At 31.9% G+C, this 230,686-nt stretch carries 227 protein-coding genes, 1 other RNA gene and 1 riboswitch (1 of these 229 cut by a window edge); of the genes, 106 read left to right on the top strand and 122 right to left on the bottom strand.

Annotation, left to right across the window (positions count from 1 at the left end):
- Nucleotides 1–2,300, top strand: the 3' portion of a protein-coding gene (locus Q0873_RS01140) for a putative LPS assembly protein LptD (RefSeq protein ID WP_299103895.1). 400 nt of this gene lie to the left of the window's left edge; only the last 2,300 of its 2,700 coding nucleotides appear in the window; its start codon lies beyond the left edge, outside the window; it ends in the stop codon at nucleotides 2,298–2,300.
- A 66-nt stretch (nucleotides 2,301–2,366) separates the two neighbouring features.
- Entirely contained in the window at nucleotides 2,367–2,747 is a 381-nt protein-coding gene (locus Q0873_RS01135) for a RidA family protein (protein WP_299103894.1), read from the top strand.
- Nucleotides 2,748–2,804: 57 nt separating this feature from the next.
- On the opposite strand, the gene Q0873_RS01130 is transcribed toward Q0873_RS01135, so the two are convergent.
- The 4 genes from Q0873_RS01130 to pfkA all read right to left on the bottom strand — a co-directional run bounded on the left by Q0873_RS01130 (nucleotide 2,805) and on the right by pfkA (nucleotide 6,376).
- A complete protein-coding gene (locus Q0873_RS01130; protein WP_299103893.1) occupies nucleotides 2,805–3,167 on the bottom strand; it encodes a methylglyoxal synthase in 363 nt (120 codons plus the stop codon).
- Nucleotides 3,168–3,236: 69 nt separating this feature from the next.
- The gene (gene gap / locus Q0873_RS01125) at nucleotides 3,237–4,229 is read right to left on the bottom strand and encodes a type I glyceraldehyde-3-phosphate dehydrogenase (protein ID WP_299103892.1); all 993 of its coding nucleotides are present in this window, start codon (nucleotides 4,227–4,229) and stop codon (nucleotides 3,237–3,239) included.
- Nucleotides 4,230–4,380: 151 nt separating this feature from the next.
- Nucleotides 4,381–5,373, bottom strand: coding sequence for a type I glyceraldehyde-3-phosphate dehydrogenase (gap, locus tag Q0873_RS01120; RefSeq protein WP_299103891.1), 993 nt, complete (start codon nucleotides 5,371–5,373; stop codon nucleotides 4,381–4,383).
- Between the two features lie 19 nt (nucleotides 5,374–5,392).
- The gene (gene pfkA, locus Q0873_RS01115; protein ID WP_299103890.1) at nucleotides 5,393–6,376 is read right to left on the bottom strand and encodes a 6-phosphofructokinase; all 984 of its coding nucleotides are present in this window, start codon (nucleotides 6,374–6,376) and stop codon (nucleotides 5,393–5,395) included.
- 189 nt (nucleotides 6,377–6,565) lie between these two features.
- On the opposite strand from pfkA, the gene Q0873_RS01110 reads away from it, so the two are divergent.
- Nucleotides 6,566–7,264, top strand: a complete 699-nt coding sequence (locus Q0873_RS01110) for a leucine-rich repeat domain-containing protein (protein ID WP_299103889.1) — start codon at nucleotides 6,566–6,568, stop codon at nucleotides 7,262–7,264.
- On the opposite strand, the gene Q0873_RS01105 is transcribed toward Q0873_RS01110, so the two are convergent.
- Entirely contained in the window at nucleotides 7,261–8,610 is a 1,350-nt protein-coding gene (locus tag Q0873_RS01105; RefSeq protein ID WP_299103887.1) for a tetratricopeptide repeat protein, read from the bottom strand. The genes Q0873_RS01110 and Q0873_RS01105 overlap by 4 nt on opposite strands.
- Nucleotides 8,611–8,836: 226 nt before the next feature.
- On the opposite strand from Q0873_RS01105, the gene Q0873_RS01100 reads away from it, so the two are divergent.
- Together Q0873_RS01100 and Q0873_RS01095 are read left to right on the top strand one after the other, a co-directional pair.
- Complete coding sequence (locus Q0873_RS01100; protein WP_299103886.1) at nucleotides 8,837–9,178, top strand: DUF2853 family protein; 342 nt, start codon at nucleotides 8,837–8,839, stop codon at nucleotides 9,176–9,178.
- 85 nt (nucleotides 9,179–9,263) lie between these two features.
- Nucleotides 9,264–10,691, top strand: coding sequence for an L-serine ammonia-lyase (locus tag Q0873_RS01095; RefSeq protein WP_299103885.1), 1,428 nt, complete (start codon nucleotides 9,264–9,266; stop codon nucleotides 10,689–10,691).
- A 96-nt stretch (nucleotides 10,692–10,787) separates the two neighbouring features.
- Here Q0873_RS01095 and yaaA read toward each other — a convergent pair whose 3' ends face one another.
- From yaaA to gyrA, 3 genes are all read right to left on the bottom strand, one after another.
- Complete coding sequence (yaaA, locus tag Q0873_RS01090) at nucleotides 10,788–11,546, bottom strand: peroxide stress protein YaaA (protein ID WP_299103884.1); 759 nt, start codon at nucleotides 11,544–11,546, stop codon at nucleotides 10,788–10,790.
- 155 nt (nucleotides 11,547–11,701) lie between these two features.
- A complete protein-coding gene (locus Q0873_RS01085) occupies nucleotides 11,702–12,934 on the bottom strand; it encodes a tetratricopeptide repeat protein (RefSeq protein ID WP_299103883.1) in 1,233 nt (410 codons plus the stop codon).
- Nucleotides 12,935–12,960: 26 nt separating this feature from the next.
- Nucleotides 12,961–15,456, bottom strand: coding sequence for a DNA gyrase subunit A (gyrA, locus tag Q0873_RS01080; RefSeq protein ID WP_299103882.1), 2,496 nt, complete (start codon nucleotides 15,454–15,456; stop codon nucleotides 12,961–12,963).
- 296 nt (nucleotides 15,457–15,752) lie between these two features.
- On the opposite strand from gyrA, the gene Q0873_RS01075 reads away from it, so the two are divergent.
- The gene (locus Q0873_RS01075; protein WP_299103881.1) at nucleotides 15,753–18,311 is read left to right on the top strand and encodes an ATP-dependent Clp protease ATP-binding subunit; all 2,559 of its coding nucleotides are present in this window, start codon (nucleotides 15,753–15,755) and stop codon (nucleotides 18,309–18,311) included.
- Between the two features lie 91 nt (nucleotides 18,312–18,402).
- Nucleotides 18,403–20,400, top strand: coding sequence for an LTA synthase family protein (locus Q0873_RS01070; RefSeq protein ID WP_299103880.1), 1,998 nt, complete (start codon nucleotides 18,403–18,405; stop codon nucleotides 20,398–20,400).
- On the opposite strand, the gene Q0873_RS01065 is transcribed toward Q0873_RS01070, so the two are convergent.
- The 5 genes from Q0873_RS01065 to Q0873_RS01045 all read right to left on the bottom strand — a co-directional run bounded on the left by Q0873_RS01065 (nucleotide 20,397) and on the right by Q0873_RS01045 (nucleotide 24,405).
- The gene (locus Q0873_RS01065) at nucleotides 20,397–20,963 is read right to left on the bottom strand and encodes a phosphatase PAP2 family protein (RefSeq protein ID WP_299103879.1); all 567 of its coding nucleotides are present in this window, start codon (nucleotides 20,961–20,963) and stop codon (nucleotides 20,397–20,399) included. The genes Q0873_RS01070 and Q0873_RS01065 overlap by 4 nt on opposite strands.
- A 2-nt stretch (nucleotides 20,964–20,965) precedes the next feature.
- Nucleotides 20,966–22,012: a peptidylprolyl isomerase gene (locus Q0873_RS01060; protein ID WP_299103878.1), complete on the bottom strand. Its 1,047-nt coding sequence runs from the start codon at nucleotides 22,010–22,012 to the stop codon at nucleotides 20,966–20,968.
- A gap of 62 nt (nucleotides 22,013–22,074) precedes the next feature.
- Nucleotides 22,075–22,854 carry an FKBP-type peptidyl-prolyl cis-trans isomerase gene (locus Q0873_RS01055; RefSeq protein WP_299103876.1) on the bottom strand — a complete coding sequence of 260 codons (780 nt, stop codon included), beginning with the start codon at nucleotides 22,852–22,854 and terminating at the stop codon, nucleotides 22,075–22,077.
- Between the two features lie 2 nt (nucleotides 22,855–22,856).
- Nucleotides 22,857–23,387: a gliding motility-associated peptidyl-prolyl isomerase GldI gene (gldI, locus tag Q0873_RS01050; RefSeq protein WP_299103875.1), complete on the bottom strand. Its 531-nt coding sequence runs from the start codon at nucleotides 23,385–23,387 to the stop codon at nucleotides 22,857–22,859.
- Nucleotides 23,377–24,405, bottom strand: coding sequence for a bifunctional oligoribonuclease/PAP phosphatase NrnA (locus tag Q0873_RS01045; protein WP_299103874.1), 1,029 nt, complete (start codon nucleotides 24,403–24,405; stop codon nucleotides 23,377–23,379). Before Q0873_RS01045 ends, gldI begins: the two co-directional genes overlap by 11 nt.
- Before the next feature lie 98 nt (nucleotides 24,406–24,503).
- Here Q0873_RS01045 and Q0873_RS01040 point away from each other — a divergent pair, with 98 nt between their 5' ends.
- Both Q0873_RS01040 and Q0873_RS01035 read left to right on the top strand, forming a co-directional pair.
- Nucleotides 24,504–24,923, top strand: coding sequence for a nucleoside-diphosphate kinase (locus tag Q0873_RS01040; protein ID WP_028892988.1), 420 nt, complete (start codon nucleotides 24,504–24,506; stop codon nucleotides 24,921–24,923).
- 175 nt (nucleotides 24,924–25,098) lie between these two features.
- Nucleotides 25,099–25,521 carry a hypothetical protein gene (locus tag Q0873_RS01035; protein ID WP_299103872.1) on the top strand — a complete coding sequence of 141 codons (423 nt, stop codon included), beginning with the start codon at nucleotides 25,099–25,101 and terminating at the stop codon, nucleotides 25,519–25,521.
- 47 nt (nucleotides 25,522–25,568) lie between these two features.
- Here Q0873_RS01035 and Q0873_RS01030 read toward each other — a convergent pair whose 3' ends face one another.
- Together Q0873_RS01030 and Q0873_RS01025 are read right to left on the bottom strand one after the other, a co-directional pair.
- Complete coding sequence (locus Q0873_RS01030) at nucleotides 25,569–25,865, bottom strand: DUF721 domain-containing protein (RefSeq protein WP_299103871.1); 297 nt, start codon at nucleotides 25,863–25,865, stop codon at nucleotides 25,569–25,571.
- Entirely contained in the window at nucleotides 25,866–26,948 is a 1,083-nt protein-coding gene (locus tag Q0873_RS01025; RefSeq protein WP_299103870.1) for a DNA replication/repair protein RecF, read from the bottom strand.
- A 113-nt stretch (nucleotides 26,949–27,061) separates the two neighbouring features.
- On the opposite strand from Q0873_RS01025, the gene Q0873_RS01020 reads away from it, so the two are divergent.
- From Q0873_RS01020 to Q0873_RS00940, 17 genes are all read left to right on the top strand, one after another.
- The gene (locus Q0873_RS01020; protein ID WP_299103868.1) at nucleotides 27,062–27,847 is read left to right on the top strand and encodes a tetratricopeptide repeat protein; all 786 of its coding nucleotides are present in this window, start codon (nucleotides 27,062–27,064) and stop codon (nucleotides 27,845–27,847) included.
- Nucleotides 27,848–27,852: 5 nt separating this feature from the next.
- Nucleotides 27,853–28,374, top strand: coding sequence for a 6,7-dimethyl-8-ribityllumazine synthase (gene ribH / locus Q0873_RS01015; RefSeq protein WP_299103867.1), 522 nt, complete (start codon nucleotides 27,853–27,855; stop codon nucleotides 28,372–28,374).
- Between the two features lie 194 nt (nucleotides 28,375–28,568).
- Nucleotides 28,569–28,847, top strand: coding sequence for a riboflavin synthase subunit beta (locus Q0873_RS01010; RefSeq protein WP_299103866.1), 279 nt, complete (start codon nucleotides 28,569–28,571; stop codon nucleotides 28,845–28,847).
- A 3-nt stretch (nucleotides 28,848–28,850) separates the two neighbouring features.
- Nucleotides 28,851–30,740 carry a DNA mismatch repair endonuclease MutL gene (mutL, locus tag Q0873_RS01005; protein WP_299103865.1) on the top strand — a complete coding sequence of 630 codons (1,890 nt, stop codon included), beginning with the start codon at nucleotides 28,851–28,853 and terminating at the stop codon, nucleotides 30,738–30,740.
- Nucleotides 30,741–30,826: 86 nt separating this feature from the next.
- Entirely contained in the window at nucleotides 30,827–31,552 is a 726-nt protein-coding gene (locus Q0873_RS01000) for a rhomboid family intramembrane serine protease (protein ID WP_299103864.1), read from the top strand.
- A gap of 3 nt (nucleotides 31,553–31,555) precedes the next feature.
- Nucleotides 31,556–32,416, top strand: a complete 861-nt coding sequence (locus Q0873_RS00995) for a rhomboid family intramembrane serine protease (protein WP_299103863.1) — start codon at nucleotides 31,556–31,558, stop codon at nucleotides 32,414–32,416.
- A gap of 16 nt (nucleotides 32,417–32,432) precedes the next feature.
- Nucleotides 32,433–33,428 (top strand): endonuclease/exonuclease/phosphatase family protein, encoded by a 996-nt coding sequence (locus Q0873_RS00990; protein WP_299103862.1) that lies wholly within the window; start codon nucleotides 32,433–32,435, stop codon nucleotides 33,426–33,428.
- 39 nt (nucleotides 33,429–33,467) lie between these two features.
- Nucleotides 33,468–34,607 carry a geranylgeranyl reductase family protein gene (locus Q0873_RS00985; protein WP_299103861.1) on the top strand — a complete coding sequence of 380 codons (1,140 nt, stop codon included), beginning with the start codon at nucleotides 33,468–33,470 and terminating at the stop codon, nucleotides 34,605–34,607.
- A 26-nt stretch (nucleotides 34,608–34,633) separates the two neighbouring features.
- The gene (locus Q0873_RS00980; protein WP_299103860.1) at nucleotides 34,634–35,026 is read left to right on the top strand and encodes a hypothetical protein; all 393 of its coding nucleotides are present in this window, start codon (nucleotides 34,634–34,636) and stop codon (nucleotides 35,024–35,026) included.
- A gap of 1 nt (nucleotide 35,027) precedes the next feature.
- A complete protein-coding gene (locus Q0873_RS00975; RefSeq protein ID WP_299104324.1) occupies nucleotides 35,028–35,558 on the top strand; it encodes an N-acetyltransferase in 531 nt (176 codons plus the stop codon).
- Between the two features lie 12 nt (nucleotides 35,559–35,570).
- Complete coding sequence (locus tag Q0873_RS00970; RefSeq protein ID WP_299103859.1) at nucleotides 35,571–35,738, top strand: hypothetical protein; 168 nt, start codon at nucleotides 35,571–35,573, stop codon at nucleotides 35,736–35,738.
- Nucleotides 35,739–35,858: 120 nt separating this feature from the next.
- Complete coding sequence (locus Q0873_RS00965) at nucleotides 35,859–37,700, top strand: PLP-dependent transferase (protein WP_299103858.1); 1,842 nt, start codon at nucleotides 35,859–35,861, stop codon at nucleotides 37,698–37,700.
- Between the two features lie 223 nt (nucleotides 37,701–37,923).
- Complete coding sequence (locus Q0873_RS00960) at nucleotides 37,924–38,157, top strand: thioredoxin family protein (protein WP_299103857.1); 234 nt, start codon at nucleotides 37,924–37,926, stop codon at nucleotides 38,155–38,157.
- A gap of 70 nt (nucleotides 38,158–38,227) precedes the next feature.
- A complete protein-coding gene (locus tag Q0873_RS00955; protein WP_299103856.1) occupies nucleotides 38,228–38,491 on the top strand; it encodes a DUF2024 family protein in 264 nt (87 codons plus the stop codon).
- Nucleotides 38,491–39,093 carry a MarR family winged helix-turn-helix transcriptional regulator gene (locus tag Q0873_RS00950; protein ID WP_299103855.1) on the top strand — a complete coding sequence of 201 codons (603 nt, stop codon included), beginning with the start codon at nucleotides 38,491–38,493 and terminating at the stop codon, nucleotides 39,091–39,093. Before Q0873_RS00955 ends, Q0873_RS00950 begins: the two co-directional genes overlap by 1 nt.
- 77 nt (nucleotides 39,094–39,170) lie before the next feature.
- Entirely contained in the window at nucleotides 39,171–39,890 is a 720-nt protein-coding gene (locus Q0873_RS00945; RefSeq protein WP_299103854.1) for an ATP-binding protein, read from the top strand.
- Nucleotides 39,883–40,611, top strand: coding sequence for a YggS family pyridoxal phosphate-dependent enzyme (locus Q0873_RS00940; protein ID WP_299103853.1), 729 nt, complete (start codon nucleotides 39,883–39,885; stop codon nucleotides 40,609–40,611). The genes Q0873_RS00945 and Q0873_RS00940 overlap by 8 nt, the downstream gene beginning before the upstream one ends.
- On the opposite strand, the gene Q0873_RS00935 is transcribed toward Q0873_RS00940, so the two are convergent.
- From Q0873_RS00935 to Q0873_RS00920, 4 genes are read right to left on the bottom strand one after another with little or no spacing between them, the layout of a single operon-like run.
- A complete protein-coding gene (locus Q0873_RS00935) occupies nucleotides 40,608–42,236 on the bottom strand; it encodes an ABC transporter substrate-binding protein (protein WP_299103852.1) in 1,629 nt (542 codons plus the stop codon). The genes Q0873_RS00940 and Q0873_RS00935 overlap by 4 nt on opposite strands.
- Nucleotides 42,193–42,705 (bottom strand): DUF4442 domain-containing protein, encoded by a 513-nt coding sequence (locus tag Q0873_RS00930; RefSeq protein ID WP_299103851.1) that lies wholly within the window; start codon nucleotides 42,703–42,705, stop codon nucleotides 42,193–42,195. The genes Q0873_RS00935 and Q0873_RS00930 overlap by 44 nt, the downstream gene beginning before the upstream one ends.
- Before the next feature lie 5 nt (nucleotides 42,706–42,710).
- Complete coding sequence (locus tag Q0873_RS00925) at nucleotides 42,711–43,028, bottom strand: antibiotic biosynthesis monooxygenase (protein WP_299103850.1); 318 nt, start codon at nucleotides 43,026–43,028, stop codon at nucleotides 42,711–42,713.
- Nucleotides 43,025–43,525, bottom strand: coding sequence for a GNAT family N-acetyltransferase (locus Q0873_RS00920; RefSeq protein ID WP_299103849.1), 501 nt, complete (start codon nucleotides 43,523–43,525; stop codon nucleotides 43,025–43,027). Before Q0873_RS00920 ends, Q0873_RS00925 begins: the two co-directional genes overlap by 4 nt.
- Before the next feature lie 129 nt (nucleotides 43,526–43,654).
- On the opposite strand from Q0873_RS00920, the gene mtaB reads away from it, so the two are divergent.
- From mtaB to Q0873_RS00900, 4 genes are all read left to right on the top strand, one after another.
- Nucleotides 43,655–44,989 carry a tRNA (N(6)-L-threonylcarbamoyladenosine(37)-C(2))-methylthiotransferase MtaB gene (gene mtaB, locus Q0873_RS00915; RefSeq protein WP_299103847.1) on the top strand — a complete coding sequence of 445 codons (1,335 nt, stop codon included), beginning with the start codon at nucleotides 43,655–43,657 and terminating at the stop codon, nucleotides 44,987–44,989.
- 129 nt (nucleotides 44,990–45,118) lie between these two features.
- Nucleotides 45,119–45,874 (top strand): DUF6438 domain-containing protein, encoded by a 756-nt coding sequence (locus Q0873_RS00910; protein WP_299103846.1) that lies wholly within the window; start codon nucleotides 45,119–45,121, stop codon nucleotides 45,872–45,874.
- Nucleotides 45,874–46,551, top strand: a complete 678-nt coding sequence (locus tag Q0873_RS00905; protein WP_299103845.1) for an alpha/beta hydrolase — start codon at nucleotides 45,874–45,876, stop codon at nucleotides 46,549–46,551. Before Q0873_RS00910 ends, Q0873_RS00905 begins: the two co-directional genes overlap by 1 nt.
- Before the next feature lie 31 nt (nucleotides 46,552–46,582).
- Nucleotides 46,583–47,485, top strand: coding sequence for a lytic transglycosylase domain-containing protein (locus tag Q0873_RS00900; protein ID WP_299103844.1), 903 nt, complete (start codon nucleotides 46,583–46,585; stop codon nucleotides 47,483–47,485).
- 208 nt (nucleotides 47,486–47,693) lie between these two features.
- On the opposite strand, the gene Q0873_RS00895 is transcribed toward Q0873_RS00900, so the two are convergent.
- The 9 genes from Q0873_RS00895 to nadC all read right to left on the bottom strand — a co-directional run bounded on the left by Q0873_RS00895 (nucleotide 47,694) and on the right by nadC (nucleotide 55,666).
- Entirely contained in the window at nucleotides 47,694–47,894 is a 201-nt protein-coding gene (locus Q0873_RS00895; RefSeq protein WP_299103843.1) for a YwbE family protein, read from the bottom strand.
- 87 nt (nucleotides 47,895–47,981) lie between these two features.
- Nucleotides 47,982–48,173, bottom strand: a complete 192-nt coding sequence (locus Q0873_RS00890) for a cold shock domain-containing protein (protein WP_299103842.1) — start codon at nucleotides 48,171–48,173, stop codon at nucleotides 47,982–47,984.
- A 78-nt stretch (nucleotides 48,174–48,251) separates the two neighbouring features.
- A complete protein-coding gene (gene folE, locus Q0873_RS00885; RefSeq protein ID WP_086030677.1) occupies nucleotides 48,252–48,944 on the bottom strand; it encodes a GTP cyclohydrolase I FolE in 693 nt (230 codons plus the stop codon).
- Nucleotides 48,945–48,990: 46 nt separating this feature from the next.
- Nucleotides 48,991–50,355, bottom strand: coding sequence for a histidine--tRNA ligase (gene hisS / locus Q0873_RS00880; protein WP_299103840.1), 1,365 nt, complete (start codon nucleotides 50,353–50,355; stop codon nucleotides 48,991–48,993).
- Between the two features lie 186 nt (nucleotides 50,356–50,541).
- Nucleotides 50,542–51,468: a YihY/virulence factor BrkB family protein gene (locus tag Q0873_RS00875; protein WP_299103839.1), complete on the bottom strand. Its 927-nt coding sequence runs from the start codon at nucleotides 51,466–51,468 to the stop codon at nucleotides 50,542–50,544.
- Nucleotides 51,469–51,502: 34 nt separating this feature from the next.
- Entirely contained in the window at nucleotides 51,503–52,039 is a 537-nt protein-coding gene (locus Q0873_RS00870) for a hypothetical protein (RefSeq protein ID WP_299103838.1), read from the bottom strand.
- Between the two features lie 15 nt (nucleotides 52,040–52,054).
- Nucleotides 52,055–52,627 carry a pentapeptide repeat-containing protein gene (locus tag Q0873_RS00865; protein ID WP_299103837.1) on the bottom strand — a complete coding sequence of 191 codons (573 nt, stop codon included), beginning with the start codon at nucleotides 52,625–52,627 and terminating at the stop codon, nucleotides 52,055–52,057.
- Nucleotides 52,628–54,730 carry a M3 family metallopeptidase gene (locus Q0873_RS00860; RefSeq protein WP_299103836.1) on the bottom strand — a complete coding sequence of 701 codons (2,103 nt, stop codon included), beginning with the start codon at nucleotides 54,728–54,730 and terminating at the stop codon, nucleotides 52,628–52,630. It abuts the gene before it with no gap.
- A gap of 75 nt (nucleotides 54,731–54,805) precedes the next feature.
- Nucleotides 54,806–55,666: a carboxylating nicotinate-nucleotide diphosphorylase gene (gene nadC / locus Q0873_RS00855; protein WP_299103835.1), complete on the bottom strand. Its 861-nt coding sequence runs from the start codon at nucleotides 55,664–55,666 to the stop codon at nucleotides 54,806–54,808.
- 285 nt (nucleotides 55,667–55,951) lie between these two features.
- On the opposite strand from nadC, the gene Q0873_RS00850 reads away from it, so the two are divergent.
- The 4 genes from Q0873_RS00850 to rlmH all read left to right on the top strand — a co-directional run bounded on the left by Q0873_RS00850 (nucleotide 55,952) and on the right by rlmH (nucleotide 58,833).
- A complete protein-coding gene (locus Q0873_RS00850; RefSeq protein ID WP_299103834.1) occupies nucleotides 55,952–56,080 on the top strand; it encodes a hypothetical protein in 129 nt (42 codons plus the stop codon).
- A gap of 312 nt (nucleotides 56,081–56,392) precedes the next feature.
- A complete protein-coding gene (locus Q0873_RS00845) occupies nucleotides 56,393–57,400 on the top strand; it encodes a serine hydrolase (protein ID WP_299103833.1) in 1,008 nt (335 codons plus the stop codon).
- A gap of 85 nt (nucleotides 57,401–57,485) precedes the next feature.
- A complete protein-coding gene (locus tag Q0873_RS00840) occupies nucleotides 57,486–58,301 on the top strand; it encodes a cation transporter (protein WP_299103831.1) in 816 nt (271 codons plus the stop codon).
- A 58-nt stretch (nucleotides 58,302–58,359) separates the two neighbouring features.
- Nucleotides 58,360–58,833 carry a 23S rRNA (pseudouridine(1915)-N(3))-methyltransferase RlmH gene (gene rlmH, locus Q0873_RS00835; RefSeq protein WP_299103830.1) on the top strand — a complete coding sequence of 158 codons (474 nt, stop codon included), beginning with the start codon at nucleotides 58,360–58,362 and terminating at the stop codon, nucleotides 58,831–58,833.
- Here rlmH and Q0873_RS00830 read toward each other — a convergent pair.
- Both Q0873_RS00830 and Q0873_RS00825 read right to left on the bottom strand, forming a co-directional pair.
- Complete coding sequence (locus Q0873_RS00830; RefSeq protein ID WP_299103829.1) at nucleotides 58,796–60,001, bottom strand: serine hydrolase domain-containing protein; 1,206 nt, start codon at nucleotides 59,999–60,001, stop codon at nucleotides 58,796–58,798. The genes rlmH and Q0873_RS00830 overlap by 38 nt on opposite strands.
- 22 nt (nucleotides 60,002–60,023) lie before the next feature.
- Entirely contained in the window at nucleotides 60,024–60,803 is a 780-nt protein-coding gene (locus Q0873_RS00825; protein ID WP_299103828.1) for a helix-turn-helix transcriptional regulator, read from the bottom strand.
- 179 nt (nucleotides 60,804–60,982) lie between these two features.
- On the opposite strand from Q0873_RS00825, the gene Q0873_RS00820 reads away from it, so the two are divergent.
- The 6 genes from Q0873_RS00820 to Q0873_RS00795 all read left to right on the top strand — a co-directional run bounded on the left by Q0873_RS00820 (nucleotide 60,983) and on the right by Q0873_RS00795 (nucleotide 66,631).
- On the top strand, nucleotides 60,983–61,570 hold the full coding sequence (locus Q0873_RS00820; RefSeq protein ID WP_299103827.1) for a non-canonical purine NTP diphosphatase: 588 nt from the start codon (nucleotides 60,983–60,985) through the stop codon (nucleotides 61,568–61,570).
- Nucleotides 61,560–62,717 (top strand): carboxypeptidase-like regulatory domain-containing protein, encoded by a 1,158-nt coding sequence (locus tag Q0873_RS00815; protein WP_299103826.1) that lies wholly within the window; start codon nucleotides 61,560–61,562, stop codon nucleotides 62,715–62,717. Before Q0873_RS00820 ends, Q0873_RS00815 begins: the two co-directional genes overlap by 11 nt.
- Before the next feature lie 4 nt (nucleotides 62,718–62,721).
- Nucleotides 62,722–63,753, top strand: coding sequence for an iron ABC transporter permease (locus Q0873_RS00810; RefSeq protein ID WP_299103825.1), 1,032 nt, complete (start codon nucleotides 62,722–62,724; stop codon nucleotides 63,751–63,753).
- A gap of 131 nt (nucleotides 63,754–63,884) precedes the next feature.
- The gene (locus tag Q0873_RS00805; protein WP_363322514.1) at nucleotides 63,885–64,583 is read left to right on the top strand and encodes an ABC transporter ATP-binding protein; all 699 of its coding nucleotides are present in this window, start codon (nucleotides 63,885–63,887) and stop codon (nucleotides 64,581–64,583) included.
- A 67-nt stretch (nucleotides 64,584–64,650) separates the two neighbouring features.
- Nucleotides 64,651–65,679 carry a M28 family metallopeptidase gene (locus Q0873_RS00800; RefSeq protein ID WP_299103824.1) on the top strand — a complete coding sequence of 343 codons (1,029 nt, stop codon included), beginning with the start codon at nucleotides 64,651–64,653 and terminating at the stop codon, nucleotides 65,677–65,679.
- A 70-nt stretch (nucleotides 65,680–65,749) separates the two neighbouring features.
- On the top strand, nucleotides 65,750–66,631 hold the full coding sequence (locus tag Q0873_RS00795) for a zinc-dependent peptidase (protein WP_299103823.1): 882 nt from the start codon (nucleotides 65,750–65,752) through the stop codon (nucleotides 66,629–66,631).
- On the opposite strand, the gene Q0873_RS00790 is transcribed toward Q0873_RS00795, so the two are convergent.
- From Q0873_RS00790 to holA, 3 genes are all read right to left on the bottom strand, one after another.
- Nucleotides 66,628–67,308: a hypothetical protein gene (locus tag Q0873_RS00790; RefSeq protein WP_299103822.1), complete on the bottom strand. Its 681-nt coding sequence runs from the start codon at nucleotides 67,306–67,308 to the stop codon at nucleotides 66,628–66,630. The two genes, Q0873_RS00795 and Q0873_RS00790, sit on opposite strands and share 4 nt — an antisense overlap.
- 65 nt (nucleotides 67,309–67,373) lie before the next feature.
- Nucleotides 67,374–67,952 carry a Crp/Fnr family transcriptional regulator gene (locus Q0873_RS00785; RefSeq protein ID WP_299103820.1) on the bottom strand — a complete coding sequence of 193 codons (579 nt, stop codon included), beginning with the start codon at nucleotides 67,950–67,952 and terminating at the stop codon, nucleotides 67,374–67,376.
- Nucleotides 67,952–68,953, bottom strand: a complete 1,002-nt coding sequence (gene holA, locus Q0873_RS00780; protein ID WP_299103819.1) for a DNA polymerase III subunit delta — start codon at nucleotides 68,951–68,953, stop codon at nucleotides 67,952–67,954. The genes Q0873_RS00785 and holA overlap by 1 nt, the downstream gene beginning before the upstream one ends.
- 17 nt (nucleotides 68,954–68,970) lie before the next feature.
- Between holA and Q0873_RS00775 the strand changes: the two genes are divergently transcribed.
- The 3 genes from Q0873_RS00775 to Q0873_RS00765 all read left to right on the top strand — a co-directional run bounded on the left by Q0873_RS00775 (nucleotide 68,971) and on the right by Q0873_RS00765 (nucleotide 71,044).
- Entirely contained in the window at nucleotides 68,971–69,414 is a 444-nt protein-coding gene (locus Q0873_RS00775) for a type I restriction enzyme HsdR N-terminal domain-containing protein (RefSeq protein WP_299103818.1), read from the top strand.
- A 3-nt stretch (nucleotides 69,415–69,417) separates the two neighbouring features.
- The gene (locus Q0873_RS00770; protein ID WP_299103817.1) at nucleotides 69,418–69,975 is read left to right on the top strand and encodes a nucleotidyltransferase family protein; all 558 of its coding nucleotides are present in this window, start codon (nucleotides 69,418–69,420) and stop codon (nucleotides 69,973–69,975) included.
- Nucleotides 69,976–70,045: 70 nt separating this feature from the next.
- A complete protein-coding gene (locus tag Q0873_RS00765; protein WP_299103816.1) occupies nucleotides 70,046–71,044 on the top strand; it encodes a glycosyltransferase family 2 protein in 999 nt (332 codons plus the stop codon).
- Here the strand turns inward: Q0873_RS00765 and Q0873_RS00760 are convergent, their stop codons facing one another.
- Nucleotides 71,045–72,289 carry a hypothetical protein gene (locus Q0873_RS00760; protein WP_299103815.1) on the bottom strand — a complete coding sequence of 415 codons (1,245 nt, stop codon included), beginning with the start codon at nucleotides 72,287–72,289 and terminating at the stop codon, nucleotides 71,045–71,047.
- 116 nt (nucleotides 72,290–72,405) lie between these two features.
- On the opposite strand from Q0873_RS00760, the gene Q0873_RS00755 reads away from it, so the two are divergent.
- Together Q0873_RS00755 and Q0873_RS00750 are read left to right on the top strand one after the other, a co-directional pair.
- On the top strand, nucleotides 72,406–73,506 hold the full coding sequence (locus Q0873_RS00755; RefSeq protein ID WP_299103814.1) for a hypothetical protein: 1,101 nt from the start codon (nucleotides 72,406–72,408) through the stop codon (nucleotides 73,504–73,506).
- A gap of 20 nt (nucleotides 73,507–73,526) precedes the next feature.
- Nucleotides 73,527–74,060 (top strand): DUF2911 domain-containing protein, encoded by a 534-nt coding sequence (locus tag Q0873_RS00750; protein WP_299103813.1) that lies wholly within the window; start codon nucleotides 73,527–73,529, stop codon nucleotides 74,058–74,060.
- An 81-nt stretch (nucleotides 74,061–74,141) separates the two neighbouring features.
- Here Q0873_RS00750 and Q0873_RS00745 read toward each other — a convergent pair whose 3' ends face one another.
- Genes Q0873_RS00745 through Q0873_RS00735 form a run of 3 tightly spaced genes read right to left on the bottom strand, consistent with a single transcriptional unit; the run spans nucleotide 74,142 to nucleotide 75,935 of the window.
- Nucleotides 74,142–74,816, bottom strand: coding sequence for a ceramidase domain-containing protein (locus Q0873_RS00745; protein WP_299103812.1), 675 nt, complete (start codon nucleotides 74,814–74,816; stop codon nucleotides 74,142–74,144).
- A complete protein-coding gene (locus Q0873_RS00740; RefSeq protein ID WP_299103810.1) occupies nucleotides 74,806–75,426 on the bottom strand; it encodes an L-threonylcarbamoyladenylate synthase in 621 nt (206 codons plus the stop codon). The genes Q0873_RS00745 and Q0873_RS00740 overlap by 11 nt, the downstream gene beginning before the upstream one ends.
- Before the next feature lie 8 nt (nucleotides 75,427–75,434).
- Nucleotides 75,435–75,935, bottom strand: coding sequence for a hypothetical protein (locus Q0873_RS00735; protein ID WP_299103809.1), 501 nt, complete (start codon nucleotides 75,933–75,935; stop codon nucleotides 75,435–75,437).
- A gap of 58 nt (nucleotides 75,936–75,993) precedes the next feature.
- Between Q0873_RS00735 and Q0873_RS00730 the strand changes: the two genes are divergently transcribed.
- The 4 genes from Q0873_RS00730 to Q0873_RS00715 all read left to right on the top strand — a co-directional run bounded on the left by Q0873_RS00730 (nucleotide 75,994) and on the right by Q0873_RS00715 (nucleotide 78,513).
- Nucleotides 75,994–76,410, top strand: a complete 417-nt coding sequence (locus tag Q0873_RS00730) for a PaaI family thioesterase (RefSeq protein ID WP_299103808.1) — start codon at nucleotides 75,994–75,996, stop codon at nucleotides 76,408–76,410.
- Nucleotides 76,411–76,520: 110 nt separating this feature from the next.
- Nucleotides 76,521–77,258, top strand: a complete 738-nt coding sequence (locus Q0873_RS00725) for an alpha/beta hydrolase (RefSeq protein ID WP_299103807.1) — start codon at nucleotides 76,521–76,523, stop codon at nucleotides 77,256–77,258.
- Nucleotides 77,255–78,289, top strand: coding sequence for a chorismate-binding protein (locus tag Q0873_RS00720; RefSeq protein ID WP_299103806.1), 1,035 nt, complete (start codon nucleotides 77,255–77,257; stop codon nucleotides 78,287–78,289). The genes Q0873_RS00725 and Q0873_RS00720 overlap by 4 nt, the downstream gene beginning before the upstream one ends.
- A 92-nt stretch (nucleotides 78,290–78,381) precedes the next feature.
- Entirely contained in the window at nucleotides 78,382–78,513 is a 132-nt protein-coding gene (locus tag Q0873_RS00715; protein WP_299103805.1) for a hypothetical protein, read from the top strand.
- A gap of 120 nt (nucleotides 78,514–78,633) precedes the next feature.
- On the opposite strand, the gene Q0873_RS00710 is transcribed toward Q0873_RS00715, so the two are convergent.
- Complete coding sequence (locus Q0873_RS00710; protein ID WP_299103804.1) at nucleotides 78,634–78,990, bottom strand: PUR family DNA/RNA-binding protein; 357 nt, start codon at nucleotides 78,988–78,990, stop codon at nucleotides 78,634–78,636.
- 81 nt (nucleotides 78,991–79,071) lie between these two features.
- A complete protein-coding gene (locus Q0873_RS00705; RefSeq protein ID WP_299103802.1) occupies nucleotides 79,072–80,826 on the bottom strand; it encodes an ABC transporter ATP-binding protein in 1,755 nt (584 codons plus the stop codon).
- A gap of 164 nt (nucleotides 80,827–80,990) precedes the next feature.
- Between Q0873_RS00705 and Q0873_RS00700 the strand changes: the two genes are divergently transcribed.
- The 13 genes from Q0873_RS00700 (at nucleotide 80,991) to uvrB (ending at nucleotide 99,363) form a co-directional block, all read left to right on the top strand.
- Nucleotides 80,991–82,091: a Glu/Leu/Phe/Val dehydrogenase gene (locus tag Q0873_RS00700; RefSeq protein WP_299103801.1), complete on the top strand. Its 1,101-nt coding sequence runs from the start codon at nucleotides 80,991–80,993 to the stop codon at nucleotides 82,089–82,091.
- A 78-nt stretch (nucleotides 82,092–82,169) separates the two neighbouring features.
- The gene (gene nusB, locus Q0873_RS00695; RefSeq protein WP_299103799.1) at nucleotides 82,170–83,108 is read left to right on the top strand and encodes a transcription antitermination factor NusB; all 939 of its coding nucleotides are present in this window, start codon (nucleotides 82,170–82,172) and stop codon (nucleotides 83,106–83,108) included.
- Nucleotides 83,109–83,147: 39 nt separating this feature from the next.
- Nucleotides 83,148–83,618, top strand: coding sequence for a DUF1573 domain-containing protein (locus Q0873_RS00690; protein ID WP_299103798.1), 471 nt, complete (start codon nucleotides 83,148–83,150; stop codon nucleotides 83,616–83,618).
- On the top strand, nucleotides 83,618–83,935 hold the full coding sequence (yajC, locus tag Q0873_RS00685; protein ID WP_299103797.1) for a preprotein translocase subunit YajC: 318 nt from the start codon (nucleotides 83,618–83,620) through the stop codon (nucleotides 83,933–83,935). Before Q0873_RS00690 ends, yajC begins: the two co-directional genes overlap by 1 nt.
- 73 nt (nucleotides 83,936–84,008) lie before the next feature.
- Nucleotides 84,009–84,944, top strand: coding sequence for a YbbR-like domain-containing protein (locus Q0873_RS00680; RefSeq protein ID WP_299103796.1), 936 nt, complete (start codon nucleotides 84,009–84,011; stop codon nucleotides 84,942–84,944).
- Between the two features lie 2 nt (nucleotides 84,945–84,946).
- Nucleotides 84,947–85,558, top strand: coding sequence for a dephospho-CoA kinase (gene coaE, locus Q0873_RS00675; RefSeq protein WP_363322513.1), 612 nt, complete (start codon nucleotides 84,947–84,949; stop codon nucleotides 85,556–85,558).
- Nucleotides 85,559–85,645: 87 nt separating this feature from the next.
- Nucleotides 85,646–87,223: a HAMP domain-containing sensor histidine kinase gene (locus tag Q0873_RS00670; RefSeq protein ID WP_299103795.1), complete on the top strand. Its 1,578-nt coding sequence runs from the start codon at nucleotides 85,646–85,648 to the stop codon at nucleotides 87,221–87,223.
- 11 nt (nucleotides 87,224–87,234) lie between these two features.
- Nucleotides 87,235–87,933, top strand: a complete 699-nt coding sequence (locus Q0873_RS00665) for a response regulator transcription factor (RefSeq protein WP_299103794.1) — start codon at nucleotides 87,235–87,237, stop codon at nucleotides 87,931–87,933.
- 124 nt (nucleotides 87,934–88,057) lie between these two features.
- Nucleotides 88,058–88,957, top strand: coding sequence for an ATP-binding cassette domain-containing protein (locus tag Q0873_RS00660; protein ID WP_299103793.1), 900 nt, complete (start codon nucleotides 88,058–88,060; stop codon nucleotides 88,955–88,957).
- 9 nt (nucleotides 88,958–88,966) lie between these two features.
- Nucleotides 88,967–89,803 carry an ABC transporter permease gene (locus Q0873_RS00655; RefSeq protein ID WP_299103792.1) on the top strand — a complete coding sequence of 279 codons (837 nt, stop codon included), beginning with the start codon at nucleotides 88,967–88,969 and terminating at the stop codon, nucleotides 89,801–89,803.
- A 49-nt stretch (nucleotides 89,804–89,852) separates the two neighbouring features.
- Complete coding sequence (locus tag Q0873_RS00650) at nucleotides 89,853–94,391, top strand: T9SS type B sorting domain-containing protein (protein WP_299103790.1); 4,539 nt, start codon at nucleotides 89,853–89,855, stop codon at nucleotides 94,389–94,391.
- Between the two features lie 164 nt (nucleotides 94,392–94,555).
- On the top strand, nucleotides 94,556–97,351 hold the full coding sequence (locus Q0873_RS00645) for a T9SS type B sorting domain-containing protein (RefSeq protein WP_299103788.1): 2,796 nt from the start codon (nucleotides 94,556–94,558) through the stop codon (nucleotides 97,349–97,351).
- A gap of 23 nt (nucleotides 97,352–97,374) precedes the next feature.
- Entirely contained in the window at nucleotides 97,375–99,363 is a 1,989-nt protein-coding gene (gene uvrB, locus Q0873_RS00640) for an excinuclease ABC subunit UvrB (RefSeq protein WP_299103786.1), read from the top strand.
- 74 nt (nucleotides 99,364–99,437) lie between these two features.
- On the opposite strand, the gene Q0873_RS00635 is transcribed toward uvrB, so the two are convergent.
- Both Q0873_RS00635 and Q0873_RS00630 read right to left on the bottom strand, forming a co-directional pair.
- The gene (locus tag Q0873_RS00635; protein ID WP_299103784.1) at nucleotides 99,438–99,998 is read right to left on the bottom strand and encodes a YceI family protein; all 561 of its coding nucleotides are present in this window, start codon (nucleotides 99,996–99,998) and stop codon (nucleotides 99,438–99,440) included.
- A 38-nt stretch (nucleotides 99,999–100,036) separates the two neighbouring features.
- Nucleotides 100,037–102,409 carry a TonB-dependent receptor gene (locus tag Q0873_RS00630; RefSeq protein ID WP_299103782.1) on the bottom strand — a complete coding sequence of 791 codons (2,373 nt, stop codon included), beginning with the start codon at nucleotides 102,407–102,409 and terminating at the stop codon, nucleotides 100,037–100,039.
- A 199-nt stretch (nucleotides 102,410–102,608) separates the two neighbouring features.
- On the opposite strand from Q0873_RS00630, the gene Q0873_RS00625 reads away from it, so the two are divergent.
- Both Q0873_RS00625 and Q0873_RS00620 read left to right on the top strand, forming a co-directional pair.
- Nucleotides 102,609–103,613 carry a histidine kinase gene (locus Q0873_RS00625; RefSeq protein ID WP_299103781.1) on the top strand — a complete coding sequence of 335 codons (1,005 nt, stop codon included), beginning with the start codon at nucleotides 102,609–102,611 and terminating at the stop codon, nucleotides 103,611–103,613.
- Entirely contained in the window at nucleotides 103,610–104,308 is a 699-nt protein-coding gene (locus Q0873_RS00620) for a LytTR family DNA-binding domain-containing protein (RefSeq protein ID WP_299103780.1), read from the top strand. Before Q0873_RS00625 ends, Q0873_RS00620 begins: the two co-directional genes overlap by 4 nt.
- A gap of 10 nt (nucleotides 104,309–104,318) precedes the next feature.
- Here Q0873_RS00620 and Q0873_RS00615 read toward each other — a convergent pair whose 3' ends face one another.
- Complete coding sequence (locus Q0873_RS00615; RefSeq protein WP_299103779.1) at nucleotides 104,319–104,882, bottom strand: hypothetical protein; 564 nt, start codon at nucleotides 104,880–104,882, stop codon at nucleotides 104,319–104,321.
- Between the two features lie 101 nt (nucleotides 104,883–104,983).
- Entirely contained in the window at nucleotides 104,984–106,180 is a 1,197-nt protein-coding gene (gene sucC / locus Q0873_RS00610) for an ADP-forming succinate--CoA ligase subunit beta (RefSeq protein WP_299103778.1), read from the bottom strand.
- A 249-nt stretch (nucleotides 106,181–106,429) separates the two neighbouring features.
- Here sucC and Q0873_RS00605 point away from each other — a divergent pair, with 249 nt between their 5' ends.
- The 9 genes from Q0873_RS00605 (at nucleotide 106,430) to Q0873_RS00565 (ending at nucleotide 115,885) form a co-directional block, all read left to right on the top strand.
- Nucleotides 106,430–108,868 (top strand): DUF5916 domain-containing protein, encoded by a 2,439-nt coding sequence (locus tag Q0873_RS00605; RefSeq protein WP_299103777.1) that lies wholly within the window; start codon nucleotides 106,430–106,432, stop codon nucleotides 108,866–108,868.
- An 84-nt stretch (nucleotides 108,869–108,952) separates the two neighbouring features.
- Entirely contained in the window at nucleotides 108,953–109,615 is a 663-nt protein-coding gene (locus tag Q0873_RS00600) for an ABC transporter ATP-binding protein (RefSeq protein ID WP_299103776.1), read from the top strand.
- Between the two features lie 51 nt (nucleotides 109,616–109,666).
- Nucleotides 109,667–110,218, top strand: coding sequence for a CPBP family intramembrane glutamic endopeptidase (locus Q0873_RS00595; RefSeq protein ID WP_299103775.1), 552 nt, complete (start codon nucleotides 109,667–109,669; stop codon nucleotides 110,216–110,218).
- A 1-nt stretch (nucleotide 110,219) separates the two neighbouring features.
- Nucleotides 110,220–110,981: a TIGR02757 family protein gene (locus Q0873_RS00590; protein WP_299103774.1), complete on the top strand. Its 762-nt coding sequence runs from the start codon at nucleotides 110,220–110,222 to the stop codon at nucleotides 110,979–110,981.
- Nucleotides 110,982–111,011: 30 nt separating this feature from the next.
- The gene (locus Q0873_RS00585; protein WP_299103773.1) at nucleotides 111,012–112,496 is read left to right on the top strand and encodes a carboxypeptidase; all 1,485 of its coding nucleotides are present in this window, start codon (nucleotides 111,012–111,014) and stop codon (nucleotides 112,494–112,496) included.
- A 12-nt stretch (nucleotides 112,497–112,508) separates the two neighbouring features.
- A complete protein-coding gene (locus Q0873_RS00580; protein WP_299103771.1) occupies nucleotides 112,509–113,063 on the top strand; it encodes a PAS domain-containing protein in 555 nt (184 codons plus the stop codon).
- A 114-nt stretch (nucleotides 113,064–113,177) separates the two neighbouring features.
- Complete coding sequence (locus Q0873_RS00575) at nucleotides 113,178–113,492, top strand: DUF6122 family protein (RefSeq protein ID WP_299103770.1); 315 nt, start codon at nucleotides 113,178–113,180, stop codon at nucleotides 113,490–113,492.
- A gap of 137 nt (nucleotides 113,493–113,629) precedes the next feature.
- On the top strand, nucleotides 113,630–114,730 hold the full coding sequence (locus Q0873_RS00570) for an FIST C-terminal domain-containing protein (protein WP_299103769.1): 1,101 nt from the start codon (nucleotides 113,630–113,632) through the stop codon (nucleotides 114,728–114,730).
- The gene (locus tag Q0873_RS00565) at nucleotides 114,731–115,885 is read left to right on the top strand and encodes an ATP-binding protein (RefSeq protein ID WP_299103768.1); all 1,155 of its coding nucleotides are present in this window, start codon (nucleotides 114,731–114,733) and stop codon (nucleotides 115,883–115,885) included.
- A gap of 3 nt (nucleotides 115,886–115,888) precedes the next feature.
- Here Q0873_RS00565 and Q0873_RS00560 read toward each other — a convergent pair whose 3' ends face one another.
- On the bottom strand, nucleotides 115,889–116,623 hold the full coding sequence (locus Q0873_RS00560; protein ID WP_299103767.1) for a diphthine--ammonia ligase: 735 nt from the start codon (nucleotides 116,621–116,623) through the stop codon (nucleotides 115,889–115,891).
- 96 nt (nucleotides 116,624–116,719) lie between these two features.
- Between Q0873_RS00560 and Q0873_RS00555 the strand changes: the two genes are divergently transcribed.
- Nucleotides 116,720–119,203 (top strand): M14 family metallopeptidase, encoded by a 2,484-nt coding sequence (locus tag Q0873_RS00555; RefSeq protein WP_299103766.1) that lies wholly within the window; start codon nucleotides 116,720–116,722, stop codon nucleotides 119,201–119,203.
- Between the two features lie 59 nt (nucleotides 119,204–119,262).
- Here Q0873_RS00555 and rimO read toward each other — a convergent pair whose 3' ends face one another.
- On the bottom strand, nucleotides 119,263–120,615 hold the full coding sequence (gene rimO / locus Q0873_RS00550) for a 30S ribosomal protein S12 methylthiotransferase RimO (RefSeq protein WP_299103765.1): 1,353 nt from the start codon (nucleotides 120,613–120,615) through the stop codon (nucleotides 119,263–119,265).
- Between the two features lie 79 nt (nucleotides 120,616–120,694).
- On the opposite strand from rimO, the gene Q0873_RS00545 reads away from it, so the two are divergent.
- A complete protein-coding gene (locus Q0873_RS00545) occupies nucleotides 120,695–122,017 on the top strand; it encodes a M48 family metallopeptidase (protein ID WP_299103764.1) in 1,323 nt (440 codons plus the stop codon).
- A 33-nt stretch (nucleotides 122,018–122,050) separates the two neighbouring features.
- Here Q0873_RS00545 and Q0873_RS00540 read toward each other — a convergent pair whose 3' ends face one another.
- Nucleotides 122,051–123,562: a DUF6770 family protein gene (locus Q0873_RS00540; protein ID WP_299103763.1), complete on the bottom strand. Its 1,512-nt coding sequence runs from the start codon at nucleotides 123,560–123,562 to the stop codon at nucleotides 122,051–122,053.
- 196 nt (nucleotides 123,563–123,758) lie between these two features.
- The gene (locus Q0873_RS00535) at nucleotides 123,759–125,393 is read right to left on the bottom strand and encodes an amidase family protein (RefSeq protein ID WP_299103762.1); all 1,635 of its coding nucleotides are present in this window, start codon (nucleotides 125,391–125,393) and stop codon (nucleotides 123,759–123,761) included.
- A gap of 192 nt (nucleotides 125,394–125,585) precedes the next feature.
- On the opposite strand from Q0873_RS00535, the gene Q0873_RS00530 reads away from it, so the two are divergent.
- From Q0873_RS00530 to Q0873_RS00520, 3 genes are all read left to right on the top strand, one after another.
- The gene (locus Q0873_RS00530) at nucleotides 125,586–126,968 is read left to right on the top strand and encodes a PQQ-binding-like beta-propeller repeat protein (RefSeq protein WP_299103760.1); all 1,383 of its coding nucleotides are present in this window, start codon (nucleotides 125,586–125,588) and stop codon (nucleotides 126,966–126,968) included.
- Nucleotides 126,969–126,988: 20 nt separating this feature from the next.
- Nucleotides 126,989–128,206 (top strand): DUF5018 domain-containing protein, encoded by a 1,218-nt coding sequence (locus Q0873_RS00525; RefSeq protein ID WP_299103759.1) that lies wholly within the window; start codon nucleotides 126,989–126,991, stop codon nucleotides 128,204–128,206.
- A gap of 253 nt (nucleotides 128,207–128,459) precedes the next feature.
- Nucleotides 128,460–129,848: a serine hydrolase domain-containing protein gene (locus Q0873_RS00520; protein WP_299103758.1), complete on the top strand. Its 1,389-nt coding sequence runs from the start codon at nucleotides 128,460–128,462 to the stop codon at nucleotides 129,846–129,848.
- A gap of 64 nt (nucleotides 129,849–129,912) precedes the next feature.
- Here the strand turns inward: Q0873_RS00520 and ftsY are convergent, their stop codons facing one another.
- The 7 genes from ftsY to Q0873_RS00485 form a co-directional block, all read right to left on the bottom strand.
- Nucleotides 129,913–130,866 (bottom strand): signal recognition particle-docking protein FtsY, encoded by a 954-nt coding sequence (ftsY, locus tag Q0873_RS00515; RefSeq protein WP_299103757.1) that lies wholly within the window; start codon nucleotides 130,864–130,866, stop codon nucleotides 129,913–129,915.
- 223 nt (nucleotides 130,867–131,089) lie between these two features.
- The gene (locus Q0873_RS00510; RefSeq protein ID WP_086030136.1) at nucleotides 131,090–131,242 is read right to left on the bottom strand and encodes a DUF4295 domain-containing protein; all 153 of its coding nucleotides are present in this window, start codon (nucleotides 131,240–131,242) and stop codon (nucleotides 131,090–131,092) included.
- A gap of 27 nt (nucleotides 131,243–131,269) precedes the next feature.
- Nucleotides 131,270–131,452, bottom strand: coding sequence for a 50S ribosomal protein L33 (gene rpmG / locus Q0873_RS00505; protein ID WP_013070733.1), 183 nt, complete (start codon nucleotides 131,450–131,452; stop codon nucleotides 131,270–131,272).
- A 27-nt stretch (nucleotides 131,453–131,479) separates the two neighbouring features.
- Nucleotides 131,480–131,719 (bottom strand): 50S ribosomal protein L28, encoded by a 240-nt coding sequence (rpmB, locus tag Q0873_RS00500; RefSeq protein WP_105004371.1) that lies wholly within the window; start codon nucleotides 131,717–131,719, stop codon nucleotides 131,480–131,482.
- A 164-nt stretch (nucleotides 131,720–131,883) separates the two neighbouring features.
- Nucleotides 131,884–133,128, bottom strand: a complete 1,245-nt coding sequence (locus tag Q0873_RS00495; protein ID WP_299103755.1) for a competence/damage-inducible protein A — start codon at nucleotides 133,126–133,128, stop codon at nucleotides 131,884–131,886.
- Nucleotides 133,129–133,171: 43 nt separating this feature from the next.
- Nucleotides 133,172–133,780 carry a fumarylacetoacetate hydrolase family protein gene (locus tag Q0873_RS00490; protein ID WP_299103754.1) on the bottom strand — a complete coding sequence of 203 codons (609 nt, stop codon included), beginning with the start codon at nucleotides 133,778–133,780 and terminating at the stop codon, nucleotides 133,172–133,174.
- A 95-nt stretch (nucleotides 133,781–133,875) separates the two neighbouring features.
- Nucleotides 133,876–134,715: a 1,4-dihydroxy-2-naphthoyl-CoA synthase gene (locus tag Q0873_RS00485; protein ID WP_299103753.1), complete on the bottom strand. Its 840-nt coding sequence runs from the start codon at nucleotides 134,713–134,715 to the stop codon at nucleotides 133,876–133,878.
- A gap of 92 nt (nucleotides 134,716–134,807) precedes the next feature.
- Between Q0873_RS00485 and Q0873_RS00480 the strand changes: the two genes are divergently transcribed.
- Nucleotides 134,808–136,061, top strand: coding sequence for a hypothetical protein (locus Q0873_RS00480; protein ID WP_299103752.1), 1,254 nt, complete (start codon nucleotides 134,808–134,810; stop codon nucleotides 136,059–136,061).
- A 56-nt stretch (nucleotides 136,062–136,117) separates the two neighbouring features.
- Here Q0873_RS00480 and Q0873_RS00475 read toward each other — a convergent pair whose 3' ends face one another.
- From Q0873_RS00475 to Q0873_RS00450, 6 genes are all read right to left on the bottom strand, one after another.
- On the bottom strand, nucleotides 136,118–136,855 hold the full coding sequence (locus Q0873_RS00475) for a transporter (protein ID WP_299103751.1): 738 nt from the start codon (nucleotides 136,853–136,855) through the stop codon (nucleotides 136,118–136,120).
- Between the two features lie 17 nt (nucleotides 136,856–136,872).
- The gene (locus Q0873_RS00470) at nucleotides 136,873–137,283 is read right to left on the bottom strand and encodes a DNA-binding protein (protein WP_299103750.1); all 411 of its coding nucleotides are present in this window, start codon (nucleotides 137,281–137,283) and stop codon (nucleotides 136,873–136,875) included.
- A gap of 1 nt (nucleotide 137,284) precedes the next feature.
- Complete coding sequence (gene menD / locus Q0873_RS00465; RefSeq protein WP_299103749.1) at nucleotides 137,285–138,931, bottom strand: 2-succinyl-5-enolpyruvyl-6-hydroxy-3-cyclohexene-1-carboxylic-acid synthase; 1,647 nt, start codon at nucleotides 138,929–138,931, stop codon at nucleotides 137,285–137,287.
- 69 nt (nucleotides 138,932–139,000) lie between these two features.
- On the bottom strand, nucleotides 139,001–139,654 hold the full coding sequence (gene fsa, locus Q0873_RS00460; RefSeq protein WP_299103748.1) for a fructose-6-phosphate aldolase: 654 nt from the start codon (nucleotides 139,652–139,654) through the stop codon (nucleotides 139,001–139,003).
- Between the two features lie 91 nt (nucleotides 139,655–139,745).
- The gene (locus Q0873_RS00455; protein WP_299103746.1) at nucleotides 139,746–140,414 is read right to left on the bottom strand and encodes a hypothetical protein; all 669 of its coding nucleotides are present in this window, start codon (nucleotides 140,412–140,414) and stop codon (nucleotides 139,746–139,748) included.
- A complete protein-coding gene (locus tag Q0873_RS00450) occupies nucleotides 140,411–141,211 on the bottom strand; it encodes an SDR family oxidoreductase (RefSeq protein WP_299103745.1) in 801 nt (266 codons plus the stop codon). Before Q0873_RS00450 ends, Q0873_RS00455 begins: the two co-directional genes overlap by 4 nt.
- A 79-nt stretch (nucleotides 141,212–141,290) precedes the next feature.
- On the opposite strand from Q0873_RS00450, the gene Q0873_RS00445 reads away from it, so the two are divergent.
- The gene (locus tag Q0873_RS00445) at nucleotides 141,291–142,949 is read left to right on the top strand and encodes a M1 family metallopeptidase (RefSeq protein ID WP_299103743.1); all 1,659 of its coding nucleotides are present in this window, start codon (nucleotides 141,291–141,293) and stop codon (nucleotides 142,947–142,949) included.
- 5 nt (nucleotides 142,950–142,954) lie between these two features.
- Here Q0873_RS00445 and moeB read toward each other — a convergent pair whose 3' ends face one another.
- The 44 genes from moeB to rpsL all read right to left on the bottom strand — a co-directional run bounded on the left by moeB (nucleotide 142,955) and on the right by rpsL (nucleotide 173,288).
- Complete coding sequence (gene moeB / locus Q0873_RS00440; protein ID WP_299103742.1) at nucleotides 142,955–144,013, bottom strand: molybdopterin-synthase adenylyltransferase MoeB; 1,059 nt, start codon at nucleotides 144,011–144,013, stop codon at nucleotides 142,955–142,957.
- Nucleotides 144,014–144,048: 35 nt separating this feature from the next.
- Entirely contained in the window at nucleotides 144,049–145,182 is a 1,134-nt protein-coding gene (gene thiH, locus Q0873_RS00435; RefSeq protein WP_299103740.1) for a 2-iminoacetate synthase ThiH, read from the bottom strand.
- A 30-nt stretch (nucleotides 145,183–145,212) separates the two neighbouring features.
- Nucleotides 145,213–145,980, bottom strand: a complete 768-nt coding sequence (locus Q0873_RS00430; protein WP_299103739.1) for a thiazole synthase — start codon at nucleotides 145,978–145,980, stop codon at nucleotides 145,213–145,215.
- A 24-nt stretch (nucleotides 145,981–146,004) separates the two neighbouring features.
- The gene (thiE, locus tag Q0873_RS00425; protein ID WP_299103737.1) at nucleotides 146,005–146,646 is read right to left on the bottom strand and encodes a thiamine phosphate synthase; all 642 of its coding nucleotides are present in this window, start codon (nucleotides 146,644–146,646) and stop codon (nucleotides 146,005–146,007) included.
- Complete coding sequence (locus Q0873_RS00420) at nucleotides 146,643–147,392, bottom strand: hydroxymethylpyrimidine/phosphomethylpyrimidine kinase (RefSeq protein WP_299103736.1); 750 nt, start codon at nucleotides 147,390–147,392, stop codon at nucleotides 146,643–146,645. The genes thiE and Q0873_RS00420 overlap by 4 nt, the downstream gene beginning before the upstream one ends.
- Nucleotides 147,393–147,411: 19 nt before the next feature.
- Nucleotides 147,412–148,008, bottom strand: a complete 597-nt coding sequence (locus Q0873_RS00415) for a thiamine phosphate synthase (RefSeq protein ID WP_299103735.1) — start codon at nucleotides 148,006–148,008, stop codon at nucleotides 147,412–147,414.
- 74 nt (nucleotides 148,009–148,082) lie between these two features.
- Nucleotides 148,083–149,942 (bottom strand): phosphomethylpyrimidine synthase ThiC, encoded by a 1,860-nt coding sequence (gene thiC / locus Q0873_RS00410; protein WP_299103734.1) that lies wholly within the window; start codon nucleotides 149,940–149,942, stop codon nucleotides 148,083–148,085.
- Nucleotides 149,943–149,986: 44 nt separating this feature from the next.
- On the bottom strand, nucleotides 149,987–150,187 hold the full coding sequence (gene thiS, locus Q0873_RS00405) for a sulfur carrier protein ThiS (RefSeq protein WP_299103732.1): 201 nt from the start codon (nucleotides 150,185–150,187) through the stop codon (nucleotides 149,987–149,989).
- Between the two features lie 71 nt (nucleotides 150,188–150,258).
- Nucleotides 150,259–150,353: riboswitch (TPP riboswitch) on the bottom strand.
- A gap of 94 nt (nucleotides 150,354–150,447) precedes the next feature.
- A complete protein-coding gene (gene rocF, locus Q0873_RS00400) occupies nucleotides 150,448–151,401 on the bottom strand; it encodes an arginase (RefSeq protein WP_299103731.1) in 954 nt (317 codons plus the stop codon).
- Between the two features lie 59 nt (nucleotides 151,402–151,460).
- Complete coding sequence (locus Q0873_RS00395; protein WP_299103729.1) at nucleotides 151,461–152,747, bottom strand: citrate synthase; 1,287 nt, start codon at nucleotides 152,745–152,747, stop codon at nucleotides 151,461–151,463.
- 187 nt (nucleotides 152,748–152,934) lie between these two features.
- Nucleotides 152,935–154,224 (bottom strand): phosphopyruvate hydratase, encoded by a 1,290-nt coding sequence (eno, locus tag Q0873_RS00390; protein ID WP_299103727.1) that lies wholly within the window; start codon nucleotides 154,222–154,224, stop codon nucleotides 152,935–152,937.
- Between the two features lie 124 nt (nucleotides 154,225–154,348).
- Complete coding sequence (carA, locus tag Q0873_RS00385; RefSeq protein ID WP_299103726.1) at nucleotides 154,349–155,464, bottom strand: glutamine-hydrolyzing carbamoyl-phosphate synthase small subunit; 1,116 nt, start codon at nucleotides 155,462–155,464, stop codon at nucleotides 154,349–154,351.
- A gap of 97 nt (nucleotides 155,465–155,561) precedes the next feature.
- Complete coding sequence (rplQ, locus tag Q0873_RS00380; RefSeq protein ID WP_299103725.1) at nucleotides 155,562–156,035, bottom strand: 50S ribosomal protein L17; 474 nt, start codon at nucleotides 156,033–156,035, stop codon at nucleotides 155,562–155,564.
- A 76-nt stretch (nucleotides 156,036–156,111) separates the two neighbouring features.
- Nucleotides 156,112–157,104, bottom strand: coding sequence for a DNA-directed RNA polymerase subunit alpha (locus tag Q0873_RS00375; RefSeq protein ID WP_299103723.1), 993 nt, complete (start codon nucleotides 157,102–157,104; stop codon nucleotides 156,112–156,114).
- A 100-nt stretch (nucleotides 157,105–157,204) separates the two neighbouring features.
- Nucleotides 157,205–157,810, bottom strand: coding sequence for a 30S ribosomal protein S4 (gene rpsD, locus Q0873_RS00370; protein WP_299103722.1), 606 nt, complete (start codon nucleotides 157,808–157,810; stop codon nucleotides 157,205–157,207).
- A 147-nt stretch (nucleotides 157,811–157,957) separates the two neighbouring features.
- Nucleotides 157,958–158,344 (bottom strand): 30S ribosomal protein S11, encoded by a 387-nt coding sequence (gene rpsK, locus Q0873_RS00365; protein ID WP_299103721.1) that lies wholly within the window; start codon nucleotides 158,342–158,344, stop codon nucleotides 157,958–157,960.
- A 35-nt stretch (nucleotides 158,345–158,379) separates the two neighbouring features.
- Nucleotides 158,380–158,745 (bottom strand): 30S ribosomal protein S13, encoded by a 366-nt coding sequence (rpsM, locus tag Q0873_RS00360; protein ID WP_299103720.1) that lies wholly within the window; start codon nucleotides 158,743–158,745, stop codon nucleotides 158,380–158,382.
- Between the two features lie 108 nt (nucleotides 158,746–158,853).
- Nucleotides 158,854–158,970: a type B 50S ribosomal protein L36 gene (gene ykgO / locus Q0873_RS00355; protein ID WP_010181906.1), complete on the bottom strand. Its 117-nt coding sequence runs from the start codon at nucleotides 158,968–158,970 to the stop codon at nucleotides 158,854–158,856.
- 12 nt (nucleotides 158,971–158,982) lie between these two features.
- The gene (infA, locus tag Q0873_RS00350; RefSeq protein ID WP_068206835.1) at nucleotides 158,983–159,198 is read right to left on the bottom strand and encodes a translation initiation factor IF-1; all 216 of its coding nucleotides are present in this window, start codon (nucleotides 159,196–159,198) and stop codon (nucleotides 158,983–158,985) included.
- 1 nt (nucleotide 159,199) lies between these two features.
- Nucleotides 159,200–160,519 (bottom strand): preprotein translocase subunit SecY, encoded by a 1,320-nt coding sequence (secY, locus tag Q0873_RS00345; protein WP_299103718.1) that lies wholly within the window; start codon nucleotides 160,517–160,519, stop codon nucleotides 159,200–159,202.
- Nucleotides 160,520–160,531: 12 nt separating this feature from the next.
- Nucleotides 160,532–160,987: a 50S ribosomal protein L15 gene (gene rplO / locus Q0873_RS00340; RefSeq protein ID WP_299103717.1), complete on the bottom strand. Its 456-nt coding sequence runs from the start codon at nucleotides 160,985–160,987 to the stop codon at nucleotides 160,532–160,534.
- 11 nt (nucleotides 160,988–160,998) lie between these two features.
- Complete coding sequence (rpmD, locus tag Q0873_RS00335; protein WP_299103716.1) at nucleotides 160,999–161,181, bottom strand: 50S ribosomal protein L30; 183 nt, start codon at nucleotides 161,179–161,181, stop codon at nucleotides 160,999–161,001.
- Nucleotides 161,182–161,192: 11 nt separating this feature from the next.
- Complete coding sequence (gene rpsE / locus Q0873_RS00330) at nucleotides 161,193–161,717, bottom strand: 30S ribosomal protein S5 (RefSeq protein ID WP_299104321.1); 525 nt, start codon at nucleotides 161,715–161,717, stop codon at nucleotides 161,193–161,195.
- An 8-nt stretch (nucleotides 161,718–161,725) separates the two neighbouring features.
- A complete protein-coding gene (gene rplR, locus Q0873_RS00325; protein ID WP_299103715.1) occupies nucleotides 161,726–162,076 on the bottom strand; it encodes a 50S ribosomal protein L18 in 351 nt (116 codons plus the stop codon).
- Between the two features lie 11 nt (nucleotides 162,077–162,087).
- Entirely contained in the window at nucleotides 162,088–162,633 is a 546-nt protein-coding gene (rplF, locus tag Q0873_RS00320; RefSeq protein ID WP_299103714.1) for a 50S ribosomal protein L6, read from the bottom strand.
- 15 nt (nucleotides 162,634–162,648) lie between these two features.
- Entirely contained in the window at nucleotides 162,649–163,047 is a 399-nt protein-coding gene (gene rpsH / locus Q0873_RS00315; protein WP_299103713.1) for a 30S ribosomal protein S8, read from the bottom strand.
- Between the two features lie 369 nt (nucleotides 163,048–163,416).
- The gene (gene rpsN, locus Q0873_RS00310) at nucleotides 163,417–163,686 is read right to left on the bottom strand and encodes a 30S ribosomal protein S14 (RefSeq protein WP_299103712.1); all 270 of its coding nucleotides are present in this window, start codon (nucleotides 163,684–163,686) and stop codon (nucleotides 163,417–163,419) included.
- A gap of 4 nt (nucleotides 163,687–163,690) precedes the next feature.
- Nucleotides 163,691–164,242, bottom strand: coding sequence for a 50S ribosomal protein L5 (gene rplE / locus Q0873_RS00305; RefSeq protein WP_299103711.1), 552 nt, complete (start codon nucleotides 164,240–164,242; stop codon nucleotides 163,691–163,693).
- A gap of 2 nt (nucleotides 164,243–164,244) precedes the next feature.
- Complete coding sequence (gene rplX / locus Q0873_RS00300) at nucleotides 164,245–164,553, bottom strand: 50S ribosomal protein L24 (protein ID WP_299103709.1); 309 nt, start codon at nucleotides 164,551–164,553, stop codon at nucleotides 164,245–164,247.
- A 14-nt stretch (nucleotides 164,554–164,567) separates the two neighbouring features.
- Nucleotides 164,568–164,936 (bottom strand): 50S ribosomal protein L14, encoded by a 369-nt coding sequence (rplN, locus tag Q0873_RS00295; RefSeq protein ID WP_299103708.1) that lies wholly within the window; start codon nucleotides 164,934–164,936, stop codon nucleotides 164,568–164,570.
- Nucleotide 164,937: 1 nt separating this feature from the next.
- Nucleotides 164,938–165,195 carry a 30S ribosomal protein S17 gene (rpsQ, locus tag Q0873_RS00290; RefSeq protein ID WP_099215304.1) on the bottom strand — a complete coding sequence of 86 codons (258 nt, stop codon included), beginning with the start codon at nucleotides 165,193–165,195 and terminating at the stop codon, nucleotides 164,938–164,940.
- 18 nt (nucleotides 165,196–165,213) lie between these two features.
- Nucleotides 165,214–165,405 carry a 50S ribosomal protein L29 gene (gene rpmC / locus Q0873_RS00285; RefSeq protein WP_299103706.1) on the bottom strand — a complete coding sequence of 64 codons (192 nt, stop codon included), beginning with the start codon at nucleotides 165,403–165,405 and terminating at the stop codon, nucleotides 165,214–165,216.
- An 11-nt stretch (nucleotides 165,406–165,416) separates the two neighbouring features.
- Nucleotides 165,417–165,848, bottom strand: a complete 432-nt coding sequence (gene rplP, locus Q0873_RS00280) for a 50S ribosomal protein L16 (RefSeq protein WP_075342607.1) — start codon at nucleotides 165,846–165,848, stop codon at nucleotides 165,417–165,419.
- A 19-nt stretch (nucleotides 165,849–165,867) separates the two neighbouring features.
- Nucleotides 165,868–166,581: a 30S ribosomal protein S3 gene (gene rpsC / locus Q0873_RS00275; RefSeq protein ID WP_299103703.1), complete on the bottom strand. Its 714-nt coding sequence runs from the start codon at nucleotides 166,579–166,581 to the stop codon at nucleotides 165,868–165,870.
- An 11-nt stretch (nucleotides 166,582–166,592) separates the two neighbouring features.
- On the bottom strand, nucleotides 166,593–166,997 hold the full coding sequence (gene rplV / locus Q0873_RS00270) for a 50S ribosomal protein L22 (protein WP_299103701.1): 405 nt from the start codon (nucleotides 166,995–166,997) through the stop codon (nucleotides 166,593–166,595).
- Nucleotides 166,998–167,006: 9 nt separating this feature from the next.
- The gene (gene rpsS / locus Q0873_RS00265; protein ID WP_086030200.1) at nucleotides 167,007–167,285 is read right to left on the bottom strand and encodes a 30S ribosomal protein S19; all 279 of its coding nucleotides are present in this window, start codon (nucleotides 167,283–167,285) and stop codon (nucleotides 167,007–167,009) included.
- Nucleotides 167,286–167,291: 6 nt separating this feature from the next.
- Nucleotides 167,292–168,116: a 50S ribosomal protein L2 gene (rplB, locus tag Q0873_RS00260; RefSeq protein WP_299103696.1), complete on the bottom strand. Its 825-nt coding sequence runs from the start codon at nucleotides 168,114–168,116 to the stop codon at nucleotides 167,292–167,294.
- An 11-nt stretch (nucleotides 168,117–168,127) separates the two neighbouring features.
- Nucleotides 168,128–168,418: a 50S ribosomal protein L23 gene (rplW, locus tag Q0873_RS00255; RefSeq protein WP_299103694.1), complete on the bottom strand. Its 291-nt coding sequence runs from the start codon at nucleotides 168,416–168,418 to the stop codon at nucleotides 168,128–168,130.
- Nucleotides 168,419–168,426: 8 nt separating this feature from the next.
- On the bottom strand, nucleotides 168,427–169,056 hold the full coding sequence (gene rplD, locus Q0873_RS00250; RefSeq protein WP_299103692.1) for a 50S ribosomal protein L4: 630 nt from the start codon (nucleotides 169,054–169,056) through the stop codon (nucleotides 168,427–168,429).
- Nucleotides 169,056–169,673 carry a 50S ribosomal protein L3 gene (gene rplC / locus Q0873_RS00245; RefSeq protein ID WP_299103690.1) on the bottom strand — a complete coding sequence of 206 codons (618 nt, stop codon included), beginning with the start codon at nucleotides 169,671–169,673 and terminating at the stop codon, nucleotides 169,056–169,058. The genes rplD and rplC overlap by 1 nt, the downstream gene beginning before the upstream one ends.
- A 292-nt stretch (nucleotides 169,674–169,965) precedes the next feature.
- Nucleotides 169,966–170,271: a 30S ribosomal protein S10 gene (rpsJ, locus tag Q0873_RS00240; protein ID WP_075342599.1), complete on the bottom strand. Its 306-nt coding sequence runs from the start codon at nucleotides 170,269–170,271 to the stop codon at nucleotides 169,966–169,968.
- A gap of 5 nt (nucleotides 170,272–170,276) precedes the next feature.
- Nucleotides 170,277–172,394 (bottom strand): elongation factor G, encoded by a 2,118-nt coding sequence (gene fusA / locus Q0873_RS00235; RefSeq protein WP_299103688.1) that lies wholly within the window; start codon nucleotides 172,392–172,394, stop codon nucleotides 170,277–170,279.
- Nucleotides 172,395–172,399: 5 nt separating this feature from the next.
- Nucleotides 172,400–172,876 (bottom strand): 30S ribosomal protein S7, encoded by a 477-nt coding sequence (gene rpsG / locus Q0873_RS00230; protein WP_299103687.1) that lies wholly within the window; start codon nucleotides 172,874–172,876, stop codon nucleotides 172,400–172,402.
- A 31-nt stretch (nucleotides 172,877–172,907) separates the two neighbouring features.
- Nucleotides 172,908–173,288, bottom strand: a complete 381-nt coding sequence (gene rpsL, locus Q0873_RS00225) for a 30S ribosomal protein S12 (RefSeq protein WP_299103686.1) — start codon at nucleotides 173,286–173,288, stop codon at nucleotides 172,908–172,910.
- A 309-nt stretch (nucleotides 173,289–173,597) separates the two neighbouring features.
- On the opposite strand from rpsL, the gene Q0873_RS00220 reads away from it, so the two are divergent.
- From Q0873_RS00220 to rlmB, 5 genes are all read left to right on the top strand, one after another.
- A complete protein-coding gene (locus Q0873_RS00220; RefSeq protein WP_299103685.1) occupies nucleotides 173,598–176,402 on the top strand; it encodes a TonB-dependent receptor in 2,805 nt (934 codons plus the stop codon).
- 12 nt (nucleotides 176,403–176,414) lie between these two features.
- Nucleotides 176,415–177,839, top strand: coding sequence for a hypothetical protein (locus tag Q0873_RS00215; protein WP_299103684.1), 1,425 nt, complete (start codon nucleotides 176,415–176,417; stop codon nucleotides 177,837–177,839).
- Nucleotides 177,840–177,978: 139 nt separating this feature from the next.
- The gene (locus tag Q0873_RS00210; RefSeq protein WP_299103683.1) at nucleotides 177,979–181,179 is read left to right on the top strand and encodes a SusC/RagA family TonB-linked outer membrane protein; all 3,201 of its coding nucleotides are present in this window, start codon (nucleotides 177,979–177,981) and stop codon (nucleotides 181,177–181,179) included.
- A gap of 13 nt (nucleotides 181,180–181,192) precedes the next feature.
- Nucleotides 181,193–182,674 (top strand): RagB/SusD family nutrient uptake outer membrane protein, encoded by a 1,482-nt coding sequence (locus tag Q0873_RS00205; protein WP_299103682.1) that lies wholly within the window; start codon nucleotides 181,193–181,195, stop codon nucleotides 182,672–182,674.
- 130 nt (nucleotides 182,675–182,804) lie between these two features.
- Complete coding sequence (rlmB, locus tag Q0873_RS00200; RefSeq protein ID WP_299103681.1) at nucleotides 182,805–183,548, top strand: 23S rRNA (guanosine(2251)-2'-O)-methyltransferase RlmB; 744 nt, start codon at nucleotides 182,805–182,807, stop codon at nucleotides 183,546–183,548.
- Here rlmB and Q0873_RS00195 read toward each other — a convergent pair.
- Complete coding sequence (locus Q0873_RS00195) at nucleotides 183,545–184,324, bottom strand: rhomboid family intramembrane serine protease (protein WP_363322509.1); 780 nt, start codon at nucleotides 184,322–184,324, stop codon at nucleotides 183,545–183,547. The genes rlmB and Q0873_RS00195 overlap by 4 nt on opposite strands.
- Before the next feature lie 22 nt (nucleotides 184,325–184,346).
- Here Q0873_RS00195 and Q0873_RS00190 point away from each other — a divergent pair, with 22 nt between their 5' ends.
- Both Q0873_RS00190 and Q0873_RS00185 read left to right on the top strand, forming a co-directional pair.
- On the top strand, nucleotides 184,347–185,618 hold the full coding sequence (locus Q0873_RS00190) for a replication-associated recombination protein A (RefSeq protein WP_299103680.1): 1,272 nt from the start codon (nucleotides 184,347–184,349) through the stop codon (nucleotides 185,616–185,618).
- Between the two features lie 13 nt (nucleotides 185,619–185,631).
- A complete protein-coding gene (locus Q0873_RS00185) occupies nucleotides 185,632–186,156 on the top strand; it encodes a hypothetical protein (protein WP_299103679.1) in 525 nt (174 codons plus the stop codon).
- Here Q0873_RS00185 and Q0873_RS00180 read toward each other — a convergent pair.
- From Q0873_RS00180 to radC, 6 genes are read right to left on the bottom strand one after another with little or no spacing between them, the layout of a single operon-like run.
- Nucleotides 186,153–186,893, bottom strand: a complete 741-nt coding sequence (locus Q0873_RS00180; protein WP_299103678.1) for a hypothetical protein — start codon at nucleotides 186,891–186,893, stop codon at nucleotides 186,153–186,155. The genes Q0873_RS00185 and Q0873_RS00180 overlap by 4 nt on opposite strands.
- A 3-nt stretch (nucleotides 186,894–186,896) precedes the next feature.
- Nucleotides 186,897–188,267 (bottom strand): DUF5723 family protein, encoded by a 1,371-nt coding sequence (locus Q0873_RS00175; RefSeq protein ID WP_299103677.1) that lies wholly within the window; start codon nucleotides 188,265–188,267, stop codon nucleotides 186,897–186,899.
- Nucleotides 188,268–188,272: 5 nt separating this feature from the next.
- The gene (locus Q0873_RS00170; RefSeq protein ID WP_299103675.1) at nucleotides 188,273–188,821 is read right to left on the bottom strand and encodes a hypothetical protein; all 549 of its coding nucleotides are present in this window, start codon (nucleotides 188,819–188,821) and stop codon (nucleotides 188,273–188,275) included.
- Between the two features lie 20 nt (nucleotides 188,822–188,841).
- On the bottom strand, nucleotides 188,842–189,522 hold the full coding sequence (locus Q0873_RS00165) for a YjjG family noncanonical pyrimidine nucleotidase (RefSeq protein WP_299103674.1): 681 nt from the start codon (nucleotides 189,520–189,522) through the stop codon (nucleotides 188,842–188,844).
- A 13-nt stretch (nucleotides 189,523–189,535) separates the two neighbouring features.
- Nucleotides 189,536–190,837, bottom strand: coding sequence for a hypothetical protein (locus tag Q0873_RS00160; protein ID WP_299103673.1), 1,302 nt, complete (start codon nucleotides 190,835–190,837; stop codon nucleotides 189,536–189,538).
- 17 nt (nucleotides 190,838–190,854) lie between these two features.
- Entirely contained in the window at nucleotides 190,855–191,544 is a 690-nt protein-coding gene (gene radC, locus Q0873_RS00155) for a DNA repair protein RadC (protein ID WP_299103671.1), read from the bottom strand.
- A gap of 94 nt (nucleotides 191,545–191,638) precedes the next feature.
- Here radC and trkA point away from each other — a divergent pair, with 94 nt between their 5' ends.
- From trkA to Q0873_RS00110, 9 genes are all read left to right on the top strand, one after another.
- Nucleotides 191,639–192,997: a Trk system potassium transporter TrkA gene (trkA, locus tag Q0873_RS00150; protein ID WP_299103670.1), complete on the top strand. Its 1,359-nt coding sequence runs from the start codon at nucleotides 191,639–191,641 to the stop codon at nucleotides 192,995–192,997.
- Nucleotides 192,984–194,483, top strand: a complete 1,500-nt coding sequence (locus Q0873_RS00145; protein WP_299103669.1) for a potassium transporter TrkG — start codon at nucleotides 192,984–192,986, stop codon at nucleotides 194,481–194,483. The genes trkA and Q0873_RS00145 overlap by 14 nt, the downstream gene beginning before the upstream one ends.
- Nucleotides 194,484–194,610: 127 nt before the next feature.
- Nucleotides 194,611–195,270, top strand: a complete 660-nt coding sequence (locus tag Q0873_RS00140; RefSeq protein WP_299103668.1) for a tail fiber protein — start codon at nucleotides 194,611–194,613, stop codon at nucleotides 195,268–195,270.
- A gap of 84 nt (nucleotides 195,271–195,354) precedes the next feature.
- The gene (locus tag Q0873_RS00135; protein WP_299103667.1) at nucleotides 195,355–197,814 is read left to right on the top strand and encodes a T9SS type A sorting domain-containing protein; all 2,460 of its coding nucleotides are present in this window, start codon (nucleotides 195,355–195,357) and stop codon (nucleotides 197,812–197,814) included.
- A gap of 13 nt (nucleotides 197,815–197,827) precedes the next feature.
- Nucleotides 197,828–197,995 carry a hypothetical protein gene (locus tag Q0873_RS00130; protein ID WP_299103666.1) on the top strand — a complete coding sequence of 56 codons (168 nt, stop codon included), beginning with the start codon at nucleotides 197,828–197,830 and terminating at the stop codon, nucleotides 197,993–197,995.
- A gap of 161 nt (nucleotides 197,996–198,156) precedes the next feature.
- Entirely contained in the window at nucleotides 198,157–201,027 is a 2,871-nt protein-coding gene (locus Q0873_RS00125; RefSeq protein WP_299103665.1) for a lamin tail domain-containing protein, read from the top strand.
- Nucleotides 201,028–201,041: 14 nt separating this feature from the next.
- The gene (locus Q0873_RS00120; RefSeq protein WP_299103664.1) at nucleotides 201,042–201,209 is read left to right on the top strand and encodes a hypothetical protein; all 168 of its coding nucleotides are present in this window, start codon (nucleotides 201,042–201,044) and stop codon (nucleotides 201,207–201,209) included.
- Between the two features lie 65 nt (nucleotides 201,210–201,274).
- The gene (locus tag Q0873_RS00115; protein WP_299103663.1) at nucleotides 201,275–202,384 is read left to right on the top strand and encodes a hypothetical protein; all 1,110 of its coding nucleotides are present in this window, start codon (nucleotides 201,275–201,277) and stop codon (nucleotides 202,382–202,384) included.
- A complete protein-coding gene (locus Q0873_RS00110) occupies nucleotides 202,374–203,438 on the top strand; it encodes a nucleotidyltransferase family protein (RefSeq protein ID WP_299103662.1) in 1,065 nt (354 codons plus the stop codon). Before Q0873_RS00115 ends, Q0873_RS00110 begins: the two co-directional genes overlap by 11 nt.
- On the opposite strand, the gene Q0873_RS00105 is transcribed toward Q0873_RS00110, so the two are convergent.
- On the bottom strand, nucleotides 203,422–204,774 hold the full coding sequence (locus Q0873_RS00105; RefSeq protein ID WP_299103661.1) for a Mur ligase family protein: 1,353 nt from the start codon (nucleotides 204,772–204,774) through the stop codon (nucleotides 203,422–203,424). The two genes, Q0873_RS00110 and Q0873_RS00105, sit on opposite strands and share 17 nt — an antisense overlap.
- A gap of 175 nt (nucleotides 204,775–204,949) precedes the next feature.
- On the opposite strand from Q0873_RS00105, the gene Q0873_RS00100 reads away from it, so the two are divergent.
- Nucleotides 204,950–211,324, top strand: coding sequence for an MG2 domain-containing protein (locus tag Q0873_RS00100; protein ID WP_299103660.1), 6,375 nt, complete (start codon nucleotides 204,950–204,952; stop codon nucleotides 211,322–211,324).
- Between the two features lie 6 nt (nucleotides 211,325–211,330).
- Here the strand turns inward: Q0873_RS00100 and Q0873_RS00095 are convergent, their stop codons facing one another.
- The 3 genes from Q0873_RS00095 to Q0873_RS00085 are packed head-to-tail and all read right to left on the bottom strand — an operon-like array spanning nucleotide 211,331 to nucleotide 214,464.
- Nucleotides 211,331–212,062 (bottom strand): LytTR family DNA-binding domain-containing protein, encoded by a 732-nt coding sequence (locus tag Q0873_RS00095; protein WP_299103659.1) that lies wholly within the window; start codon nucleotides 212,060–212,062, stop codon nucleotides 211,331–211,333.
- Nucleotides 212,059–213,096 (bottom strand): histidine kinase, encoded by a 1,038-nt coding sequence (locus Q0873_RS00090; RefSeq protein ID WP_299103658.1) that lies wholly within the window; start codon nucleotides 213,094–213,096, stop codon nucleotides 212,059–212,061. Before Q0873_RS00090 ends, Q0873_RS00095 begins: the two co-directional genes overlap by 4 nt.
- Before the next feature lie 57 nt (nucleotides 213,097–213,153).
- Nucleotides 213,154–214,464, bottom strand: a complete 1,311-nt coding sequence (locus Q0873_RS00085; protein WP_299103657.1) for a hypothetical protein — start codon at nucleotides 214,462–214,464, stop codon at nucleotides 213,154–213,156.
- A gap of 184 nt (nucleotides 214,465–214,648) precedes the next feature.
- Between Q0873_RS00085 and Q0873_RS00080 the strand changes: the two genes are divergently transcribed.
- The gene (locus Q0873_RS00080) at nucleotides 214,649–215,092 is read left to right on the top strand and encodes a hypothetical protein (protein WP_299103656.1); all 444 of its coding nucleotides are present in this window, start codon (nucleotides 214,649–214,651) and stop codon (nucleotides 215,090–215,092) included.
- Between the two features lie 30 nt (nucleotides 215,093–215,122).
- Here Q0873_RS00080 and Q0873_RS00075 read toward each other — a convergent pair whose 3' ends face one another.
- On the bottom strand, nucleotides 215,123–215,476 hold the full coding sequence (locus Q0873_RS00075; protein ID WP_299103655.1) for a TfoX/Sxy family protein: 354 nt from the start codon (nucleotides 215,474–215,476) through the stop codon (nucleotides 215,123–215,125).
- A gap of 193 nt (nucleotides 215,477–215,669) precedes the next feature.
- Here Q0873_RS00075 and Q0873_RS00070 point away from each other — a divergent pair, with 193 nt between their 5' ends.
- The gene (locus tag Q0873_RS00070; protein WP_299103654.1) at nucleotides 215,670–218,405 is read left to right on the top strand and encodes a TonB-dependent receptor; all 2,736 of its coding nucleotides are present in this window, start codon (nucleotides 215,670–215,672) and stop codon (nucleotides 218,403–218,405) included.
- Nucleotides 218,405–219,472 (top strand): phytase, encoded by a 1,068-nt coding sequence (locus Q0873_RS00065; protein WP_299103653.1) that lies wholly within the window; start codon nucleotides 218,405–218,407, stop codon nucleotides 219,470–219,472. The genes Q0873_RS00070 and Q0873_RS00065 overlap by 1 nt, the downstream gene beginning before the upstream one ends.
- A gap of 36 nt (nucleotides 219,473–219,508) precedes the next feature.
- On the opposite strand, the gene Q0873_RS00060 is transcribed toward Q0873_RS00065, so the two are convergent.
- The 3 genes from Q0873_RS00060 to Q0873_RS00050 all read right to left on the bottom strand — a co-directional run bounded on the left by Q0873_RS00060 (nucleotide 219,509) and on the right by Q0873_RS00050 (nucleotide 222,761).
- A complete protein-coding gene (locus Q0873_RS00060; RefSeq protein ID WP_299103652.1) occupies nucleotides 219,509–220,033 on the bottom strand; it encodes a DUF4136 domain-containing protein in 525 nt (174 codons plus the stop codon).
- A gap of 98 nt (nucleotides 220,034–220,131) precedes the next feature.
- Nucleotides 220,132–221,622: a S8 family serine peptidase gene (locus Q0873_RS00055; RefSeq protein WP_299103651.1), complete on the bottom strand. Its 1,491-nt coding sequence runs from the start codon at nucleotides 221,620–221,622 to the stop codon at nucleotides 220,132–220,134.
- A 149-nt stretch (nucleotides 221,623–221,771) separates the two neighbouring features.
- A complete protein-coding gene (locus Q0873_RS00050; protein WP_299103650.1) occupies nucleotides 221,772–222,761 on the bottom strand; it encodes a M28 family peptidase in 990 nt (329 codons plus the stop codon).
- A gap of 70 nt (nucleotides 222,762–222,831) precedes the next feature.
- Between Q0873_RS00050 and kdsA the strand changes: the two genes are divergently transcribed.
- Genes kdsA through Q0873_RS00035 form a run of 3 tightly spaced genes read left to right on the top strand, consistent with a single transcriptional unit; the run spans nucleotide 222,832 to nucleotide 225,657 of the window.
- Nucleotides 222,832–223,650: a 3-deoxy-8-phosphooctulonate synthase gene (gene kdsA, locus Q0873_RS00045; protein WP_299103649.1), complete on the top strand. Its 819-nt coding sequence runs from the start codon at nucleotides 222,832–222,834 to the stop codon at nucleotides 223,648–223,650.
- A gap of 48 nt (nucleotides 223,651–223,698) precedes the next feature.
- Nucleotides 223,699–224,649: a transglutaminase domain-containing protein gene (locus Q0873_RS00040; RefSeq protein ID WP_299103648.1), complete on the top strand. Its 951-nt coding sequence runs from the start codon at nucleotides 223,699–223,701 to the stop codon at nucleotides 224,647–224,649.
- Nucleotides 224,650–224,682: 33 nt separating this feature from the next.
- Nucleotides 224,683–225,657, top strand: coding sequence for a transglutaminase domain-containing protein (locus tag Q0873_RS00035; protein WP_299103647.1), 975 nt, complete (start codon nucleotides 224,683–224,685; stop codon nucleotides 225,655–225,657).
- Here Q0873_RS00035 and Q0873_RS00030 read toward each other — a convergent pair.
- Nucleotides 225,644–225,985 carry a DUF1801 domain-containing protein gene (locus Q0873_RS00030; protein ID WP_299103646.1) on the bottom strand — a complete coding sequence of 114 codons (342 nt, stop codon included), beginning with the start codon at nucleotides 225,983–225,985 and terminating at the stop codon, nucleotides 225,644–225,646. The genes Q0873_RS00035 and Q0873_RS00030 overlap by 14 nt on opposite strands.
- A gap of 120 nt (nucleotides 225,986–226,105) precedes the next feature.
- Here Q0873_RS00030 and Q0873_RS00025 point away from each other — a divergent pair, with 120 nt between their 5' ends.
- Complete coding sequence (locus Q0873_RS00025) at nucleotides 226,106–227,017, top strand: transporter (RefSeq protein WP_299103645.1); 912 nt, start codon at nucleotides 226,106–226,108, stop codon at nucleotides 227,015–227,017.
- A 37-nt stretch (nucleotides 227,018–227,054) separates the two neighbouring features.
- Here Q0873_RS00025 and Q0873_RS00020 read toward each other — a convergent pair whose 3' ends face one another.
- Nucleotides 227,055–227,270 carry a DUF3820 family protein gene (locus Q0873_RS00020; protein ID WP_299103644.1) on the bottom strand — a complete coding sequence of 72 codons (216 nt, stop codon included), beginning with the start codon at nucleotides 227,268–227,270 and terminating at the stop codon, nucleotides 227,055–227,057.
- A gap of 39 nt (nucleotides 227,271–227,309) precedes the next feature.
- Complete coding sequence (locus tag Q0873_RS00015; RefSeq protein ID WP_299103643.1) at nucleotides 227,310–228,518, bottom strand: NAD(P)-dependent oxidoreductase; 1,209 nt, start codon at nucleotides 228,516–228,518, stop codon at nucleotides 227,310–227,312.
- A 252-nt stretch (nucleotides 228,519–228,770) separates the two neighbouring features.
- Between Q0873_RS00015 and ssrA the strand changes: the two genes are divergently transcribed.
- Together ssrA and Q0873_RS00005 are read left to right on the top strand one after the other, a co-directional pair.
- Nucleotides 228,771–229,165, top strand: a transfer-messenger RNA (tmRNA) gene (gene ssrA, locus Q0873_RS00010).
- A gap of 364 nt (nucleotides 229,166–229,529) precedes the next feature.
- Nucleotides 229,530–230,686, top strand: a 1,157-nt coding sequence (locus Q0873_RS00005) for a tetratricopeptide repeat protein (RefSeq protein ID WP_299103642.1), incomplete at its 3' end; no start/stop codon positions are given.

The following is a 230,686-nucleotide window of genomic DNA, read 5'->3' as shown; positions in this document are numbered from 1 at the left end:
ACCAACAGCGTCCAGTTTTTATTCAAGGAGGACAAAAATCTGAGCAAGATTCTATCATATTCAACTTTAAAACTAAAAAAGCTTTAGTTTATGGAGTTAAAACAGAACAGGGAGGAATTATCACCTATGGAGAAAAGACCAAAAGGGTTAATGACTCTACTATTTATATGCGTAGATTAAAATTTACGACCTCGCAGAAGAAAATACCTGATTATTATATTGCAACTAACAAAGCCAAATTAGTTCCTGGAAAGAAGATTATTGTAGGAGGTAGCAACTTGGTTTTGGCAGATGTACCAACTCCTGTATATTTACCTTTTGCATATTTTCCTTTAACAGATAAAAGAACTTCAGGTTTTATCATTCCTTCTTGGGGTGAAAGTAACAATCAAGGGTTCTTCTTACAAAATGGAGGATATTACTTTGCTCTTAGTGACTATTTTGACTTAACCGTTTTAGGTGATTTATACACCAATGGAAGTTGGGGATTACGTGGAGATTCAAATTATTATGTGCGCTATAAATTTAGCGGTACCTTTAGTATTCGTTTTGAAAACCTCTTACAAAGTATACAAGGGTTAAGTGATTTTAGTAAATCTACCAACTTTAATATTCGTTGGAGTCATAGCCAGGATAGTAAATCTAGCCCACATTCAAGATTTTCTGCTTCTGTTAATTTAGGTAGTAGTCGTTATTATCGTCAATCTTTAAATGAATTTAATAGTTCTCAGTTCTTAAACAATACGTTAAGTTCATCTATATCATATTATAAAAAATTCGTTGGTACTCCGTTTAATATGAATGTTACTGCAACGCATTCTCAAAACACGAACACCCAACAAATTACCATGACTTTACCTTCTTTACAATTGAATATGGATAGAATTTATCCATTTGCTGGAAAAGGAGGAGTTAAGAAAACTCCAATACAAAAGATTGGTCTTAATTATAGTATGCAAGGTGAGTTTAGAATCAACACTACTGATGATGATTTTTTTACCAGTAAAATGTTCGAAGAGGCTAAATCTGGAATTAAACACAATGTAAGTGCAAATACGAATATCAAAGCTTTTAAATACTTTACGCTTTCTCCAAATGCAACCTTTAATGAAACATGGGGATTTAAGAAGTTAAATAAGCGATTTGACCCTACCGCGACCAATAGTCAAGGAAATTTAGGAGCAGTAGTTAATGATACTATTAGTGGATTTAACCGTTTTCATGAATATAGTTTTGGACTTTCATTATCTACACAGGTTTATGGAAATTTCACATTTAAAAAAGGACGTTTAAAAGCTATTAGACACACCATTAGACCATCTATTTCTTATGGTTATAGGCCTAATTTTGCCGAAAATTATAATTTACAAGTTCAGCAAAGTATAGACCCAACAGATTTACTTACCTATTCACCTTTTGGAGAAGGAATTGGAGCTTTTAGCGGACCAAGTAGCGGTATTTCTAATTCTATTGGAATTTCTGTAAACAATGTTTTAGAAGCCAAAGTAGCACCAAAAGATCCAGATAGTGATGAAGAAGATAAAAAGATTACCATTTTAAACAATTTAAATTTTAGCACCAGTTATAACATTGCGGCAGATAGTTTACGTTGGAGTCCTATAAGTGCCAATGCCGGAACTCGATTATTTAAGGATAAACTTGCCTTAAACATGAATGCCACTTTTGACCCATACCAATTAAATGATGAAGGACAACGTATTAATAAATTTAATTCTGGGCTTCTAAGAATGACGAATTTTGGGTTGACTGCTAACTATTCTTTATCTAGTAAAGATTTCGAAAAGCAAAATGAAGGAGACAGCGCGAATAACGGAAATGGTGCCCAAGATACTCCAGATGTTTTTGGTGAAAATTTACCTACTACGAATGAATTTGGTTCAAACGTAAGAGATAGACAAAATAATCAACCTAAGACAAAAGAAGCTGAACTATATAGAGCGAAAATTCCTTGGACACTTAATTTAGCTTATGCAATGAGCTACACGAACAACAGTTTAGACGGAGGAAGAATAGGAAACAACTCTTTAATGTTTAGTGGAGATGTTGAACTTTCTCCTAAATGGAAAGTAGGTTTTGCTTCAGGATACGACATTAAACAAAACTCATTTACCTATACACGTCTATCTTTTTCAAGAGATCTTGATAGTTGGAGATTTAACTTTAACTGGACTCCTTTTGGAACTAACTCTTCTTACTATTTCTTTATTGGAGTTAAATCGGGAGTGTTAAGCGACTTAAAATGGGATAAAAACAAACCACCAGACAGGGTTTTATTCTAGACATTGATTCTTGAAAAGATACAATTCATCAATTCTAAAACTTAACTCAAAACTTGATAAAAAAGAATGAAAAAAATAATAACAACAACTAAAGCTCCTGCTCCAATTGGACCATACAACCAAGCTGTTTTAAGTGGAAATACTTTGTATACTTCAGGACAAATAGCTCTTAATCCAGAAACTGGAGAATTAGTTCAAGATTCTATAGAAACTGAAACTAAACAAGTAATGGAGAATATGAAAGAAGTATTAGCTGCAGCAGAAATGACATTTGAACACGTAGTAAAAACGTCTATTTTTATTTCTGACATGCATAACTTCTCTAAAATTAATAGTGTTTATGCTCAATATTTTAATGAAGACACTGCTCCTGCAAGAGAAACTGTAGAAGTAGCGAACTTACCTAAGTTTGTAAATGTTGAAATTAGTATGATCGCTATCAAATAACGAATACGACATCAAGCATACATAACTAAAAAATCCACTTAAAAAAAGTGGATTTTTTTATATTCCTTTAATTAATAATTCTGCCGTTGAAGGATTTGTAGCCAATGGAATGTCATGCACATCACATAAACGCATTAACATAGAAATATCTGGTTCATGTGGATGTTTTTCATGTGGATCTCTAAAAAAGAACACCATATGACATTTTCCTTCTGCAACTCTACTGGCTATTTGTGCATCACCTCCATAGGGCCCCGACAGATATTTTGTTACTTTAAACCCAGCTTTCTCTGCTTTGGTTCCTGTAGTACCAGTAGATATCAACTCTATTCCTTTTTGCTTTAATATTTCTTTATGTTCATTTAAAAACTGAACCATGTCAGCTTTCTTCCCATCATGTGCTATTATTGCTATTTCCATATGCTATAAAAGTAAATAAAAAATTCCCGTTACAAAACGGGAATTCATTTTATTAGTTCGTAATTTATATTATAACGATGCAGAATATTCTAATAAATCAACAATCTTTGTTGCATATCCATATTCATTATCATACCAAGAAATTACTTTAAAAAAGTTTTCATTTAATTCTAAACTTGCTTTGGCATCTACCACAGAAGTTCTCGTTTCTGAAACAAAATCTTGAGACACTACTTCATCTTCTGTATACCCTAAAATTCCTTTTAGCTCTCCTTTTGAAGCTTCTTCTAAAGTTGCTAAAATTTCTTTTAATGAAGTTGCTTTTTCAGTTCTAAATGTTAAGTCTACTAAAGAAACATCTGGTACAGGTACACGTACCGCCATTCCTGTAAGTTTTCCTTCTAACTCTGGAATTACTTTGGTAACTGCTTTTGCAGCCCCGGTTGTAGTTGGTATTATATTATTTAAAACTGTACGACCTCTTCTCCATTTTTTGTTAGGTCCATCTACCGTATTTTGAGTTGATGTTGCAGAATGCACTGTAGTCATTAATCCTTCTTTTAACCCAAAACTATCATTAATAACTTTAGTTAAAGGAGCTAAACAGTTCGTAGTACATGAAGCGTTTGATATGATGGTTTCCTCTGCTGTCATTTCTGAATGATTCACCCCCATAACATACATTTTAGCATCTTTAGAAGGTGCAGAAATGATTACTTTCTTTGCGCCTCCTTTAATATGCAACGCTGCCTTTTCTTTTGCAGTAAAAAAGCCTGTAGATTCAATTATATATTCTGCTTCAACCTCATTCCACTTCAAATTCTCTGGATTTCTATCAGCAGTTACTCTAATTACTTGTCCATTTACTACTAAATTTCCTTCTTTTACTTCAACATCTCCGTCGAAACGTCCGTGAACAGAATCATATTTTAATAAATAGGCCAAATAATCTACGTCTAACAAATCGTTAATTCCAACTACTTGTACGTTGTCTCTTTTCATGGCAGAACGGAATGCTAATCTCCCTATTCTACCGAATCCGTTGATTCCTATTTTTATCATTTTGTTTTATATTTTATGTAAGTCTTTAGCTTACAATTCTTACCCAAATTGTCCTTTTTTAAAAAAGGACTACAAATATAAAACTTATTCATACAAAAAAACCTGATAGTTTCTAAAAACTATCAGGTTTTAACTATTCTTTATAAGTAAATTATAAACTTGCAGAATATTCTAACAAATCTAAAATTTTTGTTGAATATCCAAACTCATTGTCATACCAAGATACAATCTTAAAGAAATTGCTATTCAATTCTAAGGATGCATCTGCATCAATAATCGAAGTTCTTGCATCTGAAACAAAATCTTGAGAAACTACTTTATCTTCTGTGTATCCTAAAATTCCTTTTAGTTCTCCTTTTGAAGCTTCTTCTAAGGTTGCTAAAATTTCTTTTAATGAAGTTGCTTTTTCAGTTTTAAAAGTTAAATCAACTAAAGATACATCTGCTACAGGAACTCTAACAGCCATTCCTGTTAACTTTCCTTCTAATTCTGGAATTACTTTTGTTACTGCTTTTGCTGCTCCTGTTGATGCTGGAATTAAATTATTTAAAGCAGATCTTCCTCTTCTTCTATCCTTATTAGGACTATCTACAACTCCTTGACCAGAAGTAGCTGCATGAATTGTAGTCATTAATCCTTCTTGAATTCCGAAGTTTTCATGAATTACTTTCGACAAAGGTGCTAAACAGTTTGTAGTACAAGACGCGTTAGAAACTACTGTTTCATCTTTTGTCATACTAGCATGATTAACTCCCATTACATACATATTAGCATCTTTAGAAGGTGCAGAAATAAACACTTTCTTTGCTCCTCCTTTTAAATGTAAACCTGCCGCTTCTTTTGTTAAGAAAAACCCAGTAGATTCTATAATATATTCTGCTCCTACTTCATTCCACTTTAAATTTTCCGGATTTCTTTCTGCAGTTACTCTTATCGTTCTTCCGTTTACAACTAATTGTCCATCTTTAACTTCTACTTCTCCGTCAAAACGTCCGTGAACTGAATCGTACTTTAGTAAATAGGCTAAATAATCTACATCTAACAAATCGTTTATCGCAACAACTTGCATATTGTCTCTTAACATTGCTTGTCTAAAGGCAATTCTTCCTATTCTTCCAAATCCGTTAATTCCTACTTTTATCATACTCTATTCTAATTTATATCTAGGTGGTCATAATATCAGATACTCTTAATAAATCCATATCTATGGTATGACCTCCTTTAATTGCTTTTTCTAACTCGGTAGTAGTTACTTTATTATCTTTTAACCCTACCATTAAATTTGTTTTGCCATCTATTAATAATTCAACAGCCTTAACTCCTAATCTACTTGCTAAAACTCTATCAAAACACGAAGGCGAACCTCCTCTTTGCATATGCCCTAGAACAGATACTCTTACTTCATATTCTGGCATATTCTCTTCTACATATTCTGCTAATTGGTACACATTTCGTCCAGATTTATCTCCTTCAGCTACCACTACAATACTTGAAGATTTTCCTGTTCTTCTACTTTTCTTTAACGACTCAAGCATTCTTTCTAATCCTAAATCTTCTTCAGGAATTAAAATTTCCTCAGCTCCAGCTCCTACCCCAGCATTAAGTGCTATAAATCCTGCATCGCGTCCCATTACCTCAACAAAAAATAGTCGATTATGAGAAGAGGCAGTATCTCTAATTTTATCAATAGCTTCTACTGCTGTATTTAAGGCAGTGTCATATCCTAATGTATGAGAAGTTCCGAAAATATCATTGTCAATCGTTCCTGGAATTCCAATTATTGGAAAATTATATTCTTTATTAAACACAACACCTCCAGTAAAAGATCCATCACCTCCAATAACCACTAGCGCATCAACTTTATGTTCTAATAAGTTTTCGTATGCTTTTTTACGACCTTCTTTTGTTCTAAAATCTTTTGAACGTGCCGATTTTAAAATCGTTCCTCCTTTATGTACAATATTATTTACACTACGTGCTGTCATTGGTACCAAATCACCTTCAATCAATCCTTGATATCCTCTGTAAATCCCAACACATTCTGTTCTATAATATGCACATGCCCTAACCACTGAACGTATGGCTGCATTCATTCCTGGTGAATCTCCACCAGACGTCATTACTGCTATTTTTTTAACTTTTTTCATAAAAATCGAATTTCAAAATTAGGGAAATATACTGCTTGTTTTACAAAAAAATGCGAAATCGTTTTCGAGTTCCACCTGTTATTTCCCTTTCGTTTATATATTAAAAATACTTCTTAATTCTATTTATTCCAGGAGCTTTCACTTTAAATTCATTAATTTTATCGATGTAAAATTTCCCTTATTAAACCTATGCTTAAAAAAATAATTCTCCTTGTATCGTTGCTTTCTAATTTCTTACTTTATTGTCAAGAGAATCGAATTTTCACTTCTATAACTGAAGCTTTGAAAGCTCCCACCGCTGTATATCATTTAAATCTTTCAAATAAAAACCTACAGAGTTTTCCTGAAAATATTATTGCTTTTAATAATTTAAAAACACTCAATTTATCAAACAATAAAATACAACAAATCGATAGTACTATTTTAGCCTTGAAAAATTTGGAAGCCTTAAATGTAGCTAATAATAATTTAACCTCCTTACCTAACGACATTCAAAATCTAACTAATCTAAAATCTCTAAATCTAAACGATAATGTGTTTGACACTTTTCCAGAAAACATTGTAAGATTAGAACATTTAGAAACGCTTTATTTTGAACGCAATAAATTAGAAGAACTTCCTGAACAAGTAAATCTTTTAAAATCCTTGAAGTATTTATACTTAAAAAACAACTCTATTTGGTTGTTCCCTGATTCATTTAGTGGAATGAAAAAATTGAGAATAATTGACGTTTCAAACAACCAACTCTCTCAAATATCAAATGGATTAAATGCTAGAAGCTTAAGATACCTTAAAAAATTATTATTAGCCAACAATCCTTTTTCTAGTTATGAAAAAGGAAAAATTAAATTTGGCGTACCCAAAACATGCAAAATTATTTGGAATTAAGTGTTTTGTTCAAGATTATAAGTGTCTATAATTAATTTCACTTTTTCTTTATCAAATACAGAAGGGAACAACGGCGCAATTACCTTATAATATTCATAATCTATTGCCAATGCATTTTTTAAGTGTGTTAAACTGTATTCTTCTTTTTGAAGAATCATAAATAACCCACACAATCTATATTCTATTTCTGCAAATTCTCTATAAATTTTCTTTGCCTTGATCATTGTTCTCAAAGCATCATTAAACTCTCCTAAAAACAATTGTAAATCAGCCAAAGTAACAAATACTTCAATATCATTATCTCCTAACTGAATACAATTCTCAAAAGCTTTTCCAGCTTCTTCATAGAAGTTCATCTTCAAATTAATATCGGCATATCTCCTCCAGTACAACGGATTATCATCACTAATTTGCAACGCTTTGTTTATGTAATACAAAGCTTTTTGATAATTCTTTTCTTTAAAATGAACATTGGTCAATAAAATCCATCCTTTATCTAACAAAGGATCTTCATGAACTCCTTTTTTATAATAATTTATAGCATTATTTAAATCCTGTAACTTTTCGAAACATTCACCAATTCTTATGTAAGCAAATGCGGTTGGGTCGTCCAATTCAAGTGTTATTAAATAATTTTCTATAGCCTCTTCATATCGATGCAACTCTTCTAAGGTTTTCGCTTTTTCTAAATACCCTCCGATAAAACTCTCATCAATTAAAACAGCATAATCAAATGCTCTTAAAGCCTCTTCATAGTTACTTAATACATAGTGCTGTCTTCCCAACTGATGCCAAGCTATTTCGCAATACGGATTTTTATCAATATACGCTGTTAGATATCGAATAGCGTCTTCATGGCTATCCTCCATATCAAAACAATAAATAATATTATATAAAGAAGAATAATCTTCAAAGTCTACTTCAATACATTTTGCAAAATTCAATCGAGCATTTTCAAAGTCATCTAGATACAGGTATTCCATACCAATCATTGACCAGATATCAGATGGGTCTTCTACATAGTTTAAAGACTCTTTTAAGATTAGTATAGCCTTGGAATGCTTTTTCTTTTTAGACATAATCATTGCCTTTTGAATAAACACTTCATCATTATGAGGTTCTACTGCTTCAATATCTTTTAGCAACGTTATAGCTTCTTTTAACTTGTCTTCAAAAATTAATAATTCAAGAGACATTAACTTAAGCTGAATTGATGTAGGATGCTGCTCTAAACCAAGCTGAACGGCTTTTTTAGCCAATGAATGCTTACCTACATCTAAGTAATGCTGTATTATATCTTCGAACTCTGTGGCATCGAAAAAATATACATCGTTGGTTTTCAACATTGATTCAAATTTTGATAGTGACATAGGCTTCAGATTTGAATTCATATAAATTTACTACAAGAATAGTGCCTATTTACTACAAGTGCTAATTGTTTTCAACAAATTAATTAACAATTTCACATTTTGACTTTGCCCTAAAAAGAGATTTGATTAGCTAATTTATTTTTCTATATTTGAAAGGATGAAAAGTCACAAAATTTAAATTAAACTTTTTAAACAAAAAATCATGAGTAAATTTGACGAAAAAGTAGCGCTTTACAAAAAATTCATGGATGATAGAGACATCCGTTCAAATACTGATTTATTAACAGCTGTAACTAAAGGTTTAGGTCCTTCTATTTATAAGAAAGATGCTGAAACTGTTTCTGGTACAGATCCTAAAGAATTAGAAACTGTTAAGAAAAACTTCTTAATGAAAAAATTAGGTTTGGCTGATAGTGCTGAATTAGATAAAGCGATTGATGATGTTATGGAAAGAATCGGAAGATCTGAAAGAAACAAATATCGTGCAGTAGTATATTATATGCTTGTTAAGAAATTTGACAAGGAGTCTGTATACGGAATGTAATACTATTGTATTAAAAAATATGAATCCTGTATTGATTTTCAATACAGGATTTTTTTATTTTAGCCATCTACAAACAACGTTATATATGTCTCAATTTATTAGTGTTTTTGATATGCTAAAAATTGGTGTAGGACCTTCTAGTTCACACACCTTAGGCCCTTGGAGAGCTGCTCAACAATGGATACATAAATTAAAAGATTCTAGTCTTTTTAATGAGGTATCTGCTGTAAAAGTTGATTTATATGGTTCTTTGTCCTTAACAGGAAAGGGACATGCTACTGATTTGGCTGTATTATTAGGCCTTAGCGGAACTGATCCTGAATATATTCCTATTGAAGATATTGAAAATATCATTGAACTTATTAAATCTACTGATAAACTTCAGTTTAACAATGAAAAAGAGTTAGAATTTTCATTTGACAATGTTGTTTTTAATCGTGATTTTTTAGACTTTCATTCGAATGGATTAACCTTTAGAGCTTTTAACTCTAATCATAAAGAAATCTCTACTGAAACGTATTATTCCATCGGAGGAGGCTTTGTTATTCAAGAAAACGTTGAAGCCACTGAAAGCGAAGAAATAAACAAACAAAACTTTCCTTTTCCAATAAACAGAGCTACTGAGCTTGAGGCTTATTGTGAAGAGCTAAACAAAGCTATTTCTGATATTGTTTTTGAAAACGAGCTAGTTCTTAGAGATAAAGACACTATTAACTCAGAGTTAGATAGAATTTGGAACACCATGTTAGAATGTATGTATATTGGATGTCATACAGAAGGAATCTTACCAGGTGGTCTTAACGTAAAGCGTAGAGCTTTCGAAACTCACAAAAAACTCATTAAAGGAGCTTCTTATACTTCAAAGGAAGAATGGATTGGCTCCATCAGAAAAACTGAAGTTAAGTTTCGTGAAATCTTAAAATGGGTTAGTTGTTTGGCCTTATCAGTAAATGAAGTAAACGCATCTTTAGGGCGTGTTGTAACAGCTCCAACGAATGGAAGCGCTGGGGTAATTCCAGCAGTTCTTATGTATTATATGGTCATTGAAAATCACGAAGCCAATACAGAGCATATTCGTAAATTTTTACTTACCGCAGGTGAAATAGGAAGTATTTTTAAGAAAAACGCAACTATTTCTGCTGCTATGGGAGGATGTCAGGCTGAAATTGGAGTTTCTTCAGCAATGGCCGCTGCTGCTTTAACTGAATTATTAGGAGGAACACCTGCACAATGTTTGGTTGCTGCTGAAATTGCCATGGAACATCATTTAGGATTGACATGTGATCCTATTGGAGGACTTGTTCAGGTGCCTTGTATTGAACGTAATGCTATGGGAGCTATAAAAGCTATTAATGCAGCTGAATTAGCTCTAGAAACGAATCCTAAAGAGTCTAAAGTACCTTTAGATAAGGTTATTGACACTATGTGGGAAACCGCTAAAGATATGAACCGAAACTATAAAGAGACCTCTGAAGGAGGTTTAGCTATTACCGTTGGTTTAGCCGATTGTTAGAAAACGACATATTTTATCTATAAATAACACATAGAAAATGGTCCATCTATTCAATAGATGGACCATTTTTAGTTTAAACCCTATTATTTAAAAGACTTATCTCGTAAATACTAATTCGGTTTCAGTAGACATTTCTTCTGAAAACCCATAACCATCAGTATCAAACCCTTTTAAACCTTCTAAGGTTGTAATATCATTGTCTACAATATAACGAACCATTAAACCTCTTGCCTTCTTCGCGAAAGTCATTATGGTTTTATATTGTCCATTTTTAAAATCCTTAAAAACCGGAGTTATCATAGGTACTTTAAGTACTTTTTTTGGAATTACCTTAAAATATTCTGCACTAGCTAGGTTCACAAACAACTCATTACCCTCCATTTCTTCATTTAATGCTTCCGCTACTGAATCTCCCCAGAACTTATACAAATTCTCTTTTCTACCAACTTTAAGTTTTGTTCCCATTTCTAAACGATATGGCTGCATTAAATCTAACGGTTTCAACAATCCATATAAGCCAGATAATATTCTTAACTTCTCTTGAAGTACCGGTAACTTATCTTCTTCTAAACTATTAACATCTAAACCTCTATATACCTCTCCTGTAAAAGCAAAAACCGCTTGCTTTGCGTTATCTGGAGTGAAATCAGGGTTCCACACTTGATTTCTCTCATAATTCAAAGCTGCTAAATCAGGAGAAATCTTCATTAATTCTGATAACTTCTTTCTAGACAGTGTTTTTAACTTTTTATTCAACTTACTAGATTCCTCTAAAAATTGAGGCTGCGTATACAATTCTGTTGAAACTTTACTTTCAAAATCAAGTGATTTTGCTGGAGATATTATAATTTTCATTTGAAATTCTTTATTAAGCGTATGTAAAAATACAACACTCAACAAGAAACATCAAATGAAATGATTAAGTAAAAACAATAGTCTTATTAATAAATTTTATACAAAAAAAACCGAAACTAATGTTTCGGCTTTTTGATATTGGAATTCAATAAATTTTACTTCATTGATTTGTAGATATCTCTATACTCTTTAGCTTTCGCTTCCATTTCTAAAACTTCATATAAATTCATTAAAGTTTTTACAGTATCAATCGTTCTTTTTAATGAATCTGCTTTTTCTAAGAATGGTAAAGCTTCTTTATAAACTTCTTTTTGCTTTAATGCTAACTCATCATACTTCTTGAAGTTAGATAAGTTTTTGTTCATCTCTTCAACAATAGCTTTGTCCTTATCTAAAACAACTACTGCTAAGTTCATATAAGCATCTCCATAGTTAGGCTTTAATTCAATAGCTTTTTCGTAGTATTTTTTAGCCTCATCCATTCTTGCTTGATTATAATTTACTACTCCTAAATTATAATATAATGTTGGGTTTTCTGGATCTAAAGAAACTGCTTCTTCCATTAAATCTCCAAACTTATCCATTTTACCCATCTCAACATATAACTGAGCCTCGTTTAAAATTAAGTTTAAATCTTTTGGAGAAGATGCTCTAGCGTCTTTAAATGCAGCAATAGCCTCATCAACTTTCCCTTGCTCCTTTAAAATTAACGCTACATTCTTAACAATACTAGCAGCCTTTGATTTTGAAACCTCAGTTGTTGGATTTGAATATTCTCCTGACTTCACCATTAAATCTCTCTGTTGCTTTGATCCTAAATTCTCTACCTTTCCAGTAGCTTTGTTAGTAGCAACATATTTAGTTTCAATACCAGTATATCCAATTTTTCTTAACTCACCATAAAATTCTAACGCCTTGTCATATTCCTTTGCTTGCGTTGCAGATACTGCAGCATTGTATGCAAATGAAGTATCTCTTGGGCTTAACACATACGTTAAATAAAACTTATCTGCTGCTTTAGAATAATTCTTCTTGTTGTTGTATAAATCAACTGCCTCATTAGATACCTCCTGTATCATATTGTTCATGATTGGCGTTGCTTGAGATGCATATTTTTTATCTCCAATTGCTTGTAATTTCTTAAAAGCCTCTCCCGCTGTTTTATAATCTTTTTTAGCCGCGTATGCACGTCCTTTTAGATAGTAAAACTTTGGTTTATATTTATCATCTCCCATCTCTACAGCACCTTCCACTCCATCTAAAGTTGCAATTGCTGTATTAAAATCTTGTTTTTTTATAGCTTTCTCTGCTGCCTTTAACTCAGATTTTTGAGCTGATGCCGCTAAAGACATAATTCCTAAAGAAAGTGCTAAAACTTGTTTTTTCATCTTAAATAAATATGATTTGTTATTTGTTATTCTTGGTTCTCGTTATCTTCATTTTCAATTTCCGTGCCATTTTCACTTTCTTCTTTTTCATGCAATACTTTTGCTACTGCTGCGATACTATCACTATTCTTAATATTTATCAAACGTACACCTTGTGTCGCACGCCCCATAACTCTTAAGTCTTCAACAGCCATTCTTATAGTTAATCCTGATTTGTTGATGATCATTAAATCATTCGAATCATCTACATTTTTAATGGCAACTAGCTCACCTGTTTTATCAGAGATATTTAAAGTTTTCACTCCTTTACCACCTCTATTTGTAATTCGGTAATCCTCTAGTTTAGATCGTTTTCCATAACCTTTCTCTGAAACTACTAAAATGTTACTTTCCATATCATTTACAGAAACCATTCCTATAACTTCATCGTTGTCATTTCCTAAAGTAATTCCCCTAACTCCAGAAGCCGTACGTCCCATTGGGCGTGTTTTAGATTCTTCAAATCTAATAGCTTTTCCTGACTTTAAAGCTAACATTACTTGGCTATCTCCTGTAGTTAATTTTGCTTCTAATAATTCATCTCCTTCTTTAATAGTAATTGCATTAATACCATTAGCTCTAGGACGAGAATATTGCTCTAAAGGAGTTTTCTTTACTTGACCTTTCTTAGTAGCCATGATTACAAAATGAGAATTGATATAATCTTCATCTTTCAAGTCTCCGGTAACTAAGAATGCTTTTACTTTATCGTCTTGCTCAATATTAATAAGGTTCTGAATTGCTCTACCTTTGGTATTCTTACCTCCTTCTGGTATCTCATAAACACGCATCCAGAATACCTTACCTTTTTGAGTAAAGAACAACATATACTGATGATTCGTTCCAACAAATAAATGCTCTAGGAAATCTTCATTTCTTGTTGTTGCTCCTTTTTGTCCTCTTCCTCCTCTATTTTGAACTTTATATTCATCTAAGTTGGTACGCTTTACATAACCTGCGTGAGATATTGTTACCACTACTTTAGAGTTAGGTATCATATCTTCAATACGCATATCACCTCCTGCATATTCTATCGTAGACCTACGCTCATCACCATACTTTTCTTTGATATAAAGTAATTCGTCTTTAATAATATTATAACGGCGCTCTTCATTAGATAAAATATCTTTTAAATCAGCAATCGTCTTAATAATCTCATCGTACTCTGCTCTTAACTTATCTTGCTCTAGTCCAGTTAACTGACGTAAACGCATTTCTACGATCGCTCTCGCTTGAATTTCTGTCAATTCAAAACGTTCCATTAACTTTTCTCTAGCTTCATCAGCATTTCCAGACCCTCTAACAATTGCAATTACTTCATCTATATTATCTGATGCAATAATTAATCCTTCAAGAATATGAGCTCTAGCTTCAGCTTTTGCTAATTCAAATTTTGTACGACGAACAACAACTTCATGTCTATGCTCTACAAAGTGATGAATTAACTGCTTTAAGTTTAACTGTTCTGGACGACCATTTACTAAAGCAATATTATTTACACTAAATGATGTTTGTAACTGCGTGTATTTAAATAATTTATTCAATACAATGTTTGGTATTGCATCACGCTTTAACACATAAACAATACGCATTCCCTTACGGTCAGATTCATCACGAATACTAGAAATTCCATCTAACTTTTTCTCATTAACCAAGTCCGCAGTCTTTTTAATCATATCTGCTTTATTTACCTGGTAAGGAATTTCATTTACAATGATACACTCACGTCCTTTTACCTCTTCTATAGTAGCTTTAGCACGCATTACAATACGTCCACGCCCTGTATGAAAAGCATCACGTACACCATCATACCCATAGATAATTCCTCCTGTAGGAAAGTCTGGTGCTTTTACATGTTGCATTAACTCATCTATCTCTATATCTCTATTGTCAATATATGCAACTGTACCATTAATAACCTCAGTTAAATTATGAGGCGCCATATTCGTAGCCATCCCTACTGCAATACCCGAAGCTCCATTTACTAATAAATTAGGTATTCTTGTTGGTAATACTGTAGGTTCTTTTAATGTATCATCAAAATTTAGCTTATGGTCTACCGTATCTTTTTCTATATCAGATAACATTTCTTCTGATATCTTTTGCATACGCACCTCTGTATAACGCATTGCTGCTGGGCTATCTCCATCAACCGATCCAAAGTTTCCTTGACCGTCAACCATCATATAACGTACGCTCCAATCTTGCGCCATACGTACCATAGAATCATATACCGATGTATCACCATGTGGGTGATACTTACCTAATACTTCCCCAACTACTCTTGCTGATTTCTTATATGCTCCAGTAGATTTGATACCTAATTCATGCATTCCGAATAAAACCCTTCTGTGTACTGGTTTTAAACCATCTCTCACATCTGGTAATGCTCTCGAAACAATAACCGACATCGAGTAATCGATGTAAGCCGACTTCATTTGCTCTTCAATGTTGATAGGTATCAACTTTTCGCCATCTGCCATATATTTCTTTTTAAAATATTAGTATTTATTTTCATAAAAAAGTGAATTTTACCTCTGTATAAAACTCACTTATAAACAACACAAAAAAAGTGTTATTTTTTAAAACATGGCAAGATACAATTTCCTTAACGTATTCACAAAGTTTACCTCGTTGTTTTAGTCCTTTTTATTAACAATTTTATAAAGATTTCTTTTCATTTTTAGACAGACAAATTGACACAAATCAGAATTGGCATTTTTTTTGTAATTTTTAATAAAAAAACTCACTAACTTTACACAACACAGAAATAAATTTTATGGACGATAATTTTTCACCACAAGTTAGAGATGTAATTACATTCAGTAAAGAAGAAGCCTTACGTTTAGGTCACGACTTTATTGGAACAGAACATCTTTTATTAGGTTTAATAAGAAAAGGAGATGGAAAAGCTATTGAAATCTTAACTACTTTTGATGTAGATTTAGATTTGGTACGCCATAAACTGGAAAAATTAAATCCTTCATCCCCTTCTTTACACTCAAACGAAAAGAAGAGCTTACATTTAACAAGACAAGCTGAAAAGGCTATTAAAACAACCTTTTTAGAAGCTAAGTTATATCAAAGTTCAGCTATAGACACGGCTCATTTATTATTATGTATACTAAGAAATGAAAATGATCCAACTACAAAACTTTTACAAAAGTATGATGTAGACTACGATCAAGCAAAAGCTGTTTACAAAGAACTTCATGTAGAAGATTATAACTTAAACATAGATCCTATTGCAGAAACTCCTTCTGAAGGAGAGTTTTCTGATGAAAAATCTAACCCATACGGACAACAACCTCCTAAAGGGAAGCAGACAAAGAAGTCTAAAACTCCTGTTTTAGATAATTTTGGACGTGATTTAACGGCTTTAGCCGAAGAAAACAGACTTGACCCTGTCGTAGGAAGAAAAGAGGAAATAGAACGTGTTTCTCAAATTTTAAGTAGACGTAAGAAAAACAACCCAATGTTAATTGGTGAACCAGGAGTTGGTAAGTCTGCTATTGCAGAAGGATTAGCTTTAAGAATTGTTAACAGGAAAGTCTCTAGAATTCTTTTTGACAAACGTATTGTTTCTTTAGATTTAGCAAGTTTAGTTGCAGGCACAAAATACAGAGGTCAATTTGAAGAGCGAATGAAAGCTCTAATGAATGAATTAGAAAAAAATGAAGATATCATTTTATTCATTGATGAAATTCACACCATAGTTGGAGCTGGAGGAGCAACCGGTTCTTTAGACGCTTCAAACATGTTAAAACCTGCATTAGCAAGAGGTGAAATTCAATGTATTGGAGCTACAACTTTAGATGAATACAGAACTAATATTGAAAAAGACGGTGCTTTAGAACGTCGTTTCCAAAAGGTAATTGTAGATCCTACTACCGTAGAAGAAACTGTTCAGATTTTACATAACATCAAAGGGAAATATGAAGCACACCATCATGTAGAATTTACCGATGAAGCTATCGAAGCGTGTGTTAAATTAACCAATCGTTATATGACCGATAGATTCCTACCAGATAAGGCCATTGATGCCCTTGACGAAGCAGGATCAAGAATTCATATTACAAATATTGTTGTGCCGCAACAAATTTTAGAACTTGAGGCAAAACTAGAAGAGATTCGAGAGCGTAAAAGCAAAGCGGTTAGCGGTCAAAAATATGAAGAAGCAGCGAAGTTACGTGATGACGAGAAAAATATTGAAACTGCTTTAGAATCGGCACAGAACCAATGGGAAGAAGACTCTAAATTACATAGAGAAACAGTAACAGAAGACAATGTTGCAGAAGTAGTTTCTATGATGACTGGAATTCCGGTAAACAGAGTTGCCGAAGCAGAAAGTAATCGTTTAGCTGAATTACCAAATCTTATTAAAGGTAAAGTGATTGGCCAAGATGACGCTGTAGCAAAGGTTGTAAAAGCGATTCAACGTAACAGAGTTGGATTAAAAGACCCTAATAAACCTATTGGATCTTTTATTTTCTTAGGATCTACAGGTGTAGGTAAAACTCAATTAGCAAAAGTATTGGCTAAAGAGTTATTTGACTCTGACGATTCTTTAATCAGAATTGACATGAGTGAATACATGGAAAAATTTGCGATTTCTAGATTAATTGGAGCGCCTCCTGGATATGTAGGATATGAAGAAGGTGGACAGTTAACTGAAAAAGTTCGTCGTAAACCATATTCTGTCGTTCTTTTAGATGAGATTGAAAAAGCACATCCTGATGTATTCAATACTCTTTTACAAGTATTAGATGACGGACATATTACTGACAGTTTAGGAAGAAAAATTGATTTTAGAAACACCATTATTATTATGACTTCTAATATTGGAGTACGTAAATTAAAAGATTTTGGTGGTGGAGTTGGTTTTGGTACTTCTTCGAAAAAAGAACAAGAAGACGCGCATGCAAAAAGTATTATTGAAGGTGCGTTAAAGAAAACTTTTGCTCCTGAATTCTTGAATAGAGTTGACGATGTTATTATCTTCAATTCATTAGAGCGAGAAGATATTCACAAAATCATTGATATTGAGCTACAGAAATTACTTGCTCGAATTGCTGATTTAGGTTACAACTTAACACTAAGTGAAAACGCAAAAGATTATATTGCAGACAAAGGTTTTGACAAGCAATATGGTGCTAGACCGTTAAAAAGAGCTATTCAAAAATACATTGAAGATGCTTTAGCTGAAGAAATTGTAAACTCTAAACTAGATGAAGGAGATTCAATTTTTATGGATTTAGATGAAAAAACTAAGCTACTAAACATAAAAATTGAAAAAGGAGAAAAACCTCAGGAAACAAGAACTGAGTTTGACGAATAAGAAATTTTATTTTTTTGATATAAAAAAACACTTGGCATACCAAGTGTTTTTTTTTTATAAATATCTTTGCCATCATTTAAAGAACACCATAATGTTAAAAAACATACCTAACTACGTTAAATATACCTTTATCAACACTGTTGTTATTTTTGTATTCCTTTTTGTTTTAAGATACATCTTCTATACATACAGCATTGATTTATCTGACGCCACAAGTAATGATATTAAAAAAGCATATTTCTTAGGTATACGATTTGACATTAAGCTAGCGGTTATATCAATAATCCCAATAGCTATTTTTATATACTCCGTACCTAATAGTTTTTTCAGGAGACGTATAGCAGAAAAAATAAGTGTTCTTTATTTTTCATTGGTTCATTTTATTCTTTTAAGCTTCTATTTGTTTGATTTCGGTCATTTTAGCTACTTAAACTTACGCCTAAATGCTTCTGCATTACGTTTTTTCGAAAACTTAAAAATTTCATCACAAGTATTTTTTGAAAGCTACCCTGTATTCAAGGGACTTATTGGTATTATTCTTTTTATTTATCTATCAATAAAATTCAATAAGTGGCTTTTCAACAAATTCAAAAACAAAACTGAAACAACTAGTAAAAAGAAAAAAGCCGTTTTGTTTATTACAACCCTTCTATTACTAGCTTTCGGAATATATAATAGTTTTACGCACTACCCACTTAGATGGAGTCAGGCATTCTTTTCTAAGAATAAAAATATCAATCAATTTAGCTTAAATCCAGTTTTATACTTTTTTGACAGCTTTAAATTTAGATCAGAAGGGTTTGACATAGATGAAACAAAAAAGTACTACCCAGTTATGAGTAAGTACTTAGGAATACAAAGTGACAGTTTAAACTTTAAAAGGACTGCCGTTTTTAATGATTCTATAAAAACCACACCTAACGTTGTCTTTGTAATGTTAGAATCAACTGGAAATGGAGCTTTAAGTTACTATGGCAACCCAATTAAAAGCACTCCGGTAATGGATAGTTTGATGCAGAAAAGCATAAACTTTACCAATCATTACGTACACAAATCGACAACTGCCGGTAGTGTATTCGCAAGTGTAACAGGACTCCCTGACGTAGACAACGTAAGATCTGCCTCTCGAAATCCTAATGTAATCAATCAGCGAATCTTATTAGATCAATTTGACAATTATGAAAAGTTGTACTTTTTAGGAGGAAGTGCTAACTGGGCTAACATTAGAGCTGTCTTCCAATCAAATATTAACGGGTTAAAAGTGTTTGAAGAAGGAAGTTACGAGGAAGAAAACAGAGCTGACGTATGGGGTATAGACGACTATGATCTTTTCAAAGAAGCCGATAAGGAACTAAAGAAATTGTACAATCAAAAAACACCATTTGTTGCCTACATTCAAACCGCTACGAACCATATGCCTTTTACCGTTCCTGATGTAAAAGAAACCTATACTCCTTTAAAACCAGAAGATGTAAACCCAGAAACCTTAAAAAAATCTGCCTATAGATCTTTAGAACAATTAAATGCTTTACGTTATTTAGATTTTAACATTGGGAAATTCATAGAAAGAACTAAAGAATCAGGGTATTTTGACAATACGATATTTGTTTTCTTTGGAGATCACCAAGGAGGCATGAAGAAAATAACACACTTTAAAGAAAATGAAGATAAATTAGGGATCTTAAGACACAATGTTCCTTTTTTCATTTATTCTCCAAAGTATGCTAAACCACAAACTATAAACAAAAACATCAACTTAATTGACATCGTTCCTACTACCATGGAACTAGCCAAAATTGATTATACAAATTACACATTAGGAAACAACGCCCTTGATTCAACCTTAACCAAACCTGCTTCTTTTATTTATAAAAATATAGAAGGAGAACCTTCAGCTGGGTTAATTATTGATTCAATGTATTATTATAAAACTACGACTTCAAAAAAACAAGGTCTGTACAACTTAAAAAGTACAAACCTTGAAAATATATATAAGAAGAATCCGGACATCACAAAAAGCATGGATAGTTTATTAAACGGATTCTATCACAGTACGAAGTACCTATACTACAATAACAAAAAGAATTAATTAAAAATTCTTTTTGTTATTAATTGGTGTAATTTAAAAAACACAAAACCTATAATGGTTCCATTTATAGCTCCAACAGTAATATCTGTTGGGTAATGTACCCCTAGGTAAATTCTACTATAAGCAAAGACTAAAGGAAATAAAAATATTAACTTTATATACTTTGGATATATCTTTCTAAACAGCAAAAACACGAAAACAGAAATAGTCATCGATGAAGTTGCATGCCCAGAAGTAAAACTAAAACTTTTAGGATGAATTAACTTATCTCTTAATAAATGACTAATACTTGAATCATTTATTGGACGAAGTCTTTCAAAAACACCTCTTAAAAAATTGGTAAACTGATCAGAAAAAGTAATCATTAGTGCTATAAAAAGCATTAAAAACAATCCCTTTTTAAGTCCAAAGTTTTTAAAAACCAAATACAAGATAAAAGCAAATAAAGGAATCCAATTAAACTGATTTGTTATAAACAACCAGAATCCGTCCCACTGCTCACTTCCTAAATTATTTAGAAAAATAAGTAACTCTCTATCTTTTTGTAAAATATAATCTAACAAAACTACTTTCCTACTTTTAATACTTCTAATTCAAATACTAAATCTGCCTTTGCCGGAATTGGTCCATACCCTGATTCACCGTACCCTAAATAATACGGAATAAAGAAACGTGCCTTCTCCCCTTCTTCCATTGTCTTAACACCTTCTTTCCATCCTGCTATCAAAGGCATATTGGCATCATCAATAGTGAATGTAAATGGCTTATTACTATCTACAGATGAATCTATTTTTGTTCCATCATCTAAAAACAATGTATAATGAACTGTTGTTGGAAGAGCTGGATTCACTTTTTTACCATTTCCTTTCTGAAGCTTTAAAATTTTTAATCCAGAGTCTGTTGGAATTGCTTTATGAATTTCTTTCCCTTCTTGAAACTTCATTTTTTTGTTTCTTATAGCTTGCTCCATTGCCGCTTTACGCTCCTCTACTCTACCTACTTCTTCCTCAAAAACAAGAGATGCATCAAATTTCTTTGCCTCTTTACCAACTCTTATAATATCTATTTTATTTATATAATCATCGTGTTCTACAGCATTTACCACATCTTGACCAATGCTAACTTTACCAAAAACAGAATGTTTTCCATTTAACCATGGTGTTGCTTTATGCGTGATAAAAAACTGACTTGAATTTGTACTAGGTCCAGAATTCGCCATTGACAACACTCCTGGTCCATCATGAGGGTATATTAACTTAGCCTCTTCATCCATAGGAAACTCATCATCAAATCTGTATCCAGCATTTCCTCCTCCAGTTCCTGTTGGGTCACCTCCTTGAACCATAAAATCTTTAATAACTCTGTGGAATTTAGTCCCATCATAAAAAGGTTTCCCTTTTAAAGAATCATTAACTTTTGGATGATTCCCTTCTGCCAAAGCAACGAAGTTAGCCACTGTCATTGGCACCTCCTTTTCATGTAACTTCACCAAAATATCTCCCTTGTTTGTTTGAATATCTGCATACAAACCATTCTCTAAATCTGGATATTTTACCGACTTACAAGAAGCCGCTACTACTAATAGCGCTAATAAATATTTTACAATTTTCATGTTTAAAGGGTTTATTTAAAGTAAAAACACCAGTTTAAAACTGGTGTTTTTTATTTCATTTATTAATGTCCGTGTCCGTCTCCTTTCGAATGACCTGCACCTAAATTTTCATCTTTAACTACCTCTATTAACTCTACATTAAATACTAAAGTTGAAAAAGGTTTAATATGTTGTCCTCTTTGCTGAAACCCATATGCTAATTCTTGAGGGATAAAGAACTTGTATTTAGCACCTGGCTTCATCAACTGTAATCCTTCAGTCCAACCTTTAATTACTTGTGTAATACCAAACTCTGAAGGGCTATTTCTATTTTCATTTGAATCAAAAACAGTTCCATCTGTTAACATTCCTTTGTACAACACCTTTACTCTTTGGTTTCCTGTAGGACCTTCTCCTGCTCCTTCCTTTTCAACAATGTACTGTAATCCACTAGCAGTAGTTTGCACACCTGATTTAGTTTTATTGTCTACTAAAAATTGCTCATTCTCTTTTTTATAATCAGCAAAGTCTTTTGCAGCCTTGTCCTTTTGTCTCTCCTGCATTTCTTTCATTCGCTCCTCTTGCTTCTTTTGGAAGTAAGCTCTAAGCACATTATTTACATCCTTTGTTTTAATTAACAAATTTGTAGAATCCATACCATTCTTAAATCCTTGTACAAACAAATCTTGATCCATTTCATCAAAATTAGCTTTAATCTTCACTGCCATATCTAAACCTAGTGAATAGCTTACTGAATCTAATTCATTCCCTAAAGATTTCTTAGTTTTTAATCCTCCGTTATTATTACAAGAAACAATTGCTATACTTGCAACTGCTACTGCTAAAACTTTTGTTAATTTCATATTTATTTGCTTGATTTTATATCTATTAAAGTAACCGTACTTTTAATGGGTTGGTTAATCCCTATTTTATTTCCATCTCCGGTCACACCAAATGCTCTATAAGACGGTATGACAAATGTAATAGTTTCTCCTTTCTTCATCAACTTTATTCCATCTTGTAATGCTGGAATAAAATCCTCTTTATCTACATTATATTCTCTCTCTTGCGTATTGTACAAGGTATCTCCTGCAATACTCACAATATCAAAACGTATTTTTACAACATCCTCTAACTTTGGAGTAATAGTGTTCACAGTATCTTTATTTTGGTACACATACCAAAATCCTTGCGCCGATGCTTTATAGTTATTAATAGTATCTTGGGAAATCCATTTTTCTAAACGCTTTTTTTCTAAAGCATTTAACTTTTTGTTTTTTTCAAGAACCTCCTTATAAAAGCTCTGTGTAGAATGTGTTTTTGGCCTCCTTGCTTCCTGCTCTTTACAAGAAAACAACAATAACAAACACAATATAGCCGCCAGTTTAACTTTCATAACTAGATAATAACTCTTCTTTATGTAATGGTAATAACGTTTTAAACTTTTCTATAGTATCTTCTAAACTCTCCCTACTTCTACCTCCTGCAGCATTGTCGTGTCCTCCTCCATTAAAGTACTTTCTTGCAAATTGATTTACTGAAAATACTCCTTTAGAACGGAAAGAGATTTTCACTATTCCTTGTTCTCTATCTTCAATAAAAATCACACCAAAGACAATACCTTTTAATGAAAGTGCATAATTTACAACACCTTCTGTATCTCCTTTTTCGTAATTAAATTTATCTTTTTCGTCTTGTGATAAAGAAATAAACGCCGTTTTGTATTCTGGTAAAATATTCAAGTTACTTAACGCTTGCCCTAATAACAAAAGTCTATTATATGAATTCGCATCACTTACATTGCTATGAATACGATCATTTTCCGCTCCTTTATCTATTAAATCGGCTATAATTCTATGGGTTTCACTTGTTGTAGATCGAAAACGAAACGATCCAGTATCTGTCATAATTCCAGTATACAAACAAGTCGCTATATTTTTATCAATCATATCAACATCTCCCATCATATCAATAAATTTATAGACCATTTGACAGGTTGATGACATACTTGTATCTGAATACATATAGGCAAAATCATCTGGTTGTTGATGATGATCAATTAATGCAAAATCATGCTCATATTTTACAAGGGTATTTTGCATATCATCACCTACTCTATGCAATGCATTAAAATCTAATAGAAATATAATTTCAGATCTTCCTAATGCTTTTACAGATTGATTGTTTTGTCTATCAAAACGTTTTACTGTTTCTGATCCAGGAATCCAATGTAAAAAATCTGGATATTCATTTGGCATCAATACTTGTACTGTATGCCCTTTTTTATCTAAATAATGTTTTAAACCTAATGTAGACCCCACAGCATCACCGTCTGGGTTTTTATGTCCAATCACCACAATATTTCTTGGTTTCGCAAGAAATTCTCTTAACTCTTCAAATCGTTTTAAAATCATAAGTGGCGAATATACAATTAAATTAAAAAAAATATGTAATTTCGCGCCGATTTGTACGAGTAGTACATTTCATTTTTAACATTTAGAAACTTATACAAATGGCAACAAATAGAACTTTTACAATGATTAAACCAGATGCTGTTGAAAACGGACATACTGGTGCAATTTTAGAAAAAATCAACGCTGCTGGATTTAGAATCGTAGCTATGAAGAAAACTCAAATGACTAAGCGTGATGCTGAGACTTTTTATGGAGTACACAGTGAGCGTCCTTTCTTCGGAGAGTTAGTTGAGTTTATGACTCGTGGACCAATTATCGCTGCTATCTTAGAAAAAGATAACGCTGTTGAAGATTTTAGAACTTTAATTGGTGCTACTAACCCTGCAGAAGCTGCTGAGGGAACTATCCGTCAATTATACGCAACTTCTATCGGTGAGAACGCTGTTCACGGTTCTGATTCTGATGAAAACGCAGCTATCGAAGGTGCTTTCCATTTCTCAGGAAGAGAGATGTTCTAAGAAACTTCTTAACATATACCAGAAACTCGTTACTATTAGTAGCGAGTTTTTTTGTAATAAATTCATACTGTTACCTCATTTTTCAATTAAGAAAACACTTGTAATTTTTAATCATCCTATCTCTTTAACGCAACCATTTTACCTTTTTCACATCTTATAAAAAAAATATAAGAATATGATTAGGTTAGTGAATAGCATTAAAGTAACAGTAGTATTATCTACTATCCTTCTTTTTATTTCGTGTAACGACAATAACATTTGCAAAGACACTGTATGCACTCTAGAATTTAGAACAATTTTAGTATCTGTAAAAAATCAAGATCAAAACCCAATTGCTCTAGATTCTTTTAAAGTTATAAACATTCAAAACAACAGTGATATGACTGTATCACTTTCTAACTCTGAATTTGAAGCAGCACAACAATCTGGTAAATATCCATTAGTTAATGATTCTAGCCTTAATACTAATGAAGAAAGGCAAGTTCAATTTAAAGGGTATATCGATAATAAAGAAGTAATAAACAGTACCTATAAGGTAAGCACTGATTGTTGTCATATAGGTTTAATTTCAGGAGTTTTGAATTTAACTCTTAATTAAACAACTGCATAGTAAACCGATAAACAAATACCTTCACACAACAGGAATTATACTAACATCAATCTTTTTACCAAATCCTCTCCCATCTCATGATTTAGCATATTGATGATTTTCTCCTTTCCATAACTCAATTCTTCTCTTAAAACAGAAGAGCTTAAACGAACAATTAATGTTCCATTTTGAAGTTTTACTTCGCTGGTATATGAAGCTACTCCAGCTCCCATCAATTTTTCCCAAGCTTCTTCAATATGGATTTTCTGAAATCCTTTTTTCAGGTTGTTTTCCTGAATAAAGCTTCCCATTAAATCTTTTATAGAAAAACTATCATTTTCTCTTTTTGCCATTTAACTTAATTTAAAAACTTGGTATTCTTGATTACTCTGTTTAATAACAGTTTCTGTTCTATCAGCATGCGTATCGGTAATAAAAATCTGACCAAACTCATCATTATTTACTAAACCAATAATATGTGCTACACGGTGTTCATCTAATTTATCAAAAATATCATCTAACAATAATATAGGTGTAACATTTGACTGTCTTTTAATAAACTCAAATTGTGCTAGCTTTAAGGCTATTAAATAGGATTTCTGCTGTCCTTGTGAACCAAATTTCTTAATTGGATATTCTCCAATTTCAAATCCTAGATCATCTTTATGTATACCTACTGTAGTATACTGAATTATTTTGTCTTTTTCTAAACTTGACGCCAATAATTCTTCAAATGATGCACTGTGCAACTGACTTTTATAACGCAAATTCACTTCTTCTTTAGCTCCAGAAATTACTTGATGTTTTTCATTAAATATAGGAACAAATTCATCTAAAAATGCCTTTCTTTTATTATAAATAACTCGCCCATATTCAATTAATTGTTCATCATACACCTTTAAATTCAATGCATCAAAAGTTCTATTTGCGGCAAAATATTTTAACAAAGCATTTCGCTGACTAACTACTTTATTATAATTAATCAATGATTGTAAGTACTTTTTATCCTGTTGAGATATAACTCCATCAATAAATTTTCTTCGTGTATCACTTCCCTCTACAATTAAATCTCTATCAGCAGGGGAAATAATAACTAAAGGCAATTGCCCTATGTGTTCTGAGAATTTTTCATATGCCTTCCCATTGCGTTTTAAAACTTTCTTCTGCCCTCTTTTTAAGGAGCATAAAATCTTTTCATTTCGCTCATTCAACACGTATTCTCCTTCTATCATAAAAAAGTCCTCTCCATGACGAATATTCTGCCCAGCAACCGAATTAAAATAACTCTTTGCAAAAGATAAATAGTAAATAGCATCTAATACATTGGTTTTTCCAATTCCATTATTTCCAACAAAACAATTTATCTTCTTCTGAAATTCAAAAGATTGTGATTCAATATTTTTAAAATTTACCAGTGATAACTTCTGCAAATACATGTAATACGGATGTTTGAGAAAAGAAAGCGCAAATTATTGAAATTTTACGAATAATCAGTTTTTAAAATCCAATTAAAAAAACTATTTTTGTCGCCACTAATTTTTAAGCAATTATGGCTACATACAAGAAAAGAGGTTATAAACCTAAGAAAGAAAAGGTTGTTCAAGAAGTAGAAGAAACGTTTGATGAAACACAAAGCACAACGGCTGAAGTATTTAATACTTTAGACGAAACTGCCAATAAATCAGAAGAATGGATCGAAAAAAATAGCAAACCTTTATTCTATGGATTAGTTGTAATAGCAGCTTTAATTTTAGGATATTTAGGATATAACAAATTCATTGGTGAACCAACTGAGCGTGAAGCATCAAACGAATTAGCTCATCCAAGAGCTTTATTTGATGAAGCAGCTACTGCAGCAGGAGCTCAAGCTGATTCTTTATACAACTTAGCCTTAATTGGAGGAGTTGATGGAAAATATGGTTTTACTGATATATCTTCTCAATTTGGAGGTACGAAAGCAGGAAATTTAGCTAATTACTATGCAGGTATTTCTTATTTAAAAATGAAGAAATATAAAGAAGCTATTGACTATTTAAGTAAGTTTGATTCTGATGACGCTTTATTAGGTCCAGTTGCTTTAGGTGCAATCGGAGATGCTTTTGCTGATATCAATCAATTAAAGGATGCTTTAGATTATTATCAACAAGCAGCTAATAAAAAAGACAATCAATTTACAACTCCATTATTTTTATTCAAAGCAGGTCAAGTTGCTATGGAGTTAAAAGATTATAGTACTGCTGAAAAATTATTTACTACCATAAAAGAAAAGTATGCAAATACTGATCAAGGTAGAGACATTGAAAAACATCTTAATAGTGCTAAATATGCACAATAATTAATATGGCAACAACAAATTTATCTCATTACGATAAAGCTTCAATCCCAAATGCGAAATCTTTTCGATTTGGGATTGTTGTTTCTGAATGGAATCCTGAGATTACAGGAAACATGCAGCAAGGAGCAATTGATACATTATTAGATTGTGGAGCAACAAAAGAAAACATTATTTCTTGGGACGTTCCTGGTAGTTTTGAATTAGTATATGGATGCAAGAAAATGATTGAATCTCAAAAAGTAGATGCAATTATTGCTATTGGAAATGTAATTCAAGGAGAAACTAAGCATTTTGATTTTGTATGCGAAGGAGTAACTCAGGGAATTGTAGATTTAAACATCAAATATGATGTTCCTGTAATTTTCTGTGTATTAACTGATAACACGAGACAACAATCTATTGACCGTTCTGGTGGAAAGCTAGGAAACAAAGGAGTAGAATGCGCAGTTGCCGCAATTAAAATGGCTGCAATTAAAATGGCTGCAATTAAAAATAATGGAACTTCAACAGCTGAAATAGGCTTTTAAGTTCTTAAGCTCAATAAAGTATAAAAAAAGCCAAGAATATTATTCTTGGCTTTTTTTATACTCAACACTTTCCTTTAAAGGATAGTATTTATAAACATTTTTTGACCACCATCAATTTATTCAGTAACTTTGAATTTCATCTTATTTTGGTGTAATTTTTGATTGTTTTACACTTAAAATATACTTTTCTATTTATGGGATTTATTAAGAGAGAAAATAAAAAATTTGATTACCAACCTCGCTACTACAAAGGAGATAATCCATACAAATTCAAACACAAGTTTGATGAGTATAGAACCACTGTTGGTAAAGGAAAAGGAATAAAAGGAAAGTTCAAAGCTGCTTTTGAAGAGTTTAAAAGCTCAGAATATGGTGGTTTAAATAAAACTATTGTAATAGCTATTGTAATCATGCTATTACTTTTCCTTTATATTATTGATTTTGATCTCTCTATTTTTATACCAAGAAACTAACGAATGTCAGATATCATACAATTATTACCTGATCATGTAGCGAATCAAATTGCTGCAGGAGAAGTTGTACAACGACCTGCTTCTGTGGTTAAAGAACTTATTGAAAATGCTATTGATGCAGGAGCTACATCTATAAAGTTATTATTAAAAGACGCTGGAAAAACTTTAATCCAAGTTATTGACAACGGTAAAGGAATGAGTCAAACGGATGCTCGTTTATCCTTTGAGCGTCATGCCACCTCAAAAATTAAAGATGCGCAAGATCTTTTTAATTTAAATACCAAAGGATTCAGAGGTGAAGCTTTAGCTTCTATTGCTGCAATTGCACATGTAGAGTTGAAAACGAAGCTGGAAAACGATGAATTAGGTACCCAAATAAAAATTGAAGGAAGTAAAATCACCTCTCAAGAAGTTGTTTCTACAGCAAAGGGAACCAGTATTGCCGTTAAAAATTTATTTTTCAATATTCCTGCACGTAGAAATTTTTTGAAATCTGATACTATTGAAACTCGTCATATTGTAGATGAATTTCAACGTGTAGCTTTGGCACATCCAGATATTAGTTTTTTATTACATCATAACGGTAATGAAATTTACAATCTACCTAAAAGTAATTTTAGAAAACGTATCGTAGGAATTTTTGGTGCTAAAATGAATGAAAAATTAGTTCCTATTGAAGAACAAACAGATATTCTAACTATTACAGGTTTTGTTGCTAAGCCAGCGTTTGCGAAGAAAAAAAGAGGAGAACAATTCTTTTTCGTAAACTACCGTTTTATCAAAAGTTCGTATTTAAATCATGCTGTTGTAAATGCCTTTGAAGGTCTCTTAGAAGCAGGTTCTCATCCTTCTTATTTTTTATATCTAGAGGTACCTCCCAATACAATTGATATTAACATACATCCTACAAAAACTGAAATAAAGTTTGATAACGAAAAAGCTTTGTATGCTATTTTACGTGCTACTGTAAAACATAGTTTAGGGCAGTATAACATCGCGCCTTTATTAGATTTTGATAGAGATGCAAATTTAGATACACCTTACGATTTAAGTAAGACCTCGTCTGCATCTATGCCTAAAATAACCGTAGATCCTACGTTTAATCCATTTAAGAATGATCCAACACCACATGAACCTGTAAAAAGTACTGCTACTTCTTCTAGTTATACTTCGGGATCTGGTGCTACAGGCAACTCAAATAGCTATACCGCCAACTTTAAAAAAGATCCAGGCAACTGGGAAGCTTTATATACAAATACAGAAATTGAATCAACCCCTTCCTTTTCTTCACATCAAGAGCAACTTTTTGAAAGTTCTCAAGAAACAGAAACGGGTAAGACTTTTCAAATTCAAAAGAAATACATTTTATCTTCCATTAAATCTGGAGTAGTACTTATACATCAATCTTTGGCTCACCAACGTGTATTATATGAAGAGTTTTTAGAAAGTATTACAGTAAAGGAAGCTAGTAGTCAGCAATTATTATTTCCGGTAAGTATTTCATTCTCTTCAAACGATATTGAAATGATTTATAGCATTAAATCAGATTTAGAAGGAACCGGATTTGTTTTTGAAGAATTCACAAAAGAAAGTGTGGTTATTAGAGGAATACCAACTTCTATAACAGAAAGTCAAATTACTTTTATTTTAGAACAATTATTAGATGACATGAAACTTGAAGTACCCGATACTAGTTTTAGTCATTTTGATATTATGGCAAAATCTTTTGCGAAATCTTTAGCTATTAAAACAGGAACAATATTGTCTAATAAAGAGCAAGAAAATTTAGTAAATGATTTATTTTCTTGTAAAGAACCAAACAGTTCTCCTTTTGGCAAACCAATATTTAAAACGCTAACTTTACAGGAGATAGATACTATTTTTAACAAATAAATAGTATTTAAAAGTAATTTTTTAAATGTTAAAAAAATAAATTTGTAAATAGTTCGCTATAAAAAGAACGTAAAAACAAAAAAACAATGCCAAGACTAACTGGTGCTATTAAGCATTTAATACTTATAAACGTTATTCTATTTGTTGCCCCTCAATTGCTTCAAATGGACCTGACCAATCTATTGGCTTTACATTTTCCTCAAAATGAAAACTTTGGGTTTTGGCAATATGTTTCTCACATGTTTATGCATGGAGGTTTTACGCATTTGTTATTTAACATGTATGCATTATGGGCCTTTGGAACTCCGTTAGAACAAATGTGGGGAAAGAATAAGTTTTTATTTTTTTACTTTTCTTCAGGAATAGGAGCTGGATTAATTTACACCTTGGTAAACTATTATCAATTTAATGGTATATACGACCAACTTATTGGCATGGGAGTTTCTGCTTCAGAAATTCAACAAATATTAAGTTCTGGGCAATACAATCAAAATATCATTTCACTTTCGAATCAAACAATGAGTGAATTTTACTCTTTGTACCACACTCCAGCAGTAGGTGCATCAGGAGCTATTTATGGTATTTTAGTAGCCTTTGGATTGGCTTTTCCAAATGCAAAACTGGCTCTTATATTTTTCCCAGTTCCGGTGGCGGCAAAATATTTTATCCCAGTAATTATTTTAGGAGATTTATTCTTTGGAGTAACCAAATACTCTATAGGTAATGTTGCTCACTTTGCGCACATTGGAGGAGCTATTATCGGATTTATTATTGCATGGTATTGGAGAAAAAATCAATTTAGACGCTTTTAACAAATGGATTTCTTAGAAAACATAAAACATCGCTTTAAAAATGCAGGGATTATAGAAAAACTTATCTATATAAACCTAGCTGTTTTTTTGTTGGTTTTTCTTGCAAATACCTTTAGTTATTTGTTTCAATTCAATAGTAATGTTTTAGTAGACTGGTTATCACTGCCTGCAAGTCTTAACGAATTTGCTCATAAGCCTTGGACTATTATTACCTATGGTTTTTTACACGCTCGTTTTTTACATATACTATTAAACTTAATTGCCTTATTTTATATTGGGCACTTATTTAAACAGTACTTCACTTCAAAACAACTTTTAAACTTTTATATACTAGGAACTATATTTGGTGGAATTGTTTTTATGGTGAGCTATAATACCTTCCCTGCTTTACAAAAAGAGTCTCATAACAGTGTACTGTTAGGTGCTTCAGCAGGAATCTCTGCAATCTTTATTGGTATTGCTACTTATATTCCTAATTACCAACTTAAATTTCCTTTAATTGGTTTTGTTAAGTTATGGGTATTGGCTGCTATATGGATTGCTATTGACGTTATTCAAATTCCAGCTGGAAATGCTGGAGGGCATCTAGCACATTTAGGTGGTGCCTTATTTGGATTCTTATACGTTAACAAAGCCAGTAATAAAGAACTTGACATTTTTTCTCCTTTTAAAAATTTATTCAAAAAGAAAGACAAACCCTTAAAAACAGTTTATAAATCGGGGAATAAACCTCGAAAAAAAACAGTTACAAAAACTCAAAACCAACAAGAAATTGATGCTATTTTAGATAAAATTAGCAAATCGGGCTATGACGCCTTAACCAAAGACGAAAAAGAGTTTTTATTTAAACAAGGGAATAAATAAAAAGAGGAGAATATTCATGCGTAAAATTGTATTGTTTTTAAATTCAATTTTTGCGACAGCTTTATTGCTATCGTATGTACTTCCCTATATTTCTCCCAAAGCCATTCCTGCCTTTGCCGTATTTAGTTTGTTTGTTCCATTGCTAATTATAATCAATGTATTATTCTTACTGTATTGGTTATTAAAACTTCATAAGAACCTAATTCTTTCTGCCTTAGTTTTAGGAATTGGTTGGTTTATTGCGCCTCCTTTTTATAAGTTCTCTAAAAAAGACGTTGTATTAAATGATGATTTAAAATTGATGAGCTATAATGTTCGTTTATTCAATCATTATAAACATGAAGATGACGATAGTACAGAGCAAAAAATATATGATTTTATCAATAGTCAATCTCCAGATATTGTGGCGCTTCAGGAATTTTATAATTCTAAAGATTTAGATATTAAACTTTCTCACAAGTACATCAAAACCAAAACCAAAACGAATAAGTTTGGATTAGCCATTTATTCAAAATTCCCTATCATCAATTCAGGTTCTTTAAATTTTGAGCACAGTGCTAACAACACCATTTTTGTTGATATACTTAAAAACAAAGACACTATTCGCATATACAATGTGCATTTAGAGTCTTTAAAAATCAATCCGAAAAAAGAGAATTTTGGGGAAAAAGACTCAGAACGATTATTTAAACGCTTAGAAAATGGCTTTAAAAAACAGGTAGCTCAAACTGAACGTATTTTAAAACACGAAGCTTCTTGGAAAGGGAAAAAAGTTATGTGTGGTGATTTTAACAATACCGCTTATTCTTGGGTTTATCAAAAACTTTCTAAAAACAAAAAAGACACGTTTATCGAAGCTGGTTTTGGATTAGGAAAATCGTTTCGTTATGCCTATCCACTAAGAATAGACTTTATTTTGACCGATGCAAATGCCACGGTTAATCAGTTTAAAACTTTCCATAAAATTAAATTTTCAGACCACCACCCTATTCTAACAAGAATGCATTGGTAATTATCGTAAAAACTGTATTTTTAGAAAAAAATTTACAGTATGCAAACATTTGATGTAGCAATCATTGGAAGTGGTCCTTCAGGAGCATCAACAGCTTTTCATTTAGCTAAAAATGGAATCTCTACCGTTATCATTGAAAAAGAAACCTTACCACGATATAAAACATGCGGAGGTGGATTCGTATTTAGAGGAAGAAAGGATTTACCTTTTGACATTACTTCAGTTGTTGAAAAAGAATTTCATACGGTAGATATTTATTTAGGAAAAAAATTACATTTCCAAACACATCGAAAAGATCCGACAATTACAATGATTATGCGAGATTCTTTTGACAATCTTATTGTAGAAAAAGCAAAAGAATTTGGTTGCACACTTTTAGAGAATCATAAACTAAAAGAATTGAAATTTGAAAACGACCAAATTGTTTTAAAAACTTCTCAAGGAGACATTGCTGCAAAATTTGTCATTGCCGCTGACGGAGCTTTGAGTCCGACTGCTAAAATGGCTGGATGGAAAGAAGATACTAGAAAATTGATTCCAGCTTTAGAATATGAGGTTGAAGTACCTGAAGAAGATTTTGAACGCTTATCAAAAGAAGTACGTTTCGATATTGATGCCATTCCTTTTGGATATGCTTGGAACTTCCCTAAGAAAAATCATTTATCAGTAGGTGTTGCCTCTGCGAGAAGAACTAAAATAAATTTAAAAGAATACTATCAAGAATATTTAAAAACCATTGGTTTAACCAATATTGTAAGTGAATCGCAACACGGATTTCAAATTCCTGTAGCGCCTCGTACAGATGGATTTGTAAAAAATAATGTCTTTTTAATTGGTGATGCAGCAGGTTTTGCAGATCCTATTACTGCTGAAGGTATTTCGAATGCTATTTATAGTGGAAAGCTAGCTGCCGAAGCTCTTATTGAAAGTGATTTAGATACTCAGAAGTCTGAACAATTATACATTGAAAAATTAGAAGAAAAATTATTACCAGAAATTGAAACTGGATTATGGCTTTCTAAATGGTTTTACGAACAAAAAACAGTTCGTAATATTCTATTAAAAAAATACGGACAACGCTTTGCTAATGCGATGGCAGATGTATTTCATGGAGATCGAAGTTATCCTACGAACATCAAAAAACGTATCAAAGAAAAGATTAAAGAACTGGTGTTTTAAAACATAATATTAATTAAAACGGTATCATGGGAAGATGGATGGAAGCTTTAAACGAAAAAGGAGAAGTTGAGTATGAAATGGCTCCGAATTTTCTAATTTATTGTGCAAAACGATTTCCAAAAAATGATAGAAATCATTTTCCAATACTTTCAAATCTTGATCTCAATTCAGACAAATGGATAGATGAATCTCAATTATTTAATCCAAGTCAAATTTCTAAACTTAAAAATGAAATCGAACAAGTTCAAAAAATTCTAAATAAAGAAGTGTTTGTTCCTAATTTGAATATTGAAAACGTTTTGAAATACTGGATTACAAACGAGTACAAGCTCGAAAATATAAATAGTGATATAAGAACCTTATTAGCTTTTTTTGAAAAATCAATTAAGTTGAACTTAGAAATAAAAGTTTATTTATAAAATACCCATGCTTATACGTCAAGAAAGCCATAGAGATTATAAAATTGTTTTTAATCTAATTGAAGAAGCATTTAAAACGGAACCCTTCAGTGATCATAAAGAACAATTTTTGGTAGAACGTTTGCGAAAGTCAGATGCTTTTATTCCTGAATTATCATTAGTAGCTGAAATTGATAATACAATTGTCGGACATATTTTAGTAACTAAATTAAAAATTAAAAGTGAAGCAAATACTTTTAACTCGCTAGCACTTGCTCCCGTTTCTGTTTTACCTAAATTTCAAGGGCAAGGTATAGGAGCTAAATTAATTTTGCAAGCTCACAAAAAAGCCAAGGAGTTAGGACATACATCTATTGTCTTATTAGGACATGAACATTATTATCCTAGATTTGGATATAAACAAGCCCATACTTTCGGCATTATCTTACCTTTTGAGGTTCCTAAAGAAAATTGTTTGGCTATTGAACTAACAGAAAATGGACTGAAAGGTATTCATGGTATTGTCGAATACCCCAAAGAATTCAACGAATAAAACTTTTTAATTATGAGTAAAACAACACAAAATCTTGTTATTGGAATCGGAATTGCATCAATTCTATTTGCCGTTTATGGTGCTATTAGAGGAGGTGAATTAATGGATGCTGTTATTGGTATAACAATAGGAGTAGCTTTAATCGGGACTATTATCATTGAAAATAGAAAGAAAAAATAATAGATAAACTTGCTTCTTTCTTAGTAAAACAACAGCGTTAATTAAATTCTAAAAAGATTAGAATACTTTTAGAAAAATTCAATTTAACGTATCTTGCATGCCTTAATAAAGCTTACACATATGCAAAGTACTACCGTACTAAATTATATTTCAAATGTTGTTCAAAACATGCCAACTGACTGGCTTAAACTAACAACACACAGATTAGATATTTACAATGAGGAATTGGCTAAAACTGAATTTTTAGAACAATTTGAGAACTTATATAATGCTAATAATTTTCAAACAGATGTTCTAAGCGAATTACCTACTGCTTATGATTATATAAGATTAGGGCATCCGCTTTCTTCAGTGTTAGAATGGGTATTAGGAAAGATATACAACACTCATCCTTCGAATGTAATTAGTTTTTCTTCTAAGACTACTCCTATTCTGGCAGTTTTAAGAAAGAATCTATTAACTCATAGAAACACTAGAATTGTATATACAAATCAATTACCAAGTTGCTTTGATCTTGATACAGTTCGAGAAGTATACAATTACAAATTTGATGTAGAACAAATCAACAATCAAGAAGAGCTTTCTGAATTTGATGGAACTACCATTTTGGTTTCTGAAAAAGAAAATGTTTGTGATTTTTCAATTTCATCGAAAGTTGACTTTTATATCAATACACATACCAGTTTAGGAAGTATTTTATTGGTAAACGGAGCACAAAACGAATCATACGTTTCAGAAATTCAACATGTAAGAAGAAGGGAAACAATTGCCATGACTCCTTCCAATACCGCAATTGCTTTACAACAATTAACAGAGCAAACTTCCAATAATAATTCTTTTGATACTGCTCAAAACAAAACTAAAGTTTTTGATGCTATTAAAGAGATTACAAAATCAAACTCCAAAGCAGTAGTAGGTTCTAGTGGGCTTTCTATTCAATATGCTATTGTAATGGGATTAATTGATCATTCTTTAGAGGTCCATCCTAATAAAGCAATTAAAATTGTTGTTCCTCCAAACTGTTATGGTGGAACTAACGATCAAGCAAGACGTGTAGCAGCTTGTTTAGACAACGTAGAAGTTATGGATCTACCTGTTGATGGTGAAAACAATATGGTGCAAAGTGTTAATATCGTTTTAGATAAAATAGCTCAGGAAGATGCAGTACCTTATATCATTGCAGAAATTCCTACCAACCCAAGAGTTGAAGTTCCAGACCTTATACATTTGAAGGAAGTTTTAAGCGCTTCGCGCACTACTCCTTCAGGTAATAATGCTATTGAACCCGTATTTATTTTAGATCAAACCTTTTGTCCGAACGTAAACTTCTTAGGAGATAACGAAATACTATCTTCTGTAAAAACCATCGCTTATGTAAGCGGATCTAAGTTTCCGAGCGGAGGTAAATGTACTGCAGGTTTTTGCGTTGCTAACCAAAAAGCTGCGAGCCTAATGAACAAGATAGAAAAGCATATTCAACTATGCGATAATGAAGCCACTGAACTTCAATTAGAGCTATTGGCAGAGCAATTACCTTCTATGGTACAACGAATTGATGATGCTTATAAAAACACACGTTCTTTTGTAAACTATATTGAAGAGGTATTACCTACTGCTAAAATCAATTTTGTTTCTGAAGAATTGGCAGCCCAAGGATTTACTCCTTCTGTATTTTCTTTAGATCTTCCAACTAAAGGAGATTCAGAAGAGGAAAGAGAAGCTTATAAAAGAGCATTGAATTTAAAGTTGATTAATTTAATGATTACTAAAATACCTAACGAAAGTAAGTATTGTGTAAGCTATGGACAATTAAAAGGGTGTTATTGGACCATCCCGGCAACTTCAACCCAAGGAACTACAAAAGAAGGTGATAAAGATTATATTGCTCGTGTAGCCATCTCTCCTGATTTAGATTTGGACCTGCATAAAAAAGTTTTCTTAGAATTTGTAGAAAGCATATAATATTTAAAAAGAGAGGATTAATCCTCTCTTTTTTTTGAGTTTCACTTTTTGCAAAAAAAACAAACAAAACACTGTAAATCAGGAATTAAAACTCAACAACACAACAACTTTTCAAAACTCCTCCAAGGCAAAAGTTAGTCTCATTAACAAAATTTTAAGATTCCATTTCTTTTTTAGTTAGGATTCCTTACTATATTTGTAACAAATTTAAATACATAAACATATGAGCAAGTCAATTTTTTATCATGCAGGGTGTCCAGTTTGCATTAGTGCTGAACACGACATCATAAATTTAATCGGATCTGAAAATGTCGAGATCGTACATTTCGGAGAGGATAAAAGCCGTATTTCAGAAGCAGAGAAAGCGGGTGTAACCTCTGTACCAGCATTACTAACACCTAATGGAAATGTATTACACATTAACTTTGGTGCTTCAATGCAAGATGTAAAAGGATAATTTTTTTGCTCTATAAAGTTAGGATTCCTAATTTTGTAGAGCTTTTTAACTTTATTAAACTAAATAAATTATGAATGTAGCAGTTTGGGATACCTATGTAACTAAAAAAGATGGTAGTATCATGCATTTTGATATTATTGTTCCGTCTACGCTTAAAAATACCAATGTGATATTTAACTACGGTAAGGAATATTTAAAAACAAAAGGGTTAGAAAGCCTTGACCTATCTTCAAAAGAATGTGTATTTTGCCATGTAGAAGCCCTTAAGCCAGCATGGGAAAACATTATAAAAGATAAAGGGTATTTTATTTACGAAATGGAAAACTGTAATTAATGAAATCTCCTTTTAACTTAGACCATCAAAATAGTTCAATTGAAAGTAAAATAGTGGTAGCTTTAGAGCGAATCTCTGAAGCTTTTAGAGTACTACTTTGGAATGAAAGTAAAGAAAACTCTTTAAGTCCTATTCAAATTCAAATCCTTATTTTTTTGCGCTTCCATTCAGAAGATAAATGCAAGGTAAGCTACTTAGCTGATGAATTTAATATGACGAAAGCCACCATTAGTGACAGCGTAAAGGTTTTATTAAAAAAAGAATTGATTCAGAAGTTTACTAATCCTAGCGATACCAGGAGCTATTTAATTGGTTTAACGAACAAAGGAAAACAAGTTGCAGAAAAATCTTCCAACTTTACTTTTAATATTGAAAAACCATTAACCACATTACCAGATGAACAAAAAAAAGATATACTGGCAGGTTTGTTAAAGGTTATTTATCAATTAAATCAAACTGGTGTCATAACTATTCAAAGAATGTGTTTTACTTGTTCTTATTATGAGCGTACTGATAATGAGCATTTTTGTAAACTTTTACAAGCTAAACTTACATCGAAAGAACTAAGGGTTGATTGTCCTGAACATGAATATAAAAAATAGACCTTCAAAATATTGAAACAGTTTATTCTATATTCAATTACTTATAACATATTTTCCTTCTATTTATTTAAATACTAATGAACACATTTACTTTTCACCCTGAAGAGACAACGCTTGAATTAGATAAAATTCAGTTAAACAGCATTAATGAAAAAATCATTCAACAACTATTAAAAGAATATACGCATGTTGCTATTTTAAATAAACATAAACTTACCGTTGATAATAAATTATTATTATATGGACATACAGGTTGCGGTAAAACAACAACTGCAAAAGCTATAGCCAAAAAACTCAATAAAAAAATAGTTATTCTTAACCTTAGTGCCTTAGTATCTTCAAAATTAGGTGAAACAGCCAAAAATATTTCAGAGGTGTTTAAAAAAGCTATTAAAGAAAGAGCTGTGCTTTTCTTAGATGAGTTTGACTACATCGGAAATGCAAGGAATTATGACAACAAAGATTCTCACGAAATGAAACGATTAGTTAACACAATTATACAACTAATAGATTTTCTGCCAAATAACATTTTACTAATAGCGGCCACTAATTATTCTTCTACTATAGACTCCGCTTTGCTTAGACGATTTCAATTAAAATTAAAATTCGAGGCTCCAAATAAATCAGATTTAGACAAATATTACCAACAACTTCTGCAGGAATTTCCTGATGAATTTCGAAATATTAAACGAGTATATGACATATCCTATGCAGAAACAAAAGACATCGTTCATCGTGATGTAAAAAATAAAATAATTGAAAAAGAAGAATTAAAAATTACACTAGAAAATGGATAGTATTGTACATAATTTAAACACAATTCATAAAAGAATAGCATATGCTTGCAAAAAGGCAAACAGAACTCCGGATGAAGTTCGCCTATTACTTGCTACTAAAACGGTAAGTATTGAAAAGATACGATTTGCCATAGAACAAGGTATACATCTTGTAGGCGAAAACAAAGTTCAAGAATTGAAGCAGAAAACAAATGCTATCTTAGATTTACAACCAGAAGTACATTTTATAGGACACTTACAAAGCAATAAAATTAAAGAAGTTATTAAATGGGCAAGTTGTATTCAATCTATTGATCGTTTATCATTAGCAGAAAAACTACACAAGCGATTAACTCTTGAAAATAAAACCATTGATGTTTATATTCAAGTAAACACTTCTTTTGAAGAAAGTAAATTCGGTGCAAAACCACAAGAAACCATTGCCTTAGTACAAGAAGTAGCCAAGTTTAACAATATCAACATTAAAGGTTTAATGACCATAGGTCTTTTAAGTTCAGAGTCTAAAGAAATTCGCAAATGTTTTCGCCTTTTAAAACAGCTTCAAAATGAAATCAATTCTTTGCAGGTTCCTAACGTACGTATAGACGAACTCTCGATGGGAATGAGTAATGATTTGGAAATTGCCATTGAAGAAGGTGCTACAATTGTTCGAGTTGGAACGGCTATTTTTGGAGAACGCATCTATCCAGATAGTTACTATTGGAACGAATCTAAAAACTAGTCCTTTTTTACTCTTCTCAAGTCTAATAAATCAATTGGGTTTATTCCTAAGCCTTTTACATTTTTTTGTCTAAAACGTATTACCTCATCATAGTATAAAGGCACTATAGGTGCTTCTTCAATAATAATACTATCCATTTTTTGGTACAGAGCATAACGCTTATCTACCGATACTTCTTTAATAGATTCCTCATACAATTTATCAAAGGTTTCGTTCTTAAAATGGGTATAGTTAGGCCCGTTTGGAGTAAAGTTTTTGCTATAAAAAAGTGACACATAATTTTCCGCATCTGGATAATCTGCAATCCAGCTTGCTCTAAAAATTGGTAGTTTTCCACTTGCCTTACCTTGACGCAAGGTTGAAGGAGGAATTACATCTACTTTGGTTGCTAATCCTATTTTTTGTAATTCTCTTTGAATGAATTCACACAAATCTAAATAATTGCTATTGGTGGTAATTGTAATTTGCGGATTCTGATCTCCTGTTTCTTCTTTGTATTGAGCAACTAATTCTCTTGCCTTTTCTGGATTAAATGAATATCCTTTTTGATTATTAAATGAAGGTAATCCGTTAGGAATAAATCCGCTTGTTGCAGGTGTACCAATTCCGTTTCTTAAAAATTTGATCATTTTCTCTCGATCAAATCCATAATTAATGGCTTGTCGAATCAATTTAGATTTGGTAGGTATTTGAACCTCTCCATCTAAATAAATCCCCAAGTACTCCGTATTTAAATAGGCTCCGGTTTGCATTATAATACTAGCAACGTACTTTTCTTTTAAAGTACCATCAGTATTTAAAATATCATCTTTATAAGAAGCATCTAAACTCTTCATAAAATCAATATTTCCTTGAATAAACTGTAAAAACTCGCTTTGTTTATCCGGTAAAAAAGTAATGGCTACAGCTTCTAAATAGGGTAATTGTTTTCCTTTGGTATCTTTTTCAAAGTATAAAGGGTTCTTACGATATACCAGCTTGGTGTTTTCTACCCATAGTTTAAATTGAAATGGACCTGTACCAATAGGATTTGCTCTAAAGGTATTTCTAAAATATTCCACAGCCTCCTTCGGAACTACCGAACAGTATTTCATTGCAAGCAATCCTAAAAAAGGTGGAAATGGTTGTTTTAACTCCATTGAAAAAACCGAATCGTTCTCTGCCTTAAATGAAGCCACATTTTGCAACACCCAGCCTCCAGGAGAAGCTACCTCTTTATTTAGTAAACGATTAAAAGAATATTCAAAATCATTGGCAGTTACTTTTTTGGTAGAATCCTTTCCAAATAACGCATGCTTATGAAAATAAACATCATCTCTTAGGGTAAATTGATAGTTTTTACCATCTTCAGAAATCGTCCAACTTTTTGCAATAGCTGGTTTAACATGTAAGCTATCATCCAATTCTACCAATCCGTTATACAATTGATTCACTGCCCATATATTTCGCTGATCTTTGGCAAAAGCTGGATCTAAAGAAGTAACGTTTGAATGTTCGTTATAACGAAAAACTTCTGTCTCTGTATAAGATGATTTCTTCTTAGCGCAAGAAAAAAGTAGCGCGAAAACTATGAAGACTAGACTACTTCTTCTTACGTTTATTTTTATAATAGGCTTTATCTGCAATGTAAATTACTTTTGATACTTCAGCAAAAACGGTTGATTCGTCTTTGTTAGTTATTTTAATTTCTTTAATTAAATTGATTTCTTTCTCTGCTACTACCCTTTCTTTTATTTCTTCAATCTCTTCTTCGGTAAATATAAAATCTACATAGGCATCTTGGGTTGCAGGTCGCTTAAATTTTATGGTTGCTTCTTTATCCCACACCACATAATCATTCCCCAAAATATTAATTAATTGTATCATAAATACAGGGTCTGTTGCAGAAAATAAACTTCCTCCGAATATTGATCCTACATAATTTCTATTTTTCATAGAAATAGGTATTCTCACTTGTGCTCTTAGTAAGTCATCAGAAACAGAAATAATTTTTCCGGTAGATCTTCTATACATCGGAGAAATATTAAACCCATATTTAAAAATAGTACTTTCCTTAAAAAACTTCTTTAAAATTTTTGATAGCGCTGCGTACATAATAACTACTGTTCAAAACCGTATTCTCGTTCAACTTTACAAATTCTCAATTGGTATTTTTTATACCATTGTTCTCTTCCTAAATTTCTAGCTTCCGTATGTTCTACATTGTTCTTCCACTCTACTATTGCTTCTAAACTCTTCCAATATGAAACTGTTATACCTATTTCAGCACGCGCAGATTCTATACCTAAATACCCCTTTTGCTGTTTTGCCAATTCCTCCATTCTCTCTGCGGTTTCAGCATATCCTTCCAAAGTATCAGTAACTATGGTTGTAAAGATAACTGCATAATAAGGTGGTTTTAAATGGTCTACAATCATAGTATCAATTCATATTTTGTTTCTGGCAACCCAATATCATCACTTACAAACTTTTCGATTTCCTTAAAACCATATCGCTCTAATATTTTTGCTGAAGCCACATTTACATCAACTACACAACCTATTAGCTTTTTCATTCCAATAGACCTACAATACGGAATCAATCCTTCACAGATTTCAGTAGCATATCCATTTCCCCAAAATCGTTCAACAAAACGATACCCTATCTCGTCATTCCCTTCATCATCCTTCACTAAAGCTAAGGTTCCTATGAATTCTAAATCTGATTTCCTTTCGATCGTGTAAATCCAAAAATCATTATCCTTTTTGTCATACTTTTTAATAAGTTCAACCAACTCCGTTTGACATTCTTTTTTGGTTTTTACCTCCCCCGTAGCATACTGTAATACTTTAGGGTTGCTTTCTAATTCGAAAAACCCCTCAATATCAGTTTGTTTTAGTTTTCTAACTACTAATCTTTCAGTTTCAAAAATCATCTTTTAATTGTACTTTTGCAAATTCAAACTGTGTAAAGCAGTTTATAGAATATTAAATATACCATACGAACTTCTAAAAAATTAAAGACTTGTACAAGGCTTTTGTTTTTTATTTAGGATAGAGAAAAGATGAATGCAGATAAAAAAGTAGCTTTTTATACTTTAGGTTGTAAATTAAATTTTTCTGAAACTTCTACGATTGCAAGAAACTTTGTAAATGAAGGTTTTGAACGTGTTGAGTTTGAAGAAAAAGCAGATGTATATGTAATTAATACGTGTTCTGTAACGGATAATGCCGACAAGCGTTTTAAGACTATTGTTAAATCGGCTTTAAAGAAAAACGACAATGCTTTTGTTATTGGAGTTGGATGCTACGCTCAGTTAAAACCGGAAGAATTAGCTGCTGTTGATGGTGTAGATTTGGTTTTAGGTGCTACCGAAAAATTTAATGTAACAAGTTATATCAACGATTTAACCAAGAATGATATTGGTGAAGTACACTCTTGTGAAATTGAAGAAGCAGATTCATATGTGGGTGCCTACTCTATTGGTGATCGTACACGTGCTTTCTTAAAAGTTCAAGATGGTTGCGATTATAAATGTACTTATTGTACGATTCCTTTAGCTCGTGGTATTTCTCGTAGTGATACTTTAGAAAATGTTTTAAAGAATGCTAAAGAAATTTCTGAAAAAGGTATCAAAGAAATTGTATTAACAGGAGTTAATATTGGTGACTATGGTAAAGGTGAATTTGGAAATAAAAGACATGAGCATACTTTCCTAGAATTAGTACAGACATTAGATACTGTAGAAGGAATTCATCGTTTACGTATTTCATCTATTGAGCCTAATTTATTAAAAGACGAAACAATCGATTTCGTTGCGAACTCAGATACTTTTGTACCTCATTTTCATATTCCATTACAATCAGGTAGTGATACTTTATTAAAGAGAATGAAACGTCGTTATTTACGTAAAGTATATACCGACAGAGTTGCTAAGATAAAAGAGGTAATGCCACATGCTTGTATTGGTGTAGATGTTATTGTTGGTTTTCCAGGAGAAACAGATGAATTATTCTTAGAAACTTATAACTACTTAGCTGATTTAAACATTTCATATTTACACGTATTTACCTATTCTGAAAGGCCAAATACAGAGGCTGTTGACATGGACGGAGTTGTTCCTAAAAATGTTCGTGCAAAACGTAGTAAGATGTTACGTGGTTTATCTGTTAAAAAGCGTAGAGCTTTTTATGAAAGCCAATTAGGAAACACCTTAACTGTTTTATTTGAAAGTGAAAACAAGGAAGGATATATCCATGGGTTTACAGAAAACTATGTAAAAGTTAAAACTCCTTGGAATCCTGAATTAGTAAATACTTTACACAGAGTTACTTTAACTACAATTGATGAAGATGGCTTAGTGCGATTTGATTTTGCAAAAGATTCTATTGTTGCATAACAACAATTAAAATATATGTTAAAAGCCCCATTTTAGGGGCTTTTCTTTTTGCTTTTGTATGAAATAACTGTAACTTTAGTCTCAACAAAAAATTGACCCTTCAATACAAAAAATCAAAATCACCCTATTATGAAATATTTTAGCTTATGCCTTTTATTTTTAGCAATGACCTGTGGTAGTCCTAAAAAAGAAAAACCAGATGCAGTTGAAGAAATTCAATCAGAAGAAATAACGAATACATCCAAGACTCCAGATCCTGTGAAAGAAGAAAAGAAAGACAATCAGTTACTCGTGATATTAAATAATCCGAAGCAAATTGAGGATGCTAAAGCTTTAATTATTAATAGTGGACTTTCTTGGGATGATATAGACTTAGAAGCTAAAGGAGTTGTTTCTGGATTGGTTACCATTCCTGTCGACAAAAAGGACTTTTGGAAAGAACGCTTAGAGGATTCTAATGTTTTTGAAAGTGTTAATGACGGTAAAGAAGAAGTTATCAGTAAATTAAAAACTGAATTACAAAATAGATTGATATCAATTAAAAAAACAGCTTGTTTTGGAGATTGCCCTGTCTTTGATTTTTATATTAACAAAGACGGTAAAGCTTTTTTCAATGGAAAAGAGCATGTTTTAAAAAGCGGTAAGCACGAATTTGAATTATCAGACAAAGAGTTAAAAGCACTTGTTGGAAAAATAGAAAAATCAAATTTCTCAGAATTTAAAGATGTCTATGACAATCCTAGAATTACAGATTTAGCAAGTACCTATATTTTCTGTGATGGTAAACAAGTACAAGTGCGCTTGTGGCAAAATATTCCTGATGGACTAATTGATATTCATGAATATGCTACTGAATTTTTATACGATAAAAAGTACTTAGAATAATGTCAAAAACACATGTTTATTTCGTACCTGGACTTGCAGCCAGCTCAAAGATTTTTGAATACATCTCACTCCCAAAGGAGTTGTTTGAAGTTCATTATTTAGAGTGGATACAACCCAAAAGTGTTGATGAATCAATCGAAGCATATGCACAACGCATGTGTGAGAATATACATGAGGAAAACCCTGTATTAATTGGTGTTTCTTTTGGAGGAGTGATGGTGCAAGAAATGAGTAAACTTATCGACTGTAAAAAGGTAATTATTGTTTCGAGTATTAAAAGTAAACAAGAATTACCAAAAAGATTACGCTTGGCACAAGTGACCAAAGCATATAAATTGTTTCCAACTAATATAGTTGCTAACATTGAAAACTACGAAAAGTTTTTCTTTGGAAAATATTTAAAGAGGAGAGCTGAACTGTATAAAATGTATTTATCTGTTAGACAAGCAGATTATTTACAGTGGGCTATATACAATGTATTACACTGGCAACAAGAAGAACCCTTAAAAAAGATAACACATATACATGGAAAACAAGATGAAGTATTTCCATTAAAATATATACAAAACGCAATTGAAGTTGAACAAGGAACACATATTATGATTTTAAATAAAGCTAAAACTATTTCTAAACTCTTAGAAAAAGAATGCGCTCACGTAGAATCTGTAAACAATTAAATAAACTGTGTTTCTTATAAAATATTGAAGTATGAATAAAGCTGTAAGAATTTTATCATTAATCACCGTAAGTGGTCTATCTGTTTTATTAACAAATAGTATTAGTAAAGACAGAGAGCCCGTAGTTAAAAACGTTGCTGAAAGCTATGTTATAAAAGCTGTAAAGCTACCTGAAGGTTTAAATTTGGCTGGAGAACGTGTGCCTATTGAACGAGAAGATATTAGAGAGCGTATGGATAGAGAGCTATTGGTGAATACCTATTGGCAATCCAACGCTTTATTACTTTTAAAAAGATCTAATAAGTACTTCCCTATTTTAGAACCTTTATTAAAGAAACACGGTTTACCAGATGATTTTAAATTTTTAGCTTTAGCTGAAAGTGGTTTTATTGATGAAACTTCTTCTGCTGGAGCTGCGGGTATGTGGCACTTTATGAAGCAAACCGGTAGGGAATTCGGATTAGAGATTAATAACAATGTAGATGAGCGTTATCATATAGAAAAGTCTACAAAAGTGGCAGCAGAGTATTTAAAAAAATCTAAAAAGCGTTTTGGATCTTGGACATTGGCAGCAGCGGCGTACAATGCCGGGAATTATGGTGTTGCTAAGCGATTAGATACCCAAGGAGTTTCTAGCTATTATGACGCAAAATTACCAAACGAAACAGAACGTTATGTATTTAGAATCTTAGCTTTAAAAGAGATTATTTCAAACCCTAAAAAATATGGTTTTGTGTATGATCAAGAAGATCTATATACACTACCTCCAACATATACAGTAAAGGTAGATACTGCAATTACAAACATTGCTTCTTTTGCAAGACATTTTAATACTACTTACAAAGAATTGAAATTACACAACTCTTGGTTAAGAGAGAACAAGTTAAACAATAAGAGCAGGAAACAATACGAAATTAAAATCCCTATTCACTAATCATGAAAAAAGTATTACCCTTCCTTTATTTGGCTATTGGAGTATTTATATTGGTTGGAACATTTAGTATGTTCTTTCAAGAACGAGAAACGTATAGGGTCTTGTTAAACTTTCGAACGGAAAATAAATATATCTTTCTATTAGTTCGACTGCTGTTTGCATCATGGTTTTTAATAGATGGAATAAAAAAGCTCAGAAAACAAAGTAATTAATTGTTTAAAATCTTTTTTACTCTACCGACAATACCTGACTCTAATTGCACTTTTATCCCATGTGGATGATAGGATGATTTTGTTAGTATTCGACTTACAATCCCATAAGTTAACTCTCCAGTTCTTTGGTGATTTTTTTGCACTACTTCAACTTCAATACCTATTTTTATATTGTTTCTATTTGTAGCATTTTCCATTCTAAAAATTTAGTTTTAAAAATAAAAGAGCCTATCAAAATTTGATAGGCCTTTCATTAAAAAGTTTACTCTGGTAATAATTATATATTATAATACTCTTACGTTTACAGCGTTTAATCCTTTTTTTCCATTTTGTAACTCGAATTCAACTTCATCGTTTTCACGAATTTCGTCAATTAATCCTGACACGTGTACAAAATGTTCTTTGTTTGTTCCTTCTTCTGTGATAAATCCAAATCCTTTTGAATCATTGAAGAATTTTACGGTACCTTTATTCATTATAAAATATTATATATTACTTGCTTAAGTGCCAGTAATGCTTATTGTTATGCAAATGTAATGCCAATTTTTTAATTTCTAGTGAAAGTCTGTATTTAATTTGATATAGTCTAAAAATTCACGTTTTGTTTCTTTGTTTTTAAACGCTCCACCAAACTCAGCAGTTACTGTACTACTTTCAATATCTTTAATTCCACGAGAATTTACACATAAATGCTTTGCATCAATAACACAAGCTACATCTTCTGTTCCTAATGCTTCTTGCATTGCTTGTACTACTTGCATTGTTAAACGCTCTTGTACTTGAGGACGTTTTGCATAATACTCTACAATACGGTTCATTTTAGAAAGTCCAATTACTTTTCCTTTTGAAATATAAGCAACATGCGCTCTACCAATAATTGGTAATAAGTGGTGCTCACACGTAGAATACACAATAATGTTTTTTTCTACTAACATTTCACCATACTTATACGTATTGTCAAAAGTAGAAGCTTCTGGTTTGTTCTTTGGGTTTAATCCCATAAACAATTCATTAACGAAAGCTTTTGCTACTCTCTTAGGAGTTCCTTGCATGCTATCGTCTGTTAAATCCATTCCTAAAGTTTCAAGAATTTCTTTAACACTCTCTTGAATTCTTTCTATTTTTTCTTTGTCTGAAATATCAAAAGCATCTGCTCTTAATGGAGTTTTAGCCGACGTTGCAATGTGGTTCTCTCCTATTTCGTCTATTCTTTCGTCATTCATTTTGTTGTTATTCACTTCAAACATTTCTTTCTGTTGTTATAAGGCGTAAATTTACGACATTGTCATTAATTTACTTTAGTTTGTTAATCAATTCGTTGACAGTACAAGTTGTTTGCTCTCCTGCCTTCATATCTTTTACAACAAGTGTACCATTTTCTGCTTCCGTTACTACAAAGTCAATTTCTCTATTTGTAGCATACTTCCACTGCTTTTTTTGTTGGTTATTACTTGAAGCTACATCTGGATACAATTCCGACTTAATATTGTTGTCTCTTAATTCTTTAATTGCTTTCACCTTAGTAATACTCTGGTCTGCATCAAAGTTCAAGAACAATACTTTTGGTTTTGGTAATTGAACTGCTTCGAATAAACCAAGTTCTTCCATTACTAGATAAATACGATCTAATCCAAATGAGATTCCAACTCCCGACACGTCTTTCAACCCAAAAATACCTGTCAAGTCGTCATATCTTCCTCCACCACCAATAGATCCCATTTTTACTCCTTCTGGTGCAGCTACTTCATAAATAGCTCCAGTGTAATAATTCAATCCACGTGCTAAGGTTACATCTATTTCTAAAGAAGCAGAACTTAAGCCAAGTTCTTCAATAGCATTTACAATAAATTGTAATTCCTCAACTCCCTTCATTCCTTCTTCCGAAGATTGCAACATATCACTTAGCGCTGCTAAATTAGTACGATTATCTCCATCAAAATTAAATAACGGATCAACCTTTTCTATAGCAGTATCAGAAATACCTTTTTCTAGCATTTCTTTTACTACTCCTTCTTTACCAATCTTATCTAATTTATCTAAAGCAACCGTAAAATCAATTAATTTATCTGATGCCCCAATTACCTCAGCAATACCAGATAATATCTTACGATTGTTGATTTTTATAGTCGTTCCTTTTAATCCAAGTTTACTAAAAACCGTATCGTATAACTGTACAAATTCTACCTCTTGCCAAAGTGATGTACTTCCTACTACATCGGCATCACATTGATAAAATTCTCTGAATCTTCCTTTTTGCGGACGATCAGCTCTCCATACAGGTTGAATTTGATAACGTTTGAATGGAAATGTGATTTCATTTTGGTGTTGTACTACATAACGTGCAAATGGCACTGTTAAATCATAACGCAATGCTTTTTCTGAAATCTTAGAAATTACCTTCTGACTTTCTTTATTTGCTAATAAATTCTCATCAACTTTTTTAAGATAATCTCCTGAATTTAAAATCTTAAAAATCAAACGATCTCCTTCTTCCCCATACTTTCCCATTAGTGTAGAAGAATTTTCAAAACTTGGAGTTTCAATAGGTTGAAATCCAAAATTTTCAAACGAATGCTTAATCGTAGAAAATATATAGTTTCTCTTTGCTACTTCGGTTGATGAAAAATCTCTGGTTCCTTTTGGGATACTTGGTTTCATATTTTTTTCGGTTATCGGTTATCAGTTGTCAATTATCAGTTGTCAATTATCAGTTGTCAGTTATCAGTTGTCAGTTGTCAATAATCTGATTTATATCAAGGACTATTGTTCCCTGTTAATTGATAATTGTCTATTGACTTTAAGCCTGCAAATATCCGAAATTTATGCAGAAAAACAGTGGTTAAATTAGGCTTTATTTTTACGTTTTAATCGGTATAAACTTGCGTTTAACTCAAACCCTAACAATAAAATAATAGCGTTTAACCATACGAAAAGCATTAAAATAAGTAAGGTTCCTATAGAACCATATAATTGATTGTATTGTGCAAACTTTACTACATAAATACCAAAAAGATAAAAGGTAAACATAGATACTACTGTAGTTAATACAGCTCCTGCCGAGAAAAACTTTACTTCTTTTCCTTGCTTGGTTCCGTATCTAAAGAGTAAAGAAACAATCGTAAAAATCATTACCAAGAATAAGAAACCTCTTCCGTAGTAAAACAAATCTAAGTCGTTTAAATCAAACCAGCCATACTCTCCTATTTTAGAAAGTGCTATTTGATACATAATAATCAATACTACTGTTACAATTAAGAACAATGACATTAATAACGATACTCCTAATGAAATGATATAGGCTTTTACTACACTTCGAACTTCTTTTACATGGTAAGAATATTCAAAGCCTCCAAAAATGGCATTGACTCCATTAGTCATTAAAAAAATAGAAACTAAAAAACCAAACGATAGTAATCCTCCATACTGATTGTTTAAAATATCTTTTAAAACACCATCGGCTGCCTCAAAGGTTTTAGGCGGTAATATTTCTTGAATAAGTGAAAAAAGTCCTTCTTGGAATCCGTCTATAGGAATATAGGGTATTAAGGTAAGAATGAATAGTAAAAACGGAAAAATAGCCATAAAGAAACTATAAGCAATCCCTCCTGCTCTGGTAGTTAAAGCTCCTTTAACAATACCAATCACATACATTTCTAATACGTCATATAAAGACATTCCTTCTAGCCCTGGAATTTTCACTTTCTTCCCAAAGGCTACGACCCAATTTACAACTGGAATCTTTTCTAGTTTGTCTTCTATTCTTCTAGTCATTTTTTTTATTCAAGGTAATACAGAGTTTTAAACGCTAATTTAAATACATCTTTTTGATTTCCTTTGTAATTTCATTTGTTAAACCGACATCTTCTTTATTTAGAAAAACCCAATTATTTGAAAATTCATTGACAACCATTAAAACACCATAATCTTCATTAAAGAGAATTGGTTCAGTTAAATGGGGGATTTCCTCAATATTCCAAAAGAAATAAAATGGTTTATCAGATAATCTTTTATTCAAGTACTTTTGCCTCTTATTTTTCAATAAAGTTTGCTTAGGAGCCATATATAACTCACTAGTATACTTATCATATCTAAAAAAAGAACTATACTTTTCCTCATGACTTCTCTTATAAATATAAAAAATCGAAGAATCTTTTTCAACAATTTTTAATTTGGTCTTCCACTCTCTGTTTGCTCCCTTTTCTAACTCAAAATATGGTTGTTTAAATAGAACTCTTTCTGTAATTCTGATTTGCTTCTTTCCTAGTTCACTCTTCAACTCCTTTTTACACGAAACTAGCCCTAACAAAGAACATAACACAATCAAATTAACAATCTTATTCATAGCACACTAATTAACTTAATCTTCAATTACAATTTTGTAGGCATTTAACAGCCCTTGAATATTTTCTTTTGAAAACACCGCTTTTTTCAATCGATTCCTTTCTGGTGAAATAGAAAAATTAAAAGCAGTTTTCAAATTGGCTTTTTCTAAATTCGTGTTTTCAAAAATTGCACCTTCCAAATTACTTCTTTCGAATACTCCACTTGAAACATTCGCTTCTGTAAAATCAACTTCTTTTAAATCACAATTAATAAATTCTGTATTCGGAATTTTCAATTGGTAAAATGATGAAAAGCTGAGTTGGCAATTTTTAAAATTCATTTGTAAGAAAAACGGATTACATTCAAAAAATTTTACTCCTATCAACTTACAATCAGAAAAACTGCAATCTTTAAATGCCGTTTGGTTTACGATGGCATTACTAAAATTACAATCGATAAACTCACATTCTAAAAACTGAATATTAGACGCATGTACGTTCTCGAAGTTACAATTCTCGAACGTACAATTGTCATATTCTCCTTTTTTTATTTTTAAGGTATTAAAATTGACTTTTGAAAATGTTTCATTGTCAAAATAATCATCCATCTATTTTAAACCTCTAGCTTTTAACATTGGTTCTGCTTGTGGATCTCTTCCTGCAAATGTTTTATACATTTCAGCATAATCCATTGTATTTCCTTTTGATAATACTTGCTCACGGAATTTTTGTCCGTTTTCACGCGTTAACAATCCATTGTTTTTAAACCAATCGTATGCATCATGGCTTAACATTTCTGTCCATAAGTACGAATAGTATCCAGCGGCATATCCTCCACTAAAAATATGTGCAAAGTATGTTGAACGGTATCTTGGTGGAACCTCATCTACATTTAATTTCATTTTAGCCAAGGCTTCTTCTTCAAACTTTGCTACGTCTTCTATAGTATCATCAACAGAAATCGTATGCCATTGCATATCTAAATTAGATGAACATAAGTTTTCAATGATTGAATATCCTTGGTTAAAAGTTCCTGCATCTTTAATTTTCTTTAATAATGATTCAGAAATTACTTCTCCAGTTTTATAGTGCAATGCGTAGTTGTTTAAAACTTCTGGATGTGTAGCCCAGTTTTCATTAAACTGCGATGGAAATTCAACAAAATCTCTTGAAGTACTTGTACCTGAAATAGAAGCGTAAGTTTGATTACCGAATAATCCGTGTAACGCATGTCCGAATTCATGGAACATTGTTTCTACATTGTCAAAACTAATCAATGCTGGCTCTCCTTCTGCTGGTTTAGGCGAGTTACATACATTGTAAATCACAGGCTTTTGGTTACGTAACTTAGATTGTTTTACAAAAGCACTCATCCAAGCTCCTCCTCTTTTACTATCTCTAGCGAAGAAATCTCCGTAATACAATCCTAACGGACTTCCGTCTTCTTCAAAAATCTCATATACCACAACATCTGGATGATAAGTTGGAATATCTGTACGCTTTTTAAACGTAATTCCATACAATTTCGTTGCTGCATAGAATACTCCTTTTTCCAATACATTGGTTACTTCGAAATATGGTTTTACCTCTTCTTCGTTTAAGTTGTATTTAGACTTACGTACTTTTTCAGCATAATGATTCCAATCGTATGGAGTTAATTTAAAATCTCCTCCATTTTTATTGATTTCTGCTTGAATTTCTTTTACTTCTGAAGCTGCTTTGTCTAACGATCCCGGGATTAATCCGTTGAACATTTCAAACACCTTATCTGGAGTGTTTGCCATGGTTCCTTGTAAACTCCAGCTAGCGTAGTTATCAAAGCCTAAAATTTGTGCTTTTTTAGCTCTTAAGGCTACCATTTTCTTTACCAAATCACTAGTATCATATTCACCTCCATCTGTTCTGTGAATTGATTTTTCAAATAATTCCTTACGAACTTCTCTGTTTTCCAATGATTGTAATGATGGTTGTTGCGTAGTATTAATTAATTGAATTTCATAAGATCCATCTTTTTCTATCGATTTGATTTTATCTTCTGAAAATCCTTTTAATTTTTCTTTATCAGTTACTACCACTCCTCCTTTTTTACTAGCGTCTAACAATTTCTTTCCAAAATCGTTTGATAAGGTTGCCAATTCAGAGTTGATCTTTTTTAATTCTTCTTTTTTGTCTTCTGATAAATTTGCTCCTGCTTTTACAAAGTTCTTATAGTATTCTTTTACTAAATGAGCAGACTCAGCATCTAATTGTAAACTTTCTAAATTGTCATATACTTGCTTAATACGTGCAAATAATTTGGTATTTAACAAGATATTATCGCTATGTTTTGAAAACTTAGGTGCTAATTCTTTTTGAATTTCTTTAATCTCATCATTGGTATGTGCTCCTGCTAAACCATAAAAAACTGCAGTAACATTGTCTAATGTTTTGCTACTTTCTTCTAAAGCTACAATGGTATTTTCAAAAGTAGGTGCGTCTTTGCTATCAACTATTTTTTGAATAGCTTCATTTTGTACCTTCATCCCTTCTAAAATAGCAGGCATAAAGTGTTCATTTTTTATCTTAGTGAAATCTGGTGCCCCGTAATCTAAGGAACTCTTTACCAGTAACGGATTTTCTACCATATCTGCTTTCATGTCTTTTTTAGCTTCTTTTGTATTACAAGAAATTGCCAATACCAAAGTAGCTACTAGGATTAAGCTTTTTTTCATGAGTATTTAGTTATTTACTTGTCTTTGCAATAAAGAAGACTACCTCCTTTTATTCGCAATGACGGTTGGGTTATATTAATCTACTGCTTTTAAACTTAAGTCTAAGTTATATACAGAGTGTGTTAATGCTCCAGATGAGATAAAGTCTACACCACATTCGGCATATTCTCTAATGGTTTTTTCATTGATTCCTCCCGAAGATTCTGTTAAGCAAGTATCTCCAATTAACGCCACTGCTTTTCGAGTGTCTTCATAATTAAAGTTATCAATCAAAATTCTGTATACACCTTCATTAGAAAGAATTTCTTTGATTTCTTCTAAATCACGTGCTTCTACAATAATCTTTATATCTAAACCTTTTTCTGCCAAGTACTTTTTAGTTTTGGTAATGGCTTGTGTAATTCCACCTGCAAAATCAATATGATTGTCTTTAATCATTACCATATCATACAAAGCAAAACGGTGGTTCTCTCCTCCTCCGATTTTCACCGCCCATTTTTCTAATGCACGAATTCCTGGAGTGGTTTTACGAGTATCTAATACTTTTGTTTTAGTACCTTCTAATAAATCAGCAAAAAAACGTGTTTTGGTTGCAATAGCACTCATACGTTGCATTGCGTTTAATACCAAACGTTCTGCCATTAAGATCGATTGTGATTTTCCTTCTACATAAAAAACAATATCTCCGTGCTTTACCTTCTCTCCATCTTCTATTAAAGTTTCAACTTTTAAGTCTTTATCTACATACGCAAATACTTTTTTAGCAAACTCAATTCCTGCAATGGTTCCTTCATCTTTTACTAAAAGTTTTGCTTTACCTGTTGCAGTAGCTGGAATACACGATAATGAGGTATGATCTCCGTCTCCAATATCTTCTCTAATGGCATTTGCGATAATTAAATCTAGCTCTTTTTCAAATTGTTCTTTTGATATCATATTTTCTGTTATTCTGACGTAAAAATACAACTATTTTTAGTTCTCTCTTTTGTGTTTTCTGTTTATTGTACTTAGATACAAGCACCTTCTTTTACGAACAAAATTCTACAGGTATTGAAATTTTGTTTTATTTCTTATAACAATAGTACTAATTGAAAAACAAACAGGCAGTAATTCACTTATAATCAATATCTTTTATTAACAACTGTGAATAAGTTTTATCTCATTTATGAGCTATCTTTCTTAACTTAGCTCATACAACTCAACCTATACAAACCTACTACTATGAAAGCTGCAAAAGAATCTCTAATCTTAATTTATGAGATGTTTCTATTCAAAACCAAGAACATAATTGATATTCTTTTTGTTGTTGCTATTTGGATTGGAACGATAACAGTATTGATTAACTTATAAGTTTAAGTTTTCTATTACTTTTTAATATTTCCTTAACTTTTTATTTACGTAATTGCTACTATTCAATTTGTATTATTGTACCGTTTATCGTTGTAAAGAAAACAATTGCAACAAGTATGTTATCAGCCACGCTTTTAGTGTGGTTTTTTGTTTTTAGGACTATAGCATTCTAAAACAACTTAACAATAAAACTTGTTTTTTAAAGTTCGTTAAGTATAATAAATGTGTTCTATCATTTTCTATTAAACAGCTCTTTAGTAATTGATTGACATGTCGACAAATAAACTAGCAACTACTCAAATGCATACTTGTATGAACAAAAAATCCATATTGATACTGAGTACAATTATACTTGTACTTTTATCTTGTAAAGAGGTTAAAAAAGAGAATAAATCAACAGAAAATAGCACGCCAAAAGAAAATTATATCTTCTCTACTTTAGTTTCAAAAAAAGGTAAAGTTGTTCTTGAAGAATATTATAACGGAAAAACAAAAGAAAGCCTTTGCGATGTACAATCTTTAACAAAAGGGATTATGAGTATTCTTATTGGAATAGCTATCGATAAAGAATATATAGAAAATGTTAACGAGCCAATATCAAAATATTTTCCAGAGGAATTTGAGGATTTAACTGATGAGAAAAAAAAGTTAATTACTATCAAGCATCTTTTAAATCAAACTTCAGGACTTTCTTGGAAAGGGTATTTAGAACATCAAAATTGGTTGAATAGCGAAAATCCTATTGCATTTGTATTGAAAAAAGATTTAGAAAGTATACCTGGAGAAAAATACAATTACAATTCTGGCGCTACTCATTTACTTTCAGCAATCATAAGTAAAGCATATGGAAAATCAACATTGGATTTCGCCAATGCATTTTTATTCGATGATTTAGATATTGATTCTTTAGACTGGCAAAAAAGAAACAAAGGATATTATGATGGAAGCGGTCTTGGTCTTAAAATGCTACCTAAGGATTTAATGAAAATAGGTCTTTTATTGGAGCAAAATGGTAACTGGCAAGGCAAACAATTAGTTTCTCAAGAATGGGTTCAAAAATTATTCAATAAAAAAGAAAAATCTCCAACAACATGGGGTATAAGAAATTCTAAACATGGATTTTGCTGGTATCAATCAGAATTTAAAGGAGATGTAGTTAATTATGGAATGGGTTATGGTGGTCAATTTATAATTATGATTCCTAAGAAAGAATTAATTATTGTTTCAACTCACAATCATGATACTCCAAAAGGAATTGAACAACAGATTAAGTTTTTAAATGTAAAACTACCTAGACTGATAGAAAAATACGGTAGTTAATTATGGCTTTTGGTTTCTTTAAAAAGAAAATAATTATAATTTTAAAGCTTTAACAAATCATGTTTACAGTCCAATCTTGAAACTAATGGCTAAGGCTGAGATAATATTAAACAAAACAATATTTGAAATATCTAAAATGGATTGTCCGTCGGAAGAAAATCTGATTCGAATGAAATTGGATGGAATTTCAACTATTGTCAATTTAGATTTTGACATACCTAATCGGAAACTATCTGTTTTTCATTCTGGTTCATATAATTCAATTGAAAAATCGATTCTTGAATTAAATTTAGGAGGAAAAAGAATTTCTACAGAAGAAACTAATCAAACTGAATTCAGTGAAAACACCAATCAAAAAAAGCTTCTTTGGACCGTTCTTGGAATAAACTTTGCCTTTTTTTTAATTGAAATGACCACTGGTATCATTTCAAAATCAATGGGACTAGTAGCTGATAGCTTAGATATGCTGGCTGATAGTTTTGTTTATGGAATTAGTTTATTTGCTGTTGGAGGTACTTTAACAAGAAAAAAACAGATTGCTAAACTTGCAGGATATTTTCAAATTCTACTTGCTATTATTGGATTTTCAGAAGTCTTAAGAAGATTTTTTGGCAGTGAGCAACTCCCCAATTTTTCTACTATGATTTTCGTCTCAATTTTAGCCCTTATTGCTAATGGAATTTGTCTTTACATTTTACAAAAGTCAAAAAGTAAAGAGGAAGCTCACATGAAAGCAAGTATGATTTTCACTTCAAACGATGTGATCATCAATTTTGGGGTAATTGTTGCAGGACTTCTAGTCAATTGGTTTAGTTCGAACAAACCTGATTTATTTATTGGGACTATTGTTTTTGTTTTAGTGATCCAGGGAGCTATTAGGATATTAAAGTTAAGTAAATAGGTATGTTTTTATATACAAACCTAACACAGACTTTATAAAACATTTGTAATTTTGCCTTATGAAAATAAAATTACTCGCTATAGGTAAAACAGATGATAAAAATTTGATTCAACTAATTCATACCTATGAAAAACGTTTAAAGCATTATGTAAAGTTTGAATTAGATATTATTCCTGATATCAAAAATGCAAAGAACTTATCAGAAGCACAGCAAAAAGAAAAAGAGGGTAATTTAATTTTAGCAAAACTTCAGCCAACAGACGAGTTGGTTTTATTAGATGACAAAGGGAAACACTTTACCTCTATTGAGTTTTCTCAATACTTACAAAAGAAAATGAACTCCGGAATCAAGCAATTGGTATTTGTCATTGGTGGTCCCTATGGTTTTTCAGAAGCTGTTTACAACAAAGCAAAAGGAAAAGTATCATTTTCTAAAATGACCTTTTCCCATCAGATGATTCGTTTGTTTGTTGTTGAGCAAATTTATCGCGGGTTTACAATTCTTCGTAATGAACCTTATCATCATGAGTAAGAATAGCAATTACGCTATATAAAGTATCTACTATTTGACTTCTTCCTTTACCTGTATTTGCATTTATAGAAATTGCTGCAGATATGTTATACTCCGGAAGCAATAGTAAAAAAGAAGTTGCTCCCATAGCTACCCCTCCATGGTGTACTATTTCTACTTTTCTTTGATCTTTAAATATTTTTGTTGTTTCTCCCACTCTCCAACCTATTGCATATCCCTCATTATTTAATTCTCCATTGGTCAACTTTACCGGAGTGAATAATTTGTTCTTAACTTCTTCTTTCAAAAGAGTATTATTCAAAATAGCATTTCCATAAAGCACTAAATCTTTTGGGGTAGATACATACCCTCCTCCTGCATATTTATTACTATTATTAACAGAATATGCTTTTTTATACGCTCCTTTTTCAACAATGTAAAATGTTGCTAGATCACCTTCTTCTCTTTCAGAAGTATTTTTCATTCCTATAGGATTAAAGACCTGCTGTTCCATAAAAAACAGAAACTTTTGATCTGCTTTTTTCTCCATCAATAAACTTAACATGGTAAAGTTATAGGTACTATAGCTATACTGAGATCCAGGGGAAAATAATAATGTACTATTCGCAAATACTCCTGTCGCCTCCCGAATGGTTTTAAATTGTTTTTGGTTGTAATATTCCCAAATAGGAAAACTAAAACAAACCCCATAATTTCGAATCCCAGAGGTATGAGAAGCTAACTGCTCTACAGTTACTTCAGTCATCTTCTCATAAGAATTAGGAAAAATATCTTTGACTTTAGTACTTAAGTTTATTTTCTCTTGCGCTAACAAAATTCCTAAACCTGCAGAAGTTAAAGCCTTGGATACACTTCCAATTCTAAACCTTGTTTCAATACCAATTCTTTTTTTACTTTCTATATCTGCATACCCAATAGCATTTTCCCACAACAATACATTGTTTTTACCTACTGCAATAGATATTCCTGGTGCCTTTATGTTTTCTAATGCCTTTATTAAAACACTATCTGCTTTTACAAAAGAATTTCTCGTGTGTTCTACTGCTAACTCCCTATTGCTATTATTCAACTTTTCCCAACCAAAATTGTATACAAAAATTGGCTTAAATAAAAAGTATAGCATTCCTATAACAAGTAATACAATTACTCGCTTTATATATTTTTTCATCTCTAAAAAATCTTAATAAGTATTACGACCTTGCTATTTTATATAGCACTATTATTTCAATAAGTATGGTAGGAATTAAGAATATCAGACCTAGGGTTGCCAATAATACGGTTGCCAAACAAGCACCTGTAATAATTTCTAAAATAGCATTTACTTGAATCAAGGTTCCTAGTTTATCTTTTAGTTGTAATAAACTCAATCCGAATGCTATTTGAAGTGCACCAAAAACAATCAGTTCTCCTACTGCGGAAATAATTACAGTTTCATCAGCTAGGTTGATAACATATACATCTAAAATGGAAGAAATCACATAGACCGTCATTAAAATAAGTACTACTATTTTTAGCAGTTGTGTGTCAAAAATTTTCGCGACTCTATAAAAACCCATAAAAAATAAGACAAATGTAACTGAGGAAATTATTTTAACCGCAGAATATGAAATCGTATTAAAAAATGATTCATCTCCTGTAAATTGATAGATATCTGCAATGGTTTCAACAAAACCAAAAACGAAATATAGGATTCCAAAAATCCAAGCTACATTCAATACTTTTTTATCTTCATTTGTAATCGTTACATCATTCGTAAAATTATCTAAATTGGCCTCTAACGCTTCTAATATTGCTTTAATGGTAAAACTTCTTGGAGTTGTTTCTCCCGCTTCAATACGTTGTATGGTTCGTACATTGATATTGCACTTCTCTACTAACTCTTCTTGGGTCAATCCCTTTTGCTTTCGTAGTTCATAAATCTTCCTTCCTAATTCTGGTTGTTTCATGGTAAGTAAATTTTTATTTTTCATACAATGTTAGTTTTGAAATTGATTTTTACGAAATATTTTAAATGAATTAAACCCGACATTTACACGACTTCCTTTTAAAATCAAGGGCTTCAAGAAAATTACTTAATTTATTAAAGTCTACATCTTTGTATACAAAGATTATAAAATTTGATACATTTGTTTACTCAAAAAAAAGAAAAATGCAATTAGTTTTTGCTACAAACAACTTAAATAAACTTTCTGAAGTACAAAAAATGCTTCCAGAATCGATACAACTGCTTTCTTTAAAAGACATAAATTGTTTTGATGATATTGAAGAAACTGCTACTACCTTAGAAGGCAACGCTCAAATTAAAGCAAATCATATTACCGAAAAATTCGGGTATAATTGTTTTGCGGATGATACTGGTTTGGAAGTTAAAAGTTTGAATGGTGATCCTGGAGTATATTCAGCACGTTATGCAGGTGAACCTGCAAATGCAGAGAACAACATGCAAAAATTACTATCTGAATTAGGCGAAGCAACCGATAGACAAGCACAATTTAGAACTTCTATTTGTCTAAATTTAGACGGGAAGCAATACCTATTTGATGGAATTTGTAATGGTATCATTCTTTCTGAAAAACAAGGAGAAAAAGGTTTTGGATATGATCCTATATTTCAGCCAGAAGATTATACACAATCTTTTGCAGAAATGACTTCAGATGAAAAAAACGCTATTAGCCATCGCGGTAGGGCGATTCAAAAATTGATTGAATTTTTAATTCAAAAAGAAAATGAAAAATAAAACGCTATTATTTTCACTTTGTATTTTAACACTACCTATTTTTTCTCAAAAAAAAATAACAGGTACTGTTGTAGACAAAAACACAAACGAGCCTATTGAGTTTGTTGATGTCTTTAATGGAAGTGATTATACCATGACAAATGAAGAAGGAAAATTCGATTTTATAACAAAAAACGATTCTATTACTTTTAATTTTTTAGGTTATAAAAAAATCAAAACAACAATAAATCAGCTTAATTCAGATTCTTTAGTTGTATACCTCGAACCTAAAACTTTTGATCTTAATGAAGTTGTGGTTAGCAATAAGAATACTGCTTTCCATAAAATGGTTAAAACTATAAAAAACGACTTCTCTCCTAATGATTTTGATGAAGAGTTTTTTTTAAGAACCATATTAAAAAGAAACGATTCTATAATTAAAATCCAAGATTTAAACGGTATCATAAACAGGAAAGTTCTTTTTTCAACCACAGAAAATCCAATAACTAAAAAAAATTATAAGGTTTACATTAACCATATGCGTAAAGCTGCATATGATAAAGACGATGTTTACTTTAAACTACTAGGATTTAATGAGTTGTTAACTAACTTAGTTAGAGTTGCTATTTCTACCAATGATTTTATAATTAATAAGTCTTTTTTAAAAGAAGATTCCTTAATTAAGTTATGTTTTAAACCCAAAACGAATATAGGTACTAATGGTTATTATATTCTTAATTCTGACGATTACTCTCTAAATAAAGTTCATTATAAAGACAGTATCAAACAAGATTATACCATTAAAAAAAATATTAAGTATAAAACTATATACAACGAACTCTTAGTTACCTTTTATAAGAAAGAAACAGCCACTGGTAAGTACCGTATAGATAATGCTAAACTTAAGTATACGGTAGAATGTTATTATAAAAATACCCCTATTAGTTACGATGTAACCTATATTTACAAAACAAATAAGGATCCTGTTCAAAATTTTGACAAGAAAAATAAAGTATCAGACAGACGAGATATTTTTAAAATAAAACATCCTTTCAACAAAAACTATTGGAGTAAAAATCAACAGTTAAAATTAACAACCGAAATGTTAGACTTCTTAAAAGAGTTAGAAAATAGCACCTCTAAAACGATCACAAATTTTAAAAATTAACTCATTGAATTCAACCAAAACAAATATCAAATACTTTAGTATACTTATAGTTTCTCTATTTGTATTTGCTTTCTTGAATTTAAGTTTAGGATCTGTGGCTATTCCTTTAAAAGAAATATTCAATATCATCTTTGGAGGCATTCCATTTAAGGAAAGCTGGGAAACCATTGTAATTAATTATCGTTTACCAAAAACCATTACCGCTATTCTAGTGGGTTCTGGATTATCTATAAGCGGATTGTTAATGCAAACCTTATTTAGAAATCCATTAGCGGGACCTTTTGTATTGGGTATTTCATCTGGTGCAAGCTTGGGGGTTGCCGTTTTAATTTTAGGAACTGGACTTTTTGGAGGCTTTCTAGGAACCACCACAGTTTCAAGTTGGTCTACAGCAATTGCTGCAAGTACAGGCTCTTTTGTAGTCCTATTGGCAGTTATCGCAGCCGCAAACAAAGTAAGAAATACTATGTCTATTCTTATCATAGGTTTAATGTTTGGTTCATTAACCTCAGCCATTATAAGTGTATTGTCTTATTTTAGTGAAGCAGAGCAAATTCAGCAATATGTGTTTTGGAGTTTTGGTAGTTTAGGAAATTTAAGTTGGAATGAACTATTGGTATTCTCTATTATCTATACTGTTGGAATGTTAGCTTTATTTTCAGTAATTAAGCCTTTAAATAGTTTCCTATTGGGAGAAAATTACGCGAAGAGTTTGGGAATTAACATTAAGAAAAGTAGAAATATTATTCTACTTGTAACCAGTTTACTCACTGGAGTAATTACCGCGTTTGCAGGTCCAATTGCATTTATTGGAATTGCTGTTCCTCATATTGCTAAAATGTTTTTTTCTAGCTCTAACCATAAAATATTAATTCCAGCCTCTGCTTTAACAGGTGCTATTATATTGTTAATTTGCGATAGTATTGCACAATTACCAACCAGTGAATTTACCCTCCCAATTAATGCCATTACATCGTTATTTGGAGCTCCAATTGTAATATGGCTTTTGGTTAGAAAAAAGAAAATATATGTATAGTTATTGGTAGACAAGAAATTAAAGACTAAAAAATCAAAGAACAAAACAAACATATCGTACTAGAAACGGAAAACCTTTCGATAGGTTACGCTACTAAAAAGAAACAAAATGTAATTGCTTCTAATATTAATGTGGCAATTGAAAAAGGTAAATTTGTTGCTTTATTAGGAAAAAACGGTATTGGAAAATCTACTTTATTACGAACTCTTTCAAAAGTTCAACCTCCATTAGAAGGAGCCATTAACATTAACCAAAAGGAGTTATCAACATATACAAATCAGCAGTTATCAACAACATTAAGCTTGGTTTTAACAGAACGCTTACCTTTAAGCCAATTAACTGTTTTTGAATTGGTGTCTTTAGGAAGACAACCATATACCAATTGGATTGATACCTTAACTCCTGAGCATTTAAAAAAGATCCTTTGGGCTATTGAACAAACGGAAATTTCACATTTAAAGGAAAAACGTTTTTATGAGTTAAGTGATGGTCAATTACAACGTGTTTTAATTGCACGTGCCTTAGCCCAAGACACGGAAATTATCATTCTAGATGAACCAACGGCCCACCTAGATATTCACCATACGTTTAAAGTGTTTTCTTTGTTAAAAAAACTGGTTGATACTACTGGAAAAACTATTGTCATATCTACTCACGAAGTAAACTTGGCAATTCAACTAGCCAATGAATTTATATTACTCACCGAAGACAACATATACAACGGAACTTCGCAAGAGCTAATGGAGCAAAATGCTTTTGAGCAACTCTTTCCTAAAGAGCTTATTACATTTAACAAAACATTAGAACAATTCGTTATTAAGAAAAGTTAAATTTGTCTTTTAGTAACCTTTTGTTACTTTTGAAATCTAACAAAAACAGAATTCTAATAAAATCTTAATGAAAAAATTACTCTATATAGCTGGTGTAGCTGCCTTTGTTGCTTGTGCTTCTAGCAAGCAAACTTCTAACGAAGATCCAAGTGTAGATTATGCTGCTAAATATGCGAAAACGATTACTGCAAAAGACTTAGGAAAACATTTATTTGTATACGCTTCAGATGAATTTGAAGGAAGAAACACAGGAGAACCTGGGCAAAAAAAAGCGGTAAAATACTTAAAAGACTTTTACGTAAATAGCGGAATTGTTTCTCCTTTAGGAGGTGATGATTACTTTCAAGAAGTACCTTCTGAATATTTAAGCAACAATCGTAGAGGAATGACATTAAAAGATTCTGAAAATGTAGTTGCCTTTATTAAAGGAACTGAAAAACCAGATGAAATCGTTGTTATTTCTGCTCATTTAGATCATGAAGGTGTGAAAGATGGAGAAATCTATAATGGAGCTGATGATGATGGTTCTGGAACAGTGGCAATCTTAGAAATTGCCGAAGCCTTTAAAAAAGCCGCTGATGCAGGTAAGGGTCCAAAACGTTCTGTTTTATTTTTACACGTTACTGGTGAAGAAAAAGGTTTATTAGGATCGAAATACTATACAGAAAACCCAATTTTTCCGTTAGCCAACACCGTAACAAATTTAAATATTGACATGATTGGTCGTGTGGATGAGCGTCATAAGGGAGAGCCAAATTATATCTATTTAATTGGTTCAGATAAGTTAAGTACGGAGTTACACAATATTTCTGAGGCGATGAATAAAAAGTATACAAACATTGCTTTAGATTATAAATATAACGATGAAAATGATCCGAATCGTTTTTATTATCGTTCAGATCATTACAATTTTGCGAAGCATAACATTCCTATTATATTTTATTTTAACGGAACACATGAAGATTATCATCAGCCAACTGATACTCCTGATAAAATTAACTATGAAATGTTAGAAAAACGTGCTCGCTTAGTTTTCCATACTGCTTGGGAAGTTGCCAATCGTGAAGATAGAGTAATCGTTGATAAAGCTGAATAACTAAAATTAAAAAATACACATTCAAAAACTCACCTATGCGGTGAGTTTTTTACGCTTATAAATTGCTATAATGATCCTTGCTTTCTCATCCATACTCATCATATCCTTGTTCTTTTTCACAACCAAAAAAAAGAATAAACAACAGTATAAAAAAACTCCAGTTCCATCTTTAGAATTTCCTAAAACATGGAAACCTATCTTAATCCAAAACGTAGCTTTTTACAATGCTTTAAATACAGAACAAAAAGAATTGTTTGAGTTTAAAATACAGGAATTTTTACTTAATTGTGAGATTATAGGAGTTGATACTACTATAGAAGAAATAGACAAAGTTTTAATTGCTGCTAGCGCTGTGATTCCTATTTTTAATTTTCCGAATTGGCATTACCCAAACTTGTCTGAAATAATCCTGTATCCTAATTCGTTTAATCATGATTTTGAAACAACGGGACCAGATAGAATGATATTAGGTATGGTTGGTAATGGGTATTTAGAGGGCAAGATGATTCTTTCAAGACATGCGTTGCGTTTAGGATTTCAAAACGAATCAGATAAAAAGAATACTGCCATTCATGAATTTGTTCATTTAATAGACAAACTCGATGGAAACATTGATGGAATCCCAGAAGTTTTACTAGAAAAACAATATACCATTCCATGGATTGATTTGATGAATAAGAAAATGGATGAAATCTATGAAGAAACTTCAGATATTAATCCATATGGAGGGACCAATAGAGCAGAGTTCTTTTCAGTGGTTAGTGAATACTTTTTTGAAAGGCCTAAGCTTTTAGCAAAGAAGCATCCGAAACTGTATGATTTGTTGGAGCAAATGTTTCAACAAGACATGGATGATAAAAACCTTCATTTTAAAAAGATTGATATTTCAAGAAATGATCTTTGTTACTGCAACAGCGGTCGTAAGTATAAAAAGTGTTGTGGCGCCAATTAACTTCCTTCTGCAATCTTTTTCTTTAGTAAAATTATATCACTAATATGGGTATAGACTACAATGGGAACTATAACACCTGCTAATAAAACCATAGGAAAATATGCAATCGCTTTATTAGGAACAGAATACCCAAAGTTTTTGTATAATAACTCCTGAGATAGAAATCCATTAGATAGAATAAATAGCACCAGACATAAACTCACAATATTCCACCCAAACAACAATCTATAATCTATTTTCCTATAATTCATCCAAGCTACCAAAATTACAGCTGTGATTCCCGGAATAATATCATAATTCCAACCTTCATAAGTCATTTCCATTGGGATCCATTTTCTTAGCGCTAATTGAAACAACAATAACTCAATTGGAAAACGAACCATGTGCAAGGCTGTACTCCATCTAAAATCTCTTGTTTCATAATTAGCCTTATTTCTTAATAAAAAAACTAGAAAGATGATTGAAGGTAATAAGATATAAACAAACCTAGAGTAGCTGTCTCCTTCTTGGTAATGATACAATCCCATATAAGACAATACACTTAATAGAACTGTCCATAGAAAAACAATAAATAGACTACTTTTACTAACTTTATTTGACTTGACAAAAAAGAAGATGACATATACTGTGGTTAAAACAAAGGATATAGAAATAAATAAAGGTAAATCAGGAATCATAATTAAATATTTTACTCAAAAATAATCTCTACTTGAATATAAAAACTTGCCATATGACAAGAAAGCTATTGCAAGATTTCTTTTCGTATCCTACTTAAAGATGTATCGGTAATTCCTAAATAAGAAGCTATATGTTTTAAGTTTGCTTTTTGAAGTACTTCTGGTCTATTTTCTAATAAATCTAAGTATCTTTCTTTAGCAGTTTTGGTAATCATTGACAAACTTCTTTGTTTGAATTCAAAAAAGTTCTTAGCTAAGTGTGCTCTTCCCCACTCTCTATATTTTTCTGAAGAATTAAAATGCTCTTGAAAAACTTCAAAATTTTTACTCCATAAAATTGAATCTTCAAGCACTTCTATATTCTCTTGGGTTGCACTTCTCAGAAAAAATGAAGTTTCTTCTAAAACTATATCTCCTCCAGTATAAAAATTTGTGGTTACTTGATTCCCTTCAACATCCAAAACAAAAGAGCGTAAAAAGCCTTTTGCAACCAAGTAATAATTATTTACAATGGCTCCTTTTTTAAGTAATAACTCTCCTTTCTTTACTGCTATTTTTTCATAGCCTGAAAAAATTAACCTCTGCTCTTCTTCAGACAGTAATAAGTCTTTAAACTCTTTATAAAGAACAGATGTTTTCTCCATTAATGTAAAATCTTAAACAATAATTCTTTTAAAATATCGGCATGAGATTGATTAGCCCCTACTCCTTTACTTTTAACATCTGCATCTCTTAACAATCCAATAACTTGAGAAACTTTTCGCATTGGATAATTGCGTGCCGCATTAACATAGTCATCTACAAAATATGGATTCACTCCTAAAGTTCTTGCTACACTTGCTTTAGACTTATCTTTCAATCCGTGATACATTAGCAACTGAGTAAAGAAACTATTCAATAAAGAAATTGTCATTACTAACGGATTATTCTTTGGGTTTTGAGCAAAGTAATTTATGATTCTGTTTGCTTTTACAATATCTCTTACCCCAACTGCTTTACGCAATTCGAAATTATTAAAGTCTTTTGAAATCCCTATATTCTCTTCAACATGCTTATCTGAAATGATCGTTTCTTTAGGTAGTACTGAGACCAGTTTATCCAATTCGTTACTAATCTTACTTAGATCTGTACCCAAAAACTCTACTAACATTTGTGACGCCTTGGGTTCTATATTGAATTTTTTAGCACTTAGTACCTGACGAATCCAATCAGACACCTGATTTTCATATAATTTCTTACTCTCGAAAATCAGTCCGTTTTTGGCAATTGCTTTATAGGCTTTTTTACGCTTATCTAGCTTCTTGTATTTATAGTTAAAAACGAGTACCGTTGTAGGCTGTGGGTTTTCTGCATAGCTTTCAATCTTATCAATAGTACGACTTAAATCTTGTGCTTCCTTAACAATCAACACTTGCTTTTCTGCCATCATCGGATAACGTTTAGCAGAAGACACGATCTCATCTATAGATACATCTCTTCCATACATCACCACTTGATTAAAACCTTTTTCAGATTCTTCTAATACGTTATCTTCAATATAATCTGAAATCTTATCGATATAATACGGTTCTTCACCCATTAAAAAGTAAATAGGTTTGGTATTTCCAGCTTTTATATCAGAGATAATAGATTTAATTTCGTTCATTTCATTATTTTTGAATCATGCAAAAGCTCAATCTTCCTACATATAATTTCAAGCTCAAAAGTAACGAAAATAAGACGCTTATTTTTGATAGTTTACGAAAAAAATATGTGGTACTTACACCAGAAGAATGGGTACGACAACATTTTGTACAGTTTTTAATTCAAGAGAAAAAATATCCGGTTTCTTTAATAGCTATTGAAAAACAATTGGTAATAAACAATTTAAAAAAACGAACCGATATTGTTATATTCTCTCCTAGCGGAACTCCTAATATCATTGTTGAATGTAAAGCTCCACATATAAAAATTACACAAAGTACATTCGATCAAATTGCGCGCTATAATTTAAAACTAGATGCTACTTATTTAGTTGTTACCAACGGTTTAGAACATTATTTCTGTGTATTAGATAAAGAGAATGAAGCCTATGTTTTTCTAAAAGATATTCCTTCTTACAAATAAAACATGGAACAAGAATTTTCTTCTGAACTCATTAGCATTATTAAAAACGATGCTTGGATGCTTCACATCTTGCAAATTGTAAACGATTTGAATTTAAAAGATTGTTGGGTAGGTGCTGGCTTTGTAAGAAACAAAGTATGGGATGTTAAACACAACAAGCCAAGAACTCCTTTAAATGATGTTGATGTCATATACTTTGATTCATCAAATTTATCTTCCGAAGTAGATCTTCAAATTGAGAAAACATTAAAAAGGAAGTACCCAGAGGTTAATTGGTCTGTAAAGAATCAAGCTAGAATGCACATTTACAACAATCACAATAAATATCTAAATTGTTTAAATGCAATTTCTTTTTGGCCAGAAACTGCTACCGCGATTGCTATTCAACTTGATAAACAACTTCAAATTAATTACATAGCTCCCTATGGTTTAAATGATTTGTTTCATTTAGTTGTACGACCTACTTCTAACTTCAACCCAACTATATATATTCAAAGAATAGCTAAAAAGTCTTGGAAAGAAACTTGGTCGAAATTGAAAATTTATACTCCTGAAAATTAATGCTAGTTTTAAGCTAATTTTATACTTTCAGTATATGAGTAACTGATTATAAAAATGTAAGTTTGCATTCTTGAAAACAGCCATTGTCATATTAAATTGGAACGGAAAAAAACTGCTTGAACAGTTTCTTCCTTCTGTTGTAAACTACAGTTCTAAGGAAGCTGAAGTTTATGTTGCTGACAATGCTTCAACAGACGATTCCATTAGTTTTGTAAAGGAACATTTCCCAACCGTAAAAATTGTTCAAAATACAGAGAATGGCGGATACGCAAAAGGATATAACGATGCTTTACAACACATAGAAGCCGATGTTTTTTGTTTGGTTAATTCAGACATTGAAGTTACAGAGAATTGGCTAACTCCTATTATTGACGTCTTTTCCAGAGAGGAAAATACAGCTGCTATTCAACCAAAAATCTTAGATTACAAGGACAAGACTAAATTTGAATATGCTGGAGCTGGAGGAGGCTTTATAGATGCTTTTGGATATCCTTTTTGTCGCGGTAGACTTTTTGATCATTTAGAAACAGACAACGGACAATTTGATGATACTTCTAAGATATTTTGGGCTTCGGGAGCTTGTTTCTTTATTCGTTCTTCTGTCTTTAAAGAACTACAGGGCTTTGATGAAGATTTCTTTGCACATCAAGAAGAAATTGATCTTTGCTGGAGAGCCAATAATAAAGGATATGATATTAAGTATGTAGGTACCTCAACTGTATACCACGTTGGTGGAGCAACCTTAGACACATTGAATCCTAGAAAAACCTACTTAAACTTTAGAAATAGCTTATTGAGTTTACTTAAAAACCTACCAACTTCTAAACTATTTTCTGTTATTTTTTTACGTTTGGTTTTAGACGGATTAGCAGGAGTTAAGTTTTTAATTGAATTAAAACCAAAGCACTTATTTGCCATTTTAAAAGCACATTTCAGTTTTTATAAAAACTTCTTTAAATTCTTAAAGAAAAGAGGTGCTTCCAATAAAAGTCAAAACTATTTCTTTATTAAGTCTGTAGTATGGCAGTATTATGCTTTAGGAAGGAAACTATTTAGAGACTTGAAATAACTAGCTTTTCAAAAAAACGCTTCCTTTTAAATCTGTTAATAAAAGGTTACTCACCGCTCCAATTCCATAAAATTTAATACGAACACCAACTACTTCTCCTATTGAATTAGCATAACTATTCGTATATATTTTTATTCCATTAATTGAAATATTTACTTTTTTATCTTCTGTCTTGATATTAACTTTTTCATATGTACTAAAATCAGTTCCAAAAGCAGATAAATCATTCTTCTTACCATCCAAATACACATCACTCAACATCATTCCTATTTCAGAAACACATCCTTCTATTGAAAAAGGCACTAAATAGGCACTCTTCGTTCCTACCACAATAATTACAGTTTTCTGACACACTCCCCATTTCTCAGGAAATAGATTTTTAACATCCAATTCCAATTCAAAATTATCTCCAGAAAGATTCCCTAAATCATTAACATAATGAAAAGTAGTTGTTAAGGGGTTTTCTTCCTCTTTAATTTCTTCGAGAACCTCATTCGAAAACGACAAACCATTTTTCTGTTTAATGCTGTCTTCTTTAAAATATTTAGGAATTGGATTATAATCAATAGTTCCTAGCCATCCATTTGATTTAATAAAAAGGTCGTGTTCTTTTACAATCGTATTATCTATCAATAATTTTGCTCTAAAGTATCCTGGAAAATAATACTGACCCGTGGCCTGGGTTTGGTTTTTATCTATAGCAATTGTTTTGGTTTCATCCCAATATTGTTGAATTAGCATATTATCTGAGTTCACTCCTTTTAAGTCAAAATCAAAAACGACAGAATTTGGTAACCCTTTTGTTATAGGTCTACTTTCAAAAGACACCTTCGAATAGTCCACAGTTTTACTTTTGTTATTTGACATTGAAAAGATGGACAAAAACAATGCGGCAATGATAAATGCTGATAACATGATTACCCTAAAATTCGATTGTACAACTTTCTTATAAAAAGAAAATCTTGGTTGTTGATGATTATTCTTAAAATCTCTCCAATTTAAAAAACCTGCAAACTGAGCTAATGCATTTAGCGTACTAATACTTGGAGCACTATTATAATTTATCTTTCCCCAAACTCTTTTTAAAGTTGTAGGACTTAATAATACTTTGGTTTCTTCTTGAATTCTTTCACTTAACTCTATAAAAACATCATTATGCCACAGTTGAGAATTTCCCCAATTAAGTTTTTCTTCAATCAGAGTTAAACACTCTTTAACCTCCTTATATTCTTTATACGCGCTCATTATAACAAAAATCACCAAAATTTATCACTTGAACAACTATGAACCAACTTGAACCTATTTGTTTCTGATTGAAAAACAGAAATATAGAAATTTGAGCATCAATTAAAACAATTATTATGATTTCAAGATTATTTACCGTTCTATTATTTGTGACGAGTATTACATTTTCTCAAAATTACATTCCATTAGATACTATAAACTGGGATATAAATGCTAAATCCTATATTATTGAAAACTTTAAAGGTAAAGACGCTATATACATACAAGGAGGTGCCATTACTCTAAAAGATAAAACCTTTTTAAATGGAACAATTGAATTTGACGTATTCTTAAAAGAAGAACAAGCTTTTCCAGGTGTTTACTTTAGAGGGACCAAAGATTTTGATTCTGAGCAATGGTTTATGCGTCCACATTTATCGGGTAAACCAGATGCCAATCAAGCGGCCCCTGCTACGAAAGGAATTACACCATGGCAATTGTATTTTGGAGAGAAATATTCTTTTCCTTACAAGTATAAGTTTGATGATTGGACCCATGTAAAACTGGTTGTAAACAACGACAAAGCACAAGTATTTTTAGACGGTACAGAAACTCCTAATTTATCATGGAACTTATTCCATACTCCTCAAGAAGGAGTGGTTGCTTTTAGAGGGGGACGGTTCACTGGTTTACATTTAGCCAACATAAAAATCGCCCCAAATGAAACTAACCTTAAAAACTTTACTCCGAAAACCAGAAAACCGATTGAAAACTTAGTTTCTAAATGGAAAATATCTGATAAGTTTAAAGAAAAGGAATTAGAAAACGTCAGCTCTTTAAAAAGTATAATTAATGCTAGAAAATGGAACCATGAAATTGTTGTTGAAGAAGGAATAGCTGCCAATATCTCTAGGAAATTAAAACGTTATGATGGAAAACCAGGAAATACAGTTTTTGCTAAAATTGAAATTGATTCTGATCAACCTCAAATAAAGCTTTTTGAATTTGGATATAGTGACAGAGTAGTCGTTATTCTAAATGGTCAACCAATTTACAAAGGAACCAATAAATGGCGTTCTAGAGATTATCGTTATTTAGGTACTGTTGGTCTTTTTGATGCTGTATACCTGCCTCTTAAAAAAGGCAAAAACACGTTATTAATGGCAGTTTCAGAAGATTTTGGTGGTTGGCTTATAACGGGAAGATTCAATAATAATTCCCAATTAAAAATTAATTAAATTTACATAAATCAATAATTATGAAAAAAATACTTCTCTCATTAATACTAATGAGTTTTTTCAATTTCTCATTTGGACAAGAAATTAAAAACCTAGACAAAAGCCCTTTAGATTTTGCTGTATTTAGACCAAACGGACTAAACTCTCATCCTGTTGCAAGAATTATTTATAGCAGACCATCCATGAAAAATCGAGAAGTTTTTGGGGCTTTAGTTCCCTACGGTAAACTTTGGCGAACAGGAGCAAATCAATCTACAGAATTAAACCTATATCAAGACATCGTAATTGAAGGTAAGCTTCTAAAAAAAGGGAATTATACAATCTATTCTATTCCAAATAAAACTTCTTGGAAAATTATATTCAATTCAGATTTATTTACATGGGGTACATACGATTATAACCCTTCGAAAAATGTACTAGAAATAGAAGTACCTGTTAAATATACAAAAGAAGATGTTGAAGCCTTTGGAATTGCTTTTGGAGGAAGAGACGGAAACGGTAAGATTTTGTTAGCTTGGGAAGATATAGAGGTATTTATAAACTTTACTTACTAACCATTACATCCAAACTTCCTTTTCGTTTTCGAAGTAGTTGTTTGAGTGTATTCTATTTTACCTAGAAAGATCTTTAAAAATTTACTTTAAATCTTCTTGATCTTTATAGATATAATATAACAAAAAGAAAACAGCAATTCCACCAAATACATGCCACAACCAATGCGTACCCATTGGTAATAAAACTAGCATGTTATCTAGAGTTCTAAAAAGAATTGCTACTCCAAAAATACCTGCTCCGTACAAAATATATTGCACTCTTTTCCAATTGGTTTTATAAGCATACCACATAAAAGGAGTCAATACCGTAATAGCTGTAATTAAATATCCAAATGATATCCTATAAGAATTAGGTAAAGGCAACATTCTTGGAACTATAGAAAGTACTAAAAGCCCCATAAATATGGCTAAACGCTCCCACCATTTTTGTCGAATCTTTCCTATAAAATATATGATACCTCCCAAGCAAACAATCATAATTGGTAACCAATCTAACACTAACCAAAATTCATGACTTCTTGTTCCATGAAACATAGTACCACCAATCCAACTAATAAAAATTACAGGAATAGCGAATAAAAAGAAAGGATGTTTTTTAGGATTCTTAGCTATCTTTCTACCAAAATAAATAAGAATAGCAATAAAAATGAGATTACTAAAAGTATTGAAAGGTTCTACTGGCAACCTCCCTTCGATAGTTTCTTGATAAATTGGTCCACTATCCTTTGGAAATTCTTGCAGCAGACTATAAAACATCTAAGCTTCCCTTTCCTTCACGAATTACTTCAGGTTCATCCATAGTTAAGTCAATTACAGTAGAAGCATAATTATCTCCATATCCTCCATCTACAACTACATCAACAATGTTTTGCCATTTTTCAAAGATTAGTTCAGGATCTGTTGTGTATTCTAAAACTTCATCTTCATCATGTATAGATGTTGAAACAATAGGATTTCCTAATGCCGCAACAATTTCTCGGGCAATATTATTATCTGGAACACGAATACCTACTGTTTTACGTTTCTTAAAAACTTTAGGTAAGGAATTACTTCCTGGTAATACAAAAGTATAAGGTCCAGGAAGTGCTCTTTTTAAAATTTTATATGTAGCTGTATCAATTTGTTTTACATAATCAGATAAATGACTCAAATCATTACAGACAAAAGAGAAATTAGATTTTTCTAGTTTAATCCCTTTGATCTTTGCTACTTTTTCCATGGCTTTAGAGTTTGTTATATCACATCCTAAACCATATACTGTATCGGTAGGATAAATTACCAAACCTCCATTTTGCAATACTTTTACAACTTTTTCTATTTCTTTCGGGTTCGGATTGTCGTTATATAACTTTATAAACTGTGCCATATTAATTTTTAATAATTATCAAAATCAAAATCGTCTATACGATCTAAATCATCAAACTCATCTTTAAATTCATCATCAAATCCATTCATAATATCATCAGACTTAAACTCCTTTTCTTGCGCTTCCTCCGGAACTTCTCCTACAGACAATATTACTTTAGCTTCTTCTACATTTTGCTCAGAAACTTCAATTACTTCAACATAAAAAGCCCACATATGTAAAAAATCATATACGTAAATAAGTTTGTCACTTGCTTTAGGTAAAGTTTCTTCTAAAACACATGTAGCCATAGAAATCCCTTCGCCTGCTTCTGCCATATTAAATAACGGAATTTCCTCTCCCTGATTCCATTCTTCATCTGTTCTGTAAAAAGAAGCCATCTCCTGACCATCGAAACCAAAAGCTTTTGCTATAGTAAAATGTAAGTTTTCTAAGGATTCTTTTTCATTTACCAACAACGTTCTTATTACATCTTCTTGCGTATCTAAAATTACACGTACTTTATACATTTCTCCATTATTTAATCAGCACAAAAATACGTATTTTTGAGTTGATAATCTATTTGCCATGGAGAAACAACAACTATTAGAAAAACTCAATAAATTAAATAAAAACACCCTCATGGAAACTCTAGAAATTGAGTACATCGATGTTGGGGATGATTTTTTAACAGCTCAAATGCCTGTCAACTCAAAAGTACACCAACCACAAGGTATTTTACATGGTGGTGCTTCTGCTGCATTAGCTGAGACTGTTGGTAGCTGCGCTTCTATTATTTTTATTGATACAACTAAACAGATTGTTAAAGGTATTGAACTTAGTATAAACCATTTAAAGAGTAAAAAAGAAGGAATGGTATATGCTACTGCTAGATTAATACACAAAGGAAGAACTACACATTTATGGGAAGTAAAAATTGTTGATGAAGACAACAACCCAATTTCTATTTGTAAAATCACAAATATTGTTTTAGATAAAAAGTGAGAATCTTAAAAAAAACAATCAAAATTTCTAGTTATATAAGCATAGGTTTAATACTCGTTTTATACTTTTTGTTTCGTTATTATACGAGTCCAAAAAGTGATGCAGCTATTTTGAAATCTTATTCGAAAAGTTTAATTCAACCTAAACTAACTAAAGAAACTTTTAAAGATTTTGAATATCGAAAAATTGAAATTGTTTCAGACACCACACTCCCTACCATTGTTTTTGTTCATGGAACTATAGGCTCTTTAAATGATTTTAATCGATTTTTAAGCGACAGCTTACTTCAGAAAAAAGCCAATATGATTTCATATGATCGGATAGGTTATAATTTTAATGATAGAAATACAGTTCAAGAAAGTATTGCATTTGAAAATGAAATGTTAAACAATATCATTTCAGATCTCAACCCTACTAAAACCATTCTTTTTGGCTATTCCTACGGAGGTCCTATTGCTTTATCTATAAAACAACAATTAAAAGGTATTATCTTATTAGCACCTGCGGTATATAGTAAAGTTGAACCTATGCCCTGGTTGGTAAATTTTTACAAATGGAAACTAACGCGATGGTTAGTACCCGACGTATGGAAAGAAGCTTCAAAAGAAAAACTATCACATAAAGAAGACTTGGCTCAATTTGAAAACCAATGGAATACTGCTAAGAGTAATATTAAAAGTATTCATGGGAATGCAGATATGATTGTTCCATTCTCAAATTCTTTATTTTTGCAAAATCAATTTGCCAAAAACCAATTTGAACTTATAGAAGTAGATGATGCCGGACATGGGATACTTTGGAGCAATTTTGACTTTTTAAAACAACAATTATTAAACGAACTAGATTGAGTATATTAGAACAGATTAATAAGGCTTATACCAACAAACAACCCTTTGTTTGTTATAGAAAACCTAACGAACTTAATACTTCTTTATACATACAAAAAGATGATTCTATATACTATGCTAAAGACTTAAAAGAACGAGGATTTGTTTTTGCTCCTTTTGACAATAGCAACGCTTCTATATTGATTCCTATTGATAGCGCAGATTTTTATGAGGAACAACCTATAATATCTAATAAGCTTTCTTTTAATAAAGATTTCGCCCATGATGTTTCTTCTAAAGAAGCTCATATAAAATTGGTTGATTCTGGCATCAAGGCCATTCAAGACAACTTGTTTAAAAAAGTTGTTTTATCGAGAAAAGAAGAAGTTTTACTTGAAAATTTTGATCTTACTACTACCTTTCAAAAACTACTTTACTTATATCCAACCGCCATGGTATATGTTTGGTTTCATCCAAAAGTAGGATTATGGTTAGGAGCAACTCCAGAGACTCTAGTAAAAATCAATAACAATCAATTTAAAACAATGTCTTTGGCCGGAACTCAGCTCTTTCAAAAAGACATAAAAGTTACCTGGAATCAAAAAGAAATAGACGAACAGCAATTTGTTACTGATTATATTTTAGATAAATTAAGTGCTATTACGGAAAAAATATCAACTTCTGATGTTAACACTATTAAAGCTGGCAACTTAGTTCATTTACAAACCACAATAGAAGGAACTCATCGAAAAAACATTGCTGAGATAATTGATGCATTACATCCTACACCAGCAGTATGTGGTTTGCCTAAAGAAGTTTCTAAACAATTTATTTTAGATAATGAAAATTATCAAAGAACCTATTATACTGGCTATTTAGGTGAATTGAATATTGATAACCACTCTAATTTATTTGTAAATCTTCGCTGTATGGAAATTACACAAGCAATTGCTCATATTTATATAGGAGGAGGAATTACGGTTGATAGTAATCCTGAAAAAGAATGGTTAGAAACTGTTGCCAAAACAAGCACCATGAAAAAAGCGCTGTAACCTAAGAAGTTAATTTACTTGAATTTAGCATCCTATTAACATTAAAAATAATTTTTATAGTTATCTTTATACCAAATTAAAAGATCGTAGCTATGAATACATTAAATTACTTAAACGAAAAGGATGATAAACTAAACAGTAAGGTTGGTAAAACACTTACTTATGAAGAGTTAATGAAACTATTTTCATCAAGCTCTATTCCCGAAAAAAAATTCCGTAATTAAAATTAAAAAACCACTAACATAAAAATGTTAGTGGTTTTTAGATTTGTGTAAATTGAATTTGAATTAAAAATGTAATTGTTGATTACCTAAATCTAGATGATCAAATTACATTTCATTATTTTAAATATCATCAAAAGAAACGTCTGTAAAGTTTTCAGTTGAAACTTCAGCTACTGATTCTTCTTTCTTATAATCTTTTTGATGGCGCTCACTGATTACCTCTGCTCCTTTTTCATTAATAATAAAATCAGTTGCTTTATCTAACATCTCTTTGAAGCTTGTAAAATCTTCTTTATATAAATAAATTTTATGCTTTTGGTAATGATATGATCCATCATCATGTGTAAACTTCTTACTTTCAGTAACAGTTAAGTAATAATCATCTGCCTTTGTAGATCTTACATCAAAAAAGTAAGTTCTTCTTCCTGCCCTTAAAACCTGTGAAAAAATTTCTTCTTGTTCTACTCTCTCGCTCATAATTCGTCTTTTAAAAACTAGTTGGTTGTTTTATTTTCCTCAACAAATCTAAAAAAATATTTTACTTGACCATACAAAACGCTACATTTCTTTTTCTAAAAGTTGTTGTTCGTACAATTCTTTATAAAAACCTTCTTCTTTTATCAATTGATTATGAACCCCTTGCTGTATTATCTCTCCTTCATTTAAAACAATAATTTTGTCGGCATTTTTCGCTGAAGAAACTCTATGACTAATTATGAAGGTTGTCTTGTTTGCTGAAATCTTTTCTAAATTCGAAAGGATCTGTTCTTCTGTTTCTGTATCAACAGCAGATAAACAATCATCAAAAACTAAAATTTTAGGGTCTTTAATAATAGCCCTAGCAATCGATACTCTTTGCTTTTGTCCACCTGATAACGTCACGCCTCTTTCTCCTAAAATAGTATCATAGCCATCTTTGAAGTCTATAATATTATTGTGTACCACTGCGTTTTTTGCCGCGTCTATTATTTCCTCTCGATCCGCATCTTCTTTTCCAAACTTTATATTATTTTCAATTGTATCAGAAAATAAAAAAGGATCTTGGGGTACAAACCCTATTTGATCTCTAACCGAGTATAAATTAAGTTCTTTGATTGGTGTACCATCAATTTCTACAACTCCATTTGTAGTATCATACAATCTTGTGAGTAAGTTAACGATAGTAGATTTTCCACTCCCTGTTTTACCTAAGACAGCTAGTGTTTCCCCTTCCTCAATAGAAAAACTAATATTTTTTAATGCTTGTATGTTGGTATCATCATATACTAAGGATACATTTTTAAACGATATATTTCCTTTGATATCTGTTTTATCTTCAACTTCATTTTGAATTTCAGGCACATGGTTTAAAAACTCATTAATACGTTGTTGAGAAGCTTCTGCTTGCTGAATAATATCTGCAACCCATCCTAATATTGCTACTGGCCAAGTTAAAATGTTTACATATAAAAAGAACTCAGCAACAACTCCTAAACCTATTTCTCCATCTATATATTGCTTTCCTCCTATATAAAGTACAATGATATTACTTATTCCAATTAATAAAATCATCAATGGAAAAAACAAGGCTTGAACTTTATACAAATCAATGTTCTTTTCCTTACTGGTATCTGCTAATTCTTTAAAGCTTTTTACAATATTCGGCTCAATTGCATATGACTTTACCACATTAATTCCTGAGAAAAACTCTTGACTAAATGTGGTTAGTTTTGATAAATATTGTTGAACCACTGTACTCTTCTTGTTTATTTGTCTGCTCAACATAAATATTGACACAGATAAAACCGGAAAAGGAATTAGTGTATACATGGTTAACTTTACATCAATTTGCATCATTTGAGTAAAACCAACTACAAAAGACACAATCATATTCAGGGTATACATAATTGCAGGTCCGAAATACATACGTACCTTAGAAACATCCTCATGTATACGATTCATCAAATCACCTGTTCGATTCTTCTTATAAAAGTTAATAGATAACTCTTGATATTGCTTGTAAATCTCATTCTTTAAATCAAACTCAATTAAACGAGACATCACAATAATTGTTTGACGCATTAAAAAAGTAAAGAAACCTGCTACCAGTGTTAATCCTATAATCAGGAAAATATTGTACAGTAATTCTGACTTTACTTCAGCCAAACTTTCTACTTCTTTCTTTAAATATGACTCAACCACATTCAGAGAATTCCGAATAACCACAGGAATCCTTAAAGCTAACACCTTTGACAACAGTGTAATAACAATTCCAGAAAGTAATCTCCATTTATACTTTATAAAATATTTATTTAGGTATTGTAATGCTTTCAATATTTATTTTTCTTATTTAATATGATATACTCAATTTAACGCTCTAATTGTTAAAGATAACATAATAAGAGGTAGTTTTTTTGCTTATGATTTAACGATTTCTTACTTTTGCGACTCAATTTTTGAGATTATTAAAATAATTTCAAAGTAAAAAACAACTACAGATGACATCAGAAATCATTGATACTAAAGACCTTAAGAACAACCCAGTATTTGGGCAATTATCTTTTGATAATCATGAGCAAATTGTATTTTGCAACGACGAAGATACAGGTTTAAAAGCAATTATTGGTATTCATAACACAACTTTAGGACCTGCTTTAGGAGGTACTAGAATGTGGCAATATAAAAGTGAGTGGGATGCGTTAAATGATGTTTTACGCTTATCTCGTGGTATGACTTATAAATCAGCTATCTCTGGTTTAAACTTAGGAGGTGGTAAAGCGGTTATTATAGGTGATGCTAAAACACAAAAGAACGACGCTTTAATGCGTAAATTTGGGGAGTATGTAAATTCTTTAAGTGGAAAATACATAACTGCTGAAGATGTTGGAATGGAAACTCGTGATATGGATGTTATTAGAGAAGTAACTCCTCATGTAACGGGTGTTTCTGAAGCTATTGGAGGTTCAGGAAATCCTTCTCCTGTAACTGCATATGGTGTATATATGGGAATGAAGGCTGCTTCTAAATATAAGTTTGGTACAGATAACTTAGCAGGAAAGAAAGTTTTAGTACAAGGAGTTGGTCATGTAGGTGAAACATTAGTAAAGCATATTACTGACGAAGGTGCACAAGTTATTTTAAACGACATTAACGAAGCTCGTTTAGAAGAATTAAGTAAAAAATATGGTGCTAACGTAGTATTAGGAAATGATATTTACGGATTAGATATTGATATTTATGCTCCATGTGCGTTAGGTGCTACTGTAAATGATGAGAGTATTGCTCAATTACAAGCTAAAGTAATTGCTGGTGCTGCTAATAATCAATTAGCAAATGAGTTAAAACACGGAAAAATGTTACAAGAAAAAGGAATTGCATATGCTCCTGATTTCTTAATTAACGCTGGAGGTATTATTAATGTTTATGCAGAAGTTGTAGGATACGACAAAGCAGAAAGTTTAAAAAGAACTGAAAACATTTACAATACTACTTTGGAAATCTTTGCTTTAGCTGAGAAAGAAAATATTACTACGCATCAAGCAGCATTTAATATTGCACAAGCAAGAATTGACGCTCGTAAAAAAGAGCAAAATAGCTAGATAAAAAATTAAAAAAGTTTTACTTTTGCAGAGCGTTAGAAACAATTTCTATCGCTCTTTTTTTTAAAGTTCTTTATAATGATTAACAGAAGACATATTCGAGTTAAAGTAATGCAATCAGTGTACGCTATGTTACACTCCGATAATAACGATTTAGTTAAAGAGGAAAAATTTGTTAAACATAGCATTCAAAAAATGTTCGATCTATATACTGTCAACCTTCAATTATTAATTGAGGTACAGAAGCTAGCTCGAAAAAAAATGGAACTTTCTAAAAAGAAAATTCTTGCTACAAAAGAAGATTTAAATCCTAATACAAAATTCACAAACAATCGTTTACTCAATCTAATTAACGAAAGTGTTAGTTTAGAAGGGTATATTGAGTTGAATAAACTTAACTACTGGATCCTAGATGATGAGTACGTTAAAATTATTTGGGAAGAGTTACAAAAAAGTGACTTATACCAAAAGTATATGGATACTGTTGAAGATTCTTATAATGTTGACAGAGCCTTTGTAATAGATTTCTTTAGAGAAATTGTAGCTCCAAATGAAAAGCTAGCAGAATATTACGAAGACAAAATGATTTCTTGGGTAGATGATATTCCATTTGTAAACACTTGGATAATTAAATCTCTTAACAAGCAAAACCCTAACAAACCATTTATATTAGGTAGTTTATATAAAGACAATGATGATAAATTGTTTGTGAACAGTTTATTCAACAAAACCATGCTTCATCATCATAAATATGATGAGGAAATTACCGCAAAAACTCCTAACTGGGAAGCTGATAGAATTGCTGATATTGACATGATTTTAATAAAAATGGCTATCACAGAGTTCTTACATTTCCCTTCAATTCCAAGTAGAGTTACCATTAATGAATACATCGAATTAGCTAAAGATTATTCATCTAGTAACAGTGGACAATTTATCAATGGGGTTTTAGATAAGCTTTCTAAAGAATATCATAATTCAAAAAGAATGGTTAAAATTGGAAGAGGATTGCTTTAATTTACTATTTTTACCTAACTATTTAAAAATTTATTAAACATGAAGAATATAGTAGTTGCATTAGCTCTTTTAGTTACTACAGGAATGTTTGTTTCTTGTGCTAAAGGAAATGCTTCATCAAAAGTTAAGTCTGAAAATATAGAAAGTGCTGAAAAAAGAGATTTAAGTATTAGCAAAGGTGCTCCAGTAATTTCATTTGATAGAGAAGTTCATGATTTTGGTACTGTGCCAGAAGGTGAAGTAGTTAAAACTACTTTTATTGTAACAAATACAGGAAAATCAGATTTAGTTATTACAAACGCACAAGCTACTTGTGGTTGTACTGTACCTGAATGGCCTAAAAACACACCTATTAAACCAGGAGAAACTGGAGAAATTAAAGTTTCATTTAATACCAGTGGTAAACCAAATAAGCAATCTAAGTCTGTAACATTATACACCAATACTAAAGCTGGTAGAGAGGTTGTAAAAATTACAGGAATGGTAACACCTAAAAAGAAAGACGCATAATGTTTTTATCTATTGCATTACAAAGCGGTTCAAGTGGATTAATGAATATGCTCCCTATTTTAGCAATGCTTGGAGTATTTTATTTTTTAATTATTCGTCCTCAGATGAATCGTCAAAAAAAAGAAAAACAATTTCAAACCTCTATTAAAAAGGGAAATAAAATTGTTACTTCTAGCGGCATACATGGTAAGATAGTTGAGATAAATGATAATGATAATACAGTTACTATAGAAACAGGAGCTGGAAAAATCAAATTTGAACGTTCAGCTATTTCTCATGAACTTAGTAAGAAATACGCTCAGAATACAGAAAAATAATCTTTTTTATAAAAGTTAGAAGAGTGAGCTGAAAAGCTCACTTTTTTTTTGTTAGATTGCATAAAGTTTAATTGTGAAAATATTCAGTAACATACCTAAAGTTTTTTTCGGCTTCTTATTTGCTGCTGCTCTTATGTGGTTGTTAATTAACTTGTCTAAAGAATATTCTTCGGTTGTAAAATACGAGGTAAACTACATTAACCTACCTCAAAACAAAGTTTATAAATCTAATCCAATTAAACATTTAGATATTATTGTTGAAGGATCAGGCTTTAAATTGTTTGCTGAAAACTTATCCACTCCTCAAATCAATTTAGATTTAGAAACACTTCAAAAGAAAGGACGTAGTCATTATTTCTTTCTACCTAAAAACATCCAATCTCAAATTCAAAAACAATTGAGAAAAGGAATTAAAATACTAGCTATTGAAAAGGATTCTATTATTGTTTCTTTAGATAAATTGGCTTCAAAAAAGGTTCCTTTAAAACCTAATGTAAAATTAAATTTTCAATTAGGTTATGACTTAGCTAAACCAATTGAAGTTACCCCTAGTACTATCGCAATTTCAGGGACACAATCTCAATTAAATGAAATCAAAGAACTGGTATTAGAAGAGTTAACACTCAGTAATGTTTCAGGAAATGTTTCTAAAGCCTTAAAAATAATATCGCCAAAACAATCTTCAATAAAATTTGAAGAAAAGGAAGCTCTTATAAATCTTGAAGTAGATAAGTTTACAGAAGGAGAAGTTGACGTTCCAATAACAATAAAAAACATACCTTCACATATACAACTAAACATTTTTCCTAAAAAGGTAAAAGTAACTTATAAAGTAGGTTTAAGTAATTTTAATAAGATATCAAGTGAATCGTTTGTAATTATTTGTGATTATCAAAAAGCTTTGAATGACAATGTTAATTTTCTTATTCCGCAAATAAAGGATAAGCCAACTATGATATCTTCTGTTAGGCTTTCTCCAAATAAAATTGATTTTCTAATTAACAAATAATTATGGTTGTAGGAATAACAGGAGGTATTGGTAGTGGAAAGTCTACAGTTGCTCATATGTTTTCAAAACTAGAAAATGTTGCTATTTATATTGCTGACATCGAAGCAAAAAAACTAATGAATACTTCAAAAACTATCAAAGGTTCATTAATTGAAACATTTGGAGCGCAAACCTATATAAACAATCAGCTAAATAGACCATATTTAGCAGGTATTGTATTTCAAGATAAAAATAAATTAGCTGTTCTAAATACTATTGTACATCCTGTAGTTCATCAACATCTTAATGATTTTATCAATAAAAACAGATCAAAGGATTATATTCTGTATGAAAATGCCGTTCTATTTGAAAACGGAAGCGATCAAATTTGTGATAAAATAATCACTGTAACTGCTCCTTTAGAAACTAAAATAGCTCGTGTTGTTAAAAGGGATGGGACTACCAGAAAAGAAGTCTTACAAAGAGTTAAAAATCAGTGGACAGATGAGAAAAAACTCTTACTTTCTCACTATAAGATACTTAACATTTCTTTAGACATTACAAATACTAAAGTTTTAGAAATCCATAATTATTTAACAAAAAATAAAAGTACTTATAAAAACATCTCATTGTAATTCTTAAATTTTTCTTAAAAAGAAATTATCTTTGTTAATGTAAGTTAAAAGAAACCATCCAATATCTTATTAATATATTTTTGAATTATGAATAAACGAATATTTATTCTTATTGTCGTTTTAATGAGTATCTCTTTGATAGGAATCATCTCGGTTCAGGTGTATTGGATTAACGATTCTATTAATAATAAACAACAACGATTTGAAACCAATGTAAGAATAGCCCTAGCTCAAACTGCCGAAAGAATTAAGGAAAGAGAAGAGCAAGATATTTTAAGAGAGTATACCCCTTTCATTGAAAGTAATTTATATAGAACTAAAACAGGAGTAGCCAATTTTTTATACCAACAAATTGATACCACTGGACGTAAAAAATTTCTTTTTAGTGAATACATAGAAGAAGAACATGAGATTCCAACACAAAACTTTGGAAACCCAAATTTTGACGAATCAATAGTTATAAAGAAGATTACAGGTAAAAGAGACTTTATGTCTATAGTTGCCTTAACAGGAGCAGATAATAATTATGCAAACAATCGATTGATAAACAAATTTACTTCAACAAGTAATTTTAACGATTGGAATACTGCTCAACTTTATGACGCTTTTTCGGAAGTGAGAAAGAGACTGCCTTTAAAGAAAAGAATTAGTAATTCTGAATTAAATGCAACTCTTAAGGAAGAATTTACAAAACGAAATGTAAAACAGGAATTTAAATATGGAGTTTATGAAGATGGCTTAGCAACCTCTTTAAAATCTGGATACTTTAAAATTCAACCGGAAGATAATTTTTATTATCCGTTATTTGAAGATGAAAAAGGAAACAGTATTTATAAGCTATATGTGAAGTTCCCTAATAAAGAAAAAGAGATATTATCTGATATTGTTAAGATTTTGATTCTGTCTTTATTATTTATTGGAATTATTATTGCGGCCTTTTCTACATCATTATATCAATTAGTAAGGCAAAAGAAAATTTCAGAAATAAAAACTGACTTTATCAACAACATGACACATGAGTTTAAAACTCCTATAGCAACTATAAACTTAGCTTTAGATGCTATAAAAAACCCAAAAATCATCAAAGATGAAGATAAGGTAAAGAGGTATGTGCAGATGATTCGTGATGAAAATAAACGAATGCATGGTCAAGTTGAAAACGTTTTAAGAATTTCGAAATTAGAAAAGAATCAAATAGATATAAGTAAGGATGCCGTTGATATGCACGACATAATTGAGGAGGCTATCGAACACATTCAACTTATTGTAGACGATAAAAAAGGAAGTGTAACCAAACATTTTAAAGCAATTTCTACAGAAGTTTTAGGAAATCAATTTCACCTAACCAATGTAATTGTTAACATGTTAGAAAACGCAATAAAGTACTCTGAAAAACCTCCAAAGATTGATGTTTTTTCGGAAAATACTAATAAGTTTTTTATCTTTAAGATAAAAGATGAAGGAATAGGAATGAGTAAAAATGCTCAAAAATATGTTTTCGATAAATTTTATAGAGAACATAAAGGAAACATACATAACGTAAAAGGTCATGGTTTAGGACTGGCTTACGTAAAGGAAATTATAACAAATCATCAAGGCTCTGTCTTTGTTGATAGTGAAAAAGGTAAAGGAAGTACATTTACAATAAAAATACCATTAATATAAAGAAGGCAAAAATGGGAACAAAAAAGATTTTATTAGTTGAAGACGATCCAAATTTTGGAACAGTGTTAAAAGATTATTTAGCATTAAACGATTATAATGTAACACATGCTAAAGATGGAATTGACGGATTAATCATGTTTAAAAATTCTGAATACGACTTGTGTATTTTAGATGTAATGATGCCTCGTAAAGATGGTTTTTCTTTAGCGCAGGATATTCGTACAACAAACAAAGAAGTTCCAATTATCTTTTTAACAGCAAAGACTTTAAAAGAAGATGTACTTAAAGGATATCAAGTTGGTGCTGATGATTATCTTAACAAGCCTTTTGATTCAGAAGTATTATTACATAAGATAAAGGCAATTCTTCAAAGAAAAGAGAATGAAAAGTCTACTGAAAGTGAAGAATTTGAGTTTAAGATTGGGAGGTTTGACTTCAACTCTAAATTGCGCCACCTTTCTTTTAGCGCAGAAGAACCGCAAAAACTATCTCCAAAAGAAAGCAAGCTTCTACGTATGTTAGCTATACATAAAAATGACCTAATGCCTCGTGAATTAGCTTTAACTAAGATATGGAGAGATGATAATTATTTCACTTCTCGAAGTATGGATGTATATATCGCTAAACTTAGAAAATATTTAAAGAGAGATGAAAATGTTGAAATTTTAAATATTCATGGAGAAGGTTTTAGATTGATAGACAAATCATAACAAATAATAACTTTCAAATTAAAAAAGACTTTCTTGTGTAGAAAGTCTTTTTTCTTTTATAAATTGTAACAAAAATTTACATAGATCGTCAAATACGTATATAATTAACTAAACCAAAAAAGCTTTGGAAACTATCCTATCAATTAAAAACCTCGATAAAAAATTCGGCAAAATCCACGCTGTAAATAACCTATCATTTGACATTCAAAAAGGAAATGTATATGGTATTTTAGGTCCTAATGGAAGTGGAAAATCTACTACGCTAGGTATTATTTTAAACGTTGTAAATAAAACCTCAGGAGAATTCAGTTGGTTTGATGGGTCAATGTCTACACATGAAGCACTAAAAAAAGTAGGGGCAATTATTGAGCGTCCTAATTTTTACCCTTACATGACTGCTATTCAAAACCTGCAGCTTATTTGTAAAATAAAAGGGGTTTCTGATGAGAACATAGAAGAAAAGCTTAAAGTTGTTAACCTTTACGAGCGAAGAAATAGTAAGTTTAGAACCTATTCTTTAGGTATGAAACAACGCTTGGCTATTGCTTCTGCCCTACTTAACAATCCTGAAATTTTAATTCTTGATGAACCTACCAACGGATTAGACCCACAAGGAATACATGAAATTCGTCAAATAATAAGAAAAATAGCAAAAAACGGAACTACCATCTTATTGGCTTCACACCTTCTTGATGAAGTTGAAAAAGTTTGCTCTCATGTTGTTGTTATAAGAAATGGAGTAAAATTATATAGTGGTAGAGTAGAAAACATGATTGCTTCTAACGGTATTATTGAGGTCAAAACAGAAGGTGATATTGATAAATTAGTAACTACTTTAAAAAACTACTATGATATTGCTACCGTAAATGTAGATGACGACTTGGTAATTGCTAGTTTAGAAAATGAAACATCTGCTTCCAAAATAAATCAGTATTTATTTGAAAACGGAATTATAGTTTCACATTTAGTAAAGCGTAAACCAAGCTTAGAACAACAATTTTTAAATTTAACCAACAACAACTAACCCACTGCTATGTTACGATTATTAACCATTGAATTTCATAAATTAAAACACAATAGAGCGAGTAAAGTTCTATCTATAATATATTTTGGATTATTAACATCCATTGCTTTAATTGCTGCAATAAAATTTGATATTGGTCCAGTAAAGTTCCATTTGGCAGATCAAGGTATTTTTAATTTTCCTTACATCTGGCATTTTAATACTTATATAGCGGCAATCTTAAAGTTTTTCCTTCTATTAGTTATTGTTTCTATGATGGCTAATGAATATAGCTACAAAACTTTAAAACAAAACTTAATTGATGGCCTTAGTAAGAAAGAATTTATTCTATCTAAGTTTTATACAGTAATTGCCTTTGCATTCTCATCAACACTTTTTGTTTTTGTAGTCTCTTTAATACTTGGACTAATATATTCTGATTTTAACGAGTTGTCTATTATATTCTCAGATCTAGAATATTTATTTGCCTTTTTTATCAAACTCGTAGGCTTCTTCTCTTTTGGACTATTCTTAGGAATTTTAATTAAACGTTCTGCATTTGCAGTTGGAGCAATGATTGTTTGGGTTTTTATTGAAAATTTAATTTATGGTCTACTTGGTTGGAAATTTGTATCGAGTTGGGATATAGCACAAAGCATTAAAAATTTCCTTCCTCTCGAAGCCATGACTAATTTAATAAAAGAACCTTTTACAAGACTAGGAGCTGTAAAATCTGTAGCAAGTCAAATTGGAGAAAATTTCACAAAAGATTATTCCGTAGGCTTCATAAACATCCTTATTGTACTGGTCTGGACTTTTGTTTTTGTCTATTTATCATATTATTTGTTAAAAAAACGCGATTTATAGGGGGTTTTAAGTAGTTTAGTTGTTTTATATTAGCAACAAATTATAAAGGATGAGACAACTACTACTCTTAATATGTATAATATTCCTAAACGCTACTCCTATTTTCTCTCAAAAGGAGGCTAATTTTTGGTATTTTGGTCAAAATGCTGCTCTAGACTTTAATTCAGGTGTACCTGTACCGGTTTCTGGAAGTCAGTTAAATACTTTTGAAGGCTGTTCGTCTTTTTCAGATTCGAATGGAAACCTTTTATTTTACGTAGGAGCACCATCTCCAAATGCTAGAAACTTAACCATTTGGAATTCATCAAATCAACCAATGCCGTTTACGGATCCGGCTGTTGGAGGTCAAACACTGAAAGGAGACTCTTCAAGTTCTCAATCGGCCTTAACAGTTCCAGCTCCTAAAAAGCCAAATATCTATTACCTTTTTACAGTTGGAGCAACGGTAGGTGCTGGTGGCGAATTTGGTTTTTGGTATTATACTATTGATATGACAGAAGATAGTGGTAAAGGAGATATCGTTGATGGTCCTGTGTCTTTACACACACCTCTTTTAAAAGATCAATGGACAGAAAAGGTAACTGCAGTAAGGGCTAGTACTTGTAATACTTTCTGGGTAATTTCTTTTGCTAGTAATGGAGACTTTTATGCTTATAAAGTAGATGAAAATGGAGTAGATACCGCAAACCCTGTAGTTTCTTCTTTAGGTGGTTTGTTTATAAATGACCCTAGAGGATATTTAAAAGTATCTCCGGATGGAAAAAAATTAGTCTTAGCTAATATGACTAGTGGAGCCTACCTATTTGACTTTGATGATACCTCTGGACGAGTTTCTCACTTCGGTGGAGCATCAACTCCTCAACAAATTAATGTAAATTCAGAAAGCGCTTATGGAGCAGAATTTTCGATAACAAGTCAAAAACTATATGTTTCTACTGGTGAATGGACTTTTGGAACAACTGAAAACTTATATCAATTTGATGTAACTAAAAATTCAATTACAGAAGTAAATAATTCTAGATACACTGTACATAGTTATTTAAATACTAGAGGAGCCTTACAACTTGGTCCAGATAGAAAAATTTATTGGAGTAGTGATAGAAATAGTAGAATTAGTGTAATTAATAATCCAGATGAAACTGGCGCCGCCTGTAATTATTCTCATCAATCTGTAGATTTAGGTGGTAGATTAGCTACACAAGGTTTACCTCCATTCTTATCTTCCTTATTACTACCTATTGAAATTAAAGATCAAATAACCAGTACTATTGTAAATGATCAAACCTTACAGCATTGTGTTGGTGACTCTAAAACTATTGCACCAGATCCTGTAACGGGTACAAATGTTGTATATGAGTGGACTTTTGATAATGGTACTACAACTAATACTGTTTCCAACACAATTAACTTAAACATAAATAATATGACCATGGCTAATGCTGGAACATATCAGTTAAAAGTTACACGTGTCGACACTTGTGGTAATATTATAGAGCAACAAGCTAAATTTAATCTAGAAATTTATCAAGCAACCTCAGCTACGCAGCCTTCAAATATATTCTTTTGTGATGTTGATAATGACGGATTCAATTCGTTTAATTTACAAAACGATGTTACTCCTCAAGTTTTAAATGGATTAGATCCTGCTATTTTTGAAGTGGTATATTATATTGACGCTACTGATGCTAATAATAACAATACAGCAAATGCATTGTCCAACCCATATACAAACCCAACTGCATTTAGTAATCAAACCATATATGCAAGGATGCACAATACATCTGCTCCTAATGCATGTTATGATATAAAAACTTTTACACTTGCCGTTACTGGAAAACCAACACCACAAACTCCTATAAATTATGAAGTATGTGATGATACTGCTAGTGGAAGTGATACTGATGGTTTCTACAATAGTTTTAACTTAAGTACAAAAGACAATGAAATTTTAGGAAGTTTAAACCCTACAACATATCAAGTTTCTTATCACACCTCACTTACCGGTGCTCAAACAAGTAGTACTACTGATGTAATTGATAAGAATGCTCCATATAGAAATGCTACTGTTAACTCTCAAACAATTTATGTTCGAGTTGAAAACAACACTAATGTAGCATGTAATGATTCTTCTGTTTCATTTGATTTAGTTGTAAATGCCTTACCTGTAATTGCAAATAATCCTACAACGATTAGACATTGTGATGTTGATTTTGATACAAACGCTAACATCAACCTTACTTTGTCTCAACAAAATATTTCTACGAACCATTTAAATGAGAGTTTTAAGTACTACCCTACTGAAAACGACGCTATAATGGATACTTCAGAAATTACAAATCAAACAGCACATCCATTATCTAATGGAGATACTGTATGGGTAAGAACAATTTCAAATAAAAACTGTTATAGAATCTCTCGAATCAATATTGTTATTGGACATTCAGCAAACGTGGCTTACTCAAATCAGTTTAGACAATGTGACGATTTCCTTGATGCAGATGGAAATAACAATGCGAGCAACAATGATACTGATGGTATCACTACTTTTGATATTAGCTCTGTTGTAACAGATGTTAAAGCATTGTTTCCAGCAAGTTTAAGACCAAACTTGGATGTATTAATATTTGAAAATCTAGCTGATAGAGATGCTGTGTTAAATGCGATTCCTGATTTAGCTAATTATAGGAATAAAAATGTACCTGCGGCAACACCTCAACCTTTATATATTAAAATTATAAGTACTATCAATAATGATTGTACTGGTCTAGGTGAATTTACTATTTGGGCACAACAACCACCAACTGCCAATACTGTTCCTAATTTTGAATTCTGTGATGATTTCAATAGTGGAGCTTTTGATGATGGTATAAATGTAAATATCAACTTAAGAGACCGCGTAAGTGCTATTTTAGGACCTACTCAGGCAATGGCTGATTATACAGTAACATTCCATACCTCAGCTACGGATGCAAATACAGGAAATAATCCTATTCCTAATGATACGAGTTATACAAATCAAACTAGAGATAGAGAAACTGTTTATGTAAGAGTTGTCAATAATAGTACAGGATGTTTTAATGATCATTTAACTTTTGATATCATCATAAACCCATTACCAGTTATTTCAAAAGCTATTACAGATTTAGAAGTTTGTGATGTAGCAACTGCTAGTGACGGAGATCCTAGAAATGGTTTAGCACAAAACATAGACTTATCGCAAAGAGACTCGGAAATTTTGGATGGAAGAAATCCTAGCGACTTTACTATAACTTATCATAGAACACTTCAAAATGCTATTGATGGAGTTCTTCCTTTCCCAGATAAGACCAATTATTCAAATGAGCCAACAACAACTATTATTCCAGCTCCTGGATCGGGTGATGCTCCTGCTAGAGAACGAATATATGTTAGCCTCTACGATAGAAACACTCAATGTAGATATGGACTTGCTACATTAGATATTATCATACACCCAGAACCAAGCTTACCTGTTAATATCACAAATTATGAAGATTGTGATAATAATAGTGATACAAATCAAGACGATACTAATGGCATCAATGGAGATATTACCTTAAACTCAAAGAACTCAGAGATTTTAGCAAATTACACTCCAGCAGAGCGTAGTAATTTCAAAGTAACGTTCCATACAAGCTTAGCAGATGCGCAATCTGGAAATGCTCCAATTGACGAGAATAAATATGAAAACACTAATAATAATCAAACCATATATGTAAGAGTACAAAACATTAAAACATCTTGTGTAAACGATAATTTAAGCTTTAACATTGTTATTAATCCTTTACCTAGCTTTACTGTAACTACTCCTGTTATTGTTTGTTTAAACAATCCTCAAACACGTTTAGAGGCATTGAATCCTGGAGCTACCTATGATTATAAATGGTATATTAAAGGGAATCCAACAAACATTTTAAGTACAGATCCATTCTATGATGTTCAAACTGCAGGAACTTATGTGGTAACAGCTACAATGAGGAACCCTACTGCTTGTGAAAGATCTGAGATAATTCAAGTAGACCCTTCTACTGCTCCTGTTTTTGACGCTGATGATGTAGTTATTGTAGATGACACAAATAATAATAGATTAGATAATTACTCTATAACCATCATTACAGAAAACAATAATTTAGGAATTGGCGATTATGAGTTTTCACTTATAGATGAAAAAAATAACCAAACCTTGTTCCAAGATGAACCTGTGTTTAATAACCTTATCGGAGGAATTTATACTATTGTTATTCGAGATAAAAATGGATGTCAGCCTAATGCCAGGTTAGATGTTTCTGTTATAGAATATCCTAAGTTCTTAACTCCAAATGGTGATGGACAAAATGATACTTGGAAAATAAAAGGTGCTAATTCTAGCTTCTACCCAAGTAGTAGTATTCATGTATTTGATCGATTTGGAAAAATAGTAGCTGTCTTACCAATAGATCATACAGGATGGGATGGTACCTATAATGGAAATGTATTACCATCAAGTGACTACTGGTTTAAAATACAATTAGTAGACCGAAAAGGAAAAGTTTATCAACATCAAGGACACTTCTCCTTATTAAGAAAATAATTATAAACGAAAAGGTGAGTTGAATGACTCACCTTTTTTATTGGACCAAAGTTAAAAACCACTTACAAACACATGAAAAACACTGTTTTTCAATACAATACAACTAAACCTCTCTAAAATATCTTTTTAATTCCTTAAATTTGTATTAAGTAATAACTCACACAATGAAGAAATTAATTCTCATATTATTTCTTCACTCCTCACTTATATTAACAGCACAAAATGAAGCTAATTTTTGGTATTTCGGAAGAAATGCCGGTATTGATTTTAGTGCTGGGGCACCTGTTGCGCTTACAAATGGGCAATTAAACACACTAGAAGGTTGCTCTTCTATTTCAGATTTAAATGGAAATCTTCTTTTTTATTCTGATGGAATTCAAGTTTGGGACAGAAATCATAATCTAATGCCAAATGGTACAGGTTTACTAGGAGATAATTCAAGTACCCAATCAGGACTAATCGTTCCTAATCCTTCAAACACCAATATTTATTATCTATTTACAGTTGACGCTCAAGAAGGGAATGGAGATGGGTTTCGGTATTCAATTATTGACATGAGTTTGAATGGAGGAAACGGAGATGTTACTTCTAAAAATATTCTATTAGTTGGCTCTGCTGATGAAAAAGTAACTTCTGTTATTGGTAGAACATGTGACTCTTATTGGGTAATAACTGCTGATCGTGATAATTTCTATACCTTTGAAGTTACCTCAGCAGGAGTGAATACGACTCCAATTATTTCTCCCATAGGTTTCTTTATATTTTTTAGTACTAGAGGTTATCTAAAATTATCTCCAGATGGAAGAAAACTAGTATTGGCGAGTTCCGAAGCAGGTAGCTATATTTTTGATTTTTCAGCAGCAACTGGTGTTGTTTCAAATGGAAGAAGACTGAACTTAGATGGAAATATTGGTTATGGAGTAGAATTTTCTATTTCGGGAAACAAATTATACATTGCTACTGGTCCGGATGTTTTTTCTCAATTTGCCGAAGCTAATCTATATCAATTCGACATTAGCAATCCAGATATCAATATTATTAATGCATCAAGAGGCACACCTTTCTTTACATATTCAGGAACTAGAGGAGCTTTTCAATTAGGTCCTGATGGGAAAATTTATCATGCTGTTAGTGAAAGCCCTCAATTAGGAGTTATTAATAATCCAGAAAATGATAAAAACACTATCAATTACGTTCATAATGGAGTCAATTTAAACGGTAGAAACTCAGCACAAGGGCTTCCTCCTTTTATTCAATCCTTCTTTTTACCTACAACCATTCTTAATGCAGATACGGATCAAGTTATAAGCGATACCAAACAATTCTTTTGTTCAGGACAAGATTATAGGTTAAAAGCAGGTCGAATTGAACCAGGAGCTACCTATTCTTGGGAAAAGGATGGAAACATTGTAGGTACAGATTCTATATTAACAATCAACAATATTAACTGGGGGTCTGGAATCTACAAACTTACCACTACCTTAAAAGCAACCTGTGCTAAAACCTTAGATTCTGAAGTTGAAGTTGAATTTGTTGATCCTCCAACTGTAGCCTCTGTTCCTGTTTTTCAAAAATGTGATGCCGATTCAAATCCAAATGATGGAAGTACCACATTCGATTTAACCACTCAAATCGCTGCTTTAACGAATAGTGCTACTAATGTTACCGTGCAGTTTTTCACACAGGCAGACACCTCTTTTTCAACTCCACTCCCTGCTGCAAACTACACCAACACCACTAATCCAGAAACCTTAGTAGTTCGTGTAAACTATAGCTCTTCTGGAAATACAAGTTGTTTTTCACTTGGGACACTCGAGCTTCAAGTAAATCAAGTTATTAACAACACCAATATTAGCAATGTTTTTGTCTGCGAGATTGATCAAAACGCAAACAATTCTTCTGCTACAAGCAGCTTAGGAAATGGGCAAGGAACATATGATTTTAATAATACCATTAATGAAATAATAACTCTTAACCCAACCATAAGTACTTCTACACATACAATTAGTTTCTATAGGAATCAATCTGATGCAAATGCGCAAAACAATCCAATTGTTCCTCCTTATGAAGATGATCTTTTTACAAATTCTTCTGATGTTTATGTTAGAGTTGTTCTTAATTCAGATCCTAGTTGTGTTGCCATATTTAGTTTTACCATATTTGTAGAACCATTACCCATACCACAAGGAAGTACCACTCCAACTTTATTATGTGTAAATTTTCCTTTGGGAACTGAGCCCATAGCAACCGTTAGTTTAGATGCCTCTACAGGAAATACAAACGACTCCTATCAATGGTATTTAGAAGGAGAACCTATTCAAAATGCTACAAGTGCTATATATAATGCTTCAGAGGCAGGAAGCTATAGAGTTGAAGTGACGAGACAAAATCTACAAGCTATGACTTCTTGTACTGGCTTTAATACTTTTGAAGTTGTCACCTCTAGTAGTGCTGTGATTGTTGATATTTCGGTTACAGATGATTCAATTGACAATAATAGTATATCAATTGTAGTTGACGGACTAGGAAGCTATGATTTTATACTTAGTAGTTCGAATCAATTTTTACCAGGAAACAATGCTTCCATCACATTTTCTAATTTACCCATTGGTATTTATACTATAACCATAAGAGATAGAAATGGCTGTGGAGATACTATTTCTGATGAAATTCCAGTAATTTTTTTCCAAAGGCACTTTACTCCCAATGAAGATGGAATTTATGATACATGGAGAATTCAAGGAGTAGACAACGATTTTTTTCAAGATGTTACTGTGAAAATTTATGACAGATACGGAAAACAAGTAGCCATTATTCCAGACAAAAATCATATTGGATGGGACGGAGTGTACAATGGAGCTAGACTTCCTTCTAATGATTATTGGTATGATGCTCGTCTGATAGATAAAAATGGAAAACTTCGCACAAAAAAAAGCCATTTTAGTTTGTTAAGAAGATAGATTCATATCTTATTTTTGTAGTTATGGATTTTCAAATTGTTTCAGAGTTTCAACCTACGGGTGATCAACCTCAAGCTATCAATCAGTTAGCAAACGGAATTACAGAAGGAGAAAAGTTTCAAACGCTTTTAGGAGTTACAGGTTCGGGTAAAACATTTTCGGTAGCAAATGTTGTCGCAAAAGTGAACAGACCTACCCTAGTTTTAGCACATAATAAAACCTTGGCCGCTCAATTATATTCTGAGTTTAAACAATTTTTCCCTAACAATGCCGTAGAGTATTTTGTTTCTTACTATGATTATTACCAACCTGAAGCATATATTCCTGTAACAGGAACTTATATTGAAAAAGACCTTTCTATCAATGACGAAATTGAACGTCTAAGGATTAGCACCTCCTCTTCTCTACTTTCTGGACGTAGAGATGTATTAGTCGTTGCATCTGTTTCTTGTTTATATGGTATCGGAAACCCAACAGAATTCAAAAAGAATGTAATTCCTATTGAAGTAGACCAACAAATCTCTAGAACTAAATTTCTACATCAATTAGTTACTAGTTTATATGCCCGTACCGAAACGGAGATAAAAAGTGGTACTTTTAAAGTAAAAGGAGATGTTGTTACGATTTATCCTTCTTATGGAGATAGTGGTTATCGCGTACATTTTTTTGGTGATGAAATAGAAGAAATTGAAACTTTTGATATTGAAACTAATAAAGTAACTGATAAGTTAAATCAACTGACTATATATCCGGCGAATTTATTTGTTACCTCTCCTGATGTCTTACAAAATGCCATACATCAAATTCAAGAAGACTTGATGAAACAGTATGATTATTTTAAAGAAATTGGTAAACATTTAGAAGCAAAAAGATTAAAAGAGCGTACCGAGTTTGATTTGGAAATGATACGAGAATTGGGCTATTGTTCTGGTATTGAAAATTATTCTCGCTATTTAGATGGACGCGAAGCTGGGACCAGACCTTTCTGCTTGTTAGATTATTTTCCTGATGATTACTTAATGGTTATTGATGAAAGTCACGTAACCGTACCGCAAGTTCATGCTATGTATGGTGGTGATAGAAGTAGAAAAGAGAACTTGGTAGAATACGGTTTTAGATTACCTGCAGCAATGGATAATAGACCTTTAAAATTTGAAGAGTTTGAGATGTTGCAAAATCAGGTGATTTATGTCTCTGCTACTCCTGCGGACTATGAATTACAAAAAACAGAGGGGCTATTTGTAGAACAGGTAATTCGACCAACAGGACTATTAGATCCAGAAATTGAAGTACGTCCAAGTTTAAATCAAATAGATGATTTAATTGAAGAAATTCAAATTCGTGTTGAAAAAGACGAACGTACCTTAGTAACAACTCTAACCAAACGAATGGCTGAAGAACTTGCTAAATACTTAACTCGAATTCAAGTTCGTTGTCGTTATATACACTCCGATGTTGACACTTTAGAACGTGTGGAAATCATGCAAGATTTACGTAAAGGACTTTTTGATGTACTTATTGGAGTAAACCTTTTAAGAGAAGGGTTAGATCTTCCTGAGGTATCTTTAGTAGCCATTTTAGATGCCGATAAAGAAGGATTCCTTCGTTCACATCGTTCGTTAACACAAACCGTTGGTAGAGCAGCTCGTAATGTAAACGGTAAAGCTATTATGTATGCCGATAAGATTACAAATAGTATGCAAATGACCATTGATGAAACCATTCGTCGAAGAGAAAAGCAAGTCAATTACAATACTGCTAATGGTATTACACCTAAACAAATCAATAAAAAAATAGATGATACCTTATCTAGATCTGCCATCACAACACATCAATATGATGCAGCAATTCAAAAGGCAGCAGAACAGGACTTAGAATATTTACCAAAAGCAGAAATTGAAAAGCGCATTCGAAACAAACGTAAGCAAATGGAAGAAGCAGCTAAAGCATTAGATTTTATGGTTGCTGCTCAATTACGAGATGAAATCGAAGTTTTAAAAGAAAAATTATAGTTGGTTTTTTTATAATTAAAAAAACCTCACCGTTAAGTGAGGTTTCCAATTTATAAAAACTAAATAGGGGGCTATTAAGCTTTCTTTTTATTTAATTCTAAGTTGATTACAAGTTCCACTTCTTCACCAATAGAACCTCCTTCACCACCTACGTTAAAGTCTGTACGTTTAATAGTAGTTTCTAACTTCACTCCTGCTTTCATTCCGTATTTAGTAGCAACTACCCCATTAATTTTTCCTTTTAAAACTACTGGTTTAGTAATTCCTTTAATAGTTAAATCTCCAGAAATTTCCATCTTTTTTCCATCTAACTTTTTAAAGTCTTTTTGAACGAATTGAATACTAGGATATGTTGCTGCATCAAAAAAATCATCTGCTCTTAAATGCTTGTCTCTTCCTTCATTTTTAGTATTGATACTTGCTGTTTTTATGGTAACAGAAAAAACCGGACTTTCAAAGTTTTCTTTAGAAGTTGCAGAAATGTCAAAACCATCAAAAGATCCTGTGGTTTCTGAAATTACTAAGTGAGATACTGCAAAATTAATTGATGAATGTGAAGCATCTACTGTCCATTTTTCTTGTGCATTTACTCCTAATGTTACCAATACAACTAACGCTAATATTACTTTTCTCATTTTATTTAAATTTATATGGGTTTATTATTGTTTATGTTTTAAAATCTTTTTCTTGCTGAATACTCCATAGCTTCTCCTTTTCCAAAGCCATAACTAATTCCGAATGTTACAAAACGACCTCTTTGACGACTGCTACTACTAAAGAAATTAGTCCCTTCTTGAGTAGATTCAAAAATTCTTGAAGCAAATAAATCACGAACACCTAAGTTTAGAATTACCTTTCCTTTAACAATTTTCTTTCTCAATCCTAAATTGGCAAAGGCATTTTTTGAAACGGTCCCCTGTGCTGTTTTGTATTTCGATCGATAATTACCAGACACTTCTAAATCAAAACTCTCAGGTAATTTAAATTTGATAGTTGACTTTGTATCCCAACGACTTCCTTCAAAATCAAAATTATTATTGGCATCAAACTGCCCTTTTCTATTGAATAAATTGTAGTTGAAATCTCCATTCCAAGAAGCCCACTTTGTCAAATTCACTTTATAGTTTGCTTCGAATCCAGTTATTTTACTCGTTCCAAAATTTTGAGGCATTCTGGTAGTAACTCCTGTATTGGTATCAAAACTAGATACATCTTCAATTACATCAGTAGTATTACGATAGTAGACTCCTAAGTTTAGGTTAAGTTTTCCTAATTTATGAATAGAAGTTAACTCATATGAATCTGTAAATTCAGGCTGTAAATTCGGATTTCCAGTAAATATATTGAACTGGTTTCTAATGTTGAAAAATGGATTTAAATCCCATAATCTTGGTCTATAAATACGCTTAGAATATCCTGCTTGAATAGAAAAATTATTACTTACTTTATATGAAGTATGTACACTTGGGAAAAAGTTTGTATAGTTTTGAGTATTCTTCTGACTGGTGTTTTGTAAAACAGTATTTAAATCTGTGTTTTCTAAACGACCTCCAAGTTTAACTCCCCATTCTTCTCCTTCATAGGCTGCCGTTGCATATACTCCAAATACGTTTTGTTTATAATCAAAAATATTTGTCAAACTAGCATCATTCACCCAAGTACCTCCTTGAAAATTATCTACAGCATAATCATTAGTTACATCATTCAATACATATTGTGCTCCAGTCTCAATGGTATATGCATCTGTTAAAGGGTGCGTATAATCTAATTTAAAAGTATATTGAGCTTCTTTAAAATCAGTTCGTGTTTGTTGATTTGGATCTGCAATACCAACAATTGCTTCGTTATTAAATGTTGATGATTGATCTTTACCAAAAAAACTTCCTAAAGCGCTAAACAACAAACTCTGCTCCTTGTTATCTTTAAAGTCTTTTTTATACTGTAACTCATACTGAAATTTTGGATTGGTAGCTTCAGTAAGTTCAAATCGATTATATGAACTATTCAAGGTTCCATTACTACCATCAATTTGATCAAATTGAGTTTTAGAATCTTCATCTTCTATTTCATAAGCAAAGTTTCCAGAAAGTGTTATTACATTGTACTGATTTATATAGTAATCTGTTCCTAAGGTAATGTTGTAAAACTGTTCGTTTTTGTCTCCCTCTCCTTTAGATAAAATCTCGTTATTATTCGTTCTATTTAAATTATAACTCTTTGATTCATTCGGAAAAGTACGCTTCCCTACTCCAATCTGACTAAAAATATTAAACTTCTCTGTTCGTTTATTAAGGCTTACTCCAACACTATGATTATTAGGAATACCCGTATTCAAACTGATAGAACCATTCCATCCTTTTTTATCATTTTTCTTTAAAACAATATTAATAATCCCTGCGGTTCCCTCAGCTTCATACTTCGCAGAAGGGTTTGTGATTACTTCTATTTTTTCTATTTGATCAGCTACAATTGTTCCCAATGCATTCCCTTCTTGACTGGCAATAACCGAAGGTTTTCCATTAATTAATATTTGTGCTCCTTGCCCACCTCTTAAAGTAATTGCTCCTTCAATACTTACATTAACAGAAGGCACATTATTTAAAACTTCCATAGCACTCGCTCCAGTAGAACTTAAGTCTTTTCCTACATTAAAAACTCTTTTGTCTAATTTGAATTCAGTAGAGGATTTTTCTGCTCTTACGACAACTTCATCTAGTTGCTGTGCATCTTCTTCTAATTCAATGGTATTTAAATTAGCAACACCATTCTCTTTTTTAATAGTATCTATCTTGATAGTTTTAAAACCGATAAAGCTTATTTCTACATTTATATCTTCTTCTTTAGTCTTTAACTCAAAAGTTCCATCAATTCCAGTAGTTACTCCAGTTATTGGTTGATTTGTTTTATTACTATTTATGATTACCGATACAAACTCTAGAGGTTGCTTAGATTTTCCATCAACAATTTTCCCTCTAACTGTTAATGTATTTTGCGCTATACATAATTGTCCTATAAATAGGAATACAACAAGTAGGTTTAATTTCATTTGTATATTTTTAATACAGCAAAAATCAATTTTATAACAAGCTTGTAATAATATTTTCTTTAAACTACCATATTTTTAGGGTAAACGTAGAAATGTCGTTTACCTTCTAAAAAGTGTCGAATACAGAATTCTATTAAGATTTTTAACATTTACAGTATATTTTTGATGCCAGTTTATTTCATTCACAAAACATAAAAACATGAAAGTCAATTTTAAAGCTAAAGAATTTATATATCAAGCCTTATTTGCTGTTGTTTTGTTTTTGATTTACTCTTTTGACAAACACAATAAAAGCTTTCATTTATATTCTGTTTTTTTCTTTAGTTTTTACCTTTCTGTCTCTTTATTTATTAGTTATGTTTTAATACCTAGGTATTTTTATCAAAAGAAACTCATTACATTCTGGGTTCTTATATTAATTATTCTCTTAGGACTATACTATGCTGAAGAATACGTACTTGAGCCTTTACTTGTTGGTGGTGAGAGAGCGGAACATGTTTCCAATATTTATTATACCTTATTAAGTATATTTCCTATTGTCTTTATGATGGTTGCTTTTAAAATTGCTTGGGACATGGTAAAAAAACAGCAAGAATTAGAAACCATGCAAACGGCAGTAAATGAAAGCGAGTTACGTTTCTTAAAGTCTCAAATAAACCCTCATTTTTTATTCAATAATCTAAATAACCTATATTCCTATGCTTTAGACAACTCTCCTCAAACACCCTCTATTATTTTAGAATTATCTTCTGTACTACGATATATGTTATACGACTGTAAAGAAGATTTTGTTCCTTTAGAAAAAGAGATTGAACACTTAAAGAACTTTACAGCTTTAAATGAACTTCAAGTAGAAGGACGAGGAAAAGTTAGCTTTAATACAAAAAACTGTAGAGGGAGTTACAAAATTGCCCCATTAATTTTAATGGTATTTATAGAAAATGCCTTTAAACATAGTACTGCTAGTCAATCGGAATTAATTGACATTGACATTGATTTAAGTATTAGAAACAATCAGTTAATTTTTGTTTGCAAAAACACCTTCTTAGAAAATACCAACACGCGAAACTTATCGAGAGGTATTGGTTTAGAAAATGTCAAAAAGCGTTTACAATTATTGTATCCTAAAGCACACAAGCTTAACATATCAACAGATAATAATTATTATATTGTAAATCTAACTCTTAACTTATCTAACGAATGATTTCTTGTATAATAATTGAAGATCAGGCTCCTGCTCAGCGTATTTTACAGAAGTACATTAGCGATGTCAATTTTTTAGAATTAAAGGGTACGTTTTCAGATGTACTTCAAGCGCTTCAATTTTTAAAGACAACCCCAATTGATTTGCTATTTTTAGATATTCATTTACCCAAAGTATCTGGTATTGATTTTATTGCAATTTTAGATGAAAAGCCTCATATCATTCTAACAACTGCATTTAGTGATTATGCCATAAAAGGATATGAATTAGATATTGTAGACTATTTATTAAAACCCTTTTCTTTTGAACGTTTTCTAAAATCCGTAAATAAGGTAAATAATAGCATTATTCAAAAAAATGAAGTTGGTTTAGACTCTAAAAAAACAGACAAAACCTACATTTTTATTAAGTCAGGTCATGAATTGATTAAACTTCATTATAAAGAACTTTCATACATTGAAGCTTCTTCTGACTATACTGAAGCATACTCACAAGATAAAAAAACACTTACCTCTTTATCATTGAAAAACTGGTTGCTTAATTTACCTCCCAATTTTGTTCAAATACATAAATCATTTATTATCAACATTGAGTTTATTGAGAAAGTTGCAGGGAACTTAGTGTATTTAACAAATGGTAAACAAATACCAATTGGTAGAGCTTATAAGGACAATTTCATATCCAACTACTTATAAAATTACATTTTTAATCTTCACTACCCCAAGGAGCACTTGGAGTTTTAACTTCTTTTGTTAGGTCAAATTTTACAGAGAAAAATCTATCTGTTCCTATTCTTCGTAAATTATAAGTAAAGCTTGTTTTATCAATAGTTACCCACCAAACATTATTGGATGCGTATGGTATTAAATTTGCCGTCTCTTGATCTGCAGGAAAAAATTGAATATGCGATAAACCTGTATTAGGATTTGAACCTCCGTATTGTGTTATTTTATCTTCAGAGCCATCTTTATGTCTATGATCGTGTTTCAAACTAATCAACTTATTTTCATCCATCGTAAAAACCCAAGTACGAGATTTGTTTTCTCCAACAAAAAATGGAACTCTAACAATATTTGCCTCACAAGAACGAATATGCATTATTAATTTTTCTCCAACAAAACCATCTCCTTCTTTTCCTCCTGCAATAATTTGGCCTTCATAAGCTTTTCCACAATGTTCTTTTAGAGTATTCCAAAACTGTACTGAATTTGGAGCTTCTTGAGCCACTAATTGTAAAGGTAATAAGAGTAGTATTAAAATCTTTTTCATTTTCTCTATTTATTTAAGTTAACAATATATAAATCAAAAAACAAAAACCTCGCTTTAAGAGCGAGGTTTTAAATATATTACTAAGAATTAATTAAAAAGTTTTATGATTCTAAAACTTCTTGTACTTTATCAGCAGCTTCTTGGAACTCTGTAGCAGAGATAATTTCCATTCCACTGTTATCAATTAATTCTTTTGCTTCTTTAGCATTTGTTCCTTGTAAACGACAAATAATAGGCACATTGATTTTGTCTCCCATGTTTTTGTATGCGTCTACAACTCCTTGAGCAACACGATCACAACGAACGATTCCTCCGAAGATGTTTACTAAGATTGCTTTTACGTTAGGGTCTTTTAAGATAATTCCAAAAGCAGTTTCAACACGTTGTGCATCAGCAGTACCACCTACATCTAAGAAGTTTGCAGGATCTCCTCCAGCTTGCTTAATTAAATCCATAGTACCCATTGCTAATCCAGCTCCGTTTACCATACATCCAACGTTACCATCTAAATCAACATAGTTTAATCCAGCTGCTCTTGCTTCAACCTCAATTGGGTTCTCCTCACGCTCATCACGCATTGCTGCATAATCTTTGTGACGGAATAAAGCATTATCATCTAAAGTTACTTTAGCATCAACTGCCATGATTTTATCATCAGAAGTTTTTAATACTGGGTTAATTTCGAATAACGCAGAATCAGACTTCACATATGCAGTATATAATGCAGTTACGAATTTTACCATTTCTTTAAAAGCAGCTCCACTTAATCCTAAGTTAAAAGCAACTTTACGAGCTTGGAATGGTAATAATCCTGTAGCAGGATCAATTTCTTCTGTAAAAATTAAGTGAGGAGTCTCTTCAGCAACTGCTTCGATATCCATACCTCCTTCAGTAGAATACATAATCATGTTTCTCCCAGTAGCACGGTTTAATAAAACCGACATATAAAATTCATTAGGCTCGCTATCTCCAGGATAGTAAACGTCTTCAGCAATTAAGATTTGGTTTACTAACTTTCCTTCAGCAGAAGTTTGAGGAGTAACTAACATCATTCCTAAAATATCATTAGAAATACTTTTTACCTCATCTAAGTTTTTAGCTAACTTAACTCCACCTCCTTTTCCACGACCACCTGCGTGTACTTGTGCTTTAATTACATGCCAACCTGTACCTGTTTCTTCAGTTAATTTCTTTGCTGCGTCTACAGCTTCTTCAGGTGTATTTGCCACAATTCCGCGTTGAATACGAACGCCAAAACTGTTTAATATTTCTTTACCTTGATATTCGTGTAAGTTCATTTCAGTTATGAATTTTAAAAGTCGAACAAAAATACAAATTCAAATGATATATTCCGCTAATTTGAACTTTAATTTACAGTAAATTTGTGCACTAGATTCTTAAATTAAAATTGCTTTTCACAATTCTTTAACATTTAAAATGTAACGGCCCAAAAATTAACAGGTCTTTACAGTAATTAACATCAAATTATGATTTATTAACCCAAATCGATGATAATTTAGCTAAACAAAAACTTACTTTAATCAACTATGTTTAAGTTCTCTACTACACTATTGCTTGCTCTTATCCTTGCTTCAGCTAGTATTTTTTCTCAGGAGGTCAATCAAAACAGAAAAAAACTAAATGCAACAAGAGTTACACAAGCACCCAATATAGATGGGGTTTTAACCGAAGACTCTTGGTCCAATGCTCCTGTTGCTAATAACTTCGTAATGATGCGTCCTGATAATGGAAAAGCCGAAGTTGACACACATAAATCAGAGGTGAAAATTGTTTATGATGATAACGCCATATACATTTCTGCAAATATGGCTGATCCAGAACCATCAAAAATTCCAAATGAATTTGTGAACAGAGATAATGTAGGTAATGCTGATTTTTTTATGGTTTTAATTAACCCTAACGACGATGGACAAAACCCGTTTGCTTTCGCTGTAACAGCATCTGGAGTGCAGTTCGACTTTAAAGTTTCTAATGGTGGTAGAGAAGATTGGAACTGGAATGCTGTTTGGGAGAGTGCTCATAAAATTACTGAAGATGGTTGGACTGTTGAAATGAAAATTCCATACAGAGCCTTACGTTTTGCCAATCAACCTATACAAAGTTGGGGAATGAATTTTCATAGAGAAGCAAGAAATATCAACGCACGTTATACTTGGAATCATATCGATAATACTAGAGGGGGTTGGACACAATATGATGGTTTGATTGAAAACTTTAAAGATATCAAACCTCCTACTCGACTCACCTTTTATCCATATGCATCGGCAACAACCATATCCTTTGATGGAGAAACTGACTTTGATTGGAGTGTTGGAATGGATGTAAAATATGGGATTACAGAAAACTTTACTTTAGATGCAACATTAATACCTGACTTTAGTCAAGTAGGTTTTGACAATGTAGTTTTAAACTTAGGTCCTTTTGAACAGCAGTTTTCTGAACAAAGGCAATTTTTTACAGAAGGTACAGAACTTTTTAATAAAGGTAGATTGTTTTACTCAAGACGAATAGGTGCTGCTCCAATTAATTCTCCTAACGTAGATGAAGATACAGAAACTCTAGTCAATTCTGATGATAAAGTACAAATGCTAAATGCAGTAAAAATCTCAGGTCGTACAAAAAAAGGACTAGGTATTGGTTTTTTCAATGCTGTTACGGGAAAAACTGAGGCTACCATAAAAAATAATGACACAGGAGAAACAAGAACAGAAACTACCAATCCATTTTCAAACTATAATATTCTTGTATTAGATCAACAGTTTAATCAAAATTCATCTGTTAGTTTAATCAACACCAATGTAACTCGATTTGGAGATTTTAGAGATGCTAATGCTACTGGATTACTTTGGCATGTAGAAAATAAAAAGAGTACCTACAACATTGACGGTAGCTTTAGAATGACCAGTATTTCAGATGATCCTTCTGAAAACGCTACAGGATATTCTTTCGATACTAGTTTTGGTAAACATGCAGGACCTTGGAGATGGGAAATTGGGTATCAATTCGATAATAAAGATTTTAACCCGAATGATATGGGTATTCTATTTAGAAATAATACTCAGAGAATTTATGGGTTTACAGGATACCGATTGCTAAAACCAAAAGGAATCTTTAATAATTATGGTGTTAATTGGTATTATAACTTTAATTTTCTACATCACTCTGGAACTTTTACTGGGGCAAATTCAGGGTTATCTTTTTGGGCAAATACCAGGAATCGCTTCAGTTTTGGTGGTAATTTTAATTTTAGTTCTCAACGAAAAGACTTTTTTGAACCTAGACAAGGTTCTGTAAGTGGTATTCAATTTCAAAGGCCTATGAGAATAAATGTAAACCACTGGGCTTCTTCTGACTATCGAAAGAAATTTGCCATTGATTATGATTTTTGGCATACCTTCTTTAAAGAAGTTGTTTCAGGTGTAGATCAAAGAAACTATGGTTTTGGTGTTAGACCAAGATATCGATTCAATAATCAATTCTCGTTGGTATACGGATTTAACTTTAGAAAATCTGAAAACGAATATGGATATGTTGAAGAAGATGATAACGGAATATACTTTGGTCAAAGAAACTGGACTACCTATAATAATACGCTTACCGGAAAGTATAGTTTTAGCACAAAATCTGCTCTTTCTCTATCTTTTAGGCACAATTGGAGTAAGGTACCATATAAAGGTTTTTATGAATTGAATCAAAGTACTGGAGCTTTAGAGGCTACCTCTTATACAGGTGATCATGATATGAACTTTAATAGCTGGAATTTAGACCTAAATTACATCTGGCAATTTGCTCCTGGAAGTCAGTTAATTGCGTTTTATAGAAACTCAATTTTCAGTTCTAACAGTAACACATCACAAAACTTCTTTAATAATTTAGACAGTCTTTTTGATGAACCTAATCAACATACATTCTCGGTTAGACTGGTTTACTTTATAGATTACAACGACGTTAAAAACATATTTTAAGGAATTTGAAAAAAGAAATCAGATAGACTTTCAAGGCTTATCTGGTTTCTTTTTTTTACATTCGTTTCTTGGAATTAAGTATTTATGATTGTTGCTAAAAATATACACAAACATTACGGTGAAGTTGAAATTTTAAAGGGAGTTAATCTTCATATTAAAAAAGGAGAAATTGTAGCTATAGTAGGACCTTCTGGTGCTGGTAAAACTACCTTACTTCAAATTTTAGGAACCTTAGACAAAGCCCTAAAACAAAAGGAACACGAATTGTTTGTAAATGGAATTTCAATCAAAAACTTAAAAGACAAAGAGGTTTCTGCTTTTAGAAATAAACATATTGGTTTTATTTTTCAATTCCATCAATTATTACCTGAGTTTACAGCTTTAGAAAATGTATGCATTCCAGCATATATTGGTGGAAAAGGAAAGAACGAAACTGAAAAAAAAGCGAAAGAATTGTTAACTTTCTTAGGTTTATCACATCGCGAAAACCATAAACCAAATGAGCTTTCTGGAGGAGAACAACAGCGTGTTGCAGTCGCTAGAGCTTTGATTAACAATCCATCTGTTATTTTTGCCGACGAACCTTCTGGGAACTTAGATTCTACTTCTGCAAAAAACTTACATGAATTATTTTTTAAGCTACGCGATGAATATGGACAAACCTTTGTATTGGTTACACACAACAAAGATTTAGCTGCTATGGCCGATAGAACCTTTACTATGAAAGATGGTATTATTGTAGAATAGTGTAACATTCTTAGGATTCTTACTACTTATTAGAAAATCTAATTAATCAACATGAAAGAAACGTTTAGCGAACTAATAGCGTATTTAAAGAATCCTGTTCTAGAAAAAGACAACAATCAAGAAACTTCATATCGTTTAAGAAAGTTCTTAAACATACTTATTATCAGTATTATTACTGGAGCTATTTTATCTCCTATTTTTATTCTCATTGAAGCTTCTGGCTTGGTAGATTTGAACGATCATGCCATGGAAGAAATGATGAGAACCATGTCTAAAACAGTTATCTTTCTATTTGCTGTAGTGCTCGCTCCTTTATTAGAAGAATTGATTTTTAGGGCTCCTATAACTTTATTTCGTGATGAAAAATCTTTCAAAATAGCTTTTTACTTTTTTGCTGTGATCTTTGGTTTAGTACATATTACTAATTTCACTATGACTACCAATGTATTACTATTGGCACCAATTTTAGTTTTACCACAAATTGTTTTAGGATGTTATTTAGGGTTTATCAGAGTAAAATTTGGTTTAGGTTGGAGTATGTTGCTTCATGCATGTTATAATGCATTCTTTATTTTAGGTAGCTTTGCGGCAGATTTAATTTAGTATGAATAACACAGAACTTAAAGAGTTTTTAAACGAAAAAGTTGTACAGTATAATAGTCCTGATTTTATTGGGTCTGATCCTATTCAAATTCCGCATGAATTTTCTCTAAAAGAAGATATTGAAATTGCCGGTTTTTTAGCAGCTACCATTGCTTGGGGGAATCGGAAAATGATTATCAACAATGCTAAAAAAATGATGGATTTAATGGGAAATGCTCCTTATGATTTTGTTCTAAATCATAGTGAAGAAGATCTCGCCAATTTTGATGGATTTGTGCATCGTACATTTAATGCTGATGATTTTAGATTTTTTGTGAAATCACTTCAAAATATTTATAAAAACCATAAAGGTTTAGAGGGAGTTTTACACCCAAAAACAGAAGACAATTACAAAATAGCTATTCATAACTTTAAAAAAGTCTTTTTTGAAATACCTCATCCAACAAGAACTTTAAAACACGTTTCGGATCCCATAAAAGGTTCTGCTTCAAAACGAATTAATATGTTCTTACGATGGATGGTTAGACATAATAAAAGTGGAGTTGATTTTGGAATTTGGAAAGACCACTCTCCTGCTCATTTACATTGTCCTTTAGATGTACATACGGGAAACATTGCACGAAAACTGGAGATTCTTAAACGAAAGCAAAACGATTGGAAGGCCATTCAAGAATTGGATGATGTTTTAAGAGAATTTGACCCTAAAGATCCTGTTAAATATGACTTTGCTTTATTTGGATTAGGTGTTTTTGAGAAGTTTTGATACTTTTAAGCTTCCAATCAAACAACTACAATGAAAAATACTTTCTTTTTAATTGCTGTTTTATGTTCAGTAATTACAATTGCACAAGATAAAAGAGTTCCGTTAGATACTACTGTAACAACATCGAACACTGTTGTTATCAAAGGGAAAAGAATACCATATAAGGCACAAACAGGAACCCAACCTGTTTACGATGCCAATGGTGTTGTAAAAGCAACTTTGTTTTACACGTATTATTATAGAACTGATATTTCCAATAGAGAAAAGAGGCCTTTAATTATGTCTTTTAATGGCGGACCTGGTTCCGCTTCAGTTTGGATGCATATTGCTTATACAGGACCAAAAATTCTGAAAATAGATGATGAAGGAAATCCAATACAACCTTATGGTATTAAAGACAATCCATATTCTATTTTAGACGAAGCCGACATTGTTTTTGTAAATCCGGTTAACACAGCATATTCAAGACCTATTGTTAAACCTAAGGAAAAAGTAGATAAAAAATATTTCTTCGGAATTAATGCAGATGCTAAATACCTGGCTGATTGGTTAAACGTTTTTGTAACTCGTAATAACCGTTGGAATTCTCCGAAGTATATTATTGGAGAAAGCTATGGTGGAACTAGAGTAATGCAATTAGCTCATGAATTACAGAGTAATCAATGGATGTATTTGAATGGTGTAATTATGGTATCTCCGGCAGATTATCAATTATTAAGAACTCAAAGTTCGGAAGATTATGCAATTAACTTCCCTTATTTTACAGCAGCTGCTTGGTATCATAAAATGCTTCCACAAGCATTACAACAAAAAGATTTGTTAGAAATTTTACCGGAAGCAGAGCAGTTTTCTATTCATAAATTACTTCCTGCATTAGCTAAAGGTGGTTATATTGGTGAAACTGAAAAAAATATTGTTGCAGAAAAAATGGCCTATTATTCAGGTATTAAAAAAGAGGTTATTTTAAAGCATAATTTAGAAGTTCCGAATAGATATTTCTGGAAAGAATTATTGAGAAACACTTCTGGTAAAACAATTGGTAGATTAGATAGTAGATATTTGGGTATTGACAGAAGAGAAACAGGTACTTCTCCAGATTATAGTCCAGAATTAGTTTCTTGGTTGCATTCATTTACTCCAGCAATCAACTACTATATTCAGAATGTATTGAACTTTAAAACAGATGTAAAATACAATATGTTTGGTGCCGTTCATCCTTGGGATTTCAGTAAAAATAATTCAAGAGAAAATCTAAGAAAAGCAATGGCTCAAAATCCTTATCTAAAAGTTTTAGTACAATCTGGATATTACGACGGAGCTACAACCTATTCCGCAGCTAAATATACTATGGGTAAAATTGATCCGAGTGGAAAACTTAAAGATCGACTTTCGTTTAAAGGCTATAGAAGCGGACATATGATGTATTTAAGAAAAGAAGATTTGGAAAAGGCCAATGATGATTTAAGAACATTTATAAAAAACAGTTCTCAAAATATTGGTCCTGCCAAATATTAAACTTCCTTTAAAATGAAGAATAACTTAAACAATATGATGGGGTTAGATTTGTATTTATCTTCTTTAAATGAAGAAGAATACAATAATGCTACAGCTAATATAACCCCATCGGCACATCAAAATATTAATATTAAAAGTTGGGGAATTCAAGACTTGTTTAATGATGACACCTTGTTTGAAGATATTAAAAAGATTCAAACCCTTACAAATGACTTTAACTGGGAGAACAATATAAATCTCATTTTAAAGAACAATACCTATGAATCCTTGGTTATTACAAATACCGATAAGAAAATACTTTGGGTAAATGGTGGGTTTAAAAAAATGACAGGTTATGAACCAACCTTTGCTATTGGTAAATCACCTACTTTTTTACAAGGAGAAAAAACCACACAAGTTTCAAGAGATAGAATTCGTAAGAAACTCTTAAAAAATAAACCTTTTAAAGAAGTTATTGTCAATTATAAAAAAGACAAATCGACTTATTCATGTGAGTTAAAAATCTTCCCTCTTTATACTAATAATGAAACCACTCATTTTTTAGCATTGGAAAAAGAAGTTGGATAATATTTATTTGGATCAATATTAGAATCTTTTTTCATCTATCGATTAATTTGGTAATATTTAAAACTCAATAAACTTTTGCTCATTTATAACTTTTAAACTCTATCCAAGTATTAAATGCAAACCTTTATTCATTATTTTTTACACTTTGGTTTTCCTATTATTATCGCCTATGTCTTTTTTAGAAAGGAATGGAAAAAAGTAAGTCTTATGCTATTAGCAACTATGCTGGTTGATTTAGACCATCTGTTAGCAATCCCTATTTTTGCTCCTAATAGATGTAGTATTAATTTTCACCCATTGCATGCATATTATGCAATGATCATTTACGTGATTTTTCTCTTTCTTAAAAAACCTTTTAATATTATCGGAATAGGACTTCTACTTCATATGGTTACAGACTATATAGACTGCTTATGGATGTCACTCTAAATTCATTTTAACGAATGCAAATGAACAACAAACCGTTATTTTATTCCATTCATCTATACAAAACGACCTTTCATCTAATTTCAACTTCTTTTTTTTAAGTTCTAAGTATATTCGGTTATTGCTTAACTTATAAAAATATGCTCCATTTAACTACCAAAAATGTAAATGAAATAACTTTAAGTATTCAGAATTTTATTAAAAACAATACTGCACTAATTTCTATTGGTGAGCATACTAAAATAGATATTAACGAGCTTGTTGATGCTTTAAATAAAGCCAACATTAACTTTATAGGAGGAATCTTTCCAATGATAATTTGGAAAAACAATGTACAAGACGAAGGTATTATTGTTCACGAACTATCTAATGTTATTGATACTTATACTGTAAAAAACATTGGTAATAAACAATTTGAAATTCCTAGTGCTACATTTAAAGACAACAGTAATTATAGTCTAATAACTTTTGTAGATGGTTTAACTTCAAATATTTCTAATTACCTAAGTAAACTTTATCAAGAGTATGGAATGAGAACGAATTATTTTGGTGGAGGTGCCGGTAGTTTAAGTTTACAACAACAACCGTGTGTTTTTTCTAAGGAAGGTTTCATAGAAGATGCTGCTGTTACCTGTATTGTAGAAATGAAATCTTCTATTGGAGTGGAACATGGATGGGAAAAATTAGATGGGCCTTTCATTGTTACAAAAGCAAAGAATAACACTATTGAAGGTATTAATTGGGAAACTCCTTTTGATGTTTATCAACAAGTCGTTGAAGAAGATTCTGGTTTAAAATTTAGTGATGCAGAATTTTTTGAATTAGCTATGGGGTATCCTATTGGAGTTATCAAACAAGGAACCGATTATATCATTCGAGATCCTTTAGCTATTGATGATAATAATTCTTTGGTTTGTGTTGGAGAAGTTGAAGAAAATACGATGATTAATATTATGAAAGGGGATAAAAATCAATTGATTAACGCTGCAAAAACGGCTGCTAAAACCGTTGCTGAACAAGCTGTAAATCCTCAATTTGCAATGGTTATCGATTGTATTTCAAGAATTTTATATTTAAAAGGTGATTTCAAACATGAGTTAGAGCAAGTTTCAGAGGCGATTCAAAAGAAACACCCTGACATTACAACTTGTGGAGCTTTAACTTTAGGAGAAATATCTTCTTATGGAAATGGATATATTGAATTTTATAACAAAACTATTGTAGTTGGATTGTTTGAATAAATGGAAAAAGACAATAAAATACTTGATATTCTAAGACTCTATGAATATTCAATGAGTATAGGAAAATCTTTAGATTACTATGAAAATTGTGATTCTTTTTTAAAACTTCTTCTTCATAGAAGAAATTTAAACGCATGCTGGATTCTTAACTTAGATAACAACGATCTCTTAACCAAAAAATATTCCGTTCCTCATGGGAATACCATAAATTCAAAACTAAGCTCAGAATTAAAAACATTTCTACAAACCATAAATGGGTATACTATTTTTGAATATAACGATAGTTACAAAGAACTAATTCCCATAAAAGTTGATAAAGGTGTTATTGCTGTTTACAAGTTAAATCAAGACAACTATTTATTTCTATACTCCAATACATCTAATATTTCCCCAAAAAATTCTGAACAACTATTACCAGTCATCAATAAACTTTCGCATACATTGGAAGCTTGTACCGTTTTTGATAATAAAAAGAGGTTATTAGAACAACTAGAAGAAAAAAATAAAGATCTCAGCAACTATGCACATATCGTTTCTCATGATTTAAGATCTCCTTTAAGAAATATAGAAACACTTCTTTCATGGTTAAAAGAAGATCATGGAGAAAACTTAAACGAAGAGGCACTACAATATCTAAGTTCAATAAGTGAAAACATTTATAAAATGGAATCACTGGTAAAAGGAATATTGGAATACTCTACAATTAAACGAAGTGATTTTAATCTTTCAGAAATAGACTTGAACACTACTATTGATGGGATTATTAATTATATTGATATTCCGGAAAACATAGAAATTAAAATTGCTAAGAACTTTCCTTCCGTATTAGGCAATAAGCATCGATTACAACAATTATTTCAAAACTTGATTGACAATGCTATAAAATACAATGATAAACCCGCTGGACTTGTTGAAATAGGTTTCTATAAAGAAAACAATAAAGTTGTTTATTATGTTAAAGATAATGGCAAAGGAATTGACTTAAAATACCATTCTAAAATATTTAATGCCTTTCAAAAACTTGAAAACAATAAAGATTCTATTGGTATCGGTCTTTCTATTGTTGAAAAGATAGTAACTAGCTATGGTGGAAGAATTTGGTTAACCTCTGAAATTAATCAGGGTACTACCTTTTTCTTTACCTTAGAAAGCTAACTACTATATTTTCTTTAAGTCACAATACCAAAAGCTAGTATCATAACTTTTAACTTTTTCCTTTGTTGAAGAATGACAGTTTTGAGAGTCATCTTTATTTAAGGTGTAAGATCTTTTAATCTTTTCTCCAATTTCAAATTGTACAGGTTCTTTAAAAATAGGCCCATCATAACAAAAAGTATGAAACTCGCCATTTTCACCACAAACATCAATTGTATCTGGTAAGTCTTTGATAAAATCTTCATCAATTACTCTTCCTACAAACTCTTCGCCCAATAACTTAGCATTGGTACACACTGTAATCGTTTTAAATCCTAACTCTAAAAACTCATATAACAAAGCTTTGGTGTCTTTTTTCCACAAAGGATATACTCCCGAAATTCCAACCTCTTTCAATTTTGAATCTCTATAAGTACGTAAATCTTCTAAAAAAATATCTCCAAAAACAGCATGTTCATAGCCCAAACCTTTTAACTCAGAAGTTTTTTCTTTCATCTTCTGGTTATACAAATCCATTGTCACATCTGCAGGAAACTCTATTTTTTCTAATGGAATTCCAATACTCTTAGCTTGTGCTTCCAATAAACTTTCATGCAATCCATGCATAGATACTCGTTGATAGTCTTTATTAATATTGGTTATCAACTTGTCTATCTGATACTCTTTCTCTTGTAGAATCTTATACAATGCTAAAGAAGAATCTTTTCCTGAACTCCAATTAAAATAGGCTTTTTTCATAAAAGCAAAGTTTGTTAAAAAAAAGTTTAATCCCTAATTTCAAGTCAAAAAGAATGTTTTATTTTTTACATTTACAGAGCTATCAAATTAATTACAATGAAGTACAAACTATTACTCCTATTTTTAGCGGTTAATCTTACTGTTTTTGGTCAGAAAATTCAATCTCCAAAAGAGTTTTTGGGCTATCAGCTAGGAGAACGCTTTACAAGACATCATAAAGTAGTTGACTATTTTAACTACGTTAGTAAAAACCTAAACAACGTAATTCTAGAAAAATACGGTGAATCGAATGAACATCGTCCTTTGTATGTTACCTATATCTCTTCTCAAAAGAATATAGGTAACCTAGAACAAATTAGAAAAAACAATTTATCTCAAACCAAAAGTGCAAACCGAGCTAAAAACAATGACATCGCCATTGTATGGTTGAGTTATAATGTTCACGGAAATGAAGCTTCAAGTACAGAAGCAGCAATGCAAACTTTATATGAATTGGTTACCGAGAAAAAAGCCTATTTAGAGAATACACTTGTTATTTTGGATCCATGTATCAATCCAGATGGTAGAGATCGTTATGTAAATTGGTATAATGAAGTAAGCAGTACTCCATACAATTCTAATCAAGAAGCAAAAGAACATAGAGATCCATGGCCTTCAGGTAGACCTAATCATTATCTCTTTGACTTAAATAGAGACTGGGCATGGGCTACACAAATTGAAACGCAACAACGTTTAAAAGTATACAACAAATGGTTACCACATATCCATGTAGATTTTCATGAGCAATACATTAACAACCCATATTATTTTGCTCCAGCAGCAGAACCATTTCATGAAATTATTTCAGATTGGCAGCGTGATTTCCAAGTACAAATAGGAAAAAATCATGCAAAACATTTCGACCGAAACAATTGGTTATATTTCACAAAGGAAAGTTTTGATTTATTATATCCAAGTTACGGTGATACCTACCCTACTTTTATGGGAGCTATTGGAATGACCTATGAACAAGCTGGACACGGAATGGCTGGTTTAGGGATAGATACAGATCATGGTTATAAACTTACCTTAGTAGATCGTATAAAACATCATAATACAACTGGATTGTCTACAGTTGAAATAGCGTCAAAAAATGCAACTAAGCTTAATAGTGAGTTTCAAAAGTTTTTCAACACTAAAAATCTTGCCTATAAAAGTTATGTTTTAAAGAATGATAATTCTGATAAAATCAATCGTCTAACAGATTTATTAGACAGGCATGATATTAGCTATGAATATGCAAATTCTGCGAAAGTTACTGGATATAACTATGCTACTTCTAAAAATGGTAGTTTACAAGTAAACTCAAATGATTTAGTAGTTCATACAGATCAACCAAAAGGAAAAATGGTCAAAGCTCTTTTTGAACCCAATGCTAAATTAGCTGATTCGTTAACTTATGACATAACTGCATGGGCCTTACCATATGCACATGGATTGCAAGCAATGGCTTCTAAGAAGAAAATTAGCTCTGCACAAAAGATTAAAACTGAAGCCAAAAGTAGTACTGCTGCTCCAGCTTCATACGCTTATATATCAAAGTGGAATAGTTTAGAAGATGCTGCTTTCTTAGCAGAACTTCTTCATAAAAATATTCAAGTACGTTTTTCTGAAAAACCATTTACCATTGGAGGTAAATCTTATGAAAGAGGAAGTTTAATTGTTTTAAGACATGACAATAAAACTGTAAAAGATTTCGACACTAAACTAATTGCCATTGCTAACAATAACAAACGTGAAATAAATCCTGTGAATACTGGTTTTGTGAGTTCGGGTGTAGACTTTGGTTCTTATAGTGTAAAACCAATAAACAAACAGAAAGTTGCAGTTTTATCAGGAAAAGGTACTTCTTCATTAAGCTTTGGAGAAATTTGGCACTTTTTTGAACAACAATTAAAATATCCAGTTACTATTTTAGATACAGAGCGATTAGGACAAATTAATTTAAACAACTATGATGTATTAATTATTCCGAATGGGTACTATGGAAGCATTTTAAGTAAAGATGCTTTAACCAAATTAAAGAAATGGGTACGTACTGGAGGTACTACTATTGCCATAGGAAATGCTTTACGCAGCTTTGCTGACAAAAAAGAGTTTGCTTTAAAAACTAAAAAAGGAGATACTACTAAGGTAAAGAAAGCAAACCTAACTCCGTATGCAAAATTAGAAAGAGAAAGTACCAATAATTTAATTACGGGAGCTATCTTTAAGAGTAAAGTTGACGCTACACACCCATTAGCTTTTGGTTATAAAGACAACTATTTTTCTTTAAAGCTAGGAAACACGAGTTATGAATATCTTAAAGCAGGCGGAAATGTTGCTTACTTTACTGAAGAAGCAAAAAATGTATCTGGTTTTGCCGGTAGGAAAGCTTTAAAAAAGATTCCTGAATCATTATTATTCGGAGAAGAACAAATAGGGCGTGGTAGTATTATTTATATGGTAGACAACCCTCTTTTCCGTTCTTTTTGGGAAAACGGAAAGTTGTTCTTTGTAAATGCTGTTTTCTTTAGAAACTCATCCGTAATAAAAAAGTAAAACACAATACATATAACAAATAAAAAATCCTGCTAAGTGCAGGATTTTTATTTAGTTTTCTATTTATTCCTTTGATTCATGGGAACAGGTCTTTCTTGTTTTACTAGCGGAGTTCCGTATAGATCGAAATCACCAGCATCGTAAATTTCAATATCGATAAACTCTCCCAGTTTAATATAATGTTCACGAGCATCTACAATAACATCATTATCTACATCTGGCGAATCGAATTCTGTACGCCCGTAGTAATACTCTCCATCTTTTCTATCAAATAAGCAACGGAAGGTCTTTCCAACCTTTGCTTGATTTAATTCCCAAGATATTTGCGATTGAACTTCCATAATTTCGTTTACTCTTCTAAACTTTACATCAGCCGGTACATCATCCTCTAAAGCAAAGGCTCCTGTATTTTCTTCATGAGAGTACTCAAAGGCTCCTAAACGTTCAAAACGCATTTCTTCAACCCAATCTTTCATTTCTTGAAACTGTTCTTCTGTTTCACCAGGATACCCAACTATCAACGTTGTTCTGATAGCCATGTTAGGAACATATTCTCTAAACTTATGAATCAATGCTGTAGTCTTTTCATGTGTCGTACCACGCTTCATTGATTTTAAAATTTCTGTATTGATATGCTGTAAAGGAATGTCTAAGTAGTTGCACACTTTAGGTTCTTCTTTCATTACATCTAATACATCCATTGGAAATCCAGAAGGGAATGCATAATGCAAACGAATCCATTCGATACCCTCTACTTTTACCAACTCTTTTAACAAATCTGCTAATGCTCTCTTCTTGTATAAATCTAGACCGTAATAGGTTAAATCTTGAGCAATTAACATGATTTCTTTAATTCCCTTTTCCGCTAACTTCTTAGCTTCCGTAACTAAATCTTCTATTGGAGTTGATTTATGTTTCCCTCTCATTAAAGGTATCGCGCAAAAAGAACATGGTCTATCACAACCTTCTGCTATTTTTAAATAAGCATAATGCTGCGGTGTTGTTGTTAAACGCTCACCTATTAATTCATGTTTATAATCTGCTTCTAATACTTTTAATAAGTTCGGCAAATCGTGTGTTCCAAAGTATTGATCTACATTGGTTATTTCTCTTTCTAAATCTGGCTTATAACGCTCACTTAAACAACCAGAAACAAAAACTTTATCTACTTCTCCTCGCTCCTTCTTTTGAGCATAATGTAAGATCGTATCTACACTTTCTTCTTTTGCTTTACCAATAAATCCGCAAGTGTTTATAACGACAATATTGCCATCGTCATTTTCATCTTCATGAACAACATTCTTTCCGTTCGCTTTTAGTTGCCCCATTAACACTTCACTATCGTAAACGTTTTTAGAACATCCTAAAGTAACTACATTAATCTTGTTTTGTTTTGTTGTTTTTGTACGCATCTAACTGACTTTAAGGAGTGCAAAAATACTCCTATTTCCATGAAATAAAATACTATATTCGTCGAAAATTATATGTTTTATGAAAAAAAAGATCTATTTGCTATTACTATTCACTACTTTTTCAATGTTTTCTCAACAATACATAGCTTTAGACACTGCTGATTATGCTCAAAGAAAACTCCTAGTCGAGAAAATTGATTATAATTTTAAAAATTTTGAAAAACAACTTCGTAAGAAGTATAAAGGTAAAATTAGAAAAGAGATTCAAAAATCATATTTAGGTTTACATGATGACTTTAAAAAAATAGTAAAAAAGAAAGAGTTAATTTTTGAGTCAAAATTTAGTCAATATATTGATTCTTTAACCCATATAATTTCCAAAAACAACTCTCATTTAATAACAAATGACATTAAAGTTTTTGTAACAAAACATAACAGTCCAAACGCTTTAAGCTTAGGAAACGGATACATCCTTATTAATATGGGTTTGTTTAAATACTTGAAGAATGAAGGACAAATTGTTTCTGTAATGTCTCATGAAATTGCTCATCAACTATTAAGACACTCTGAGAAAAATATAATATCAAGAGCTACATCGGAAACATCAAAAAGTAAACAGATAAAAATCAAAAAGCTGAAGAAGAACAAATACAACAAACAATCTACTGCATTTAAAGAACTAAAAAAAATTCTATACTCAAATAGTAAAACTAATAGACAACAAGAAAAAGAAGCCGATTCTTTAGGTTTTATTTTATACAACAATACAAACTATCAGCCAAAAGATTTTATCAATACATTAAAAATAATTTCTAAACTTGATTCTTTACCGAACATTGTTTTAGATAGCACAACCTATTATACTTTTTTTAATCTACCAAATCAGCCATTCAATAAAAATTGGTTAAAAATAGAGAACTTTAACGCATATAATTATGATCATTTTAAAAATAAAATAAATAAAGACTCTTTAAAATCACACCCAGAAATGCTACAAAGAATTTCTCATTTAGAAAAGATCTTCGAAAAAGAACTTAGTAGTCAAAAAGAATCTTTAGACAAAACTTCTTTTAACAGCTATAAGAAAATTGCAAATTACGAAGACGTAGCGAATCTTTTTTATGATCAAAAGTATGGTTTAAGCATTTATTTATCATTGTATAAACTTAGTATAAGTCCTAATAATAATTATTATAAAGAATGGCTAGGAACAAATTTTCATGCAATATACAATGCCAAAAAAAAATATAGGTTTAATAGGTATGTAGACAGGTTAATCCCTAAAGAACAAGATAAAAGTTACCAACAGTTTTTAAGTTTCTTATGGAATTTAAAACTTCAAGAAATAGAAAAAATTGCCAACCACTACAAACCTAAAGACATAAAAAAAGGCGAAGAATAATTCTTCGCCTTTTTTTATATCATATCTACTCGACTAATAGTTTAATTGTTCCAAACGTATTTGATCATAATCAGAATCTTTGTTAAACTCTCTCAATAGAATATATCCCTTCTTAGCTACATATGGTAGTATTACATGTTCTTCAGATGTCATTGGTATTTCTTCTTGATTTATTTCACCATTTATGATAGTAACAATACCTAAAGTCCATTCTCTAGCACTTTGTTTAACAGGAATAAATCCTCCCATTAAAACAATCTTTCCTTTGGCTTTGTTCTTTGTGTAATGTTTATAGAAGAAAGCTACTCCATTTCCATCTTTTATCTTTTGAGAAAATAAGTAATCTGAGCTATAAAATCTATCTTTCTCTTTTTTAAACACTTTAGTACTCACTAAGCTAAAGTTCTCATCTAAATTCAAAACGACAAAATCTGTCGTTTTATCTTTCTTTGACTTTTCTGTTAATATAGACACCGTATTGTTTTCAAAAACAAAATACTCTCTTGCAGCTAGTCTATAACCTCCTTTTAACTTTCCATTCTTTTTTATCTCTATGAAGTTAGCCAATTGTTCCCAAGTAACATATTTCTTTGACAATTCATTTCCTTGTTTGTCTAATTCTATTCTAAAAAATCCTAAGGATTTTTCAAAATCATATCCACTGCTTGACTTATATGGGCTAATCTTACCAATTATAACAATTCTATCTTTGGTTGTTTCAATAGTATAACTATGACTATACTTAGAGGATTTATTTTCTACTTCATAAACAAAAATTGGCTCTCCTGTTTGAGGATTTAGACTGTGTAATTTTTCTTTTTTTGTTTTCTTATTAAAAGTTCTAAAAACAATATCTTCTTTATTCAATAGCATAAAATTATATGATATTGCTTCGTTATTAGGATTAAATACATATTCCCACTTTTGTTTTTTATCAAGATCAAAAGCCTTTAAGCTTTTCATATCTTTTAAACTTCTATAACCTTTAACCCTTTCAAACATGAAAAAACCATCCTTATATACTAATGGAAAATCTAACGTTTTTTCTTCTTTAGCAACTCTTTTTATTTTCTTTACACTTCTACTCCCATCAATTATTTTATTATCTTTAAAATAAAATGGAGCTAGCATTTTATTTGTCTCAATATCAAAAAAACGATGAGACATAAAATTCTGTAAATATGGCTTCGAATTAAAAACTGTTGCTGCACTAGTTGATTTATATTTTTTAGAAAGTATTAATTTACTGCCTATCTTTTCTGGGTAATAAAAATCAGAATCATATCCTTTATACTTTACATCTATAAATTCGCCATTTGCTACGCTATTTAAGTTTTTATCTAATAAAACATACTCATATTTTTCTTCTGTTTCACTAACATCCTCTAACTTATAGATATTAAAGTATCCATAAATACTTCCATCTAATTCTGAAATAGGTGTAAACATTTTTAATTCACCAGAAGCTAAATCGTTTAAACTAGATATCTGAGCATTTGCTATTGCAACTATAAAAAGCATTAATACTAAAATTCTTTTTTTCATAACTATCTTTAAAGTTTAATTTATAAATTTTGACGCGCTAAAATACAGCGTTTATTTAATAAAATCATTAAACAACACTAAATATTAAAATTACTTACAACCTATAGTTCTTAGTTAAAATTAAGCACCATTTTATGTTAATTCAGTTTTATAAACTAAAAAAAACTCCTTATTCAGGAGTTTTTTTTAAGCTTAATTACTCATACCCCTTAGGTAATTTTCTAATTTTTGTAAGATTTTCTATAGATAACCCTAAAGATAATAAGGTGAATTCCGATTTTGGCTTCCCAATTAATGTAAGGTTCATAGGTTCTCCTGTTTCTTTATATCCCATTGGAATAGTTAAATTCGGATATTCTGCTACAGCTGAATAAGCAGAATGATAGTTATTAATAGAAAGGATGGCATCTAAATTATCGGTTTCAAAAGCTGTAAAATACGCTCTACTATTTGCCATTAGATTACTTTTTACCTTTTCTAATTCTTCCAAACTTGTTGTATCCTTTACAATTCCTTCAAATAATTGTTGTCCATATGGAGCTCTTACTAAACTCTCTTTTTTATTAAAATTAATAACATCTTCTACTGAAGCAACTGCCACTGATTTACCTTTTAAATAATGAGGTAAATCGTACTTCATATCTATATTTAATAAGGTTAAAAAACCATCTAAACTTGCTTCATCTGGAGATAACTCTATAATCTCAACTCCAGCTTCTTTCAGTTTATCAATCGTTTCTTTATATACAGGATCTTCTAATAATGATGTAAAAACACCAAATCTTTTACTCTTCAGTTCTGTTGAATGTAATTCTTCAGCTATATCATTAAATTCCTTTGATTTTTTATCGGTTGCATCCAATCCAAGCATTGCCTTAAATAGAATAAAATTATCGATCACACTTTTGGTCATTGGTCCTGGTGTATCTAATGTACTTGAAATAGGTACTATCCCTGATCTACTTAAAATTCCTATAGTTGGTTTTAGTCCTACAACGGAATTTTGACTTGACGGTGAGGTTATAGATCCCGCCGTCTCCGTTCCAATGGTTGCTACTGCATAATTGGCAGCCGTAGCTACTCCACTCCCAGCACTTGATCCTCCTGTTTCAAATACTTTTCTACCATATGGGTTTAACGTTTGGCCTCCAATAGCACTATATCCTAATGGACATCCAGTACAGAAATAATATGCCCATTCGCTTAGATTTACCTTTCCTAAGATTAAAGCACCATTTTCTTTTAGTTTTTCTACAATAAAAGCATTTCCTGTTGCATTGTCTTTTAACGCTAAGGCTCCTGCTGTTGTTGGTAAATTATCGGTATTAATATTATCCTTTAATAAGATTGGCATTCCGAAAATCGATTCAACTGAAATATTTTTTTCTTTTATAACCTTGTCTTTTTGTCTAGCTTCTTCTACTACATTTGGATTTAAATTAATAATAGCATTTAAATACTTAGTAGAGTCGCTCTCAAACTTTCTAATTCTGTATAAATAAAATAATGTTAGATTTTCATAACTCAATTTACCTTCTTTAATCGCTTTTTGAATTGACGGTATTGATTTTTCAAGAATTAAAGGTTTTAAACTTAAGTAATCTTCTTCTGAAAATTTTGATAACTCATTTTGAAAAGGTTTAAAAACTTCATTCATATCTAATACTTTAGATTGAATTAGTTTAAACTTCATTCGAGGATTCTCATGAGCTTGTTGATCTTTTACTTCTGTTGCTTCATTATATATAGTAAAGTCTTGTGCAACCTCTTCTTTTTTTGCTTTACATCCAATAAGTAAGATGACTAGCAATACGTAACATATTTTATGCATAGTAGTAGTGTATAATTTATCTGATTCTCAAAGATATAAATTAACAATTAAAAGGCTTATTTCTTTTACATCTATCGTTTCAAATTATCCTGACTTAAAACCTATCATAATAATTAACATTTCTTCTACTAAAATCTATAAAATTTAATTTGAAAACACAATTACTCTAACTAAATTTGTCGCAAAAAAGTTATGATTAGAAAAACTATTGCTATTTTATTTATAGCACTTATAGTCTCTTGTTCAAGTGATGAGAATGATGTCCAAAATGTAAACTCAACTCCTGGGGAATTGGTAATAGAAAGTATCAATTTTAACGGACAAAAAGCAACAGTAGATTGGAATGATGTTATTGATACAGATAAAGACTTGATATACTATAAATTGTATATTGACTCTAAATTTATTACAGAAACTACTAACTCCGAACATACAATATCATTAAAATACAATCAGGTATATAAGGGTAAAATTTTTGCGACAGACAAAAAAGGAGGTACTTCGGAATTAGAGTTTACATTTAATAGTCCTAAAAGTAAAATAATTTTATTTACCGATCATTCTGGTAATATAAATGCCTATGATTTAATAACAAATAAAACTTTATGGACTTCAAAAACTTCCTTTATAGAAGCCAGTACTAGTTTCGAAAATATAGTTTTTACAGGTTTAAATGGAATTAATGCTATCGATTTACTTTCTGGGGAAAAACTATGGAATGTGTCTCCAAGTATTCAGTATAATGATGAATATAGAAGTATTATTACTGATAAAAATAACATCTATGCTTTTGATAATGATTCTAATTTACACTGTATTGATCTAGGCAATAAAACTAGTAAATGGGAAGTCAAATTCTTAAATCATCATTCAACAATTGCTATTGATGATTCTAAGGTATATGTATCTAATTCATATTTACATGCTTTTAACAAAAACACAGGGAATAAAGTGTGGGAATACGAATTAAGTAGCAGTGGTACTTCAGCTGCTCCTTCTATAAGAACAAATCCATTAGTCGCCGAGGATAATATTTATTTTGGTAGTGATATAGGCCTCTTTTATTCTTTAAACAAAGAAAATGGTAATTTAAATTGGACATTTAACGCCGGTTTGTTTAATAGTTTTTACGCCTCACCTACTATTTATAAAAACACCATTATTACTGCTTCTGACAAATGTTTATATGCTTTAAACAAAGAAAATGGTAATGTAGAATGGAAGCACTATAAAAGTAATGGTGTTATAGAGTCATCTCCATTTGTTTATAACGATAATATTTATATGGGGTTCTCTAATATTGATGGTAGTGGTGAATTGATATGCTTTAACGCCAATAGTGGTAGTGTTAGATGGAAATATAACCTAGTAAAGCAAACTACATCTTCTCCTATTGCATATGAAGGCATAGTCTATATTGGAGATTGGAATAATACTTTTTATGCAATTGACACAAATACTGGAACTCTAAAATGGGAGTTTAAAACCAAAGAAAATGCAACCAAATCACCAACTATAGTTATAGGAAATAGTGAACTTGTTGTTTACCCTAGTTCACATGGATTAAAAAATTAAATTACCTAAATAAATTAATAATGACAAAGAAAATTTTATCAATCGTATTTGCGATATTAACGCTTATTTCTTGCTCAAAAGATGAAGCAAATGACCCTATTATTTTAAGCTCTGAAAACTCTATCAATTCATTTAAACTTACAATTAATGGAGAAGTTCTAAGCGGCGATATAGATCAATTAAACAAAACAATTAAATTTAATGTTGTTGGTGCTGATTTATCTTCTTTAAAACCAACAATAGATTTTTCATCTAAAGCCAAAATTATACCTTCTGAAAATGAGTATCAAAATTTCACTAATGAAGTAACATATACCGTTTATGCTGAAAATGGAGATACAAACATATATAAAGTTTTAATTAACAATAGACCATTAAACACTGAAAGTAAAATACTTTCATTTTCCGTTACTATAGATAACCAAACGATTGAAGCTGAGATTGATGAAGATTCCAAAACTATCAATTTTGATGCTGGAGGTCTAGATATTAGTTCGCTTACTCCTACTATTTCAATTTCATCACATGCCAATATTTCTCCAAATAGTTCAGATGCTCAAAATTTTGAAATTCCAGTAAACTATACTGTAACGGCGGAAAACGGCAGTACTTCTCAATATAAGGTCATAGCTAATATGCCTGAAATTAGTAACCATAAGAGCTTCCATCTATATTATATCAGAGCTAGTATGATTATTTCTGGAAATTTTTTAGATCCTACTAAGCCTGGAGCAGAAATATTTTTAGACGACGGAACTAATAAATACAAGTTACCTATCATAAAGCATGAGAGTTATTCTACTCAAGAAAGAATTACTATATTCAACATCTTCACTAAGATTCCTGAAAATGTACTAACTAGCAGTAATTACAAAATAATATACAAAACTAATTCCTTAGAAATTAAATCTAGTCAGTTTATAGATGTTGTTGCTGAAAATGCTCCAAAATTTATATCATTGAATAAAACTGCATATTCAAAGAACGATGTACTAATAGTAAATGGTGAAAACATTCCAGATACAATAGTCATACCTTCTAACGGTTCTCAATTCATTATAAGAAATTCTCATAATTTTGATTATACGGTAAATAGTGATAAAACTGAAGCAAGTCTAACCCTTGATTATCATTATTTATTCCCTTCTTATTTTGGGAATCCTCCCTCTGAAAAAACAATAAGTTTTTGGGGACCTGAACAGAGGATAGGTGAATCTTTTACTACTATTTTTAATTAAAACAATAAAGCATAAAAAAAGCTCCTTTTTAGGAGTTTTTTTTATGCTTTGTTTTATTCCTTAAATTATAAAACGAGTATATAAACTCATATTTATTAAATATACAGGTAAGTCATCAATTCGTTCTTAATTTCGCACCTAAAACTATGCTTTTCGCCACTAATCCCATATAGCATCAATATTCTAGAGGTTGTTCATATACATTTACTCCAAAAAGTATTTTCTAAAAACAACTTTTAAACTATAAGATTCTATGAGAACTTTTTTATCACTACTGTTCCTTTTTACTGTTTTGTTTTCTTCTGCACAAAACAATTCAGAACTATCAAAAGAAACTCTAGATGAAATTACCAATTTTATCAAACAAAAAAGGGAGTATTACAATTCTCCAAGTGTAGCTGTTGCGATAACCGATGAACATAAAACAGTTTATTTAAAACATTTTGGAGATGCAAAAAAAGGAGATAGGTACTTGATTGGTTCTATTTCAAAATCGTTTACCGCATTACTTATTCTTAGGTTACAGGAAGAAGGAAAGTTACACCTACAAGATCCTGTATCTAAATATTTACCATGGTTTAGATATAAAAACAAACAAATTTCTGATAAGATTACTATTGAGGATTTATTACGTCACACTTCTGGTATTAGCACTGAGATGGGAAGAACATTCAAAACTGACACTAGTTTTAGTTATGAAGCGTACTACGCTAACACTTTAAGGGAGTTAGCAATAAACAATGTACCCGCACAACCATTTAGGTATTCAAACGTGAATTATAGATTACTAGGTTTAATTATCGAGAAAGTAACACATAAAACATATGAAGAATGTTTAGAGTCTTATGTTACATCTCCCTTAGAATTACATGAAACATCCGCTAATACAGATATTGATTTAATTAATAGTTATCAGTATTTCCTGTATTATCCTATTCTAAAATTCAACGCTGATCTTCATCCTCAAGAAGCTTCTTCTGGTTTAATTTCCAGTTCTGCAGGCGATATGGCTAGATATTTACGTCATATTATGAATAGTTATCATCATCACCCAAACTCAAAATTAAATTCAAATACAGTAACTCAATTAGTTTCTAAAAAAAATAATAACAAATCGTTCTATGGATTGGGATGGTTTATAAACAATGACTCTTCAATTTTTTACCATGGAGGAACGAATAAAAGTTTTGAATCACATATGTACATTTTACCTTCTTTAAAGAAAGCCATTGTGGTACTTATTAATTCAAATCAAGCTCCTGATGTAGAAATTATAAATGGTATCTATGGAATCCTTCTAGGTAAAGGTTACTACAACAATTCATCTTTCGCTTATTATAGACATTTACCGTTCCTAGTATTTCTACTGTTCATTCTATTCTTATTTCAAATCTGGAAATGGAAAAAATCGAGTTACCCTAAAAAAATATCTCGAAAAATAGTCCCAAACATATTAGTATCAATTGGGTTGTTATTAGCTTTGGGTATTCTAATTTATATTCCAAAATTAAATGGTGTTTCTTTACAAACTTCTATTGAGTTTGACCCAGCAAGTGGATATAGTATTATTTTTACTTCATTGCTGTTAGCATTCAGCTCAATATTGATATATTTCAACTCAAGTTTTAAATCAAAAAGTTAATATATGCTATAAAAAAAGCTCCTTAATAAGGAGCTTTTTTGTTTTATTTAGATAATTAATTTTACTATTTGAAAAAAGAGTCTACAAATTCGTGTTTATTAAACACTTGTAAATCGTCAATTCCTTCTCCAACTCCGATGTACTTTACCGGAATCTGGAATTGATCTGAAATTCCAATCACCACTCCTCCTTTTGCCGTTCCGTCTAATTTGGTAACTGCTAACGAAGTTACTTCAGTTGCTTTGGTAAATTGTTTTGCTTGCTCAAAGGCATTTTGTCCAGTAGAACCATCTAATACTAATAAAACATCGTGTGGTGAATCTGGCACTACTTTTTGCATTACCCTTTTAATCTTAGATAATTCGTTCATTAAGTTTACCTTATTGTGTAAACGTCCTGCTGTATCAATTATAATTACATCAGCATCTTGATTCATTCCAGATTGTACTGTATCAAAAGCAACCGATGCTGGATCAGACCCCATTTCTTGACGTACAATTGGAACATCTGTTCTATCTGCCCAAACTTGTAATTGATCAATTGCAGCCGCTCTAAAGGTATCTGCAGCACCTAAAACGACCTTTAAGCCTTTCTTTTTAAATTGAGATGCCAATTTACCAATAGTGGTTGTTTTTCCAACTCCATTTACTCCTACCACCATTAACACATAGGGTTTGGTATCTTTTGGAATGGTAAACTCGGTTTCGTCTCCCGTATTGGTTTCAGAAAGTAATCCTGCGATTTCTTCTCTAAGAATTTGATTTAATTCATCAGTTCCTAAATATTTATCGCGAGCAACACGTTCTTCTATTCTATCAATAATCTTTAATGTAGTATCTACACCTACATCTGAAGATACTAATACTTCTTCTAAATTATCTAATACATCATCATCAACTTTAGCTTTACCAGCTACCGCTTTAGATAATTTAGAGAAAAAACTAGTTTTAGTCTTTTCTAAACCTTTATCTAAGGTTTCTTTTTTTTCTTTTGAAAAGATTTTTTTAAAAAAACTCATTCTTAACTTTTATAATCGTTTGGTATACGTTAAAAATTGTACCATTTTTTAAATACAGTCAAATTGTCATTTAACATTTGTATTTGCGTTAGGGATTGCAACTAGCTACCATGTAGCGTGTAAAGCTCGACCCGAAGGGTAACGCTCAAAAATACAGTTTTTTAAAACATAAAAAAAGCTACTCTCATTAGAAAGTAGCTTTTCTTTAAACTGTATACAAGAATTACTTTTTAGCTAAAAAGTCGTTTACTTGTGTTGGATCCATAATAGCTTCAACAAATGTATAAGCTCCTGATTTTGGAGATTTTACCATTTTGATAGCTTTGGTTAATCTTTTCGAACCTGTTTGTAACGTTGCTACTGATTTCTTTGCCATTTTATATAAAATTTACGCCGTAGCTAATTATTTAATTTCTTTATGAACTGTCATCTTCTTTAAGATTGGATTAAATTTCTTTAATTCCATTCTATCAGGAGTATTCTTTTTGTTCTTTGTTGTGATATAACGAGAAGTTCCTGGTTGACCAGAAGCTTTGTGCTCAGTACACTCTAATATAACTTGAACTCTGTTTCCTTTTTTTGCCATCTCTCTAAATTTTTATCTAGTAAGGAATTATTTTGTTAAGAAACCTTTTTCTCTAGCTTCTTTGATAACAGCAGAGATTCCTTTTTTATTAATATTTTTTAATGCAGAAGCTGATACTTTTAATGTAATCCACTTATCTTCTTCTGGAATATAAAAACGCTTGGTCATTAAGTTAGCGTTAAATTTTCTTTTAGTTCTGTTTAAAGCGTGCGATACGTTGTTACCTACCATCGCTTTTTTTCCTGTTAATTCACAAACTCTAGACATCTTCTTGACAGTTTTATAGTGTTATTTCTAAACGAGGTGCAAATTTACGCAAATTAATTAATTGCGCAAAAATATTCTCGATTAAATTTTCATTTATTTTAATCTATTCAAACTAGGCTCAGCATCTAGCCTATTTGGAAGCATAACGGGCGCAAAAATACTAATTATTTTAATAATATAGCCTGTAAAAGCTCTAAAGATTTAGTAACTGTTCTATTTATTACTTTTTCTCTTGGCTGACCGAAGTTAAACTCATGAACCTCAACACCTTTCGTTGTTGCTATTGCAATATATACCAAACCTACACTCTTATCATTATTATCTGTGGTTGGTCCTGCATTTCCTGTAACTGCAATTGTATAATCAGTTTGTAATGAATTTAGACAACCTAAAGCCATTTCTTTGGCTACTTCTGCACTAACAACAGTGTGTTTTTCTATCGTTTGATTTGAGACATTTAATAACTGTTCTTTTAATTTGGCTGTATAGGTAACCAAACTACCTGTAAAGTATGCAGACGAACCTGGAACGGAAACCAAGGTAGAAGCTATTTTACCTCCTGTTAAACTTTCGGCAGTTGCCAATGTTTTTCCTTGTCCCTTTAAAATCTCTCCTACTTTTTGCTCTAGTGAAGTTTCTTCTTCTAAACCGACAATAATTTCGGGTATTAGATCATTTAACTCTTTGAGTTGCTTCGACAGTTCTTCTTCTAAGTATTCTTTATTTGTTCCTTTTGCTGTTAAACGTAAACGAACTCTACCAAAAGAGGGTAAATATGCCAATTTTATATCGTTAGGAAGATTTTCTTCCCAAGCTTCAATACGTTCAGCAATAACACTTTCACCTTTTCCTACTGTCATTACTGTTTTATGAATGATAAAAGGCAATTTGTATTGCTCTTGAAGTTTAGGCAACACACTATAGGTCATCAAACCTTTCATTTCATAGGGTACACCAGGTAATGAAACAAAAACAGTTTTGTTCTCATAAAACCACATTCCAGGAGCCGTTCCCAAATGATTCATTAACAAGGTAGCCTTTGAAGGTAATTGCGCCTGATACCTTTGCACCTCATTAAAAGGGTGGTTTACTTTTTTAAATAAGTACTTAATGTTATCTATTACTTCAGGATACTCTACAACATCATTGTCCTGAAAGTATGCTGCAATTGTTTTTTTGGTGATATCGTCTTTAGTTGGACCTAACCCACCCGTTACAATAACAATATCTGCCCTACTCTCTGCCTCTTTTAAAGCATTTAGTATATGTTTTTTTTCATCTTGAATAGATGAAATTTGATGAACTGAGACTCCTATTTTATTCAATTCTGTAGCAATCCATTTTGAATTGGTATCTACAATTTGTCCGATAAGAATTTCATCTCCTATGGTAATTATTTCTGCGTTCATGAACTTCTTCTAAAAAGAAATCCCGCCTTAGCGGGATTAATTATTATTTTACTTTAATCTGAAAAGCTTGTTTACCTTCGATAGTTCCAGTTAAGATGTCATTCTCTTCCACTTTTCCTACTCCTGCAGGTGTTCCTGTAAAAATCAAATCTCCTTTCTTAAGTGTGAAATATTGAGAAACATAACTAATCAGCTCATCAATCTTCCACAACATACTAGAAGTGTTTCCATCTTGTACTATCTCATCATTCTTTTGTAATTGGAATGATAGATTATTCAAATCAAATTCTTCCTTTGGAAAAAATTGTCCAACAATAGCACTACCGTCAAAAGCTTTAGCTTTTTCCCATGGCAAACCTTTTTCCTTACATTGTGCTTGCACATCTCTAGCCGTAAAATCGATTCCTAAACCAATTGTATCATAATATTTATGAGCAAACTTTGGAGAAATGTGTTTTCCAACCTTATTTATCTTCACCAATACTTCTACTTCATAATGTACATCATTTGAAAAAGGTGGAATAAAAAATGGCATTTTCTTAGGAAGAATAGCTGAATCTGGCTTTAAAAAAACAACAGGGTTCTCTGGCCTTTCATTGGCTAACTCTTCTATATGTTTCGCATAATTGCGACCAATACAAATTATCTTCATTCTATAAAAACAAGATGTCATTGCGAACAAAGTGAAGCAATCTTTAAGATGAGATTACGTCGTCATTCTTCCTCGTAATGACAGGTTAATTTAATTTATGGAATCCAAGTCTTTGGAAAGTTTGGCTTACGTTTTTCTAAGAATGCATCACGTCCTTCTTTTGCTTCATCTGTCATATAAGCTAAACGAGTTACTTCTCCTGCAAATACTTGTTGTCCTACCATACCATCGTCTGTTAAGTTCATTGCAAACTTTAACATTTTAATAGATGTTGGTGATTTTGCAAGTATTTCTTGTGCCCAATCAAAAGCCGTTTGTTCTAACTCGTCATGAGGTATTACTGCGTTTACCATTCCCATTTCATATGCTTCTTGCGCTGAATAATTTCTTCCTAAAAAGAAAATCTCACGTGCTTTCTTCTGTCCTACCATTTTTGCTAAATATGCCGATCCATATCCTGCATCAAATGATGTAACATCTGCATCCGTTTGTTTAAAAATAGCATGCTCTTTACTTGCTAAAGTTAAATCACAAGTAACATGTAAACTATGTCCGCCTCCTACTGCCCAACCTGGCACAACACAAATTACCGCTTTTGGCATAAAGCGAATTAAACGCTGTACTTCTAAAATATTTAATCGGTGGTATCCATCTTCTCCTACATATCCTTGATGCCCACGTGCATTTTGATCTCCACCAGAACAAAAACTCCAAACTCCATCTTTAGTAGAAGGTCCTTCAGCAGATAATAATACTACTCCGATATTTGTATCTTCATGAGCATCATGAAAAGCATCTAATAACTCTGAGGTAGTTTTAGGTCTAAATGCATTACGAACATTAGGTCTGTTAAAAGCAATTCGTGCTACATTATGACTCTTTTTATAAGTTATATCTTCGTAAACTTTTGCGGTTTTCCACTCTGGTTTTATCATAATTCCAAAATATTATCGTTATATTATTGAGCAAAAATAACATAATAACTTTATTTTTCTTTTTTATATTTGAAACAAACAAAACATCCCCGATGAAACACTTATTTTTTTTAATCGCATTTAGTTTTTCTGCTCTTGTATTTTCACAAGAGATTATTGTAAAAGAGTATAATTCTGTAGAACTAAAAGCGAAACGTAATTTAAAAATCTATCTTCCTAAAGGTTATGATACTGACGCTGAACTAAGTTATCCTGTAGCTATTATTTTAGGAGATGATTATTTATTTGATTTATATGTTGGAAACGCCAAATTGTTTGCAGATGTAGACAAGGCTCCTAGACAGATCGTAATTGGAATTGATATGGAGAAAACTTATCATAGAGATGTTTCTATCGTTCCTAAAAATGATGACTTAACTGCTACAGCTAAATTATTCCACCGTTTTATTAAAAAAGAAGTTATTCCTTTTGCAGAGGGTTCTTATAGAACTTCTCCTTTTTTAACTATTGCAGGTGAAGGAAAGTCTATTAACCTTATTAATTACTTTTTAAAAGAGCAAAACCCTGTTTTTAATTCATATATCTGTGCTTCTCCATATTATTCTGAATTGGCAGGAGTAACTTTAGAATCGTACTCTCTTTCTAGACTTGGAAGTATAGACAACACGTTTTTTATATATAATAGTAATAATAAGAACTATGTTAAAAAAGAACAATATGATCGTTTTAAACAAATAGATACCTATTTATCTTCTTTTGATGCAAAAAACTTAAACATTAAGTTTGATGAATTTCCGAATGCTCCTAGTTTACTATCTATGATTAGTGAAACCATTCCAAGAGCTTTTACCAATATGTTTTCTATTTATGCAAAGATTACTAAAGAGGAATATGAGACTAAAATTAAAGATTTAGAGCCTTTAGAAGCTATTAAATATGTTGAAAAGAAATATTTAGACATCGAATATTTATACGGAAACAACTTAAATGTTCGTTTAGATGATATCTTTACCATTGAAGGTATTGTAACTGACAAACAAGACGGAGATTACTTGCGTGTTTTAGGTGATTTTGTAATGATTAAATACCCAGACATGCATCTTGGTGATTACTATGTTGGTAAGTATTATGAAATGGGTAAAGACTATGAAAGGTCTGATTTTTATTACAAGGCTGCCTTTGGAAAAATGGACCCATCAGATCCTAATGCTAATGCTTTTTATGAAAACATCAAACGTGTAAACGATTTGTTAACCAAACAAAAGGCTGAACAAAAAACACAAGAAGAAGAGATTATTGAGGAAGAAGAGAAGCAAGAAGAAGAACAAGAAAAAGATGATCAATAAAATCTTATAAAATATAGCAATAAAAAAGCCCTAAATTACTTTAGGGCTTTTTTAATTTACAATGGCAACCTATAGGAAAAACCAACGCTTACCATTAACTTATTATCAGTATTTATTCCATGACTCACTAGAGTGTCTAATAAGAAATTATTATTCAATAGATAAGAGAACCCAGCATTTAGATTCATTTTAATCTTAGGGTTCGAAAATTTATCAATAGTACCATAAGTCTCAACGAATGTCGTCCACTTGTTAGTTAATGCATATGAAAAATTAAGTGCATACACTCCTTCGTAAAACAACTGACTTATATTGTTTACCATACTTGACTTGAAATCCATGTTAGCCCCAAAGTTAAATGTCGTCGATAATCTTTCACTAAAAGGAAAATTCATAATAAATAGTGCATTTACAAAAGATTCATCATTAGCATCTTTAGGAATACCTACTCCAATTTGAAATGCTGTTGATGGTAGCATATTATCTCCTTCAAAAAAATGAAACTTGGCTCCTGCATAATAACTTGATACTCCCTCACTACCTGAAGTAAAGTTGTATAATAATCCTGAATTTAATTCAATACTTTCTGTTATTCCAAATCTAAAAAAAGAGTTAGAAAAAAATTGATTTCCTTCATTATAAAAATCTAAACCAGATTCTATTTGAAACACATTTTTTCCAACCGTAAACACACTAAAAGAATTTCCAGGTCTACCTGAATCGATATTCTCTTGAAACTGTGCATTACTTGTAAAAGCAACAATTAATAAAAGTGTAGTAAAAATCTTTTTCATAGTCTTTATTTTAAATTCTATTTTAATTCTATTCCATCTTCGTTCAAAGATATTTTTCTTTCTTTATATAATTTCCCTATAGCTCTCTTAAAAGCTTTTTTACTCATTTGTAAATGAAACTTAATAGATTCTGGTGAACTTTTATCTGTTAATAACAAATACCCCTTCTCTTTTAACTTTGACAAAACCTTCTCAACATCTTCATCTATAACATTCTTAAACCCTTGTGGACGCAAAGCTACATCTATCTTACCATCTTCTCTAAGCTTCTTTACATAACCTACTGTTCTCATTCCTTCTTCAACATCGTTGAAAACCTCGTTATTATATAATAAACCTTCTACCTCTTCATTAATTAATACAGAGTATCCTAATGTAGATTGAACTCCTATTACTAAATCAACCTTATCACCTTCCTTTAATTCCATCTTATAAGTTTTTAAAGTAGTTCTTTAAAACTACATCATTAATTTCTTTTGGAGTAAATACCTCCATTATCTTTGGATGCTCAGATTCTGTATAGAAACTGTTCAACTCTTTTTCTAATGTTATACTATCTTTTACAGCTAGATACTCAAAGTTATACATTTTCGCCAAATGCGATGCTGTAAGATTATGTGGAGTCTCAAAATATTCTGTAGCATTTGTTGTTAAAGGACCAGGAATAAATCTAAAAATTCCTCCTCCAGCATTGTTCAGAATTATTATTCTGAAGTTCTTTGGAATATTACTATTCCATAACGCATTACTATCATAGAAGAAACTTAAATCCCCTGTGATAAATATCGTTTGCTCATCATCGGCAAAAGCTGCTCCTACTGCTGTACTTGTACTACCATCAATACCACTCGTTCCTCGGTTACAGAATATTCTTAATGTTGGATTTACATCAAACAATTGTGAATAGCGAATTGTAGAACTATTACTTATCTGTACTTGACTCGCATCTGGAATAGTCTTTAAAACAGCTTCAAAAACTTTTAAATCTGAATATTCACAGTCTGACAAATACGCTTGATGTTTCACAGCCCTTTGTTCTTTCTTTAATAACCACTTAGATTGATAATTACTATCTACTTTTTCAGTAAATTCCAAGAACTTGTTTAAAACCTCAACAGGGTCTTCTTGTATAAATTCATTTAAAGTAAAGTAAGTATCAAAGGCCCTAAGTTCATCTATATGCCAATGCTGCTTGGGCTGATACTTCCTTAAAAACTGTTTTATTTTTTTTGAAATAACCAACCCTCCCAATGTTACTAAAACATCAGGTTGTAGTTCTTCGTATTCTTGATCTGAAAGCGGGAATATGAGCTTATCTATTGAATTGATAAACTTTGAATGGTACAAATTAGAAGTGGTTTCTGTAAAAATTAAAACAGATTCATCTTCTGCATATACTTCTAAGGCTTTTTGCAATTCAATATCAGGATAGTTACTTCCTACTAAAATCATTTTTTTAGCAGACCTATTCCAAATTGAAGCTAATGTTTCAAACTTTGTAACTTGTTTTGGCTCATTTGAAATAACATCAGAAAAATCAAAATCGCTTAATTCTGCTACCGTTTCATATAAAGGTTCATCAAAAGGAACATTGATATGTATAGGTCCCATTTGAGTTTTTGAAATTTGTAACGCTTCTGTTATCAAGGATTTGTTCTCCTCTGTTTTCCCTTCTACCAAATTGGCAGAAAACAAAATATGATTTTCAAACACATTCTCTTGACGAATCGTTTGTCCATCTCCAACATCTATTAAATGTTTTGGCCTATCTGCCGAAATAACGATCAATGGAATTTGACTATAAAAAGCCTCCGCAATAGCAGGATAATAATTCAATAAAGCAGAACCAGAAGAACACACAATGGCAACTGGTTTTCTCTTTTGTTGTGCAATACCCATGGCAAAAAAAGCCGCACATCGTTCATCAACTACACTAAGTGTTTCTATAGCTGAATGGTTTGAAAAGCCTATCGTTAAAGGAGCATTTCTCGAACCTGGAGAAATAACTACCGTATCAATAGAAAATTGATGACATGCTGAGATTACTAGTTGTGCTAATTCTTTTTTTGGGTACATATGTTTAAGCTAAAAAATGTCATCTCGGAAAACGAAATGACATTTAGTATATAAAATCAACAATGTTGATTAGTTTCCTTTTTTATAATCTGCTAAGAATTTCTCTAAACCGATATCTGTTAATGGATGCTTTAATAATCCAGAAATTGCACTTAAAGGTCCAGTCATTACATCAGCACCAAGCTTAGCACAATCAATAATATGCATTGTATGACGAACAGAAGCTGCTAAGATTTCTGTATCGAACATATAGTTATCATAAATCGTACGGATTTCTTCAATTAAGTTTAATCCATCTGTAGAAATATCATCTAGACGACCAATAAATGGAGATACATATGTTGCTCCTGCCTTTGCAGCTAATAAAGCTTGTCCTGCAGAAAATACTAATGTAACGTTTGTTTTAATTCCTTTATCAGAAAAATACTTACAAGCTTTTACTCCATCAGCAATCATTGGTAATTTTACCACAATTTGTGGGTGTAAAGCTGCTAATGCTTCACCTTCTTTTACCATTCCTTCAAAATCAGTAGAAATTACCTCTGCAGAAACATCACCATCAACAATCTCACAAATAGCTTTGTAATGATTCTTAATATTTTCTTCTCCAGTAATCCCTTCTTTAGCCATTAATGATGGGTTTGTAGTAACTCCATCTAAAATACCTAAAGCTTGCGCTTCTCTAATCTGATCTAAGTTTGCAGTATCAATAAAAAATTTCATGTATATATTGTATTAAATAGTTGTGTTCGATTAATAGAATAATTTAAGGAACAAAGATACTTAGCTTAATATAAATATCACGTGTAAACACCTAATTTTTAGCTTTCACCTTTTTTAAAGTCAATAGATAGGGTTTTTCATTACCTCCAACCAATACTAAACCATTATTATCTACTTCTTTAATCAAAGTTATCTTATTTCTTTTTCCATATTGATAACTCGAAATAACAAAAGTATCATCCAATTTTTCAATAAAAAACCTTTCATTAAAAAAGTTAAAATCCTCCTCTTTAACTTTTAACAAATAGTTCTCTAAACTCTTTTCAAAAGAAATAGTACCTATTTCTGTTTTATATAAAGTATTTTCTATTTCTTCTTTGGATAATGAAGTTTTTGTAGGTTGTATTCTAAAGTAAATTATTGGAAGTTTAAATTGTGTTCCTTTTCCATTACTCATTGGGTGAACAACTTCTAGAACATTATCATTAATAAACCTGTAAGGCAAGCTTACAACACCCTCTTCATCATCAATATCTATAGTTTCTCTAGTAACTTTAAACTTTCTTTCTTTTTCTACTAGTTTATCAAAATCAAAATCAAATGCTTTTGCAACTCCATTTTTAAATTCCATGATATATATTTCAGGAACTGAATTTGTGTTAATACTCTCCTCAAAGCTCATTAACCATTTTCCTTCAATATTTTGTGCAGAAAGAACTAGTGAGAATAGTATTAATATAATTGTTGCTTTTATTCTCATAGCTTGTAGTGATTCATCAAAAGCTTTTCATAAACTTTATCTGGCAATACTCTTTTTAAAACAATTGAGAATTTTTCCATAAAAGCTCCTATTTTATAATGAATCTTAGGGTTTTTAGTTTCTATAATCTTTTCAATTGCCTTTGCCATTAATATTGGATCTTTTCCAGAATCTACATGCTCATCCATTAATGCCAAGTTTTCAGCATATTTTTCTTTGTATGCCGATTCTTCAAAAACAGGAGTATGATATCTTCCGGCTGCAATATTAGTAGCAAAATCACCAGGTGCAGCATTTACAACTTTAACTCCAAATTGTTTAACTTCCATACTTAATGCTTCCGTTACCAATTCTAATGCTCCTTTACTGGCTGAATAAATACCTCTAAAAGGTAGGCCCATATATCCTGCAATTGAAGTTGTATTAATGATTAATCCGCTTCCCTGATTTCTCATAGTTGGTAAAACCGCCTTCATTACCTCAATAGCTCCAAAAAAATTGGTTTCAAAATTCGCTCGCATTTCATCGGTAGGTGTATCTTCAATTGGTCCGGTAATTCCCTTTCCTGCATTATTTATTAGTACGTCAATTCTACCTTCTTTAGACACAACTTCTTCTATGGCTTTTTGAATAGTATCTACATTCGTTACATCCAAAGCAACCGTAGAAAACGGAACACTTAAATTTTGAGGATTTCTACTTGTTCCATAAACTTTATACTTTTTTTCATGAAGATAAGTAGCTATGGCCTTTCCTATTCCTGATGAAGCTCCAGTAATTAATACAATTTTTTGCATTGAGTAAATTTTCAGCAAATATCTAAAATAAAAGAACAGTTTAAAAACTTATCTTAGCACTCAACTTAAGTTTCTGACTATGCTCAATAAAACTCCCCTTATTATCTTTTTAAGCATTTTTATAATTTCATGTAAGATCTCAGCTCAAAAAGATGGTTTATTAAATTCTAAACAAGGAAATTTCACACGTCAAGATTCCTTAAGAGGTTCTATTACCCCTGAAAGGTCTTGGTGGGATTTAACTTACTATCACTTAGATATTGAAGTTAATCCGAATAAAAAGTTTTTATCTGGTAAAAACACTATTCAGTATAAAGTTTTACAATCGAATAACAGACTACAGGTTGATTTACAACCTCCTTTAAAAATCATCAAAGTATTACAAGATGGAAAAAAACTAGAGGTTATTTCTGAAGGAAACGCGCATTTTGTAAAATTAAATTCTCCACAAGAAAGAGGTTCTATTCAAAGTATTGATGTGTATTATGAAGGTCATCCAAAAGAAGCTATTAGAGCTCCATGGGATGGCGGTTTTTCATGGAAAAAGGATTCAAACGGGAATCATTTTGTAGCAACCTCTTGTCAAGGTTTAGGTGCCAGTATTTGGTGGCCAAATAAAGATCATATGTATGATGAAGTAGATAGTATGGCCATTAGCGTACGTGTTCCTAAAAACTTAATGAATATTTCTAACGGAAGACTTCGTAAAGTTGAACCTCATACTGATCATACGACTACTTATCATTGGTTTGTAAACAACCCTATTAATAACTACGGAGTAAATGTAAATATTGGTGATTACGTACATTTTTCTGAAAAATACCAAGGAGAGGATGGAGTATTGGACATGGAGTATTATGTACTTAGAGACAATTTAGATAAAGCTAAGGAACATTTTAAAGATGCTCCTAAAATGATGAAAGCCTTTGAGCATTGGTTTGGTAAATACCCTTTTTATGAGGATAGTTTCAAATTAGTAGAAGTACCTTATTTAGGAATGGAACATCAAAGTTCTGTTACCTATGGAAATCAGTATAAAAAAGGATATTTAGGTAGAGATTTATCTGGTACTGGATGGGGATTAAAATTTGATTTTATAATTATTCACGAAGCAGGACATGAATGGTTTGCTAACAATATAACCAATGTAGATATTGCAGATATGTGGATTCATGAAAGCTTTACTGCCTATTCTGAAAATTTGTTTTTAGATTATTATTATGGAAAAAAAGCTGCAGCAGATTATGTTATAGGAACTCGAAGAAATATTCAAAATGACAAACCTATTATTGGTAAATACGACGTAAACAATGAAGGTTCTGGAGACATGTATTACAAAGGCGCTAACATGCTTCATACCATTAGAACTATTATTGATAATGATGATACTTGGCGAAACATTTTACGTGGACTAAACAAAACTTTTTATCATCAAACTGTTACTACGAAACAAATTGAAAATTATATTTCCAAACAATCTGGTATAGATTTCAGTAAAGTTTTTGATCAGTATTTACGTACTACTGAAATCCCTATTTTGGAATACCAGATTCATAAAGGAAATCTAAAATTTCGCTGGGCCAATACTGTTAAAGGCTTTGATATGCCTATTAAAATCAAAGATGGTAAAAAAGAGATTGTCTTACAACCAACAGAACAATGGCAAACAGTTTCTATAACATCTGATTCTATTGTTCCTGATAGAAATTATTATATAGACGCTAAAGAAATTAACTAAATACTCTATTTCACACCTGATTTTAAATTGATAAAGTCAGGTGTTTTTAATTTACTTTCCAAAAATTCAATAGCTCTAGAACTACGTTTTCCAGATTTACAATACACAACAACTGGTTTATCGGTTTTTAATTCTGAAAATCTATGTTCTAATTCTCCTAAAGGAATATGCTGCCCTCCAATATGATACTCTTCTCGTTCCCATGTTTCGCGAACATCTAACAAATTATAGCTATTAATATTCTCTTCTAATTCTTGCTGTGTAATTTCCTTACTTGCTTTTCGAATTCCACAGAAAAACTCATAATCTTCTTCTAATTTGTCTATTTCTGTTTGAGAAGTCTTTTCATATTTCAACATCATTTGTCGCATACTCAGTGTATCAAACATCAACAACTTATTTGCTAAAACCTCTCCTATTCCACAAATAATTTTAATGGTTTCACTTGCTTGTAAACTTCCTATAATCCCAGGCAAAACTCCTAATACCCCTATCTCTGAACAATTTGGAGATTCTTCTGGTTTTGGCGGTGTTGGATACAAGCATCTATACGAAGCACTTCCTTTATAATTAAATACACTTACTTGTCCTTCAAATTTAAAGATAGCTCCATACACCAAAGGTTTCTTAGTTATAATAGCTGCATCATTGGTTAAATAGCGTGTAGCAAAATTATCACTACCATCAACTATTATATCGTATTTAGCGAATAATGACAATGCATTTTTATTTGTTAACTGTTCTTTATAAACTACAAAATTCACATAAGGATTTAACTTTTCTAATCGAAATGCAGCCGATGCTGCTTTTGATTTACCAACGTCATCGGTAGTATATAAAATTTGTCTTTGTAAGTTACTTTGATCTACTAAATCATGATCAATTATACCAATGGTACCAACTCCTGCTGCCGTTAAATACTGTAATATCGGACAACCTAATCCTCCTGCTCCAATAACTAAAACCTTCGCTTGTTTTAATTTTAACTGCCCTTCCTTTCCAATTTTATCTAAAATTAGGTGCCTATTGTATTGTTTTTGTTCTTCTAATGTTAACTCTAGCATTTGTTATCTGACAAGTTTACTATTCAAACTCAAAATTAACTAAAATGTTCCCAATCTTTCCATACAACTTCCAATCCTTGATTTTTTAACATTTGAACTATTTCTTCCGTACTTCTTTCATCTGAAATTTCAAATTGTTCCAATGATTGAGGTTCAACGCTATATCCTCCTGGATTGGTCTTTGATTCAGCACTCATTGAGGTAGCTCCAAGCTTTACAATATTATTTCTAAATACTTCACTTTCTCGTGTTGACATTGATAATTCCACATCTTCATCAAATAATCGAAATGCACAAATCAACTGTACTAAATCTGCATCTGTCATCTCTACTTTAGGCTCTAATCCTCCAGAATGAGGTCGAAGTCTAGGAAATGATATTGAATATTTTGTTTTCCAATAATTCTTCTGTAAGTATTTTAAGTGTAATGCGGTAAAAAAGCTATCAGCTCTCCAGTCTTCCAATCCAAATAATGCTCCAAGACCTATTTTATGAATTCCTGCTTTCCCTAATCTATCAGGTGTATCTAATCGATATTGGAAATTTGACTTTTTCCCTTTTGGATGATGCTTTTTATATTCTTGTTTGTGATATGTTTCTTGATATACCAATACTGCATATAATCCGCTTTCAATTAACTGTCCATATTCGTCTTGGTCTAATGGCTGCACCTCGATGGTTATATTAGAAAATTGCGATTTAATTAATTGAATGGCATTTTTTATATAGTCTACACCGACAGTTCTATTTGCCTCACCAGTAACTAATAAAATATGATCGTAGCCTTTTTCTTTTAAAAATGCTACTTCTTGTAGTATCTCATTATCTGTTAGAGTACGTCTTGGAATCTTATTAGTTAAACTAAACCCACAGTAGGTACAAATATTCTGACATTCATTACTTAAATAAATGGGTGCATACATTTGAATAGTATTACCAAACCTTTTCTTAGTTAGTATACTACTCTTTTGTGCCATCTGTTCTATATAAGGTTTCGCTGCAGGAGAAATTAACGCTTTAAAATCTTCTAAATCTCTTCTTTCTTTTTCTAAGGCACGCTTAACATCCTCAGGTGTTTTTGAAAGAATACTAGTCAAAGTAGTATCCCAATCATATAAATCAAAAACATCTTTAAAACTATTAGTTACTATAGGCTCTTCTAAACTCATACCAAAATCTATGCTTACTAATAACTATATTTAACTTAAAAATGAGGTCAATGGACTACTTGCTTCTGCATGTTGTTTTACAGGAGCTAGTTTGGCTTCGTATGCCATTCTACCTGCTTCAACTGCCATTTTAAAAGCTTTTGCCATTGCCGCCGGATTTTGTGATACTGCGATTGCTGTATTTACCAAAACTGCGTCTGCACCTAATTCCATTGCATGTGCTGCGTGCGATGGTGAACCAATACCTGCATCAACCACAACTGGTACATTTGATTGTTCTATAATAATTTCTAAAAACTCCAATGTTTTTAACCCTTTATTACTTCCAATAGGCGCTCCCAATGGCATTACACATTGAGTTCCTACTTCTTCCAATCTTTTACATAATACTGGATCAGCATGAATATATGGCATTACTACAAACCCTTTTTTCACCAACTCTTCTGCTGCTTTTAAAGTTTCAATAGGATCTGGTAATAGATACTTAGGGTCTGGATGAATTTCCAATTTTAACCAATTGGTTTCTAAAGCTTCTCTCGATAACTCAGCTGCAAAAACAGCTTCTTTTGCTGTTCTTACTCCAGACGTGTTGGGTAATAAGTTTATTCTTTTATGATTTAAGTGCGTTAAAATATCGTCCTCTTCATTTTGAACATCTACTCTTTTTAATGCTACTGTTATAAGTTCACTTTCTGAAGCTAATAAAGCTTCTTGCATTTTTTGCGAGGAACTAAACTTTCCAGTTCCTGTAAATAATCGTGAATTAAACGTTTTATCTGCTAGTTGTAATGTTGTCATTGTTTTGTTTTTAATGGCTTAATACTAATCAAACCTATATACTTGATCTTGCGAACTTCCTGTATTTAACAGTTTATGAAATGCAGGAATTGAACCGAAGTTTTGGGTTATCTCTCTAGAAACTGCAACCCCATGCACACCTGCTTTTAGTAAAGAAGGAACATTGTTAACCGTTATCCCTCCAATAGCAATAATAGGAGTACTAGCCTTTAGCTCTTCTATTATAAGTTCATATCCTTTTAGTCCTAAAACTGGACTCAAGTTCTTCTTTGTCTCTGTAAATTGAAACGGTCCAAGTCCTATATAATCAACTTTTTTCTTTATTAAGTCTCTACAATCTTCTATTGTATTTGCAGTACCTCCAATAGTATAAAAGTCTCCTAAATATCTTCTTGCTTTTTCAGGGCATGTATCTTTCTTTCCCAAGTGTACCCCATCTGCATTTACTTCTTTTGCAATCTTGTAAAAATCATTAATAATCAACCTTGTTTGGAAATGACTAGTAATAGTTCTAGCTTCTTTAGCGGTTTCAAGAATTGCTTTTTCATTGAGATTCTTTAATCGTAATTGTACCCATTCTGCTCCATATGAACAAGCTCTTTGTATATGTTCTAAATGAACTTCTGGTGTATCTCCTTGAGTTATATAGTGTAATTTACTTATCATGAATATTGATGGTTTCCTAAAAGGCTAATATTAGAGTTTAAAAATCGTTCTGTATATACTTTGGCATTTTTTACGGCATCTTCAAGAAGAATTCCTTTATGAAGATTTGATGCTAATGCTGATGATAATACACAACCACTACCGTGTTTTTCGTATACAAAATTTTCTATAGGAGGTAAATTCAGTTGTACTATTTTACTATGATACACTTCATCCCATCCCTTTTTATCTTCTCTATGTCCGCCTTTTAAATATATGTTAGTTCTTTCTGAAAGAAATTCAATTGTTTCCTCTATGGTTTTTTCAGGAAATAATGATTGGATCTCTTCATAATTGGGTGTAATAAAATCACAGTTTTCTAAAACATTCTCAAAAACGTCCATCGCGCTATTATTATGAAAATTAAATCCTGCACTTGCTTTTAAAACAGGATCCAGTACTATGACAATCTCTGGATTTAGTCTTTTTAATAGTTTTTGAATATTTAGTAATACATTCCAAGATTCGACTATTCCAATTTTCACTACCGAAATAGAAAAACGTTCAAATAAAGTTTGAATTTGATTAAGAATTACAGTTTCTTTTATCCAAATACAATCTTTAAAGCCGATATCATTTTGTACAGTTACAGCTGTACAAACCGATAATCCATATAAATCATGTGCTTCAAATGTTTTAATATCTGAAGTAAGCCCAGCTCCACTCGAAGGATCAAATCCAGCTATCGTTAATATGTATTCATTCATCTTCAAAGCTTAGTTGATTCTACTTATTTTCTTCAAAAACTCTCTTTATCTCTTTAAAACTATCCACTGGATTAGATGCATTCCAAACACCTCCTAAAACTCCAATTCCTTTAAAGCCTAATACTAGAGTCTTTGAAATTGTTTCAGAATTAACACCTCCCATTCCTACAATGAATTTATCAATATGATTTACATCAAAACCTCTCCCTTCATACCCTTGTTTTGATATGGACGAAAACACAGGACTTAATAAATGATAGTCAAATTTCACCTCACAAGCATCCAAAACTTCAGGTTCATGAAAAGAACTACTTACTGTTTTTCCTTTGCTCATATAACCGTCTACATAATCTTTCAGTTCTTTTCCTAAATCAATTCTTGGTTGTTCTTGTAGATGAACTCCTTTCAAATTAAATTTATCTAATAATTCATGAAAATAATGAACTATGATTCTGTTATGATACTTCGAATCTATCTGATTTAAATACTCCACATGCTCCTCAAGATTTTTATGAGGTTTTCTAAAATGATAATATTCCAAACCCGCATCAAATAATTGATGTAAGATTGCTATTTCATTTTCTATATCTTTTTCTGGAGCTATTAAAACGATCATATATTTCTATTTAAACTATGAATTACGAATTTAACTTATTGTAATTCGTAATTCATAATACTTCAGCTAAATTTCTATAGATATACCTCCGAACCTTTGTTTTTAAATTCTTCTGATTTTTCCTTCATCCCTTCCTCAATAGCTACTTGAGATTCTAATTCTTTCTTAGCCGCATAATCTCTTACTTCTTGTGTAATTTTCATTGAACAGAATTTAGGTCCACACATAGAGCAAAAGTGTGCAATCTTAGCCCCTTCAGCTGGTAAAGTTTCATCGTGATATTCTCTTGCTAACTCTGGATCTAAACTTAAATTAAATTGATCTTCCCAACGGAATTCAAAACGAGCCTTACTTAAAGCATCATCTCTATGTTGTGCTCCAGGATGCCCTTTTGCTAAATCTGCTGCATGCGCGGCTAACTTATAAGTAACTACCCCAGTTCGTACATCATCCTTGTTTGGTAAACCTAAATGTTCTTTAGGAGTCACGTAACACAACATTGCCGTCCCATACCATCCAATCATAGCCGCTCCAATTCCAGAAGTTATATGGTCATACCCCGGAGCAATATCAGTTGTTAAAGGTCCTAAAGTATAAAATGGTGCTTCTCCACAAGCTTCTAACTGTTTGTCCATATTTGCTTTGATCATATGCATTGGTACGTGTCCCGGTCCTTCAATGAAACACTGTACTTCATGTTTCCAAGCTATTTTTGTTAACTCACCTAAAGTTTCTAATTCTGCAAATTGTGCTTCATCATTAGCATCGGCTATACATCCTGGACGTAATCCGTCTCCTAATGAGAAAGCAACATCATAAGCCTTCATAATCTCACAAATCTCTTCAAAATGAGTGTATAAGAAACTTTCTTTATGATGTGCTAAACACCATTTAGCCATGATAGATCCTCCACGAGATACAATTCCTGTAATACGTTTTGCAGTCATTGGTACATAAGCTAATCGTACTCCAGCGTGAATTGTGAAATAATCTACTCCTTGTTCAGCTTGTTCAATTAAAGTATCTCTAAAAATCTCCCATGTTAAATCCTCTGCTACTCCATTAACCTTTTCTAAAGCTTGATAAATTGGTACGGTTCCTACTGGTACTGGCGAATTACGAATAATCCATTCTCTTGTTTCATGAATATTCTTACCTGTAGATAAATCCATGATATTATCAGCTCCCCAACGACAAGCCCAAACGGCCTTTTCTACTTCCTCTTCTATAGAAGATGTTGTAGCAGAATTACCAATATTTGCATTAATTTTCACTAAGAAGTTTCTTCCCAAAATCATTGGTTCTGCTTCTGGGTGATTAATATTTGATGGAATTACCGCCCTTCCTCTTGCTATTTCATCTCTAACAAATTCTGGTGTAATTTTCTCTGGAATATTCGCTCCGAAATCTTGCCCGGGATGTTGCTTAGACAATAGAGTCATCTCATCTATTCGTTGATTCTCTCGAATAGCTACATATTCCATTTCAGGAGTTATAATTCCCTTCTTTGCATAATGCATTTGCGTAACATTACTTCCTTCTTTAGCTCTTTTTGGTTTATGTTTTAAATTAAAACGTAGATGATCTAAACTTTCATCGTTTAAACGTTCATTACAATATGTTGAAGTAAAGTTTTCTAATGTATCTACATCTCCTCTTTCATTTATCCATTCTTCACGAATACGTTCTAATCCATTATGAATATTAATTTCTTTATTCGGATCTGTATAAGGCCCAGAAGTATCATATACTGTTACTGGTTCATTTGGAGTTCTTTTTTTAGTCATTGCATCCACCGTGTCGTTGAGTTCAATCTCTCTCATGGCTACACTAATTTGCGGATGTATCTTTCCTGAAACGTATATTTTGTTTGAATTTGGAAATGGTTTTCTAGTTACTCCATCTTGTTTAGGAGCTGTGTCTTTTTTCTTCATTAGTAAGGTTGTTAGTATTTTTTCTATGAATATTTTCTATGTGGTTATCCTCCTTGGGTAGATCTAATAATCAATACATTATCATCTTCTTGAAGTGAATACGAAAGCCAATCTTCCTTTTTAATGACACTATTATTAATGGCAATAGCTATTCCATTAGTTGAGATTTGCAGTTCGTTTATCAATTCTTGTAACGAGCTTGTATTTGAAATTTCTCTTGGAGATTCGTTTACTTTTATAATCATGATATAAAAATCTTTAAAGTAAACTATAGAAGATGTATAACAGGTTTACAACCTTATATATACTATACTAATAAGTAGTATCAACTTTTCCCTACGCTGGTGTTAACCATATCAGGTTCAAAGGATATTTCTCAAACTAGCGAACTAGCTACTCCTAAAGTTTACGCAACAAATATAAATGTTTATTTTGTTTAACAAAGCGAAGATATAAAAAAAGCGAACCAAATTGGTTCGCTCTATATTTTTAAAAAGAATCTATATTATAAAGACTCTATTGTTTTAGTTACTTTTTCAAGGACATCAAAAGCTGTTTCAGCCATTTTGTTTCCTTTTAGATCTAATAGAGGGTTCACCTCTACAAACTCTAAACAAGCTACTTTATTACTTCTCAATAACTGATTAATAATTTCGATAATTTCAAACTGATCAAATCCTTTAGGTACTGGAGTTCCTGTACCATATGAAATCATATCACAATCCATTGCATCTACATCAAAAGACACGTAAATAATATCACAATCTTTTAAACTATCTAGTGCTTCATTTACACAAGTTTCCAGTCCTCTATAACGTACTTCAGCAACCATGTAATTTTTGATTCCATATTTTGCTATTTGTTTGTCTTCTGGTTCTTCTGTGTCTCTAACTCCAAAGAATACAACATCTTCTGGTAACACTTTTTGCCCTAAAACACCAATGTTCTTCATACGATCCCAGTACTCAGCTGTTTCTCGATCAATATCATTGATTTGACAATCTAAATTATCGTCATTAATTGCTGCCCCTAAAGGCATTCCATGAATATTTCCTGAAGGCGAGGTATATGGTGTATGCAAATCTCCATGAGCATCAATCCATACAACTCCTAATCTTTTGTTTGGGTTTGCTGCCTTAATACCACTAATAGTACCTAAAGCAGAAGAGTGATCTCCCGATAACACTAAAGGAAACTTCCCTTCTTGTAAGTTTACCTTAACATGATTACTTAATCGTTTACATTGATTAAAAACACTTTCAATTTGTTTTCCAAATGAGTTATTTACTTTATTGTAAATAGATTCATTTTCTGTAATCACATCTTCAAAATCATATCGATTGAAATAATCGTTTTCTTTATTGATTGCAGCTATTTCAATTGCATCAACTCCCATATCAGAACCACGAGTTCCTGCTCCAATATCTGATCTGTTTTTTATAAGTTTTATTTCTTTCATCTGAAATAAGTTCAACAAAAAATGTCACTTAAAGGCTTTTAAATGACATTTTTATTTTTTTATCTATCTTCTAATTTTACAAATGGTCTATAGTTCTCACCAGTATAAATCTGACGTGGACGTCCAATTGGTTCCTTACGTAAACGCATTTCTCTCCATTGAGCAATCCATCCTGGTAAACGACCTAAAGCAAACATAACTGTAAACATCTCTACAGGAATTCCCATAGCTCTATAAATAATTCCAGAGTAGAAATCTACATTTGGATATAATTTACGATCTACAAAATACTGATCACTTAATGCTTCTTGCTCTAAACCTTTAGCAATATCTAATACTGGATCTTGAACACCTAAATCAGCTAATACTTCATCTGCAGCAACTTTAATAATCTTTGCACGTGGATCGAAATTCTTATATACTCTGTGTCCGAATCCCATTAAACGGAAAGGATCAGATTTGTCTTTCGCTTTCGCCATGTATTTCTTAGTATCTCCACCATCTTCTTTAATAGCTTCAAGCATTTCTAATACTGCTTGGTTAGCCCCACCGTGTAAAGGTCCCCATAATGCAGAGATTCCGGCAGATAATGAAGCAAATAATCCAGCATGAGAAGATCCTACAATACGTACTGTAGATGTAGAACAGTTTTGCTCATGATCTGCATGTAATATTAATAACTTATCTAAAGCATTTATTAAAATCGGATTTAACTCATACTCGTCATTAGGCTTTTGGAACATCATTGTTAAAACATTCTCTACATATCCTAATTTACGAGAACCATAATGTAACGGCAATCCTTGTTTCTTACGCATTGTCCAAGCAACTAATACAGGTAATTTACCCATAATCTTTACAATTGCATTGTACATATCTTCTTCAGACTCTACATTAACCGACGTTGGGTTAAATGCAGTTAAAGCAGATGTTAATGACGATAAAACTCCCATTGGGTGCGCATTCTTTGGAAATGCATCTATAATCTTTTTAATATCATCATCTACTATTGCTTGATCTAAAATATCACCGTAGAATTTATCTAACTGTTCTTTTGTTGGTAACTCTCCAAAAATTAATAAATAAGCTACTTCTAAAAAGTCTGCTTTTTCAGCTAACTCCTCAATAGAATAACCTCTATATCTCAATACTCCTTCTTCTCCATTCAAAAATGTAATAGCACTTTGGCAAGAACCTGTATTCTTATATCCAGGGTCTATAGTTACAACCCCTCCAGTAGCTCCTCTTAAAGTTTTAATATCAATTGCTACCTCATTCTCTGTTCCTTCTATAAGTGGAAACTCATAGCTGTTTTCGCCAATTTGTAATTTTGCTATATCTGACATTTTTTTATTAAAATTTTTATTTATTGAAGTGAGTTGCGAAGATACCATTTTTTAAAATATTTTAAAAATTGGAGCCCATAGATTTTTAATATCTGAAAATAAGGTTTATCAATCTATAAATCCTTTAAAAAAACAAGAACTCGCTAGTTAAACTAACGAGTTCTTTAAATCTTTATATCTACCTGATTTACTTTATTTTAAAAGCTTTTTCTTGTGGATAATATGCCACATCAGCCAATTGTTCTTCGATACGTAATAATTGATTGTACTTTGCCATACGATCAGAACGTGACGCAGATCCTGTTTTAATTTGACCACAATTTAAGGCTACCGCTAAATCTGCAATGGTGTTATCTTCTGTTTCTCCTGAACGGTGACTCATTACAGAAGTATATCCAGCATTATGTGCCATGTTTACAGCAGCAATAGTTTCTGTTAAAGTTCCTATTTGGTTTACTTTAATTAAAATTGAATTTGCTATTCCGTTTTCAATTCCTCTAGATAAACGCTCTACATTTGTTACAAATAAATCATCTCCAACTAATTGAACTTTATCTCCAACTTTATCTGTCAACATTTTCCATCCATCCCAGTCGTTTTCATCCATTCCATCTTCTATAGAAATAATAGGATATTTTTCAGATAATTCCGCTAAATAAGATGCTTGCTCTTCAGAAGTTCTTACTGCTCCTTTAGCTCCTTCAAACTTCGTATAGTCATATTTTCCATCTACAAAAAATTCAGCAGCAGCACAATCTAATGCGATCATTACTTCTTCTCCGAACTTATATCCTGCGTTTTTAGTTGCTAAAGCAATTGTTTCAATAGCATCTTCTGTTCCTTCTAATGTTGGAGCAAATCCTCCTTCATCTCCAACAGCAGTAGATAAATTTCTATCGTGTAAAACCTTTTTTAGGTTATGGAAGATTTCAGAACCTATTTGCATTGCTTCTGTAAAATTCTTTGCTTTTACTGGCATTACCATAAATTCTTGAAACGCAATTGGCGCATCTGAATGTGATCCTCCATTGATGATATTCATCATTGGGACTGGTAATGTATTAGCCGAAACTCCACCTACGTAACGATATAATGGTAATCCTAACTCATTAGCAGCAGCTTTTGCTGCAGCTAAAGAAACACCTAAAATAGCATTCGCTCCTAATTTAGATTTATTTGGAGTTCCATCTAAATCAATCATCATTTGATCAATCATGTTTTGCTTAAAAACAGATACTCCTAATAATTCTTCAGCAATAAGAGTATTTACGTTTTCAACTGCTTTTAATACTCCTTTACCCATATATGTATCTCCTCCATCACGCAATTCAACCGCTTCATGTTCTCCTGTAGAAGCTCCAGAAGGAACTGCCGCTCTACCGACTACTCCATTTTCTGTAGTTACATCTACTTCTACTGTAGGATTTCCTCTAGAATCAAAAATTTGACGTGCGTGAATGTTGATTATAATACTCATAGTTGTTTATTTTTAATATAGAAACCCGTGAATATACATTCACGGGATTTGAATTATTTTCTTTGCTAATTTACTTATTTGTCTTCTTTTTTAATCATGAATCTATGATTAATTACGAAAACGTTTACGCCTCTACTTTTGATTTTTTAATATTCTCAATGAATTGATCGAATAAATATTCTGCATCGTGAGGTCCTGGACTTGCTTCTGGGTGGTATTGTACTGAAAATACATTTTTAGATTTCATTTGAATACCTGCAACCGTATGGTCATTTAAGTGCACGTGTGTAATTTCTACATCTGGGTGTGCTTCTGTCTCTTCTCTATTGATTGCAAATCCATGATTTTGTGAGGTTATTTCTCCTTTTCCTGTAAGTAAGTTCTTTACAGGGTGATTAATACCTCTATGTCCATTATGCATCTTGTAAGTAGAAATTCCGTTTGCTAAAGCAATTACTTGGTGTCCTAAACAAATTCCAAATAATGGTAAATCTTTCTCTATGATTTGTTTTGCGGTATTTTGAGCATCTACTAAAGGTTCTGGATCTCCAGGTCCATTTGAAATGAAATATCCATCAGGATTGAAATCACTCATTTGTTCAAAACTTGCATTGTAAGGATATACTTTGATATACGCTCCTCTTTTAGCTAAGTTTCTTAAGATATTCTTTTTAATTCCAATATCTAATGCTGATATTTTAATTGATGCATTTTCATCACCAATAAAATATGGTTCTTTAGTTGAAACCTTTGAGGCTAACTCTAATCCTTCCATATTAGGAATTTCAGCCAATTGCTTCTTTAATTCGTCTATCTTTTCTACCTCTGTTGAGATAATTGCGTTCATTGCTCCATTATCTCTAATATAAGATACTAAAGCACGAGTATCTACATCTGATATCGCTACTAAATTATGCTTTTCAAACCAGTCGAATAAATTTCCATTAGAATCTACTCTTGAGTGTGTAAAACTAAAATTACGGCAAATTAAACCAGAAATTTTAATTCCATCAGACTCTACTTCTTCATTATTAACTCCATAATTACCAATATGTGCATTGGTAGTTACCATTAACTGTCCATAATAAGAAGGGTCTGTAAATACTTCTTGATAACCTGTCATTCCTGTATTAAAACAAATTTCTCCTGTGGATGTTCCTTCAATACCGATAGACTTTCCATAAAAAATAGTTCCGTCTGCCAATAAAACTAATGCTTTTTTACGCTCTTGATATTTCATTTAGTGTGTTGTATAAAGTTGATTGCAAAATTATATAAAAAAAGGGACAAACATTAAATGTTTATCCCTTTTGATATGATTTGAAAGAATCTTCATTCTATTCTTCTTCTTGTGAAGTTTGAACATCAGCTGCTGGTGCAGTAGCTTTCTTACCTCCACGACGGCTACGACGCGTAGTCTTTTTAGCCTTTTCTCCTTTTGGATTGTATAACTCGTTGTAATCAACTAATTCAATCATTGCCATTGGAGCGTTATCTCCTTGACGATTTCCTAATTTAATAATACGAGTGTATCCTCCAGGTCTGTCACCTACTTTTACTGAAACTTCTTTGAATAATTCAGTAACAGCAAATTTGTTACGTAAGTAACTAAATACTACACGACGATTGTGAGTAGTATCATCCTTTGATTTAGTAATTAAAGGCTCAACAAACTTACGTAAAGCTTTCGCTTTAGCTTCTGTTGTGTTAATACGCTTGTGCTCGATTAAAGAACAAGCCATATTAGATAACATTGCTTTTCTGTGAGCTGACTTTCTTCCTAAATGATTAAACTTTTTTCCGTGTCTCATGACCGTTTGTTTTAGCTCCCATCTTGCTACTACTCTTTAGGAGGAGCAAATTATGGAAGGGTTAATCTAATTTTAATTAATCTCTATCTAATTTGTATTTGCTTAAATCCATTCCGAAATTTAAACCTTTGTTGTTCACTAACTCTTCTAATTCAGTTAATGATTTCTTACCAAAGTTTCTGAACTTCATTAAATCGCTCTTGTTGAAAGATACTAAGTCTCCTAAAGTATCTACTTCTGCAGCTTTTAAACAGTTTAAAGCTCTAACTGATAAATCCATATCAATTAAACGAGTCTTTAATAACTGACGCATATGTAATGATTCCTCGTCATATGTTTCAGTTTGAGCAATCTCGTCTGCTTCTAAAGTGATTCTCTCATCTGAGAATAACATGAAGTGGTGAATCAAGATTTTTGCAGCTTCAGTCAACGCATCCTTTGGATTAATTGAACCGTCAGTGTCAATATCAAAAACTAACTTTTCGTAGTCCGTTTTTTGCTCAACACGGAAGTTTTCAATTGCATACTTTACATTCTTAATAGGAGTGTAAATAGAATCCGTAAAAATTGTACCTAAAGGAGCTCCTGCTCTTTTATTTTCTTCTGCTGGAACGAAACCTCTACCTTTTTCGATAGTGATTTCTGCATTTAAATTCACAGACGAATCCATATTACAGATTACTAAGTCTGGATTTAATACTTGAAAACCTGAGATAAACTTTTGTAAATCTCCAGCTGTTAATTGCTCTTGACCTGATATAGCGATAGATACTGTTTCTCTATCAGACTCTTCAATTTGTTTCTTAAAACGTACTTGCTTTAAGTTTAAGATGATTTCTGTAACATCTTCTACAACTCCTTGAATCGCTGAGAACTCGTGATCTACCCCATCGATACGTAATGATGTAATTGCAAACCCTTCTAATGAAGATAATAATACTCTTCTTAAAGCATTACCTACTGTTAAACCAAATCCTGGTTCCAATGGTCTGAATTCGAATCTTCCTGAAAAATCAGTAGATTCAATCATAATTACCTTATCAGGTTTTTGAAAATTTAAAATTGCCATAGTTTTTGTTCTTCGTTTTAATTGTTATTCAGTTGCGCGGTTTATAAGTTTGAAGAAATACGAATAAACCCTTTGGCTAAATACCAATATGGTTAATTTATTACTTAGAATATAATTCTACGATTAATTGCTCCTTGATGTTCTCTGGAATTTGTAATCTTTCTGGTGCTTTAACAAAAGTCCCAGATTTTTGATCTGCATTCCAAGATAACCACTCATAAACACTTGAATTAGCAGCTAAAGCGCTTTCAATTGCTTGTAATGATTTAGACTTTTCTCTAACCGCAACAACATCTCCAGCTTTTAATCTGTAAGAAGGAATGTTTACGATATCTCCATTCACAGTAATGTGACGGTGAGAAACTAACTGACGAGCAGCTCTACGAGAAGTAGCAACTCCTAAACGGTAAACAACATTATCTAAACGAGATTCACATAATTGTAATAAAACCTCACCTGTAATTCCTTTAGATGCAGATGCTTTCTTGAATAAGTTACTGAATTGACGCTCTAAAATACCATAAGTATATTTAGCTTTTTGCTTCTCCATTAATTGGATTGCATATTCAGATTTTTTACCTCTTCTTTTTGCAACTCCATGTTGCCCTGGAGGATAATTTCTTTTCTCAAAGTTTTTATCATCTCCAAAAATTGCTTCACCAAATTTACGAGCAATCTTAGTTTTTGGTCCTGTATATCTTGCCATTTCTAAAATTAATTTAAGTAGAGATTATGAATTAAGGCGTACTCCTTCGATAATCTGATTTCTACTTTGTTAAAATATTTAATTGTAATTTAAGTGAAATTCCCAAAGATTATTCTTCAGGAATTCACTTAGTAATTTTGTATAAAATTATACTCTTCTTCTCTTAGGAGGACGACATCCATTGTGAGGAATTGGAGTAACGTCGATGATTTCTGTTACTTCGATTCCAGAGTTGTGGATTGAACGAATAGCAGATTCTCTACCATTCCCTGGTCCTTTTACATAAACTTTAACTTTACGTAAACCAGCTTCTTTTGCAGTTGATGCACAATCTTCTGCTGCTAATTGAGCTGCATAAGGAGTGTTCTTTTTAGAACCTCTGAAGCCCATCTTACCTGCAGACGACCAAGAAATAACGTCTCCGTTCTTATTCGTTAAAGAGATAATAATATTGTTAAATGAGGCAGTAATGTGTGCTTCACCTACTGATTCTATTATAACTTTACGTTTCTTTGTTACTTTAGACTTTGCCATAATTCTTTAATGTTTAGTAAAAACTTAACTAACAATTACTTTTTCTTGTTAGCAACTGTTTTTCTCTTACCTTTTCTTGTACGAGAGTTATTCTTAGTTCTTTGTCCACGTAATGGTAAACCAAGTCTGTGACGAATACCTCTTTGACATCCGATGTCCATTAAACGCTTAATGTTTAATTGAACTTCAGAACGTAATTCACCTTCAATAGTGTAAGTTCCTACTTGCTCACGAATTGCTGCAATTTGATCATCAGTCCAATCTTGAACCTTGATGCTCTCGTCAACTTTTGCACCAGCTAAAATTTCTTTAGCTCTGCTACTTCCGATACCAAAGATGTAAGTTAAAGAGATAACTCCTCTTTTATTCTTTGGAATATCAATACCTGCGATTCTTGCCATATATCTTTCTTAGTTGTTAGTGTTAGCTTTTAGTTGTTAGAATCCTAAACATTTCTATTTCAAACAGATTCATCTAACTACTAATTACTAATGACTTTAATTCAATAATTATCCTTGTCTTTGTTTAAACCTAGGATTCTTTTTATTTATTACGTATAAACGGCCTTTTCTGCGTACAATTTTACAGTCGGCACTTCTTTTCTTTAATGATGCTCTTACTTTCATCAGTGTATGTTTTTAGTATCTGTAAGTAATTCTTGCTTTCGTTAAATCATAAGGACTCATTTCTAACTTTACCTTATCTCCTGGTAACAATTTGATATAATGCATTCTCATTTTACCAGAGATATGAGCCGTAACAATATGTCCATTCTCTAATTCTACACGAAACATTGCATTTGATAATGCTTCTGTTATCGTTCCGTCTTGTTGAATTGCTGGTTGTTTAGCCATATTATTTTAATGATTTTCTGTTACTATTACCTGTTTTCATTAAACCGTCATAACGACTGTTTAATAAATATGAATTAATTTGCTGAATAGTGTCGATAGCAACACCTACCATAATGATTAATGATGTTCCTCCATAAAACATTGCCCAATTTTGAGTTACCCCAAACTTTACAATGATTGCCGGTAAAATAGACAACCCTGCTAAGAACAATGAACCTGGGAAAGTAATCTTAGATAAAACTGAATCTAAATAATTAGCAGTTTCCTCTCCTGGCTTATATCCTGGAACAAAACCATTACTTCTTTTTAAATCTTCTGCCATTTTATTTGTCGGTATAGTAATAGCCGTATAAAAATAACTAAAGATGATAATTAAGATAGCAAATATTACATTGTACTGCCACCCGTTAATATCTGTCAAACTGTTTAATGCTGGAAATTTTTGACCTAAAGCTACAGGTAAAAACATAATAGCTTGTGCAAAAATAATAGGCATAACTCCAGCTGCGTTTAATTTTAACGGAATATACTGGCGAGCACCGTCAACATCTTTGATGTTTGTAACTACAGCACGTCTAGCATATTGTACCGCTACCTTACGAACAGCTGTAACTAATAAAACAGATAACAAGATTACTACAAACCAAACGATCAATTCAATTAAAATCATCATAATCCCACCATTACCAGCAGTAGTTTTAGAAACTACTTCCTGAATAAATGCTGCTGGGAAGTTTGCGATAATACCTACAGTAATTAATAACGAGATTCCATTACCAACACCTTTGTCAGTAATACGCTCCCCTAACCACATTGCAAAAATAGTTCCTGCCGTAAGTAAAATCATAGATGATATCCAGAATGTAGCACCTCCTACTAGGAAAGCTGTTTCTGGTAATCCCATTTGTGTTTTAATAAATGTAATATACGTTGGTCCTTGTACTAATGTAATTAATATCGTTAACCAACGTGTAATTTGCGTAATCTTTTTACGTCCACTTTCTCCATCTTTTTGTAATTTCTGTAAATAAGGAACTGCAATCCCCATTAACTGTACTACAATAGATGCAGAAATATAAGGCATAATACCAAGTGCCATTACTGACGCTCTAGCAAATGCCCCACCTGTAAATGCGTTTAATAAACCTAAAAGCCCACCTTCTGCATTGTTTTGTAATGATGTTAATTGTGTTGGATCAATTCCGGGTAATGGAACAGCCGCCATAAAACGGTAAACAGCAATTAAACCAATCGTTAAAAGAATCTTTTCTTTTAACTCTTCAATTTTGAAAATGTCTCTTAAGGTATTTATAAAATTCATCGTTTACAGGGATTATAAGGTAACTGCTTCACCGCCTGCCGCTTCAATAGCAGCTTTAGCTGATGCAGTAAATTTATGAACAGTTATGTTTAATTTCGCTTTTAATTCACCACCTCCTAATATCTTCACTAAATCGTTCTTTCCTGCCAAACGATTCTCTATTAAAACGTCTAAATTAACTGTATCTTTAATTCTTCCGTTATCTACTAAAGTTTGTAACTTGTCTAAGTTGATTCCTACATACTCCTTACGGTTAATGTTAGTGAATCCAAACTTAGGAACTCTTCTTTGAAGTGGCATCTGACCTCCTTCAAAACCAATCTTTCTAGAATAACCAGAACGAGATTTAGCTCCTTTATGTCCTCTACCAGCAGTAGTTGCTTTACCAGAACCTTCTCCACGTCCTAAACGCTTTCCTTGGTTCTTAGTAGCTCCTTCTGCAGGTTTTAAGTTATGTAATAAACTCATTGTATATTGCTTTATTTAACTTCTTCTACAGAAACTAAGTGTTGAACTTTATTTACCATACCCAAAATTGTAGCTGTTGCGTCGTGCTCTACAGTTTGGTTCATTTTACGTAATCCTAACGCCTCTAACGTTCTTTTTTGATTTTTAAGGCGACCAATTTGGCTTTTTACTTGTGTAACTCTAATTTTACTCATCGTCTTAAATTTTATCCGTTAAAAACTTTCTCTAAAGATATACCTCTTTGTCTAGCGATTGTTTCAGCGCTACGTAATTGTAATAAAGCGTCAAAAGTAGCTTTTACTACGTTGTGAGGGTTAGATGATCCTTGAGATTTTGATAATACGTCTTTTACACCTACTGATTCTAATACTGCACGTACAGCACCACCAGCAATAACTCCAGTACCATTTGAAGCAGGCTTGATGAATACTTTTGCTCCACCAAATTTACCTTTTTGTTCGTGAGGTAATGTTCCGTTTAAGATTGGAATACGAACTAAGTTCTTCTTAGCATCTTCTACTGCCTTAGCAATTGCAGAAGAAACATCTTTAGACTTTCCTAATCCATGTCCGATTACACCGTTACCGTCTCCAACTACTACGATTGCAGAGAATCCAAATGCTCTACCCCCTTTAGTTACTTTGGTAACACGTTGTACTCCTACTAATTTATCAACAAGCTCTAATCCGCTTGGTTTTACTCTTTCTACGTTTTTATATCCTAACATAATATAATTTCTTAAAATTTTAAACCAGCTTCTCTTGCAGCGTCTGCTAATACTTTTACTCTACCGTGGTATAAATAACCGTTACGATCAAATGCAACAGTATCTACTCCTGCTTTAGTAGCTTTTTCAGCGATAGCTTTTCCAACTGCAGCAGCAGCTTCTGCTTTAGTGCTTGTTGTAATTTCTTTATCTCTTGATGATGCTGAAGCTAAAGTAACTCCATCTACATCATTTATTAATTGAGCATAAATCTCTTTGTTACTTCTGAATACTGATAACCTTGGTTTAGCAGCTGTACCAGTAACAATCTTTCTAATTCTATGCTTAATACGTTGTCTTCTTTCAAGCTTTGATAATGCCATAATACTATAAATTATGCAGATTTACCTGCTTTTCTTCTAATTACTTCTCCTACAAACTTAACTCCTTTTCCTTTGTAAGGCTCTGGCTTACGGAAACCACGAATTTTTGCTGCAACTTGACCAACTAATTGCTTGTCATGTGAAGTTAACTTTACGATTGGGTTTTTACCTTTTTCAGATACTGTCTCAACCTTAACCTCTGGAGCTAATTCTAAAATAATATTGTGAGAAAAACCTAAAGCTAAATCTAATTTTTGACCTTGATTAGAAGCTCTGTATCCAACTCCAACTAACTCTAATTCCTTAGTGTAACCTTTGCTAACTCCTTCAACCATATTATTGATTAAAGCGCGGTATAAACCATGAGCAGCTTTGTGTTCTTTACTATCTGATGGTCTTTCTAAACTAATAGTACCATCTTCTACTTTTACAGTAATATCCGAAGTTAAGTTTTGCGTTAACTCTCCTAACTTTCCTTTTACTGTTACCACGTTTCCGTCTACTTTTACTTCAACACCTTGTGGTAATGATATTGGGCTTTTACCTATTCTACTCATCTTACAAAATGTTTTTTAGTAAACGTAACATAATACTTCTCCACCTACGTTTTCGTTACGTGCTTTTTTATTCGTCATAACTCCTCTTGAAGTTGATACGATTGCAATACCTAAACCGTTTAATACTCTAGGCATTTCTTTAGCACCAACATACTTACGTAAACCTGGTGTTGAAACTCTTTGAATTTTTCTAATAACCGACTCTTTTGTGTCACGATCATACTTTAAAGCTATCTTGATACTACCTTGTACAGTATTATCATTAAACTGATAACTTAAAATGTAACCTTGATCAAATAAAATCTTGGTCATTTCCTTCTTCAATTTTGAAGCAGGAACTTCAACTACTCTGTGACCTGCTGCGATAGCATTTCTAACTCGAGTAAGAAAATCCGCGATTGGATCTGTATACATAATAATTAATTTGCGGTTTTGGTTTTTAGCAGCATCTGTTGTTCTTACGAAATTCGTAACTACTAAACCTGAAACCAGTTAACAATTCATTTTTGCTTTTAAAGATAATTTTTCTCGCTTTCTTCGTACAAAAACACACCTTTCTGTATCAAGTACTTACAAGACGTAATTTACCCTATAAAAAACAGAGTGCAAATATACATAATCTTTTCGAAAAAAAAAGGCTTTTATCAATTATCAGTTTGACTATTAATTTATTGAGTGTTTTAAGCCTAAAAATTCGGTTAAATAAAACATATAAAAACAACAAAAAAGCATACAACTTTTCAGGGTTGTATGCTTTATTTTATCGATATAAAACGAGCTATATTACCAGCTTGCTTTAGTAACTCCAGGGATTAATCCTTGATTAGCCATTTCACGGAAAGTTACACGTGAAATACCGAACTGACGCATATATCCTCTTGGACGACCAGTTAATTTACAACGGTTGTGCATTCTAATTGGCGATGCGTTCTTAGGTAACTTTTGTAAAGCTTCATAGTCTCCAGCCTCTTTTAAAGCTTTTCTCTTTTCAGCATACTTAGCTACCATTTTAGCTCTTTTACGCTCACGCGCTTTCATTGATTCTTTAGCCATCTTATTAATTCTTTTTAAATGGTAAACCTAATTCTCCTAATAATGATTTTGCTTCCTTATCAGTGTTTGCAGATGTTACAAAAGTAATATCCATACCACTAATTTTCTTCACTTGATCAATATTAATTTCTGGGTAAATGATTTGCTCAGTAATTCCTAAATTGTAATTACCTCTACCATCAAAACCATTCGCTTTGATTCCGTTAAAGTCTCTTACACGTGGTAAAGAAGCTGTGATTAATCTGTCTAAGAATTCGTACATGATATCTCCTCTTAACGTAACCTTTGCACCAATTGGCATACCTTTACGTAATTTGAAGTTTGCAACGTCTTTCTTAGAAACAGTTGATACTGCTTTTTGCCCTGTGATAGTAGTTAACTCTTCAACAGCGTATTCAATTAATTTCTTATCAGCAATTGCAGCACCTACACCTTTACTTACAACTATCTTTTGTAATTTAGGCACTTGCATTACATTATTATAACCGAATTCTTCAGTAAGAGCCTTAATTACTCTGCTCTTGTACTCTTCTTTTAATCTTGGTACGTAACTCATGGTTATATTGCTTTATCTGATTTTTTTGAAAACCTTACCTTCTTATCTCCTTCCATTTTATAACCAACTCTTACTGCTTCACCGTTTTCGATTAAAGCAACGTTAGAAATATGTAATGGAGCTTCCTTTTTTACGATCCCTCCTTGTGGATTAGCAGCGCTAGGTTTAGTGTGCTTAGACACCATATTTACACCTTCAACAACTACTCTATCCTTATCTTTTAAGATACGTAATACCTTTCCTTCAGATCCTTTATGATCTCCTGCGATAACTTTAACAGTATCTCCTGATTTAATTTTAAATTTCTTCATTTTAAAATCTGATTTTATAACACCTCAGGTGCTAATGATACTATTTTCATAAATTGTTTATCACGTAACTCACGAGCCACAGGACCAAATACACGTGTACCTCTCATTTCCTCAGTAGGATTTAATAATACACAAGCATTATCGTCAAATCTAATATATGATCCGTCTTTACGTCTAACTTCTTTCTTAGTACGAACAACAACTGCACGAGATACTTGACCTTTCTTTACAGTTCCGTTTGGAGTTGCAGACTTTACCGTAACTACGATCTTATCTCCAACGCTAGCGTAACGCTTTTTTGTTCCTCCTAAAACTCTAATCACTAAAACCTCTTTAGCTCCAGTGTTGTCTGCTACTTTTAATCTTGATTCTGTTTGTAACATATTATTTAGCTCTTTCTAGGATTTCTACTAATCTCCAACGTTTAGATTTACTCATAGGACGTGTTTCCATTATCCTTACAGTATCACCTTCGTTGCAGTCGTTATTCTCGTCATGTGCAACGTACTTCTTAGTCTTTAATACGAACTTTCCGTACATTGGGTGTTTTACTCTTTTTACCTCGTTAACAACAATAGATTTCTCCATTTTGTTACTAGATACAACACCTATTCTCTCTTTTCTAAGATTTCTTTTTTCCATCTTTAAAACTGACTAGAATTATTGTAATTCTCTTTTTGTTAACTCTGAAGCAATTCTTGCAACAGTTCTTCTTAAGCTTCTTAACTGCAATGGATTCTCCAATGGAGTTATGGCGTGAGCCATCTTAAGATCGGTATAATTTTTCTTCAACGCTCCTAGCTTGTCTTGTAAGTCAGCTGTTGATAATTCTTTAATTTCTGATTGTTTCATGGTTTATAGAATTAAGCGTTATAATCAAAATCTCTTGCGATGATAAACTTCGTCTTCACAGGAAGTTTTTGAGCAGCTAAGCGTAAAGCTTCTTTTGCTACTTCCATTGGTACACCACCAACTTCAAATAATATTCTTCCTGGTTTTACTACTGCTACGAAATGATCTGGAGCACCTTTACCTTTACCCATACGTACCTCTAAAGGTTTCTTAGTAATTGGCTTGTCTGGGAAAATTTTAATCCAAAGTTGCCCTTCTCTTTTCATATAACGAGTTGCCGCGATACGAGCTGCTTCTATTTGGCGAGATGTTAGTAAGTTCTGATCTAATGATTTGATACCAAACATTCCGTTAGAAAGTTGAGTACCTCTACCAGAGTTACCACTCATATTACCCTTGCCTTTCTGAACTCTACGGAACTTTACTCTTTTTGGCTGTAACATGTCTAATTTCTTTTAAAAATTATTTTCTTCTGCGAGGTTGGCGTTTACCACCTTTGTTTCCTCCACCTTTTTGCTTAGATAAGCCAACTAATGGAGATAACTCACGTTTACCATAAACCTCACCTTTCATAATCCATACTTTCACACCGATTCTACCGTATGTAGTATGTGATTCAACTAATGCATAATCGATATCTGCTCTAAACGTAGAAAGAGGAATTCTACCTTCTTTGTAATGCTCAGAACGTGCCATTTCAGCACCGTTTAAACGTCCTGAAAGTTGTACTTTAATACCTTCAGCGTTCATACGCATTGCTGCAGCGATAGCCATTTTAGTTGCTCTTTTATAAGAAATTCTATTTTCAATTTGACGAGCAATACTAGACGCTACTAATCTTGCATCTAATTCTGGACGCTTAATCTCGAAAATATTAATTTGAACTTCTTTACCTGTAATCTTCTTAAGCTCTTCTTTTAACTTGTCTACCTCTTGACCTCCTTTACCAATAATGATACCAGGACGAGCCGTAGTGATAGTAACGGTTACAAGTTTTAAAGTACGCTCAATAATTACTCTTGATACACTTGCTTTAGATAATCTAGCATATAAATACTTTCTTATCTTGTCATCTTCAGCAATTTTATCACCGTAGTCATTTCCTCCATACCAGTTAGATTCCCATCCTCTGATAATTCCTAAACGATTTCCTATTGGATTTGTCTTTTGTCCCATTTCTACTTTGATTAATTACTGTTATTTTTAGTTCCTAACTCTAAAGTTACGTGATTAGAACGCTTACGAATTCTATGAGCACGTCCTTGTGGAGCTGGTCTTAATCTTTTTAACATTCCTGCGCTATCAACACAAATAGATTTAACGTATAATCCAGCATCTTCCATTGATGCATCTTCATTTTTAGCTTGCCAGTTAGCAATAGCCGATAATAATAACTTCTCTAAGTTACGAGATGCTTCTTTTGGACTGAATTTTAAGATTTGTAAAGCTTTTTCAACTTCTACTCCTCTAACTAAATCTGCTACCAAGCGCATTTTTCTTGGTGATGTAGGACAATTAGTTAATTTAGCGAAAGCTCTAGACTTTCTAGCCTCTTTTAACTGTGTTGCCATGTTATGTTTACGACTTCCCATAATTTCCTACTATTTTTTTCCTTTATTTTTTGCACCTGCATGTCCACGGAATGAACGAGTTGGTGAAAATTCGCCTAATTTATGACCTACCATGTTTTCAGTAACGTATACTGGTACAAACTGACGTCCATTATGAACAGCAATTGTTTGTCCAACAAAATCAGGAGTAATCATACTTGCTCTTGACCAAGTTTTGATAACTGTTTTTTTACCTGACTCAACGTTAGCTAACACTTTCTTCTCTAACTTATAGTGAACGTAAGGTCCTTTTTTTAATGATCTTGCCATGGTTTATTATTTCTTTCTACGTTCTATAATATACTTGTTACTAGCTTTGGTCTTAGATCTAGTCTTAAATCCTTTAGCTGGAATACCGTTTCTAGATCTTGGATGTCCTCCTGAAGAACGTCCTTCACCACCACCCATTGGGTGATCTACTGGGTTCATACGAACAGCATTAGTTCTTGGTCTTCTACCTAACCATCTAGATCTACCAGCTTTACCAGAAACTAATAATTGGTGATCTGAATTAGATACAACTCCAATTGTTGCCGTACAAGTTAACAAGATTAATCTAGTTTCACCTGAAGGTAACTTAACTGTAGCGTACTTACCATCTTTTGCCATTAACTGCGCGAAAGAACCAGCTGAACGAGCCATAACAGCTCCTTGACCTGGACGTAGTTCGATACAAGAAATTGTTGTACCTAAAGGAATGTTTGCCAAAGGCATTGCATTTCCTACGTCAGGTGTTGATTCTCCTCCTGAAACGATAGTTTGACCTACTTTTAATCCGTTCTGTGCAATTACATAACGCTTTTCTCCATCAGCATAAACCACTAAAGCAATAAATGCAGTACGGTTTGGATCGTACTCAATAGTTTTTACTGTAGCAGGGATACCATTCTTATCTCTTTTAAAATCGATAATACGATATTTTTTCTTATGACCACCTCCGATGTTACGAGTAGTCATACGCCCTTGATTGTTTCGACCTCCAGATCGTTTTTTCGGAGCTAATAAACTCTTCTCCGGCTTATCAGTAGTAATGGTGTCGAACCCATTTACAACTCTAAAACGCTGACCTGGTGTTATTGGTTTTAATTTTCTAACTGACATTGTTGTCTTTCTTAAAGATTGTTATAAAAATCAATAGTTTCTCCTTCTGCTAACTGAACGATTGCTTTTTTGTAACCACTAGTTAATCCAGTAACTAAACCTTTCTTAGTATATTTAGTTTTTCTTTCTGCTGGATGATTCATAGTTCTTACAGCCTCAACCGTTACACCATAAGTAGCCTCAACAGCTCCTTTGATTTCTAATTTGTTAGCTTTCTTATTTACAACAAATGCAAAACGATTAAAGTCTTCGCTTTGACTTGTAGCTTTTTCCGTAATAATAGGTTTAATTAAAATACTCATTTTGTTCCCTATTTACTTAAATTAGACTGAATTCCTTCTAAAGTGCTCTCAGAAATAACAACTTTACCTGCATTTAAAACATTGTAAGTGTTAATTCCTGTAGCATTTACTACCTTAGAACCTTGTAAGTTGCGAGAAGACAAATAAACATTCTTATTTTCTTCAGCAACAACAAATAATGACTTTTTAGCATCTAATCCTAAAGCTTTTAATACATTAACAAACTCTTTCGTTTTTGGAGCTTCAAAATTGAAATCTTCAACAACTACTAAATTGTTATCTTTTGCTTGTATACTTAAAGCAGATTTACGAGCTAAACGCTTTAAATTTTTATTTAATTTGAAAGAATAGTTACGTGGTCTTGGACCAAAGATACGTCCTCCTCCTCTGAAAACAGGAGATTTAATAGATCCTGCACGAGCAGTACCTGTACCTTTTTGTTTTTTAATCTTTCTTGTAGAACCAGTAATTTCAGCTCTCTCCTTAGACTTGTGAGTTCCTTGTCTTTGGTTAGCTAAATACTGCTTAACATCTAAATAAACCGCATGGTTATTTGGCTCTATACCGAATACTTCGCTAGAAAGTTCAACTTTTCTACCAGTATCTTTTCCTGTAATATCTAATACTGCTACTTTCATTATTTCTCGATAGTTACATAAGAGTTTTTGTGACCTGGAACCGCTCCTTTTACAACGATTAAGTTCTTATCAGCAACCACTTTTAACACTCTTAAATTTTGAACTTTTACTTGATCTCCTCCCATACGACCTGCCATACGCATTCCTTTGAATACTCTTGCAGGGTAAGAAGCTGCACCAATTGAACCAGGAGCTCTTAAACGGTTATGTTGACCGTGAGTTGCTTGTCCAACCCCAGCAAAACCATGACGTTTAACAACACCTTGAAAACCTTTACCTTTTGAAGTTCCTGACACATCAACGAACTCCCCTTCAGTAAACATCTCAACAGTAATTGAGTCTCCTAATTTATACTCTCCATCAAACCCTTGAAATTCAATAACTTTCTTTTTAGCAGATGTACCAGCTTTTTTAAAGTGACCATCTAAAGCTTTATTAGAGCTTTTTGCTTTTTTGTCATCGAAACCAAGTTGTAAAGCATTGTAGCCATCAACCTCTTCGGTTCTGACTTGGGTAACAACGCAAGGACCTGCTTCGATTACAGTACAAGGAATATTCTTCCCGTTCTCATCGAATAAGCTGGTCATTCCTACTTTTCTTCCTATTAACCCAGACATATTTGTTTGTTTTAGACGATAGATTTATTTTATCCAGCGCGTCAATTAATAATAATTATTTGAAACTAAAGTTTCATTTTCACATTTCCGAAATTCCTCTCAAAAAAAAAGAGCATAAAACACATTTAGCTTAGCTCTTTAGTGTTTTCCCATTTTTCCTTCGCGAAACCCTCCGGACATGTCTTACTGAATTCAAATTCAGCATATAAAATTACACCCTGAATCTTAATTCGGGTGCAAAAGTATAAAAAACTTTCGGTTTAACAAAATTAAACCGAAAGTTATCATTTACTTATACCTTAATCTCAACTTCAACTCCGCTTGGCAACTCAAGTTTCATTAAAGCATCAATAGTTTTCGAAGAAGAACTATAGATATCTAACAAACGCTTGTAAGCAGATAATTGAAATTGTTCTCTAGATTTTTTGTTTACGTGTGGTGAACGTAATACTGTAAAAATCTTTTTATGAGTTGGTAATGGAATTGGTCCGTTAACAACCGCTCCAGTACTTTTTACTGTCTTAACGATTTTCTCAGCAGACTTGTCTACTAAATTGTAATCGTAAGATTTTAATTTTATTCTAATTTTTTGACTCATCTTAATTAACCTTTAGCATTAGCGATTACTTCCTCTGAAATATTTGAAGGAGTCTCTGCATAGTGAGAGAATTCCATAGTAGATGTTGCTCTACCAGAAGATAATGTACGTAAAGAAGTTACATAACCAAACATTTCCGATAATGGAACGATAGCTTTTACTACTTTAGATCCAGAACGATCACTCATATCGTTTACTTGACCACGTCTTCTGTTTAAGTCACCTACGATGTCACCCATATTTTCTTCTGGAGTTAACACCTCTAACTTCATCATTGGCTCCATGATTACAGCTCTTGCAGCCTTTGCAGCAGCTTTGTAACCTAATTTTGCAGCTAATTCGAATGATAATTGATCAGAATCAACAGGGTGGAAAGATCCATCTGTTAATGTAACCTTCATTGCATCCATTTCATAACCTGCTAATGGACCATTCTTCATTGCTTCTTTGAATCCTTTTTCTACAGACGGTACAAATTCTTTAGGAACGTTACCACCTTTAATAGTAGATTGGAACTCTAAACCTTGTTTACCTTCTTCAGCTGGCTCCATTTTGAATACGATATCAGCAAACTTACCACGTCCACCAGATTGTTTCTTATAAACTTCTCTGTGTTCTGCAACAGCAGTAATAGCTTCTTTGTACTCTACTTGAGGCTGACCTTGATTAACTTCTACCTTAAACTCACGCTTTAATCGATCTACAATAATATCTAAGTGTAACTCACCCATTCCTGAAATTACTGTTTGACCTGAAGCTTCGTCAGTTTTAACTGTAAATGTTGGATCTTCTTCAGCTAATTTAGCTAAAGCCATACCTAATTTATCAACATCTCCCTTAGTCTTTGGCTCGACAGCGATACCAATTACCGGATCAGGGAAATCCATAGATTCTAAAACGATTGGTGCTTTTTCTGCAGATAAAGTATCTCCTGTTTTGATATCTTTAAATCCTACAGCTGCTCCAATATCTCCTGCTTCGATAAATTCGATAGCATTTTGCTTGTTAGAGTGCATTTGGTAAATACGAGAAATACGCTCTTTCTTTCCTGAACGATTGTTTAACACGTAAGAACCTGCATCTAAACGACCAGAATACGCACGGAAGAATGCTAAACGTCCTACGAAAGGATCTGTTGCAATCTTAAATGCTAAAGCTGAAAATGGCTCTTTTACATCTGGTTTACGAGCAATCTCTTCTCCTGTATGAGGATCAGTACCGATGATTGCTTCTTTATCAGTTGGAGAAGGCAAGTAACGACATACAGCATCTAACAAGAACTGAACACCCTTATTTTTAAATGCTGAACCACATACCATAGGAATGATAGACATATCCATTACAGCAGCACGTAAAGCAGCGTGTACTTCTTCTTCTGTAATAGAGTTCTCATCTTCCATGAACTTCTCTAATAAATTCTCATCATAAGCAGCCACCTCTTCAATTAACTTTGCTCTTAATTCAGCAGCTTCTTCTTTTAAATCTTCTGGAATATCAACGATATCGAAAGTAGATCCGAAGTTATCATCATGCCATACAATAGCACGGTTCTTAACTAAATCTACAATTCCTTTAAAGTCTGCTTCATCACCAATGTTTAATACGATTGGCACTGCATTAGACTTTAACATATCTTTTACCTGCTGACATACTGCTAAGAAGTTAGATCCTTGACGGTCCATCTTGTTAACAAATCCAATACGTGGTACTTTATAGTTGTCAGCTAAACGCCAGTTTGTTTCTGATTGAGGCTCAACACCATCAACAGCTGAAAATAAGAATACTAAACCATCTAATACACGTAATGAACGGTTTACCTCTACAGTAAAGTCTACGTGACCAGGAGTATCAATAATATTAAAGTGATATCCTTTAGTATCAGGAGTAGGTTGTCCATTTTCAATTGGGAATTTCCACTCACAAGTAGTTGCAGCAGAAGTAATTGTAATACCTCTTTCTGCTTCTTGCTCCATCCAGTCCATCGTAGATGCACCATCGTGTACTTCACCAATCTTATGAGAAACTCCCGTATAAAACAAGATACGCTCAGTAGTTGTAGTTTTTCCTGCATCAATGTGAGCAGCAATACCAATATTTCTTGTAAATTTTAAATCTCTAGCCATTGTTATTAAAATCTAAAGTGTGAGAATGCCTTGTTAGCCTCAGCCATTTTATGAGTATCTACTCTCTTCTTTACAGCAGCTCCTTCTTCTTTAGCAGCAGCTAATACTTCTGATGCTAAACGTTGTGCCATTGTTTTTTCATTACGCTTACGCGCATAAGAAATCATCCATTTGATTGCCATTGAAACTTTACGATCTGGACGAATTTGCATTGGAATTTGGAATGTTGCACCACCAACACGACGAGAACGTACTTCTACGTGAGGCATTACATTAGATAAACCATCTTTCCATATTTCTAAAGCTGACTTTTCTTCGTCAGTCTTTTTTTCATTTACGATATCCATTGCATCGTAAAAAACTTTGAATGCTACAGATTTCTTACCATCCCACATTAAGTTATTCACAAAACGTGTTACTAATTGGTCATTAAACCTTGGGTCTGGTAACAAAACTCTTTTTTTAGCTCTTCTTTTTCTCATGTCTCTACATTAAAAAAGTTACTACTAATTTTTACTTTTTGTCTTTAGGGCGTTTTGCACCGTACTTAGACCTACGTTGAGTTCTTCCCTCAACACCTGCAGTATCTAATGCACCACGTACAACGTGATATTTAACACCTGGTAAATCTTTTACCCTTCCACCTCTGACTAATACTATCGAGTGCTCCTGAAGATTATGTCCTTCACCTGGAATATACGCGTTGATCTCATTACCGTTAGTTAACCTAACACGCGCTACTTTACGCATTGCTGAATTAGGTTTCTTCGGTGTAGTGGTATACACACGCGTACAAACTCCACGTCTTTGCGGACAAGACATCAAAGCAGCCGATTTACTCTTCTTAGTCATTTTGGTTCTTCCTTTACGAACTAATTGTTGAATAGTTGGCATACTAAATTGTTACTAATTTTTCGTTTGTACTATTAATTATTCTCTTTTTTAAGAGTTTGCAAATGTACAATTATTTTATAATTAATCAAATATCAGCGCTTTATTTTTTCACTAGAAACAATAGTGTTAAAAAATTTAACAAATAAAAGTCTTTTTGTTTGAAATAAAACAATCACGTAAGTTTCTAGGAAAATCAACAACTAACGCGAGAAAACAAGCTGAAATCTTTTTGAGTTTTTTTTAACAAAATAGTTGTTCTTTTAAGAAATAATTAAGATTTTAGCGCCAATTAATTCAAATAATTATAAAATGAAAACAAAGTTTAATGGAATTTTAACGTTTATCCTAACGTTACTTGTACAAATAACATTTGCTCAAGAAAAAACAATTTCAGGAACAGTTTCGAGTGAATCTGGTCCTTTACCGGGAGTTACTGTCTTAATTAAAGGGACCAATAATGGAACTGAAACTGATTTCGATGGTAACTACTCTATCCAAGCTAATACTGGTGATGTTATTCAGTTTAGTTTTATTGGTATGAAAACTGCAGAAAGAACTGTTGGTAACAACGCACAGATTAATGTATCGATGGAAGAAGATAATATCTTAGACGAAATCGTTATTACTGGTCAGGGTTCTGGTATTGAGAAAAAGAGATTATCTACTAAGGTAGATGTATTATCTGCTAAAGACATTGAAAAATTACCTGGTAATCAAATAGACCAACTTCTTCAATCTACTACTCCAAGTGCACAGATTAGATTAAGTTCTGGACAACCTGGTACTACAGCATTAATTAGAACAAGAGGGCCTATCTCAGCTTCTACATCTGCTACTCCAGTAGTTATCGTTGATGGTGTAAGAGTTGATAACTTAAACTCGAACCCAACATTAGGTATTGGTTCTGGGGGGGCTAACGTATCTGCACTTGCTGATATTCCTGCTGAGTCAATTGAAAAAATAGAATATATCAAAGGGGGTGCTGCAACTACATTATACGGAGCAGATGCTGCAAATGGTGTAATTCAAATCATCACAAAGAAAGGTAAAGCTGGAAGAGCTAACTTTTTCTTTGAGTCTAGATTAGGTATAATCAGCGCTACAAAAGATTTCTTAAAGTATGATAGAACTGCTGAGGCTCTTTTTAAGCCTGGTGTAGCACAAGAATTTAAAGTTGGAATCAACGGTGGTAGCGAAAATGTTACTTATAACTTCTCTGGAAGCTTATATACTGATGATAGCTTTAACGATTATAACGAACAAATTAAAAGATCTTTATCTTTTGGTCTTAACGCTAAGTTAAGTGACAAGTTTAAGTATACTGGTTCTTTCTCTTATGTAGGGTTCGAAGCAAATACTGACTTTAACGCAAACACAAGTTTCTCTAGATTCTCAGCTTTCGAAGGTGCTGGTAGAGGTAACTTAGATACTATGACTGATGCTCAATGGGAAGCTGAAAAAGCTAGAGCTCAAGAAATTGGACAATTAGTTGACATCAACAGATTTATTCACCGTTTTACTAACTCGAATAAATTCTCTTACGATATCTTAGACAACTTACAAGTAAATGCTACTATCGGGGTTGATTCAAGAACATCTACAAACCAATCTAAGAATTCTAACGCTTTATTAGTTGCTTTAGGAGCTGAAGCACCTGGAACAACAGATAGAGGTACAATTACACGTGCTTTAAGAAGCTCATTTACTACTACTGCTGACTTAAACTTTACACACAAGTTTGATTTAGAGAATTTCTCTTTCGTAACAATTTTTGGAGGACAGTTCTTTAGAACTTCAGATAGACAAACTAGATTAAGTGGTTCTGGAGGAGTAGATGGATCTTCATTAGTGCAAAACTATCCTACTAAAGAAATAGAGGATAATATTTTAGAAAATGCTAACTATGGTGTTTACTTCTTAGAAAACATTGGTATTTATGACGTAGCTTATTTAGAAGTTGGTGGTAGAATTGACCAAAACACTTCTGCTGGACCTGCTGCAAAGACTCGTTTCTTACCTAAGGTTGGGGTTACTTATAACATTTCTGACCATGATTTCTATAAGGACAGCTCTATTAGCGAAACTGTATCAAACGTTCGAGTACGTGCTAACTATGGTGAAGCTACTTTATTCCCAAGAGCATTTGCTGAGGATAGAACATTTACATTAAACACTTTCTTCGGTCAACCTGCATTTACTTTTGGTAACCCAGGAAACCCTAACTTAGTATCTGAAAAAGTAGCAACTACTGAATTTGGTTTAGATTTAGGATTCTTTAACAATAGATTAAACTTAGGAGCTACTTACTATAGAGGTATCACAACTGATGCTTTATTTGACCCTAACTTAGCTCAGTCTACAGGACAATTAAGCCAAACTACAAATATTGGTGAAATTAAAAATACAGGATGGGAATTTGAATTATCTTCAACGTTAGTTCAAACTGAAAACCATACATTAAACTTCAACGCTTCTTATAACAAGAACAACAACGTGGTAACAAGTACAGGTGGTGCACCAGGATTTATCGTAGGTGGATTTACAGTAATTGGATCTCGTGTTGATGAAGGGCTTTCTTTAGGATACTTAAGAGGTACAGCAGCAATAAGACAAGCAGATGGGACATATAACTTTGAAAGAAACTCTTTCTTAGGTGATACTTATGCTCCTCACTTTGGATCTTTCAGCTTAAACTACTCTTACAAGAAGTTTAACTTATTTATGTCTGGTGATTACCAATTCGGAGGTAAATCGGTTGATTTAAGTTTCTTATTAAGACACTTAAGAGGACATGATAACACTGGAATTCCAGCAGACATCGTTGGAACTACATCTCCATTCAACTACGTTAACTATTTCGTATTTGACTCTGATTTCGTGAAAATTAGAAACATTGGATTATCTTATAGCTTTGGAGAGACTTTAAAAATCTTTAAAAACGTAACAGCTGGATTCAACGTTACAAATCCATTTAACTGGACAGCTGGAAACTTTGACCCAGAAACTACTGGATCTGGTGTTGGTGCACAAAACGGATTTGCTACTGGAGGTTTTGCTTACGGTACAGAATCTGCTCCAAGAATTTACATGACCTCTCTTAAATTCCAATTTTAAATTTAGAAAAAAATGAAAAAAATATTTATACCAATATTATCTTTAGCACTTTTATATAACTGTACTAATGATTTTAATAAAGTAGTTGATTTCACCACGGTAACCAACCCGAACTTCTCAGAATCAGCTGTTGTAGGACAACCTAACTCTGCTGCTATCTTATTACAAGGAGTTGAAAGACAAATGTCTTTAGTACAAAACGAAACTGTAATTTTAGCAGAGATTGGATCAGATAACTATGTAAACACACAAACATTCTATAGCCAATTTATGGATGCTCTTGATATCAGAATCACTGATCCTGACATGAGAGACACACAACGTAACATTGCTCGTTTAAGAGAATTAGCTAAGTTTGGAAGTCAGCAAGTAGCTCCAAATGATACTCAAGCTACAGATGCTACCAAAGCTGAATTTGAGTATTTTGAAGGAATGTCTTATTTGTATGCGGCTATGTACTTCTCGTACTTACCACAAGAACCACTTGGAGCTCCAGCTTCATCTCAAGACAACTACAACTCAGCGATTCAAAAATTTGATGCTGCTATTGCTTTAAATAACAAAGCGGAATATCAATTAGCTAAAGCTAGAGCTTATTACTTCTTAGGAAATAGAGCAATGGCTGTAAGTGCTGCAAATGCTGCTTTAGCATTAAGCACAAACTTCAGAAGAGAAGCTCAATTTGATGAAGCTAGTAGTAGTGGACCTGTAAGTGTAATGGAAAGTGCATTATTTGCTAGAGGTACTTTTGATGACTTACAACCTTTACCAACTTTAGACTTTTTAGACCCTAAATATTCATTTTTAACTGCAAGTGCAGATCCTTCTATTAACTATCTTAAAGCTGAAGAAGCGTATTTAATCTTAGCTGAAGCTAATGCTTCAACAGATTTAAATGCTACTAAAGATAATTTAAAAGCTTTATTAGCTTTAGTTAACACTAGAGAAGTTAGAACGTTTAGTGATGCTACTGAAGGTAGAACTCAAAATGCTCCAGGATCAAGACCTAATAAAGCAGACATTACAGTTAACGGTAGAACTGGATTAGTTTTAGATCGTCAAGCTGCTACTGTTAGTGTTCCTTCTATCTCAGGAACTTCAGTAACTGTTGCTGAAATTGATGCTGTAACTACAGAAGATGAAGCTTTAGAATTAATATACAGAACAAGACAAGAAGTATTTTTAGCTGAAGGTATGAGATTAGTAGACATGGGAGTTAAATTAGTAATTTTCGAAGAGGAAATTGATTTAAATCCAAATATCAATGCTGGTGATCCAGGTACAACTCCTGTTATCCCTTCGTTTATTAATTCAAACATCGCTAATTTAGATGCTATCACTTACGATGCTGTAGCTAAAACAGCTACTACAACTATTGATTTAAATAAAATCTTAGTTCAAAACAAAACTTCAGATCAGGTTTTACCTTTTAATTAAGAATAATAATAATTTGAATTATAAAAAGCTTAGTATATGCCATATATACTAAGTTTTTTTGTTAATTAACATAGCAAAAACTTGCGCCTTTAAGATTAATTTAAGATTTTAGCGCCTAATTAATTCAAATTATTAGATAATGAAAACAAAGTTTAATGGAATTCTAACGCTACTTTTAGCGTTTATTGTGCAGATTTCCTTTGCACAAGACAGAACAATTTCTGGTACTGTTTCTGATGAGTCTGGTCCCTTACCTGGGGTTACAGTTCTTAAAAAAGGAACTACTTCTGGTACCGAAACTGATTTTGATGGTAATTATTCGATCAAAGCAAAAACTGGAGATGTTTTAGTTTTTTCATTTGTTGGAATGAAAAACGCAGAGAGAACAGTTGGTGCTTCGAATCAATTAAATGTAACTTTAGAAAACGATAACCTTTTAGAAGAGGTGGTAGTAGTTGCATATGGTTCTCAATCTAGAAACTCTCTTACAGGTTCTGTAAGTGTTGTTGATCAAGAACAAGTTGAAAACGCAACATTTTCAAACCCAGTAAAAAGCTTAGAAGGTCTTGCTGCTGGTTTAAGAGTTATTCAAGCAGATGGTAGACCAGGTGCAGATCCTATTATTAGAATTAGAGGTTTTGGTTCTATCAACGCAGATAGTCAACCACTTATCGTTTTAGATGGTGTACCATATTCAGGAAGTTTAAGTAGTATTAACCCTAAAGATATCGAATCTACTTCTATCTTAAAGGATGCTTCTTCTACATCGTTATATGGTAACAAAGCTGCAAACGGGGTTTTAATGATTACTACTAAGAAAGGTACTAAGAATAGAACAAACATTAGTATTGATAGTAGATTTGGTATCACTCAAAGAGGTGCTAAAGAATATAACATTATCAAGACTCCTGGTAAATTCTACGAATCTTACCACAGTGTATTAGCTAACTCTGAATTTTACAGACAAACTGCTGCTGGTACACCTATTACAATTGAGCAAGCAAGACAATTTGCTTCTAACAATTTAATTGGAAACTTAGGTTATAACCTTTATGACGTTTCTAATGCAACTTTAGTTGATCCTACAACAGGAAAATTAAATAGTTCTGCTACTTTACAGGTTAACGACAGATGGGAAGATGCTTTATTTAGAGATGCTGCTACTTTCCACTCTAACAACGTTAGTATTTCTGGAGGTTCTGATGATGTAACTTACTATTTATCTTTAGGTACTGAAACTAACAACGGGTATACTGTAAGAAGTAGTTTCAAAAGAAACACTGCTCGTTTAAAAGCTACTTCAGCTAAAATTTTTGATGTACTTACTTTAAGTGGAGATGTTGCATATACAAACTCTACGAGTCAAGCGGTTCCTTCTACTGTAACAGGTGCTGGTGCTCCAACAACTAACTTTGCTAATGCTTTCTTCTGGACAAGAAGAATTGCTCCTATTTACCCAGTTTACAGATATGATCAAAACTGGCAACCTATTTTAGATCCTAACAACCCAAGTGGTAGAGCATATGACTTTGGTGCTCCTCAAATCTTCCCTAACGGAACTAGTAGAGGACCTAGAAACTATGCAGTAGGTGAACACCCATTAGCAGTTATTGAAAACACTATTGAGACTACTCAAAGAGATAACTTCAACGGAGGTTTAAGAGCTAAATTTGACTTACCATTAGGTTTCAAATTTGAGTACATCATGAACTACTTAACAGAAGTTGATAAAGATACTGACTTTACTAAGCCAGGTGCTGGTGCATTTGCTCAAGCTCAAAATGGTCTTTTAACTAACGGAAGAACTAACTTTTCTGCTTTTACAAATCAGCAATTATTAACTTGGAAGAAAGAATCTGGACGTAGTAGTTTTGATGTTCTTTTAGGTCATGAAACTTACGAAGAGAACTTTACTATCTTATCTCTTTCTAAGAGAAACTTAATTGGAGATATTGCTCCAGTATTAGACAACACAGCTGTATATGCTTCAGCTAGTAATTATAACACAAACTATACTACAGAAGGTTACTTCTCTAGATTTATTTATGGTTTAGATAACACTTACTTCATCAACTTAACTGGTAGATACGATGCTTCATCTGTATTCCATCCAGACGTTCGTTGGGGTACATTCTGGTCTGCAGGTGCTTCTTGGGTACTTAGTAACGAAGATTTCTTAAGTGATAACAAAGTTATTGACTATGCTAAATTAGCAGTTAACTATGGTACTACTGGTAACGATAGAATTTTCTATCAAGGTACTGGTACAAGAAACCTTGTAGCTTACGAAAACCAATATGAAATCGATGAGAATAACGGTCAGTTAACTCAGAACTTACTTTTCTTAGGTAACCCAGATCTTTCTTGGGAGAAATCTTCAAGTTTAGATGTTGCTTTAGAAATGAGTTTATTAAACAGAGTTAATCTTTCTCTTGGATACTTTAGAAAGCAATCTGATGATTTATTATTCAACACTCCATTACCAATTTCTACTGGACAAGCTTCTAGACCAAGTAATGCTGGTTCTATGGTAAACAGTGGTTTTGAAGCTGAAGTTTCTTGGAGTGCTGTTAAGAAAGATAACTTCAAAGTTAACTTTAACGCAAACCTTTCTACATTAAACAACGAAATTACTGCGTTACCAAACAATAACGATCCTATTCCTGCTGGAAGATTCCGTAGAGAAGTTGGTAAAAGTATTTTCGATTACTACATGGTAAGATTCGCTGGAGTTAATCCAGATAACGGAAATGCTCAATATTATACTATCGATCAAACTTCTGGAAACAGAGTTGTTACTGAAGATTATTCAGAAGCTGCTACTAACGGTAGAGAATTCTTAGGTAAACAAGCAATTCCAGATATTACTGGTGGATTTGGTATTAATGTACAATATGGAGACTTTAACTTATCTACACAATTCGCTTACCAAGTTGGTGGTTACGGTGTTGATAATGAATACTTCGGATTATTAGGTACTACGCAAAATGTTACTAACTTCCCTGACTACGATAAGACTTGGACAGTTGATAACAAAACTGCTAGCTTACCAAGGGTAGATCCTTTAGCTGCAAATCAATATAGTTTCTCTGATCTTTATTTAGTTGACTTAAGTTACTTAAGTTTAAGCAACATTAACTTATCTTATGTGTTAAGTAGTGATGTTTTCAAGAAATTCCATATCGATAACGTTAAGTTTTATGGAACTATTAATAACGCATTTTTATTATATAGTGCAAGGCAAGGTTATGATCCACGACTAAACTCAGTAGGTAGTTCATCTGCTGAATACGGAGCAAATAGAACTATTGCTTTTGGTGTAAACATAAACCTTAATTAAAATTTTATTAATTATGAAACAAAACAAATTTTCAAGTATGCAATTAAGCAAATTTTTTGTATTCATTTTCAGTGCTATGTTAATCATGTCATGTGCTGATTTAGATCAAGATTTTGCTAATGAAAGATACCATACAGCTTCTCATGCGTCTGCTATTTCTGCTGCTGGTGGTACTCAAGGTCTTAAAGCCTTAGATGGAGCTATTTTAGCTTACCTTAGAGATGGAGAGGCAGTTACTGATGAATTCGGTTTAAAAGCTGTTGATTTAGGAATGGATTTAAGAGGTAATGATATGGATATGAGCCGTAACACTTGGTTTGGGGCTTATAACAACTATCAAAATATCATTTTAACTTCTAATGATAATGACTTTATGTGGGAATTCTTCTACAAAGTTATTAACAATGCAAATGGTATTATTAATACGGTACCTGATACTGCTCCAGCAGATGTATTAGTATTTAAATATAAGTCGTACACTTATAGAGCTATTGCTTATTTCTATTTATTAAGAATTTACCAACATACAAGAGCTGCTGATACTGAGTTAGCTATTCCAATCGATTTTGGTGATTTCGTAGGACAACCTAAATCTACTGTGGCACAAGTTAAGCAACAAATCCTTACTGATTTAACTACTGCTTATAACGGATTACAGTCATATACTAGAGCTTCTAAGGAAGAGGTTGATGCAAGTGTGGTAGCTGCTTATTTAGCTAGATACTATCTAACTTACGAAAACTGGACTGAAGCTGAGAAATATGCTGATATCGCAATGAAAGTTGGAAGTATTAGTAGTGATGTTCAACATGGTTTTGATGAATTATCTTTATCTGAAGCTATCTGGGGTTCTGTAGTTACTGCAGCTACTTCAGAAGTATACCAATCATTCTTCTCTCACACAAGTCAGATTAATGATGGATATAGCGGATGGAACCACTTTAAAACAGTAAACTCTAATCTTTATGATGCAATTCCAACTACTGATAAAAGACGTGCTTGGTTTGCTGATCAACAATATGGACCATGGACTGTTTTAGTACCTGGTACTTGGGGTCACTATAACATTACTCCTAAGTATACAAGTTTAAAGTTCATCGCTCAACCAGGACCTGGACAGTTTATTGGAGATTACATCTACTTAAGAAATACTGAGTTCTATTTAACTAAAGCTGAAGCTTTAGCTAGACAAGGTAAAGATGCAGAAGCTAGACAAGTTTTATTTGATTTAAACTCTGTTAGAGATGCAAGCTACACGCTTTCTACTAACTCTGGTCAAGCTTTAATTGATGAGATCTTACTTTATAGAAGAATCGAATTATGGGGAGACGGTGTTTCTTCTTTCGACTTAGCTAGAACTGGAACTGCAGTAAATAGAAAAGATGGAAGACAAAATCTTCTTATGCCAGGAGCTGATTTATTAATTCAGCCATTAGATGCACAATTGATTTATCAAATTCCTCAAAGAGAGGTTGATGCTAACCCTAATTTCTAAGCTTAGCACAATTATCTAAATTTTAGGATTATTTAAATCTCAAAATAATTTTAGAAACCAGAGAAAGAAATTTCTCTGGTTTTTTATTTATTAATCAACAATTTGCTGTTTTTATATTTACATTTGCACCATGCAGAAAGAAACAAATAATATTTTTGGAATCAGAGCTATTATAGAAGCTATTAATAGCGGTTCCTCTATAAATAAAGTGTATTTACAAAAAGGACTGCGCGGTGATTTATATTTTCAATTAGAAAAATTAATTAAACAGCACAAAATATCAACAAGTGTTGTTCCTACTGAAAAATTAGATCGTTTATCTAAACATAATAATCATCAAGGAGCGGTTGCAAAAATATCTCCAATTGAATTTCACGATTTAGAAGTTCTTATAGAAAGTACTCTTGAATCTGAAACAACTCCTCTATTTTTACTTTTAGATCAATTATCTGACGTTAGAAATTTCGGAGCTATTATAAGAACGGCTGAATGTACTGGAGTAAACGGAATTATCATTCAAAAGAGCGGCTCAGCACCAGTTAATGCAGAAACAATTAAAACATCAGCCGGAGCTGCTTTTAAAGTTCCTATTTGTAAAGTAGACCATATTAAAGACGCTATTTTTCAACTACAGGCTGCTAACATAAAACTAGTTGCTGCAACCGAAAAAACCGAAGATTCTATTTATGATATAGATATGAACGAACCTATTGCTATTATTATGGGTTCTGAACATAAAGGTGTAAGTAATTCTGTATTGAAAATGGTTGATTACAAAGCTAAATTACCTCTATTAGGAGATATTGGATCTTTAAATGTATCTGTTGCCTGTGGAGCCTTTTTATACGAAACTGTTAGACAAAGAATGAGTTAATCCTCATTCTTTTTTATTTTATATACAAAATTGATATCAAGGGTGCTATTAATTGTACTCTCTTCTTCAATCTCTTCTTCAACTTTCGGCACGTAATTCCCATCTTCGTCGAACATATCATCAAAATCTGTTTTACTAAAAACAAAATCCTCTTTTACAATTCCTTTGTTTCTATAAATTATAGCGAAAATCAACCCCATTAAAAAACCAGATAAATGTCCTTCCCATGACATTCCTTCTTTTACAGGAAAAATATACCATATCATACTACCATATAAGAAAATAACAATTAATGACATTGCTATAAGCCTAAAGTGTTTTTTTATAATTCCACTAAAAAACACAAAACTGAACAATAAATAAACTATACCACTTGCTCCAATATGATACGACTCTCTTCCAATAATCCATGTAAAAGTTCCTGTTAATAATGCCCCATATAACAAAACTTTCACGGCAACTCCTCTATAGAAATAGAAAAGACTTGCTGTAAGCACGAATAAGGGCACAGAATTATTAAAAAGATGTTTGGTACCGCTATGTATGAAATGTGTAAAAACAACACCTTTTAAACCAGTCAATTTTCTTGGAAGTACTCCAAACTTGTTAAAATTCCATCCAAAATGGATTTCTAAATAATAAATAAACCAAATACTAAAGATTAGCATAGCAGGTATTAAGAATATTGAATTTGAATATTGTAATTTTTCTTCAGCTTTCATCAAACTAAAAATAACAAAAACATTTCCAAACTTAAATTTCGGACGCTCTGTCATAAATCTTTTCTATTTTTACAACATGAATCAACCTTTGGCAGAACGCATACGACCAAAATCACTTGATGACTATATTAGTCAGCAACATTTAGTAGGTAAAAATGGAATTTTAACCAACCATATTAAACACGGAATAATTCCTTCCTTAATTCTTTGGGGACCTCCAGGTATTGGAAAAACAACCCTAGCTAATATTATTGCCAACGAATCTAAACGTCCGTTTTACACTTTAAGCGCTATCAGTTCAGGTGTAAAAGATGTACGCGAAGTAATAGAAAAAGCCAAACAAAGTAGTGGCTTGTTTACTCAAAAAAATCCTATTTTATTTATTGATGAAATTCATAGGTTTAGTAAATCTCAACAAGATTCTCTTTTAGGTGCAGTTGAGCGTGGTTGGGTTACACTTATTGGAGCTACAACTGAAAACCCAAGCTTTGAAGTAATTCCCGCATTATTGTCGCGTTGCCAAGTATATATTTTAAACTCTTTTGAAAAAGAAGACATGCTCGCCTTGTTAAATAGAGCTATGGAACAGGATGAAATTCTTTTGAAAAAGAAAATTACCATCAAAGAAACAGATGCTTTATTCAGAGTTTCTGGTGGAGATGCAAGAAAGCTTCTCAATGTCTTTGATTTATTAGTCGCCTCAGAAGAAGTTGTTGAAATTACCAACAAACTCGTTTTAGAAAAAGTTCAAAAAAACACGGTTCGATATGATAAAACGGGGGAGCAACATTACGATATTGTTTCTGCTTTTATTAAATCCATTAGAGGTAGTGACCCAAATGCCGCTGTATATTGGTTAGCACGCATGATTGAGGGAGGCGAAGATGTAAAATTTATTGCACGAAGATTGTTAATTTTGGCATCTGAAGATATTGGTAATGCAAATCCAACAGCTTTAATTTTAGCCAATAACACTTTCCAGGCAGTTAGTACCATAGGGTATCCAGAATCTCGAATAATATTAAGTCAATGTGCAATTTACTTAGCTAACTCAGCTAAAAGTAATGCTTCATATATGGCCATTAATCACGCCCAACAACTTGTAAAACAAACTGGTGATTTATCGGTCCCTTTAGCTATTAGAAATGCGCCTACTAAATTAATGAAAGACTTAGAATATGGTAAGAATTACAAATATTCACATAACTATCCCGGTAATTTTGTGGCTCAAGAGTTTTTACCAAAAGAAATTGAAGGAACCAAACTCTATGAACCAGGAAATAACTCAAGAGAGAATAATTTTAGAGATATTCTAAAACAGCGATGGAAAGAAAAGTATAATTACTAAAATCACCAATGAATTGAGTTTCGAACAAGCTATTAAAAAAATTACCAAAAACTTAGACGGAAAGTTAAATATAAATAAAGAAAAAGTAAATTTTGCAGATGGTAGTGTACATCCACTCGAAACATATCTAATAACTTTAGAGTATAGAGGCTTAAGAATTAATTTTAAAAATACTATTGGCTATCAAGCATCTGGTAAAGTAACATGTCTAGTAGATAATACTATCCCAATTTTTGATTTCGAAATAAGTACAATAAGCCATTTTATCAATTTATTTTTAAGGAAAGAAAATCGATTTAAGGTTAAATGTTCTGACATTCATTTTAAAACTTACTTGAAAAAGAAAGCCTTAAAAGAGTTGGAATATATAAGCTCTCAAACTTCTTTTGCCCCATATATTTTCATAAAAAAACAAGGTGATAAAAATCTGATTATTACAGAATATCACCTTGCCTTTAAAAATTCTCCAAATGCTATAGAACCTCTCTTCAAATTCTATCAAAAGCTAATTGATTATTTACTTTTAAAAAGCTCCTAGAATTTTATTTTATATAACTCCTTTTTACGCGCTCCTTCTAAATCGAATTCAGCTATCCAACTTGAACCCTCTTTGTATAAAATACCGTTTTTATCTTTAATAACAAATACATCCTTGATACTTGTTTTTAATATCTGAAACACAACTTCAGGTTTCGTATTAACTAATTGAAAACCGTTCTTAATTGTCTGCGCATATAAAACTTTTTCAGAACCTTCTGAAACAGCAGCATTTACCATCTCTTCTTTGATAACTTTTGTTGTTGTAACAACTACTGGAACACTCTTCTCTAACACTTTCTCCTTTTGAAGAGGAGTATAACTGTAATTCAAATTTTCTATTGACTTAAATGCATTTCTAATCGCTTCGTGGTACGATTCTTTATACTGTTTTTCCCTGCTTCTACCCTCTTGAGATACAAAAACAACTTTGTCGTTACAATCTTGTAACTCTATAATGTTTTTTGTTGTAAACATTCCAGAATTATTTTTAACATTTACCTTTAAAGCTAAACAACGATTGTTTGACAAATCATCAGGTAATTGCTCATTAGATAAGAACGCTTTGAAACCATGTTTATTAAATAAAAACTTTGTCAAAGAGCTTGTTTGATACTTATCTGGTGTTTTAAAAAAATTAAATTGATTTGGAACTATGACATACTTATAATTGTTGATCGATTTTTGCGCAAATCCAGTTATTGAAAACAGGAGAAACGCTACTACAATATTTTTCATCCTTTATTTAAAAATTAAATTCATACCTAATTGAAATGATGCTGCATTGGCATCGGCTATATCGGATAATTCAAAAAGATTATCAACCAAACCATAAATGTGAAATTTACCTATTTTCCCTGACAAACCAAAACCAAAATTAGTATATGAAAAATCATCAATTGTATAGGTGAATTTAGTATTAATTCCTTTCGAAACTCTTCCTTCATAAAACCCAGTTAATGCAAACTTAGGTCCCGTTGGGCGAAAAACAGTATATATTTGTCCTCCTATTGAATTGTTGTAATAATCCTTATAAGACATATCACTACAATTTTCCTCATTTCTACTTCTACCCCAACTATATTTGTATGAACCGTTAAACTTTATTGGTCTCATAACTGAATAGGATTCTTTGTTTTCTTCTGAAGGAACTTGCGATTTAAAATCATCAATTAAATTTTGCCAATAATCGCTGGTTGCGCTATTGTATTGAAATTCTATTCCAGAAAAAGTATAATCTCCTTTCAAAGACACATTTCTATTATCCTTAGAATAACTAACGTATCCAATATCTAATAAACTTGCCGTAATTTTAGTTTGCTTATCTAATTGATAAACAAATCCAATATCAAATCCAAAACCTACGTTACTTAAGAAAGCTTTTCCATATATGTCACTAGCTTGAAAATCTTCTTCAAAAAATACTCCAGAGCTATATCCATTAAAATCTATATTGTTTAAAGTATGAACATATATGTTATCTTGCCCTAATCGTGTTGTAAAACTCCCCTTGTTTCCGGTTGAATTAACATTGGCAATTCCTGAATATATTTTAAACCTCCCTCCTAGTGTCATTTTCTCATTAAGTTTTCTTGCTATTCCAACATGAAGAACACTCAGCGCTTCCGCCTTAACATTAGCTTGAGAAACGAGAAAATTACGATTTAAATTTGCAGCATTTCCATCATTTACAAGCTCTATAAAATCCTTCGGATAATTTGCGAAAACATCAAGTTCTGTATAAAAGCCAAAACTTAAAAAATCACGTTGATTTAACTTATGTCCTCCGCTTAAAATTTCAATTTGAGTATTTACACTTAAATAGTCATCTTTAGAAATTCTATTTATTGCATTTCTAACCTTAGTGTTAAAATCAACATTATCATTTCTAAACAAATCAGCTACTGTTATTTCGGACATACCTGCATTAAAAGAAATACCCGATAACAATGGAATACCTGCATATGCCTTATAACTCGGATGAACACCTGGGTTTAAAAGCATCGTTTGTGGTATTTCATCAAAATCATATAATAGCTGTTTATTCTGAGCTTCTATAAATGGCACATTTACTAAAAACAGTAATACTACTAACTTTAAATACTTTGTCATTCCTACTAAATTTTAAAAGTAAATGTTCCTGCTGATTTAAATTCAAATTCATTTAAATCATTCGCATCAATTGCAGATCCTGAAGTTGTTACTAATTGCAACGAAGCTCTGACCTTTCTACTATTTAAAAATTGCGGATTTGAACCTATAGATATGACTTCTTTGTGAACAAATTTATTTGTATTTGCTGGGACAATAATTGTATTCATCAAATATGTTACATTATTGGAGTCATCTAAAAACTGTAGCTCTACTCGAATACTTCTATTAAACGGATTTCTAATTTCGAAATCCAAACTAGCCTCTATTAAATACTTTTGAAAAATCTCTTCTTCAATTACAGTTAATCTAGTTTCATCAACAATAGCTGTACTTAATTCGTTATTAGAACTATCTAAAAAGCCAATTGCGGGTACCTTAAAATAAACTAATGAAGCAATGTATTTTGGTTCTGCACTAAAATTATCTACTTGATCTAAATTAATATCCTTAACACATGATGACACCCCCAATAGTACTACGACTATTATAAGGAGAAGTAATTTAATTTTCATAAATAAAAAACGAATTGCTTTTATAAATATTGTTTTAACTCTATAAGCGAGTTAATCGTTAACACGCCATTTTCTTGTTTTTTTTCTGGAGAAAAATAAATAGCTAACATACCGGCGTTTAATCCTCCAAGTACATCTGCTTCATAACTATCTCCAATCATTATCGTTTTACTTGCTTCGGTATTTACTTTACTTAAGGCATATTCAAAAACCTTTTTATTCGGTTTTTTAACACCTACAGATTCTGAAGTTATTACCTCTCTGAAGTATTTCTTTATTCCAGACTTTTCTATTTTTAAATTTTGAACTTCCTCAAAACCATTTGTAATAATATGCAGTTTGTACTTACTCTCTAGGTATTCTAGAATTTCTTTTGTTCCGTCTATTAGGTAATTATAATTCGGAAGATACTTAATATAATCTTCGGCTATCTTATTGATTAATTCATCTTGAACTTCAAAATTAACTGCATCAAAAGTATCTTTAAGTCTTTTATATCGTAAATCTTCTTTCTGAATTTTATCTTCTCTATACAACCTCCAATACTCAAGATTTATAGGCATATAAACCTTTAAGAAGTCTTGAATACTTAGTGTTATGTTTTGTTCTTCAAAGATTTGTTGAAAAGTAAGTTTTGAATTTCTATCAAAATCCCACAAAGTATGATCCAAATCAAAAAAAACATGTTTAATATCTATCATAATTATTCGTTCATTATTTCACCATTTTTATCATTGTTCCGTATACCCTTTTCCATCCTTTCCATCTTTGATAATTACTCAAGCTTTCATTATGAAACACTGTAATTAATGTACCATTTACTCTTTTTACCTCGTTTTTAACATCTCTAATCTTCCCTAATGATTGTTTTGGTGTTAACTTCATATAATCATTAAGTGTAGTATCCATTAAAGCAAACGGAAAAATCTTTAACGGAGTTTGGATTTCAAAATCTAAATCATAGAAATAAAATGGTGTACAAGTACTTGCTCTAAAACCAACATGACTTGAATACCCCATTGAATAATCTTCTTTTACCTCCAAGTCAATTAATTTTTGATACGTATCAGGTAAAGTGAACTTTAAATAATGTTGTCTAGATCTAATAATTGGCATATTAATAATACTTTCCAATCGTTCTTTTTCTTTTTTTAACATTAAGTTATCTGAAGATGTGTAATATGATGGATGTAAACCAACTCGAGCATAATCTACCATTTCTTTTATCAGTAATCTAAACTTACTTTTCGATGTTGACACATTAGTATCATAAGTTGTGTAATCTCCAATCAAAAAAAAGAATATTGTTCTAACACCATGTTCTTTTTTAAGATGTAAGATTTCACTAAAAGTATAGAAAGGATCTTTTTTTATTCCAAATCTCACTGCAAATCGATTCCAAAGGTTAAATATTTTAAACTGAGAGGCATCTTTTAAAAAACCAGCAATTGTTCTAACAATACCTTTGTGTTGGTAACAATAAGCATTGTCTACATCAACTGTAGATATATAATTATACTTTCTTTCTTTATATAGATAGTTTGGATACTTTTCTTTTAATACAGTTCTTAACTTATATGCCCAAATATCAACTAAAGGTTGCTCCAAAAAACCATTTTGATATGCCAAGCTTTCCTCAGCCGTAAATCTGCCATATTTATCTTTAATATGTGGTAAATACTCTTCATAACGAACGATAAGGTAAAAACTAGCAGCGAAAATGTCAAAAGGTATTGCCGAACGCTCTCCTGTTGAAAAAAAAGCTGGTGTTCCTTCCCATTTTTCAATATGAATATCAACATCTTTTACTCCTTGTTGAAATAATATATCATGACTTCTTATGAAAAACTCTTTACCTAAAGGTACTTTATTATATGATAGTTTAGGCCCTGCAAAAGCAACAAAATCTTCTATTTTAGAAGTAAAATCTATTTCAATATTTAAAATTCTAGTAAAAACATGTTTAAAAACATATCGAATTCTGGGAGTTACTTTATGGGAATATATAAGTATCATATGTTACTAGAAAATCATTATAAAACACCTTCATCTGTAAAGCTAAAATACGCTTTTTCGGTAATTATTAGATGATCAAGTAATTTTATGTCTAAGGTTTTTCCTCCTTGTTTTATTTTGTCTGTGAGATGTTTATCTGATTTACTAGGCTTTAACTTCCCTGAAGGGTGATTATGACATACTATGATTGCAATAGATTGCAATTCTAAAGCTCTTTTAAATAGTAATCTTAAATCAACTAAGGTTCCTGTAAAACCACCTTTACTTAGTTGTTGTTTTGCCATAACCTCATTGGCATTGTTTAAAAACAACACCCAAAACTCTTCATGGCTTAAATCTCCCAACAAAGGTTGAACGATATTAAATACATCTTTTGAACAAGTAACTTTTGGGTTTATTAAGATGTTTTGAAATTGCCTACGTTTACCTAATTCGAGTGCTGTAACAATACTTATCGCTTTTGCTTCTCCAATTCCTTTAAACCTTATTAATTCCTCAATTGACAATTTGGACAACTTTTGTAAACTATTGTCCACTGACAATAACATTCTTTTTGCCAAATCTACTGCAGATTCTTTTCTATTTCCCGACCTAATTAGAATTGCCAAAAGTTCGGCATCAGAAAGAGAAAATTTTCCTTTTAACAATAATCGTTCTCTTGGCCTATCGTCAATAGCCCAAGACTTAATTGAATATTTTTTTTCCATAGCATTTTAGTTTCTTAAATATAAAAATAATTCTTTGTTTGCACAACACAAACAAGCACAGTATCTTTGCCCTTATTCCCATTTGTCACGTATTATGAAAATAATCATCGCCGGAGCAGGAGATGTTGGGTTTCACTTAGCTAAACTTCTCTCGTATGAATCACAAGATACTTATGTTATCGATTTTGATGGAGAGAAACTTAATTATATCAATAATCACTTAGATGTTATCACTAAAAAAGGTGATGCTACTTCTATTAAGTTATTAAAAGAAATTGGTATTGCCTCTGCAGATTTGCTTTTGGCAGTAACAGAAAGTCAAAATACAAACTTTACTATTTCGGTTATTGGAAAATCACTGGGTGTTAAAAAAACAATTGCTAGAATAAATAATCCAGAATTTTTACAAAACGATTGTATCAATTTTCAAGATTATGGGGTTGACTTTATGATTTCTCCAGAAGAATTAGCTGCTGAAGAGATTAATCTTTTATTACGTCAATCTTCATTTAACGATACCGTTGCTTTTGAAAATGGAGTCTTTAATGTTATGGGGACTACCTTAGGTTATAAATCACCTATTCTAGATCTGACTGTAAAAGAAGCTAAAGAAAAGTTTAGTATTGTAGATTTTATTACCATTGCCATAAAACGTGAGGGTATTGCCCAAACTATTATTCCTCGTGGAGATACTGTTTATAAAATGAACGATCAAGTTTATTTTTCAGTTCCCAACTATAGTATTGATAAGCTCTACCCTATTATTGGAAAAGAACATATTGACATTAAAAATGTTATGATTCTTGGAGGTAGTAGTATTGGTAGAAAAACAGCCAGAAACCTTTGCAAAGATAATTTTAATGTAAAGTTAATCGAGCGTAAAAAAGACAAAGCACTTACCATTGCTGAAGATTTACGACATACTTTAGTGATTAATGGAGATGGAAGAGATTTAGAACTACTTGAAAGTGAAAACATTCGAGGAATGGATGCTTTTATTGCTGTTACAGGAGATTCTGAAACCAATATAATGTCGTGTTTAGTTGCTAAATCTAAAGGAGTTAGAAAAACCGTTGCTTTAGTTGAAAATATGGATTATATCAATATTTCTCAAACTATTGGTATAGACACGCTTATTAATAAAAAATTAATTGCTGCAAGTAATATCTTCCGTCATATTCGAAAAGGAGAAATATTAGCTTTAGCTAACTTACATAATATTGATGCAGAGGTATTTGAATTTGAAGTACAACCAAATGCAAAAGTAACCAAAGCTCCTATTAAAGATTTACGTTTTCCAAGAGAAGCTGTATTCGGTGGAGTTATTAGAGATGAAAAGCCTTTAATGTCTTTTGGAGACTTTCAATTACAAAGTGGTGACAAAGCTATTGTTTTTTGTCTTCCAGAAGCAATATCAACAGTAGAAGATTTATTCAACAATGGAAAATCTTAATACCAAACTTATTTATCGCTTTTTAGGTATTACAGCTGTTTTAAACGGTTTGTTTATGTGGTTATCTATTCCTTTTAGCTTTTACTTTAATGATGAAGCTAAATGGGGGTTTTTAAATGCTGGTATTGTAACAGTTTCTATAGGTTTGCTGTTGTATTTTTTTAATAAACCAACACAAAAAAACATTCAAAAAAAAGAAGGGTATTTAATCGTTACCTTAGGGTGGTTAACACTTTCATTTACTGGAATGCTACCTTATATTTTTACGGGAGCAATACCTAGTATTACCGATGCTTTTTTTGAAACCATATCAGGATATTCAACTACAGGATCATCAATTTTAACTGATATTGAATCCATGCCTAAAGGAATTCTATTCTGGCGTAGTGCAACCCATTGGATTGGAGGTATGGGAATTATTGTATTAACCATTGCTATTTTACCTTTATTAGGTATTGGAGGAATGCAATTATTTATGGCCGAAGCACCAGGACCTTCAGCAGACAAATTACATCCTAGAATTACTGATACAGCAAAACGCTTGTGGTTAATTTATGTATTACTGACAGTAGTGGAGTTCTTATTATTAAAAGTAGCAGGAATGACTTGGTTTGATGCAATTAATCATTCCATGGCAACGGTCAGTACAGGAGGATTTTCTACTAAAAATGCAAGTGTTGCTCATTGGAATGGAACTCCTTTAATTCAGTATATCATAATCTTTTTTATGTTTGTAGCGGGTACCAACTTTGTACTCACCTATTTTGCATTAAAAGGAAAAGTTCAAAAAGTAATTCAAAGTGAAGAATTCAAATATTATTCAATTGGAATTCTTTTAATCTCAACAATTGTTGCAATCGTAATTTTATTCTTTCAAGACCCATCATTGCAAACAAGTATAGAGCATCCAATGGTTTGGGGTAAAACAGAAAGTGCAATTAGACATGCTCTTTTTGCAGTAATCTCGGTAGTAACAACCACTGGTTTCGTAACTGCAGATTTTACCATGTGGAGCTTTTTTGTTACGGCTTTATTCTTCTCTTTATTCTTCTTAGGAGGATCAGCCGGATCAACTTCTGGTGGTGTAAAAATAGTACGCCATATTGTAATGCTAAAAAATAGTTTTTTAGAATTTAAAAAATCCTTACACCCTAACGCTATTATACCAGTTCGTTATGATGGAAAAGCAGTAAGTCAAAATATTGTATTTAATATTTTGTCTTTCTTTATCTTGTACATGCTTATTTTTATTATTGGAACCGTTATTTTGGCTTTTTTAGGACTTGATTTTATTTCAGCAATAGGAGCTTGTGCTTCTTCTTTAGGAAATATTGGTCCGGCTATTGGTACAGTTAGCCCAGTAGATAACTTCTCACATTTATCTGTTGGAGCCAAATGGTTTTGTTCTTTTTTAATGCTTATTGGACGTTTAGAGTTATTTACAGTATTGATTTTATTAACTCCATTCTTTTGGAGAAAGAATTAAATACACTTGTGCCAAAACTCCATACAGATATACTCTTATGATACGCACTAAGGTACCATTTTAACAAGCGGAACTAATTTCAAAATAAATTTGTGATAAATTAATTACTAACTAAAACTTAATTATCATGAATTTAAAAACTAAATTATTCGGGGGAATACTACTAGTATTTTTATCAATTTCCAACATCAATGCTCAACAAGAAGGTTTTCTTGGAGAAGTTAAAATGTTTGCCGGAAATTTTGCTCCTAGAGGATGGGCTTTTTGTGAAGGACAGTTATTACCAATTTCTCAAAACACGGCCTTATTCTCAATATTAGGAACTATGTACGGTGGAGATGGTAGAACTACTTTTGGTTTACCAGATTTAAGAGGTAGAATTCCTATGGGTATGGGAAATGGTCCTGGATTAACCAGAAGAAACGTTCAAGGACAAAAATTTGGGGGTGAATACAATATACTTAATAACGCACAGCTTCCATCTCATTCACATATAGCTACTGTAACCGGTAATCAGAGTCATGTTTTACTAAGCAAAGTAGATGCTGTAAGAGAAACACCACAACAAGGTGATGTTCCGGCTGTTGTAAACTTCCCAGGTTCTCTAGGTGCACAACGAGTAAAGGCTTATGGTCCTCCAGCTGAGGTAGTAAACGGACAAGCTGTTGGTACATCTACTGTTACCATTGGTAATACAGGAACTAATGCACAAGTAAACAATATTCAACCAAGTATCACAATTAGATATATAATCTGTACACAAGGATTGTTCCCATCAAGAAATTAATATCGTAAAAAATAAACTCCCTAATTTTTAAAACTTTAGGGAGTTTTTTTTACTTTTAGTTAGTAAATAACCAAACTTAATACAATGAAAAAAATTACTTTTTTAATTAGCATATTTTGTATGCTAATCATTCCTTACAGACTCAGTTCTCAAACGGTCTTCGATTTAACAGCAGGAACTGTTACAAATAACACTCCTACTTCCGTTACAGAAACTGTTGATGGAATCACTATTACCATAAGTACTTTAAATAATGGTGTCAACAACACGTTATTTGTAGCTTCTTCAGTATTTGGGACGAACGGAATAGCTGCACACAGTTCAGCTTCTCAGAATAGTGAAGAAATGATTATTTCTTTTAGTCAAGCGGTAGATGTAAATACAATTACAGTTAACAGTACTCAACCTCAAAACAGAACTTGGACTTTTACTCCAACAGGAGGTAGTAATAGCCCAGTAATGGAAACAGGTACCTTTGCAAGCTCAACACAGGTAACTTTGGGGTTCACAGGTGTTACGCAAATTACAATTACATCAAACTTCTTAGCAGCAAATGCTGAACAAATGATTTTTGATAAATTAACGTTAGCTAGTTCAAATACAGATCCTACTATTTCATTAGCCAATACAACTTTAAATTATACAGAAGGAGATGCTGCTGTTTTAATAGATGCTGCAGGTACTGTAAATGATGCTGATGGTGATTCAGATTGGGATGGCGGTACTTTAGTTGCACAAATCACTGCAAATAATGAAGCTGCTGATGAAGTAAGTATCTCAGACACTGATGGTGATGGAACAGCTATTACTATTAGCGGAACTAATATTTTATCAAACGGAATAGATGTTGGAGATTTAAGCGTTAGTGGAGGTGTTGTTACCAATGGAACAGCTTTAACAATTACTTTCGATAGTGATGCAACGAATACAATTGTACAAGAAATTTTACAATCTTTAAGATACAGAAGTACATCTGCCACTCCAGGAACCTCTAATAGAACCATTACTGTTACTGCAACAGATAATAAAGCCGGTACAGCTAATGACACCAGAATTATAGCTGTTGCTCTTGCCTTAAATGGAACATGGAATGGTTCTAGCGGAAATAACTGGAACACTGCAGCTAACTGGAGTACGAATGCCGTTCCTACTGCTGGTTCGGATGTTACTATTCCTAATGGTTTAGCAAACTACCCTACCGTTTCAAGTTCTGTTACAGTGGGTTCTATTAATATAGCATCTGGAGCTTCCTTAATTGCCAATGCCTCAGTTACAGGAACAACAACCTATAATAGGAATTTAGCAACAAATAACTGGTATCTAGTTTCATCTCCAGTTTCAGGAGAAAGTATTGGTGATTTTAGAACTAATAATAATTTTGCTACGGGATCTGTAGCTGGAAGAATAGGATTAGCTCCTTACGATAATACTTTAGGCGCTGGTTCGAGATGGGTTTATCAAACCACTTCTTCTTCTGGAACTCTAAATGATGGACAAGGTTATTCTGTGAAACTAGCTTCTGCTGGTGATTTAACATTTGTTGGAAATGTTAATAGTTCAAATATTACTAGAAATATTTCTATTGGAGCTGGTAATGCGTACAATTTAATTGGAAACCCATTTACCGCATATTTAAACAGTGGAACAGGAGGATTCTTAGCTGACAACTCAGGATTATTAACTTCTCAGACCTTATGGTTATGGAATCAAGCCACAAATACTTATGAAACCAAAGTTACTGGAGATGACTTTAAACTAGCTCCTGGACAAGGGTTCTTTGTTGAATGTGGTACTGGAGGAAGTGTAACTTTTGAAACAGCCGATTTAAGTCATGAAACTACAGGTACTTTTCAAAGATCAACTAGAACAGAAATTCATCTAAATATTTCAACAAACAAGCAATCTAGTAAAACAAAATTCTATTTTATTGAAGAAGCTACTAAAGGTTTTGACAATGGTTATGACGGAAAAATGTTTGCTGGTGTTACTAATAATTTTGCTGTATATTCTCAATTAGTTTCTGAAAACAAAGGAATTAATTACGCTATTCAATCACTATCTAAAAAAGATATGAACGGCTATATTATTCCTGTAGGTGTAAAAACGAAAAACTCTAAAGAAATTGAATTTTCAATTAACACAGAAAATTTACCTGAAGATATTTTTGTGTATTTGGAAGATCGCTTAAATGACAAATTCATCAACTTATCTGAAAACACTTATAAAACTACATTAAGTGATAATAGTAAAGGTATTGGACAATTTTATGTACATACAACTTCGCAAAAACTGGATGTTCCTTTAAGTTTATCTATTGATGATATAAGTATTTACAAATCTGCTCCAAATACATTAACCATTGTTGGACTACAAGCTAAAGCTTCTGTAAAATTATTTTCTATTTTAGGTAAAAAAGTAATGCAAAAAGAAATAAATTCAAATGGTGTTTCTAACATCGATATACCTTCATTATCAACTGGAGTATATCTTGTTGAAATAGCTTCAGAAAAAGGAAAAACAAGTAGAAAAATCATTTTAGACTAAAACTCGAAGCACCATGAAAAAAAATATAGATAATAAAGATAACATTACTCGTAAAGAAGCTTTAAAGAAGATAGGAAGTTATAGTAAATACGCAGCTTTAACTGCTATAGGAACTTACATGATTTTAAATCCACAAAAAGCACAAGCACAAAGCCCTGAAAGCCCAGGGGATAATTTCTAAAAAAAACAAAATTTTAACTATAAACAAAGCCTTGAGAGTTCTCAAGGCTTTGTTGCCTTTATTATGAAATTGTTAACTTTTAATAACTTTTTTGTTCTTGCAACCTTATATGTACTGATTTTTAGTAATTTGCGTATCCCATTAAATTATTATTTATACATATGAGAAAAAACTACTCTCTAAAGATTCTATTCTTTATCTTTTTTATGGCTCAAGTATCTTTTGGACAAAGTATACTAACATTTGATTTTAATAGCTTAGCAGGAAGCGAAGCAACTGCAAGTTCAAACTCTAACGATTCCAATATAATGACATCAAGTATTTCCAGAGGATCTGGTCTTACTGCTTCAAACAATGGAAATCGTTTTAATGCTACTAGCTGGAATACTGGTACAGTAGATGATGCTATAACCGGTAATGATTATATGGAGTTTACAATAACTCCAAATGCTACCTTCCAATTTACAGTTTCTTCTATAGATGTAAATGTACAGAGATCTGGATCAGGACCTAGAGCCGTATCACTAAGAAGTTCTGTTGATGGTTATGCTGCTAATTTAGATGCAGAAAAGACTATTCTAGATAACACAAGTACACAAACCTTTACATTCACTTTTGCACAAGCAGCCTCTACAAGTGCTGTAACTTACAGATTTTATTTACATTCTGCTGAAGGTACCGGTGGTAGTGGTGGTTTTGAAGGTTCTGGCAACGATATAACAGTAAACGGTACAGTTACTGCAGCTTCTTCAGATCCTGCTATCAGTTTTGACAGTGCTTCTAGCTCTGTTGATGAAACGGATGCTACATTTAATACTACCATACCTGTAACAATTATTAATTATGCGGCTAATGTTACTATAGGTGTTACCGTAGATGGTAGTAGTACAGCTGAAGCTGGTGATTATACTTTAAATACTAGTTCAATCACTTTTACAGGAAATGGAACACAAAATGTTTCTTTAGACATTAATGATGATGCTGATTATTTAGGAGAAACAGTTGTATTAAATATTGCAGTTACTTCAGGAACAGCACTACTTTCTACTTCTCAACATACTGTTACCATTAATGATGATGATCTACCAATAGTAATTAATGAAATTAATGCCGACCCAGATGTTACTAATGGAGATGCCAATGGAGATGGGGTGGTTAACACTTCTCAAGATGAATTTGTTGAAATTTATAATGTTTCTGGTGCAAACTTAAACATCTCTGGATGGGTTGTTGCTGATGTTTCTGGTGACAGACATACTTTTCCTAATGGAACAATTGTTCCTGCAAATGAAGCCATTGTAGTTTTCGGTGGAGGAACGCCTACAACAGTTCCTGGATTAGTACAAACAGCTTCTGGAAATTCTTTAAGCCTTAATAATTCAGGTGACACTGTAATAATTAAAGATAATTCAGGTACAACTATCGTATCAGAGACCTATGGAAGTGAAGGTGGAGATAATCAATCTTTAGCTAGAAATGTTGATTTTACTGGAGCTTTTGTTAAGCATTCAACTATTGTAAGTAATGCTGTACTTTTTTCTCCAGGAAGAGATAATACTGACAATACTCCTTTTTCGTCTGATATTAAATGGACAGGAGCCTCAGACAATAATTGGGCTACCGCTGCTAACTGGTTAGGAAATACAGTTCCTTCTAGCGGTTCTAATGTTGTAATTCCCGCTGGTTTAGCAAATTACCCTACAGTTTCTTCAAACATTACAGTGAACACAATAAAAATTGCTTCTGGAGCTTCATTAGTAGCAAATGCTTCTATAACTGGAGATCTTACATACAAAAGAACTTTAACAGCAAACTGGCATTTAGTATCTGCTCCTGTTGAAGGCGAGTCTATACAAGATTTAATTTCTAATCATGTTTTTGCTACTGGTACAGGAAGTAATATTGGAATTGCTCCTTATGACAATGCGCAAGCATCTGGATCTAGATGGACTTATCAAACTGGTGCTTCAATGGGTACCTTAAATAATGCACAAGGATACTCTGTAAAACTAGAAGCTGAAGGACCTTTAAGTTTCACTGGTAGAGTAAACAATACAACTACCAATATTACATTAACAAAAAACACCAACGCATTTAATTTAGTTGGTAATCCATTTGCTTCTTATGTAAATAGTGGAACATTATTAACCGATAACACCACTAAATTAGAATCTCAAACAATTTGGCTATGGAATGGAACAGCTTATGAAACAAAAGTTTCTGGTGACAATTTTGTATTAGCACCAGGACAGGGATTCTTTGTAGAAGCTAAAAATGGTTCAGAAGACTTAACTTTTAATACTTCTTATCAATCTCATAATAGCACAGATACTTTCCAAAGAAGTAGCTCAAAATCAGAAATTGAATTGTTTGTTTCGAATGGTAAAGAAAATAGTAAAACAAAATTCTATTTTATAGAAGGTACTACTAAAGGTTTTGATAATGGATATGACGGAAAAATGTTTACTGGTATTTCAAGCAAATTTTCTGTATACTCAGAATTAGTTAATGACAACAAAGGAATTAATTATGCTATTCAAGCATTACCTAAGAGCGAAATTGATGGTTTAATTATTCCATTAGGTTTAGATGCAACTGCAAGTAAGAATATTGAATTCTCAATTGATACTAAGAACATTCCAGAAGACATTTTTATTTATTTAGAAGACCGAGTAAATAAAACAATTACAAATTTATCAGAAACTACCTATAAAACTTCTATAAAAGGTATTAGTAACGGAATTGGACAGTTTTATATTCATACTATCTCTAAAAAACTAGATGGCCTTACTAATTTATCTATTGATGATTTGAGCATTTATAAATCAGCACCTAACACATTGACCATTGTTGGATTGCAAGCAGAAGCTTCTTTAAAAATATTCTCTATATTAGGTAAAGAATTAGTAAGTAAAGAAATCAATTCAAATGGTGTTTCTAACATTGATGTACCTTCTTTAGCAGCTGGAGCATATATCGTTGAAATAACTTCAGAAAAAGGAAAAACAAGTAAAAAAATCATTTTAGACTAATCCCCAGAGACATCATGAAAAAAAACACAGAACACAAAGATAATATTACTCGTAAAGAAGCCTTAAAGAAAATAGGAAGTTACAGTAAATATGCGGCTTTAACAGCTTTAGGAACATATATGATTTTAAATCCTCAAAAAGCACAAGCACAAAGCCCTGAAAACCCAGGAGATAATTTTTAAAACAATTGAAAATTAATAGTAAGCAAAACCTCGAAACATTCGGGGTTTTGTTATTTTTACAATCTATGATTATTAAAAATATTGAACATAAATCTATAGTTTGGTTTGAGGATTCTAATGAATATATGGTAGTTGAACCTGTCATAGGTGAAATACTTAGTTTATTAGAACAAGGGAGTACGAAAGAGACTGTAAAAAAGGTGATTTCAAAGAAAATAGACATCCCTGAATCAGAATTGAGTAATTTAATAGATGATGTTTCATTATTGATACAAAATTCAAACCTAGAAACAAATACCATCCTTGATTCTATCAAAGAACCTGCAAATTTTTTAAGATCAATTTTTTATAAGGTTAACGACATTGTTTTTAAAATTGATTTTGCCTCTGAATATGAACTTTCCCTAGTACATCCTAAGTTTGCTCATCTTGAAATTAGTCCTTTAGAAACATTCAATAATCACTTCAAAGTGTTTAGTAATGATAGATTTATAAGTTTTCTTATTGACAATGAAAATATTGGCACATGGAATCTCGATGAAGTTCACTATTTTCAAGGAAAATTCTCTATGAAAATTGTAGAGATAATGCATCAAAAACTAGAACATAAATGGATGGGGGTTTTTCATGCATCTGCAATAAGCAATGGAAAAGAATCTATGTTATTTCTAGGAGACTCTGGAAATGGAAAGAGTACTTCTTTAGCCTTGTTACAAGCAAATAGCTTTACCTGTTTAGCCGATGATTTTGTTCCCATAGATGCGGAAAATCAAGAAGTCTTTAGTTTCCCTTCGGCTATTTCGATCAAAAAAAATAGTTTAGAAACTTTACTACCCATATATCCTGAACTCAAAACCTCAGCTGAATATCATTTTAAGCGATTAAATAAAATTGTTAGATATTTACCTCCAAGAAACTCAGATTATACACAACACTTACCTTGTAAAAGCTTAGTATTTATCAAGTATGAAAAAGACAGTGGTATGAAATGTAAGAAAATTTCAAATATTACTGCTTTCGAACAACTAATCCCTGATTCTTGGCTATCTCCCATTAAAGAAAATGCTGAAACATTCTTACAATGGTTTTCTGGTTTAAACTGTTATCAACTAACCTATTCAGATAATACTAAAATGATTTCTACCGTATCTAAAATTTTTACTAATGAATTATAAAGACACCTTATTTTTTATTGGTAAATGCTTAACCATAACTCATGAAGAACACAATAGAATTTTAGTTGAAGAGAAACTTAAAGCAAATGAAGTAAATTGGGATAATGTTGTAAAAGTAAGCACCTCTCATTACGTTTTCCCAGCACTATATTGTAATTTAAAACGTGCTGATTTTTTACATTATTTACCCAATGATTTAGTGGAATACATGCAACATATTACTGACTTAAATCGAGAAAGAAATGAACAAATCATTGCGCAAGCTAAAGAAGTAAATCAATTACTTTTAAGTCATAATATAACACCTATTTTCCTTAAAGGAACAGGAAATCTATTATCTGGACTATATGAAGATATTGGAGAGCGAATGCTGGGAGATATTGATCTTTTAACCTCTTCTAAACATTTTAAACCCTCAATTAAAATTTTAAAAGAAAATAAATATTCAGAAAACTCAAGAAATTTCCTAGATAACACAGTACAAAATAGGCATTATCCTAAAATTACTAAGAAAGGAAAAATTGGTGCACTTGAAGTGCATTACAAAATGATAAATAACGAAAGTTCTTTTAATTTTAATACTATAGAACCTAATTTACAAAAGGTAATGAACAACCTTACAGTCCTTTCTTTTAAAGATAAGACGTTAATCACTTGTCTTAATAAACAATTAAATGATAATGGTCAATGGTATAAAACTATTTCTTTAAGAAATTCATATGATTTATACCTACTTTCAAAAAAAACAAGTGTACAAAATACCTTAACCAACTTTGAATCTCCTTATAAAGACTACCTCATTAATTTTCTGGCAAGCAGTAACTTAATTTTTAATGCTCCAAAATCTTTAAACTATCTAAAAACTAATAAAACTGAAAAGTTTAAGAAACAACAAATGTTACTTATTGAATATCCCAAAAAAGCTTCTTTTAATAAAAGAAAATGGGATTTGTATTTTCTTTATAAAATCCGTTTTTCAATCTTTTTCAAGGCTCTATATATAACCGAATATAGAAAATACTTCTTCAAAAAATTAACTAAACCAAACTCTTAACCTCATTAAAATCTAATCCTCCATAATTTCCTGAGCTCATTAGTAAAACAGCCTTATTCTCTATACTTTGACCAAATAAAAATTCTTTAAACTCTTGCGGATTCGTATAAATAATTAAATCATCTCTTTCAAAAGCACTTGCTATTTGCTCTTCTGTTACTTCTTCCAGTTGTTTAATCTTTACTGCATGAGGAGAGTAAAATACCACTGCCTTATCGGCATTATCTAAAGCTCCTTTATATTCAGATAAGAACTCTGCATTTAAACTAGAATACGTATGTAACTCTAAACAAGCTAAAAGCGTTCTTTCTTTATACTGATCTTTAACTGCTGTTGTTGTTGCTTTTACTTTACTAGGACTATGTGCAAAATCTTTAAATACTACAGAAGAAGTACTCTCTGCTATTTTTTCCAAACGTTTACTAGCTCCTTTAAAACTAACAATAGCTTCATAAAACTCATCTTCTTCAATACCCATATGCTGACAAATCCACTTTGCTCCTGCTAAATTTTGAAGATTATGTTCTCCAAAGATTTCTAAAGGTAAATCTCCTTCTTCTGTTTCAATAAAAGTAGTTCCATTATCAATAAAATATTTTGGAGTTGTATACGGATATTTTTTTATCGGATGAGAACTTTCCTCTACTACACTCTTTACATTTGGATCTTCTTCATTATATACCATAATTCCACCATTAGTCAGCGAATCTGTAAAGATTGAAAACTGCTCTACATAATTTTCAAAAGTTGGAAAAACATTGATATGATCCCAAGCAATTCCACTTAACAAAGCAATATTAGGTTTATACAAATGAAATTTTGGCCTTCTATCAATTGGAGAGCTTAAATACTCATCACCTTCTAATACAATAAATTCATTTTCTTCAGTAAGCTTAACCATGGTTTCAAAACCATCTAATTGAGCACCTACCATATAATCAACATCTCTATCATGATAATTTAACACATGTAAAATCATAGATGTAATGGTAGTCTTACCATGAGACCCCCCAATTACAACACGTGTTTTATCTTTAGATTGTTCATATAAAAACTCTGGATAAGAATATATCTTCACTCCTAACTCTTGTGCTTTCAATAATTCCGGATTATCCGGTTTTGCATGCATTCCTAAAATAATAGCATCTAAGTCTGTAGAAACCTTTTCAGGAAACCATCCAAACTCTTCTGGTAAAAGATTATATTTTGCTAATCTGCTTTTAGATGGATCGTGAATCGTATCATCACTTCCTGTAATTTGGTATCCTTTTTGGTATAATGCAATTGCAAGGTTATGCATTGCGCTTCCACCGATGGCTATAAAATGAATTTTCATGCTTTAGTAATCTGTAACGAAAGTCAAAAATACAAAACCAAGCCATATTTTAAGTATCTTTAAAACGAAACTCATTGAAAAGTTTAATTCACTCATTCAAAATCCATGTATACAAACTTATAATTGTTCTATAGATTTAATTTTAAGTGATTTGAACACCTAAATGAACCAGGTTATGAAAAAATTTACATCAATACTGTTAATGATTTTATTTTCAACTTTAGTAAACGCCCAAGAAAACTACAAAAACTTGTGGGATAAAGTTCACAAATTTGAGTTAGAAAACTTGCCTAAATCTGCTTTAAACGTTGTTGAACAGATTTATACCAAAGCGGAAAAAGAAAAAAACACACCACAATTGGTAAAAACCTTGTTGTACAAGAGTAAGTTTTCTTTGACGCTAGAAGAAGATGCACAACTAAAAATAATTGAACAGTTTAAAAAACATATTAACAAAAGTGAGTTTCCTACAACTAATGTTTTAGAAAATATTCTAGCCAATCTCTATTGGCAATATTTCAATCAGAACAGATGGAAATTTTATAATAGAACACAAACAAAAGAGAAAGTTACTAAAGAAGATTTTAGAACTTGGGATTTGAATACACTCTTCGAAGAAATTCACCTAAACTTCCAAAAATCGTTAGAAAATAAAGCCCAATTACAACAAATTGATATTTATACCTTTTCAGACATTCTTAATCTTGTAAAAGGTTCTAAAAAGTACAGACCAACATTGTACGATTTTTTAGCTCATAATGCCTTAGATTTTTATAAAACATCTGAGACTAATATTACCAAACCAGCGTATCAATTTAAACTTAACGATAAAAAATATCTTAGCGACGCCATAACTTTTAGCACGCTAACATTAGAAAGTAAAGATTCTCTATCACTTCAATTCAATGCTTTAAAAATCTATCAAGATTTAATTCGTTTTCACATCAAAAATAATAAGAGAGCGCTTGTAGATGTTGATTTGCATCGTTTGCAATTTATCAATAAACATGCTGTTTTAAATGAGAAACAAGAAGTTTTACTAAAAACACTAATCACATCACAAAACCAACTAAAAGGCAATGAGCTTTCTGGGCTGTACGCTTTTGAAGTGGCTAAAATTTATAACGAACAGGCAAATACATATCAACCTAAAAAAAACAATGTATATCGTTTTAAAAATAAAGAAGCATTAACTATTTGCAACGATATTATCAATCAGTTTTCAGAAAGCAAAGGAGCTTTTAAGTGCGAGCATTTAAAAAGAAAAATTCTAGAAAAAACAGTTCAATTAATAACTGAAGAACACATTCCTTCAAACAAATTTTCAAAAACTTTGATAACATATAAAAACCTTAACGAGATTTATTTTAGTGCGTATAAAATATCACTATCTCAGCTAAAAAAGTTTAACGAAAGTTATCAAAAGAAAGAAAAAATCAAGATCATTCAGCAATTAGATAAAGTGAAATCATGGTCTTCTAATTTAAAAGATGAAAAAGACTATCAACAACATAAAAGTGAAGTTATTATTCCAAAACTTCCTATTGGGAGTTATCTATTGATGGCTTCTTCCTCTCAAAACCTTGAAGAAGCAATTATGGGTACTGCTACTATTCAAGTAACTAATTTAGCTTTGATTTCAAGAGAGAATAACGGTAGAAAAACCTATCAAGTAGTTAATAGAAATACAGGTGAACCTATAGAGGGCTCTACTATAAGATTTGTCAACAGAGGAGGTCGACATGAGAAAACTTTAAATAAGCTTTTTACGACGAATAGCAACGGAGAATTCACCTATAATCCTAGTAGTTATTATTATAATGTAAAAGCTACTGTACGATATAAAGACGACACAGCTATATTGGAACGTTTTTATTTAAACAAACGATACAAAAACAACGACTCGTTTAATTCATACATTCAAACCTTTTTATTTACTGATAGAAGTATCTACAGACCAGGACAAACTATTCACTTTAAAGGAATTTCCATGAAAACCTTTAAAACTACATCCGAAGTTCTAAAAAATAAGAAAGTTACGATTCGTTTTAGAGATGTAAACCATCAGGTTCTAAAAACTTTTGACTTAAAAACCAATGATTTCGGTTCATTCTCTAGCACGTTAATTATTCCTAATACAGGTTTAACTGGAAGCTTCACTATTGAAGCAGCAATTGATGATAGAACACATACTACTCAGATTTCTGTAGAAGAGTATAAACGTCCAAAATTTGAAACGGATTTTAAACCTATTACCAAAGCTTATAAGGTAAACGATAGTATTGCAGTTAATGGTTTTGCTAAAGCTTATTCTGGTGCCAATATAACAAACGCCAAAGTAGTTTATAGAGTACACAGAAAAGTACAGTACCCACGATGGTGGTATTGGTATAGACCAAGTTTTATTTCAGAACCACAAGAAATTAACTTTGGAGAAAGTACCACAGATACTTCTGGTAATTTCTCTATAAAATTTAAAGCATTAGCGGATGAAAGTGTTTCAAAAGAAAACCTTCCTGTTTTTACTTATGAAATTACGGCAGATGTTACTGATATTAATGGTGAAACTCGCAGTGCAACAACTTTAGTAAAAGTAGGGTATCATAGCTTAATAGCAGCTATTGAAATGGAAAAAACCATTGATAAATCTATTAGAAACAATACACTTAAGATCAATACAAAAAACTTGAATGATGAATTTGTACCAGCGAATGGAACTATTAAGATTTACAAATTACAAGCTCCTAAAAACCCTTTAAGAAAAAGACCTTGGAAATCTCCAGACTATCAAATTATATCAAAAGAAGAATTTGCCAGTAAGTTTCCGAATGAAGCATACCAAAATGAAGATAATCCGCTACAATGGGAAAAAGACAAGTTAGTTTTTGAGACTAAATTTAATACTGCCAAAGAAAAAGAAATTCAATTAAGAAATATTAAAAAATGGAGTTCTGGGAACTATGTAGTTGAATTACTTGCAACAGATAAATTCAATCAAGAAGTAACTGACAAACATTTCTTTTCTGTGTATTCAATAAAAGACAACCTTCCTATTGACAATAAAATTGTTCAGGTAAAAGCAGATAAGAAAGACTATCAACCTGGAGAGTTTGCTAACATAACGGTGAGTACCAATTCACAAGATATTACAGTGATGCTTTTTGTTGAAAAGAAACATCAAATTGTTGATTCTTACTATATCAAACTAAATAAAAACAGTAAAACTATTCGTATTCCTGTTACCAAAGATGATATTGGAGGCTTTGGAATTACCTATTATTTTACCAATTATAACTCATTTGAACAAGGTGCATTGAGTATAGCGGTTCCTTATCCAAAAACAGATTTAAATATTATCACTAAAACGTTTAGAGACAAGTTACAACCTGGAGCTAAAGAAACTTGGAGTTTTACTATAAAAGGAACTCAAAAAGATAAGCTTACTGCCGAATTATTAGCTGGTATGTATGATGCTTCTTTAGATCAATTTAAATCACACCAATGGCGTTTTAATCCGATTCAAAGACCTATTTATCATACCTATAGCAATGCTTCTGCAAACCAAAGTTTTAGAAACACACATTTTAGAATTGAAAACTATCTAAAAAATAAACGAAGCCATGGAATGCCAAATCAAAGTTATGATCGTTTGAATTGGTTTGGTTTTAGTTTTACGAATAATAGGTTGACAAACAGAGAATATTTAAGAAATCTATCTATTCAAAGAACTTCTTTTGAAGGAACCATATCTGGTATTGTTGAAGATGAAACTGGTCCTTTACCAGGTGTTACCGTAGTTATCAAAGGTACCAATTACGGAACCGAAACTGACTTTGATGGAAAGTTTACTATAAAAGTAAACAAAGGAGATGTACTTGTTTTTAGTCTTGTTGGAACGAAAACAATAGAAAGAACAGTTGGCAACTTCAAAGAACTTTTTATTGGAATGGAATCAAGTAATACTTTAGATGAAGTAGTAATTACTGCTTATGGCAATACGAATAAAAATATTAGAATAAGAGGAAGAGCATCCGCTCCAGCAATGGCTAAAACTACTGGAGGATGGACACCAGAAAACGTTGCTTCTGAAGAAATTGAAGATGAAGAATCTGCTTTTGCTTACGATACTAATTTGGCTAAAAAAATAGAAGAACAAAAAAGAGATCCTTTAAAAGGAATTCAAATTCGAAAAAACTTGCAAGAAACTGCTTTTTTCTATCCGCATTTAACCACAGATACTAATGGTAATGTTTCTTTCAATTTTACAGCTCCCGAAACCTTAACCAAGTGGAAAGTACAATTATTAGTACATACAAAAGAATTACATTCGGCAGTAGAAACTTTAGAAGCTGTTACACAAAAAGAGCTAATGGTAACTCCTAATGCACCACGTTTTTTAAGAGAAGGAGATAAAATTACCATCAGTTCTAAAATCAGCAATCTGTCTGGTAAAAAACTACAAGGGTTGGCACAGTTAATTTTGACAGATGCTCTTACTGGAAAATCAATAGATGTTAATCTAGGAAATACTCAATCGCAACAAAGCTTTGTTGTTGACAAAAAAGGAAACACCAATGTTTCTTGGAATTTAAGTATTCCAGAAACTATACAGGCAGTACAATATCAAGTTGTTGCGAAAGCCGGTGATTTTTCAGATGGAGAGCAAAATGCTTTACCAGTTTTATCGAACAGAATGCTGGTTACAGAAACCTTACCTATTTGGGTTCGTAGCAATCAAACAAAAACATTTAGCTTAGATAAATTAAAAAACAACACCTCATCGAGCTTAAAAAATCATAAGCTAACACTGGAAGTTACATCAAATCCAGCATGGTACGCTGTACAAGCACTTCCATATTTAATGGAATACCCATATGAGTGTTCAGAGCAAACATTTGCTCGTTATTATGCAAATACTTTGGCAAGTTATATTGCCAATAAAAATCCGAGAATTCAAGAAGTATTCAACTCTTGGAAATCTTCAGAGGCTCTGTTAAGTAATTTAGAGAAAAACGAAGAGTTGAAATCTCTTATTATACAAGAAACTCCTTGGCTAAGAGATGCCCAATCTGAAACAGAGCAAAAAAAGCGTATTGCCTTATTGTTTGATTTAAACCATATGAAAAACAAGCAGCAAAAAACACTTAACAAGCTGTACGATTTTCAAATGAATAATGGAGGTTTTCCTTGGTTTAAAGGTAGTAGATATCCGAATGCCTATATTACCAATCATATTGCTACTGGTTTTGGACATTTACAACACTTAAGTGTTAAGGATTTTGATAATAAGACAACTAGAATGATCAAAAAAGCCATTCAGTTTTTAGATGTAGAAGTTCTTGAACAATATAAGCGAGTAATAAAAGAAGCCGATAAGATTAGAAAAAAAGAGGGAGCTACAAAGGCTGAAAAATATTTAAATCAAAAACATATTGGTAATTTCCAACTTCAGTATTTATACATGCGAAGCTTTTTTAAAAATGTTTCTATTGAAAAAGGAACCAAAGAGGCTATTGCCTATTACAGAAACCAAGCGGTAAAGTTCTGGAAAGATTTTAATCTCTATGGAAAAGCTCAAATAGCTTTATTTCAACATAGAAATGGTGATCCTAGTATTACTAACAAAATTCTAAAATCATTAAAAGAAACAAGTATTACTTCAGATGAGCTTGGGATGTATTGGAAAAGCAACCAACCTAATTGGCGTTGGTATCAAGCACCTATTGAAACACAAGCACTTTTAATTGAAGCTTTTTCAGAAATTGAAAACGATACCAAGACAGTTGATAATCTTAAAATTTGGCTACTAAAAAACAAACAAGTAAGTCAGTGGAAAACTACCAAAGCTACTACAGAAGCAGTATATGCTTTATTATTACAAGGTTCTGATTGGATTTCTATCACAGATATGGTGGATGTTTCCTTAGGAAACAAAATTATTGATCCTTCAAAAATAGAAGATATAAAAGTAGAAGCTGGTACTGGGTATTTCAAAACCAGTTGGAATGGAAGTGAAATTCAACCTGAAATGGCTGAAATTACGCTTACCAAGAAAAATAAAGGCATTGCTTGGGGTGGTGTTTACTGGCAATATTTTGAAGATTTAGATAAAATTACCTCAGCAGAAACCCCGTTGAAATTAAAGAAGAAGCTCTTTAAAAAAGTAAATTCAGATACCGGTAAAAAACTAGTTGAAATTACGAATACTACTTCTTTAAAAGTTGGTGATTTACTTACGGTAAGAATTGTATTGCAAAGTGACCGAAATATGGAGTTCATTCATATGAAAGATATGCGTGCATCTGGTGTTGAGCCGGTTGATGTATTATCTCAATATAAATGGCAAGATGGTTTAGGGTATTACCAAAGCACCAAAGATGCTGCTACAAATTTCTTCTTTGATTATTTACCTAAAGGAGTATATGTTTTTGAATATGATGTAAGAGTAAACAATGCAGGTGATTTTAGTAATGGTATTACTACCATTCAAAATATGTATGCCCCAGAGTTCAGTAGTCATAGTAAAGGAACTCGAATTACAGTAAAGTAAAAGTGTTTATAAACTTAAACGCTCTTTAAAAATATAGGATTGCCTTCTGGAGATTTCTATTTCTTCTCCAGATTGCATTTCTACTTTTAACTTTCCATTAAACCAAGCCACTACTTTTTTAACATGGTTTATATTTATAATCTGCTGTCTATTTGCTCTAAAAAACAAAGATTCTGGTAGTTTCTCTTCAATCTGAACCAGTGATTTATATATTAAAGGTTTGTGATTTTCAAAAAATACACGCGTATAATTTCCAACGATTTCAAATACGCTAATGTTTTCAATTTTCACTAACCAACATCGTTCTCCTTCCTTTATAAAAATCTGTTTATCCGGACTTAACTTATTAGCAGACTTTTTTTCTTTCTTATTATCTTCAAGAAATTGCTCTGTTACTTTTTCAATAGCTTTAGAAAATCGCTTCGAATTGATCGGTTTTAATAAATAATCGAAAGCATTATACTCAAAAGATTTGATGGCATATTCATCAAAAGCGGTTGTAAAAATCGTTATAGGCACTTCATCTAACATTTCTAAAAGATCAAATCCGTTTTTTTCGGGCATGTTTATATCCAAAAACAATACATCTGGATTTTTTGCCGTAATCAACTCATACCCCTCATCAACATTTTCTGCTTCACCAATCAATGTTATCTGTGTATGCTCTTTTAACAACTCTTTTAACTCATTTCTTGCCAAACGAGAATCTTCTACAATAACGGCTTTTAACTGTTTCATGACAATGGAATTTCTACAATTGCTTCTACTTGATTGTTTACTTCTTTTAAACTAAAAACGGCCTTGTTTCCGTATAACAAATCCAATCTTCTTTTTATGTTTTCTAGTCCCACTTGTGTACCAGTATCCTTATTTTTTAATACTCCTGAATTAGTAACACTAATACATAAGCTATTCTTAATTATTTTGGTTGATACCGCTACCCTTCCCCCTTCTTTTAAATTGGATATCCCATGTTTTATAGCGTTTTCAACTAACATTTGAATCAGCATTGGTGGTATTTGAACATGCAATGATAATGCGTCAATCTTTGTTTTATATACCAACCTATCTTCTAATTGAATTTTAGAAAGATCTATATATTTTTCCACCATTTCCAATTCATCTTCTAAGGCAATTGAAGTAATAGTATTTTGTGTTAAAGCATATCGCAATGTTTCAGATAAAGAGGTTAACATCTCTCTTGCTTTATTTGCATCTTCAAGCATTAATCCTCTTATGTTGTTTAAACTATTGAACATAAAATGTGGATTTATTTGTCCTTTTAATGTATTAAGTTGTGACTCCTTTAAAGAAGTTTCCAACATACTACTCCTCAGCTTTTCCTCTTTTACTTCTGAAGTAAGTTTAAAAGCCGTGAATGACACAAACCAAATAATCCAATTCAACCAATTAAAAACACGAGTTGCAAACTTACCATGGTAACTTGGCCTTTTAATAAAGTATTCATGCAAAACGTCTATAATAGGCCAAAATACATAGTTAAATACCACGGATGCAAGAAACATTAGTAATATGAGATATAAAATGCGAACTCCAAGTTTCTTATTAGAAGCTAATTTCTCTAAACCTATTTGAATTACTCCTGTTAAAAGCACTCCTACAAAAAACCAAACCAAACATTCTAAAATCAAATAATAAACAAGCTCCTTACCTTTCCCTAAATCACTAATCTTCATTACGTATGACGATAATAATGTAATTGCCCATACTGCGTAATTTGGTATTGCTTTTTTAGAAAAAAAATAGTTCATTTTTAGTGTCTATTTATTATTAACTTAACTGAAAGGCTATTCAAATAGTAAATGTATTTATTCTGTGGTGATATCAACCAAATATGGTGCTAATAAATATCCATCTTTAGATCGAAATATATCTGTTATTAACAGCTGTTGTCTTAAATTTGGTTTAAGCATCACTTCAAAAGTAATTTTCCTGTTGTCTTCAGACCAACCCAAATTGTTTGTTACTTGTAATAAGTTATCCTCCCCTAAGGGCCCTAGCCTTAAATTTACCAATCCACCATCCATTTCTTTAGAAAACTCAACAGTCATTGTTTTAATGTTTGAATTTACATTTTTTGAATTGTTTTCAAATTCTTCAATCCCAATAACTCTTGGTCTTTTTTCTTCTGACTCTTTATAGTAACCAACAATCGACTTATCAAAATACTTCGATTTATCAATAAAATCATACAGTTCATCCTCATCTAAATAATCAAGTTCTATCATCTCCTCAATGGCTTTCTTTTTATCTTTTGCTTGCTCATAGTATTTTTTACTAATCGCATAGCCTATATAATATCCTAAATCACCTACTTTAAATTGATTGTTGGTATTACTCCAGAACCATCGAATTTCATACTTAGTAAACATTTCTTTTACAAAAGCTTGTTTAATTTTCTCATCATTTTCTTTTCCATATATAATAGATTCATTTGGAGACGATATGTTTAACGCTTTCTCTGCAACAAATTCTGCTACTCCCTCTATAAGGGTTTTAGATAACAATGAGTTTCCAATGGTAGTATCTTGTTGTGTATGTACATACTCATGTACATTTCCGAATACAATGCTTTCCTCTGGTATATTTGTTTTAAAATACCTTGGTAAATTCGGAAAATCCTCTTTTAACTCAGAAGTAACTACAGTTTTATCTCCTAAGGCTATTTCTGACCCTATCAAAACTTTATTCTCTATAGTAGTGCCTCCTGTTTTAAAAGCCCCTATAGTAAAAAATATTTTTGCTGGTTTCGCCTTTAGATAAAGACTTTTGAAGCTTTGAATTCCTTTGTTGATTCCCTCTTTGTAACTATTCACTTTTGAGGTATTAGCACGCAAGCTTTCCCAGAACTTAGGGTATTTTTGTATCGCTGTCAAATAAGAACTTACAGTATACCTTCTTGCCTGCATAATCCCTTTTAAGCCAGGTGTTCCCTTTTCTAAAAACAATTCCTTTAAATAAGTTGCTTGTTTGGTAGAGTCATTGGTTGTTTTAATTTGATCATATGCTTTCCAAAAATTATCGACATCTGTCGTTATAATGGTTTCTTTATCCTTTTGGTTTGTTTTACAGCTTAAGAAGAATAAGGTAATAAATAAGATTTTGAATATTTTAATCATAATTAATTTGTTTAGAATTTTAATTCAAAACTAGCTAGACTTCAGAGCTTAACTATCAGAATTATGACCAGTGGTAAAATATACGAGGGCAACGGTACCCTCTTGAAATACTATTATTTTTATTAAATCGTTAAATACAATGGAATAATAGTTGATATATTAGCGTAACATAAAAATCAAGAACATGAAAAAATTATTTTTAACCTTAGGTTTATTTCTAGCAGCTTTTACAATGAGCGCACAAGAAATCTCTGACAATGCTATTGGAGTTCGTTTTGGAGACAATAATGGTTTTGGTGGAGAAATTTCTTACCAAAGAAAACTAAGTGATCATAACAGACTTGAAATAGACTTAGGTTTTAGAGAAGGAAGTGCTTTTAAAGCTACTGGATTATACCAATGGGTTTGGGAATTAGAACCTCAATTTAACTGGTTTGCTGGTGTTGGTGGTGGTGTTGCTTCTGCAAGTGGTAATTCGGCTATTTTTGGTGCTGGGGTAATTGGTATTGAATATAACTTTGATATCCCTGTAGTAATTTCATTAGATTACCGCCCAGAAATTGGATTTAGCGGTTTTTACGATGGATTTCAATCTGACTTTGGTTTAGGAATTCGTTATCAATTCTAAATCAAACAACAATATTTTTATAAAACCTCCTTATTGGGAGGTTTTCTTTTTTTTACTTGATTTTGCCAAAGGATTATATTCCAATGCTAATGTTAACCATGCATGTAAATCTTCATCCAAATCGGTAGCTTCATCCGTTAAAAACACAAAGCCTTTCATTGGACGACCAGTAAAATTCATTTCTTTACATCCTTTTTTAGTTAAAGACTCTTCATAAATTTCTGGGTTAATTCTAAGCATTACTTCATCCCTATTCACTCCTACACACATCTTTTCATCTACCATAAAACACAAACCTCCAAACATTTTCTTTTCATAAAAAGCTACATGTTGCTCTTTTAAAAATTGTGCTATTCTATCAGATAAAAACTCATTGTATGGCATGCCCTATGTTTTTTAAATGTAATTTTTAGATTAACTAAAATTAAACAAAACATTACAGAATATTAAACAGATTAACAACTTATTAATCTTTTCCTCAACGTTTTATAATTATTTACTAACAATATCCAAATACAGTTGCCATTTTTCATAGATAATTTTGCCCAGAATAATTCTACATCAATTAAAATATACAATGAAAAAACTACTACTTTTTGTTATTTGTCTAATAAGTATATGGGGATATGCTCAAGACAAATCTAGTCTAAGAGGAAGAATCTTGGATGAAAACAACTTACCCTTACCAGGTGCAACTGTATTAATTCCATCACTTAAAATAGGAATTCCAAGTGATTTTAACGGATATTACGAACTGATTGATTTACCAGAGGGAACTCATAAGATAACCGTAACATTTATTGGGTACCAAGATATTGAAGAGACCATTTCTATTAATGGTGGGACTTCTCTTAAAGACTTTTCATTACAACCTAAAACAGATAAGTTAGATGAAGTAATTATAAAAGGTAGTATTGGTAAAGGTCAAGCGAAAGCTTTAAACCAACAAAAAAACAAAGCCAATATTACCAATATCATCTCGGCAGATCAAGTAGGAAAATTTCCAGATGCTAATATTGGAGATGCTTTAAAACGTGTACCAGGTATTTCAATGCAAAATGATCAAGGAGAAGCGAGAGATATTATCATTAGAGGTCTAGCTCCTCAATTAAACTCTGTTACTTTAAATGGAGACAGAATACCTTCTGCTGAAGGAGATAATCGAAGAGTTCAAATGGATTTAATTCCTTCTGATATGATTCAAACTATTGAGGTTAACAAAGCGGTTACACCAGATATGGAAGGAGATGCTATTGGAGGTTCAGTAAATTTAATTACACGATCGGCTCCAAGTACCTTTAGAGCCTTTTTAACCGGTGCCTATGGTCAAAATCCTGTAAGAAATACTCCTAACTATAACTTTTCTGGTTTAGTAGCCAATAGAGCTTTTAATAAAAAGTTAGGTTATGTGTTGAATGCTTCATACAACTCTAACGAATATGGATCTGATAATGTTGAGTTTGAATGGGAAAACGATAACGGAAACAGCTATTTAGGAGAGCATGATATTAGAAGATATGATGTAAAAAGAAACCGTTTAAGTCTTTCTGCTAATTTTGACTTAAACGTTGATCAAAACAATACGTTCTTTTTTAAATCAATGTACAATCAACGAAAAGATTTTGAAAACAGGTATCGTGTGCGTTTTAGAAAAATTGATGCTCCAGATGCTAGTGGAATTTCAAAAGCAGAAGTACGTCGTCAAACAAAAGGAGGAATTAACAACAGTACTAATGATAATACTCGTTTAGAAAAACAAAGTGTTTACAAACTATCTATTGGAGGAGAACACTTAATCTTTGGAAATGTAAAATTATTGTGGAAGACAGGAGTTTCGCAAGCCAAAGAAGAACGTCCAAATGAGCGTTATATCCGTTTTGAAAATGATGATATCGAAGTAAGACAAGATTTTTCAAGAGCAAAATTTCCGACATTAATTCCTACAAATAATGATTTTAACGATCCAACAAAATTTGTCTATGATGAAGTAACTCAAGAAAAACGTTTTACTAGAGAACGTAAAATGAGTTCGAATATTGATGTTTTAATTCCGGTAAATGCTACAGGAGATTATAAAAATGAGCTTAAATTTGGATTTAAACACAAATACAAAGAGAAAATACGAGATAATAACTTCTTTGAATATGATTTAGAAAGCCAGTTTCCTACCATGAATTTAACTACTACCGTAGATTATACTGTTAATGGTTATTTAGCTGGAGACAACTATAAATCTGGATTATTTACCTCTAGAGAGTTCTTAGGAAGTCTAAATTTAACTAATGGTGAAGCTGTTTTAGATGAATATGTTCCTGGCAACTATGATGCTGATGAAAACATTTATGCTTTTTATGGAATGTTAAATCAAAAGCTTGGAGAAAACTTCTCTATTATTGCTGGAGTTAGAGCTGAAAAAACTGCCATTGATTATAGTGGTTTTGACTTAAAAATTGAAGAGGAAGAAGTAACTACAACTTCGGGAAGCAACTCTTACATTAATTGGTTACCAAACTTACATGCAAAGTATAAAATAAATAAGAATACGCTTCTTAGAGCAGCTTGGACCAACACTATCGCCAGACCAAATTACTTCGACTTAGTACCATATAGAAATATCAATAGTGATGATTTAGAGGCTGAATATGGAAATCCAAACTTGAATCCTACAGAATCTATGAATTTCGATTTGATGTTTGAACATTATTTTAGCAATGTAGGTATTATTTCTGCCGGTTTATTTTACAAAGACATCGATCAGTTTATATATAACTCTATTTCAAGAGAATCTATTACTATTGGAACCAATACAGAAATATACGATGTTACAAGACCATTTAATGGAGGAAGTGCTGAAATTTATGGATTTGAGATAGCTCTACAACGTAAATTAAACTTCTTACCTAGCTTTTTAAGAAACTTAACAGTTTACGGAAACTATACTTTTACAGATTCTAAAACAGACGGAATTGTTGGTAGAGAAAAAGGACTCCCATTAGCAGGAGCTGTAAAAAATATGTTCAACGGTTCTTTAGCCTATGAAACAGCAAAACTATCTGTAAGGGCTTCTCTAAACTTTGCCGATGACTATATCTTTGAATATGGAAAAGATAAATTTACAGATTCATTCTACGATCAACAATTATTCTTAGATGTAAATGCTGCTTATAACATTACTAAAAACTTACGTATTTACGCAGAAGCAAAGAATTTAACCAATCAAGAATTACGCTTTTACCAAGGAACCAAAAATCAAACTAGACAAGCTGAATTCTACGATTATAACTGGAACATTGGTATTAAATACAATTTTTAATGATGAAGCATATTTTTAAAATACTTATCGTTTGTGCAGGTTTTGTTGCTTGTAAAAAAGAAAAGAAAGCAGCTCCTCAAACACCAACCTCAACTATTATTGCTTTGACTGCCGATGCAGAAACAACACCGGTAACCTCTTTTGATGATGCTGCGGATGATCCTTGTGTTTGGATTAACCCTATAGACATTTCTAAATCGACTATTATTGGTACTAATAAAAAAGAGGGATTAGAAGTATATAGTTTAGAAGGAGAACGTTTATACTCATATAAAATAGGTCGTGTAAACAACGTAGACATTAGAGATGGATTCACATTAAACGGAACAAAAGTATCTGTTGTAACTGCTAGTAATAGAACCACAAATACCATTTCTGTTTTAATTGTTAAACCAACTGGTGAATTAGAAGAAGTTGCAGCAAGACCAATCAAATCTAATCTTAACGAAGTATATGGATTAGGAATGTACAAAAGTGCAAAGACTAATAAGATCTATGTTTTTATAGTAGGTAAAGAAGGTGGAATTGAACAATGGGAATTGTTTGAAAGTAATAGTAAAATCGATGCTACATTAGTTAGATCTTTTGCTTTGAAAAGTCAAGGAGAAGGTATTGTAGCTGATGATTTTTATGGAAAAGTATATATAGGAGAAGAAGATACTGCGCTTTGGAAGTTTGATGCCGAACCAGAAGCCTCAATTGAAGCTACGCAAGTAATTAGTACTCGTGATAAAAATATGACTTCAGACTTTGAAGGAGTTACCTTATATGATGCTGGAAACGGTAAAGGATACCTTATTCTTTCCTCTCAAGGTAATAATAGTTATGCTATTATAGATAGAATTACCAATAAATACATCAATAGTTTTTCTTTAAAAGATGGACTTATTGATGGGACCTATGATACTGATGGAATTGACGTAAGCTCTAAAAACTTCGGAAGTAAGTATCCTAAAGGAATATTCATTGCTCAAGATGGAGCAAATACTCAAAATAAAGATAGTCTACAGCAAAATTTTAAAATAGTTGACTGGAGAAAAATCTCCCAAAAAGTATTGCTAGATTAGACTTAGTAGTGTGTAGTTGTTAAAAAAAGCCTCAAATTAATTTTGAGGCTTTTTGGGTGGATATTGTTCTAGAATTTTGTGAATTACTTTTTTATAATGTTGCTCTCTTTCTTCAGGAGAAGTTCTTTCTTTTACCTCTGTATTTGCAATTCCTTGCCAAATCAACTCATTTGTTTTAGCATCTACAAAATCAATTACTAGTTGTTGTTGAATTTTTCTACCTCCAATAGGAATTCCTCCGGAAATACCAAAACCAACATTTCTTCCTCCTCCAATACCTACTCCAATTGTATTTCTATTCTCTGAAACTCTTTCTTCAGAAACAATATTTACATACATGGTTGGTGCTTCATTAACACGCATTCCTTTAGACTCTAAACCTGACACAATCTCTCTTTCAATTCTTTTTACATCCAATTCATTCAATCCTTTTCCTGCATCTTCATAAAATAAAAATGTAGCATACTGTTTAAAATTGGTTTTTGAATCATAATCTGAAACTACATTTACCGATGCACATCCTACCAAAAGAAGAATTCCTAAAAGTTTAAAATATTTCATGTTTATTATTTTAAAATGTTGAATCAAAAACTATACCCAATAAAAATACGAAAAGCCTCGAATAACTTCGAGGCTTTTGTAAGATTAGTTAATTGATTTTATTGAACAGCTTTTAAAGCGTCAATATTTCCATATCCATATTCTGAATGTTTACTTGGATAAAAATCAGCAGATTCTCTCATTTTTTGTAATACTTGATCACGTGTCCAAGTTGGGTGCTTCGACCAAACTAGTGCCGCAATTCCAGCCGTTGTAGCTGTTGCTACAGAAGATCCTCCTACATAGTTAGACTGACCATTATAATAACTTAATACTGGTACTTTATTATCAGTTCCATTTGTTCTTTGCATTTGTACTGTAAAGTCTATTTTAGATCCAGTATGACAAACATCACACTTAGAATAACTATTTTCTTTTATTCCTGTTACCGCTACAGTTTCGTTCATACTAGCAGGGAAGATTACTCCATACCAAGTTGTAAATGAAGTTGATGTTCCTCCAGCAGCTAAAATCATTTTTCCCTTACTGTGTGCATACTTAACTGCATCAGACACGTTTCCTATGCTAAATGGATATCCTAACGACATCGAAATTACTTTAACATCACTTCTATTTGCTAATGCTGTTAAAGCTTCTACGATTCCTCTTTTTTCGTGATAATCGTTGATCACAACATTTTCTACAGCTCTATAACTTACTAAGTTTGCGTTATAGGCTACTCCAACTGGCAAGTTATCATTATTTCTTGGTGCCGTAGCTACAGCAGCCATACTTGTTCCGTGTCCACATTTATCATTTACTCCATCATAATTATTAGACCAAGCCCACCAAGAATCAACGAATGTTCCATACTTCTGAACAAATCTTCCTGAAGAATATCCATCATTAAAATATTGGTTCATCCATTTTTGTTCTGGAGATAAACCAGAATCAATAATTGCAACAGAAATTCCTGCTCCTGTACTATGATTCCAAGCTTGAGGAATATTATGCTTATCGAAAGTCCAAGGAACTCTTGCTCCTGGGGCTACAGTTCTATAATCAGCACTTGCGTTTACAACTCCTGCATATCCACAACCTGAACCTCCAGAAGAACTTGAACGTTCTTGAGCATTTGAGTTACTCGTAAAAAAGTCATAGCCACTAGGCTCAATATAACGAACTCTACTATCTTTTTGTAATGCTTCTATGGTAGCTTTGTTTGATACTTTTATATCAATGTAGTTAATAGTTTCGTCCACATAAATTTCTTTCTTGCCTTTTGCAGAAGTACCTTCTAAGTCTTGAATTAAATTAATTAACTGATCTTTAATATTCTCAGCCTCTGCACTTCTTGCAAAGTTATCTTTAGAAGTTCCATATCCAACAGTTAAAATATCTTCTCCATGTTTTACTGCACTCCAAATAACGTTTGCTTCTTGCTCAGTCCATTTAAAGTCACCTGTTTGTTTTAATGAAGTTTCAATTTTTTGATTAATTTCTTTTTTCGAAAGAATTTCTGCTTGTGTTTCTCGTACATCTACAGACTCATTATCTGAACAAGAAACCACTGCTAGCAATACTGCTAGACTTAAAAGTGTTTTTTTCATGATGAAGGGATTAATTTTTAAACATTGCGAATATAATATTTTTTTATGATTATTTTAACACATCCTTAAAAACCTTAACACTTATTTTAAATAGACCATAAAAAGGGGTCGCAATGCGACCCCTTTTTTAACGTATATGTTAGTTTTTTTTACTCTTCAATTACTACTCGCGTAGGCGTATCTACTCCGTTTATAATACTTTCGGTTCCTTTAGCAACCGCCTTAACAGTTTCTGTTAAAACTCCCATATCTAAAGTTTCTGCTTCGTCAGTAACTTTATGATAATCAGCATCAATATCGATTGGTGTTGTAGAAAAAGTATGCGAAGGAACTCCTAATCTTGCTAAAGAAGCATTGTCTGATCTAAAAAATAAATTGAATTTAGGATATGGATCTGGAAACAACTTATAACCAGTTCCTTCTAAATTCTTTTGAATTATTTTTCCAAAGTCAGATCGATCAAAACCTGTTAACCAAGCTGTTTTTGGTCCTGTTTTAGGTTCTTTTGCTATTAGTTCTAAATTAATTCCTGCTACAAATTTTGATGCGTCAATATCTTTTCCAAAATACTTAGATCCTACTAAGCCCATTTCTTCGGCGGTAAAACAAACAAAAACAATACTTCGTTCATTCATTCCTTTTTTAGCAAAGTACTCCGCCAATGCCAATACTCCAACCACACCTGAAGCATCATCATTTGCTCCATTAAATATACGATCTCCTTCTCCACTCTCTTTCATTCCTAAATGATCGTGATGTGCTGATACGATTACATACTCATCTTTTTTAGATTTCCCTTCTAAAACTCCAATAATATTACTCATCTCAATTCCATTATGAGTAAAATTTTGACGATAGGTTTTTAAAGTATCAAAGGTTTTTAATCCTATTCTCTTATATTCTTGCTCAATATATTTGGTTGCCTTTTCCATTCCTTCTGTCCCAGGTTTTCTCCCCTCCATTTCATCAGAAGCCAAAGTGTATAGATGCTTTCTTACAGTAGCAGAATCTATTTTTACTGCTTCTTTTATTACAACCTCTTTTTCCTCTTTGGTTTGTTCTTTTGATTGCTCCTTTTTAGTTGGAGCACAGGAAGCCAATGTTCCTAAAACTGCAATTGACAGAATTATTTTCTTCATGATGTTTATTTAATTTCAAAGCTTAAAGATAGCCAATTTAATTTCTTAATTTTGTTCAAAATTTTTACTGATGGATTTAAATCTTATTCCGAATATAAAACATACAAATTCTAACAACTTCTTTTTATTAGCGGGTCCGTGTGCTATCGAAGGTGAAGATATGGCATTGCGTATTGCTGAAAGAGTTATAGAGATTACCAATAAATTAGAAATTCCTTACGTTTTTAAAGGGAGTTTTAAGAAAGCTAACAGAAGTAGAATTGATAGTTTTACAGGTATTGGTGATGAAAAAGCATTAAAGATTTTACGTAAAGTTTCTGAAACTTTCAACGTTCCAACGGTTACTGATATTCATGAAGTATCTGATGCTGAAAAAGCTGCTCAATATGTAGATGTATTACAAATTCCTGCTTTTTTAGTTCGTCAAACTGATTTAGTTGTTGCTGCTGCTAAAACTGGTAAAGTGGTTAACTTAAAAAAAGGACAATTTATGAGTCCAGAAGCCATGCAACATGCTGTTAAGAAAGTACATGATGCAGGGAATGATAAAGCATGGATTACCGATAGGGGAACCATGTTTGGATACCAAGATATGATTGTTGATTTTCGTGGAATTCCTACCATGCGTCAATTTGCTCCTACGGTATTAGACGTAACACATTCTTTACAGCAACCAAACCAATCTAGTGGAGTTACTGGAGGAAGACCAGATATGATTGAAACTATTGCTAGAGCGGGTGTTGTTAATAATGTAGACGGATTATTTATGGAAACACATTTTGACCCTGCTAATGCCAAATCTGACGGTGCTAACATGTTGCATTTAGACCACTTAGAAAAGGTATTAGGTAATTTAGTTACCATTCGTAAAGCTATAAATAACTTATAGGCACAATTTTTGAGGATAAAAGTTGTTTCTTATGCATAACTATACAACATGAAGCAACTTTTATTTTTCCTTTTTTTTACCTCTTTTACTTTATTTGCTCAAGATTTCTCTGAAGTCAGCGAAAAAGTAGCCACGTATCCTAAACTCATCTCTGCTGAGAACCTAGCAAAAAATATTGCTCGGGACTTTTCTTCGAAAGAAAATCAATTAAAAGCAGCTTTTTACTGGATCACTAAAAACATTCGATACGATTTAGAGGAATTTTATAATCCTAAAAACAAACGGGTTAGTTTTCGTTATCGTGATGAAGCAGAACGTCTTCAAAAAATTAGAGAGATTAAAGATAATATTGTTAGAGAAACGCTTCGAAGTAGAAAAGGTGTTTGTGAAGGATATGCACAGACATTGGCTAAAATATGTTCTTTACTAAATATTGAAAACGAAGTTATTAAAGGCTATATACGTAATTCATCAACAGAAATTAATAGACCTAGAAATTCAACAAATCATGCTTGGAACGCTGTAAAGATTAATAATCAATGGAGGTTTATAGATGCTACCTGGGCAGCAGGTGCAATTATGAATGGTAAATGGCAACGAAGTTTCAATCCATATTACTACAATATTCCGAAAGACAAACATTTTAAAACACATTTTCCTGAAAGTAAACTTTGGCAACTACGAATTGGACGTATGACCCTTGATGATTTTTACAATCAACCTATTTATGCTAGTAGTTTTTTAAACTCAACGGTAAAACTAGTTTCTCCTCAAAAAGGTATACTTACTTCAAGAAATAATGAAGTAAAGATTAAACTAGGAAATATAGCCGCCAATCAACATATAATGGTTGGCTTTATGGGATATCAATTTGCTATACAACCTAAAATAGTTCGTACTAATAATATTACCACGCTTACAATAAACCCTCCAGAAGAAGCGCAAGAGTTATTTGTATTAATAGATAGAGAGGTTATGTTGGAATTCTTAATTCAGTAATTTTTCGTATTTTGTTTTTTAAAATATTGAAAAATGAAAAAGATCTTACTAATATTATTCTTTTGTTTATCGAATCAACTTTCTTTTTCTCAAGACTTTAAGAAGGTTGACCAAATCATAAAGTATTATCCTGAAATACAGACCATAGAGCAACTTGCTCAAAAAATAAATTACGATTTTAAAAATAGTAATCTAGAAAAAGTAAGAGCTATTTACACTTGGATTGGATTAAATATTAAGTATGACTACATGTTGTTTAATTCTAGTCTACTGCGCCATCCTGAATTTATTGCATACAATGATGAACACGATTTAGATTGGATTAAAAGGAGAAAAATTAAAGAAGTTGCACAAAGTACTTTTGAAGCAAGAAAAGGTTTATGTACTGGTTATGCATATCTTTTTCAAAGGATTTGCAACTTAATGGATATTCCTAATGAACTAATTTATGGATACACAAGAACCTCTTTTAGAGATATTGGTTATATTCCTAAAACCAAAAACCATGTTTGGAATTCTGTAAAAATTGACAATCGCTGGCTTCTTATGGATTTGACATTTGGATCAGGTTATATGTATAAAGACGTTTGGCAAAAAAAGTTTAATCAAGATTATTTTGACGCTAGCAAAGACTTCATAAAACTTACTCATTTTGCAACCGATTCTAAATGGAACACCTATTTGGATCAAAAAAATCTTCAGGAGTTTTGTTTAGATCCGTTTTTTAAGAACGCTTATTTAAAAAGCAATATTGAAATTATTAAACCAACCGTTGGTGAAATTGTTATCAATAAAAAAGAAAAAATTCGTCTTAGCATAAAGAAACTTCCAAACGTAGATAACATTAGATATTCTTATTTACACGACGATAAAATCTATGATGCTAGAATTGATAATAAACAAGAACAAACTACAGATATTTACTTTAAAAACCCTAAACGTGATACTAGTTTACATATTTATATTAACAATGAACTAGCCTTGGAGTACAAAGTTAAGATCCTATAATTTTTAGTATAGTAACCATAATTTCACTATCAATTTCTTCTACCGAAGTATATCGAAGCGATTTGACAAGTTTTCTGTTTTCAGAAACCAAATAAGGGCTATATGCATCTAAGCGATTCTTTGCCCAGAAGCCAACATCCACATATCCTTTTTTATGCGAAGCATTTAAATAACACAACTGCTTCCCATTTAAATAGTATACAGGTATTTTCCACTTGTATTGTAACTCTGTTTCTGGAAATGTACTTTCTATCAAAAGCTGAATATGAAGTAAGATAGACTTGAATGGTTCGGGCTGATTTAAGATGTAAAGTTCGGCAGGTTTCATGTTTTAAAAGTACACAAAAAACATCCCTTTCTTATTGTTAAATAATGTTAAATCATTTTCTTCTGAGTAATGATTATACTTTTTATCGACAGATATCAAATTAAATCAACAATTTACATAATGAAAAAAATTACCCAAGCAGTATGCATGCTTTGTATTGGATTTGGTATGACTACCACCCTAAATGCACAAGGTATGTTTGATGGCTTTATGCCAAAAAAAGGTGATCTTTCAATCACCGCTTCTTTTACAAAAAGTGATTTTGATAAGTTTTATTTAGGAGATGTTAAACAAGATGCAGTTCCTGTTCATGGAGAAATCAATCAGAACATTGTTTCTTTATTTGCTAAGTATGGTATTACAGACCGTTTATCGGCCGTAGTAAACATACCCTATATTTCAGCTGAAAATACAAGCGGAGCTCCTGATCCTGTAAACGGAGAAACTTCTATTTCTGGTTTGCAAGACATTACCTTAGGTTTAAAATTAAACGCCTATACCTTTCAATTTAAAAAAGCTGATTTAAGCATTTTAACTGCTGGGTCTATTGTTATTCCAACCAACTATGAGCCTGTAGGAATTTTATCTTTAGGTAACGGTGGATTTGGAGTAGATTTAAGATTAGGACTACACTTACAAACAGATATCGGGTTCTTCTCTACACTATACGCAGGATACAATTTAAGAGGAGATGCAGATAACAATTTAATGCCAAACAGAGGTGATTTTAATGTACCAAACTCTTTTGTTACTACTGGAAAAATTGGATATGCTAGTAAGTTTATTTATGTAGAAGCTTGGGCAGACTATAACAATTCTGAAACAGGGGTTGACATTGGATCTCCTGCATTTACTGGAAATTTCCCAGAAACAGATGTAGATTATGCCAGAGTAGGATTAACTGTATATAAAGAAATTATACCAAACTTAGGACTAAGTGCTGGTATTGGAAAAGTTATTGACGGAAGAAACTTGGGTGATTCGATTATTTATTCAGGGGGAATCACTTACAACTTGTCTTTATTAAATTAAGGGATATATTCAGACAAGGAAAAGGGAATGATGTGCATCATTCCCTTATTTTTCTTAAAATATCTTCTAGTCCATTTAATTGAAGCTCATATACCAGTCCCATCATATCTCCCAGTTTTCCTTTTGGGAACCCTTTATTTTTATACCAAACCATATAGTATTCTGGAATATCTATTAAGTATGTTCCTTTGTATTTACCAAAGGGCATTCTCATATTGGCAGTATCTATTAAAAACTGTTTGTTGGGTAGCATGCTATAAAAAATCCCGCCAAAGCGGGATTAAAATGGTTATTATTCTTTTCCGTCTACATAATCTTGAAGGTAGGCATAACGCTCGGTTAATTTACCATCATTTGTAGTCATCTTGGCTCTTTCTAAAATACCGTCTTTATCATTATTGTAAAAAGCAGGAATTACATGCTCTAAAAACATCTCTCCAAACCCTTCACTGGCATCTTTTGGTAACTCACACGGTAAGTTATCTACCGCCATTACTGTAATTGCCTTTTCATCTTTAAAGTCGATTTCTGATTCTGTTTGAGGGTCATATCCATAAATAGGATCTGCAATAGTTGAAGGACGAATTGTAGAGGCTACTGGTCCGTCTATATCACATGACACATCGGCAACATATTTAATTTTAAATTCTGGCTGTTTTGCATCTTCTCTTGTAAATAAATAGGGTGCTCCATCTCCATAGAAATGTCCTGCTATAAAGAAATCAGTCACTTTTGCATATGGCATAAAGTTGCTTTCATACCCAGATGGATCATTATAAAAAGCATACTTCTCTCCTACTTTACCATCTTTACGTTTGTTATACTCCATGACATCTGCCATACAATACACAGGCTCTGAAAAATCTGCTGTTAAATATAACGCATCACTCACTTGTTTTATATTTAGATGATCTAAGATCTCCTTTGCTCCGTAAGCTACTTTTCCTGTACCTGTTAATAAGATTTTGATGTTAGGTAAAGTAATTTTATCCAATTCTGCTTTTACCTCATCTAAATCTGCCAAAGTTTCTACTTTAGGTAAAGTAAAGATTCCTTCTCTTAAACCTAAAGCTCTAAATCCATTATATGCACCTACCAATCCTGCATAACGACCAAAACCAATTAATCGTGCTCCGCTTTCTTTTACAATAGTTTCATGATCATACATTTCAATGTTTCTTTCTAACATTGCTTTTAACAACTTACGATTATAAGGTTGTTTTTTAATGGTATGCGAAAAATAAAAGTACTTTTTATTTGGAATTAATGCATCTACAGGTACTTCTTTTACTCCTAAAAGCACATCACAATCTGCTACTTCATTTGTTACTTCTAATCCTGCATTTTTGTATGCTTGATCAGAAAAAACTCGGATATCTGAACTTTCTACCGCTATGGCTGCTTCAGGGAATTTTTCTTTTAACTCTTTCAATTTTTCTGGAGAGAATACAACTCTTCTATCTGGTGGATTTTTACGTTCTCTTATGATTCCGAATTTCATTGTTTGTTTGTATTAAAATTAAACAATTTTTTGCTTATTGTTATATTTTATAACATTTACTGCGAAAATACTTGTTTTAAAATTACTGCACAAATAGTATTTTTATATATTTGCTGCCCGCGTTAAGGATAGAGCGATTTGTTTGAGCTCTTTGGTAAGAATTTTACCAAAAGCGAGTAGCGAAAGCCTGCCCGAACGCCCATATAATTGGTATACTTTTTGCCGGTTATAATTTTAATTCTTTGACATATTGGGGACGACTGGTTTTGACAGCAAGATCAGTGATAATGTAAGCATATCGAGGAGTGAGATGACAACTCGTAAAACTTATTTCAACTTTTTAAACGGCGAAGATAACTACGCTTTAGCTGCTTAATCTGAATCATAGTAAGATAGAGCCTCGGCACACTAGGTGTGCAAGCTAAATGTCCACGAAAAGCCTTGGTTTACGGCGTTTCATTTTTGGGCATCGTAAAAGTAAACATAGAAGACTTAGTACTCCGATAGGTTTTCGAAATTTAAGGAGATAAGCTAAAAGTGGGTGGTTCTGAATCAGCTTTTAGTCGAAAATTAAATCAGAACTAAGTATGTAGAAAGCATTTGAGCTGCTTGTTTGGACCCGAGTTCGATTCTCGGCGTCTCCACAAACAACAAACCCTTTTAAGTTGAGTACTTAAAAGGGTTTGTTTTTTTGAATTAAATCGAACTTAGGATTATATTCTTTTCTAATAGAACTTTTTATCAAATTTATTAGACAAACTAAGGGTTTCCGTAATTTTAAATTATTTATTCATTTTATTTTTACAGCAAAAATTTAGTATCTAAAAATTATTCATTTTTTATAAAAATGTTACATTTGCAACGAAAGGAAAAATATAAAATGCTATGAATTTTCTTTTCATCTCTCCATAACACATAAAATTAAGTTTTCAAATTATAGAAACCTTTAAAAAGCTAAGTGTATTTACAATACACTTAACTAATTATTAATATATAAATATAAATTATACTATGAAAAATGTAACCTTGGCAATCATTGCCTTTAGTATTCTAACATTTAGAATACATGCTCAAGAAAAAGAACTAGACTGTGAGTTTAACTACAACATTGCACTCTTTTATTTAAATGGAAATGAGCACATCAAACCCAATTCAGAAAAAGCTATAAAATACTTGACTCCTTGCGTTGAAAAAGGAAATGCAGATGCCCAATATCTATTAGGAAGTATTTACGACTTACAAAAAACAGAAGAAAATTACGCAAAGGCTTTTGAATTATATAGGGCTTCTTCTGAGCAAGAAAATGCATTGGCTATGACCAACCTTGGCGTTTTATATAAGTATGGTAGAGGATGCAAACTCAATTACAACAAGGCTAGAAAGTGGTTTAAGAAAGCCGCAAAATTAGGAAATGACAAAGCTGCCTATAGTTTAGGATATCTATACTTAAAGGGTTTTGGAAACATTGAACAAGATTATAACAAAGCTGTAAAATGGTTTTTAAAAAGCGAACATCCTATGGCAAAATACTGGTTGGGGGTTTGTTATTATAACGGATATGGTGTTGAAAAAAATATTGCAAGGGCAAACGCTTTACTAGAAACAAACTTTACAGAGACTGAGACAACTATTTCAAGTTCAGCAAGTACTGATAGGGATACAGAAAATACGCAAGTAAATGAATTAATCTTACAAGAGCAGCAAGATGAAGTATTTGCCCCAGAGATTACAGAAGAAACTTTATTAGGGAAATGGAAAGGTAAGTTACTCTTATTAGATTGGTCTAAAAATCATATCAAAACCAAAAAAGATATTGAAATAATAGTTAGTCAAGAAGAAGGCACTAATGATATTGTTACTACAATTAAGCTAGAAGGACAAGAAGCAAAAGACAATGCGCTATTATTTAACAATACCATTTATTTTAACAACACACAATTAGTATTACCACACCAAGCATTTCATAAAGAGTTACCTTCTGAATTAACTTATGATTTTCTAGCAGCTGACCTAGCATTAAAAACTCTTGGAAATACCCAGTATTTAACTCTAAATACAGAGAATTATATTAAGAATTGGAAAGAAAAAGGATTGCCAATAAGAATGGTTTTAACAAAGGTTAAAGGATTTGAAAATTCTGAAGATGAATTAAGCGATGATGCCTTAAA

It is taken from the genome of uncultured Tenacibaculum sp. (genome assembly GCF_947498805.1).
Taxonomy (GTDB): Bacteria; Bacteroidota; Bacteroidia; order Flavobacteriales; family Flavobacteriaceae; genus Polaribacter.
This window is presented reverse-complemented; position numbering and strand designations above follow the sequence as displayed.

Coding starts and splice junctions, on each gene's coding strand:
- Q0873_RS01100 (WP_299103886.1), top strand. CDS start 8,837: ATGAGTAAATTTGACGAAAAAGTAGCGCTTTACAAAAAATTCATGGAT.
- Q0873_RS00590 (WP_299103774.1), top strand. CDS start 110,220: ATGAATAACACAGAACTTAAAGAGTTTTTAAACGAAAAAGTTGTACAG.
- Q0873_RS00190 (WP_299103680.1), top strand. CDS start 184,347: ATGAATCAACCTTTGGCAGAACGCATACGACCAAAATCACTTGATGAC.
- rlmB (WP_299103681.1), top strand. CDS start 182,805: ATGCAGAAAGAAACAAATAATATTTTTGGAATCAGAGCTATTATAGAA.
- Q0873_RS00480 (WP_299103752.1), top strand. CDS start 134,808: ATGAAACACTTATTTTTTTTAATCGCATTTAGTTTTTCTGCTCTTGTA.
- Q0873_RS00160 (WP_299103673.1), bottom strand. CDS start 190,837: ATGATACTTATATATTCCCATAAAGTAACTCCCAGAATTCGATATGTT.
- Q0873_RS01070 (WP_299103880.1), top strand. CDS start 18,403: ATGTTAAAAAACATACCTAACTACGTTAAATATACCTTTATCAACACT.
- Q0873_RS00820 (WP_299103827.1), top strand. CDS start 60,983: ATGCAATTAGTTTTTGCTACAAACAACTTAAATAAACTTTCTGAAGTA.
- rplX (WP_299103709.1), bottom strand. CDS start 164,553: ATGAAGAAATTTAAAATTAAATCAGGAGATACTGTTAAAGTTATCGCA.
- Q0873_RS00985 (WP_299103861.1), top strand. CDS start 33,468: ATGCAAACATTTGATGTAGCAATCATTGGAAGTGGTCCTTCAGGAGCA.
- rplO (WP_299103717.1), bottom strand. CDS start 160,987: ATGAGTTTATTACATAACTTAAAACCTGCAGAAGGAGCTACTAAGAAC.
- thiS (WP_299103732.1), bottom strand. CDS start 150,187: ATGATTATAAAAGTAAACGAATCTCCAAGAGAAATTTCAAATACAAGC.
- Q0873_RS00540 (WP_299103763.1), bottom strand. CDS start 123,562: ATGAAAAAAAGAATTTTAGTATTAATGCTTTTTATAGTTGCAATAGCA.
- rpsK (WP_299103721.1), bottom strand. CDS start 158,344: ATGGCAAAGTCTAAAGTAACAAAGAAACGTAAAGTTATAATAGAATCA.
- rplC (WP_299103690.1), bottom strand. CDS start 169,673: ATGTCTGGGTTAATAGGAAGAAAAGTAGGAATGACCAGCTTATTCGAT.
- Q0873_RS00125 (WP_299103665.1), top strand. CDS start 198,157: ATGAGAAAAAACTACTCTCTAAAGATTCTATTCTTTATCTTTTTTATG.
- Q0873_RS00870 (WP_299103838.1), bottom strand. CDS start 52,039: ATGAATAAGATTGTTAATTTGATTGTGTTATGTTCTTTGTTAGGGCTA.
- Q0873_RS00650 (WP_299103790.1), top strand. CDS start 89,853: ATGAGACAACTACTACTCTTAATATGTATAATATTCCTAAACGCTACT.
- Q0873_RS00455 (WP_299103746.1), bottom strand. CDS start 140,414: ATGAGAATAAAAGCAACAATTATATTAATACTATTCTCACTAGTTCTT.
- Q0873_RS00615 (WP_299103779.1), bottom strand. CDS start 104,882: ATGAAAAAGATTTTAATACTACTCTTATTACCTTTACAATTAGTGGCT.
- Q0873_RS01000 (WP_299103864.1), top strand. CDS start 30,827: ATGCCAAGACTAACTGGTGCTATTAAGCATTTAATACTTATAAACGTT.
- Q0873_RS00605 (WP_299103777.1), top strand. CDS start 106,430: ATGTTTAAGTTCTCTACTACACTATTGCTTGCTCTTATCCTTGCTTCA.
- rplW (WP_299103694.1), bottom strand. CDS start 168,418: ATGAGTATTTTAATTAAACCTATTATTACGGAAAAAGCTACAAGTCAA.
- ftsY (WP_299103757.1), bottom strand. CDS start 130,866: ATGAGTTTTTTTAAAAAAATCTTTTCAAAAGAAAAAAAAGAAACCTTA.
- Q0873_RS00510 (WP_086030136.1), bottom strand. CDS start 131,242: ATGGCAAAGAAATCAGTAGCAACGTTACAAACAGGTTCGAAAAGATTA.
- Q0873_RS00575 (WP_299103770.1), top strand. CDS start 113,178: ATGCAAACCTTTATTCATTATTTTTTACACTTTGGTTTTCCTATTATT.
- Q0873_RS01110 (WP_299103889.1), top strand. CDS start 6,566: ATGCTTAAAAAAATAATTCTCCTTGTATCGTTGCTTTCTAATTTCTTA.
- Q0873_RS00545 (WP_299103764.1), top strand. CDS start 120,695: ATGAAAAAAAAGATCTATTTGCTATTACTATTCACTACTTTTTCAATG.
- Q0873_RS00085 (WP_299103657.1), bottom strand. CDS start 214,464: ATGATTAAAATATTCAAAATCTTATTTATTACCTTATTCTTCTTAAGC.
- Q0873_RS00220 (WP_299103685.1), top strand. CDS start 173,598: ATGAAAACAAAGTTTAATGGAATTTTAACGTTTATCCTAACGTTACTT.
- Q0873_RS01085 (WP_299103883.1), bottom strand. CDS start 12,934: ATGAAAAAACAAGTTTTAGCACTTTCTTTAGGAATTATGTCTTTAGCG.
- Q0873_RS00035 (WP_299103647.1), top strand. CDS start 224,683: ATGAAAAAGATCTTACTAATATTATTCTTTTGTTTATCGAATCAACTT.
- thiE (WP_299103737.1), bottom strand. CDS start 146,646: ATGATAAGTAAATTACACTATATAACTCAAGGAGATACACCAGAAGTT.
- Q0873_RS00945 (WP_299103854.1), top strand. CDS start 39,171: ATGAACACATTTACTTTTCACCCTGAAGAGACAACGCTTGAATTAGAT.
- Q0873_RS00860 (WP_299103836.1), bottom strand. CDS start 54,730: ATGAAAAAAAGCTTAATCCTAGTAGCTACTTTGGTATTGGCAATTTCT.
- Q0873_RS00965 (WP_299103858.1), top strand. CDS start 35,859: ATGCAAAGTACTACCGTACTAAATTATATTTCAAATGTTGTTCAAAAC.
- Q0873_RS00620 (WP_299103780.1), top strand. CDS start 103,610: ATGATTTCTTGTATAATAATTGAAGATCAGGCTCCTGCTCAGCGTATT.
- Q0873_RS00490 (WP_299103754.1), bottom strand. CDS start 133,780: ATGAAGATAATTTGTATTGGTCGCAATTATGCGAAACATATAGAAGAG.
- Q0873_RS00635 (WP_299103784.1), bottom strand. CDS start 99,998: ATGAGAAAAGTAATATTAGCGTTAGTTGTATTGGTAACATTAGGAGTA.
- Q0873_RS00585 (WP_299103773.1), top strand. CDS start 111,012: ATGAAAAATACTTTCTTTTTAATTGCTGTTTTATGTTCAGTAATTACA.
- rplF (WP_299103714.1), bottom strand. CDS start 162,633: ATGAGTAGAATAGGTAAAAGCCCAATATCATTACCACAAGGTGTTGAA.
- Q0873_RS00630 (WP_299103782.1), bottom strand. CDS start 102,409: ATGAAATTAAACCTACTTGTTGTATTCCTATTTATAGGACAATTATGT.
- rplR (WP_299103715.1), bottom strand. CDS start 162,076: ATGGCATTATCAAAGCTTGAAAGAAGACAACGTATTAAGCATAGAATT.
- Q0873_RS01075 (WP_299103881.1), top strand. CDS start 15,753: ATGGACGATAATTTTTCACCACAAGTTAGAGATGTAATTACATTCAGT.
- Q0873_RS00625 (WP_299103781.1), top strand. CDS start 102,609: ATGAAAGTCAATTTTAAAGCTAAAGAATTTATATATCAAGCCTTATTT.
- Q0873_RS00995 (WP_299103863.1), top strand. CDS start 31,556: ATGGATTTCTTAGAAAACATAAAACATCGCTTTAAAAATGCAGGGATT.
- Q0873_RS00420 (WP_299103736.1), bottom strand. CDS start 147,392: ATGAATGAATACATATTAACGATAGCTGGATTTGATCCTTCGAGTGGA.
- Q0873_RS00525 (WP_299103759.1), top strand. CDS start 126,989: ATGACAAAGAAAATTTTATCAATCGTATTTGCGATATTAACGCTTATT.
- Q0873_RS00080 (WP_299103656.1), top strand. CDS start 214,649: ATGAAAAAATTATTTTTAACCTTAGGTTTATTTCTAGCAGCTTTTACA.
- ribH (WP_299103867.1), top strand. CDS start 27,853: ATGGCAACAACAAATTTATCTCATTACGATAAAGCTTCAATCCCAAAT.
- Q0873_RS00905 (WP_299103845.1), top strand. CDS start 45,874: ATGTCAAAAACACATGTTTATTTCGTACCTGGACTTGCAGCCAGCTCA.
- Q0873_RS00520 (WP_299103758.1), top strand. CDS start 128,460: ATGAGAACTTTTTTATCACTACTGTTCCTTTTTACTGTTTTGTTTTCT.
- Q0873_RS00565 (WP_299103768.1), top strand. CDS start 114,731: ATGGAAAAAGACAATAAAATACTTGATATTCTAAGACTCTATGAATAT.
- Q0873_RS01010 (WP_299103866.1), top strand. CDS start 28,569: ATGGGATTTATTAAGAGAGAAAATAAAAAATTTGATTACCAACCTCGC.
- gap (WP_299103891.1), bottom strand. CDS start 5,373: ATGATAAAAGTAGGAATTAACGGATTTGGAAGAATAGGAAGAATTGCC.
- Q0873_RS00775 (WP_299103818.1), top strand. CDS start 68,971: ATGCAAAAGCTCAATCTTCCTACATATAATTTCAAGCTCAAAAGTAAC.
- Q0873_RS00535 (WP_299103762.1), bottom strand. CDS start 125,393: ATGCATAAAATATGTTACGTATTGCTAGTCATCTTACTTATTGGATGT.
- Q0873_RS00770 (WP_299103817.1), top strand. CDS start 69,418: ATGGAACAAGAATTTTCTTCTGAACTCATTAGCATTATTAAAAACGAT.
- rplD (WP_299103692.1), bottom strand. CDS start 169,056: ATGAAAGTAGCAGTATTAGATATTACAGGAAAAGATACTGGTAGAAAA.
- Q0873_RS01060 (WP_299103878.1), bottom strand. CDS start 22,012: ATGAAAATTGTAAAATATTTATTAGCGCTATTAGTAGTAGCGGCTTCT.
- Q0873_RS00745 (WP_299103812.1), bottom strand. CDS start 74,816: ATGTTTTATAGTCTGCTGCAAGAATTTCCAAAGGATAGTGGACCAATT.
- Q0873_RS00210 (WP_299103683.1), top strand. CDS start 177,979: ATGAAAACAAAGTTTAATGGAATTCTAACGCTACTTTTAGCGTTTATT.
- Q0873_RS00120 (WP_299103664.1), top strand. CDS start 201,042: ATGAAAAAAAACACAGAACACAAAGATAATATTACTCGTAAAGAAGCC.
- rpmC (WP_299103706.1), bottom strand. CDS start 165,405: ATGAAACAATCAGAAATTAAAGAATTATCAACAGCTGACTTACAAGAC.
- rocF (WP_299103731.1), bottom strand. CDS start 151,401: ATGAAAGAAATAAAACTTATAAAAAACAGATCAGATATTGGAGCAGGA.
- Q0873_RS00750 (WP_299103813.1), top strand. CDS start 73,527: ATGAAAAAAATACTTCTCTCATTAATACTAATGAGTTTTTTCAATTTC.
- gap (WP_299103892.1), bottom strand. CDS start 4,229: ATGATAAAAATAGGAATCAACGGATTCGGTAGAATAGGGAGATTAGCA.
- rplB (WP_299103696.1), bottom strand. CDS start 168,116: ATGTCAGTTAGAAAATTAAAACCAATAACACCAGGTCAGCGTTTTAGA.
- Q0873_RS00895 (WP_299103843.1), bottom strand. CDS start 47,894: ATGGAAAATGCTACAAATAGAAACAATATAAAAATAGGTATTGAAGTT.
- Q0873_RS00715 (WP_299103805.1), top strand. CDS start 78,382: ATGAATACATTAAATTACTTAAACGAAAAGGATGATAAACTAAACAGT.
- moeB (WP_299103742.1), bottom strand. CDS start 144,013: ATGCTAGAGTTAACATTAGAAGAACAAAAACAATACAATAGGCACCTA.
- Q0873_RS00690 (WP_299103798.1), top strand. CDS start 83,148: ATGAAGAATATAGTAGTTGCATTAGCTCTTTTAGTTACTACAGGAATG.
- Q0873_RS00485 (WP_299103753.1), bottom strand. CDS start 134,715: ATGATAAAACCAGAGTGGAAAACCGCAAAAGTTTACGAAGATATAACT.
- Q0873_RS00785 (WP_299103820.1), bottom strand. CDS start 67,952: ATGGAGAAAACATCTGTTCTTTATAAAGAGTTTAAAGACTTATTACTG.
- Q0873_RS00475 (WP_299103751.1), bottom strand. CDS start 136,855: ATGAAAAAGATTTTTACTACACTTTTATTAATTGTTGCTTTTACAAGT.
- Q0873_RS00920 (WP_299103849.1), bottom strand. CDS start 43,525: ATGATTTTTGAAACTGAAAGATTAGTAGTTAGAAAACTAAAACAAACT.
- Q0873_RS00145 (WP_299103669.1), top strand. CDS start 192,984: ATGGAAAATCTTAATACCAAACTTATTTATCGCTTTTTAGGTATTACA.
- mtaB (WP_299103847.1), top strand. CDS start 43,655: ATGAATGCAGATAAAAAAGTAGCTTTTTATACTTTAGGTTGTAAATTA.
- rpsH (WP_299103713.1), bottom strand. CDS start 163,047: ATGTATACAGATCCAATCGCGGATTTTCTTACTCGAGTTAGAAATGCT.
- holA (WP_299103819.1), bottom strand. CDS start 68,953: ATGAACGAAATTAAATCTATTATCTCTGATATAAAAGCTGGAAATACC.
- Q0873_RS01045 (WP_299103874.1), bottom strand. CDS start 24,405: ATGATTTTAAAACGATTTGAAGAGTTAAGAGAATTTCTTGCGAAACCA.
- Q0873_RS00215 (WP_299103684.1), top strand. CDS start 176,415: ATGAAAAAAATATTTATACCAATATTATCTTTAGCACTTTTATATAAC.
- rplV (WP_299103701.1), bottom strand. CDS start 166,997: ATGGGAAGTCGTAAACATAACATGGCAACACAGTTAAAAGAGGCTAGA.
- Q0873_RS00415 (WP_299103735.1), bottom strand. CDS start 148,008: ATGATCGTTTTAATAGCTCCAGAAAAAGATATAGAAAATGAAATAGCA.
- rpsD (WP_299103722.1), bottom strand. CDS start 157,810: ATGGCAAGATATACAGGACCAAAAACTAAGATTGCTCGTAAATTTGGT.
- gldI (WP_299103875.1), bottom strand. CDS start 23,387: ATGAAAGTTAAACTGGCGGCTATATTGTGTTTGTTATTGTTGTTTTCT.
- Q0873_RS00815 (WP_299103826.1), top strand. CDS start 61,560: ATGAAAAATAAAACGCTATTATTTTCACTTTGTATTTTAACACTACCT.
- Q0873_RS00180 (WP_299103678.1), bottom strand. CDS start 186,893: ATGAAAAATATTGTAGTAGCGTTTCTCCTGTTTTCAATAACTGGATTT.
- Q0873_RS00135 (WP_299103667.1), top strand. CDS start 195,355: ATGAAAAAAATTACTTTTTTAATTAGCATATTTTGTATGCTAATCATT.
- uvrB (WP_299103786.1), top strand. CDS start 97,375: ATGGATTTTCAAATTGTTTCAGAGTTTCAACCTACGGGTGATCAACCT.
- Q0873_RS00165 (WP_299103674.1), bottom strand. CDS start 189,522: ATGATAGATATTAAACATGTTTTTTTTGATTTGGATCATACTTTGTGG.
- Q0873_RS00795 (WP_299103823.1), top strand. CDS start 65,750: ATGATCCTTGCTTTCTCATCCATACTCATCATATCCTTGTTCTTTTTC.
- trkA (WP_299103670.1), top strand. CDS start 191,639: ATGAAAATAATCATCGCCGGAGCAGGAGATGTTGGGTTTCACTTAGCT.
- Q0873_RS01055 (WP_299103876.1), bottom strand. CDS start 22,854: ATGAAATTAACAAAAGTTTTAGCAGTAGCAGTTGCAAGTATAGCAATT.
- Q0873_RS00020 (WP_299103644.1), bottom strand. CDS start 227,270: ATGCTACCCAACAAACAGTTTTTAATAGATACTGCCAATATGAGAATG.
- Q0873_RS00130 (WP_299103666.1), top strand. CDS start 197,828: ATGAAAAAAAATATAGATAATAAAGATAACATTACTCGTAAAGAAGCT.
- Q0873_RS00050 (WP_299103650.1), bottom strand. CDS start 222,761: ATGAAGAAAATAATTCTGTCAATTGCAGTTTTAGGAACATTGGCTTCC.
- yajC (WP_299103797.1), top strand. CDS start 83,618: ATGTTTTTATCTATTGCATTACAAAGCGGTTCAAGTGGATTAATGAAT.
- Q0873_RS00840 (WP_299103831.1), top strand. CDS start 57,486: ATGGCTAAGGCTGAGATAATATTAAACAAAACAATATTTGAAATATCT.
- Q0873_RS00655 (WP_299103792.1), top strand. CDS start 88,967: ATGTTACGATTATTAACCATTGAATTTCATAAATTAAAACACAATAGA.
- Q0873_RS00445 (WP_299103743.1), top strand. CDS start 141,291: ATGCTCAATAAAACTCCCCTTATTATCTTTTTAAGCATTTTTATAATT.
- Q0873_RS00030 (WP_299103646.1), bottom strand. CDS start 225,985: ATGAAACCTGCCGAACTTTACATCTTAAATCAGCCCGAACCATTCAAG.
- eno (WP_299103727.1), bottom strand. CDS start 154,224: ATGAGTATTATAATCAACATTCACGCACGTCAAATTTTTGATTCTAGA.
- Q0873_RS00040 (WP_299103648.1), top strand. CDS start 223,699: ATGAAGCAACTTTTATTTTTCCTTTTTTTTACCTCTTTTACTTTATTT.
- Q0873_RS00990 (WP_299103862.1), top strand. CDS start 32,433: ATGCGTAAAATTGTATTGTTTTTAAATTCAATTTTTGCGACAGCTTTA.
- Q0873_RS00980 (WP_299103860.1), top strand. CDS start 34,634: ATGGGAAGATGGATGGAAGCTTTAAACGAAAAAGGAGAAGTTGAGTAT.
- Q0873_RS00055 (WP_299103651.1), bottom strand. CDS start 221,622: ATGAAAAAAACACTTTTAAGTCTAGCAGTATTGCTAGCAGTGGTTTCT.
- Q0873_RS00570 (WP_299103769.1), top strand. CDS start 113,630: ATGCTCCATTTAACTACCAAAAATGTAAATGAAATAACTTTAAGTATT.
- gyrA (WP_299103882.1), bottom strand. CDS start 15,456: ATGGCAGATGGCGAAAAGTTGATACCTATCAACATTGAAGAGCAAATG.
- Q0873_RS00825 (WP_299103828.1), bottom strand. CDS start 60,803: ATGAAAAATAAAAATTTACTTACCATGAAACAACCAGAATTAGGAAGG.
- rpsM (WP_299103720.1), bottom strand. CDS start 158,745: ATGGCAAGAATCGCAGGTATTGATATTCCAAAGAATAAAAGAGGAGTT.
- Q0873_RS00790 (WP_299103822.1), bottom strand. CDS start 67,308: ATGATTCCTGATTTACCTTTATTTATTTCTATATCCTTTGTTTTAACC.
- Q0873_RS00950 (WP_299103855.1), top strand. CDS start 38,491: ATGAAATCTCCTTTTAACTTAGACCATCAAAATAGTTCAATTGAAAGT.
- Q0873_RS00430 (WP_299103739.1), bottom strand. CDS start 145,980: ATGACAACATTACAACTAGCAGATAAAACGTTTAATTCACGATTATTT.
- hisS (WP_299103840.1), bottom strand. CDS start 50,355: ATGAAACCAAGTATCCCAAAAGGAACCAGAGATTTTTCATCAACCGAA.
- rpsG (WP_299103687.1), bottom strand. CDS start 172,876: ATGAGAAAAAGAAGAGCTAAAAAAAGAGTTTTGTTACCAGACCCAAGG.
- Q0873_RS00395 (WP_299103729.1), bottom strand. CDS start 152,747: ATGTCAGATATAGCAAAATTACAAATTGGCGAAAACAGCTATGAGTTT.
- Q0873_RS00930 (WP_299103851.1), bottom strand. CDS start 42,705: ATGTACGCAGCGCTATCAAAAATTTTAAAGAAGTTTTTTAAGGAAAGT.
- Q0873_RS00670 (WP_299103795.1), top strand. CDS start 85,646: ATGAATAAACGAATATTTATTCTTATTGTCGTTTTAATGAGTATCTCT.
- rplQ (WP_299103725.1), bottom strand. CDS start 156,035: ATGAGACACGGAAAAAAGTTTAATCATTTAGGAAGAAAGTCAGCTCAC.
- Q0873_RS00960 (WP_299103857.1), top strand. CDS start 37,924: ATGAGCAAGTCAATTTTTTATCATGCAGGGTGTCCAGTTTGCATTAGT.
- rplN (WP_299103708.1), bottom strand. CDS start 164,936: ATGTTACAAACAGAATCAAGATTAAAAGTAGCAGACAACACTGGAGCT.
- Q0873_RS00060 (WP_299103652.1), bottom strand. CDS start 220,033: ATGAAATATTTTAAACTTTTAGGAATTCTTCTTTTGGTAGGATGTGCA.
- rpsS (WP_086030200.1), bottom strand. CDS start 167,285: ATGGCAAGATCATTAAAAAAAGGACCTTACGTTCACTATAAGTTAGAG.
- Q0873_RS00755 (WP_299103814.1), top strand. CDS start 72,406: ATGATTTCAAGATTATTTACCGTTCTATTATTTGTGACGAGTATTACA.
- rplE (WP_299103711.1), bottom strand. CDS start 164,242: ATGAGTTACGTACCAAGATTAAAAGAAGAGTACAAGAGCAGAGTAATT.
- mutL (WP_299103865.1), top strand. CDS start 28,851: ATGTCAGATATCATACAATTATTACCTGATCATGTAGCGAATCAAATT.
- thiC (WP_299103734.1), bottom strand. CDS start 149,942: ATGAAGAAAAAAGACACAGCTCCTAAACAAGATGGAGTAACTAGAAAA.
- thiH (WP_299103740.1), bottom strand. CDS start 145,182: ATGAGTTTAGAAGAGCCTATAGTAACTAATAGTTTTAAAGATGTTTTT.
- Q0873_RS00890 (WP_299103842.1), bottom strand. CDS start 48,173: ATGAATAAAGGTACCGTAAAATTCTTCAATGATTCAAAAGGATTTGGA.
- rpmD (WP_299103716.1), bottom strand. CDS start 161,181: ATGAGTAAAATTAGAGTTACACAAGTAAAAAGCCAAATTGGTCGCCTT.
- Q0873_RS00095 (WP_299103659.1), bottom strand. CDS start 212,062: ATGAAACAGTTAAAAGCCGTTATTGTAGAAGATTCTCGTTTGGCAAGA.
- rpmB (WP_105004371.1), bottom strand. CDS start 131,719: ATGTCTAGAGTTTGTGAATTAACAGGAAAAAAAGCGATGGTAGGTAAC.
- Q0873_RS01035 (WP_299103872.1), top strand. CDS start 25,099: ATGATTAGGTTAGTGAATAGCATTAAAGTAACAGTAGTATTATCTACT.
- infA (WP_068206835.1), bottom strand. CDS start 159,198: ATGGCTAAACAACCAGCAATTCAACAAGACGGAACGATAACAGAAGCA.
- Q0873_RS00735 (WP_299103809.1), bottom strand. CDS start 75,935: ATGTATAAAGTACGTGTAATTTTAGATACGCAAGAAGATGTAATAAGA.
- rimO (WP_299103765.1), bottom strand. CDS start 120,615: ATGCGTACAAAAACAACAAAACAAAACAAGATTAATGTAGTTACTTTA.
- Q0873_RS00865 (WP_299103837.1), bottom strand. CDS start 52,627: ATGGATGATTATTTTGACAATGAAACATTTTCAAAAGTCAATTTTAAT.
- Q0873_RS00940 (WP_299103853.1), top strand. CDS start 39,883: ATGGATAGTATTGTACATAATTTAAACACAATTCATAAAAGAATAGCA.
- Q0873_RS00845 (WP_299103833.1), top strand. CDS start 56,393: ATGAACAAAAAATCCATATTGATACTGAGTACAATTATACTTGTACTT.
- yaaA (WP_299103884.1), bottom strand. CDS start 11,546: ATGAAAATTATAATATCTCCAGCAAAATCACTTGATTTTGAAAGTAAA.
- Q0873_RS00065 (WP_299103653.1), top strand. CDS start 218,405: ATGATGAAGCATATTTTTAAAATACTTATCGTTTGTGCAGGTTTTGTT.
- Q0873_RS00850 (WP_299103834.1), top strand. CDS start 55,952: ATGAAAGCTGCAAAAGAATCTCTAATCTTAATTTATGAGATGTTTCTA.
- menD (WP_299103749.1), bottom strand. CDS start 138,931: ATGTACCCAAAAAAAGAATTAGCACAACTAGTAATCTCAGCATGTCAT.
- Q0873_RS00495 (WP_299103755.1), bottom strand. CDS start 133,128: ATGAACGCAGAAATAATTACCATAGGAGATGAAATTCTTATCGGACAA.
- Q0873_RS00875 (WP_299103839.1), bottom strand. CDS start 51,468: ATGACTAGAAGAATAGAAGACAAACTAGAAAAGATTCCAGTTGTAAAT.
- Q0873_RS00925 (WP_299103850.1), bottom strand. CDS start 43,028: ATGATTGTAGACCATTTAAAACCACCTTATTATGCAGTTATCTTTACA.
- Q0873_RS00740 (WP_299103810.1), bottom strand. CDS start 75,426: ATGGCACAGTTTATAAAGTTATATAACGACAATCCGAACCCGAAAGAA.
- Q0873_RS00140 (WP_299103668.1), top strand. CDS start 194,611: ATGAATTTAAAAACTAAATTATTCGGGGGAATACTACTAGTATTTTTA.
- kdsA (WP_299103649.1), top strand. CDS start 222,832: ATGGATTTAAATCTTATTCCGAATATAAAACATACAAATTCTAACAAC.
- rpsQ (WP_099215304.1), bottom strand. CDS start 165,195: ATGGAAAAAAGAAATCTTAGAAAAGAGAGAATAGGTGTTGTATCTAGT.
- Q0873_RS00110 (WP_299103662.1), top strand. CDS start 202,374: ATGAATTATAAAGACACCTTATTTTTTATTGGTAAATGCTTAACCATA.
- Q0873_RS01130 (WP_299103893.1), bottom strand. CDS start 3,167: ATGGAAATAGCAATAATAGCACATGATGGGAAGAAAGCTGACATGGTT.
- Q0873_RS00105 (WP_299103661.1), bottom strand. CDS start 204,774: ATGAAAATTCATTTTATAGCCATCGGTGGAAGCGCAATGCATAACCTT.
- Q0873_RS00645 (WP_299103788.1), top strand. CDS start 94,556: ATGAAGAAATTAATTCTCATATTATTTCTTCACTCCTCACTTATATTA.
- Q0873_RS00115 (WP_299103663.1), top strand. CDS start 201,275: ATGATTATTAAAAATATTGAACATAAATCTATAGTTTGGTTTGAGGAT.
- rpsJ (WP_075342599.1), bottom strand. CDS start 170,271: ATGAGTCAAAAAATTAGAATAAAATTAAAATCTTACGATTACAATTTA.
- secY (WP_299103718.1), bottom strand. CDS start 160,519: ATGAATTTTATAAATACCTTAAGAGACATTTTCAAAATTGAAGAGTTA.
- Q0873_RS00910 (WP_299103846.1), top strand. CDS start 45,119: ATGAAATATTTTAGCTTATGCCTTTTATTTTTAGCAATGACCTGTGGT.
- fusA (WP_299103688.1), bottom strand. CDS start 172,394: ATGGCTAGAGATTTAAAATTTACAAGAAATATTGGTATTGCTGCTCAC.
- Q0873_RS00195 (WP_363322509.1), bottom strand. CDS start 184,324: ATGACAGAGCGTCCGAAATTTAAGTTTGGAAATGTTTTTGTTATTTTT.
- Q0873_RS01135 (WP_299103894.1), top strand. CDS start 2,367: ATGAAAAAAATAATAACAACAACTAAAGCTCCTGCTCCAATTGGACCA.
- folE (WP_086030677.1), bottom strand. CDS start 48,944: ATGTTTGAAGTGAATAACAACAAAATGAATGACGAAAGAATAGACGAA.
- Q0873_RS00100 (WP_299103660.1), top strand. CDS start 204,950: ATGAAAAAATTTACATCAATACTGTTAATGATTTTATTTTCAACTTTA.
- nadC (WP_299103835.1), bottom strand. CDS start 55,666: ATGATATCAAAAGAACAATTTGAAAAAGAGCTAGATTTAATTATCGCA.
- Q0873_RS00800 (WP_299103824.1), top strand. CDS start 64,651: ATGAAAAAATTACTCTATATAGCTGGTGTAGCTGCCTTTGTTGCTTGT.
- Q0873_RS00025 (WP_299103645.1), top strand. CDS start 226,106: ATGAAAAAAATTACCCAAGCAGTATGCATGCTTTGTATTGGATTTGGT.
- Q0873_RS00530 (WP_299103760.1), top strand. CDS start 125,586: ATGATTAGAAAAACTATTGCTATTTTATTTATAGCACTTATAGTCTCT.
- Q0873_RS00560 (WP_299103767.1), bottom strand. CDS start 116,623: ATGAAAAAAGCCTATTTTAATTGGAGTTCAGGAAAAGATTCTTCTTTA.
- Q0873_RS00760 (WP_299103815.1), bottom strand. CDS start 72,289: ATGAGCGCGTATAAAGAATATAAGGAGGTTAAAGAGTGTTTAACTCTG.
- Q0873_RS00730 (WP_299103808.1), top strand. CDS start 75,994: ATGGAGAAACAACAACTATTAGAAAAACTCAATAAATTAAATAAAAAC.
- Q0873_RS00075 (WP_299103655.1), bottom strand. CDS start 215,476: ATGCCATACAATGAGTTTTTATCTGATAGAATAGCACAATTTTTAAAA.
- rplP (WP_075342607.1), bottom strand. CDS start 165,848: ATGTTACAGCCAAAAAGAGTAAAGTTCCGTAGAGTTCAGAAAGGCAAG.
- coaE (WP_363322513.1), top strand. CDS start 84,947: ATGGTTGTAGGAATAACAGGAGGTATTGGTAGTGGAAAGTCTACAGTT.
- rpmG (WP_013070733.1), bottom strand. CDS start 131,452: ATGGCAAAAAAAGGAAACAGAGTTCAAGTTATATTAGAGTGTACTGAG.
- Q0873_RS00205 (WP_299103682.1), top strand. CDS start 181,193: ATGAAACAAAACAAATTTTCAAGTATGCAATTAAGCAAATTTTTTGTA.
- Q0873_RS00470 (WP_299103750.1), bottom strand. CDS start 137,283: ATGGAATTAAAGGAAGGTGATAAGGTTGATTTAGTAATAGGAGTTCAA.
- Q0873_RS00175 (WP_299103677.1), bottom strand. CDS start 188,267: ATGACAAAGTATTTAAAGTTAGTAGTATTACTGTTTTTAGTAAATGTG.
- Q0873_RS00955 (WP_299103856.1), top strand. CDS start 38,228: ATGAATGTAGCAGTTTGGGATACCTATGTAACTAAAAAAGATGGTAGT.
- Q0873_RS00595 (WP_299103775.1), top strand. CDS start 109,667: ATGAAAGAAACGTTTAGCGAACTAATAGCGTATTTAAAGAATCCTGTT.
- nusB (WP_299103799.1), top strand. CDS start 82,170: ATGATTAACAGAAGACATATTCGAGTTAAAGTAATGCAATCAGTGTAC.
- rpsC (WP_299103703.1), bottom strand. CDS start 166,581: ATGGGACAAAAGACAAATCCAATAGGAAATCGTTTAGGAATTATCAGA.
- Q0873_RS00450 (WP_299103745.1), bottom strand. CDS start 141,211: ATGCAAAAAATTGTATTAATTACTGGAGCTTCATCAGGAATAGGAAAG.
- Q0873_RS00375 (WP_299103723.1), bottom strand. CDS start 157,104: ATGGCAATTTTAAATTTTCAAAAACCTGATAAGGTAATTATGATTGAA.
- rpsN (WP_299103712.1), bottom strand. CDS start 163,686: ATGGCTAAAGAATCAATGAAAGCGCGTGAGCGTAAAAGAGCTAAAATG.
- ykgO (WP_010181906.1), bottom strand. CDS start 158,970: ATGAAAGTAAGAGCATCATTAAAGAAAAGAAGTGCCGACTGTAAAATT.
- Q0873_RS00555 (WP_299103766.1), top strand. CDS start 116,720: ATGAAGTACAAACTATTACTCCTATTTTTAGCGGTTAATCTTACTGTT.
- rpsL (WP_299103686.1), bottom strand. CDS start 173,288: ATGCCAACTATTCAACAATTAGTTCGTAAAGGAAGAACCAAAATGACT.
- Q0873_RS00700 (WP_299103801.1), top strand. CDS start 80,991: ATGACATCAGAAATCATTGATACTAAAGACCTTAAGAACAACCCAGTA.
- radC (WP_299103671.1), bottom strand. CDS start 191,544: ATGGAAAAAAAATATTCAATTAAGTCTTGGGCTATTGACGATAGGCCA.
- Q0873_RS01030 (WP_299103871.1), bottom strand. CDS start 25,865: ATGGCAAAAAGAGAAAATGATAGTTTTTCTATAAAAGATTTAATGGGA.
- Q0873_RS00170 (WP_299103675.1), bottom strand. CDS start 188,821: ATGAAAATTAAATTACTTCTCCTTATAATAGTCGTAGTACTATTGGGG.
- Q0873_RS00580 (WP_299103771.1), top strand. CDS start 112,509: ATGAAGAATAACTTAAACAATATGATGGGGTTAGATTTGTATTTATCT.
- Q0873_RS01095 (WP_299103885.1), top strand. CDS start 9,264: ATGTCTCAATTTATTAGTGTTTTTGATATGCTAAAAATTGGTGTAGGA.
- Q0873_RS01025 (WP_299103870.1), bottom strand. CDS start 26,948: ATGTATTTGCAGAAGTTATCACTGGTAAATTTTAAAAATATTGAATCA.
- Q0873_RS00830 (WP_299103829.1), bottom strand. CDS start 60,001: ATGAAAAAATATATAAAGCGAGTAATTGTATTACTTGTTATAGGAATG.
- Q0873_RS00600 (WP_299103776.1), top strand. CDS start 108,953: ATGATTGTTGCTAAAAATATACACAAACATTACGGTGAAGTTGAAATT.
- pfkA (WP_299103890.1), bottom strand. CDS start 6,376: ATGAAAAAAGTTAAAAAAATAGCAGTAATGACGTCTGGTGGAGATTCA.
- rlmH (WP_299103830.1), top strand. CDS start 58,360: ATGAAAATAAAATTACTCGCTATAGGTAAAACAGATGATAAAAATTTG.
- Q0873_RS01040 (WP_028892988.1), top strand. CDS start 24,504: ATGGCAACAAATAGAACTTTTACAATGATTAAACCAGATGCTGTTGAA.
- sucC (WP_299103778.1), bottom strand. CDS start 106,180: ATGAACTTACACGAATATCAAGGTAAAGAAATATTAAACAGTTTTGGC.
- Q0873_RS00900 (WP_299103844.1), top strand. CDS start 46,583: ATGAATAAAGCTGTAAGAATTTTATCATTAATCACCGTAAGTGGTCTA.
- Q0873_RS00015 (WP_299103643.1), bottom strand. CDS start 228,518: ATGAAATTCGGAATCATAAGAGAACGTAAAAATCCACCAGATAGAAGA.
- carA (WP_299103726.1), bottom strand. CDS start 155,464: ATGAAATATCAAGAGCGTAAAAAAGCATTAGTTTTATTGGCAGACGGA.
- Q0873_RS00070 (WP_299103654.1), top strand. CDS start 215,670: ATGAAAAAACTACTACTTTTTGTTATTTGTCTAATAAGTATATGGGGA.
- Q0873_RS01020 (WP_299103868.1), top strand. CDS start 27,062: ATGGCTACATACAAGAAAAGAGGTTATAAACCTAAGAAAGAAAAGGTT.
- Q0873_RS00970 (WP_299103859.1), top strand. CDS start 35,571: ATGAGTAAAACAACACAAAATCTTGTTATTGGAATCGGAATTGCATCA.
- Q0873_RS00665 (WP_299103794.1), top strand. CDS start 87,235: ATGGGAACAAAAAAGATTTTATTAGTTGAAGACGATCCAAATTTTGGA.
- Q0873_RS01105 (WP_299103887.1), bottom strand. CDS start 8,610: ATGTTGAAAACCAACGATGTATATTTTTTCGATGCCACAGAGTTCGAA.
- Q0873_RS00090 (WP_299103658.1), bottom strand. CDS start 213,096: ATGAACTATTTTTTTTCTAAAAAAGCAATACCAAATTACGCAGTATGG.
- fsa (WP_299103748.1), bottom strand. CDS start 139,654: ATGAAATTTTTTATTGATACTGCAAACTTAGATCAGATTAGAGAAGCG.
- Q0873_RS00710 (WP_299103804.1), bottom strand. CDS start 78,990: ATGAGCGAGAGAGTAGAACAAGAAGAAATTTTTTCACAGGTTTTAAGG.